Here is a 230,686-nt window from a genome sequence, read left to right as displayed (position 1 = left end):
CCCGAGGGTCTAGTAGCCGAAGTTCTGGGTCCACCACGGGCCGCCCGACCCGAGCTCGACGCCGACGCCCAGCGTCTTGAAGTCGCAGTTCAGGATGTTGGCGCGGTGGCCGGGGCTGTTCATCCAGGCGTCCATCACGGCCGCGGCGTCAGCCTGGCCGCGGGCTATGTTCTCCCCGCCGAGGTTGGATATCCCGGCGGCCTCGGCCCGGTCCCACGGCGTCTTGCCGTCGGGGTCGGTGTGGTCGAAGAAGCCCCGGGCGCGCATGTCCTCGCTGTAGTTCTGCGCCAGCTCGGCCAGCGCGCTGTTCGCGGCGAGGGCGCTGCAGCCCACCTTGGCCCGCTCCTCGTTCACGAGCTTGAGCACCTGGGCCGCGGCGGCCGACTCCTCGGAGAGGGCGGCGGGGGCACTGGGCTTCTCGGGCGCCTCCTGCGCGGCCGTACGGGAGGGCGAGCTCTCCGGCTCCTCGCGGGGAGTCGCCGCCGGCTTCTTCTTCTCCGGGGTCTTCTCCTGTGTATTCTCCGCCTTCTCGGGCGTCTTGGTCGGCGCGGCCGACGACGTCGAGGCGGACGGTGACGGCGACAGGGAGCGCTCGGCGTCCCGGCTCGTGGGCGTGGAGCCCCGGCCGTCGGTGCTGCCGGAGGTGCCGCCCTGCCCGCTCGGGGTGTTGGTCGGCGTGTCGGCGGCCTGCACCTTGTCGGCGCCGCCGTCTCCGCCGAGCTTGTAGTTCTCGAGGCCGGGAACGGCGCCCGTGGCCACCGCGACGGTGCCGATGGCGACCGCGGCGGACACACCGAGCAGACCGGTGCGCATCGGCCGTGCGGCCTTCTTCCGGCGGCGGTGCGAGCCGGCCCGACGGGAGCCGCCCTCGGGCGTGAAGCCCTCGCTCGCGAAGACGGCCGTCTCGGCGGTCCGCTGGCGGGGAATCCCGGCGTACCCGTCACCCGCCGAGGCGGCCTCCGTCTCGAACAGGTAGGCCTCGCTCCGGGCGTAGGTGTCGGCGTAGGCCTCCGGGTTCAGATAGGGCGCGATGCCCATGGTCGGGCCGTCCTCCGCGCCGTGCAGCGGATCGTGGCCCTCCGCGGTGCCGTCGGCCTGCATGATCCCCGTGGCGCTGCCCGTGGCGGCGCTGCCGGCGTCGGAGCGACGGTGGCGTCCCATGTTCTGGCCTTCCTCGTCCTGGCGGTCGACTCGTCCTCGAGATCAACACCAAACTCACTCGATGGTGTGAGTTTCATATGAGATTCGTTGGGTGGGGACGGTACCGCATGGCGCAAGTGAAGGAAGTGCGCCCGAGGGAGTTTGGGCGGTTAGGTTGCAGTCATGAGCGAGGATGTGCGACTGGTCGCCTGGGTGCGGGGACGCGTCCAAGGTGTGGGTTTCCGCTGGTTCACGCGGGCCAAGGCCCTGGAGATCGGCGGCCTGAGTGGTTTTGCTCTCAATTTGGGCGACGGTCGGGTCCAAGTGGTCGCGGAGGGCGCGCGAGAAGGCTGTGAAGGCTTGCTGGAGTGGCTCGAGGGCGACGACACGCCCGGCCGTGTGGACGGCGTCACCGAGATCTGGGACACACCCCGTGGCGGCTACGACGGCTTTGCCATCCGCTGATCCCGTACCGGAGGGCGGGCCTCAGGGGCGCCCCAGGACAGGCCTCCGACGGCCGTCCCGGACGGAAACTGGCTGGTGATTGCCAAGAATCGCTTGCCTTGGCAGACTCCGCACGCAAGGATGATCGCCACGCCCCGAGGGCCCCGCAGAAGCCGCTGTGCCGCCGCATCAGGCCGCACGCGCCCGGTCGGCCCCCAATACGGGGCGTGATCGTGTTGACCGTCAAACTTTTTGGTGAGACGCTGAAAGCCCCGCGCACCTTAGCTGTTTGGCATGGCTGAACGGCGGAACAACTCCAGGCCGTACCAAGCATCGCGGGTGCGAATCCCTCACGACCCACACCGCATCGGTCGGTCACGCATTGTGGAGGACCATCCATCATGGCAAAGGCGCTTCTCGGTTACGTCGGCGGCTCCGACCCTCGACTCCTCGCCGAGATGCGACGGCTCCAGCAGCGCGTCCAGGACCTGGAATCCGAGCTCGGACGGATCCAGGCCGAGAACGAGGCGCTGACGGCTGCCGCTTCTCACGACAGGATCATGGAGAGCGTTGACGCACACCAGGCGGAGCCTGCGCTCACCTGATCACTGCATCGCTCCACAACAGCAGAGCAGTGGTTGGGCCGCCCGTCATAACCGCTGAGTTGTCAGAAGTGCAAGGGACGCCGTCGGCGTCCCTTCTTTCTTTCCCCCGCATCCTTTCACCGTCTTTAACGTGTGGTGTGCCCTGCGCGTTCAGCGGCGAAACCGTGGGTTCATGGAGTGAGACGAACCCGGGCGGTAGAGTCCGGCGGCGTGCACCTCAAGGCCCTGACCCTCCGCGGGTTCAAGTCGTTCGCCTCGGCGACCACCCTCCGGTTCGAACCGGGGATCACGTGCGTCGTAGGGCCGAACGGCTCGGGCAAGTCCAATGTCGTGGACGCGCTGAGCTGGGTCATGGGCGAGCAGGGCGCCAAATCGCTGCGCGGCGGCAAGATGGAGGACGTCATCTTCGCCGGCACCACCGGCCGCCCTCCGCTGGGCCGCGCCGAGGTGTCGCTGACCATCGACAACTCCGACGGGGCCCTGCCCATCGAGTACGCCGAGGTCACCATCACGCGGATCATGTTCCGCAACGGCGGCAGCGAGTACCAGCTCAACGGCGACACCTGCCGCCTCCTCGACATCCAGGAGCTCCTCTCCGACTCCGGCATCGGCCGCGAGATGCACGTCATCGTCGGGCAGGGGCAGCTCGACGGCGTGCTGCACGCCGACCCCATGGGCCGCCGCGCCTTCATCGAGGAGGCCGCCGGAGTCCTCAAGCACCGCAAGCGCAAGGAGAAGGCGCTGCGCAAGCTGGACGCGATGCAGGCCAACCTCGCGCGCGTGCAGGACCTCACCGACGAACTCCGGCGCCAGCTCAAGCCCCTCGGCCGCCAGGCCGCCGTCGCCCGCCGGGCCGCAGTCATCCAGGCCGACCTGCGCGACGCCCGCCTGCGACTGCTGGCCGACGACCTCGTACGGCTGAAGGAAGCCCTCAACGCCGAGGTCGCCGACGAGGCCGCGCTGAAGGAGCGCAAGGAGGCCGCCGAGCGGGAGCTGCGCAAGGCGCTCCAGCGCGAGGCCCTTCTGGAGGACGAGGTACGGCAGCTCACGCCACGCCTCCAGCGCGCCCAGCAGACCTGGTACGAGCTCTCCCAGCTCGCCGAGCGGGTGCGCGGCACGATCTCGCTGGCCGACGCCCGGGTGAAGAGCGCCACCTCCGCACCCCCCGAGGAGCGGCGCGGCCGCGACCCCGAGGACATGGAGCGCGAGGCCGCCCGCATCCGCGAGCAGGAGGCCGAGCTGGAAGCGGCCCTGGAGGCGGCCGAACGCGCCCTGGAGGACACGGTCTCCCACCGCGCCGAGCTGGAACGCGCGCTCACCCAGGAGGAACGGCGCCTGAAGGACGCCGCCCGCGCCATCGCCGACCGGCGCGAAGGCCTGGCCCGACTGAGCGGCCAGGTCAACGCGGCCCGCTCCCGCGCCGCCTCCGCCCAGGCCGAGATCGAACGCCTGGCCGCCGCCCGCGACGAGGCCCAGGAGCGAGCCGTCGCCGCGCAGGAGGAGTACGAGGCCCTCAAGGCCGAGGTCGACGGCCTCGACGCCGGCGACGCGGAACTCGCCGAACAGCACGAGGCCGCCAAGCAGCGGCTCGCCGACGCCGAGTCCGCCCTCACCGCAGCCCGCGAGTCCGCCACGGCGGCGGAACGCAAGCGCGCCGCGACCCAGGCCCGCCACGAGGCCCTGGCCATGGGCCTGCGCCGCAAGGACGGCACCGGAATACTGCTCGCGGCGAAGGATCGCCTCTCCGGCCTGCTCGGCCCGGCGGCGGAACTGCTGACGGTGACCCCGGGACACGAGGTCGCCCTGGCAGCGGCCTTCGGAGCGGCAGCGGACGCGATCGCCGTGACGACCCCGGCATCAGCGGCCGACGCCATCAGACTCCTCCGCAAGCAGGACGGAGGCAGGGCCACTCTGCTCCTGGCAGGAGCACCGGGCGCGGGGAACGGCGCGAACCATCACGACGCACCCGCAGACGCGGGACGAACGTTCGCCGTCGACCTGGTCCGCGGCCCCACCGACCTCATGCCGGCCGTCCGACGGCTCCTCCACGGCATCGTCGTGGTCGACACCCTCGAAGCCGCCGAAGACCTCGTCTACACCCACCCCGACCTCACCGCCGTCACCGCCGAAGGCGACCTCCTCGGCGCGCACTTCGCCCACGGCGGCTCCGCCGGTGCCCCCAGCCTCCTCGAAGTACAGGCCTCCGTCGACGAGGCCGCCGCCGAACTGGAAGAGCTGGCGGTGCGCTGCGAGGAGCTGACCGAGGCCCAGCACCAGGCCGTCGAGCGGCGCAAGGAGTGCGCCGCGCTCGTCGAGGACGTGGGGGAGCGGCGCCGGGCCGCCGACCGGGAGAAGTCCTCCGTCGCTCAGCAACTCGGAGCGCTCGCCGGGCAGGCCCGGGGCGCGGCCGGGGAGGCCGAGCGGTCCACGGCCGCCGCCGCCCGGGCCCAGGAGGCCCTCGACAAGGCCCTCGCCGAGGTCGAGGAACTCGCCGAGCGGCTCGCCGTCGCCGAGGAGATGCCGATCGAGGAGGAGCCCGACACCTCCGTACGGGACCGGCTCGCCGCCGACGGTGCCAACGCCCGCCAGACCGAGATGGAGGCCCGGCTCCAGGCCCGTACGCACGAGGAACGGGTCAAGGGCCTGGCCGGACGGGCCGACTCGCTCGACCGTGCCGCCCGGGCGGAGCGTGAGGCACGCGCGCGTGCGGAGCAGCGGCGGTCCCGGCTGCGGCACGAGGCGGCCGTCGCCGAGGCCGTCGGCGCGGGCGCCCGGCAGCTCCTCGCGCACGTCGAGGTCTCCCTGGCCCGCGCCGACGAGGAGCGCGTCGCCGCCGATGCCGCCAAGGCCCGCCGCGAACAGGAACTCGCCCGCGCCCGAACCGAGGGACGAGATCTCAAGGCCGAACTCGACAAGTTGACGGATTCGGTCCATCGAGGCGAGGTACTCGGCGCCGAGAAGCGGCTGCGGATCGAGCAGCTGGAGACGAAGGCGCTGGAGGAGCTGGGTGTCGAACCGGCCGGACTGGTGGCGGAGTACGGACCGCACCAGCTCGTGCCGCCCTCGCCCCCCGCCGAGGGCGAGGAGCTGCCGGAGGACCCGGAGCACCCGCGCAACCGGCCGAAGCCGTATCTGAGGTCCGAGCAGGAGAAGCGTCTGAAGTCGGCCGAGCGTGCCTACCAGCAGCTCGGCAAGGTGAACCCGCTCGCCCTGGAGGAGTTCGCGGCACTGGAGGAACGCCACCAGTTCCTCAGCGAGCAGCTCGAGGACCTGAAGAAGACACGGGCGGACCTCCTCCAGGTGGTGAAGGAGGTCGACGAGCGCGTCGAGCAGGTCTTCACCGAGGCCTACCGGGACACGGCCCGGGAGTTCGAGGGCGTCTTCAGCCGGCTCTTCCCCGGGGGTGACGGGCGGCTGATCCTGACCGACCCCGACAACATGCTCACCACGGGCGTGGACGTCGAGGCCAGGCCGCCGGGCAAGAAGGTCAAGCGGCTGTCGCTGCTCTCGGGCGGGGAGCGGTCGCTGACCGCCGTGGCGCTGCTCGTGTCGATCTTCAAGGCGCGGCCCAGCCCGTTCTACGTCATGGACGAGGTCGAGGCCGCCCTCGACGACACCAACCTCCAGCGGCTCATCCGGATCATGCAGGAGCTGCAGGAGGCCTCGCAGCTCATCGTGATCACCCATCAGAAGCGCACGATGGAGGTCGCCGACGCGCTGTACGGCGTCTCCATGCAGGGCGACGGTGTGTCGAAGGTCATCAGCCAGCGTCTGCGCTAGATGAATGCCGTGTACATCCTTCTCACCTGCGACGCTTGATGGATTCAATTCTTGAACACATCGCCCCCACACTCCTGACGCAGATTCACGTCTGCCGACCTATTGACTTCGAAACTTGAAGGCATAGTCTCGGCAACGTTCCTTTTACCTTCAGGTACCTTCAGGTGGACCTCGAAGGGCTGATCCCCTCCGGCAGCGTTGCCGGTGGCCCGAGGAGTACACGTGACCAGCACAGCGCAGGCACCCAAGTCCGGAGCCAGGACGGCTCACCCCGAACATCTCGGGCACGTCATCTTCATCGCGGCGGCGGCCGCGATGGGCGGTTTCCTCTTCGGCTACGACAGTTCCGTGATCAACGGTGCCGTCGAAGCCATCCGAGGCCGCTACGACATCGGCTCCGCAGCCCTCGCCCAGGTCATCGCCGTCGCCCTCATCGGCTGCGCCATCGGCGCCGCGACCGCCGGCCGGATAGCCGACCGCATCGGCCGCATCCGGTGCATGCAGATCGCCGCGGCCCTCTTCACCGTCAGCGCCGTCGGCTCGGCGCTCCCCTTCGCCCTGTGGGACCTCGCCTTCTGGCGCGTCGTCGGCGGCTTCGCCATCGGTATGGCCTCCGTGATCGGCCCGGCCTACATCGCCGAGGTCGCCCCGCCCGCCTACCGCGGCAGGCTCGGCTCCTTCCAGCAGGCCGCGATCGTCATCGGCATCGCCGTGTCGCAGCTGGTCAACTGGGGCCTGCTGAACGCCGCCGACGGCGACCAGCGCGGCGAGCTGATGGGCCTGGAGGCCTGGCAGGTCATGCTGGGCGTCATGGTCATCCCGGCCATCCTGTACGGCCTGCTCTCCTTCCGGATCCCCGAGTCCCCGCGCTTCCTGATCTCCGTCGGCAAGCACGAGCGCGCCCGGGAGATCCTCGCCGAGGTCGAGGGCAAGGACATCGACCTGGACGCCCGCGTCGCCGAGATCGAGCACGCGATGACCAGCGAGCACAAGTCCAGCTTCAAGGACCTGCTCGGCGGGAGCTTCTTCTTCAAGCCGATCGTCTGGATCGGTATCGGCCTGTCGGTCTTCCAGCAGTTCGTCGGCATCAACGTCGCGTTCTACTACTCCTCGACGCTGTGGCAGTCGGTCGGCGTCGACCCGGCGGACTCGTTCTTCTACTCCTTCACCACGTCGATCATCAACATCGTCGGCACCGTGATCGCGATGATCTTCGTCGACCGCATCGGCCGCAAGCCGCTCGCGATCATCGGCTCGGTCGGCATGGTCGTCGGCCTGGCGCTGGAGGCCTGGGCGTTCTCCCACCCGCTGGTCGACGGCACGCTGCCGGCCGCGCAGGGCTGGATCGCGCTGATCGCCGCGCACGTCTTCGTCCTCTTCTTCGCCCTGTCCTGGGGTGTGGTCGTCTGGGTCATGCTCGGCGAGATGTTCCCCAACCGGATCCGCGCCGCCGCCCTGGGTGTGGCCGCCGCCGCGCAGTGGATCGCCAACTGGGCCATCACCGCGAGCTTCCCGTCGCTGGCCGAGTGGAACCTCTCCATGACGTACGTGATCTACACGGCCTTCGCGGCGCTCTCCATCCCCTTCATCCTGAAGTTCGTCAGCGAGACGAAGGGCAAGGCCCTGGAGGAGATGGGCTGAGCCAGCCCCCGCACTCGGGGAGAAGGGCCAAAGTCCCCGCTGCCCCTCTCCCCGTAACCCGCCGTCGCCCCGGTTCGGCCACTGCCCGAGCCGGGGCGGCGGTCTGTCTCGTCACCAGACGAGGACGCCGCCGCCGATCACCCGGGCGTGCAGGGCGGCCACCTCCAGATTCCGCAGCCGCCTCACCAGCCCCTCCCGGTGCTCCGCGAGCCCTCGCGGCCGCTGAGTGCTCTCGGCGATGGCGTCGAGATGGTCACACAGCAGCGCCACCTCGCCCAGGAACTCCGCGACGCTCTCGGCCTCGATCTCCAGGTCGCCGTCAGCCAGCACGGGAAGGAAGCGGGCGCCCAGCGCGCGTACCGGCTCGGACCCCCACACCGTCGTCCGCCAGGACTCGAACCCGGCCGAGTCGTCGCGCCCCTCGGGGACGTCGAGTATCTGCCGCTGTCCGTCCGGCTCCAGCAGGAACACATCAACCGACAGAGTCATGGAGTCAGTGGATCACCGAGAGGCCGGGGCGGGCCAGCGGATATCCGCGAGCGTCAGCTCCCCAGCCCCGGCAGCACCCGCTCGCAGAAGAGCTGCAGACTCCGCCACCCCTCCTCCGCCGGCATCCCGCCCGCCAGCGGATGCAGCACATAGGAGTCCAGGCCCAGCTCCGCGCACGCCTCGGGCGTGAGGATGCGGTACACGCCCTCGGCGCGCAGCTCCTCGACGGTCGTCGCGGCCGACTTCACCGCCGAGCGCACCCCGCCCGACTGCCAGGAGGCGTACGTCCGCGCCTCGTGCAGGAAGTGCTGGCCGTACTCCGCCCAGGCCCGGTCCGGGTCCTCGGCCAGGTGCAGCAGCGGTGTCTCGGCCGCGGGCATCATCACCCAGCCCTCGGTGCCGTACTCGGCGAGCCGGTCCTTGTAGTACGCCTCCAGCTCCGGGAGGTGCGCGCTGGGGAAGAAGGGCAGGCCGAGCCGGGCGGCCCGGCGGGCGGCGGCCTTGGAGGAGCCGCCGACCAGGAGCAGCGGATGCGGGTCGGTGAACGGGCGCGGGGTGATGCGGACCGTGCGCCCCCGGAAGGCGAAGGGCTCGCCGGTCCACGCCCGCAGCAGTGTCTCCAGCAGCTCGTCCTGGAGCCGGCCGCGCCGGGCGAACTCGACGCCGAACAGGTCGTACTCCTCGGGCCGGTACCCGATGCCGGCGACCGTCACCAGCCGGCCGCCGCTCAGCAGGTCCAGCACGGCGATCTCCTCGGCCAGCCGCAGCGGGTCGTGCAGCGGGCCGATCACCGCCGAGACGGTGACCGCGACACGCCGGGTCGCGCCGAAGACCGCCCCCGCGAAGGCGAACGGCGACGGCAGCCAGTTGTTGTCGGCCCCGTGGTGCTCCTCCGTCTGCACCGTGGTGACGCCCCGGTCGTCGGCGTACGAGGCCATCTCCAGGGCCGCCCGATAGCGGGCGCCGAGCTCGGCGGGGGAGGCCCCGGGAGCGACGAGGTTGAAGCGTACGACCGTGACGGGCATGGGGACGTCTCCCTTCACCGGGCGGGTGACCGGCTTCACCGGGCGGGTGTCCGGGGGACGTTAGCTGACGGGGCATCAGACATCCAGGGGTGTGGAGATCCGGCGGCCCTCGGCCCCGCGCGACGGTACAAGCGGGGTGACCCGGGGGCCCATGGCTGATACTGGACGCGTTATGGACATCGTCATCCTTGCTGTAGTCATCGCCGTGGTCGTGCTCGGCGCGCTCGGCGGGCTCATCGTCGGCAGCCGGCGCAAGAAGCAGCTGCCCCCGCCCCCGCCCGCAGCGCCCGACATCACCGTCCCACCGGCCGAGCCGCACGTCGGCGACGAGGCCGAGACGCCGCGGGAGGAACCGCGGCGAACCATAGAGGAGGTGGATCTCCCGGACGGCTCGGCTCCCGTCACCGTCGAGGAGCCGCCCGCCGAAGCTCCCGAGATCGAGATCCCGGAGCCCACCGCGGGCCGCCTGGTCCGGCTGCGGGCCCGTCTCTCCCGCTCGCAGAACGCCCTCGGTCAGGGGCTGCTCACGCTGCTGTCGCGCGAGCACCTCGACGAGGACACCTGGGAGGAGATCGAGGACACGCTGCTCACCGCCGACGTCGGCGTGCAGCCCACCCAGGAACTGGTCGAGCGCCTGCGCGAGCGGGTGAAGGTGCTCGGCACCCGCACCCCGGTCGAACTGCGCACCCTGCTGCGCGAGGAACTGCTCACCCTGGTCGGCCGCGACATGGACCGCGTGGTCAAGACCGAGCCGGAGGACCGCAAGCCGGGCATCGTGATGGTCGTCGGGGTCAACGGCACCGGCAAGACCACCACCACCGGCAAGCTCGCCCGCGTCCTGGTCGCCGACGGTCAGAGCGTGGTCCTGGGCGCCGCCGACACCTTCCGGGCCGCCGCCGCCGACCAGCTCCAGACCTGGGGCGAGCGCGTCGGCGCCCACACCGTGCGCGGACCGGAGGAGGGCGACCCCGCCTCCGTCGCCTTCGACGCGGTCAAGGAGGGCAAGGAGAGGGGCGCGAACGTCGTGCTCATCGACACCGCCGGCCGCCTGCACACCAAGACCGGCCTCATGGACGAGCTCGGCAAGGTCAAGCGGGTCGTGGAGAAGCACGCCCCGGTGGACGAGGTGCTGCTCGTGCTCGACGCCACCACCGGCCAGAACGGCCTGGTCCAGGCCCGGGTCTTCGCCGAGGTCGTCGACATCACCGGCATCGTCCTCACCAAGCTGGACGGCACGGCCAAGGGCGGCATCGTGGTCGCGGTCCAGCGCGAGCTGGGCGTTCCGGTCAAGCTCGTCGGGCTCGGCGAGGGCGCGGACGACCTGGCGCCGTTCGAGCCGGAGGCGTTCGTTGACGCCCTTATCGGGGAGTGACCTCCGGATACAGCCGAGTGACCTCCGGACATCCGCGTCCACTGACGAAGCGCCCGCCCCGATACACCGTCGGGACGGGCGCTTCGCTGTGTGGGGACGTCTCCCGGCTAGGCCCGGGACCGATGCGCCACATACGCCAGCGTGCCCAGCACCAGGCGGGCCTCCGGCGCCCGGGACTCCGAGTCCAGGGCGGGGGAGCGCAGCCAGCGCACCGGGCCGAGACCGCCGCGGTCGGAGGGCGGCGCCGTGATGTGCGTGCCGGGGCCGAGGCCGCGCAGGTCGAGGGAGGCCGGGTCGTCCCAGCCCATGCGGTAGAGCAGGCCGGACAGATCGGCGGCGGCGCCGGGGGCGACGAAGAAGTGGGCGCGGCCGTCCGGGGTCGCCGCGACCGGGCCGACGGGCAGACCCATGCGCTCCAGCCGGGCCAGCGCCCGGCAGCCGGCGGGTTCGGCCACCTCGATGACGTCGAACGCCCTGCCGACCGGCAGCATCACCGAGGCGCCGGGGAACTCGCCCCAGGACTCGGTCACGTCGTCCAGCGTCGCCCCGGCGGGGATCACCGGCGCGAAGTCCAGCGGATGCGCACCCGGCGCCGGGCAGTCGCGGCGTCCGCAGGAGCAGGCGCCCCCCGAGGCCCGGGCGCCCGGCACCACGTCCCAGCCCCACAGCCCGGTGTACTCGGCCACGGCGGTGCCGTCCGAAGTGCGGCCTCGGCGGCGCGAGCCAGACCGGATGTCGCGCATGCCCCGGCTGATGCCGATCGTGAAGACCATGCCCCCTCCAACGGGTCCGACGCACCGGTGGTTACGCAGCGGTCGCTCTGCGTGACTCTCTGTTTCCGCCTTCCCGAGCGGCGTTCCCTTCACTCAGCGCCCGGAGGTGTCCAGGGTGGTGCGCTCGGCGACACGCGCCCCTCAGTGCATCGCTGCACCCGCTCCTGGTTGTGCTGTGTCAAGTGAATCGCGGTCAGCCGTACGTGAGTTCATTCGAAGGGGTGGCGAATGGTGGCGTTTCCGTGTGAGCCGTGGCTGGACGGGTGATCGTAGGATTACTTTGTGTGCACGAGTCCTGGGGGCACATGCACTCGTGGGTATGCCGGAGGCAAGTCGGTATTCCGTTCGATGGGTGACAAGGGCCGGACGGATGACCGTGCGAACCGGCATGCTGATAGGCCTTGGCGCACACGGCGACAAGTGGTCTCAGGGATGGGGGCGTTCCAGTGAGCGGCAACGGCGGAGGCGGAACGAACGCTGCGAGCGCGACGCACGCGGACAAGCGCCCGAACGAGCTGCTCACCTCCTGGTTCGTGCGCAGCGGCTGGTCCAAGGGCGAGCTGGCCCGCCAGGTCAACCGCCGGGCACGCCAGCTGGGCGCCAACCACATCTCCACGGACACCTCGCGCGTGCGCCGCTGGCTCGACGGCGAGAACCCCCGCGAGCCGATCCCCAGGATCCTCTCCGAGCTGTTCTCGGAGCGTTTCGGTGTGGTCGTCTCCGTCGAGGACCTGGGGCTGCGCACCGCGCGCCAGTCACCCTCCGCGACCGGCGTCGACCTGCCCTGGACGGGCCCGCAGACCGTGGCCCTGCTCAGCGAGTTCTCGCGCAGCGACCTGATGCTGGCGCGGCGCGGCTTCCTCGGGAGCTCGCTGGCCCTGTCTGCGGGCCCGGCCCTCATCGAGCCCATGCAGCGCTGGCTCGTCCCCTCGCCCCCGGCCCAGCGTTCGGAGCCCGAGCCCTCCTCCGGGCGCGCCCGGGGCCGGCTCTCCAAACCCGAGCTGGACCTCCTGGAGTCCACGACCGTGATGTTCCGGCAGTGGGACGCCCAGTGCGGCGGCGGCCTGCGCCGCAAGGCGGTCGTCGGCCAGCTGCACGAGGTGACGGACCTGCTCCAGGAGCCCCAGCCCGAGGCCACCACCCGGCGGCTGTTCAAGGTCGCCGCCGAACTGGCCGAGCTGGCCGGCTGGATGTCGTACGACATCGGGCTCCAGCCGACCGCGCAGAAGTACTTCGTCCTCGCGCTGCACGCCGCGAAGGAGGCTGGTGACCGGCCCCTCGGCTCCTATGTGCTGTCCAGCATGAGCCGGCAGATGATCCACCTCGGGCGGCCCGACGACGCGCTGGAGCTGATCCACCTCGCGCAGTACGGCAGCCGCGACTGCGCGAGCCCGCGCACCCAGTCGATGCTGTATGCGATGGAGGCCCGCGCCTACGCCAACATGGGACAGCCCGGCAAGTGCAAGCGGGCGGTCCGGATGGCCGAGGACACCTTCGCCGACGCCGGCGAGTGGGACGAGCCGGACCCCGACTGGATCCGCTTCTTCTCCGAGGCCGAGCTGTACGGCGAGAACTCCCACTCCTACCGCGACCTGGCCTATGTCGCCGGCCGCAGCCCGACCTACGCCTCGCTGGCCGAGCCCCTGATGGAGCGGGCCGTGCAGCTGTTCGCCGAGGACGGCGAGCACCAGCGGTCGTACGCGCTCAACCTGATCGGCATGGCCACCGTGCACCTCCTGCGGCGCGAGGCCGAGCAGAGCACGGTCTTCGCCACGCAGGCCATGCACGTGGCCAAGAAGGTCCGTTCCGAGCGGGTCAACACTCGTATCCGAAAGACGGTCGACACCGCCGCGCGGGACTTCGGCGACCTCGGCGAGGTCGTCGACCTCACCGAGCGGCTCGCCGCCGAGCTGCCCGAGACCGCGGAGGCGGTCTGACCGCCGCCCTCCGGCACCCCTGAACCCCGGCCGCGGCCGGCCCTCCCGAACTGCCCGACTCGGCTCCCCCATGCCAGGTCATCGGAAGGCCGACCGCGGCCGGCCTTGTCGTTCCCACGGCCGCGAGAGCCGAAGGTTGCGCCACGATAACGATCGGCGCGCCCGCGATCCGGCAGTTCATCGACGCGTAACACAGCACGCGCCTTCGTCACGGCGGCGAAACAACGAGGGGCTTCGACCGAAACGGCGCTGCGTCAATCTCGTGGCGCATAACCGGCCCACCCCTCAATCCGCTCGAGGCTTCGCCCGCACGGGGCCGTACCAACGACGAGGAGACGCCGATGGCACCAGCCATCACCCTTGCCGCAGAGGCGCCCAAGCTGTCTGCCGCCAACACAGGGTTCATGCTCATCTGTTCCGCCCTGGTGATGCTCATGACCCCGGGTCTGGCCTTCTTCTACGGAGGCATGGTCCGCGTCAAAAGCACCCTGAACATGCTGATGATGAGCTTCATCAGCCTCGGGATCGTCACCATCCTGTGGGTGCTGTACGGCTTCTCCATGGCGTTCGGCACCGACTCCGGGAGCCTCATCGGCTGGAACTCGGACTGGGTCGGCCTCACCGGGGTCGACAAGGGCGAGCTGTGGGGCACGTACAACATCCCGCTGCTGGCCTTCATGGTCTTCCAGCTGATGTTCGCCATCATCACGCCCGCCCTGATCAGCGGTGCTCTCGCGGACCGTGTGAAGTTCTCCGCCTGGGCGCTGTTCATCGCGCTGTGGGCCACGATCGTCTACTTCCCCGTCGCCCACTGGGTCTGGGGTGAGGGCGGCTGGGCCTTCGACATGGGCGTGATCGACTTCGCCGGTGGTACCGCGGTCCACATCAACGCCGGTGCCGCGGCGCTCGGCGTGATCCTCGTCATCGGCAAGCGCGTCGGCTTCAAGCGTGACCCGATGCGCCCGCACAGCCTCCCGCTGGTCATGCTCGGCGCCGGTCTGCTGTGGTTCGGCTGGTTCGGCTTCAACGCGGGTTCGTGGCTCGGCAACGACGACGGCGTCGGCACCCTGATGTTCGTCAACACGCAGGTCGCCACCGCCGCCGCCATGCTGGCCTGGCTCGCCTACGAGAAGATCCGCCACGGCGCGTTCACCACGCTGGGCGCCGCCTCCGGCGCGGTCGCGGGTCTGGTCGCCATCACCCCGGCCGGTGGTTCGGTCACTCCGATGGGCGCGATCGCCGTCGGCGCCATCGCCGGTGTCCTGTGCGCCATGGCCGTGGGCCTGAAGTACAAGTTCGGCTACGACGACTCGCTCGACGTCGTGGGTGTCCACCTCGTCGGCGGTATCGCCGGCTCCATCCTGATCGGCTTCTTCGCCAGCGGTAAGGGCCAGTCCGACGCCACGGGCGTGTTCTACGGCGACCACACGTTCGACCAGCTCTGGAAGCAGCTCGCCGGTGTCGGCGGTGTGCTCGCCTACTCGCTGATCGTCTCCGCGATCCTCGCCTTCGTCCTCCACAAGACCATCGGTATGCGGGTCTCCGAGGACGAGGAGGTGGCCGGCATCGACCAGGCCGAGCACGCCGAGACCGCATACGACTTCAGTGGCGCCGGTGGCGGTGCCGCCAAGACGGCCGTCACGGCCCCGGTCGCCGCAGCCGCGAGCAAGAAGGTGGACGCATGAAGCTCATCACCGCCGTCGTCAAGCCGCACCGGCTCGACGAGATCAAGGAGGCCCTGCAGGCCTTCGGAGTACACGGCCTGACCGTCACCGAGGCCAGCGGCTACGGTCGTCAGCGGGGCCACACCGAGGTCTACCGCGGTGCCGAGTACACCGTCGACCTGGTCCCCAAGATCCGTATCGAGGTCCTGGTCGAGGACGACGACGCCGAGCAGCTCGTCGACGTCGTGGTCAAGGCCGCCCGCACCGGCAAGATCGGTGACGGCAAGGTCTGGTCCGTCCCGGTCGAGACGGCCGTACGGGTCCGGACCGGCGAGCGCGGCCCCGACGCGCTCTGAGGGCCCCAAGGCAGGCAAACAGAACAGGAGTCGCCGGGTGACGGGTACGGACGTGCAGAAGGAAGCAGAGGACTCGGGACCCAGCGGCTACGCGGCGGCCCGGCTGCGTCTCCTCACCGAGGAGACGCGGTCCGGGCCGCCGCGCCGTTCGGCCCTGGCCGAACTGACGGACGAGTGGCTCACCGGCCTGTTCGCCGCCGGGGCGGAGGGACTGCGCGGGGCCTCCCTGGTCGCCGTCGGCGGCTACGGACGCGGCGAGCTGTCGCCCCGCAGCGACCTCGACCTGCTCCTGCTGCACGACGGCGGCGACCCCAAGGCGGTCGCCGCCCTCGCCGACCGGCTCTGGTATCCCGTCTGGGACCTGGGCCTGGACCTCGACCACTCCGTGCGCACGCCCGCGGAGGCCCGCAAGACGGCCGGCGAGGACCTCAAGGTGCAGCTCGGCCTGCTGGACGCCCGGCACATCGCCGGCGACCTGGGCCTCACCGCCGGGCTGCGCACGGCCGTGCTGGCCGACTGGCGCAACCAGGCGCCCAAGCGCCTCCCCGAACTCCAGGAACTGTGCGCGGAGCGCGCCGAGCGCCAGGGCGAGCTGCAGTACCTGCTGGAGCCCGACCTGAAGGAGGCCCGGGGCGGGCTGCGCGACGCCACCACCCTGCGCGCCGTCGCCGCCTCCTGGCTCGCCGACGCCCCGCGCGAGGGCCTCGCCGACGCCCGGCGCCGGCTGCTCGACGTACGGGACGCCCTGCACCTGGCCACCGGGCGCGCCACCGACCGGCTCGCGCTCCAGGAGCAGGACCAGGTGGCCGCCGAGCTCGGCCTGCTCGACGCAGACACCCTGCTGCGGCAGGTGTACGAGGCGGCACGGCTCGTCTCGTACGCCAGCGATGTCACCTGGCGCGAGGTGGGGCGCGTGCTGCGGTCGCGCGCGGTGCGGCCCAGGCTGCGCGCCATGCTGGGCGGCGGGAAGCCCGTGGCGGAGCGGTCTCCGCTGGCCGAGGGGGTGGTGGAGCAGGACGGCGAGGTGGTGCTCGCCCGTGCCGCGCGCCCCGAGCGCGACCCCGTGCTGCCGCTGCGCGCCGCGGCGGCCGCCGCGCAGGCCGGACTCCCGCTCTCCCTGCACGCCGTACGGCGCATGGCCGCCGCCACGCGCCCAGTGCCCACGCCTTGGCCCGCCGAGGCGCGCGAACAGCTCGTGACCCTGCTCGGCTCCGGCCGCCCGACCGTGGAGGTCTGGGAGGCGCTGGAGGCCGAGGGGCTGATCACCCGGCTGCTGCCCGACTGGGAGCGGGTCCGCTGCCGCCCGCAGCGCAACGCCGTGCACCTGTGGACCGTCGACCGGCACCTCATCGAGACCGCCGTCCAGGCCTCCGAGTTCACCCGCCGGGTCAGCCGCCCCGACCTGCTGCTGGTCGCGGCGCTGCTGCACGACATCGGCAAGGGCTGGCCCGGCGACCACTCCGTGGCCGGCGAGATCATCGCCAAGGACGTGGCCGCCCGCATCGGCTTCGACCGCCACGACGTGACGGTCGTCGCCACCCTCGTACGGCACCATCTGCTCCTCGTCGAGACGGCCACCCGGCGTGACCTGGAGGATCCGGCCACCGTGCGCTCCGTCGCCGACGCCGTCGGCTCCCAGGGCACCCTGGAGCTGCTGCACGCGCTCACCGAGGCCGACGCCCTGGCCACCGGACCGGCCGCCTGGTCGTCCTGGCGCGGCTCGCTCGTCGCCGACCTCGTCAAGCGGGTCGCGGCGGTGCTCGCCGGGGACGCCCCCGACGACCCGGAGGAGGGCGCGCCGACCGCCGAGCAGGAGCGGCTCGCCCTAGAGGCGGCCGCGACGGGCAGTCCGGTCCTCGCCCTGCGGGCGCAGACCGAGCCGCCCGCCGGACAGGAGCCGTCCGGTGATCCCGAGCCGCTGGGTGTGGAACTTCTCATCGCCGTCCCCGACCAGCCGGGCGTGCTGCCCGCGGTCGCCGGTGTCCTCGCCATGCACCGGCTGACCGTGCGCACGGCGGAACTGCGCTCCCTGACCCTCCCGGACGGCGTCGACGGCTCCGTCCTGCTGCTGGACTGGCGGGTCGCCGCCGAGTACGGCTCCCTGCCGCAGGCTGCCCGGCTGCGCGCGGACCTGGTGAGGGCCCTGGACGGCTCCCTGGACATCGCAGGCCGCCTCGCCGAACGGGACGCGGCCTATCCGCGCCGCCGGGGCGTGGTCGCCCCGCCGCCCCGGGTGTCGGTCCACCCCGCCGCCTCTCGGCTGGCCACGGTCATCGAGGTACGCTCCCAGGACGCCCCCGGCCTGCTGTTCCGCATCGGCCGCGCCCTGGAGGACGCGAGCGTGCGGGTGCGCAGCGCGCATGTCTCGACGCTCGGCGCCAACGCCGTGGACGCCTTCTACGTGACCGGCCCGGAGGGCGCGCCCCTGCCCGGGGACGAGGCGGTGTCGGTGGCGCGGAAGCTGGAGGAGACACTGCGTGGGTGAGGCCGACCCGGCGACTTGTCACGCCGGGATACCCTGGAGGGCGATTCCCTGTAGCCACCAACCCTGAGGACCGCGAGCGCCGTGTTCGATACTCTTTCCGATCGCCTCTCAGCGACCTTCAAGAACCTGCGCGGCAAGGGGCGTCTCAGCGAAGCGGACATCGACGCCACGGCCCGGGACATCCGGATCGCCCTCCTCGAGGCGGACGTGGCGCTGCCGGTCGTCCGGACGTTCATCAAGAACGTCAAGGAGCGCGCCCTCGGTGCCGAGGTCAGCAAGGCGCTGAACCCCGCCCAGCAGGTCCTCAAGATCGTCAACGAGGAACTCGTCACCATCCTCGGCGGCGAGACCCGGCGCCTGCGCTTCGCCAAGCAGCCGCCCACCGTGATCATGCTGGCGGGTCTGCAGGGTGCCGGTAAGACCACCCTCGCGGGCAAGCTGGGCCGCTGGCTGAAGGAGCAGGGCCACTCGCCGCTGCTGGTCGCCTGTGACCTCCAGCGCCCGAACGCCGTGAACCAGCTCAGCGTCGTCGCCCAGCGCGCGGGCGTAGGCATCTACGCCCCGGAGCCGGGCAACGGCGTCGGCGACCCGGTCAAGGTCGCCAAGGACTCCATCGAGCACGCCAAGTCCAAGGTCCACGACATCGTGATCGTGGACACCGCCGGCCGCCTGGGCATCGACCAGGAGATGATGCAGCAGGCCGCCGACATCCGGGACGCGGTCAGCCCCGAGGAGATCCTGTTCGTCGTCGACGCGATGATCGGCCAGGACGCGGTCAACACCGCCGAGGCCTTCCGCGACGGCGTCGGCTTCGACGGCGTGGTGCTCTCCAAGCTCGACGGTGACGCCCGCGGTGGTGCGGCCCTGTCGATCCGGCAGATCACCGGCAAGCCGATCATGTTCGCGTCGAACGGCGAGAAGCTCGACGACTTCGACGCCTTCCACCCTGACCGGATGGCCTCCCGCATCCTCGACATGGGTGACCTGCTCACCCTGATCGAGCAGGCGGAGAAGACGTTCAGCCAGGAAGAGGCCGAGAAGATGGCCTCCAAGCTGGCGTCCAAGAAGGGCCAGGACTTCACCCTGGACGACTTCCTGGCCCAGATGGAGCAGGTCCGGAAGATGGGCTCCATCTCCAAGCTGCTCGGCATGCTCCCGGGCATGGGCCAGATGAAGGACCAGATCCAGAACCTCGACGAGCGCGACGTCGACCGTACGGCCGCCATCATCAAGTCGATGACCCCGGCCGAGCGCCAGGAGCCGACGATCATCAACGGCTCGCGCCGCGCCCGTATCGCGCGGGGTTCCGGTGTCGACGTCAGCGCGGTGAAGAACCTGGTCGAGCGCTTCTTCGAGGCCCGCAAGATGATGTCCCGCATGGCCCAGGGCGGCGGCATGCCCGGGATGCCCGGCATGCCGGGCATGGGCGGCGGTCCCGGCCGGACGAAGAAGAAGCAGAAGCAGGCCAAGGGCAAGCAGCGCTCCGGCAACCCGATGAAGCGCAAGCAGCAGGAGCAGGAGGAGGCCGCCCGCCGGGCCGCTGCGGCCGAGGGCGGCGGCGCCTTCGGGCTGCCGCAGCAGGGCGGCAAGGACTTCGAGCTCCCCGACGAGTTCAAGAAGTTCATGGGCTGACGGCCCCTCCCGCACGAACGACACAGAGGGCGCCCCCTTCCGAGAAGGGGGCGCCCTCTGGCGTTGCGGTCAGGTCAGGCGTTGGGGAACTTCCAGACGAAGGGCTCGCCGTCCTCCTCGGACCAGTTGACCTCGACGCTCTTGGCGTTCGCCGGGATCACGTAGGTCTCGCAGAAGACGTGGCTCTCGCCCTGCTTCCAGCTGTCGACGTCGTAGGGGTCCTCGCAGCCCGCGGCGTCCTCGGCCGCGCCGATGAGGACGCTGCCGCGCTGCCCGTCCGCGGAGAGGGTGGTGCTGTCGTGCACGTCGGATCCGTCGGTGAGGGCGGGGCCGCTCTTGTGGGTGTACTTCAGGTACGCGGTGGCCAGCACCTTGCCCTTGACCTTGCTCGGTTCCGAGACGGCCTTGGCGGCCTCGGCCTCGGTGCCCACCTCGACCTTCTGCGCCAGGATCTCGTAGGTGACCTTGCCCGGGTCCTCGTCGACCTTGCCCGTGGCGCTCTCGCCGCTGCCCATCTCGCCGCCGGACGTCGGCTCCGGCGAGGGGGAGACCTTGGCCTTCCCGGTGGCCGGGCTCTTCGCGTCGGCGTTGTCGTCGCCGCCTCCGCAGGCGGTGAGAGACAGGGCGAGAACGGCGACGGGCGCGACGAGACGCAGCGCGGTCGTGTGGTGCGGCAAAGCAGCTCCTGTATGCAGATGTGTAGATCCCCCGAGCGGTGGATCAGATTAAGCGCTCAAGATCCACTTGAGGCCGCCAGAAGCACCGCACCGCGCTTTCTTCACACCATTCACACCTGCACCGGAGAAACTGCGATCTTTATGGAACCCGGGCGATCAGATACCGGAACACATTGGGCATCCACACGGTCCCGTCCTGCCGCTGATGCGGATGCAGTGCCTCGGTCAGCTCCTTGTCGACCTGCACCTGATCGGTCGCGGTCATGGCCGCGTCGAACAGCCCCGTCGACTTGAGCCCGCGCACCGCGCTGTCCACGTCCGCGTAGCCGAAGGGGCACGCCACCCGCCCGGATCCGTCCGGCTTGAGCCCGGCCCGCTGGGCGACGTCCTCCAGGTCGTCACGGAGGGCGGGACGCCAACTGCCCGTGTTGCGCAGCGGCTCCGCCAGCTTCGTGGCGACCCGCAGCACGGACGTCGTGGCGCACCGCTCCGGAGGCCCCCAGCCGGCCAGCACCACGGCCGCACCGCGCTCGGCGAGCGGCGTCGCCTCCGCGAGCAGCTCGCTCATCCCCTCCGAGTCGCCCGCCAGGCACCCGATCGGCTCGAAGGCGGTCACCAGGGTGTACGCCGGAGCAGCCGGCACCTCCGCGTCCCGGGGCGAGCCCTCGACCAGCCGGGCCTCGGCACGCGCGCGCGTGCCCCACGCCTCGGGCCGCAGCCGCTCCCGCGCGAAGGTCATTCTTTCGGGGGAGGAGTCGACACCGGTGACCGCGGCTCCCCGGGCGGCGGCCATCAGCAGGGCGAGCCCGGAGCCGCAGCCGAGGCCGAGCAGCCGCGTGGCGGGACCCACGTCCAGTCGCTCGTGGACGGCCTCGTAGAGCGGTACGAGCATCCGCTCCTGGATCTCGGACCAGTCACGCGCGCGTGCACGCAGGTCCACGCGGGGTGCGGCCCCCGCGTGAGGCAGGTGCTGCCGCACGAGCGTAGGTGTCATAAGTAAGCGCCCCAATCCGCCGAGAGTTGCCTCTTGCCCGATTCCATGGCCCCCGTGACAGTGCGCTCGCACTACCCCCGTATGCCAGGAAACTCCCCCCTCGACCTGTCGTCCAGTGGAATGCGCCCGGGCATGTGAGTTGTCATGTGCCTATGGCGAGATTTCACATTCCGGCAACTTGGGCCCGTACCATCTCGCCATGGCCAAGGCACCCGTACTCACTCCCAGGGCGGACGATTTCCCGCGCTGGTACCAGGACTTGATCACCAAGGCGGAACTCGCCGACAACGGTCCGGTGCGCGGCACCATGGTCATCCGACCGTACGGGTACGGGCTGTGGGAGCGGATGCAGTCCGAGATGGACGCCCGCATCAAGGAGACGGGCACCCAGAACGCGTACTTCCCGCTGCTGATCCCCCAGTCGTACCTGGCCAGGGAAGCGGACCACGTCGAGGGCTTCGCGCCCGAGCTGGCCGTGGTCACCCACGGCGGCGGCAAGGAACTCGAAGAGCCCGCCGTGGTCCGGCCCACCTCCGAGATGATCATCAACGACTACTTCTCGAAGTGGGTGCAGAGCTACCGCGACCTGCCGCTGCTCATCAACCAGTGGGCGAACGTCGTGCGCTGGGAACTGCGGCCCCGCCTGTTCCTGCGCACCTCCGAGTTCCTCTGGCAGGAGGGCCACACCGCACACGCCACCTACGAGGAGGCGCGCGACTTCGCCGCGCACATCCACCGGCAGGTCTACGAGGACTTCATGCTCAACGTCCTCGCGATGGACGTCGTCCCGGGCCGCAAGACGGTCAAGGAACGGTTCGCCGGAGCGGTCAACACCCTCACGCTCGAAGGCATGATGGGCGACGGCAAGGCCCTCCAGATGGCCACCAGCCATGAGCTGGGCCAGAACTTCGCGAAGGCCTTCAACACCCGGTACCTGTCCAAGGACGGCAAGCAGGAACTGGTCTGGCAGACCTCCTGGGGCTCCACCACCCGCATGATCGGCGCCCTGGTGATGATGCACGGCGACGACAACGGCCTGCGGGTCCCGCCGCGGCTCGCGCAGATCCAGGCCGTGGTGCTCGCGATCAAGGGCGACGAGGCGGTTCTGGCCAAGGTCCGCGAGCTCGGCGACCGGCTGAAGGCGGCCGGTGTCCGCGTCCAGGTCGACGACCGCACCGACACCCCCTTCGGCCGCCGCGCCGTCGACTGGGAGCTCAAGGGCGTCCCGGTGCGCATCGAGGTCGGACCGCGCGATCTGGAGAACGGCACGGCGATGCTGGCCCGCCGCATCCCGGGCGGCAAGGAGCCGGTGTCCCTGGACTCCCTGGTGTCGCTGCTGCCCGAGATCCTGGAGGAGGACCAGGCACTGCTGCTGAAGCAGTCCCGCGAGCGCCGCGAGTCCCGTACGACCGAGGTCTCCACCTTCGAGGAGGCCGTCGAGGCGGCCACCGCCGGCGGCTGGGCGCGTATCCCCTGGGCCGTGCTCGGCGAGGAGGGCGAGTCCAAGCTCGCCGATCACGCGGCGACCGTACGGTGTCTGGTCGCGGAGGACGGGTCGGTGCCGGACGCCGACGACGCACCCGGTAACGTCGCCGTCGTGGCACGCGCTTACTGATCGGGACGAAGGCGGCCGAAACGCCTCTTGCGTGCGCGCGGACCTCTGGCTCCCCGGCGCGTGGACCTGATCTACGCGCCGGGGCGTACGCGGAACTACGCACCACCTTGTGGTGAGCTGCGAGGCTTCTCCACAGATCAGCGCAGGCGCCCTCGTCGGGACGCATCAGAGGCAACTGACGGGTACGTGCAAATTATTTGGGATGGCCCGGAATCGGAACACTGTGGCCCCCCGGCTCGTTGTCATTACGTGAGCACGACACAGACACCACCTGTTCTCGCCGCAGAGCTGGCACAGGCGTGGGCCGACATTCAGCGGTACCACCCCGAGTTGCCCGACCTTGCCGCGCCAGAGTCCCTGATCGGGGAGTCGTCGTCCGCGTGCGGTCACGAGCTCTCCTTCGAGCGACTGCTCCATGAGGCAGTCCATGGCATCGCCGCCTCGCGCGGCGTCCGCGACACCTCCCGTGCCGGCCGCTACCACAACCGCAGATTCCTCGCGATCGCCGAGGAGCTGGGCCTGGACCACCCCGAGGAACCGCATCCCAGCAGCGGTTTCTCCCTGGTCACGCTCACCCCCGAGGCGAAGCGCCGCTACCGCCCGACGATGGAACGCCTCCAGCGCGCCCTGAAGGCCCACACGGCCGCGACCTCCTCCGACACCTCCCGCACCTTCCGGGGCCCGGCCGCGCGCCATGGCTCCTCCGGTGGCGGCGTACGCGTCAAGGCGGTCTGCGACTGCGGTCGCAACGTCCGCGTGGTGCCGTCCGTACTCGCCCAGGCGCCGATCGTCTGCGGCGGCTGCGGCAAGCCGTTCCGCATCCCGGACGTCGTGGGGGCGGGAGCGGTGGCTGGCTGACGTCTGCACCGGCATCTCGTGGCTGCCGGTCGAGACGCGCCGCCGGGGTGTGCACCCGACGCATCTCACCTCCGCGCCGGGTGCCGGCCCGGCATGCCCGGGGAGCGGCGCACCCCCGGCAAAGCCGCCCGGCGGGGTGTGGCACAATGGCTAGCTGTACTCGACAGTCGCACAGGACCCCTCTCTCCTCCGGCTGACGCGTCCATCGGGCACTCGGGTACCGCAACCCCACGCGGCTTCTCTCGCCGTGCCCAACCACGTCAAAACCAGGAGAATCCACTCCCGTGGCAGTCAAGATCAAGCTGAAGCGTCTGGGCAAGATCCGTTCGCCTCACTACCGCATCGTCGTCGCCGACTCCCGCACCCGCCGTGACGGCCGTGCGATCGAGGAGATCGGCAAGTACCACCCGACGTACAACCCGTCGGTGATCGAGGTCGACGCCGAGCGTGTGGCGTACTGGCTGGGTGTCGGCGCGCAGCCGACCGAGCCCGTGCTCGCCATCCTCAAGAAGACCGGCGACTGGCAGAAGTACAAGGGCGAGCCCGCCCCGGCTCCGCTGCTGCAGGCCGCCGAGAAGTCGGCCCGCCCGTCGTTCGAGGCCCTTGGTGGCGAGGACGAGGGCAAGGGTGAGGCCATCACCCAGAAGAAGAAGGCTGAGAAGAAGGACGAGGCGGCCGCTGAGTCCGCGTCGACCGAGGCCTGAGCATGCTCGAGGAGGCTCTCGAGCACCTCGTGAAGGGCATCGTCGACAACCCTGACGATGTGCAGGTCGCCTCGCGCAACCTGCGCCGCGGGCGGGTACTCGAGGTCCGGGTGCACCCGGACGACCTCGGCAAGGTGATCGGCCGCAACGGCCGCACCGCACGCGCCCTGCGCACCGTCGTGGGCGCCATCGGCGGTCGCGGTGTCCGCGTCGACCTCGTCGACGTGGACCACGTCCGCTGACGCTTATCGCAACCGGCTCGGGCCGGGGAGGGCCCACAGGGCCGTCCCCGGCCCGCAGTCGTATGACAGGAGAGTTGGACACGTGCAGCTGGTAGTCGCACGGATCGGCCGTGCCCATGGCATCAAGGGCGAGGTCACCGTCGAGGTCCGTACCGACGAGCCGGAGCTCAGGCTCGCGCCCGGCGCCGTACTCGCCACCGATCCCGCCGCCACGGGACCGCTCACCATCGAGACGGGCCGCGTCCACAGCGGCCGTCTCCTGCTGCGCTTCGAGGGCGTCAGCGACCGCACCGGCGCCGAAGCCCTGCGCAACACCCTCCTGATCGCCGAGATCGACCCGGAGGAACTGCCCGAGGGCGAGGACGAGTACTACGACCACCAGCTCATGGACCTCGATGTGGTCACCGCCGACGGCACCGAGGTCGGCCGGATCACGGAGATCTCGCACCTGCCCTCGCAGGACCTGTTCATCGTGGAGCGCCCCGACGGCAGCGAGGTGCTGATCCCCTTCGTCGAGGAGATCGTCGCCGAGATCGACCTCGAGGAGCAGAAGGCCGTCATCACCCCGCCGCCGGGCCTGATCGACGACCGCGCCGAGATCGCCTCCAGCCGGGACGAGTCGTGATGCGCCTCGACGTCGTCACGATCTTCCCCGAGTACCTGGAACCGCTGAACGTCTCCCTCGTCGGCAAGGCACGCGCGCGTGGACAGCTCGACGTCCAGGTGCACGACCTGCGGTCCTGGACCTACGACCGCCACAACACCGTCGACGACACGCCCTACGGCGGCGGCCCCGGCATGGTCATGAAGACCGAGCCCTGGGGAGACGCGCTCGACTCGGTCCTGGCCGACGGCTACGAGACCGGCTCCCGCGAGCCCGCCCTCATCGTGCCCACGCCGAGCGGACGCCCCTTCACCCAGGAACTCGCCGTCCAGCTCTCCGAGCGCCCCTGGCTGATCTTCACGCCGGCCCGCTACGAGGGCATCGACCGGCGGGTCGTCGACGAGTACGCGACACGGATGCCGGTGTACGAGGTGTCCATCGGCGACTACGTCCTGGCCGGCGGCGAGGCGGCCGTCCTCGTCGTCACCGAGGCCGTGGCGCGACTGCTGCCGGGCGTCCTCGGCAACGCCGAGTCCCACCGGGACGACTCCTTCGCGCCCGGTGCCATGGCGAGCCTGCTGGAGGGGCCCGTCTACACCAAGCCGCCCGAGTGGCGCGGCCGGGACATCCCCGACGTGCTGCTCAGCGGCCACCACGGGAAGATCGCCCGCTGGCGCCGGGACGAGGCCCTGAAGCGTACGACCGCGCACCGGCCCGACCTCATCGAGCGGTGCGACCCGAAGGCCTTCGACAAGAAGGACCGCGAGATGCTCTCCATCCTGGGCTGGTCACCGGACCCGGCGGGGGAGCCGTACGGCCGATTTTGGCGCAGGACCGACGGCGTGGAAGAATAGCTCGCTGTTGTGCGTCCGTCCGGCGTGCGCCCCTGCCACAGGGGGAGATGACGCCCGTTCCGACGCGTACAGCCCAGATCCGAAACACCTAGTTTCCGTTGATGACCTGTGGCATCAGCGAAGAAAGCAGACGAAATGTCTCACCTGCTCGACACCGTCGACTCCGCGTCGCTGCGCAGCGACGTCCCGGCCTTCCGCCCGGGTGACACCGTCAACGTCCACGTGCGCGTCATCGAGGGCAACCGCTCCCGTGTGCAGCAGTTCAAGGGCGTTGTGATCCGCCGCCAGGGCTCCGGCGTGCGCGAGACCTTCACGGTCCGCAAGGTCTCCTTCTCCGTCGGCGTCGAGCGCACCTTCCCGGTGCACACCCCGATCGTCGAGAAGATCGAGCTCGTCACCAAGGGTGACGTCCGCCGCGCCAAGCTGTACTACCTGCGCGAGCTGCGCGGCAAGGCCGCGAAGATCAAGGAGAAGCGCGAGAACTGAGCGCTCTCCGGGGTTCGCGTCGGGGCCGGATAACATCTGGCTCCGATGGACACCGAAGCACAGCCGACGGAGCGCGACCGCTCCTCCCGCCCTTCCGACTCCGAGGAGACCTCGGACCCAGGAGCGCCGGAGGAACGGTCGCGTTTCGCGTTGGTGTCGCGTGTCAGCGCCTGGGTACCCGGCGGCCGGATCACTCTGACCCTGCTCACATGCCTGATTTTCCTGCTGCTGCTCAGTACGTTCGTGCTGCGCCCGTTCCAGATCCCCAGCGGATCCATGGAGCGGGGATTGAGGATCGGGGACCGGGTTCTCGTAAATAAGTTGGCGTACCGTTTCGGTGCCCGGCCGCAGCGGGGAGACATCGTCGTGTTCGACGGGACGGGGTACTTCGGGCACGCGGACTACATCAAGCGCGTTGTCGGTGTGGGAGCGGACCGCGTGGTCTGCTGCGACAAGAAGGGGAGGATCCAGGTGAACGGCCGGCCGGTCGACGAGTCGGGCTTCCTGTACCCCGGGGACAGCCCCTCCGAGGTTCCCTTCGACGTCGTGGTGCCCGACGGCACCCTGTTCGTGCTCGGCGACCACCGAGCCGACTCCAGCGACTCCCGCGACCACCTCGGCTCCCCGGGCGGCGGCATGATCCCCGTCGGCGGCGTGATCGGCCGCGCCGACTGGATCGTCTGGCCCTTCGGCCACGCCACCCGGCTGCAGCGCCCGGACGCCTACGCGCGCGTGCCCGCGCCCGCCGACAGGGCGGGCGCCCATGGGTAACCGCGGCAAGCCGCGCGGCGTCGCCACGAGCGCCGCGGAAAACCTGCTGCCCACCGGCGCCCGGCGCGCCGCCAGCCCGTCCGGCGGACGTACCCGCGCCGAGCGGCGCAAGCTTCAGCGCAAGGTCAAGCGGCGCCGCAGGCGCGGCGCCGTCAAGGAGATACCGCTCCTCGTCGGCGTCGCCGTCCTCATAGCCCTCGTGCTGAAGACCTTCCTCGTCCAGGCCTTCGTCATCCCGTCGGGCTCCATGGAGCAGACGATCCAGATCGGCGACCGCGTCCTGGTCGACAAGCTCACCCCGTGGTTCGGCTCCGAGCCGCAGCGCGGGGACGTCGTCGTCTTCAAGGACCCCGGCGGCTGGCTCCAGGACGACCAGACCGCCACCCCGAAGGAAGACCCCGTCGTCATCAAGCAGGTCAAGGAAGGGCTCACCTTCATCGGCCTGCTGCCGTCCGAGGACGAGAAGGACCTCATCAAGCGGGTCGTCGGCGTCGGCGGCGACAAGGTCAAGTGCTGTGACACCCAAGGGCGCGTGACCGTCAACGGCATCCCGCTGAACGAGGACTATCTGTACCCCGGCAACGCCCCGTCCGACACGCCGTTCGAGATCACGGTCCCCCAGGGGCGGTACTGGGTGATGGGCGACCACCGGAACAACTCAGCGGACTCCCGCGCCCACCAGGACACCGACTACGGCGGCACGGTCTCCGAGGACGAGGTCGTGGGCCGCGCCATGGTCATCGCCTGGCCCTTCGGCCACTGGAACATGCTGGAGGAACCGACCACGTACGCCTCCGTGTCCGACTCGGCCACCGGGTCGACCGCTGCCGACCCGCTGTCGCATAGGGTTGCCTCCGACGATTCGAACGGAACGATCCAGCTCCCGACCCCTGCGGAACTCCCGCTCGTTATGGGAGTGGTGGGCCTGCGTCGTGTATGGGGCAGGCGGCGGCACAGAGTGAGGAGTTGGCGTGGGGGATGTGGCGGTCGGCGCACGGTCCGGACACGATGGCGAGGAGCATCGCGGGCACCCCGCGGAATCCGCCGTCCCGGCCGCGGACAGCGCCGTGACCTCCGGGAATGACTCCGGAGCAGCCGAGGGCGACAGGGTGACAGGCACGCACAGCACAGCCGATGGCCAGGGGCCGGGCGGTACGAACCGGACGCCGAAGAAGGCGCGTTCCTTCTGGAAGGAGCTGCCCATCCTGATCGGCATCGCGCTGGTGCTGGCGCTGCTGATCAAGACCTTCCTGGTGCAGGCGTTCTCCATCCCGTCCGACTCGATGCAGAACACGCTCCAGCAGGGCGACCGCGTCCTGGTCGACAAGCTCACCCCCTGGTTCGGCTCCGAGCCCGAGCGCGGAGAGGTCGTCGTCTTCCACGACCCCGACAACTGGCTGGCGGGCGAGCCGACCACGGATCCGAACGCCCTGCAGACGTTCCTCAGCTGGATCGGCCTCATGCCGTCCGCCGAGGAGAAGGACCTCATCAAGCGCGTCGTCGGCGTCGGCGGCGACACGATCGAGTGCAAGGGCACAGGCCCGCTGACGGTCAACGGCAAGGCACTGGACGAGCGGGCGTACGTCTACCCGGGCAACACGCCGTGCAGCGTCGACGACCAGGGCGGCCAGTTCAAGGTCAAGGTCCCCGAGGGCTACATCTGGGTCATGGGCGACCACCGGCAGAACTCCCGGGACTCCCGCTACAACCAGGCGGACCGGCACAAGGGCATGGTCCCGGTGAAGGAGGTCGTCGGGCGGGCCGTCGTCATCGCCTGGCCGATCAACCGCTGGGACAACCTGCCGGTGCCGGACACCTTCGACCAGTCCGGTCTGAACGCCCGGTCGGCCGCGGCCGCCCTTACGGTGGCGCCGCAGGGACTGGCGCTCGCCGGTGCGGTGCCCGTGGTGCTGTGGTGGCGCCGGAAGCGGTGATTCCGACCGCGGGCTGACCACGGCTGGTACCCCCGGGTAGGGTGCGGACCCATGGGTGGCGAGAGCATGACGCACACGGCCCCGCGCAGCGGTGGCACAGGTACGGGCCCGGTGGGCAGCCGGACCGGACAGCGGTTGTCCGGGCTGGCCGTCGCGCTGGGCCTCGTGCTTTTCCTCGGCGGGTTCGCCTGGGGAGCGGTGGTCTACCGGCCTTACACCGTGCCCACCAGTTCCATGACGCCGACGATCGACGCGGGCGACCGGATCCTCGCGCAGCGCGTCGACGGCGATGATGTGCGCCGCGGCGATGTCGTCGTCTTCAAGGACACGACCTGGGCCAACGCGCCGATGGTCAAGCGCGTGGTCGCCATCGGCGGCGACACGGTCTCCTGCTGCCAGGACGGCAAGCTCAAGGTCAACGGCAAGGAGATCGACGAGCCCTACCTGCCCAAGGGCACGGCGGCCGAGATCAGCAACTTCCCGACCGTGACCGTCCCCAAGGGGCGGCTGTTCCTGCTCGGCGACGAGCGCGGCAGCTCCGTGGACTCCACCGCCCATCTGACCGACGCCGCCAGCGGCACGGTGTCGCGCTCCGCCGTCGACGCCCGCGTCGACTCCGTCGTGTACCCGATGAAGGGCATGCTGGAGCGCCCGACCGGCTTCGAGGCGCTCGGCGGCCTCTCCTCGCCCGGACCGCTGCGGACGATCATCGCCGCCGTGATCGCCGGCGCCGTGCTCGTCCTGGGCGGGGGCGCCTACGGCCCGATCGCCAAGCGTGCGGGCGCGGCCCGTGCCCGGCGGGGCGGTGCGGAGCCCGCGGGTGTCCGCTGAGGCCGTGGGGGCGGGCCAGGACTCCTTTGAGGGCGGGCTGCGCAAGGTCGCCCGGGTGGTGCTGCTCGACCCGCAGGACCGCATCCTGCTGCTGCACGGGCACGAGCCGGACGATCCGGCCGACGACTGGTGGTTCACCCCCGGCGGCGGAGTGGAGGGCGACGAGACCCGTGAACAGGCCGCCCTGCGGGAACTCGCCGAGGAGACGGGCATCACCGAGGTGGAGCTCGGCCCGGTGCTGTGGCGGCGGAAGTGCTCGTTCCCGTTCGCGGGCCGCCGCTGGAACCAGGACGAGTGGTACTACCTGGCTCGTACGGACCGTACGGAGATCGCGGCCGCCGGGCTGACCGAGCTGGAGCGGCGCAGTGTCGCCGGAGCGCGCTGGTGGACGTGTCCGGAACTGACCCGGGCACATGAGACGGTGTATCCGACCAGACTCGCCGGGCTGCTGCGTACGCTGCTCGACGAAGGTCCCCCGGCCAGGCCCGTGATCCTTGACCCGGAAATCGTCTAGGGGCTCACAGGACTGGCGCACAATGGTGGGATCGCACGGCTGAAGGGGAACATGCCATGAGCGCCGAGGACCTCGAGAAGTACGAGACCGAGATGGAGCTGAAGCTCTACCGGGAGTACCGCGATGTCGTCGGTCTGTTCAAATACGTGATCGAGACCGAGCGGCGCTTCTACCTGACCAACGACTACGAGATGCAGGTGCACTCGGTCCAGGGTGAGGTGTTCTTCGAGGTGTCCATGGCGGATGCCTGGGTGTGGGACATGTATCGGCCGGCGCGGTTCGTGAAGCAGGTTCGGGTGCTCACGTTCAAGGACGTGAACATCGAGGAGCTGAACAAGAGCGATCTCGAGCTGCCGAGCGGGTGACGCTCACCCGGGTGGGTGAGGGAGTTTTCCACACCCGCTGAGCTGTCCACCAAGATCCACTTCTTGGGGGCGGGTGCGTGATCGTTGGCGCCGGAGGTGGTGCCGACATGAACGCACATCGAGCGCGCAGCGCCATGGGCAAGTACGGCGAGAGCCTGGCCGCGCGGCGGCTGGCCGAGGCAGGTCTGACGGTCGTGGAGCGCAACTGGCGCTCCGGCCGGACGGGTGAGATCGACATCGTGGCCAGGGACGGCGACGTCCTGGTCGTCTGCGAGGTGAAGACCCGCAGGGAGGGTCGCTTCGAGCATCCGATGGCGGCCGTGACCCCGCAGAAGGCGGAGCGGCTGCGGGATCTCGCCGAGCGGTGGATCCAGAGCCACGGGGGCGCACCGCCCGGCGGGGTCCGCATCGACGTGGTCGGCGTGCTGCTGCCGAACCGCGGCGCGGCCGTGGTCGAGCATGTGCGGGGGGTGGCCTGATGGGATTCGCCCGTACGTGTTCGGTGGCGCTGGTGGGCGTCGAGGGTGTGGTCGTCGAGGTCCAGGCCGATCTCGAACCGGGTGTCGCGGCGTTCACGCTGGTGGGGCTGCCCGACAAGAGCCTCACGGAGAGCCGCGACCGGGTGCGCGCCGCGGTCGTCAACTCGGGCGCGGCCTGGCCGCAGAAGAAACTCACGGTGGGCTTGAGCCCGGCCTCCGTCCCCAAGTCCGGCAGCGGCTTCGACCTGGCCGTCGCGGCGGCTGTCCTCGGCGCGGCGGAGCGCATCGACCCCCGGGTCCTCGCCGACATCGTGATGATCGGGGAACTGGGGCTGGACGGGCGGGTACGGCCGGTCCGAGGGGTGCTGCCGGCGGTGCTGGCGGCGGCGGACGCGGGGTATGAGCAGGTGGTGGTGCCGGAATGCGCCGCCGCCGAGGCATCCCTGGTGCCCGGCGTCTCGGTGCTCGGCGTCAGGAGCCTGCGGCAGCTGATCGCCATCCTCGCCGACGAACCCGTGCCCGACGAGGAGTCGGACGAGCAGGGTCGCCCGGACCCGCTCCTCGCCGGGCTGCGCGTGCCGGGAACGGGCGCGGCCACGGGCATGCACAGCGTCGGCGCGGCCCAGCACGACCACGGTCACGACCTCGCGGACGTCGTAGGCCAGACCTCGGCGCGCACCGCGGTGGAGGTGGCCGCGGCGGGCGGACACCACCTCTTCCTCGAAGGGCCTCCCGGCGCGGGCAAGACGATGCTCGCGGAGCGGCTGCCGACCATCCTGCCCCTGCTCGGCCGGCAGGAGTCGCTGGAGGTCACCGCGGTCCACTCGGTGGCGGGCCTGCTGCCCCCGGGGAAGCCGTTGATCGACGTCGCCCCCTACTGCGCCCCGCACCACTCGGCCACGATGCAGGCACTGGTCGGCGGCGGCCCGGGTATCGCGCGGGCCGGAGCGGTGTCGCTGTCCCACCGGGGTGTGCTCTTCCTGGACGAGACGCCCGAGTTCAACAGCCAGGCCCTGGACGCCCTGCGCCAGCCGCTGGAGGCCGGGCACGTGGTGATCGCACGCAGTGCGGGAGTCGTGCGCTTCCCGGCGAAGTTCCTCATGGTGCTCGCGGCCAACCCCTGCCCGTGCGGCCGGTTCTCGCAGCGGGACGACCTGTGCGAATGCCCGCCCTCGGCGATCCGCCGCTACCAGGCCAGGCTCTCCGGCCCCCTGCTCGACCGGGTCGACCTGCGCGTCGAAGTGGACCGCGTCACCCGCACCGAGCTGACCGCCATCGGAGCGCGGGGCGAGTCCACGGCGACGGTCGCCGACCGGGTCAGGGCGGCCCGGGAGAGGGCCACGGAGCGCCTCGCCGGCACTCCCTGGCGCACCAACAGCGAGGTACCCGGCCGCGAGCTGCGAAGCCGCTGGTACGCGGTGCCCGGCGCGATGGACGAGGCCGAGCGGAACCTGGAGCGGGGTGTCCTGACCGCCCGAGGCCTGGACCGCGTCCTGCGGGTGGCCTGGACCGTCGCCGACCTCGTCGGCCACGACCGGCCCGACGCCACGGACGTCGCCCTCGCGCTCCAACTGCGGACCGGTGTGCCCCGGGGCGTCCCGATGGCCATCGGAGCGCTGACGTGAGCGTCGTCGACGAACCGGACGACGAACTGCTCGCCCGGGTGTTCCTCACCCGGGTCCTCGAGCCCGGGGACGAGGTCGGTGGGCGGTGGGTGCGGGAGTTCGGGGTCGGGGAAGTGGTCCGGCGGCTGGTGGAGGGCGGGCGGCCCCTGCCCGGGGTCAGCGGCAAGCGGTGGGCGGGGTTGCTGGCCAGGGCCGGGGTGGCTCGGCCTCGTGAGGACCTGGCCGTCGCCCGGGAGGCCGGGGTGCGCTTCGTGTGGCCAGGGGACCCGGAGTGGCCCGGGCAGCTCGACGATCTCGGGGATGCCCGGCCCCTCGGGCTGTGGGTGAGGGGGCGGGCCGGTCTGCGGATGTGGGCGCTGAGGTCTGTGGCCGTCGTCGGGGCAAGGGCCTGCACCGAGTACGGGGCACACATGGCGGCCACCCTCGCCGCCGGCCTGGCCGAGCAGGGCTGGGTCGTGGTGTCCGGCGGCGCCTACGGAGTCGACGGCGCCGCCCACCGCGGCGCCCTCGGCGCGGGCGGCGCCACCGTCGCCGTCCTCGCCTGCGGCGTCGACCGCCCCTACCCGCGCGGACACACCCAGCTGATCAGCAGAATCGCCGAACAGGGCCTGGTCGTGGGCGAGTTGCCACCCGGCGATCACCCGACGCCGAGCCGGTTCATCCTCCGCAACCGCGTCATCGCGGCGCTCACCCGCGGCACCGTGGTCGTCGAGGCCGCCCACCGCAGCGGCTCCCTGGTCACGGCGCGGGCGGCACAGCGCCTCGGCCGTCACACGATGGGGGTACCGGGCCCGGCCACCAGCGGACTCTCCGCCGGCGTGCACGAACTGCTGCGCGGCGAGGCGGCCCTGGTCACCGACGCCGCCGATGTCGTCGAGCTGGTCGGCGACATCGGACAGCTGGCTCCCGACCGACGTGGCCCCGTCCTGCCCCGGGATCTGCTGGAACCCGCCGCCCGGCAGGTGCTCGCCGCCCTGCCGGGTGGCCGGGCCGCCCCGCCGGACGAGATCGCGCGCCGGGCACAGACCGCACAGGAGGACGCAGTCGCGAGACTGTACGAACTCAGGGCACTCGGTTACGTCGAACGACACGGCGATGGCTGGAAGTTGACACGCCAGGCGGTGATGTCGGTCCGCGATGCTCCCGGGCCATGCTGACCGCCCGTGTTCGGCCGTCCGGGGGAACCTCGACACCCCTTGGAAATGCGCCCAGTTGGGGTCCCGTGGTGATCACACTGAGCGACCGCGGCGATCCGTCGGGACACCTCCGGAACGTATCCGCGTCCGCCTTGGCCTCCGTTCTTCGCACACCGCGACACCGCAGTCACGCTACGCTCACGAGGATCCCGACACGGACAGGCAACTCGACATCAGACAGACAGCTCAGCCCAGCAACACCACTCCGCAGCAGAACGGCACAAGGCGACGAATGCCCCAGCACACCTCCGGGTCCGACCGGGCGGCGATCCCCCCAGCCGCCCGTGACGGTGGCAGCGTACGGCCGCCCGCTCCCTCGACGCTCGACGAGCTGTGGCGGTCGTACAAGGCGACGGGGGACGAGCGGCTGCGGGAGCAGCTGATCCTGCACTACTCGCCGCTCGTGAAGTACGTCGCGGGACGGGTCAGCGTGGGCCTGCCGTCCAACGTGGAGCAGGCGGACTTCGTCTCGTCCGGGGTGTTCGGGCTGATCGACGCGATCGAGAAGTTCGACATCGACCGGGAGATCAAGTTCGAGACATACGCGATCACCCGGATCCGGGGCGCGATGATCGACGAGCTGCGGGCGCTCGACTGGATCCCCCGCTCGGTACGGCAGAAGGCGCGCAACGTGGAGCGGGCGTACGCCACGCTGGAGGCGCGGCTGCGGCGGACGCCGACGGAGGGCGAGGTGGCCGGCGAGCTGGGTATCGCGGTGGAGGAACTCCACGCGGTGTTCAGCCAGTTGTCGCTGGCCAACGTGGTGGCCTTGGAGGAGCTGCTGCACGGCGGGGGTGAGGGCGGCGACGGGCTGAGCGTGATGGACACGCTGGAGGACACCGCCGCCGACAACCCCGTGGAGGTCGCCGAGGACCGGGAGCTGCGGAGGTTCCTGGCGCGGGCGATCAACACGCTGCCCGAGCGCGAGAAGACCGTGGTCACGCTGTACTACTACGAGGGCCTCACCCTGGCCGAGATCGGGAACGTGCTGGGCGTGACCGAGAGCCGGGTCAGCCAGATCCACACCAAGTCGGTGCTGCAGCTCAGAGCGAAACTGGCGAGCTTCGGCCGCTGACCTGGGCGAATGTCGATGGATCGGCGTGAGCCACTCCCGCCGGGCGTGACGCGTCCGTAGAGTGTTGACGTGCCAAGGATTCGAGCGGCCTCCGTGGCCGAGCACCGGTCGATGCAGCGAGCCGCCCTGCTGGACGCGGCTCGTTCCTTGTTGTCCGAGGGCGGTACGGAGGCGCTGACCTTCCCGGCCCTCGCCGAGCGGACGGGCCTCGCGCGATCGTCCGTCTACGAATACTTCCGGTCACGGGCGGCCGTGGTCGAGGAACTGTGCGAGGTCGACTTCCCCGTCTGGGCGGCGGAGGTGTCGGCGGCGATGGAGCGGGCCGAGACCGCCGAGGCCAAGGTCGAGGCGTATGTGCGCCAGCAACTGGAGCTGGTCGGGGACCGGCGGCACCGTGCCGTGGTCGCGATCTCCGCGAGTGAACTCGACGCGGGGGCCCGGGAGAAGATCCGGGCGGCGCACGGCGGGCTGGTCGCGATGATCGTCGAGGCGCTGGCCGAGATGGGTCATGCGCAGCCCCGGCTCGCGGCGATGCTGTTGCAGGGGGTTGTCGACGCGGCCGTGCGGCGGATCGAGCTGGGAGCCGCGGAGGAGCCGGGTGCTATCGCGGAGGCGGCGGTGGGTATGGCGCTGCGGGGTGTGCTGGGCTGAGCGGCGTCGGTGCCGGTGCCAGGGCCGGGTGGGTGCGCTGCCCGGCGTGGCGGGGTGCCGTCCTGCGCCCACCCGTGCCGCCCCCAGCGGCACGCATGCCCGCAGCTGAGTCAGTAGACCGGCAGCAGCCTCGACGGGCCCCTGTGCAGCAGCCATGGGGGCAGTAGCGACAACGGATTCAAGTACGTGTCGCCTCTGCGCAGGCCCCAGTGCACGCACGTGGCCGTGCAGTGGGAGCCCGACGCGTCCACCGTGCCGATCACCTCGCCGGGTGTCACCTCCTCGTCCTCCTTCACCGTCGCCGTCACCGGTTCGTATGTGGTGCGCAGGGGTGGATCGCCGGTTCCCGTGAGTTCCACGGACACGACTCCCTTGCCGGCCACCCGGCCCGCGAAGGAGACCCGGCCCCCGGCCACCGCCCGTACCGGTGTGCCCGGCGGCGCCGCCAGGTCCACGCCCCGGTGGCCCGGGCCGTACGCCGTCGCCGGGGGTTCCCAGCCGCGCAGGACCTGCGGGCGTAAACCGACGGGCCAGGCGCGTCCCACCGCCGGAACGGTGGTGTCCGGGCCGGGCGGGGCCGCGAACAGCCGGGGCGGCGGGGACAGCAGGACGGCCGCCGTCAGGACCAGCAGCAGGATCAGCCGCGTACACACACGCACACATCGCTTCGCTCGCATGCGCAGAGCGTCCCGCACCACCGCGATCACCGTGCGTGGCTGTGGACCGCTGCCCGGCTGTGGACAACGGCGTCACCCGGCACCCCGCGGGTCCCGTACACTTCTGGTGGCGACCCGGGTCACCGGGTCGACTTCGCACGCCCCGATACGCACCCCGGCAACGGGCTGTATCAGCGCCCCTCGGTCCCTCGTGGAACGGCGCGCAGTGGGCGTCAGGCGCGGAAGCCGTCCGGCATCCGCGGCACAACCGAGAAATTCAAGGAGATACGGCCATGGCCGTCGTCACGATGCGGGAGCTGCTGGAAAGCGGCGTCCACTTCGGTCACCAGACCCGTCGTTGGAACCCGAAGATGAAGCGCTTCATCTTCACGGAGCGCAACGGCATCTACATCATCGACCTGCTCCAGTCGCTGTCGTACATCGACCGCGCCTTCGAGTTCGTCAAGGAGACCGTCGCCCACGGCGGCACGGTCATGTTCGTCGGCACGAAGAAGCAGGCGCAGGAGGCCATCGCCGAGCAGGCCACCCGCGTCGGCATGCCCTTCGTCAACCAGCGCTGGCTGGGCGGCATGCTCACCAACTTCTCGACCGTCTACAAGCGTCTGCAGCGCCTCAAGGAGCTCGAGCAGATCGACTTCGAGGACGTCGCCGCGTCCGGTCTCACCAAGAAGGAGCTTCTCGTGCTCTCGCGCGAGAAGGCCAAGCTGGAGAAGACCCTCGGTGGTATCCGCGAGATGCAGAAGGTGCCCAGCGCCGTCTGGATCGTGGACACCAAGAAGGAGCACATCGCCGTTGGTGAGGCCCGGAAGCTGAACATCCCGGTCGTCGCGATCCTCGACACCAACTGCGACCCCGACGAGGTCGACTACAAGATCCCGGGCAACGACGACGCGATCCGCTCCGTCACCCTGCTCACCCGCGTCATCGCCGACGCCGTCGCCGAGGGTCTCATCGCCCGCTCCGGCGTCGCCACCGGCGACAAGGGCGAGAAGGCCGCGGGCGAGCCGCTGGCCGAGTGGGAGCGCGACCTGCTCGAGGGCGAGAAGAAGGCCGACGAGGCTGCCCCCGCCGCCGAGGCCGCTCCGGCCGCCGAGGCTGAGGCTGCTCCGGCCGCTGACGCCGCTCCGGCTGCCGAGGCCGCCCCCGCCGCCGAGGCCGAGAAGCCGGCCGAGGGCGAGAAGGCCGCCGAGGCCGAGCAGGCCTGACCCGTCAGTCCGAGGTGACGGCGGGAGCGGGACCGCAACCAGTAGCGTCTTCGGCGCGGTTGAAGTCCGCTCCCGCCGTTCACCCGTAGGTCAGCGGAAAGACAGCGCCCTCCTGCTCCATGGGGGGCGCATCCGCAGATCTTCGATCTTCCAGACTTCGAGAAAGATTCACAGACTCATGGCGAACTACACCGCCGCCGACGTCAAGAAGCTCCGTGAGCTCACGGGCGCCGGCATGATGGACTGCAAGAAGGCGCTGGACGAGGCCGAGGGCAACGTCGAGAAGGCCGTCGAGGCGCTCCGCATCAAGGGCCAGAAGGGCGTCGCCAAGCGCGAGGGCCGTTCCGCCGAGAACGGTGCCGTGGTCTCGATCATCGCCGACGACAACTCCTCCGGTGTCATCGTCGAGCTGAAGTGCGAGACGGACTTCGTCGCCAAGGGTGACAAGTTCCAGGCCGTGGCCACCACCATCGCCGAGCACGTCGCCAAGACCTCCCCGGCCGACCTCGAGGCCCTGCTCGCCTCCGAGATCGAGGCCGGCAAGACCGTCCAGGCATTCGTCGACGAGGCCAACGCCAACCTGGGCGAGAAGATCGTCCTGGACCGCTTCGCGCAGTTCGGTGACGGCTACGTGACGGCGTACATGCACCGCACGATGCCCGACCTGCCGCCGCAGATCGGTGTCCTCGTCGAGCTGGACAAGCCGAACGCGGAGATCGCCAAGGGCGTCGCCCAGCACATCGCCGCCTTCGCGCCGAAGTACCTCTCCAAGGAGGACGTGCCGGCCGACGTCGTCGAGTCCGAGCGCCGCGTCGCCGAGGAGACCACCCGCGCCGAGGGCAAGCCCGAGGCCGCCCTGCCGAAGATCGTCGAGGGTCGCCTCAACGGCTTCTTCAAGGACGCCACGCTGCTCGGCCAGCCCTACGCGCTGGACAACAAGAAGTCCGTCCAGAAGGTCCTGGACGAGGCCGGTGTCACCCTGAAGCGCTTCTCGCGCATCAAGGTCGGCATCTGAGTCCGTACCGCGATCGACGCCCGACCCCGATAAGGTCGGCAGCAGTCGTCCGTGTACGCCGTCACATGGGTGGCGGACGACAGCAGATCTGACAAGGAGGCCATTGCCGCATGGGATGCGAAACACGCCCCACCGGCAATGGCCTTCTTGGTATGTGCAACACGTGAAAGAGGCGGAATCCCCCATGACCACCAAGCCCCAGAAGAGCGACGACGGCAAAGTGCGCGGCCGGTTTCTGCTGAAGCTGTCCGGAGAGGCCTTCTCCGGTGGCGGGGGCCTGGGCGTCGACCCCGACGTGGTGCACAAGATCGCCCGCGAGATCGCGGCGGTCGTACGAGACGGCGCGCAGGTCGCGGTCGTCATCGGCGGCGGCAACTTCTTCCGCGGTGCCGAACTCCAGCAGCGCGGCATGGACCGGGCCCGCTCCGACTACATGGGCATGCTCGGCACCGTGATGAACTGCCTCGCCCTCCAGGACTTCCTGGAGAAGGTCGGCGTGGAGACCCGCGTGCAGACCGCCATCACCATGGGCCAGGTCGCCGAGCCCTACATCCCGCTGCGCGCCGTACGGCACCTGGAGAAGGGCCGTGTGGTGATCTTCGGCGCCGGGATGGGCATGCCCTACTTCTCCACCGACACCACCGCCGCGCAGCGCGCCCTGGAGATCGACGCCGAGGCGCTGCTGATGGGCAAGAACGGCGTGGACGGGGTCTACGACTCCGACCCGAAGACCAACCCGGACGCGGTGAAGTTCGATCACCTCGGCTACGGCGAGGTCATCACGCGCGACCTCAAGGTCGCCGACGCCACGGCCGTCACGCTGTGCCGCGACAACAAGCTCCCGATCGTGGTCTTCGAGCTGCTGGCGGAGGGCAACATCGGTCGCGCCGTCAAGGGTGAGAAGATCGGCACTCTCGTGGGGGACGCGGCCAGCCGGGACTGAGGACCGCACCACCCCGTCCGGGGGACGGACGGGTCGGAGCCGGGCCGGGGGATGGACAATGTCCTGCCGGTCGGGAACCGTGCAGGAAGAAGACGCGACGCAGCCGGCCGCCGCCCCACATGGAACCGCAGCCGGGCCTACTCAAGACACGCAGGAGCAAGTGGTGATCGAAGAGACCCTCCTCGAGGCCGAGGAGAAGATGGAGAAGGCCGTCGTGGTCGCCAAGGAGGACTTCGCCGCGATCCGCACCGGCCGTGCGCACCCGGCGATGTTCAACAAGATCGTGGCCGACTACTACGGCGCGCCGACGCCGATCAACCAGCTGGCTTCGTTCTCCGTGCCGGAGCCGCGCATGGCGGTAGTGACCCCGTTCGACAAGACGGCCCTGCGCAACATCGAGCAGGCGATCCGTGACTCCGACCTGGGCGTCAACCCGAGCAACGACGGCAACATCATCCGAGTGGTGTTCCCCGAGCTGACCGAGGAGCGCCGCCGCGAGTACATCAAGGTCGCCAAGGGCAAGGGCGAGGACGCGAAGATCTCGATTCGCTCCGTGCGCCGCAAGGCCAAGGAGGCCATCGACAAGCTGATCAAGGACGGCGAGGTCGGCGAGGACGAGGGCCGCCGTGCGGAGAAGGAGCTCGACGACACCACCGCGAAGTACGTCGCGCAGGTGGACGAGCTCCTGAAGCACAAGGAAGCGGAGCTGCTCGAGGTCTGATGAACGACTCTTCCTGGGGGGCGCCGCCACAGGCCGGGTACTGGGGGCCCACCGACCAAGGGCATGGCCACGGGCACGTCCAGAGCCCGGGCCACGTCCAGAGTCCTGGCCATGGGCACGTCCAAGGGGCCGCTCCGGCGGGCCCCGCATACGATGCGTATGAAGCGCCTCAGACTCGCCCCATGCCCATCGTGCCCGACGTAGCCGACCACGGTGAAAACCAGGATGACGACCGGAGGGCTGCTCGGCCGAGCGGCCCCCCGGTCCGAAACGAGACGAATCCGGAACCCATGCCCGACGCCTCGCAGCCGGCACCCAAGCCGCAGAAGAAGAGCGCGGGCCGCGACCTGAGTGCCGCGATAGGAGTCGGGGTCGGGCTCGGCGCGGTGATCGTCGCCTCGCTGTTCGTCGTCAAGGCCGTGTTCGTCGGCGTCGTCGCGGTCGCCGTCGTGGTCGGTCTGTGGGAGCTGACGAAGCGGCTGGACGAGCGCAAGGGCATCCGGGCGCCGCTCGTTCCGCTCGCGCTCGGCGGTGCCGCGATGGTCGTCTCCGGGTACGTCCGGGGCGCCGAGGGCGCCTGGGTCGCCATGGCGCTCACCGCGCTGGCCGTGCTCGTCTGGCGTATGACGGAACCGCCCGAGGGCTACCTCAGGGATGTCACCGCGGGCGTCTTCGCGGCGTTCTACGTGCCGTTCCTGGCGACCTTCGTCGCGATGATGCTGACCGCCGACGACGGGCCGCAGCGGGTGCTCACCTTCCTGCTGCTCACGGTCGTCAGCGACACCGGTGCCTACGCCGTCGGCTGGCGCTTCGGCCGGACCAAGCTCGCCCCGCGCATCAGCCCCGGCAAGACCCGCGAGGGCTTGCTCGGCGCGGTCGCCTTCGCCATGGTCGTGGGCGCGCTGTGCATGGAGTTCCTCATCGACGACGGCGCCTGGTGGCAGGGCCTGGTGCTCGGCCTGGCGGTCGCGGTCAGCGCCACGCTCGGCGACCTCGGCGAGTCCATGATCAAGCGGGACCTCGGCATCAAGGACATGGGCACGCTGCTGCCCGGTCACGGTGGCATCATGGACCGGCTGGACTCTCTGCTGCCCACGGCTCCGGTGGTGTGGCTGCTGCTCGTGCTCTTCGTGGGGTCCGGCTGAACGGACCTCGTCCGGTGAGCTCCCGTCCTTGTGGGCGGGAGCTCACTGTCGTTTCCGGGGCCGTTCGGGGGCCGTTCCGGGGAGGCACGGGTGGTCGCCGAGTGGGACGATTCAGGTGTACGTCGCAAAGGGGGTCATCATGGCCATCATTCGACAGAGCATCGATGTCGACCGGCGTCCGGAGGACGTCTACGACTACGTCATGGACACCCCGCGGATCCCGGAGTGGCAGCTGAGCGCCGTGTCCGCGGAACGCCTCGACGAGGGGCCCTTCGGCATCGGCTCCCGGTTCCGGGTCACCCGGCACGTCGGCCGCCGCGTGATGCCGATGACCATGGAGGTCGTCGAGTACGACCCGCCCCACACCTGGGGCATGCGCGGTGTCGACGGCCCCGTCCGGGCCCGGGTGCACGGCGAGGTCGAGCCGTTCGACGAGGGACAGCGCTCCCATGTGACGATCGAGATCGACTTCGAGAGTCACGGCGTCGGCAAGGTCCTGGTCCCGCTCGTCATGCGCCCCCAGGTCCGCAAGGAACTCCCACGCAACGAGCAACTCCTCAAGGACCGGCTGGAGCACGCGGGCGCGTAGGGCGTATTCCCACCGGTGTCGCGGGTGGAGCGGGCGGGGCACGGGCCACCGTCGGCGATCTGCGACACTGGTTGAGCCATGCCTAAGCCCGGAGAACTCACATTCGTCGCCCCCCGCGGAGCCAAGAAGCCGCCGCGGCATCTCGCTGATCTCACTCCTGCCGAGCGCAAGGAGGCCGTTGCGGCTGTCGGGGAGAAGCCGTTTCGTGCCAAGCAGCTCTCGCAGCACTACTTCGCGCGGTACGCGCACGATCCGGAGCAGTGGACCGATATTCCGGCCGGTGCCCGGGGGAAGCTGCAGGAGGCGCTGCTGCCCGAGCTGATGAGCGTCGTGCGGCATCTGTCGACCGACCAGGGCACCACGCGCAAGACGCTGTGGCGGCTGTTCGACGGGACGCTCGTCGAGTCCGTGCTGATGCGGTACCCGGACCGGGTGACCATGTGCATCAGCTCGCAGGCGGGGTGCGGGATGAACTGCCCGTTCTGTGCGACCGGGCAGGCGGGTCTGGACCGGAATCTGTCCACCGCCGAGATCGTGCACCAGATCGTCGACGGCATGCGGGCGCTGCGGGACGGGGAGGTCCCCGGCGGTCCGGCGCGGCTCAGCAACATCGTGTTCATGGGCATGGGCGAGCCGCTCGCCAACTACAACCGGGTCATCGGGTCCATCCGCCGGCTCACCGACCCCGAGCCCGACGGGCTGGGGCTCTCGCAGCGCGGGATCACCGTCTCGACGGTCGGTCTCGTCCCGGCGATTCACCGGTTCGCCGACGAGGGCTTCAAGTGCCGGCTGGCCATCTCGCTGCACGCGCCCGACGACGAGCTGCGCGACACCCTCGTCCCCGTGAACACGCGGTGGAAGGTCCGGGAGGTGCTGGACGCCGGATTCGAGTACAGCGCCAAGTCCGGGCGGCGGCTGTCCATCGAGTACGCGCTGATCCGGGACATCAACGACCAGGCCTGGCGCGGTGACCGGCTCGGGCGGCTGCTCAAGGGCAAGCCCGTGCACGTCAATCTCATCCCGCTGAACCCGACGCCCGGGTCGAAGTGGACGGCCTCGCGGCCCGAGGACGAGAAGGCGTTCGTGGAGGCCATCGCCGCCCATGGTGTGCCGGTGACGATCCGGGACACCCGTGGACAGGAGATCGACGGGGCGTGTGGTCAGCTCGCGGCCACCGAACGGTAGTCTGACCGGCGTAAGAACATCTGCATATCCGACACCTGCATATTCCGACAGGGGAGCGCCACAGCGCTGAGAGTGCGGCACACGGCCGCAGACCCTCCGAACCTGGCCCAGGTCATTCTGGGTAGGGAGATCGGTCATCACTCGAGCTGTTGCGCCCTGCCCGGGATCCCCTGAGTTCCCGGGCGGGGCCGCGTCTTCTCCTGGTCATCCAGGAGGAATCCAGTGAGCAACAAGAGCAAGCGGCTGACGGCTGTGGTCGTCGGGCTCGGCATGGTCGGCACGCTCGCCGCCTGCGGGTCGTCCGATGGCGGCCAGGGGTCCGGCGACTCCAAGACCGTGACCCTCGTCAGCCATGACTCGTGGGCCGCGTCCAAGGGCGTCATCGCCGCCTTCGAGAAGCAGTCCGGCTACAAGGTGAATGTCCTGAAGGACGGCGACGCCGGGCAGGCCGTGAACAAGGCGATCCTCACCAAGGACAACCCGCAGGGCGACGTCTTCTTCGGCGTCGACAACACCCTGCTGTCCCGCGCCCTCGACAACGGCCTGTTCCAGCCGTACGAGGCGAAGGGCTCCGAGCAGATCAAGGCCGAGTACCGGGCCGACCGGGACCAGCACCGGGTCACGCCCGTCGACACCGGCGACATCTGCGTCAACTACGACAAGAAGTACTTCGCCGACCACAAGCTGGAGCCGCCGAAGAGCTTCGACGACCTGGTCGAGCCGCAGTACAAGAACCTGCTCGTCACCGAGAACGCCTCCGCCTCCTCGCCCGGCCTCGGGTTCCTGCTCGGCACCGCCGCGAAGTACGGCGACGACGGGTGGGAGAGCTACTGGAAGAAGCTCAAGGCCAATGGCGTGAAGGTCGTCGACGGCTGGGAGCAGGCCTACAACGAGGAGTTCTCCGGCTCGGCCGGCGGCAAGAAGGCCAAGGGCGAGAGGCCGCTCGTCGTGTCGTACGCCTCCTCGCCGCCCGCCGAGGTCATCTTCGCCGACCCCAAGCCGGATGCGGCACCGACCGGGGTCGCCGAGGGCACCTGCTTCCGGCAGGTCGAGTACGCCGGGCTGCTGAGCAACGCCAAGAACACCAAGGGCGGCAAGGCGTTCCTCGACTTCCTGCTCAGCAAGAAGTTCCAGGAGGACATGCCGCTCAACATGTTCGTGTACCCGGTGCGCGAGGGCGCCCAGGTGCCGCCGGAGTTCGTGAAGTTCGGGCCGCAGGCCAAGGACCCCGAGACCCTGGACCCGGCGAAGATCGCCGACCACCGTGACCAGTGGGTCAAGTCGTGGACCTCACTCGTACTGAAGTGACCGGCCGGACGAGGGGCGCGGCGGCGCGGTTCGGGCTCATCGCCCTGCCCGTCGCGTTCTTCGCGGCGTTCTTCGCCTACCCCGTCGCCGCGATCGTCGCGCGCGGGCTGAAGATCGACGGCGCCTGGCAGTTCGGGCGGATCGGGGAGGTGCTGGCGCAGTCCGACGTCCGGCACGTCCTGTGGTTCACCACCTGGCAGGCGCTCGTCTCCACCGCGCTCACGCTGCTGATCGCGCTCCCGGGCGCGTATGTCTTCGCGCGCTTCGACTTCCGGGGCAAGCAGGTGCTGCGGGCGGCCGTGACCGTCCCGTTCGTGCTGCCCACGGTCGTCGTCGGTACGGCGTTCCTGGCGCTGGTCGGGCGGGGCGGGCTGCTCGACGAGCTGTGGGGCGTACGCCTGGACACCACCGTGTGGGCGATCCTGCTTGCGCACGTCTTCTTCAACTACGCGGTCGTCGTTCGGACCGTCGGCGGGCTCTGGGCGCAGCTGGACCCGCGGCAGGAGGAGGCAGCGCGGATGCTCGGGGCGTCCCCGCTGAAGGCATGGCGGCAGGTGACCCTCCCGGCCCTCGCCCCGGCCGTGGCCGCCGCCGCGCTCATGGTCTTCCTGTTCACCTTCACCTCCTTCGGTGTCGTCCAGATCCTCGGCGGGCCCACCTTCTCGACCCTGGAGGTGGAGATCTACCGGCAGACGTCGGAGATCTTCGACCTGTCCACGGCGGCCGTGCTGACACTGATCCAGTTCGTCGCCGTGGGCGCGATCCTCGTCCTGCACGCCTGGACCGTACGGCGGCGGGAGACGGCGCTGCGGCTGGTGGACGCGTCGGTGACCGCGCGCCGGCCACGCGGCGCCGGGCAGTGGGCGCTGCTGGGCGGGGTGCTGCTCACGGTCGTCGTGCTGCTTCTGCTGCCGCTCGCCGTACTGGTCCAGCGGTCCCTGGACGCGCCGGGCTTCGGCTACTACCGCGCGCTGACCAGGGAGGACGGCGGGATCTTCCTGGTGGCGCCGATCGAGGCGATCCGCAACTCGCTGGAGTACGCCCTGGCCGCCACGGTCATCGCGGTGGTGATCGGCGGCCTCGCCGCCGTCGCGCTCACCCGCCGGGACGCCGGGCGGTTCGTGCGCGGGTTTGACGCGCTGCTGATGCTGCCGCTCGGGGTGTCCGCGGTGACCGTCGGCTTCGGGTTCCTGATCACCCTCGACGAGCCGCCGCTGGACCTGAGGGCCTCGTGGATCCTGGTGCCGCTCGCGCAGGCGCTGGTCGGGGTGCCGTTCGTCGTGCGGACCATGCTGCCAGTGCTGCGGGCGGTGGACGTGCGGTTGCGGGAGGCGGCCTCGGTGCTGGGGGCCTCGCCCTGGCGGGTGTGGCGGGAGGTGGACCTGCCGATGGTGCGGCGGGCGCTGCTGATCGCCGCCGGGTTCGCCTTCGCGGTGTCGCTCGGGGAGTTCGGCGCGACGGTGTTCATCGCGCGGCCCGACAACCCGACGCTGCCGGTGGCCGTGGCGCGGCTGCTGGGGCGGCCCGGGGAGCTGAACTACGGCCAGGCGATGGCCCTTTCGACGATTCTGATGGTGGTGTGCGCCGTGGCCCTGCTGGTGCTGGAGAGGCTCAGGATCGCCGACCGGACAGGGGAGTTCTGATGCTGCTGGCACTGGAGGGCGCGACGGTCCGTTTCGGCGGGCGGGCCGTACTGGACGCCGTCGATCTGGAGGTCGCCGAGCACGAGATCGTGTGCGTGCTCGGGCCCAGCGGCAGCGGCAAGTCGACCCTGCTGCGGGCCGTGGCCGGGCTGCAGCCGCTGGACTCCGGGCGGGTGTCGCTCGACGGGCGCGACCAGGCCGGCGTGCCCGCGCACCGGCGCGGGGTCGGGCTGATGTTCCAGGACCACCAGCTGTTCCCGCAGCGGGACGTGGGCGGCAATGTCGCCTTCGGGCTGCGGATGCACGGGGCGTCCAAGCGGCAGCAGGCCGAGCGGGTAAGGGAGTTGCTGGACCTGGTGGGGCTGCCCGGCGCGGACCGTCGGGCCGTCGCCGCGCTGTCCGGCGGGGAGCAGCAGCGGGTGGCGCTGGCCCGGGCCCTGGCGCCGAGCCCCACACTGCTGATGCTGGACGAGCCGCTGGGGCAGCTCGACCGGTCGCTGAGGGAGCGGCTGGTCGTGGAACTGCGCGAGCTGTTCGGCCGGTTGGGCACCACCGTGCTCGCCGTGACGCACGACCAGGGGGAGGCCTTCGCGCTGGCCGACCGGGTCGTGGTGATGCGGGACGGGCGGATCGCCCAGTCCGGTACGCCGCTTGAGGTGTGGCAGCGGCCGGCCGACGCGTTCGTGGCGCGCTTCCTCGGCTTCGAGAACGTCGTCGAGGCGACCGTGGGTGCGGAGGCCGCGGACACGCCCTGGGGCAAGGTGCCGGTGCCGGAGGGCGCGCCGCAGGGCACGCGGACCCTTCTGGTGCGGCCCGCCGGTGTACGTCTGGTGCCCGCCGGTGAGGGCCTGCGCTGCACGGTGACCGGCCGCACCTTCAAGGGCACGCATGTCGCCGTCCACCTCCAGCCGGAGGACGCCCCGCGCCTGGAGGCGGCGTGCGCGCTGCGGGCGGCGCCCGAGGTAGGGGCCGAGGCCGGGGTGGAGTTCGACGCGGCGGAAATCGCCGTGCTCGACTGATCGCCGCCCGCCTATGGTGCGGGCATGACACTCCTCGCGCACGAGCGCTACTGCGACGAAATCGCCCATCAGGTCGGTCTGTTGAGGTCGGTGGTGACCTCCGGGGCCGACCTGTCCGCCACCGTGCCGAATTGCCCCGACTGGTCGCTGGAGGAACTCGTCCGGCACACGGGCGGCGCCCTGCGCTGGGTGGAGCTCATGGTGCGGACCCGGGCCCAGGAGGAGGTGCCCGAGGAGGAGGTGCCGGGGGCCGAGGGGCCCGAGGCCCGGGGTGACGCAGCGGCGCTGGACGCGTGGCTGGGGGAGGCGGGCGAGCAGGTCGTCGCCGCGCTGCGGGAGGCCGGGCCGGACGCGAAGGTGTGGGGCTGGGCGGGGATCCTCAACGCCGGGTTCTGGGCCCGCCGGATGGCGCACGAGGTCACCGTGCACCGGGCGGACGCCACGCTCACCGCCGGGCTGCCCTACGAGGTCGCGCCCGACATCGCCGCCGACGCGATCGACGAGTGGCTGCAGATCGTGGAGTACGCGCAGACGGACCCGCACGACGAGGCGGCGAGGGAACTGCGCGGCCCGGGCCGCAGCATCCATCTGCACGCCACCGACGCCGGGCCGGAGGTGAACGCCGAGTGGCTGATCGCGCTCACCGAGGACGGTGTCACCTGGCGCCGGGGCCACGAGAAGGCCACGGTCGCCCTGCGCGGGCCGCTGACCTCTGTCCTGCTCGCGTTCTACCGGCGGCTGCCGCTGGACGCTCCGGAGCTGGAGGTGCTGGGGGAGCGGGAGTTGCTGGAGTTCTGGCTGGAGCGGGCGACGTTCGGATGAGACGGACGTGGCCCGCCCCCCTGTCAGGGTCGGGCCACATCAGGGTGTGCGCGGGCGTCAGCCTTCGCTGTTCGCCCCACGACGGCGCATGCCGAAGAACACCGCGCCACCACCGACGACGACCAGGGCCGCCGCGATGCCGGCGATGATTCCGGTGTTGGAGTCGGCGCCCGTCTCGGCGAGGTTGGAGTCACCGGCCGGGCCGGGCGCGTTGCCCGCCGGCGTGGTGCTCTCGCTCTCCGACGGCGTCGGAGCCGGGGTGTCGGTCTCCTCGGCCGGCTTCGAGGGGGAGGCCGACGGGGTGGAGGGGGTCGGGGTGGCCGGGGGAGTCGAAGCCGGGGGCTCCTCCTCCTTCTTGCAGGCCGTGGCCGGGGTGACGAGGTTCGGCTTGATGTCCTCGTCGACGTACGGAGCGGCCTTCACGTGGATGCGGTACTCCGCGTTCGGCTTCCAGTCCTCGGCGAAGGTGATGGTGGTGCCTTCGCGCGAGCCCTTGACCTCCTGCTCGCCGATCTTCTGCGCGTCGGCGCCGTTGTTCTGCAGGTATACGGTGACCTTCGCCTTGATGCCGGCGGGGTCCACGTCGGTGACGGTGATGACGCCCTTGTCGCCGTCACACTTCGCCTCGGCGGAGAACTCGTTGATGTTGCAGGCGAGCGCGTTGCCGGCGGTACCGAGCGCGAGCGCGGCCGAGGCGGAGACGACACCGAGGATGCGCACGGCGCGTGCGCGGCGGGATACGGACAGAACTGCCACGTTTGTCCTTTACAGGATGTGTTAAAGCGGGGGGAAGAGGCAGCGGTGACGGAACATCAGCACTACCTGGAGACTCACAGGTTTATAAGTGCCGCATAAGTAGTGTCAACGCATATGCAGTCTGCAAGCACTTGCTTTGCCTGCTTATTAACCGCCGAGGCGTTTCAACGCCTCCGGCGCCTCCTCGATCCGCTCGACCAGCGCGATCCGCGTCTCCATCGAACGCCCCTTGGCCAGCGACTGGAGCAGCGGCCACGTCGGCAGCTTCTCCGTCCAGTGCGCGCGGTTCACGAGCACCATGGGCGTCGGCTCGCCGCGCGACTCGTAGTAGTTCGGCGTCGCGTTGTCGAAGATCTCCTGTACGGTGCCGGCGGCTCCCGGCAGGAACACCACACCCGCTGTCGACCGGGCCAGCAGGCCGTCCTCGCGGGTGGCGTTGGCGAAGTACTTGGCGATGTGCGAGGCGAAGGCGTTCGGCGGCTCGTGGCCGTAGAACCAGGTCGGGATGCCGACGGAGCGGCCGCCCTGCGGCCAGCGGGTGCGTATCTCGAAGGCGGCCGAGGCCCACTGGGTGATCGACGGGGTGAAGTGCGGTGCCTTGCCGAGCAGTTCCAGCGAGTCGGTGAGCATCTCGTCGTCGAACGGGGCCGCGTACGCGCCGAAGTTGGCCGCCTCCATCGCGCCCGGGCCGCCGCCGGTGGCGACCGTGAAACCGGCGCGGGCCAGTTCGCGGCCGAGCCGCGCCGCCCCCGCGTACTCCTCGGTGCCCCGGGCCATCGCGTGGCCGCCCATCACGCCCACGACCCGGGCGCCGGACAGGAGTTCGTCGAGCGCGTCCGAGACGGAGTCGTCGTGGACCGCGCGCAGCATGGACGCGTAGATGTCGCCGTCGGCCTTCGTGCGCTGGAACCAGGCGTAGGCGCGGGCGTCGGGAGTCGCCTCGTAGCCGTCCGGCAGGGACGCGAACAGCTCGTCCGGTGAGTAGACCAGGCCGCGGTACGGGTCGAAGGGCAGGTCCGGGACCGGCGGGAAGACCAGGGCGCCGTCCGCGCGTATCTTCGCGGCCGCGTCCTCGCGCATCGCGCAGCCGAGGAAGATCGCGCCCGCGGTGTCCGTGGTGAGCAGCTCGCGCGTACGGTCCGTCAGGTCGACGGCCTGGACGCGGTGACCGGCGAGTGTGCCGCGCGCCGCGACGGTCGCGTCGAACTCCTCGAGCGTCTCGATCTCACGGTCGTCATGGTGGGCCGCATGGGCGGGCATCGTCTGCACCCGCCCATGCTGGCACAGCGCGTGTCAGCCCTGGACGGCCGCCGGGTCCATCCACACGACCTCGAAGGTGTGGCCGTCCGGGTCGTCGAAGGCGCGGCCGTACATGAAACCGTGGTCCTGCGTCTCGCCGGAGACGGACCCACCGGCCGCCACCGCCTTCTCCACCAGCTCGTCGACCTTCTCGCGACTCTCCGAACTCAGCGCGATCAGCACCTCGCTGTTCTTCTTGGAGTCCGCGATCTCCTTCTTGGTGAACTGGGAGTACTTCTCCTTGGTGTGCACCATCACGACGATGGTCTCGCTGATCACGACCGACGCGGTGGTGTCGTCGCTGAACTGCTCGTTGATCGTGTAGCCGAGCTCCGTGAAGAACTTCTTCGAGGCGGCGATGTCGCTGACACACAGGTTCACGAAGATCATCTGCTGGTACATGTGCGGTCTCCCATCGGGGCGGTGCTACCGGGTCCGTGTCGTTACGCGGGGTTAGACCGGGGCCCCGCGCGGAACTCATCGCCGCCCGGAAATTTTTCTCGTACGACTTTCTCAGCGCGCCAGCGGCAGCGCCGCCAACTCCGCGACCGTCAGGGTGAGCGGGGCGAACAGGGCGAACAACGCGCCCGCGCGCAGGGCCGCGGCGCTGCGCAGCATGGTCGCGGGTGCGCCGAGACGCAGCAGCGCGGAGGTGGTGTCGGCCCGGGCCTGCCGGGCCTCGACGGCGGCCGTCAGGAGCGTCGCCACGGTGCAGCCGGTCACGAGGAGCACACCGAGGAGGGTGAGCGGACCGAGCGACAGTCCGTCCGGGGCGTGCAGCAGCACCATGGCGTACGTGGCCGACAGCACCGCGCAGACCACGCCCAGGGGGCGGCCGATGCGGGTGGCCTCCGTCATCAGGATGCGGCCGGCCAGCAACCGCAGGGCGCCGGGGCGGGCCGACTGGAGCAGCCGGCCGCACAGGTGGGTCAGACCGGGACCGGCCAGGGCCAGGCCGACGGCGGCCAGCGTCCAGCCCGCCATGACACCGGGGGAGGCGCCGGAGAAGGTGAGGTCGGGCGCCTTGGGGGCGGTGCGGCTCGCGTAGGTCTCCACGGCGAGCCCCGCGGCCAGGACGGTGATGCCCCAGGGGAGGCCGGAGGGGGCGGCGGTGGGGGCGGCGTCGGCCGTGACGAGGTCCGGCAGCAGCACCGCATCGGGGACCGCGAGGACGTCGGTGGGGTCCGGTGCGGTGGCGTGCGGGGCGGAGAGCCGGGGGAGTTCCTCGATCGTGCTCACCGCGCTCCCGGCGTCCGTGACCGTCGCCGCCGAGGCCGGTTCGCCCGCCCGCGCCGACGGGGGCGCGCTCTGCTGCCCGGCGGGAGCGCCCCCGGGCCGGTTGATCTGGCGGCCGAAACGGCCGTACGCCCCGAAGGTGTCGAGCGGGCTGGCGCGCCGGTACGCGCCGAAGCGGCCGTACACCACCCTGGCCGCCGCGGCCGCCCTCTGCTCCCTGGGCCGCAGCGTCAGCACCACCGCGATCGAGGCGCCCGCGGGCACGAGCGCCAGCAGCGTCAGGGCTCCCGGCAGCGGCAGCGGCCGGCCCGCGCCGAGGGCCTCGGCGGCCGCGCCGTCGAAGGGCAGGCCCGTCAGATCGCCCCGCAGATGCAGGAAGAGCAGCAGGGCCAGCATCGAGCCCAGGGTGCAGGACAGGGCCGTCGTCGTCACCGCGATGGCCATCAGGCGCAGCGGGCCCAGGCCGATCGCCGAGAGGCCGGTGCGGGGCTTGGTGCCGGGGTCGGTGCGGGCCACCGCGAGGGCGAAGTACACCGTGGCGGCGAGGGGCGCCGCGCACCAGGCCAGGCGCAGCGCGGCGGCACCGGGGGAGCCGGGGTGGCCCAGCGCGTAACCGAGGGCGCACAGCAGCAGGAAACCCGTGCCCGCCGAGGCCGCCGCGACCAGGAGGCGGCGCAGTTGGACGGCGGGGTGGGCGGCGCGGGTCAGACGGAGAGCGAGCACGCCGCCCGGCCCTCCGGCTCGGTGGTCTCGGCGACCGGAGGCAGGTGCACCGTCCGCACGCGCCGCCCGTCGAGCAGGAAGACCGTGCGGTCGGCGAGTGCCGCGGTGTCCGGGTCGTGGGTGGCCAGGACGACCGTGATGCCGTGCGAGCGGGCCGCCGTGGTGAGGGTGCGCAGCGCGTGGGCGCGGTCGGCGCGGTGCAGGGGAGCCGTCGGCTCGTCGGCGAACAGCACCGAGGGCGCCGGTGCGAGGGCGCGGGCGATGCACACCCGCTGGCGCTCGGCCTGCTTCAACTGGTGCGGGCGCTTGCGGGCGCCGTCGCCGATGTCCAGGCGCTCCAGCCACTCCAGTGCCGCCCGCTTGGCGCGGCGCCTGCTGGTGCCGCGCAGCATCAGCGGCAGGGCGGCGTTCTCCCAGGCGTTCAGCTCCGGGACCAGGGAGGGGACCGGGTCGATCCAGCCGAAGCGGTCGCGGCGCAGCCGCTCGCGGGTGAGGGCGCCCATGGTGTGCACGGGCACGCTGTTGAACCAGACCTCGCCGCGCCGCACGGGCTCCAGGCCGGACAGGCACCGCAGCAGGGTCGTCTTGCCGCTGCCGCGCGGGCCGCTGACGGCGAGGATCTCGCTCTCCCGGACGCCGAGGGAGACGCCGCAGAGCGCGGGCGAGCCGTCGTGGTGCTGGAAGTGCAGGGCGCGTGCCCAGAGCACGTCGTTGTCCGGCGGGGCCTCCATGCGTACACCTCGGTTCAGATCCGTAGTTCCCGTGCCATCCCCCGTGCGGGGGAACGAAGGCGGGGCCGATCAGTCACTGGGCACGCTAGGCAGCGGGAGGCGGGACGCCGGACAGCACGCGGCCCCGGGCCGCCGTTTCTCACTCGAACGGCGGGCACCGGGGCTGGTGTTGATCGTCCGATCAGACGATCGGAGCGGCGACGCTCAGAGCTTCGTCCACGCCTCCGAGAGGGTGGCCCGCAGGATCTGCTCGATCTCGTCGAACGTCGACTGGTCGGAGATCAGCGGCGGGGCGAGCTGGACGACCGGGTCGCCGCGGTCGTCGGCGCGGCAGTACAGGCCGTTGTCGTACAGCGCCTTGGAGAGGAAGCCGTACAGGACGCGCTCCGTCTCCTCGTCGTTGAAGGACTCCTTGGTGTTCTTGTCCTTGACCAGCTCGATGCCGTAGAAGAAGCCGTTGCCGCGGACGTCGCCGACGATCGGCAGGTCGTGGAGCTTCTCCAGGGTGGAGCGGAAGGCGCCCTCGTTGTCGAGGACGTGCTGGGGGAGGTTCTCGCGCTCGAAGAGGTCGAGGTTGGCGAGGCCCACCGCCGCGGAGACCGGGTGGCCGCCGAAGGTGTAGCCGTGCAGGAAGGTGTTGTCGCCCTTGTAGAACGGCTCGGCCAGGCGGTCGGAGATGATGCAGGCGCCGATCGGGGAGTAGCCCGAAGTCATGCCCTTGGCGCAGGTGATCATGTCCGGGACGTAGTCGAACTTGTCGCAGGCGAAGATCGTGCCGAGGCGGCCGAAGGCGCAGATGACCTCGTCGGAGACGAGCAGCACGTCGTATTGGTCGCAGATCTCGCGGACGCGCTGGAAGTAGCCGGGCGGGGGCGGGAAGCAGCCGCCCGCGTTCTGCACCGGCTCCAGGAAGACCGCGGCGACCGTGTCCGGGCCCTCGAAGAGGATCTGCTGCTCGATCTGGTCGGCGGCCCAGCGGCCGAAGGCCTCCGGGTCGTCGCCGAAGTAGGGGGCCCGGTAGATGTTGGTGTTCGGGACCTTGTGCGCGCCCGGGACCAGCGGCTCGAACGGGGCCTTCAGGCCCGGCAGGCCGGTGATGGACAGGGCGCCTTGCGGGGTGCCGTGGTAGGCGACCGCGCGGGAGATGACCTTGTGCTTGGTGGGCTTGCCGGTCAGCTTGAAGTACTGCTTGGCCAGCTTCCAGGCGGTCTCGACGGCCTCGCCGCCGCCGGTGGTGAAGAAGACCTTGTTCAGGTCGCCCGGGGCGTGGTGCGCGAGGCGCTCGGCCAGCTCGACGGCCTTGGGGTGGGCGTAGGACCACACCGGGAAGAACGCCAGCTCCTGCGCCTGCTTGAAGGCGGTCTCGGCGAGCTCGACACGGCCGTGCCCGGCCTGCACCACGAACAGTCCGGCGAGACCGTCCAGGTAGCGCTTGCCCTGGTCGTCGTAGATGTAGGTGCCCTCGCCACGGACGATGGTGGGTACGGGGGCCTTCTCGTACGACGACATGCGCGTGAAGTGCATCCACAGGTGGTCGTACGCGGACTGGGAGAGGTCCTTGCTCACGGCTATCGGGTCCTCACGGTTATCGGGTTCCCCACATGTAGGTCTGCTTCTTGAGCTTCAGGTAAACGAAACTCTCGGTGGAGCGCACTCCGGGCACCGCCCGGATGCGTTTGTTGATGACCTCCAGAAGGTGGTCGTCGTCCTCGCAGACGATCTCCACCATCAGGTCGAAGGAGCCCGCGGTCATCACCACGTACTCGCACTCGGGCATGGCCGTCAGCGCCTCCGCGACCGACTCCACGTCGCCCTCGACGTTGACGCCGACCATCGCCTGTCTGCGGAAGCCCACGGTGAGCGGGTCCGTGACGGCGACGATCTGCATCACGCCCTGGTCGAGCAGCTTCTGGACGCGCTGACGCACGGCCGCCTCGGAGAGGCCCACGGCCTTGCCGATGGCGGCGTACGGCCGGCGGCCGTCCTCCTGGAGCTGTTCGATGATGGCGAGGGAGACGGCGTCCAGCTGGGGCGAGCTGCCGTTCCTGGACTCGCGGGAGGACTCGCGGAGTTCCCGCGAGCCCTTCTGGTCTGCGCTTCGACTGGCCACGAGGTCACTGTGCACGAGGTCTCGTCACTTCCGCAAGGCGTGATCGATGAAATCCGTTGTTTTGATTGCCGAAGCCTGCGGATTCCGCACGAATGAAGGGAGTGGGGGTGTTGAAAACGTGGACCGGGCGACTAGGGTGGGTGTCTCAAGTACTGGACATCCGAACTGGAGGGCCGGCAGTGAGCACCGAGCTTCGTCGTCTGCGCAATTACATCGGCGGTGAGTTCCGGGACGCCGCCGACGGACGGACCACCGAGGTGGTCAATCCCGCGACGGGTGAGGCGTACGCGACCGCTCCGCTGTCCGGGCAGGCGGACGTGGACGCCGCGATGGCGGCGGCCGCCGAGGCCTTTCCCGGCTGGCGCGACACCACGCCCGCCGAGCGTCAGAAGGCCCTGCTGAAGATCGCGGACGCCTTCGAGGAGCGCGCCGAGGAGCTGATCGCGGCCGAGGTGGAGAACACGGGCAAGCCCATCGGGCTGACCCGCTCCGAGGAGATCCCGCCGATGGTCGACCAGATCCGCTTCTTCGCGGGCGCGGCGCGGATGCTGGAGGGCCGCTCGGCCGGCGAGTACATGGAGGGCCTGACCTCCATCGTCCGCCGTGAGCCGGTCGGTGTCTGCGCGCAGGTCGCGCCGTGGAACTACCCGATGATGATGGCCGTGTGGAAGTTCGCCCCGGCGCTCGCGGCGGGCAACACCGTCGTCCTGAAGCCGTCGGACACCACCCCGGCCTCGACGGCACTGATGGCCGAGATCATCGGCTCGATCGTCCCCAAGGGCGTCTTCAACGTCATCTGCGGCGACCGCGACACCGGCCGCATGATGGTCGAGCACGACACCCCGGCGATGGCCTCCATCACCGGCTCGGTGCGCGCCGGCATCCAGGTCGCCGAGTCCGCCTCCAAGGACGTCAAGCGCGTCCACCTGGAGCTGGGCGGCAAGGCGCCCGTCGTGGTCTTCGAGGACACCGACATCGCCAAGGCCGTCGAGGACATCTCGGTCGCGGGCTACTTCAACGCGGGCCAGGACTGTACGGCCGCCACCCGCGTGCTCGTCCACGAGTCCATCCACGACGAGTTCGTCTCCGCGCTGGCGAAGGCCGCGTCCGAGACGAAGACGGGCCAGCCGGACGACGAGGACGTGCTGTTCGGCCCGCTCAACAACCCCAACCAGCTCAAGCAGGTCGAGGGCTTCATCGGCCGGCTGCCCGCGCACGCGCGCGTGGAGGCCGGCGGCAAGCGCGTCGGCGACAAGGGCTACTTCTACGCGCCGACCGTCGTCTCGGGCCTGAAGCAGGACGACGAGATCGTCCAGAACGAGGTCTTCGGCCCGGTCATCACCGTCCAGTCCTTCTCCGACGAGGAGCAGGCCGTGACGTGGGCCAACGACGTCGAGTACGCGCTCGCCTCCTCCGTGTGGACCAAGGACCACGGCCGCGCGATGCGCATGTCCAAGAAGCTCGACTTCGGCTGCGTGTGGATCAACACCCACATCCCGCTGGTCGCCGAGATGCCGCACGGCGGCTTCAAGAAGTCCGGCTACGGCAAGGACCTCTCGTCGTACGGCTTCGACGACTACACGCGGATCAAGCACGTGATGACGTCGCTGGACGCGTAGTCACCCCGGTCGTCGTACGCCGCGGCCCCGGACGGTTCGTCTCCGTCCGGGGCCGCGGCGCGTTCAGCCGCTGTTCGCGCTCGACGGGCCGAAGAACTCGATCTCCGCGATGGCGACCTGCTTCTCCCCCGAGATGCCGTGGGCGGACTCGATGGTGAAGCGGACGGAGGTGACCTCGCCCACGCGGAACGAACGCCGCTGCGGGCCCGCGCCCTGGTCGAGAGTGACCTGACGGGTCGTCTTCTTGCCGTCGGCCCCCGTGATCGTGGCCTCCAGACGGTGCGGGAGCGCCGACTCGCGGAGCTTGTCGGGGCGGACGGAGACGCCCGGCGTGATGATCAGGTCCAGGAGCCGGGTCGGCTGGTCGAAACGGGCCTCCACCCACTGGCCCTTGCCCGACTCGGAGACGCCCGGGCCCCACCAGGTGTCGTTGAGCTTGTCGAAGGCCAGGTCCGGCTTGTGGCCCGGGAAGTAGCGGGACGCGGCGTAGCGGTCCGGGGACACCTCGGCGCGCTTGGCGAAGTGGTCGCGGGTGGCCTGGATGCCCTGCGGGATGTTGATCACCAGAACGACCAGCAGGGACAGCACGATCACGATGCCCAGCCAGGTCAGGACCCGGTCGAAGGCTCGGCGCAGCCGGGGGCGGTCGCCCGCCCACGGGGCCTCCTGACTGCCGAAGAGGCGTCGCCACCAGGGGAGCCGCAGCGGGCCGGCCGGTCCGTCGCCGGTCATGGGCATCGCGCACCGGGCGCAGAAGTGCCGCTCGGGCCGGTTGCGGGTGGCGCACCAGGGGCAGGGGGCGCCGCCGTCCGCGCCGTGCTCCTGACCCGGGGCGCGTACGGACTGCGGGCGCTGCGGCTCGGGGCGGCCGGGCAGGACCGGGGTGACGGAGGGGTGCGGGTCGGGCCGGGGCTCGGGGTCGCCGACCGGGATGAGGAGGCTGCGGGCGCGGTCGGTCATGCCGTGGGTGTCGGCGTCGGGGTCGGCGGGGTGCTGGCTCTGGGCGACCGGGGGGACGGGCTCGGTGGGGGCGGTGTCGTCCGGGAAGCGGTCGGTGGGGGAGGGGGTGCCGGGGCCGGTGGTGTCGTGGTGAGGGGAGGCTCCGGAGCCGGAGGCTGTGTCCGGGTGAGCGGTGGCGCCCGGCGTGCCGGGGTGCTCGCCGTGCCGGGCGGAGGCCGCGTCGGTGGCGGCGTTTTCGGCGGTGGCCGGGTCGGAGGTGCGGGGGCCGGTGGACGCCGTACGGGTGGCGCCCTGGTGCGTCGTCGCCGTGCCGGTGCCGAGCCGGTCGCGGGCGGTGGGGGCCAGGCCCGTGCCGCCGTCCGGCCGGGCGAAGGCGTCCCAGCCCGGCTCGGGTGACGAGGCGCCGCCCGGCTCACCGTCGGGCCTCGCGTGGCCGGTGGGCTCCGAAGCCCTGGAAACTCCGGCGGGTCCGGTGGTCCCGGTGGTCCCGGAGACGCGGGCCGGCTCGGACGTCCGGGCCGGGCGGCCGGCCTCGGGCTCCCCGGCCGGTTCGGAGGCCCGAGCCGGGCGGGACGCCTCGGGAGTCCCGGCTGCCCCTGCGCGAGGGCCGGAGCCGCCGGACGGGCGGTCCGTCCAGCTCAGTACCGCCCCGCAGGCGTCGCAGAAGGACTGGCCCGGTTCCGCGCGGGTGCCGCAGTCGGCGCAGTTCTGGGGGGTTGTCATGTCTCCCGGGTCCTTTCGGCGGGGGCACCGGCGGTCACCTGGACCGTGTACGGCATATGAGCGGGGCGGGCGGCGGACACGAGGGTCTCCAGGCGGTAGTGGTCCGCGGGGGTCGGGGCGGGAAGTCGTAGATGGACGTGCAGACGCGGGCGGGGCGCGCCGGGGAACGGGCCGAGCGGCCGGGCGCTCCACGCGGCGCCGCCGCTCTCGGTGATCTCGGGCTCCACACCGAACGCGAGCCGGACCGTCTCGGACAGCCCGCGCCGGGTGCCGCGGATGCGGTGCAGATACGCGGCGGCGGCCACGGCCGCCCGCAGGCGGGCCTCGGGCTCGTCGCCCGCCGTCTCCGCACCCACCCAGCTCCCCAGCCACTGGGTGAAGTCGAGCGGGGTGAGGGACGGGCGGAAGTAGGTGTCGAGACAGTCCAGCACGCTCAGGATCGGGGCGATCACGTCGTCGAGTCCGGCGACGAACCGCTGGGCCAGGTCGTCGTCGGCGAAGACGGCCGGCAGCATCGTGCCGATCGGCGTGGAGGATCCGAGGCCGTCGATCGAGCCCCTCATACGCCCCTCCCCGCCCTCGGGTCCCCGTTCACGAACCGTCTCCGATCACCCGGACGCGGTGGTCGAACGAGAACACCAGCGACGGCGCGGACAGATCGATCCGGTTCGTCGCCTCGCCGCGCTTGCCGGTGAGCGGGTCGGCGGGGTGCAGGACCACCTCGTCGACCAGTTCCACCCCCGGCACGCGTTGCAGCACCGCGAACACCTCACCGGACTGCACGGGCCGGCCGAACGGCCAGCCGGTGCCGTCCGCGCCGCCGGTCAGCGGATCGAGGTGCCGGTAGAGGGCGTCATGCGCCTGACGGCGCACCCGGTCGGTGTCGACACCCCGGAAGGCATGCACCGTGGCCACCACGGTGACGCCCTGGTAGTACGGCGGGCCCACCGCCAACCGGGTCCCGATCAGGCGCCGTTCGTCCAGATGCCGGGTGATGCGGTCCAGCAGCGCGTCACCGGGCACGAGTTGCTCGAAGCGCAGCCGGCCGCCGGGGTCCGGCACGGCCTGCGGCACGACCAGCACCCGTACCGCGTAGGCCCCGTGCTCGCCCTCCTCGCCCTCCAGGCAGGTGATGCGCGCGGTCTCCGGGGCGGCGCGGCGGGCCAGCTCCTCGTAGTCGCGCAGCGTCACGGCACGCTCCTGGGCGCGCAGGGTGATCGGGGCCCGGACCTTCGCCTCCTGAACCGTCTCCCCGTCCACACCGCCGCGCGCGGCCTCGCGGTTGACGACCTCGGAGACGTACGGGATGGAGGTGCGCAGCACCTGGACGGCACCGCGCGCCACATTGCCGGCGCGCCCGCCGCCCGTGCGATAGCGGCGGGCCCGGACGGGGGCGCCCTTGGGGGCGACCGTCCCGTACTGCCGCAGGGACCCGTCGGGTTCGCGCACGGCCGGGCCGAAGGCGATCTCGCCGGTCGTGGCGTCGAGGGTGATGTGCCGGTCGTTGGGCCCGGAGCCCGCGAAGTTCGGGACGACCCGCCAGTCCGTCCAGCCGTCGTGCTCGGCGGTCTGCAGCAGCAGCGGCGGGTCGTCGCCGACCACGGGCGCGTGCAGCAGGCGCAGCCGCTGGCCCGGCAGCCCGGTGGACTCGCCGAGCGCCTCGTCGTACACCGTCTCGGCGTGCACGGTCTGGGTGGTGCCGCCGATGGTGAAGGCCTCGGCGGCGCGCACGGTGGGCGAGGTCGTGTAGAAGGGCTGGTTCGGCCGGGGGTCGGTGACGCGGCAGCGCAGCCAGCCGGCCTCCTGCCCGGCGTTGCGGGACAGCACATGCCCGCCGGGGATGTGCAGCACGACCTCGCCGGGCCGGTTCAGACCGCCGGTGCCGTCCCGGTCGACCTCGCAGATCTGCCAGCCGTCCGCGGTCCACGCCTCCCACACCAGCGGCGGCTGGCGCGGGTCCACGCCGACGCCGTCCACCCGGCTGTCCAGGTCCAGGGCGATCGCGCAGTGCGGGACCGCGGCGGTCAGGCCGAACAGCACGGAGTCACCGGGCTCGGGCGACTCGGAGAAGCACAGCAGGTCCTTGTCCTCCTCCGCGAGGTCGGACGTCCGGTCGGCCATCGGCTCACCCCGGTGCTGCACCAGCAGATGGCGCAACGCGCAGGGCACCAACGTCAGTTCGCGCTCGGTGGCGAAGACCACCGCCTCCTCGCTCTCGGTGCGCAGCGTGGCGACCTCCGTGCCCACCGGCACCCACACCGCCTCCTCCTGCGGAGCCGACAGCCAGAACGTCACCTCGGTGCGGGCCGCGGACGGCGGGAACAGGGTGATCCCGACGAGGTCCAGGAACGCCAAGTGGTTCTTCTCCGGCACCCGGTTGAGCCGGTAGACGATCTGGTCGGCCATGTGCGCGACCGTCTCCACGAGGGTGACGCCGGGGTCGGAGACGTTGTGGTCCGTCCACTCCGGGGCGCGCTGCTGGATATAGCGCTTGGCGTCGTCGACGAACTGCTGGAAGCGGCGGTCGTCGAGGTTGGGGGAGGGCAGTGCCATCAGCGGTCGCTTTCGGGGGCGTCGGGCTCGTCGTGGGACGGAATGACGTAGAAGGGGAAGACCAGGCTGCGCGGGTTGTTGGTGCCGCGGATCGAGTACCGGACGTCGATGTAGAGGACGCTCTGGTCGGTGCCGGCGGTGACCTCGACGTCGTCGACCTCGATCCGCGGCTCCCAGCGGTCCAGGCTGGCGTACACCTCGTGCTGGATACGGCCCGCGGTCTGCTCGTTGACCGGCGCGAACACCAGGTCGTGGATCGCGCAGCCGAAGTCCGGCCGCATCGGCCGCTCGCCCGGAGCGGTCGACAGGACCAGCCGGATCGCCTCCTCGATCTCCCGCTCCCCGCTGACCAGCGCGATCCCGCCGGTCGGCCCGATGCGCAGCGGGAACGACCAGCCGGAGCCGACGAACTGCTCGGCCATCAGCACCACACCCTGTCTTTCGGAGAACGTCTCTTCCGGCAGCCTTCTGCGGAATCGGTCATGGGATCGGCATCGGCACGGGAATGGTGGTGACGCCGAACACCTTCGAACCGATGAGGGTGGTCGGGGACTTGATCGTCGTGTTGGCGAGCGAGTTGATCTGCACGGTGCCGACGCCGGTGAGGTTCGCGACGCCCTTGGCGTCCAGGTTCAGGGCGCCCAGCGCGTTCACGCTGATCGCTCCGGCGGCCCGCATGTTGACCACCCCGCCGCCCTGGATGGTGAGCGGACCGCCGCTCTTGAGGGTCAGGCTGCGCCGGGCGCTGAGCAGGAGATCGGTGCCGGCCTCCACCGACACCGACCGGCTGCCCTTGATGGTGACCGACCCCTTGCTGTCCACGACGATCTCGGTCTTCGTCCGGTCCAGATTGATGACCAGCTGCTTGTCGCCGGAGGTCAGCCGGACCCCCTGTTTGCGCAGGCCGGTCTTCTGGCTGAGCAGGTCCATCCGGTTGCCGTCCCGGTCCGAGACGGTGTGCCGGCTCGCCTTCTTGCGCACGGTGTCGTGCAGCGGCACGTCGTTCACGGGCGTCGGCTTGTCCTTGCCGTTGTAGAGCCCGCCGATGACGAAGGGATGGTCGAGGGCGCCCCGGTCGAACGCCACGAGCACCTCGTCGTTGACGTCCATGGGGAAGATGCCCCCGCCGCCGAGGCCGCCCCACTGCACGGTCCGCGTCCAGTCGCTGACATAACTGTCGTCCAGCCAGGGGAACTGCAACCGCACCCGGCCCTGCTTGAGCGGGTCGTTCACATCGGTGACCAGCGCGTTGGCCACGCTCGGCAGCCGCGGCGCGCTCTCGGCGCCCCCGGAGGCCAGCCCGTACAGCGACCGCCACTGCCGCCCGCTGACCGTCACCCACGCCTCGTAGTGCCTGCCGTCGCCGAACACATGCCGTACGGACGTCGCCGTGTACTTGCCCTCGAAGGGCTCCCCGACGTCCGACAGCGTCACCGGAACCCCCGGGCGCAGCTTGGGATTTCCGCGGGCGACGACCTCCATCTCGGCGAACGAGGAGGTGAGGTCGTCGGCGAGGGCGTCGGCGGCGAACTTCACCTCGTTCTGCCGGTCGTACGGTGTGCTCGTCTCGACGAGCGTGGCCGGCTTGAACTTGCCGGCCGCCGCGCCGGGTGTCGTGCCGATGCCGATGCCCGGGTTGTCGATGGCGGGCGCGGTCGCCGTCAGCCTCTTCTTCGTCGTGACGTCCCAGCCCCGCGACTCGACCTTGCCGACCTGGTCGGCGGCGGTGACGGCGGACCGCAGCCGCAGGATGTCGTGCCCGGCCTGGAGCACGAACGGGCTCCGGTCGCCGTCGGTCTGCGGCGAGGGCGCCCCGGACGACGGCTTCGGCTTCACGAACTGGAACTTGCCGTCCGCGTCGACGGACATCACCATCTCGTTCTCGTCGGCGAGCCGGGCGAGGAAGTCCCAGTCGGTGACGTTGGACTGGCTGATGAAGTCGTACACCGTCTTCGTCGACTGCACCCGCCCCACCGGCACCCCGCCCTGCGCGGCGAGCTTGCGCGCGATGTCCGACGCGCTCTGGTTGCGGTAGGCGGCCACCCGGCGGCGGCGCAGCAGACGGTGCCCGAGGTCGTAGCCGCGGATCACGGTGAAGGTGCCCGTGCCGTCGTAGTCGGCCTCCAGGCCGGTGACCTCGCCGGTCAGCAGCGGGTCGGCGGCGCCCTGCCCGTCGGACACCGGCGCGATGACCACCGGCGTGCCGAAGGTGACCTTCAGATCGCGCAGCAGGACCCGGTAGGGGTCCCGGAACGTCAGCCGGAACGCGGCCGGCACCCCGGCGCCCTGGTCGACATGGCTGTCGACCAGCGCCCGGGCGAACTCCTGCGGCAGCTTGGCGCCCCCGAGCTTCACCTCGACGACATTGGAGAACGCGGACTGCACCATTACGGACGTACCTCCTCGGCGGCGGGCAGCACCAGTTCCGCACCGGCCCGCAGCCGGGACGGGTCGTCGATGCCGTTGGCCTCGGCGATCGAGCGCCAGGCGGCGGCGTTGCCGTACTCCCGCCAGGCCAGCGACTGCAGGGAGTCGCCCGCCACGACCCGGTGCACGCGCTGCGCGGTGAGCGCGCCCGACGTCGGGTTCTGCCTCTTGGTCTTGCTGGGGATCTCGTGCAGCTGGAGCCGGCAGGTGGCGCGGATGGGCACGCCCGTCGTGCCGAAGAGGGAGTACGTCGCCTCCACCGAGCTCACGTACGCCGTGAACCGGGCCGTGGAGAACGACCCCCACTGGAACACCACCCAGGGCGGCGACGGCTGCTTCGCCGCGATGCTGGCGTTGGTCACCTCGCAGCAGGCGAGCAGCGACTCCACCTTCTTCAGCACGGTGTTGCCGGTCGGCTTGGCGGAGGAGTCCAGGAAGATCTCCACGCCCATCTCCCGCGCCTCTGCGCCCATGAACTCCGGCAGGGCGCCGTCCCGTTCGATCTGCGCGGGCGTCGACTTCCACTGGGCGCGGCGGGTCAGGGACAGCTGCGCGGGATTGAAGTCGAAGCCGAAGGTCTTGATGATCCCGCCGGGCGTGGTGCTCTTGCCGACGGGCGGTTCGTGGATCGCGAGCGTCGCCCTGACGAGGCTCTTTCCCGCGCCCTTGCTGCTGGCTCGTGCCATGTCTCTGTCCCGCCCCTTCAGTCAGTGAACCCGTGGTGCGTGATCTCCAGGACCTCGGTCGCCACGGCCGGGTTGGCCGGGTCCAGGCTGGGACCGCTCCAGCTCACCGGCAGTACGTCGATCAGCCCCCAGCGGGCCACCTCGGAGCCGTCCGCGCGCAGCGCGGCGATCTGGGCGGTGGGCCGCTTGATGCCCGTCTGCACGGACGAGATCCACTTGGCCACTTTCGTGGTGTCCGGGGTGAGCGGGCGGGTCAGCCGGATGGTGGAGAAGGTGACACGGGTGGGCAGCTGCCAGACGAACCCGTTGTTGCCGCCCTCCTGGCGCTGCTCGACCTCCACCTGGGACGACAGCCCTTCGCATCCGTTGAAGTAGCCGAGGCTCTCACCGTCGATGCTGAGGGTGAACCAGATCGTGGAGCCCGGGTCCTGGCGGGACATCGAGGGCCTTTCTGTGTCAGTGGCGGGGGTCGCGGAGTCTGCCGATCCGCTCGCGGTCCATGCGGAGTTCTGTGCGGATCAGCCGGGTGATGCGGCCGATGAGGCGGTGGACCAGTTCGTCGAGCTGGAAGTCGGTGAGGTCCCGGGGGTCGAAGCCGCCGTTCGGGACCTCTGCGTAGGGGGGTGGGGCGGAGGGGGCGGGCTCGGCGGAGTACGGGGGTGGGGGGTTTCGGGGTGGAGCGGGGGCGGGTGCGGGTGCGGGCGGTGTGTACGGGGGTGGTGCGGCGGTCCGGGGGTCTGGGCGGTGCGGGGGGTGAGGCTGTTGGCGATGGTGGCGGCCGCGGCGGATGCGAGGGCGCCGGTGGTGTTCATGGGGGCGGTTTCGGTGGTCTTCTTCGGCTTCTTCCAGAAGCGTTGGACCACGGGGAGGGGGGTGGTGGCGGATGGGGTGGTGGGGGTGCTGGTGGCCGGGGGTGTGGGGGCCTTGCTTGCCGGGGCGCCGAGTGGGGAGCGGCGGGGGGTGGTCGGGGTGGTGGGCGTGGTGGTTGTGGCGGGGAAGGGTGGGGCCGGCTGTGGGGTGATCGGGGCGCCGAGGCCCAGGTGGGGGGTGTGGCGTGTGGTGACTGGGGGCTGTGTGGGGCCGGGGGCCTTGGTGTGAGGGAGTGCCGCTCGCTGAACGGTGGGGGGTGACGGTGGGGTGGCGGTTGTTCTGGCGGCGGGTGATGCGGGTGATGCGGGTGTGGGTGGCGCAGGTGGTGTGGTTCGGGTGGCGTGGGGTGGCTGTGGTGCGGGGGGCGTGGGGGACGGCGTGATGTTGGTGGGTGCGGGGGCGGACCTGTCGGCGGGCGGCCGTGGTGGTGCGGTGGGGGAGGTGGTCCGGCTGGTGTGGGCCGGGGTTGGGGCCGGGGCTGGAGCGGTCTGTTGGCGTTGGACCGTTGGGGCCGGGCTGGGGCTGGTGCTTGTGCTGGTGCGGGCAGGTGTGGGGCGCGCCGGAGCGGGGGTGGCTGGCGTCGGTGTGGGTGCGGTGGTGTTGATGCCTGGCTGTGTGCGTGGGGGCAGGGCGGGGGTGCTCGACGGCGGTGTGGGGGCGGTGGGTGTTGCGGCGCCGTTGCCGGGCTGGGGGCGTGGCGGTCGGGCGGGGGCGGTCTGTTGGCGTTGGACCGTCGGGGCCGGGCTGGTGCGGGCAAGCGGGTGGGGCGGCGGGGCGGCGGGATTGGCTGTCGGCGGTGTGGGGCCGCTGGTGGGTGTGGCGGGGGCGGGGGCGATCTCGCCGGTGGGTGGGGTGGTGCTGGTGCTGGTGCCGGGCTGCGGGCGTGGGGCGGGGGTGCCCGTCGGGTGGCTGTCGCGGGCGGGTGTCGGTGTGGTGTTGCCGGTGCGTGGCGTCGTAGCGGCGTTGCCCGGCTGCGTGGGTCGCGTGGCCGAGGTGTGAGCCGGGCCCGTGCCCTTGGGGGTGGCCGGCCGTCGTTGGACTGGCGGCGTCGGTGTTGCCGCCGCGTCGGTCGTGCTGTGCGCGGACTTGCCTTCCGCTCTGCCGGACAGGGTGGGTCCTTGCGCCCCGGCCGGTCCTGACGGCGGCGTCACCGCACCCGGCCGGGGCTGCGTGGGGGCTGTCTGCGCAGCCGGGCTGTTCGTCGTAGGGCTTGTGACGGTCGTCGGGCCTGACGGGAGAGCGTGGGCGCGTTCGGCAGTGTCCGGGGTGTGAACTGCCGTCTGGCTGGTGCCGGTTGGCATCTTGGAGGTGGCGTCCGCTGTGGGCGGCAGGGGCGACGGGGTGTCGCTGTGGCCCGTATCGGTAGGGCTGGTGACTGTCTGTGGAGCATGGGCGGCCCGGTTGATGCCGGTCGGCGTCTTGAAGGTGGCGTCCGCTCCGGGCGGCCGTGTCGACGGGGTGTCGCTGTGGCCCGTATCGGAAGAGCTGGTGACAGCCCGCTGCACAGAGGCAGAGGGCGTGGATTCAGGTGTGTGGACTCGCGCCTGACTGCCGCCGGTTGACGCGTTGGACGTGGCGGCTGCCGCAGGTCGCCGCGTCGACGGGAGCGTCCGTCGCTGAACCGGGGCCGCTCCTGCCTGTGTCTTCGTCAGGGAGTTGGGCCGGGACGGTCGGCTGCTTGCCGGTACGGGCTTCACGCGGAGGCCGGGAACGGGGAGCGGTGCAGGGGCCTCCCCCTGGGCGGGTGGGGGTATCGGGGACACCACGGGTACCCCCGTGGCCGGCAGTGACCTGCCGCCCGAAGGAGTGGAGCGGTCCGTACCCAGCCGCTGGCGGACGGGCGTGTGTGGCCCGGCAGCCTGTGCGCTCCCGCCGGTCCCCGCGCTTGCGGCAGGCCCCGGGAGCATGCCGGCTTCCACCCCGCCGTCGGCACGTTCCGAGCCGCCGGGGATGTCTGAGGACCCGAGACTCCTGGAGGCCTCAGGAGTCTCCGAGGCCGGGGCACTTTTCGACCCCCTTGCACTCTTCGAAGTCTTGGGAGCCGTCGAGCCCCCGTGGCTCCTCGAAGCCTTGGGGGCCTCCGGGGCCGTGGCGCTCTTCGGAGGCTCGGGAGTCGTCGCGGCTTCGGGGTTCTTCGAGGCCGTGGGAGTCCCTGAAGAGTGGGGAATCTTCGGGCTCTCAGCACTCTTGGAGGCCCTGGCACGCTTCGAAGCCCTGGGAGTGCTTGAGGCTCTCGGCGCCTTCGACCGCCGGGCACCCTTCGGAGTCACAGGAGTTCCCGAGCCCTCGGACACCATGGAACCCCGGGCAACCTCCGAGTCCCCCGACGTTCCGGCCATACCTCCAGCCCCGGGGGCACCCGCACCGGTACTGCCACCGGAACCTGGGACGGCGCCACCGGCCCCCGCACCCGCACCCGCACGGGCCCCGCCACCCCCGACCCCTCTCCCAGGAATCTCCCGCAACGGCACCGCCGGTGCCCGCTGCACCACCGGCTCCGGGCCGGTCAACGGCAAAGTCCCCGTGGGGCGTTCGAGGCCGAACACCGGTCGGCCCGTCGTCGGGTGGTGTGAGAGGTCGCCGAGCAGCGTCTGCGACTGCCCGTTCAGGATCGCGGGCGACGCCGTGCCCGAGAACGACGGGTTCTGCCACGTCGGCAGGCGCCCGCCGAACCCGGCGTCCGCGACCCCGGCCTCCTGCCCGGAAGCCAGGGTCCGCTGGATCGACGGCAGCCTCGACCAGGCGGCGCGCACCACAGGCCCGGCACCCACAGGCCCGGCACCCGCAGGCGCCGCACCCGCACCCGTACTCGCGGAACCACCGTCCACCGGAACCGGCACCGATACCGGCACCGCCTCAGCGGCAGCGCCCCCGTCGTCCCGTCGTCCCCGCAACCGGTCCAGGAACCCCATGTCTCAGTCCTCCGCCCCGGCGCGCGTGACCAGGGACGCGATCTCGGCCGTGTAGCGGCGGCGGTCGCGGTGTTCCAGGTTCAGGATCTCGTCCATGCTCCAGTGGAAGTGGTAGGCGACGTACGCGATCTCCTCGTGCAGCCGGTCGGTCGCGTACGTCACGATTCCCCCAGGCGGCTCCCGCCGAGTTCGACCTCGAAGGGCTCCGCGCAGTGCGGGCACTCCACGGCCGCGCGGGTGTGGCCCTCCGCGTTGATCTGGCGGTAGAAGTCCTGGAGGAAGGCGAGGTCCGAGGCGAACATGTTCTCCACGGTCCCGTCGTGCACGTTCGGCAGCGTGCCGAGCCGGGTGATGACCCGGCCCAGCAGCACCACCGACAGGAACGCCGGGTTCTCCTGCACCCGCACGTCCCGCAGCGGCACGAGTTCGTCCCGGGCCGTCGACAGGCGCATCACACCGTCGCGGTGGACGGTGCCCGACTCGTCGACGTACCCGCGGGGGAGCTGGAAGGGGAACTCCGTGCGCAGTTCGTGCTGTTGCAGCGGCGGGGCCTGCTCCGGGACCGGGGCGGCGGGAGGAGCCTGCATCGGCCCTGGCCCCGGTCCAGGTCCAGGTCCCGGGCCGGGTCCCACCGACCCCGCCGCGTCGGCGCCCGCGTGCGTGACCGCGCCGCCGGCCCTGGCAGCCGTACGCCGCATTACTCGATGTCCAGTTCTTCGAACACGATGGTGACGGTCTCGGTGAGCGCCGACGCCTCGCCCGCCTTCACGGTGCTCGTGTCGATCTTGCTGCACCACGCGTTGCGCATGTTGTAGCGCTTCACCGGGTTGCTCTGGTAATCCATCATGATGATGGACGCGTTCTTGCGGGCCGTGCTCATCTGGCCGGTGATCGACTGGTTGATCCACTCGGTGAACGCGGCCGACTGGGTCATACCGCGGACGACCGTGCAGGTCCCGTTCTTCTTCACGCCCGGCAGGTTCACGACCTTGTTCTGGCCGTTCATCGTGTTCTGCTGGTACGTGATGACGTCCTGCTCCATGGACAGGCCGCTGACCTCGGCGAGGTACTCGACCATGACGCCGTCGATCTGCAGCCCGAAATTGTGTGAGGTGAGGGAGTCACCCGGCGAAAGGCTCATGTGCTGTTCGCAGTCCTTCTAGGGGGTCTTGGTGGATGGCGGACGCGCGGCCGGGGCTACTCCTCCAGTTCCCCGCCGCCGCTGGAGAACTGGGCCAGCCTGAAGATCACGAACTCGGCGGGCTTCACCGGGGCGATGCCGATCTCGCAGATCACGCGGCCGACGTCGACCGACTCCGGCGGGTTCGTCTCCTCGTCGCACTTGACGTAGTACGCCTCCTCGGGACGCCGGCCGAACAGGGCGCCGTCGCGCCACTCGTTGACCAGGAACGCCGAGATGTTGCGCCGGATCCGGGCCCACAGATTGTGGTCGTTCGGCTCGAACACCACCCACTGGGTGCCGATCAGGATCGACTCCTCCAGGTAGTTGAAGTACCGGCGGATGTTGAGGTAGCGCCAGGCCGGGTCGGAGGAGAGGGTGCGGGCGCCCCAGACGCGGATGCCGCGGCCGGGGAAGGCGCGGATGCAGTTGACGCCGATCGGGTTGAGCAGGTCCTGCTCGCCGCGGGTGATCTGCAGTTCGAGGTCGACGGCGCCGCGCACGACCTCGTTGGCGGGGGCCTTGTGGACGCCGCGCTCGGAGTCGTTGCGGGCCCAGATGCCGGCGACATGGCCGCTCGGCGGGACCAGCCGGGAGTGGCCGGTGGCCGGGTCGAAGGTCTTGATCCAGGGGTAGTACAGGGCCGCGTACTTGGAGTCGTAGCCGGCGGTCTCCTGGCGCCAGACCCGGATCTGGCGGGCGTTCATGCCCGGCGGCGGGTCGATCACGGCGACCCGGTCGCCCATCAGCTCGCAGTGCGCGATCAGCCCGAGCTGGACCGCCTTGACGGCCTCCAGGTCGATCGCGCCGCGCTGGTAGGCGGCCATCAGGTCGGGGACGGCGACCATGGAGACCTCGTCGACGGCCTCCAGGCCACCGAAGCCGGTGCGGTCGGCGGAGTCGCCGAGGTACTGGGCCGGACCCGGGTGCGCGGCGTCCGGGTGGCTGTCGGAGGCGGCGGGGGGCGCGGGCGCCGGGGCCGCGAGGGCCACCGTCTGGTTGTCCGGGCGGGCCAGCTGCGCGGCCGGCGCGGCCTCGGTGACGGCGATGAGCTTGGAGCGCTCCTTGACCTGTGTGACGACGTAGTTGCGGCCGCCCTTCTTGGCGGTCACGTCGAACGTCTCGACCGGCTTGTCGCCGTCCTTGACGATCAGCTTGAACCGCTCGGCGGGGCCCTCGCCCTCGGGGTCCGCGACCTCGACGCTCAGTTCGCCCTGCGCCACCGCGGTGACGGCGAAGGTGCCGAGCTGCTTCGGCTCGCCCGCGGGCAGCGCGGCGGGGGCGCCGCCGGAACGGCCGGTGACGGCGGCGGGACCCTGGCCGGCCTCGGCGGGAACGCCCTCGGCGGAGCCTCCCACGCGCACGACGTACGCGGCGGAACCGCCGTTGTTGAAGAAGCCGTAGACGGAGTGCGCGAGGTAGTACCCGTCGGTGAACTCACCGAAGGCCGCCACGTACTGCGTCCAGTTGGTGACCAGTGTCGGCTCGTTCAGCGGTCCGGTCGGCGCGAGTCCGACGAAGGCCGCCACCGACGTCCCCACCCCCTCGATCGGGCGCGAGCCGCTGGCCACCTCCTCGACGTAGACGCCGGGCGACAGGTAGGACGGCATGCTCTGCTCTCCTCGGGGTACGAGACACGAACAGCCCTCACCCTCGCGCGCGCCGGACCGGCGCGGGAACGGCCTCCGGTGCCGAAGCGGGGGCAATCCGGTTGCCCGCAAGGGCAGTCACCGAGGTGCCCCGGCCCTCGTCACGCGCGCCCTGCCCTCATCTCTGCCCTCCCGGCCCTCCCGTTCCACCTCAACGGCGGGTGAGACTTGCGGGTCAGCCGTCCAGTGGCGAGTCGAGTGTCGAGGAGAACGCCGTGCACGCACACGGAACAGGGGGCAAACGGGCCGCCGGCCGGGACGATCGCGGCGCCGACGCGCCCGGCGTGCCGGTGCACCCGATGCTCGCGCTCCAGCGCATGGCCGGCAACGCCGCCGTGGCCCGGACCGTGGCGGAGGAGCGCCACGAGCACGACGCGCACTGCGGGCACACCCCCTCCGTGCAGCGCCGCGCCCTGGTGCACGACGTGCTGAACACCCCGGGACAGCGCATGGACTCCGGGCTGCGGACCGAGATGGAGGCCCGTTTCGGCGGCGCCGACTTCAGCGGCGTACGCGTCCACAAGGGGCCGCTGGCCCAGGAGTCGGCGGCGGAGCTGGGCGCGAAGGCGTACACCTCCGGGACCCACATCGTCGAGGGCGCGCCGCTGACCAAGGAGGACTGGGCTCACGAACTCACCCACTTCCAGGACCAGATGGCCGGCCCCGTCCCCGGCACGGACACCGGCGCCGGAGTCAAGATGTCCGACGTCGGCGACGCGGGCGAGCGGCACGCGGTGGACAACGCCCGGCGGGTGATGAACGGGCCGGTGCCCGCCGTCCAGCCGGTCCCGGCGGAGGGCGCGGCGCAGCCGGCCGCGAACACACCGGCCGCGGGGGCGGCGGTCCAGCGGACCGTGTGGACATTCGACCAGGGCGCCAGCGTCCAGGACGAACGCGAACGACCGCACTACCGGTGGCGGAGCGAAGGCGGCTCCGGCGCCCTCAAGACCTCCGCCGAGCTGGGCCTCGACCCCGGGCGGAAGCCCCACCCGGGTGACACCTACGACGACGACAGCCGGCAGCTCCACAGCAGCGAGAACGTCGCGTTCTCCACCAAGGGCCGGATCCCCGAGAAGGACCTCGCCCGGCGCAGGACACAGACCAGCCGCGCGGTGGCCGAGGCCAAACACCGCATCGCCACGGCGCTGAAGATGCTCAAGGACGCCAATGGCGCGCCCGCGGGCCCGCTGCTGGCCGGCCTGCAGTCGGGCTTCCCCGTGTTCCGGACCGCCCCTCCCGGGCAGCTCGCCCCCTTCCTGCCGCGGATCGCCGAGATCGTCCAGCGCATCCACGACGGACTGAACGCGCAGGGCGCGAAGATCGCCCTGGTCGGCAGCGGGGTGCCGGGCGTGCCCGGCAACGCCACCGCCTGGGTCGACGGGAACCTGTCGGAGAACATGGCGGGTCTGATGGGCCTCGGCCACGACAAGACGAGCGAGGAACTGCCGCCCCTGACGGAGCGCTCGGGCCCGATCCACCTGCTGGAGCCGGGCCAGATCGCGTGGTACATCGTCCACGAGGCCACGCACCGGTTCGCCGGAACGCTCGACTACCAGTACAGCCCGTACTTCGAGGAGGTGCAGGAGGACGAGTTCACGGCCTCGGCGGATCCCGAGGTGGCGGCCGCGATGGAGCCCGCCATGCTCGACCGGCGCAAGGTGCGCGATCCGAAGGAGTTCAACGGCAAGGACGAGCAGACGTACCTGGGCAAGCAGTCCAACTGGTACGCCCTGGGCCGGCGCGCCCTCATGAACGCCGACTCCTACGCCCAGTTCATCCTGACGGCGACCGGAGCGCCCATGCCCCGGACCTGACGGCCCGCACCCTGGCCCGTTCGGCCCTCCCATCGTGCCCTTTCGCTTCCTGACGGGCCGTGGACACCCCGGCTAGCGTCGCGACGTGAGCCTGTGGACATCTCTGGAACCCGCCTCCGCGACCGTCGACCCGGGCAGCAGCACGCGCGTGCGCCTGCGCCTGCGCAACACCGGTGATGTCGTCGACGAGTACCGCTTCGAACCGGTCGGCCCCGTCGCCCCCTGGACGACCGTGGAGCCGGCGTCCCTGCGCCTCTACCCCGGCACGACCGGCACGGTGGAGCTGACGTTCGCGCCACCGCGTACGCCGGACGCCACGGCGGGCCCGAACCCCTACGCGGTGCGGATCACCCCGACCGAGCACCCCGAGGCGACGACCGTCCCCGAGGGGAACCTGACCATCACGCCGTTCACCGAGGTGCGGGCGGAGCTGGTGCCGCCCACGGTCAAGGGGCGGTTCCGGGGACGGCCCCGGCTCGCCGTCGACAACGTGGGCAACACCAAGCTGACCGCGTCCCTCAGCGGCAGCGACAACGGCGACGAACTGTCGTACGACATCCACCCGGCCAATGTGCAGATCGAGCCGGGCCGGGCGGCGTTCGTCAAGACCACCCTGAAGCCCAAGAACATCATCTGGTTCGGGTCGAAGGAGCAGCGGCCCTACACCCTCGCCGTGCAGCGGTCCGGTGCCACGGCGATGCCCGTGGAGGGCACGTTCGTCCAGCGCGGGTTCCTGCCCGGCTGGCTCGCGACCGTCTTCGGGATCCTGTTCGCCCTCGCGTTCACGTTCCTCATGCTGTGGCTCGCCTACAAGCCCTCGGTCACCACCAAGGCCGACGCGTCGCCCGTCGGCGCCGGCAGCACCCTTGCGCCGTCCCCGACACCCACCCCGTCCCTGACCTCGGCGCCGCCCCCGTCGCCGACGCCGCAGGAACAGGAGTCGCAGGCCGGTGCGGGGCAGGGCGGCGGCGGGGGTGCCGCGGCGCCGCCGCCCGCCAAGAAGAAGCCCAAGCCCGTGGTGCCCGCGATGAACGTCCTGCTGTACAACCCCACCACCAAGAAGTGCGCGGCCGCCCCCGAGAACAAGGCCGACGCACCGGTCAAGCAGTTCACCTGCGACGAGACCGGGCAGGACAACCAGCGGTGGAACCTCGAGGTGAAGTACGAGAACAAGGGACCGGGCGGGCACGCGCTCTTCCAGATCCGCAACGTCAAGGACCAGCTCTGCGTGGACCTGCCGTACTACGGGGCGGCCCCCGTGCCGTCCGGGATCACCGAGTACACCTGCGACGGCACGATGAAGGACAACCAGCTCTGGTGGATCGACAAGCAGGAGAGCGGCGCCTACTGGATCCGCAACTACGCCAGCAACAACAAGTGCCTGGACGTGTCCGGCTACAGCACCGGCGGTGACGACAGCACCCTCACCCTGTTCCACTGCTCCAACACGGACGACCAGGAGTGGAAGATCGTGCAGCCCTCGGACGGCTGACGGACCGGCCGGCCGCTACCAGGTGCCTTCCCCCGGCACCAGGCGGCCGGCCTTGCGGTACTCACGGCGGGCGCCCTCCAGGAGGTCGTCCGCCGTGACCGTGTCCCCGCGCCCGGCGGCCAGGTACGCGGCGGTCACCACCGCACTGCGGATGGAGCCGCCCGCCAGCTCGAAGCCGTCCGCCACCGCCTCGAACGCGATGCCGTCCGCGCACGGCACGTGCGCGAGGCTGTGCCGCCACAGCGCGAGACGCTGCCCGGCGTCCGGGAAGGGGAAGTCGACGATCAGGTCCAGGCGCCGGGTGAACGCCTCGTCGATGTTGGCGCGCAGATTGGTGGTGAGCAGCGCGATGCCGTCGAAGGACTCCAGCCGCTGGAGCAGATAGGCGCTCTCCAGGTTGGCGTACCGGTCGTGCGCGTCCTTCACCTCGGACCGCTTGCCGAAGACGGCGTCGGCCTCGTCGAAGAGGAGTACCGCGTCGGTGCGGTCGGCCTCGGTGAAGATGCGTTCCAGGTTCTTCTCGGTCTCGCCGACGTACTTGTCGACGACGGACGACAGCTGGACGACGTAGAGATCGAGTCCGAGGTCGGCGGCGACGACCTCCGCCGAGAGTGTCTTGCCGGTGCCGGACTCGCCCGCGAACAGGCCGAGGACGCCCCGGCCCCGGCCGCCGCCCGCGCTGAGCCGCCAGTCGCCGAGGACCCGGTCGCGGTGGCGGGCGCGCAGGGCGAGTTCCCGGAGCTGGGTCAGGGGCCCGTCGGGCAGGACGAGGTCCCGCCAGTCCACGTCGGGCCGGATCCGGCGGGCATGCTGCTCCAGCCCGGAGGCCGACTGCTGCCGGGCGGCGAGGCGCAGATGGGCGGGGGAGAGCGGGGTGCCGTCGAAGTCGGCGAGGCTCCGGGCCGCGCGGGCGGCACGCGTGATGTGGTCACCGGCCAGGTGGTACGGGGCGACGGTGGCGGCCAGGTCGAAGCCGGGTTCCCCGCCGAGGGCGGCCGACCAGGCGTCCACCGCACCGGCGCGCTGTGCGGGCGCCTCCAGGACGAGAGGATCCTCGTCGCACCACCGGGGGTCGTACGGGCGGGCCCCGGTCACCAGCACGGGGACATCGACCGCAGCGGCCAACTCCCGCAGCAGCGAAGCCGGTTGCTCCGGCAGCACCGTGACGACGACCGCCCGGTCACTCAGCCGGGCCTCCCGCAGCAGGTCCGGGACGCGCTCCTCGGGCCCGGTGAACCGCACGGCCGGGACGCCCGCGGCGCGCAGGGCGGCGGTGACGCAGGGCAGCCCGTCGCCCTCGCGGCGCTCACGCAGATACACGGTGAGCGGCGTCCCGGAGACCAGCCGCTCGGCGAGCCGGTGGGTGAGCCGCGCGGCTTCGTCGTCCTGGGCGAGCAGGCCCGTACCCGGCTCCGGTGCGGGCAGTTCCCCCAGGTGCCCGGCGAGTGACGCGTCGGGGGTGTCGTCCCCGAGCAGGTGGGACACGAGCCGGTCCGGTACGCGCAACGCCCGGCTGAGGAAGGGGCGTTCGGGCTCCTCCACGGTGAGGAGACCGAGCGCGCAGAGCGGGGCCGTGGGATGCAGCCGGGCCCGTCCCTCGGCCAGATGGACGGGGACGCCGCACAGGTCGAGGGCGAGCGCGACGGTGGCCCGCCGGCGGCTGACGTCGTCGTTGAGGTAGCCGTACAGCGGCTCGAAGCCGCGGTCCAGGTCGGGGGCGAGGGCGATGAGGAGCAGCGCGGTGTCGAGCTCGGTCAGACGGAGCCGGGCGGAGAGGCGGGCCAGCCGGTCATCGGGCGGCGCCCCGAGCCCGGGGCCGGTGAGCGGCGACGGCTCGGCCGGGCGCAGCAGATGCCGTACGGCCTCCTCCGACAGGTACAGGCCGCGCAGTGGATCGCCGGCCGTGGGGTCGCCCGCGGAGCGGTGCTCCACCAGCAGGGCGACCCTCTCCCGCAGTTCGGCGAGGCGGGAGAGGAGCGCGAGGGCGGAGGGCTCGGTATCGGGGGTCTGCGTGGTCATGTCGCGCGGTTCAGTCCCAGGTTCCCTCGTGCGGCCTTCCTGGCTTTCCTGGCCTCCCGGGTCTCCTGGGCCGCCGCCACCTGCCGTGCGCTGTGCGCGCGTTCCTCCGTGCGCGGCTGGGTGTCGTCCATGGTGCGGACCCGGACCGCGACGCCCTCGGTGACGGGTGGACCGGCGTCGTACTCGGGGTAGGCCGGGAAGGGAGCGGTGATCACCAGGTCGAGGGACGGCTTGAGTTCGCCGCCGAGCGCGGACCAGATCTCCGCGAGGGAGCGCGACTCGGTCTGGGTGCCGGCCACGGACATCGGGATCGTCATGCCCAACGCGCCGAGGGAACCGGGCAGTTCGGAGGGAGCGATCAGCTCGCGCGGGATCAGGGTGGCCAGCACCGCGGACAGCAGCCGGTGTTCGTCCTGGGGCTGTTTCGTCCACGCCGTCACCAGGTACGACAGCCGGAACCAGCGGGGCGGCTGCCGGTGCTTGACGACGAAGTCCCGGTCGTCGTGGATCGGGACATGCCCCCGCTGGCGGCGGGCGACGTCCTCCCGGATGTCGTACAGATAGGCGTTGATCGTGGGCGCGTTGCGGCGGGCGGCCCAGTCACGGGTCGGCGCGTCGAGGGCGACGTCGATGCCGGAACCGGCCAGTGCGCCGCCGCTGAGCAGGCCCTTGAGGACCTCGTCCACCTCGTGGATCACCGATGTGCTCCCGTTCCCGCCCTGCCGTGCTGTGCGCCGCCGTGTCCGATCCTGCCCTCCGCCCCGCCCCTGCCCGCAGGGACGCCGGGGACGGCCGCAGGGCAGAAAGCGCTGCCCGTGGGGGCGAGTTCGGATGCCCGTTCGGTCAGATGTAGCCTTCCCGCAGGGCATGGGCCACGGCGTGTGCCCGGTTACGCAGGTGCAGTCGGGTGGTCAGCCCGTGCATCACGTTCTTGACGGTGCGTTCGGAGTAGGACAGCTTGCTGGCGATCTCACCGGTGTCGAGTCCCTCGGACACCAGCCGCAGTACGTCCACCTCCCGGGGTGTCATCCCCGAGGCCGGAGCGCCGGTACGGCCGGCGGCGCCGCGATGCAGCGTCCCCACCTGGTTGATCAGCCGGCCGAGCAGATCCGCGGGCAGGTCGCCGTCGCCGCGGGCGGCCGCGAGTACGGCCTGCACGAGCCGGGTCGCGGTGGCCTCGCGGCGCCACACGATGGCACCGACCCCGCACTCGATCACATCGAGCAGCTCCGTCTCCCGCAGCGCGGACACCACGAGCACCGCCCGCGCGCCCTCGCTGCGCACCAGCCGGCGCAGCCGGGTCAGGGCCGTGTCGTCGAGCACGTCGTCGATGAGCAGGGCGACCGTGCCCGGTCCGGACTCGGTCTCCTCCCGCAGGTCGATCTCCGGGAACCGGCGCAGCTGGCTGAGCGCTCCCTCGCGCGATATCGGGTCCGTGGCGTGCACCGCCACGGGTATCCGGGTCGCGGGGTCGGCCGTGCCGGGGCGGGTGGTCCGCGATGAGGTGAGCAACCGTTTCCCCTATGTCCACGTACGCGCCACCCCGGTGGGGCCGGTGGCGGATGTGCACTCCTCACCCTTCTGGGGCGGACGGTCCGGTCGCAATCGTGGATCACCACGAGACACACCACGAGATCGACCCACGCGGACCACGGGATCGGGCCGTACCGGCTACGGAATTGCCCGTGCCGGTCACGGAATTGCCCGTGCCGGCCGGGGATCGGCCCGTGCCGACTGCGAAACGGCGCGTGCCGGTCGTGGATCGGCCCGTACTGGCCACGGAATGGCCCGTGCCGACTGCGGATCGGCCCGTACCGGCCATGGAATTGCCCGTGCCGGTCGCGGAATTGCCCGTGCCGGCCGGGGATCGGCCCGTGCCGACTGCGAAACGGCGCGTGCCGGTCGTGGATCGGCCCGTACTGGCCACGGAATGGCCCGTGCCGACTGCGGATCGGCCCGTACCGGCCATGGAATTGCCCGTGCCGGTCACGGAATTGCCCGTGCCGGCCGGGGATCGGCCCGTGCCGACTGCGAAACGGCGCGTGCCGGTCGTGGATCGGCCCGTACCGGCCACGGATCGTCCCGCGCCGACTACGGATCTGCCCGTACCGGCCACGGATCGTCCCGCGCCGACTACGGATCGGCCCGTACCGGCCACGGAATGGCGCGCGCCCACTACGAAACGGCCCGTACCACCCACGGAACTGCCCGCGCCGACCACGAGACCGCAACCGGCCCCGCAACGGCCGTGCCGTGACGGTCCGTTCGGTTCCGTCGGGGCCGGAACTCGCCGCCGTGGCTCTTGTCACGGCACCCGCCCCGGGCGCAGGCCGTCCTCGACGGGGGAAGACGCCACGTCCGACCAGGGAGGCAGGAATGCCCGATCCTCAGCCCGAGCAGTCGGGGCCCGCGCAGCCGGCCGAACACCGGGAGGCCGCCGCCCTGCTGGCGGCCGGTCTCGCACGCGCCCGGTCCGGGACGGGCGGCCTCGTGCTGGTGCGCGGAGCCACCGGCACCGGCCGGACCAGCGTCCTGGAGGCGGCCGCCGAGGCCGCCGCCGCACAAGGCGTGCGGGTGATGCGTGCCCGCTGCTCGCCGGGATACGCGCCCGGGCCCTTCGCCGCCGTGCTCCAGCTCCTCGGACCCCTGCCGGGCTCGGGGCGGTTCGACCCGGCCGGCGACGAACGCGAACAGGGCGCCCTGTTCCGGCATGTGCTGCACTCGTACGCCGCCGAGTCCCCGCTGCTGCTCGCGGTGGACGACGTCCACCTCGCCGACGGCCCCTCCTACCGCTGGCTCGTGGAGGCCGCCCGGCACGTGGACCGATTACCTCTGCCGGTCCTGCTGGCCGTCACCGAACGCGGCCAGTACGACATCGATCCGCCCGACCCGGGCTTCACCCACACCCTCTCTCCCGCCCTCGTCGACACCCACACCCTGTCCCCGCTCACCCCGGACTCGGCGACCGGCCTGGTGCGCGCGGAGCATCCGGACGCCCCGACGGCATGGGTCGAGAGCTGCGTCCGGGCCGGCGCGGGCAGCCCGCTGCTGCTGAGGGCCCTCCTGGACGACCTCGGTGCCTCCGGCGGTTACACGACCGACGCCCCGCTCCCGTACCCCGCCCTTCCCGAGACCTCCGCCGCCCTCTACCAGGGCTCCTACGTGGCCGCCGTGCGGTGGTGGCTGGACAGCGCCGGGAACGGCACGGCGGAGGTGGCCCGGTCCCTCGCCGTGCTGGAGGAGGGATGGGGGCGGGCGGAAGGGGGAGCGGGCGGGGGCGAGGCGCCGGCCGGCCTGCTCGCGGAACTCGCCGGCGCCGACCCGGCCCGGGTGGCGGGCTGGCTCACCGCGATGACCGGGCTCGGCCCGCTGCGCCCCGGCCCGGACGGCCTGCCCCGCTACGCCCATCCGCTGCTCAGGGACGCCGTACTCACCGGCGTCCCCGCCGCCCGGCGGCACGCGGTGCACGAAGCCGCCGCCGAGGCGTTGCTGCAGCGCGGCGCCCCCACCCGGGCGGTGGCACGACACCTGCTGCGCTCCGGCCCCGTGGGCGCCGGCTGGGCCCCGGCCGTGCTGCGGGACGCCGCCTCCCTCGCGCTGCGCGACGGCCGCTCCGAGGACGCCGTCGCGTTCCTGCGCAGGGCCCTGCGGGAGCCGCTGCCCGACGACCACCGGCAGCGGGTGCTGACCGAGCTGGGCTCCCTGGAGTGCGCGGGCCGGGACTCCTCGGCCGGCATCCCCCGGCTCACCGAGGCACTGGGGCTGCACGGCTCACCGCAGGACCGGGTGCGGGCCGCCGTGGCTCTCGGCACCGCGCTGGCGGGACGCGGCCGGGCCGGCGCCGCCGTGGAGGTCCTGCGCACCGTCGACGGCCAGCTCACCGGACACCCCGACCTGGGAAACGCCCTCCAGACCGCGTCCGCCCTGCTCTCCGACCAGGACCAGACGGTCCGCAGCGATGTGTACGGCCGGCTGTCCGAGACCGCCGAGCGTTCACCGGAACTCGTCGGACCGGCGACCCGGGCACTGCTCGTGCGGTACGCGGCCAGCGCCGCACTCGCATCGGCGGACGACGCGATGCGCCAGGTGCGCGCGCTGCTCGCCGAGCCGGCCCATCCGCTGACCGAGCCCTTCCTGCTGGGCACGTCCGCCGCCGTCGCCCAGTGGGCCGACGAACTCGACGAGGCCGACCGCCTCGTGGACCGCGGACTGGCCGGACAGCGCCCCGACCTGCTGCACCCCATGCACGCGGCGCTGCTCAACACACGGGCCGACATCGCCGCCGCGCGCGGCCAGTACACGCTGCTGCCCGCCGAACCGCCCACCCCCGCCCAGGGGCCCTCCAACGTGCACGCCACCACCCTGATCGCACTCGTGGAGACCGGCCGCACCACCGAGGCCAGGCGGCTCGCGGACGGCTTCGATCTGCGTGAGGCGCCCGACAACTGGGAGCTGAACCGCTTCCTGTACGCGCGGGGCGTGCAGCGCGCCGACGCGGGCGACACGGCCGGGGCCCTGCACGACTTCCTGGAGTGCGGCCGCCGCCAGACCGCCCGCGATGTGATCAGCCCGGTCGTCACCCCGTGGCGTTCCGCCGCCGCCGAATGCCGGCTGGCTCTCGGCAGCCCCCAGGAGGCGCTCGCCCTGGCCGAGGAGGAGGTCCGCCTGGCCCGGGTGTGGGGCACGCCCCGCACGGTCGGCCGCGCCCTCAGGGTGCTCGGCACGGTCACCGGCGGCCGCCGGGGCCTCGACCTGGCCGAGGAGGCCGTGGCCCTCCTCGCGGACGGGCCGGCCGCCACGGAGGGGGAGTTGGCGGCCGCGCTCCTCGCACAGGGCCGGCAGCTCACCGCCGCGGGCGAACGCGCCCGCGCCCGGGACTGTCTGCGCGGCGCCGCCGAACGCGCCGAACGCCTGGGCGCGGTGCGGCTGCGGCTCCTCGCGGAGGAGGCCCTGCGCGAGGGCGGGGCCCGCCGCGCCGCCACTGCCCGCACCGGCTCCGGCGCCCTCACCGGAAGCGAGCTGCGCATCGCCCGGCTGGCGGCCGACGGCAGCACGAACGCCGAGATAGCGGGCCTGCTCCACCTCGCCCGGCGCACCGTGGAGACCCATCTGACCAGCACGTACAAGAAGCTGGGCATACGGCGGCGGGGAGAGCTGGGGCGGGCGCTGAGCGGGAACTGAGAAAAGTGTTATCGCCGGCCCTTCACGCCGTCTCCACCCTGTGATCCCCGACATGGCGGGGACCCCGGGACCGCCTGAGAGGGTGCGTGCGGAACATCAGTGACACCAGGCGTCGAGAGGCCACCGTGGACAGTCAGCACTGGCGCGCCACCGTCACGGCGGCGCAGGACGGCGACCGGCGGGCGCTGGACGAGCTGGTCGCGGGCTGGCTGCCGCTGGTCTACAACATCGTGGGCCGGGCCCTGAACGGCCACGCCGACGTCGACGACGTCGTCCAGGAGACCATGCTGCGCGCGGTCGGCAACCTCGGCTCCCTGCGCGACCCGGACAGCTTCCGGTCCTGGCTGGTGGCGATCGCCATGCGGCAGATACGGGACCGCGCGCGCCGCAGGACCCCGGACCGGCTGGAGGAGACGGAGTCCTCCGACTTCGCCGAACTGACCGTGCTGCGACTCCAGTTGGAGGGTCAGCGGCGCGAGGTCGCCGAGGCGGCGCGCTGGCTCGACGACGAGGACCGGCAGTTGCTGTCGCTGTGGTGGCTGGAGGTCGCGGGCGAACTGACCCGGCGCGAACTGGCCGCCGCCGTCGGCATCACCCGGCAGCACGCCGCCGTGCGCGTCCAGCGGATGAAGGAGCGCCTGGAGACCTCGCGCGGCATCGTCCGCGCCCTGGACGGCGCCTGCGCCGACCTGCGCGAGCTGACCGGCCGCTGGAGTGGCCGGCCGGACTCGGTGTGGCGCAAGCGGCTGGCCCGGCACATCCGCGGCTGCGGCTACTGCGGCGGCACCCGCGAGTCCGTCGTACCGGCGGAACGCCTCCTGGTCGGTATGGCGCTCGTCCCGCTGCCCGTCGGGTTCACCCTGTCGCTCGCCTTCGGCGGCAAGACGGCCGTGGCCGCGGGCGCCGCGGGCTCCGTCGGCTGGTCGGCCAAGCTGCTCGGCGCCCTCACCAAGCCGGCCGTCGCGATGACCGCCGGCGCGACCATCGTCGCGGGCGGCGCCTACGTCGTCACCCAGCCGCCGGACGCCCCGCCGCCCCGGGCCGCGGTCACCCCCACGGCGACGGCCACCACCTCCGGCCCCGAGCCCCCGCCGACCTCCGCCCCGCCCGCCCCGCAGCCCTCGCCGACGAAGAAGGCCGACCTCTACGGCACGGTCGTCGACGCCGTGGACCGCGCCCCCGACCCGAACACCCGGCCCGCCGCCCTGCCGCGCCGCCCCGAGCCCGGCATCACCAGCACCGGCGGCCCGAAGGCGGTCATGCAGCACCGGGGCGACAGTGTGACGCTGAGCGGCCGGGGCTATGTCCTGGTCCGCTGGCAGATCTCGCCCAAGTCCCGCCCCGGCGCACTGGTCATGCCCTCCTGGACCGGACTGAAGGGCAAGCTCTTCCACGTGGCGTCCGGCGGCTGGCGCCGGATGGACGACCCGCTGCCCGGCGCCCCGGACGGCTACGCCACCGGCATGGGCGGGCCCGCCATCGGCTACGCCGAACTGCCGTCCGGCACCCAGCAGATGTGGCAGAACGAGTACTTCTACGTCGACGGCACCGTCACCCTCACCCAGAACGAACGGGGCTGCGACTACGGCCTGACCGTCTTCCCCTCGAACCGCCGGGCCGTCGAGGAGGACATCAACGCGGGCCCCGACCGGGGCGCCCTGCGCTACGGGCTCGTCCGCGACACCGGCACGGACAGCGCGCCGGTGCCGCAGTACGTCACCCGCCGGGCCCCGGCCGATCCGGCGACGGTGCCGCAGCGCTCGCGCGTGTAGCGCACAGCACGTCGACGCGGTTGGTCGTGATCGAGTCCACCCCGGCGTCCAGGAGCCGTCGCATGGAGCGTCGGGTGTCGGGCGTCCACACGGACAGCAGATACCCGTCGCGGCGCACCCGCTCGGCGAGGGGCCGGTCCACCAGGGAGAAACGGTAGTTGAGCCAGCGCGGGCGGATCGCCTCCAGCAGGACCGGCCGGGGCGGGGCCAGGGTCGTCCAGGTGAGGGCGATCTCCGCCTCCGGGTCCGCCGCGCGCACGGCGAGCATGGCGTCGGCGCCCGCGCAGTAGTACACGCGCTCCGCCGCCCCGGACTCCCGTACGGCGTCCATGATCCGGCGCACCGCCCGCACACCGGGCGAGCCGGGCAGGTCGATCATCACGCGGTGCCCCTCGGTCGCGGCCAGCGCCTCCGCCAGGGACGGCACCCCGCCCCCGGTCAGTCCGCGTACCTCCTCCCAGGACAGCGCGCGCACCGGCCGCTCCTGCTCCCAGAGCCGCTTCAGCGTCTCGTCGTGCAGCAGCACCGGCACGCCGTCCCGGGTGAGGCGTACGTCGATCTCCACGGCGTCCGCGCCCCGCCGCAGCGCGGAGCGCAGCGAGGCGACGGTGTTCTCGCGGTGCCGGTAGGGGTCGCCCCGGTGTCCGACGGCGAGGGGGACAGGGCTGCTCACCGGTCGAGCCACCCCGCGGTGTACGTGTCGATCTCGCCCTTGATCCGGGCCTTGCCCGCCGCGTCCAGGAAGGACACGTCGACGGCGTTCTTCGCCAGCTCGGCGAGCCCCCGCTCGTCGAGGCCGAGCAGCCTGGCGGCCACCGCGTACTCGTTGTCGAGGTCGGTGCCGAACATCGGCGGGTCGTCGGAGTTGATCGTCACGACGACCCCGGCCTCGACGAAGTCCTTGATGGGGTGCTCGTCGAGGGTGCGGACCGCGCGTGTGGCGATGTTGGAGGTCGGGCACACCTCCAGCGCGATCCGGTGCTCGGCGAGGTGCGCGAGGAGCTTGGGGTCCTGCGCGGAGCTGGTGCCGTGGCCGATGCGCTCGGCCCGCAGATGCGTGAGGGCGTCCCACACCGTCTCCGGTCCGGTCGTCTCGCCCGCGTGCGGTACGGAGTGCAGCCCGGCCGCGATCGCCCGGTCGAAGTACGGCTTGAACTGCGGACGCGGCACACCGACTTCGGGCCCGCCCAGACCGAAGGAGACCAGGCCCTCCGGGCGCAGCCGGTCGTCGGTCGCGAGCCGGGCCGTCTCCTCGGCGGCCTCGAGACCCGCCTCGCCGGGGATGTCGAAGCACCAGCGCAGCACCGTCCCGAACTCGGACTCGGCGGCCTTGCGGGCGTCCTCGATCGCGTCCATGAAGGCACGCTCGTCGATGCCGCGCCGGGTGGAGGAGAACGGCGTGACGGTCAGCTCGGCGTACCGCACCTGCTGCCGGGCCAGGTCACGGGCCACCTCGAAGGTCAGCAGCCGGACGTCCTCCGGGGTGCGGATCAGATCGACGACCGACAGATACACCTCGATGAAATGGGCGAAGTCGGTGAAGGTGAAGTAGTCGACCAGGGCGGCGGGATCGGTCGGCACCTTGGAGTCGGGATGCCGGGCGGCCAGCTCGGCCACGATCCGGGGAGAGGCGGAGCCCACGTGGTGCACATGCAGTTCGGCCTTGGGCAGTTCCGCGATGAACGCCGCGAGGTCGCGCGGGGCATGGGGGTCGACGAGATGCTGGGTCAAGGTTCCTCCCCGGAACGGCGCCCCGGCCGACGCGAGGCCGGCGGGCGCGGGTGATCGGCTGATCGATGACTCGGATTCATCGTATGCGTGGCTGCATCGCCTTTCTTTTCAGGGGCGCGGGGAACTGCGCGATCAACCCCCACGCACCCGCACGACCGCACGCACCGACCCGCCCCGTAGCATGACGGCACGAACGATCCCGGGGGGATACAAGATGACGGACGCGACGCAACCCGACGGCAGCAGCCACGACCCGTGGGCGCCTCCGGAGCACAAGACCTCACTCGACAAGAACCAGACGCCACCGCCGCCGTCCGTGCACGACCAGGCCACGGTCACCTCGATGCCCAGCGCCGGCTTCACCCCGCCCACCGGCACGCCGCAGTACGACAGCACCGGCTCCGGCCCCACGGTCCCGCCCCCGCCGGCGGCGCCCGGCGGCTACGGCTACCCCGGTTACCCCCAGGCGGGCTCCGGTTACCCGCAAAGCGGCGGCTACGGCTGGCCCGGCATGCCCCCGACCCCCCAGAACGGCATGGGCATCGCGGCGATGGTGCTCGGCATCGTCTCCTGCACCCTCTTCTGCCTGTACGGCGTGGTCTCCCTCGTCACCGGCATCCTCGCCGTGGTCTTCGGCCTCAAGGGCCGCAAGCGCGCCGAGGCCGGAGTGGCCACCAACCACGGCCAGGCCCAGGCCGGCCTGATCATGGGCATCATCGGGATCATCCTCGGCATCGTCGTGATCGTCCTGATCGCCGTCGGCATCACGGCCGCGATCAACAGTGACACCTCGTCCGACGACGACCCGTACTACGGCGCCCGCGGCCCCGTCGCCACCGCCCCGTCCCACCGCTGAAACACCCGCCCTCCTCGGCGGACTTGGCCATTACGATGCCTTGGTCTGACAACGGAGGGGAGATCGTCCATGTCCAACACCAATCCCACCCCAGGTGGGTTCGGTCCGCCGTCCCAGCCGCCGGGGCCCCCGCAGCAGCCGGCCCCCGGGTACGGCTACCCGCAGCAGTCCGGCCCGGGCTACGGCTACCCCCAGAGCAGCCCCGGCTACCCGGCCGCGCCGCCCGTCGGCTACCCGCAGGCGTCCGGCTACGGGATGCCCCCGCAGCCGAGCAACGGCATGGGAACCACCGGTCTGGTGCTGGGCATCATCGGCGTGGTGTGCAGCCTGACCTTCTTCCTCTGGTTCTTCGGCGTGATCCTGGGCATCCTGGGCATCATCTTCGGCGCCATCGGCCGCGGTAAGGCCACCCGCGGCGAGGCCACCAACAAGGGCGCGGCGACCGCCGGCCTCGTCTGCGGCATCATCGCGACCGTGATCCTGCCGCTGCTGGGGTTCCTGCTCTTCGCCAGCATCATGGGCGGACTCGGCGCGGCGAGCTGAGACCGCCGCTCACAGGGGGCCGGTCCCACGGACCGGCCCCTCACTCATGCCCGCCCAGCTCATGCCCGCCCATGACCTGTGCTCAAGCCCTCCGCAGCCGCTCCCGCGCCGCCATCAGCGCGAACCCCAGCAGATTGGGCCCGCGCCACCGCTCCGGATCCGCCGCCGCCTCGTCGTCCGCGGCCAGCCCGATGCCCCACACCCGGTCCACGGGGCTGGCCTCGACCAGCACCCTGTCGCCGGTGCTCAGCAGGAAGTCCCGCAGCCTCGGGTGCGCGGCGAACTTGTGAACGCTGCCGTCCACGACGATCCCGAACCGCTCCCGCGCCCATATCGCCTCGTCGAACCCGCGCACCAGCCGCCCGGCCTTCTTCGCCTGGGAGGGATGCGCGGCGGCCAGCACGGCACGCTCCGCCGCGGGGTCCTCGAACAGCCGGGCCTTGCCCGCCATCATCCAGTGCTCGGCCGTCGCGTACTCCACGCCGGCCACCGTGAACGGCGCGGGCCACCACTGGCTCAAACAGCTCGGTCCGATCCGGCCGTCCGGCCGCGGCCGGTGCCCCCAGAAAGGCAGATACTTGATCTTCGCCCCGCCCCGGGACGCCCTGATCAGGGCCTCCCGGGAATCGACCGCCCCCGTGATCTTCTCCATGCACGCGAGTCTGGCACGCACCACTGACACACCGTCCTGCCTTTTCGCGGCGGACTCGACACCTGGTCGACAGATTCCGTCGCGTAACCAAAAATCAACAACGGAATCCCTTGTTGGTGTGTCATTGCTCTGCCAGGATCGGCACTCAAATCGAGCCTGAGCCACGCCGGCCCCCACCAGGGGACACGGAGGAGAGCCACATGCACAACCCGGGCAACGCCACCCCGGACCGATTTCCGGCCGCGGAGCGCTTCGCGGAGGGCGCGCAGTTCATCGCGGGCCGTCTGACCAGGGGCACCTCCGGCCGTACCCACGCGGTCGTCGACCCGGCGTCGGGCGAGGAGGTCCTCCGCTACGAACTGGCCGGCACGGCCGACGTCGACCGGGCCGTCGCCGCCGCCCGCGAGGCCTTCCCCGGCTGGGCGGGGACCACACCGGGCGAGCGTTCCGACGCCCTGCACCGGTTCGCCGCCGTCCTGGCCGACCGGGCCGAGGACTTCGCCCGCGCCGAGTCGCTGCAGTGCGGCAAGCCGCTGAAGCTGTCCCGCGAGTTCGACGTCCCGGGCTCCATCGACAACACTTCCTTCTTCGCCGGTGCCGCACGGCATCTCCAGGGGCAGTCCGCCGGTGAGTACTCCGGCGACCACACGTCGTACGTCCGGCGTGAGCCCATCGGTGTCGTCGGGTCGATCGCGCCCTGGAACTACCCCCTCCAGATGGCCGCCTGGAAGATCCTCCCGGCGATCGCGGCGGGCAACACCATCGTCCTGAAGCCCGCCGAGCTCACCCCGCTGACCTCGCTGCTCTTCGCCCAGGCGGCGACGGACGCCGGGATCCCGGACGGTGTGATCAACATCGTCACCGGCACCGGCAAGGAGGTCGGCGAGCACCTCGTCGGCCACCCCGACGTGGCCATGACGTCTTTCACCGGCTCCACCGCCGTCGGCAAGCGCGTCGCCGAGATCGCCACCGCCACCGTCAAGCGCCTCCATCTGGAGCTGGGCGGCAAGGCGCCCTTCGTGGTCTTCGACGACGCCGACCCGGAGGCCGCCGCCCACGGCGCGGTCGCGGGCGCGCTCATCAACACCGGGCAGGACTGCACGGCCGCCACGCGCGCGTATGTGCAGCGGCCGCTGTACGAGGCCTTCGTGGAGCGGACCGCCGCGCTCATGGAGAGCGTCCGGCTCGGCGACCCCTTCGCCGCCGGTACCGACCTCGGGCCGCTGATCTCGCACGTCCAGCGGGACCGCGTCGCCGGTTTCGTCGACCGGGCGCGGGCCTACGCGCGCGTGGTGACCGGCGGCGAGGCACCGGAGGGCGAGCTGGCCAAGGGCGCCTACTACCGGCCCACCCTCATCGCCGATGCCGCCCAGGACAGCGAGGTCGTCCAGTCGGAGATCTTCGGGCCGGTCCTGGTGGTGCTGCCCTTCGACACCGACGACGAGGGCATCGCGCTGGCCAACGACACGCCCTACGGCCTCGCGGCCTCCGCCTGGAGCCGGGACGTGTACCGGGCCAACCGGGCCACGCGCGAGATCAAGGCGGGCTGCGTCTGGGTCAACGACCACATCCCGATCATCAGCGAGATGCCGCACGGCGGTCACAAGGCCTCCGGCTACGGCAAGGACATGTCCGCGTACTCGTTCGAGGAGTACACCCAGATCAAGCACGTCATGTTCGACAACACCGCGGTGGCCGCGAAGGACTGGCACCGCACCGTCTTCGGGGACCGATAGCAGGAAGTCAGGCCGCCCGACCCGCGGCCGCCCACCCTCCGAAAGGGCACCACGCGCATGGAGCAGTACGAGCCCGACCGCCTGTCCCCGGCCCAAGTGGCCGCCATGCGGCGCAGCTTCAGGAACGGCAGGGCCGCCCTCACCCGGCGGTCCCTGCTGCGCGCCTCCGCGGGCGGGGCGCTCGCGGCCGGCGGACTCGGGACGCTGAGCGCCTGCGGCATCCCGGCGGCGGGCACGTCGCAGGGCGGCGTCTCGGCGGAGGACCACTCGGCGAAGGAGAAGACGGTCGCCTTCTCCAACTGGACCGAGTACATGGACGTCGACGACAGCGGCAAGCACCACCCGACGCTGGAGCAGTTCACGAAACGCACCGGCGTCAAGGTCAAGTACACCGAGGACATCAACGACAACAACGAGTTCTTCGGCAAGATCAAGCCGCAGCTCGCCGCGGGCCAGGACACCGGCCGCGACCTGATCGTCCTCACCGACTGGCTGGCCGGACGGCTCATCCGCCTGGGCTGGGTGCAGAAACTCGACCCGGCCAACCTGCCGCACGCCTACGCCAACCTCTCCGCCCAGTTCCGCAGCCCCGACTGGGACCCGGGCCGCGCCTACTCGTACGTCTGGCAGGGCATCTCCACCGTCATCGCGTACAACAAGAAGGCCCTCGACGGCGTCGAGGTGAAGTCGCTCTCCGACCTCCTGGACAACCCCAAGCTCAAGGGGCGTGTGGGCTTCCTGTCGGAGATGCGCGACAGCGTCGGCATGACGCTGCTCGACATGGGCAAGGACCCGGCGAAGTTCACCGCCGACGACTACGACGCGGCCATAGCCCGGCTCCAGAAGGCCGTCGACAAGGGCCAGATCCGCCGCTTCACCGGCAACGACTACACCTCGGACCTGACCAGCGGCGACTTCGCGGCCTGCGTCGCCTGGGCCGGTGACGTCGTCCAGCTCAAGGCGGACAGCCCCGACATCGACTTCCTCGTCCCGGACAGCGGCTACATGACGTCGACCGACAACCTGCTGATCCCCAACAAGGCCCGGCACAAGACGAACGCCGAGCGGCTCATCGACTTCTACTACGAGCCGAAGCCGGCCGCCGAACTCGCCGCGTACATCAACTACGTGTGCCCCGTCGACGGGGTGAAGGCCGAGCTGGAGAAGATCGACAAGGACGCGGCGAACAACCCGCTGATCATCCCCGACAAGGCCATGGCCGCGAAGTCCCACGCCTTCCGCTCGCTGAGCTCGAAGGAAGAGACCGAGTTCGAAGCGAAGTTCGCGAAGCTGACGGGGGCGTGACCACCATGACGAACAAGACAGAGGCCACGGGCGAGGTCCGCCTCAAGGGCATAGCCAAGACCTACGGCGCCTTCACCGCCGTCCACCCGCTCGACCTGACCGTGCCGCAGGGCTCCTTCTTCGCCCTGCTCGGCGCGTCCGGCTGCGGCAAGACCACCACCCTGCGCATGATCGCCGGCCTGGAGGAACCTTCCTCCGGGACCGTGTCGCTGGGCGACCAGGACGTGACCGCGCTCCCGCCGTACAAGCGGCCGGTCAACACCGTCTTCCAGTCCTACGCCCTCTTCCCGCACCTCGACATCTTCGAGAACGTCGCCTTCGGTCTGCGCCGGCGCGGCATCAAGTCGGTGAAGAAGCAGGTCGGGGAGATGCTCGACCTCGTGCAGCTCGGCGAGCAGGCCCGCAAGAAGCCGCACCAGCTCTCCGGCGGCCAGCAGCAGCGCGTCGCCGTGGCCCGCGCGCTGATCAACCACCCCAAGGTGCTCCTGCTCGACGAGCCGCTCGGCGCCCTCGACCTCAAGCTGCGCCGCCAGATGCAGCTGGAGCTCAAGCGCATCCAGACCGAGGTCGGCATCACCTTCGTGCACGTCACGCACGACCAGGAGGAGGCCATGACCATGGCCGACACGGTCGCCGTGATGAACGCGGGCCGCGTGGAGCAGCTCGGCGCGCCCACCGACCTCTACGAGAACCCGCGCACCACGTTCGTCGCCAACTTCCTCGGCACCTCGAACTTCATCGAGGCCGAGGTCGACTCCAGGAGCGGCGACGAGATCGTGCTGAAGGCGGGCGGCGGCAAGCTCGTCCTGCCCGAGTCCCGCTGCGGCGCGCCCACGACGACCGGCGGCAGGGTGCTGGTCGGGGTTCGCCCGGAGAAGATATCCCTCACCCACGCGGAAGACGCCGGCGAGATACCGGAGGGCCGCAACCGCATCACGGGCCGGATCGCCGACTCCAGCTTCATCGGCGTCTCCACGCAGTACGTCGTCGACAGCCCGGTCTGTTCCGACTTCGAGGTCTACGCCCAGAACATCGACCGCGACCCCCGCCTGGTCCCCGGCGCCGAGGTCGTCCTGCACTGGAACCCGGCCCACACCTTCGGCCTGGACGCGGCCCAGGACGCCGATGCCGGAGTGGAAGAGGCGGCCTGATGTCCACACTCACCGAGGCGCCACCGCCCCTCGCACCGGAAGCTCCCGAGCCGAAGCCCCCGAAGCGCAGGGGCCGCTGGACGCCGTACTGGCTGCTGCTGCCCGGCATCCTCTGGCTGGTGGTCTTCTTCGCGCTGCCGATGATCTACCAGGCCTCCACGTCCGTACAGACGGGCTCCCTGGAGGAGGGCTACAAGGTCACCTGGCACTTCGCCACGTACTGGGACGCGCTGTCCGCGTACTGGCCGCAGTTCATCAGGTCGGTGCTCTACGCGGGCACGGCCACGGTCCTGTGCCTGCTGCTCGGCTATCCGCTCGCGTATCTGATCGCCTTCCGCGCGGGCCGCTGGCGAAACCTGATCATGATCCTGGTGATCGCGCCGTTCTTCACCAGCTTCCTGATCCGCACCCTCGCCTGGAAGACGATCCTCGCGGACGGCGGACCACTGGTCGGCGCGCTCGACACGCTGCACGTCCTGGACGTCACCAACTGGCTCGGCTGGACCGCCGGCGACCGCGTCCTGGCCACGCCGCTCGCGGTGGTCTGCGGTCTGACGTACAACTTCCTGCCGTTCATGATCCTGCCGCTCTACACCTCGCTCGAGCGGATCGACGGCCGGCTGCACGAGGCCGCGGGGGATCTGTACGCGAAGCCCTCGACGACCTTCCGCAAGGTCACCTTCCCGCTGTCGATGCCCGGTGTCGTCTCCGGCACGCTGCTCACCTTCATCCCGGCGACCGGCGACTATGTCAACGCCGATCTCCTCGGTTCCACGGACACCCGCATGGTCGGAAACGTCATCCAAACGCAGTTCCTGAGGGTGCTGGACTATCCGACGGCGGCCGCGCTCTCCTTCATTCTCATGGCGGCCATTCTGCTCATGGTCACCCTCTACATCCGCAGGTCGGGGACGGAGGATCTGGTTTAAATGCCCTTCGTCAACTGGCTCAAGAAAAATCTCGTCGTCATCGCGGGACTGCTGACACTCGGCTATCTCCTGCTGCCGAACGTCATCGTGACGGTGTTCTCCTTCAACAAACCGAAGGGGCGCTTCAACTACGAATGGCAGCAGTTCTCGCTGGACGCCTGGAAAGACCCGTGCGGCGTCGCCGACCTCTGCGGCTCGCTGTCGCTCAGCCTCCAGATCGCCGTCTGGGCGACGCTCGGCGCCACCCTCCTCGGCACCCTGATCGCCTTCGCGCTGGTCCGCTACCGGTTCCGCGCCCGGGGCGCCGTGAACTCGCTGATCTTCCTGCCGATGGCGATGCCCGAGGTCGTCATGGCCGCCTCGCTGCTCACCCTCTTCCTCAACATGGGCGCCCAGCTCGGCTTCTGGACCATCCTCATCGCGCACATCATGTTCTGCCTGAGTTTCGTGGTCACGGCCGTGAAAGCACGGGTCATGTCGATGGATCCCAAACTGGAGGAGGCGGCGCGGGACCTGTACGCGGGCCCGGTCCAGACCTTCGTACGGGTCACCCTGCCGATCGCCGCCCCCGGAATCGCGGCGGGCGCCCTGCTCGCGTTCGCCCTCTCCTTCGACGACTTCATCATCACCAATTTCAACGCCGGCTCGACCGTCACCTTCCCCATGTTCGTCTGGGGCTCGGCGCAGCGCGGAACGCCCGTTCAGATCAATGTCATCGGCACGGCCATGTTCATCGTCGCCGTACTGTTCGTCCTGGCCTCCATGGTCGCAGGAAATCGCCGTAACAGGCAAAAGGCATAAAGACATAAAGGTTTCACCGTAGGGAGTTGAAATCATGGCCCCGAGCGCCATGAATCAGTGGACTCATTCGCTTTCCGACGTCCAGCCGGTCCCGTACTGGCTCGACGACCCCGGCCGGCCCCGTCCGGAACCCGCCCTCACCACCTCCGAGACCTGCGATCTGCTGGTCGTCGGCGGCGGCTACAGCGGACTGTGGACGGCGCTGATCGCCAAGGAACGTGACCCGGGACGGGACGTGGTGCTGGTGGAGGGCCGCGAGGTGGGCTGGGCCGCCTCCGGCCGCAACGGCGGATTCTGCGCCGCCTCCCTCACCCACGGCCTGCCCAACGGCCTCGCCCGCTGGCCCGACGAGATCCACACGCTCCAGGAGCTCGGCACCCGCAACCTCGACGCCATCGAGGAGGCCGTCTCCCGGCACTCCATCGACTGCGACTTCGAGCGCACCGGCGAGATCGACGTCGCCACCGAGCCGTACCAGGCGGCGGAACTGCGCGACTGGCACGAGGAGACGGCCCGACGCGGGCTCGCCGAGGGCGTCGAGTTCCTGGACGCGGACGCCCTGCGGGAGCAGGTGGACTCACCCACCTTCCAGGCGGGCCTGTGGGACCGCAGGGGTGTGGCGATGCTGCACCCGGCGAAGCTCGCCTGGGGCCTGAAGCGGGCGTGCGTGGAGCTCGGCGTCCGGGTCTACGAGCACACCCCCGCCCTCACCCTGAAGCCGTACGGCCCCGGCATGGCCGTACGCACCCCCTACGGCCGGATCCGCGCCCGCCAGGTCGCCCTCGGCACCAACATCTTCCCGAACCTGGTCAGACGCGTCCGCTCGTACACCGTCCCGGTCTACGACTACGCCCTGATGACCGAGCCGCTCACCGCCGCCCAACTGGCGTCGATCGGCTGGAAGAACCGCCAGGGACTCGGCGACAGCGCCAACCAGTTCCACTACTTCCGCCTCTCCGCCGACAACCGGATCCTGTGGGGCGGCTACGACGCGATCTACCCCTACGGCGGCCGCGTCCGCGCCGAGTACGACGACCGCCCGGAGACCTACGCCAAGCTCGCCGGGCACTTCTTCACCTGCTTCCCGCAACTGGAGGGCGTCCGCTTCAGCCACGCCTGGGGCGGCGCGATCGACACCTGCTCCCGCTTCTCGGCGTTCTTCGGCACCGCCCACCAGAAGAAGGTCGCCTACGCGGCCGGCTACACGGGCCTGGGCGTCGGCTCCACCCGCTTCGGCGCCGAGGTGATGCTGGACCTGCTGTCCGGCGAGCGCACGGAACGCACCGAACTGGAAATGGTCCGCAAGAAGCCCCTGCCCTTCCCGCCGGAGCCCTTCGCCTGGACGGGCATCGCCCTCACCAAGTGGTCCCTGGCCCGCGCGGACGCCCAGGGCGGCCGCCGCAACCTGTGGCTGCGCACGATGGACCGGCTGGGGCTGGGCTTCGACAGCTGATCGAGCGGGCTGATCGAATGAGGTGTGAGCCGGTTCACTCCAACGAGGAGCCGAAACCCGCGTAATGACCCCTGGGAGACCCCTTCTCCTTCGTGACGCCCTCGGGACGCGCCGCGCGTTCGCGAGATTCACGGGCTTCACGAGAGAACAGGGGGTCTTTCTCATGACCGGTGCGAAGACGGCGGTCGAGTGGCTCGCATCCGCCGCACCCGACCCCGAGGCCTGCCGCTGGGAGTGGGAGCGCAACCCGCTCGGGGTCGCGCTGCTGCCGGCCGGCGGCGCCTGGGACGTGCTCATCCTGCCCGGCGACCTCGGCTACGCCACGCTCGACGTGCTCAGCCGTGTGCTCGACCGGCCGGGGCCCGTGCTCGTCGACTTCGGCGACGAGCGCATCGGATTCTTCGTGCCGCCGGGCACCGCGGCCCGCTGGCTCGGCACGGGCATCAGGACGGCGGGCGCCGGCACCTGGATCGTCGTGCCGTACCCGGGCCGCTCCTCACCCGGCGGCGTCCGCTGGCTGATCCCGCCGGACGGCTCGGGCATGCTGACGGACCCGACCCTGCTGGAACTGGCGATGCACGAGGCGGCGGCGCGGCTGGCCGTGGATCGGGGCGACTAGGCCTGTCGTTTGGATCAGGTCGCAGGGAATCGGCGGCATCTTGTCAGCGCCGGTGAGCGGGGTCTGGTGCGTGCAGCTGCAAGGCGGAGGAGGGCGGCGATGCGATGGGGGCACCTCCCGCGCGAGCGAAGCCGAGCGTGGGGGAATCGGCAACCGACGACAACGCGGCAGATGTGCGTGCCAGGCCCCGCGTCTGCGGCGTGATCCAAACGACAGGCCCTCGGGGATGTTCACCGCGGCTGCCCGGCCGTCTCCCGCCTGAGGAACAGCCACAGCGAGGAGAGCAGCACCGCGCACAGACACCAGCTGGCCGCGACGTCCAGTGGCCAGTGGTAGCCGCGGCGGACCAGGCCGTAGCTCGCGCCGAGCACGAGGGCGGCGCAGCCGGCGACCAGGGCGCCGCGGGCGAGGGGGGTGCGGAGCCGGGGGAGGAGGAGCAGGGTGGCGCAGCCGTAGGCGATGGCTGCCGTGGCGGTGTGGCCGGAGGGGTAGTAGCCGGTGCCCGGCGGGACCGCCGGGGTGCCGGGCCGGTCCGTGAGGTCCTTGAGGGGGATGATCAGCGCCGGGACCAGGGCCATGAGGAGGGCCGCCGCGGTGACCGGCAGCCACCAGCGCCGCGTACGGCGGGTCCGCAGCGCGACGAATCCGAGGGCGGCGGCGAGGACCGGGACCGCGACCTGGACGTTGCCGAGGTCGGCGAGGAGCTCGGAGTAGCGGTCCGGGTGGACGAGCTCGGCACTGGCACGCTCGTCGAGGCGGATGAGCGGGCCGTCGGCGACGACCTGCCAGGTGATCAGGACGAAGAGCAGGGCCGGGAGGCTGAGCAGGAGGGCCAGGAAGGGCGAGTACGGCGTGGTGCGCTCGTCGCGGACCTGGTTCCCGGAGATCGGCATGGGACACAGCTTGGCACGGGCACGGATCCGCTTCGTCGCGCGGACGGCCGCCGTGTTGTCAGTGGCGGGTGCCAGACTCCCGGCATGACCCCGACCAGCCCGAAAGCCGACCTGCTCCGCTATCTCCAGGACGCCCGCGACGCCCTGCTCTGGAAGCTCGAAGGGCTCTCCGAGTACGACGTCCGCCGCCCGCTCACACCGACCGGGACCAACCTGCTGGGCCTGGTCAAGCATGTCGCCGGGGTGGAGCTGGGGTATTTCGGCGACACGTTCGGGCGGCCCTACTTCGTCGAGGAGCCGCCCCCGTCCTGGTGGTACACCGAGGACGCCGAGCCCAACGCGGACATGTGGGCCGGTGCGGAGGAGTCGCGCGAGGAGATCACCGGGCTCTATCGCGCGGCCTGGCAGCACTCGGACCGCACGGTCGAGGCGCTGGCCCTGGACGCGACCGGTCGGGTCCCGTGGTGGCCCGAGGCTCGCCGGGAGGTCACGCTGCACCACATCCTGGTCCGGGTGATCGCCGACACGCAGCGGCACGCGGGCCATGCCGACATCGTGCGGGAGCTCATCGACGGCAGGGTCGGGCTGACGAAGAGCAGCGACACCATGCCGGCAGGCGATCAGGAGTGGTGGGAGAAGCACCGGCGCCGGCTGGAACGCGTGGCGCGGGAGGCCGATGGCCGGTGAGGGAGAAGAGGGAGGTCGGCCGCCCCGGAACAGGGGGGGTGGTTCCGAGGCGGCCGTCCGGACCGGAACGTCGCGCGCCCCGGGGGGTTTGGGGCGGGCGACTGTCCGATCGGTGAGGAGATCCAGAGCCTTGAGGCTCCGGTTGTGTGCGCGAGGGCACGACCAGGTCGAAGCTGGGGAGGCCCCGGCCTGATGTCACCCACAGTCCCCTGCGGGCGGGGGTGTATCTCTCATCTGGGTAGAACCTACGACAGGGGCAGGGCGGAGGACAGGCCATAGGGCCGCCTGTCATCCACCTCGCACACCTTCTTCACACGCTCTGCCGCTCGCCGCCGCCGGAGCGGAACCGGAGCGGCTCCTTCGCCCCGACGGCGGCTCGGACGCGTAACTGCCGTGTCAGATACGGGCGAACGCCTGCTCGATGATGTCGAGGCCCTCGTTGAGCAGGTCCTCGCCGATCACCAGCGGGGGCAGGAAGCGGAGCACGTTGCCGTAGGTGCCACAGGTCAGGACCAGCAGGCCCTCCGCGTGGCAGGCCTTGGCGAGCGCGGCGGTCGCCTCCGGGTTCGGCTCCTTCGTGGCACGGTCCTTGACCAGCTCGATGGCGATCATGGCGCCGCGTCCACGGATGTCGCCGACGATGTCGAACTTCTCCGCCATGGCGGTGAGGCGGGCCTTCATGACCGCCTCGATGTGCTTCGCCTTGGTGTTGAGGTCCAGCTCCTTCATCGTCTCGATGGAGCCGAGCGCTCCGGCACACGCGACCGGGTTGCCGCCGTAGGTGCCGCCCAGGCCGCCCGCGTGCGCGGCGTCCATGATCTCGGCGCGACCGGTCACGGCGGCCAGCGGGAGACCGCCCGCGATGCCCTTGGCGGTGGTGATCAGGTCCGGGACGATGCCCTCGTCCTCACACGCGAACCACTGCCCGGTACGGCAGAAGCCGGACTGGATCTCGTCGGCGACGAAGACGATGCCGTTGTCCGAGGCGAACTTCCGGATCGCCGGCAGGAAGCCCTCGGCCGGCTCGATGAAGCCGCCCTCGCCGAGCACCGGCTCGATGATGACCGCGGCCACGTTCTCGGCGCCGACCTGCTTGCTGATCTGGTCGATGGCCTGCGCGGCGGCCTCGGGGCCCGCGTTCTCCGGGCCGGTCGGCCAGCGGTAGCCGTACGCCACCGGTACCCGGTAGACCTCGGGGGCGAACGGCCCGAAGCCGTGCTTGTACGGCATGTTCTTCGAGGTCAGCGCCATGGTCAGGTTGGTACGACCGTGGTAGCCGTGGTCGAAGACGACGACGGCCTGGCGCTTGGTGTGGGCGCGGGCGATCTTGACGGCGTTCTCGACGGCCTCGGCGCCGGAGTTGAACAGGGCGCTCTTCTTGGCGTGGTCACCGGGGGTCAGCTCGGCGAGCGCCTCGGCGACCTCGACGTACCCCTCGTACGGCGTGACCATGAAACAGGTGTGGGTGAAGTCGGCGAGCTGGGCGGAGGCCCGGCGCACGACGGCCTCGGCGGAGGCGCCGACGGACGTCACGGCGATGCCCGAGCCGAAGTCGATGAGCCGGTTGCCGTCGACGTCCTCGATGATCCCGCCGCCCGCGCGCGCCGTGAACACGGGCAGCACGGAGCCCACGCCCTGCGCGACCGCGGCGGTGCGGCGGGCCTGCAGCTCCTGCGACTTCGGTCCGGGGATGGCGGTGACGACGCGGCGCTCCTGCGGAAGTGAGGTCATGCGGGGCTCCTGGGGTGGTGCGAAGGGATTTCTACGGACGCTTGGCTTCTTTTCTCGCAGGCTAGGGCGGGGAAAGGGGGGTGGGCATGCTCCATGTGGGCGTTGTCGGCGGGCCGGCTTGTCCGGGGTGGACATGGCGCTCTGACGGGCTGCTGCCCACGACCCGGCCGTGTAAGCGGTGAACTCCCCAGGGGAGGGCGTTAGATTGGCTCGCTGATGGTGGACGGAGCGGCTGGTCAGGGGGAAAGGGCGATGGACAGCGACGGGACGCAGGAGGCGCGGGGTACGCATGCGAGTCCCGTACCGCGTCCGGCGGGGGCGCCGGAGGTGCCCTCGGTGCCACCGAACGGCCCCGGCGAGCCACCGGGCGGCCGGAGCGGGCCCGTGGCCGGACCGGCCGTGCCGCCCCGGCCCACGCGGGCGCCCGGGACGCCGCCGCCCGACGGCTCGTCCTTCATGACCTGGCTGCGCACCCCCCGGCCCGACGCGGCGCCCGGCGTCTGGCGCTTCGGGCACCGGCCGCGGCCCGCCGAGGAGCCCGAGGAGATCCCCACCCGGCAGCTGCTGAGCGGGGCGCTGATCGCCTTCCTCGTGGGATGGCTGATCTGGTCGCTGCTGCAGAACGGATACCTCGGCAACTGGTGGTGGGTGCCGTTCGACCTGATCATTCCCGACGCCTGGCGCGGCGGCGACAGCGATCTCGGCGAGACCGGCACGTTCATCGTGTACCAGGGCTACGAGCTGCTCGTCGCCCTCGGGATCATGGTCGGGGTGGCCCGGCTCGGCCGCTGGGGCGAGGTATGGCGTCGCTTCGTCGTCCCCCGCTTCCGTCGCCCGGAACCTCAAGAACCCCATCGGGACCCTCAGGACGACCCGGCCCAGTGGAACGAACTCCGCGCCGCCGGAGCCGTCGACGCGGCCGAGCGGCTCGCCGCCGAGGCCCGCTCCGGGCTGATGCGGGACGTCGACCACGCCCGGATCCTCCGGGCCTGGCAGGGCGTGCGCATCGGACGGCACAGCCTCGCCACGTTCAGCTCCACCGTCCTGCGCGACGGTGCCGCCGCCTGCCTGCACCCCTCCGGAGAGCGCGACCTGCCGGCGCGCCTCGCCCGGCACGACCTGTTCACCGGCCAGGTGCGGCTCGGGACCACCGTCGACGACACCCGCAACCCCTACGCCTACCGAGGAGCCGGGCTCGCCCTCGGGCCCGATCTGCTCGGTACCTCGCTCGTGGCCGTGGGCCCCGCCGGGTCCGGCAAGACCGGTAGCGTCGTCCGCCCCCTCGCCGAGTCGCTGTGTCTGCACGCGCTGGCCGGACGGGCCGCCGTGGTCGTGGTCGGCGGGGCGGGCGCGGGGCTCGGGCCGGCCGACGCGTACGACGTCGTCGTGCGGATCGGGAACCAGGACTCCGAGTACGACCTCGATCTGTACGGCGGGACCGCCGACCCGGACGAGGCCGCCGCCGTGCTGGCCGAGGCACTCGTCGGGGACCTCGCCGATCCGCACCCGGGCAGTGACACCCGGCGCTCCACGACCGTCCTCGCCCAGTTGCTCGGACCGTTCCGGGCCGTGCACGGGCGTTTCCCTTCCGTACCGGAGCTGCGGCAGCTCCTGGACGGGGCGCCCGGGCCGTTCGCCGCGCTGCGGCAGGGGCTGCAGGAAGCCGGGCAGGATTCGCTGCTGCGGGAGCTGGACGCCCGGGAGCGGCAGATGGGGCAGCCCGGAGACGTCGGCGGGGTGCTCGGGGACCGGGTCGCGCTGCTGGACCGGCCCGCCTTCGCCTCGTTCTTCGACACGTCCGGGTCCACCCGGCCCTTCACCCTCAAGGCCCTCGACCACCCCGTGCGGGTGCGGATCGACCTGCCCGAGCGCGGGCACGCCGACGCCTCCCGGATGCTGGCGCGGCTGGTGCTCGCCCAGTTCTCGGCGAGTGTCGCCGTACGGGAGGACCGGTCGCTGTTCGCCTGTCTGGTGCTGGACGACGCGACCGGCGTGGTGACGCCGGAGGGCGTGCGCGGCATCCAGCGGCTGCGGTCGGGCAACGCCGGTGTCGTGCTCACCCTGCGGACGCTGGACGACGTGGCCCGGCCGCTGCGCGGGCCGCTGCTCGGGGCCACCGGCTGCCGGATGGCGCTGTCGGGGGTCACGCCCTGGGACGGGCAGGACTTCGCCGAGGTGTGGGGCAAGGAGTGGACCGAGGCCCGGGACGTCACCGACCGGCAGATCATCGCCGAGACCCCGGCGGGCAAGGCCGTGCACATGCTGCGCCGGGTGATCACCGGCAAGGCCCCGACCGCGCGGGCGGTGACCGTGCGGCAGGTCGAGCGGGAGCGCTGGTCCGCGTCCGAGCTGGCGCACGGCGTACCGGCGGGGCACGCGGTGCTGTCGCTGACCGATGTGAAGGGCGAGCACGCGCCGCCGCTGCTGGTCGATCTGCGGGGCTGACGCCCGCCGGCACGGGTGCGGGTACGCGGGGACCCTACGGTGAGGCAGAATCGTCACAGGTCGTTCATACGTGGCGGCCAAAAGTGCACAGAGATCACACAGCCCTGACGCAGACCTGAAGGCCTCATGCCCCCGACGCTCGCCTCGCTCGTCCACCACTCCGCGCTGAAACTGACCGTGCGGGCGGGCGAAGACCGCCTCGATGTGCCGGTGCGCTGGGCCCATGTCAGCGAGCTGGCCGACCCCGTGCCCTACATGGAGGGCGGGGAGCTGCTGCTGATGACCGCGCTCAAGCTGGACGCCGAGGACCCGGAGGCCATGCGCCGGTACGTGCGGCGGCTGGCCGAGGCCGGGGTGGTCGGGCTCGGCTTCGCCATAGGCGTCAACTACGAGGAGACGCCCAAGGCGCTCGTCGACGCGGCCGGGGAAGAGGGCCTGCCGCTGCTGGAGGTGCCGCGCCGCACCCCCTTCCTCGCCATCAGCAAGGCCGTCTCCGCCGCGATCGCCGCCGACCAGTACCGGGCCGTCACGGCCGGTTTCGCCGCCCAGCGCGAGCTGACCCGGCAGGCGCAGACCGGCGGGCCGGAGGGGCTGCTGGCCGCGCTGGCCGCGCAGGTCGACGGCTGGGCCGCGCTGTACGACGCCTCGGGCGCCGTCGTCGCCACGGCACCGGAGTGGGCCGGACGGCGGGCCGCGCGGCTCACCGGCGACGTCGAGCGGCTGCGGGAGCGGCCCGCGCCCGCCTCCTCGGTGGTCGGCGGTCCGGAGAACGAGGACCGGGTCGAACTGCACACCATCGGCACGGGCCGGCGCCCTCGCGCTGCCCTCGCGGTCGGCACGGCCGCCGCCCTCGGCACCGCCGAGCGCTACGCCGTCCACTCCGCCATAGCCCTGCTGACCCTGACCACGGAACGCTCCCGGTCCCTCCAGGCCGCCGAGCAGCGGGTCGGCGAGGCGGTGCTGCGCATGCTGCTGGCCGGGGAGCCGGACCACGCGCGCACGGTCGCCGGGAGCCTGTACGGCGGCCTGCTGGACGCGCCGTTCCGGATGCTGGTCGCCGAGCGGGTGCCGGTGTCGGCGTCGGCCGCGCTGACCCGTGCCGAGTCCCGGGCGGGCGTACCGGCCGTCGACCGCCCCTCCGCCGCCGCGCTCGCCGCCGCCGACACCGGCGGAGACCCCCTCGCGGCGCTCGCCGACGTCATGGAGTCCGCGGCGGCCCGGGCCGGCGAGGCCGTCCTGGTGGTGCCCGAGGGGGAGCGGCTGGTGGTGCTGGCCGCGGACCGGGGCGCCGCCGCCGCGGCCTGCGGGGAGTACGCGGCCGCCCTGGAGACGGCCCGGGCGGGCGCACGCGAGAAGGCGCCGGGCGGCGAGGAGGCCGAGCTGGTCGTGGGCCTGTCGGCACCGGCCGGGCCCATCGCCGCCTCCTCCGCGTACAAGCAGGCCGAGCAGGCCCTGTCGGTGGCCCGGCGGCGCGGACGCGTCCTGGTGGAGCACGAGCAGATGGCGGCCGGATCCGTGCTCCCGCTACTGGCGGACGACGCGGTACGGGCCTTCGCCGACGGGATGCTGCGGCCGCTGTACGAGCACGACGCCACGGGCCGCGGCGACCTCGTCGCCTCCCTGCGCGCCTGGCTGTCCCGGCACGGCCAGTGGGACGCGGCGGCGGCCGACCTCGGCGTCCACCGGCACACCCTGCGGTACCGCATGCGCCGCGTCGAGGAGATCCTCGGCCGCTCCCTGGACGACCCGGACGCCCGGATGGAGCTGTGGCTGGCCCTCAAGGCGACGACCACGGAACCGGCCCCGCCTGCCAAACCGTAGTGTTCGCGGCCGGGACTGCTACACCCCGGACAAACGCCCTTCGGCCACCTCGCCCCTACCGTGGGAACCCGTAGTACAGGACCACCCCCGACGTCGAAGGGCCGGAACCCGGACATGACTTCCACCCACGCCTTCTGGCTCGCCGGCCGTCAGGCCACCGGCGAGGACACCTTCGACGTCAGCTCCCCGTGGGACGGGCGGCTCGTCGGCAAGGTGAGCGTGCCGACGGACGCGCAGGTCGAGGAGGCCGTGGCCGCCGCGTACGCCGTGCGCGACGAGTTCGCCGCCACCCCCGCCCATGTACGGGCCGCCGCCCTCGACCACGTCAGCAAGCGCCTCGTCGAGCGCACCGAGGAGATCGCGCAGCTGATCTCCGCCGAGAACGGCAAGCCGCTCAAGTGGGCGCGCGGCGAGGTCGGCCGGGCCGTGTCCGTCTTCCGGTTCGCCGCCGAGGAGGCCCGGCGCTTCAACGGCGGCGAGGCCCAGCGCCTCGACACCGACCTGGGCGGCCAGGGCCGGCTCGCCCTCACCCGCCGCTTCCCGAAGGGTGTCGTGCTCGGCATCGCGCCCTTCAACTTCCCGCTCAACCTCTGCGCCCACAAGATCGCCCCGGCCATCGCCGCCGGCGCGCCGATCATCCTCAAGCCGGCCCCGGCCACCCCGCTGTCCGGCCTGATCCTCGGCGATCTGCTGGCCGAGACCGAGCTGCCGGCCGGCTCCTGGAGCGTCCTGCCCGTCGCCAACGACAAGATGCCGGCCCTCGTGCAGGACGAGCGCCTGCCCGTCATCTCCTTCACCGGCTCCGAGAAGGTCGGCTACGCGATCATGGACTCGGTGCCCCGCAAGCACTGCACCCTGGAGCTGGGCGGCAACGGCGCGGCCGTCGTCCTCGCCGACTGGGCGAGCGACGAGGACCTGGACAAGGCGGCGCAGCGCATCGCCACCTTCTCCAACTACCAGGGCGGCCAGTCCTGCATCTCCGTCCAGCGCGTCATCGCCGACGCCTCGGTCTACGACCGGCTGCTGCCGCGCGTCGTCGCCGCCGTCGAGGCCCAGGTCACCGGCGACCCGAGCGACGACGCGACCGACGTCGGCCCGCTGGTCAGCGAGGACGCCGCCCAGCGCGTCGAGACCTGGGTCCAGGAGGCCGTGGACGCCGGCGCCGCACTGCTCACCGGCGGCAAGCGCGACGGCGCCTCCTACGCGCCGACCGTCCTGGCCGACGTACCGGCCGACGTCACGATCTCCTGCGAGGAGGTCTTCGGCCCGGTCCTCACGGTGCACAAGGTGAACGGCGAGGCCGAGGCCTTCGCCGCCGTCAACGACTCCAAGTACGGCCTCCAGGCAGGCGTCTTCACCCACGACCTCCAGACCGCCTTCCGCGCCCACCGGGCCCTGGAGGTCGGCGGAGTCGTCATCGGCGACGTGCCGTCCTACCGCGCCGACCAGATGCCGTACGGCGGCGTCAAGCAGTCCGGCGTGGGCCGCGAGGGCGTGCGGTTCGCGATGGAGGACTACACCTACGAGCGCGTGCTGGTCCTGACCGGTATCGACCTCTGAGTTCTAGCTCATGGGAACCATTTTCATATAGGCTCCCCGAAGGGGCCCGGCACCGATGCCTTCCGGTGCCGGGCCCCTTCTTCGCGCCGGCTGGCTCCGGACCCTCAACCGGAGAAGCCGACGTGCGCGAGCCGCAGCGGGCCGCGCAGCCTGAGACGGACGTCGTGCGCGCCCGCGGCGGTGAGGGAGGCGCCGAGGGAGACGTAGTCGTACGGCCCTGATGTCGGTGCGGCGGGGGACAGCACGGCGAGGGCCGGGCCGCCGTCGAGGGAGACCTCGACCGTGCCCTCTCCGGCCACCTCCACCGTCACCTCGGTGACGCCGCGCCCGAAGTCGCAGGCGCGGTAGACCAGTTCACCCGTGGCCCCGCCCATCGGCGTCACCGCGTCGCCCGACACCTTCGTCCGGTCGACGATCTCGATGCCGCTCTGCTCGTCGAAACCGGCCGCCGCCAGCCCGCCCGCGATAACCGCGCGCGGCAGGGTGGGCTCGCCCTCCAGCGTGACGGTCGCCCGCAGCCGGACGTCCTCGCTGGAGGCCCCGGCCAGCAGTTCGTACGCGCCCGGCTCCACGCGCCACCGGTCCTGCGCGACGTCCCAGAACGCGAAGGCGGACAGCGGGACCTCGAAGCTCGGCTCCGCCGTCTCACCGGGCGCGAGGGTGATGCGGCCGTGGTCGAGCAGCTCGCGGCGCGGACGCGGCACGGACGGGTCGACGGCCCGCGTGTAGAGCTGGGCGACCTCGTCGGCGGTGATGTCGCCGGTGTTGGTGACCGTGAACGAGACGTGCAGCGTGCCGTCCTCGACCCGGGTCGTCAGGCCGTCGTACGCGAACGACGTGTACGACAGGCCGTGTCCGAAGGGGAACAGGGGCGTGCCCTCGAAGTACAGATACGTCTGGCGGGCGCCGATCACGTCGTAGTCGAGGAGGCCGGGCAGATCGGCGTCGTCGGCGTACCAGGTCTGCGGCAGCCGGCCGGCGGGGGAGACGTCGCCCGCCAGTACACGGGCCAGGGCGGTGCCGGCCGCCTGGCCGCCGTGCGCCGTCCACAGCGCGGCCGGGAGGATGTCCGGGTCGACGGCGTACGGGTAGGCGGAGACCAGCGCCAGCACGGTCGCCGGGTTCGCCGCGCGGGCCGCCCGCAGCAGCCGCTCCTGGTGCTCCGGCAGCCGCAGGGTCGTACGGTCCTCCGTCTCGCGGCCGTTGATGTGCGGGTCGTTGCCCGCGACCACCACGACCACGTCCGCCTCGGCGGCGGCCCGCGCCACCGCCTCCTCGCCGCGCTCGGCGACGACCAGCTCGAACACCTCGGGATCTTCCTCGGCAACCTTCACGCCGTCGGCGGAGACACACACGTGGCGACCCGTTCCCACGTGCCTCAGGAGGTGCCCGCTCTCGTGCGGTTCCAGGCGGAACGTCTCCTGGACGATCCAGCCGCCCGGCTGGTCGGCGGAGGCGCGGACCCGGCCGTCCTCGGCGACCGAGAGATAACGGCCGTCGGGCGCGCGCAGCGTCAGCACGCCCTCGCCCCAGTCGACCAGCGCCAGTTCGGTGCCGGTCGCGTCGGTGGTCAGCGGGGGCAGGTCGGTGCGGCCCGCGAGCAGCGCCGGGTCGAGCGCGCCCTCGGCGCCGCGCACCTCGTCGGCGGCGTCCGCCGCCGGCGGCACGTGCAGGAACGCGCCCGAAGAGGTCTTCAGCCGGACCCGGTCCACGCCCTCCGCGAACTCCACCCGCTCGGCGCCGAACCGCTCGTACAACCCCTCCAGCGGGGTCGAGCGGTGGATCAGCGTGCCGCTGTACCAGTCGAGCTTGCACTCGTCGGCGAGCAGCCCGACCACGGCGATCCGGGTGTCCGGGGCGAGCGGCAGCACCCCGTCGTTCTTCAGCAGCACGACCGCCTGCTCGGCCGCCTCCCGGGCGAGGGCGCGGTGCCCCGGGGAGTCGAACTCGCTGGTGGCGTCGTGCGGGTCGTACTCCGGGTCGAACTCGCCGAGCCGGAAGCGGACCGAGAGCTGGCGGCGGACGGCCCGGTCGAGGTCGGCCTCCGTCAGCAGACCGCGCTCCAGGGCGCCGCGCAGCCGCCCGGTCATCTGCGAGGAGTCCGTGCCGTGGTCGGTGAAGCTGTCGACGCCCGCCACCAGGGAGGCGGCGGTGGCCTCCTCATGGGTGTCGAAGTAGTGCTCGGAGTCGACCAGATTGCTCGGAGCGCCCGCGTCCGAGCAGACCAGCAGCTCCTCGTCGGTCCAGGCCCGCAGATGCTCGCCCAGGTAGGGCGAGACGTGGTTCGGACGGCCGTTGACCAGGTTGTACGCGGGCATCACCCCGGCCACCGCACCCGCCTCCACGGTCTCGCGGAAGGCCCGCAGGTCGTACTCGTGCAGCACGCGCGGGCGCACCGAACTCGACGTCGTCGACCGGTCCGTCTCGTTGTTGTGGGCGAGCCAGTGCTTCAGCACGGGCGCCGTGCGCCAGTAGGTCGGGTGGTCGCCGCGCAGACCGTGCGTATAGGCGGTGGCGATCGCCGAGGTGAGCTTCGGGTCCTCCGAGTAGCCCTCCTCGTTGCGGCCCCACAGCGGGTGGCGCAGCAGATTGACCGTCGGGGCCCAGACGTTGAGCCCGACCCGGTCGTCCTTGGCGCGCATCGCGCGGACCTCCTTGGACACCGCGTCGCCGACCCGCCGCACCAGCTCCGGATTCCAGGTGGCGCCGAGTCCGACCGCCTGCGGGAACACCGTCGCCGGGCCCATCCACGCCACCCCGTGCAGGGCCTCCTGGCCGGTGCGGAAGGCGGCGACGCCGAGCCGCTCGACGGCGGGCGCGAACTGGTGCAGGAAGGCGGTCTTCTCCTCGCGCGTGAGCCGCGACAGGAGGTCGTCGATCCGCTTCGCGAACGGCAGGCGCGGATCGCGGAACGGCGGCGTGGGCGGCGTGTGTGCGGTCACGTGGGATTCCCTTTGCGATGGAGCGGCGAGACGCTTTCGAAGCGCTTCGATGCTGGTTCGACCCGGGGGTGGGTGTCAAGACACCTCGGCGCAACAACTCCGACCCTGCGGCGCCATTCCAAGCGCCATTCGCGTCACTCCGCGATCGTGCACACCTCGGGAGAATCTTGGAATCGCCCCTTGTGCACCCCTGGGTGTTCACTTAATCTCGCAGCAACATCGAAGCGCTTCGACTGTGAAGTCCGCCACCCGGTGGTGCGCATTCCTCGTCACTCGTCGGAGTATCGCTTCGGCTCAGCCAGTTCCACTCGAGACACCGCAGCCGACGGCCCTCCGCCGGGTGTCCTGGTGTGCCATGAAGGGTTGACGCAATGACGCCGAACGCCGCCTCCGCCTCCTCCGGACCGAGCCGGAGATCCTTCCTCGCCTCCACGGCGGTCGCCACCGCGGCCGTGGCGGGCGGGATGCCGTTGCTCGCCGCGTGCGGCGGTGGGAACGAGGGACAGAAGGAGGGGGCCACGTCGGGCAAGGAAGCCGCGAAGATCCTCCCGGCCTACGTCGCGTCGCAGGTCGTGACTCCGGACATCCCCTCCAAGAACGGCTCCCCGGTCGGCTTCACCAAGGCGATCCCGGCGGCCGAGCTGAAGACCTCGGTGTCGCAGAAGCTGGGCAGCGGCGGAAAGCTGACCATCATGGCCCCCTACTGGGGCGCCCCGCCCAAGGGCGACAACCCGTACTACTCGGCCATGAACAAGGCCGTCGGCGTGGACATCACCTGGCAGAACCAGGACGGCGTCACCTACGACCAGAAGCTCGGCGCGATCCTGGCCTCCAGCGACATCCCCGACGCCGTCGTGGTGCCCGACTGGAACCTCACGGGCCGGATACCCACCGCCATCAACGCAAAGTTCGCCGACCTCGGCCCGTACCTGTCCGGCGACAAGGTCAAGGACTACCCGAACCTCGCGGCCGTGCCCACCGACGCGTGGCAGCGAGGCATCTTCGGCGGCCAGCTCCGCGCGATCCCGATGCCGAACTCCTACGTCACCGGCATGGCGGCCATGTACCGCAAGGACATCTTCGAGAAGAGGGGCTACGCCCTCCCCAAGAGCCCCGACGAGTTCCTGTCCTGGGCGAAGGAGGCGACCCAGGCCAAGTCGAAGGTCTGGGCCTGCGACGACATGAAGTGGTCGGCTCTCCAGATCTTCGGTGTCCAGCCGGGCGGCGACAAGGCGCTGTGGTGGAACCTGGAGGACGGCAAGCTGGTCAACCGCATCGAGACCGAGCAGTACCTGGAAGCCCTGGAGTGGACGCGCAAGCTCTACGCGGCGAAGGTGGTCCACCCGGACGCGGTCTCGGGCAAGGCGGGCGGCAGCGCCGCCAACCGTTTCACCGCCGGACAGGTTCTCGTCTACAACAACAACATCTCCGACTGGTGGGGCAAGACCGCCGAACAGCGGACCCAGAACCCCGACTTCGAGATGGGCGTGTTCGACATCTTCGGGCCTGACGGGGGCGACCCCACGCTCTGGGCCGGCCAGCCGGGCGGCATGTTTTCCTTCATCAGCAAGAAGGCGAGCAAGCAGCAGATCAAGGACTTCCTCGCGCTCTGCAACTACTGCGCCGCCCCCTACGGCACCAAGGAGTTCATGCTCACCGCCTACGGTGTCGAGGGCACCGACTACACGGTGAAGAAGGGCCTGCCGACCAAGACGCAGCAGGGCATCAACGAGGTCAGCAGCACCTACGACCTCACGGGCAACCCCGCCCCGTACGTCGCCTACCCCGACTTCCCGGACATCACCCGGGGCATCGTCGAGTGGCAGCAGCGCATGGGCGCCTTCACCAAGAAGTCCTCCTTCTACGGTCTGACCGTCACCGAGCCCAACCGCTGGGCCAACCTCGCCGACGACTTCGAGCAGCTCGAGGACGACGTGATACGTGGTCGGAAGAAGATCAGCGACGTGCAGCAGGCCGTGTCCGACTGGAAGAAGAAGGGCGGCGACGACCTGCGCGACTGGTACAAGAAGCTGCTCGACGACAACGGCTCGTCGAACTGATCCGGGGCTCGAGCAAGGAGAAGGCCGTGTCCAACAGCACGGTGCCTCGGACCACGACCGAGGCAAAGACCCCCGCGAGGTCCCCGGCGGCGTCCGGCAGCGCCGCCGGACGCCGGGCCCGCGACGGGAAGAACTCGGGCAAGCTGAGCCTGAAGCTCAGATTCAGGCGTGACCGCACGCTGATCCTCATGACCCTGCCGGCGGTCCTGCTGATCCTGGTCTTCAACTACATACCGATCCTCGGCAATGTGGTGGCCTTCCAGGACTACGACCCGTACGCCGGTGACAACGGCTTCGTCGCCATCTTCAACAGCCCCTGGATCGGCTTCGAGCAGTTCGAGCGGATCTTCGCCGACTCGGCCTTCTGGCACGCGGTGCAGAACACCCTGGTGCTGTTCTTCCTGCAACTGGTGCTCTACTTCCCGATCCCCATCCTGCTCGCGCTGCTCATCAACAGTGTGGTCAGGCCCCGGATACGGGCGGTCGCCCAGGCGGTCATGTACCTGCCGCACTTCTTCTCCTGGGTCCTCGTCGTCACCGTCTTCATGCAGATCTTCGGCGGCGCCGGGATCATCGCCCAGACCCTGCGCCAGCACGGCTACGAGGGCTTCGATGTGATGACCGACCCGGAGGTCTTCAAGTACCTGGTCACGGCCCAGACCGTCTGGAAGGACGCGGGCTGGGGCATCATCGTCTTCCTCGCCGCGCTCTCCTCCGTCTCGGGCGACCTCTACGAGGCCGCCGCCATGGACGGAGCCGGACGCTGGCGGCGGATGTGGCACATCACGCTCCCCGCCCTGCGACCGGTGATCGCCCTCCTGCTCGTGCTGCGCGTCGGCGACGCCCTCACCGTCGGCTTCGAGCAGCTGCTCCTCCAACGACAAGCCGTCGGTGTCAACGCCTCGGAGGTCCTCGACACCTACGTGTGGTGGAACGGCATCCGCAACCAGGACTTCAGCTATGCCGCCGCCGCAGGGCTCATCAAGGGCGTGGTGGGGCTGGCGCTCGTACTGATCGCCAACAAAGTGGCCCATCTCATGGGCGAGCAGGGGGTGTACAAGAAGTGACCGCCGTCCTCGACACTCCGCCCGACGACGCGCCGCGCGTCTCGAAACCGAGCCGGTGGGCGGCCCCGCCCCGCCCCGTCTGGGAGGAGCCGCCGAACAAGGCCGGACTGGCGGGCAAGGGCATCGCACTGACCCTGGCCTGTCTGGCGATCCTCTTCCCGCTGTGGATCGTCGTCGTCACCAGCCTCCAGTCGAAGAAGACCATCGACGAGGCCGGCGGCCTGGTGGTGATCCCCAAGGGCATCACCTTCATCGCCTACCAGGAACTCCTCAGCGGCGGCCAGGTCCAGAAGGCCGCCCTGGTCAGCATCGGCGTGACCGTGGTCGGCACGCTGTTCAGCATGACGGTGTCGGTCCTGTGCGCGTACGGACTGTCGCGCAGCGGCTCGCTCGGCCACCGCGGCATCCTGATGACCCTGCTGGCGACGATGTTCTTCGGGGCCGGCCTCATCCCCACCTACCTGCTGGTGCAGGCTCTCGGCCTGACGGACACCTATCTGGCGCTGATCCTGCCCAGCGCCGTGAGCGTCTTCAACATCCTGGTGCTGCGCGCGTTCTTCATGAACATCTCCCAGGAGCTGATCGACAGCGCCCGCATCGACGGTGCCGGCGACTGGCGGATCCTCTGGAAGATCGTTCTGCCGCTCTCCCGCGCGGTTCTCGCGGTGATCGGCCTCTTTTACGCCGTCGGCTACTGGAGCGCCTGGTTCAACGCGTCGATCTACCTGACCGACCAGGACATGATGCCGCTGCAGAACGTGATGATTCAGCTGGTGCAGATGCAGCAGCGGCCGGTGGGGCTTCAGGCACAGATCAACACCGGACAGCTCTCGCCGCTGGCGATCCAGATGGCGGTGATGGTGATGGCGCTGCTGCCGGTGGCTGTCCTCTCGCCGTTCGTCCAGAAGCATTTCAAGAAGGGCATGCTCACGGGGGCGGTCAAGGGCTGACGCCTTGACCGAGTTCTCGCCGTAGGGCTGTCGGTTGTTTGTTTTCCGCGGCTGCGTCGTGGTTGTTCGCGCAGTTCCCCGCGCCCCTAAAAGAAGGCCTCCGCCCCTCCCCTTTCTTGCAAGAACCGAGGTACGTCATGCCCGCTTTCCAGCTCAGCAGACGGTCCGTGCTGGCCGGGACCGCCGCCACCGCCGCGGTAGCCGCCCTTCCGATGGTCCAGGGACGTGCGCAGGCCGCCGCCCCGGCCGACGCGAAGAACGGGTACCGGTGGCGCAACGCCGTCATGGGCGGCACCGGATTCGTCACCGGCGTGCTGTTCCACCCCGCCGTCCGAGGCCTGGCCTACGCCCGTACCGACATCGGCGGCGCCTACCGCTGGGACGACCGCACCGACCGGTGGGTCCCGCTGACCGACCACATCGGCTGGGACGACTGGAACCTGCTCGGCGTGGAGGCCATGGCGGTCGACCCGGCGCATCCGAACCGGCTGTTCCTCGCTCTCGGGACGTACGCGCAGTCCTGGGCCGGCAACGGAGCCGTGCTGCGGTCCGAGGACCGTGGGGCCACCTGGACGCGCACCGACCTCACCGTGAAGCTCGGGGCCAACGAGGACGGGCGCGGTTGCGGGGAGCGGCTGCTCGTGGACCCGAGGGACAGCGACACCCTGTGGCTCGGCACCCGGCACGACGGACTGCTCAAGTCGACCGACCGGGGCGCCACCTGGAAGGCCGTGAGCTTCCCGGCCACCCCCAGCGCCACCGGCCAGGGCGTCACCCTCCTGGTCGCCGCCGGCCGCACCCTCTACGCCGGCTGGGGCGACTCCGACGGCACGACAGGCAAGCCCCACCTCTACCGCACCTCCGACGGCACGACCTGGGAGGCCGTCCCGAAGCAGCCCACCGGCACCGCCGCCAAGGTGCCGATCCGGGCCGCGTACGACCGGCACACGCGCGAGCTGTACGTGACGTACGCCAACGCGCCCGGCCCCAACGGCCAGTCCGACGGCAGTGTGCACAAGCTGCGGACGACGGACGGGAAGTGGACCGAGGTCACGCCGGTGAAGCCCGGCGGGGCGACGGAGGACGGCGGGACCGACTCCTTCGGGTACGGCGGTGTCGCCGTCGACGCGCGCAGGCCCGGCACCGTCGTCGTCTCCACCAACAACCGCTGGGCGCTGATCGACACCCTGTACCGGACCACCGACGGCGGCCGCACCTGGAAGTCCCTGAAGGACAAGGCCGTTCTCGACGTCTCCGAGACGCCGTACCTCAAGTGGGGCGCCGACAAGCCCAAGTTCGGCTGGTGGATCCAGGCCGTCGGCGTCGACCCCTTCGACTCCGGGCACATCGTCTACGGCACGGGCGCGACCCTCTACGGCACCCGCGACCTCAAGCACTGGGCGCCGCAGATCCGCGGCCTGGAGGAGGCGTCCGTGGTGCAGCTGGTGTCGCCGCCGAGCGGGGCGGCGCATCTGATCACCGGCTCCCGGGACATCGGCGTGCTGTACCACGACCGGCTCACCGCCTCCCCGTCGCGCGGCATGGCCACCAACCCCGTGTTCGGCTCGGCCACCGGACTCGCTCAGGCGGCGGCCAAGCCGTCGTACGTGGTGCGCACCGGCTGGGGCGACCACGGCAACGGCGCCTACTCGAACGACGGCGGCAAGACCTGGGCCCCCTTCAAGGCGCAGCCCGCCGTCGCCAAGGACGCCCCCGGGCCGATCGTCACCAACGCCGACGGCAGTGTGCTGCTCTGGTCCTTCGTGCACTGGGACGGCACCACCTACCCGGCCCAGCGGTCCGACGACAACGGCGCCGGCTGGTCCGAGGTCGCCTCCCTGCCGAAGGGGTCCGTCCTGGTCGCCGACCCGGTCGACCGGAAGGTCTTCTACGCCTTCGACTACAGCACGGGCACGCTCCTCGCCAGCACCGACGGCGGTCTCACCTTCACCGCCCGGGCCACCGGCCTCAAGTCGGGCGACAAGGAGTTCCAGCTGACCGCCGCCCCGGGCCGGTCCGGGGACCTGTGGCTGAGCCTGAAGTGGAACGGGCTGTACCGATCCACCGACGGCGGCGCCACCTTCGCCAAGGTGAGCAGTTGCTGGGCCTCGTACACCGTCGGCTTCGGCAAGGCCGCAGAAGGCGCCTCCTACCCGGCGGTCTACATGGTCGGCTCCACCGAGAGCATCACCGCCGTCTACCGCTCCGACGACGAGGCGAAGACCTGGACCCGGATCAACGACGACCGCCACCAGTGGGGCTGGATCGGCGCCGCCATCACCGGCGACCCGCGCATCCACGGCCGGGTCTACATCGCCACCAACGGGCGCGGCGTGCAGTACGGGGAGCCCTCCTGATGTCCGAGACACAACGTCCCGACCTGTCCGACGCCACCCGGGGCCGGCTCCTCTTCGGCGGTGACTACAACCCGGAGCAATGGCCCGAGGAGACCTGGCACGAGGACGTCCGGCTGATGAAGGCCGCCGGCGTCAACTCCGTCACCCTCGGCGTGTTCTCCTGGTCAAAGCTGGAACCGGAGCCCGGGGCACGGGAGTTCGGCTGGCTGGACACGCTGATGGACCTCATGCACGCGAATGGCATCGGGGTCGTCCTCGCCACCCCCACCTCCTCGCCCCCGCCCTGGATGGGCCGGCTGCACCCCGACACCCTGCCCGTCACCGAGGACGGCCGCACCGAGTGGTGGGGCGGCCGTCAGCACTTCTCGCACTCCAGCGCCACCTACCGGCGCTACGCCGCCGCCATCACCGAGGACCTGGCAGCCCGCTACGGCGGCCACCCGGCCCTGACGATGTGGCACATCAACAACGAGTACTGCACCTTCGACCACGGCGACCAGGCCGCCGCCTCCTTCCGGCGGTGGCTGCGCGAGAAGTACCGCACGCTCGACGCCCTCAACGAGGCCTGGGGTACCGCCTTCTGGAGCCAGGGCTACGACACCTGGGACGGCATCCTGCCGCCCCGCCTGCCCCACTACATGCGCAACCCCGGCCAGGTCCTGGACTTCCGGCGCTTCACCTCCGACATGCTCCTGGAGTGTTACGTCGCCGAACGGGACATCGTCCGGCGCCACACCCCGCACCTGCCGGTCACCAGCAACTTCATGCCGCTGTGGTTCGGCCAGGACGCCTGGCGCTGGGCGGGGGAGGAGGACGTCGTCTCCGTCGACCTCTACCCCGACCCGCGCGATCCGCTCGGCGCACAGAACGGGGCCCTGGTGCAGGACATGACCCGCTCCCAGGCACGCGGGCCGTGGATGCTCATGGAACAGGCGGCCGGGCCGGTCAACTGGCGCGGCGTGAACCACCCGAAGCCCCGGGGCCTCAACCGGCTGTGGTCGCTCCAGGCCGTGGCCCGGGGCGCCGACGCCGTCTGCTACTTCCAGTGGCGGCAGTCCCGGCAGGGCGCCGAGAAGTTCCACTCCGGCATGGTCAGCCACGCGGGGGAGGAAGGCCGTACGTATCAGGAGGTCAAGCAGCTCGGGGCGGACCTGGCGAGGATCGCCCCCGAGGTCACCGGGCGGCACATCACCGCCAATATCGCGGTCCTGCACGACTGGGACGCCTGGTGGGCCGGCGCCCAGGACGGCCGCCTCTCCACCCAGGTCGACTACCCGGACGTGCTGCGCGCCTGGCACCGGGCCCTGTGGCAGGCCCACCTCACCACCGACTTCGCCCACCCTGAGCACGATCTGACGCCGTACTCGATGGTCGTCGTGCCCCAGCTGTACGCGCTCACCGACGCGGCGATCGACAACCTCCTCGCCTACGCACGCGGCGGCGGCACCCTCGTCTGCGGATTCCTCACCGGCGTCGCCGACGAGGACGACCGGGTGCGCCCCGGCGGCATGGACGACCGGCTGCGGGAGCTGTTCGGGATCCGCGTGCTGCACGAGTGGTGGCCGCTGGACGCGGGGGAGACCGTCGCCTGCGAGGGCTTCCGGGGCACGCTGTGGTCCGAGGAGATCGAACCCGCCGACCCCGACGACACGACCCGCTACAAGGGCGGCGAACTGGACGGCATGCCCGCCGTCCTGCGCAAGGACAGCGCCTGGTACCTCTCCACGCTCCCGGAGCCCGAGGCGCTGCGCGACCTGCTGGCCCGGATCGCCGACGGCGCGGGCGTCCGGCCCGTGCTCGACGGCCTTCCCGAGCAGGTCGAGGCCGTACGCCGGGGAGAGCTGCTGTTCCTCCTCAACCACGGCCGCGAGCCGGTGACCGTCGAGGCCCCCGGCACCCACCACGACCTGCTGACCGGCACGGCCGTCAGCGACCGGATCACCCTCGGCCGCTACGAGGCGGCGGTACTCCGGCCATGACCCCCTCCGCCCCCGTCCACGGCACCTGGGAGCCGCACCCGGCCGCCCGCTGGGAGGACGGCTTCCTGAGCGGCAACGGCCACCACGGCGCTCTTGTGTTCGGTGACCCGGACGTCGAGCGGGTGGTCGTCACGCACCACACTCTGGTGCGTCCCAATGGCAGGAACTCCCGGCCCCCGCAGCTCGCCGGAGACCTCCCCGCGCTCCAGGACCGTCTCCTGGCCGGCGACACGACCGCCGCCGAAAGCTTCACGGACGGGCGCCCGCACCAGTGGGTGCAGCCTTTCCACCCCGCCTTCCAGATCAGGCTGCGCCGTCCGCCCGGTGCCCGGCGCGACTACCGCCGCGACGTCGACTTCACGACGGGCGTGGTGCGGGCCTCCTGCTCCGGCTGGACCAGCCGGGTCTTCGTCTCCCGCGCCGACGACGTGATCGTCCAGCAGGTCACCGGACCCGGCCTCAGCCTCGACGTCGACCTGGACCACCGGCTCCCCGGCGCCCCCGCCGGACTGGGCATCGGCCACGGCGCCGTCCTCACCCCCGAGGGCGCCCTGCTGAGCCTGCGCGCCCGCTACCCGGACAGCGACCTGGCCTGCACGGGCGTCACCCTGGTCGCCGCCAGGGGCGGCACGACGCGCCTCGCACCGCCCGGTGTGCGCGTCGAGGGCGCCCGTTCCGTGCTGCTCCTCACCCGGGTGCACCGGCACACCGGCGAACTGGACGTCGTCGCCGAGGGCCGCGCCCTGCGGGATCTGCCCCTGGAGTACGACGAACTCCTCGAACGCCACCTCGCCCTGCACCGGACCGCCTATGAGCGCGTCACCCTCGGCCTGGACGCCGACCCCGCCGAACGGGCCCTGCCCGGCTCCGAGTTGCTGAAGCGCCCTCGCAGCGCCGCCCTCCTGGAACGCCTCTTCGCCGCGGGCCGCTACCACCTCCTGTCCGCAAGCGGCCTCTTCCCGCCCCGCCTGACCGGGCTGTGGACCGGCGACTGGAACACTGCCTGGTCGGGCGCCTTCACCAACGACGCCAACCTCAACCTCCAGACCGCCTCCGCCGCTGCCGCCGCCCTCCCCGAGGTCACCGAGGCGCACGCGACCCTGATCCGACGGCAGTTGCCCGACTGGCGCGACAACGCCCGCGCGATCTTCGGCGCCCGGGGCGTCGTCGCCCCCGGCCACACCGACGGCGAGTCCGGGCACTCGTACCACTTCGAGCGCGAATACCCGCTGCACCTGTGGACCGCCGGTGCCGACTGGCTGCTCAAGCCGCTCGTCGACCACGACGAGACCCGGGGCGCCCGTGACCCGCGCACCGCCGCCGCACTCGCCGAAGTCGCCCTGTTCTACGAGGACTTCCTTACCCGTACCGACGAGCACGGCCATCTCGTCGTCGTCCCGTCCTACTCGCCCGAGAACCGCCCCGCCAACGCGAGCTGGGGCACCCTCAACGCCGCCATGGACCTCTCGGCGGCCCGCCACGCCCTGCGCACGGCCGCCGCCTACCACCCCGGCCCCGACGCCGACCGCTGGCACGCCCTCGCCGACCGCCTCCCACCGCACCGGATCAACCCGGACGGGGCGCTGGCCGAATGGGCCTGGCCGGGCCTGGAGGACTCCTACGACCACCGCCACCTCAGCCACCTCTACGGCGTCTGGCCGCTCGACGAGATCACCCCCTACGACAGCCCCGAACTCGCCGCGGCCGCCCACCGCGCCCTCGCACTGCGCGGCGCCGAGAACGACTCCGCGCACGGCCATCTGCACCACGCGCTCATCGCGGCCCGGCTCAGGGACTCCGGCCGCGTCGCCCACGCCCTCGGTCAGGTCCTGGACGGCGACTTCTTCCACGCCTCCCTGATGAGCGCCCACTACCCGAAGCGGGACGTCTACAACGCGGACGCAGCGCACACCCTGCCCGCCGTGCTGATCGAGATGCTCGTGCAGTCGACCCCGGACCGGCTGGTCCTGCTGCCAGCGCTTCCGGCGGCGTATCCGAGCGGCGCACTGCGCGGGGTGCGCACCCGCTTCGGGGCCGAGATCGACCTCACCTGGACCCGGGACGGCGCCGCCGCCGTCATCTGGCCGGGCCGCACCCACCGCGTCGAACTGCGGACTTCCTCCGGCACGGAATCCCTCCACCTGGTCGCCGGAGAAGACCACGTCCTCACCCTGAGGGCGCGGTAGCTCCTCCCCATCCCCCCACCCCTGGAAGGGACCCCATGGCATCACGCACGCTCGGCAGGGTCACCAAGGCCCTGCTCGCCCCGGCCCTGGCACTCGGCACGACCATCGCCCTCGCCTCCGCGCCCGCCTCCGCCGCCGTCTGGAACTCCTGCGACCAGTGGGGCAACACGAGCCTGAACGGCTACACGCTCTACAACAACATCTGGGGCGGCGGCGCCGGCGCCCAGTGCATCTGGGCCAACTCCGGCACCAACTGGGGCGTCAACGCCAACCACCCCAACACCGGCGGCATCAAGTCCTACCCGAACGCCAAGAAGGTGGTGAACAAGTCCATCACCTCGCTGGGTTCGCTCAACAGCAGCTACAACGTCACCGTGCCGTCCTCGGGCTCGTACAACACCTCGTACGACGTCTGGGACACCGACCACGACTACGAGATCATGCTCTGGGTCAACTACAACGGGGCCGTCGGCGCGCTCGGCAGCTACCAGGAGCGCGTCACGGTCGGCGGTCACACCTGGGACGTCTACAAAGGCCGCGCCCAGCGGTCCGACGGTACGTACTGGGACGTCTTCTCGTTCCTGCGCACCTCCGACTCGACCTCGGGTTCCGTGCAGATCCTGCCCGTCCTGAAGTGGATCAAGGACACCAAGGGCTGGATGGGCAACGAGACCATCGGTGACGTCCAGTTCGGCTTCGAGATCACCTCGTCGTCCGGCGGCCTGGACTTCCGCGCCAACAGCATGAGCATCACCAGCAGCTGAGCCGAGAACGGGCCGGGGCCGGCCGCACCTCACGGTGCGGCCGGCCCCGGCCTCTCGCTGTGGCGGGCGGCTACTCGGCCACCGGCAGCCGCGCCCCGTCCCGCAGGAACAGCGGGATCCGGTCCAGCGGGGCGTCGACCGTCACGGACCGGCCGCCCTCGTACGTCTCACCCGTCCACGCGTCCGTCCAGCGGGCCCCCGCCGGGAGATACGCCGTACGGGCGGTGGCACCGGCGGTCAGGACCGGCGCGACCAGCAGATCCGGGCCGAAGAGGTAGGAGTCGTCGACCGACCAGGCCGCCTGGTCGTCCGGGAACTCCAGGAACAGCGGCCGCATCACCGGCAGCCCCTCCTCGTGGGCCGCGCGCATCACGTCCAGCACATACGGCTTCAGCCGCTCGCGCAGCCGCAGATACTTCGCCAGGACGGCCCCGGCCTCCTCGCCGTACGACCACACCTCGTTCGGGCCGCCCGTCATCTCCGGGCCCAGCGGCATGCCCGGGTCGCGGAAGCCGTGCAGGCGCATCAGCGGGGACAGCGCGCCGAACTGGAACCAGCGCACCATCACCTCCCGGTACGCCGGGTCGTCCGGGTCGCCGCCGTGGAAGCCGCCGATGTCGGTGTTCCACCACGGGATGCCCGACAGGGCCGTGTTGAGGCCGGCCGCGATCTGGCGGCGCAGGGTCGGGAAGTCGGTGCCGATGTCACCCGACCACAGGGCGGCGCCGTAGCGCTGACTGCCCGCCCACGCCGAGCGGTTGAGGGTGACGATCTCCTCCTCGCCGGTCGCGCGCAGGCCCTCGTGGAAGGTCCGGGCGTTCTCGGCCGGGTAGGCGTTGCCGACCTCCAGGCCCGGGCCCGCCCAGTAGCGCAGATTCTCCTGGAAGCCCGGCTTCAGCTCCGGCTCGCAGGCGTCCAGCCAGAACGCCGTGATGCCGTACGGGTCGAGGTAGTTCTCCTTGACCTTCGACCACACGAACTCCCGGGCGTCCGGGTTGGTGGCGTCGTAGAAGGCCACCTGGACCGTGGAGGCCACCTCCTTGTCGGGCCAGTCGGCGTGGGCCATCGGGCCGTACTGGGTGCCGATGAAGTACCCGCGCTGCTCCATGACCGGGTGGTTCTCGCTCAGCGGCGACACCGAGGGCCAGACGCTCACCACCAGCTTGATGCCGAGTTCTTCCAGCTCGCGCACCATGGCGGCCGGGTCCGGCCATTCCTTCGGGTCGAACTTCCAGTCGCCCAGGTGCGTCCAGTGGAAGAAGTCGCAGACGATCGCCGAGATGGGCAGGCCGCGCCGCTTGTACTCCCTCGCCACCGCCATGAGTTCGTCCTGGGTGCGGTAGCGCAGCTTGCACTGCCAGAAGCCCGCCGCCCACTCCGGCAGCATCGGGCTGCGGCCGGTCACCGCGCTGTAGCGGCTCTGCGCGCCGGACGGATCGCCCGCCGTGATCCAGTAGTCGATCTGCCGGGCCGAGTCGGCGACCCACCGGGTGCCGTTGTGCGCCAACTCCACGCGGCCGATCGCCGGGTTGTTCCACAGCAGCGTGTAGCCCCGGCTGGAGGTCAGCACCGGGATGCCGACCTCGGCGTTGCGCTGGACCAGGTCCAGCACCAGGCCCTTCTGGTCGAGGCGCCCGTGCTGGTGCTGGCCGAGGCCGAACAGCTTCTCGTCGTCGTAGGCGGCGAAGCGCTGCTCCAGGCGGTGGTGGCCGTTGCCGACGGCCGTGTAGAGGCGCGAGCCGGGCCACCAGAAGTGGGCCCGGTCCTCGGCGAGGATCTCGGCGGAGTCCTCCGTCCGCAGGAAGCGGATCAGACCCTCGGCGTTCACCTCGACGGTGAGCGTGCCGACGGTCACCCGGCCGAGGCCGTCCTCGATCTTCACCGTGGACGGCGTCGCGGGAGCCTCGTCGAGCAGCGCGCCCGGCAGTCCTTCGAGGACCGGGCCGCCGAGCCGGGCACGCACCCGGACCGCGTCCGGACCCCACGGCTCGATCCGTACGGTCTCCTGGCGGCCGCTCCACTCCAGCGCGCCGTCCCGCTCGCGGAACGTGCCGACGGTGGGGGAGGACTGCGCGAGGCTCACCTGGGGCTGGGTTTCAGCAGGCTGATTCACGGGGCGGGCTCCTGTGCGGAAGCAGACATGGGGGTGCCCTGGAAGGGGCGCTCTTCGATGAAGTGGGGCGTTGTTCAGTGAACGGGGATCACGCCCGGCTCGGCGCCGGTCCCGTGCTCGCCCGTACCGTCAGCTCGGGCGCGATGAGCACGACCTCGTCGCTGCCGCGCTCCTCCAGCTTGGCGACCAGGTGGTCCACCGCGTGCCGGCCCATCTCCTGCGCGGGGATGGCGACCGACGTGAGCCGCACGGAGGCCTGCGTCGCGACCTGGTCGGGGCAGATCGCCACCACCGACACGTCCTCCGGCACGGCCCGGCCCTGCTGCCGCAGCAGCGCGAGCAGCGGCTCCACCGCCGACTCGTTCTGCACGATGATCCCGGAGGTGTCCGGGCGCTCGTCGAGGATCCGGGCGAGGGTCACGGCCATCGCGTCGTACCCGCCCTCGCAGGGCCGGTGCAGCAGCCGCACGCCCAGCTCCCGGGCACGGGACCGCAGCCCGTCGAGGGTGCGCTCGGCGAAGCCGGTGTGCCGCTCGTAGACGGCCGGGGCCTCGCCGATGACGGCGATGTCCTGGTGCCCCTGCTTCGCCAGATGCTCCACACACAGCGCGCCCGTCGCCCGGAAGTCCAGATCGACGCAGGTCAGGCCGGAGGTGTCGGCGGGCAGTCCGATGAGCACGGACGGCTGGTCGGTCGCACGCAGCAGCGGCAGCCGCTCGTCGTCCAGCTCGACGTCCATGAGGATCATCCCGTCGGCGAGCCCGCTCCCGGCGACACGGCGCACCGCGTCGGGGCCCTCCTCACCGGTGAGCAGCAGCACGTCGTACCCGTGCGTACGGGCGGAGGTCGCCACCGCGATGGCGATCTCCATCATCACGGGCACATACATGTCCGTGCGCAGCGGGATCATCAGCGCGATGATGTTCGACCTGCTGCTCGCCAGGGCGCGGGCCCCGGCGTTCGGGTGGTACCCGAGCTCGCGGATGCTCCGCTCGACCCGCTGCCGGGTGTTCACGGAGATGGACCGCTTGCCGCTGAGGACATAGCTCACCGTGCTCGCCGAGACTCCGGCGTGCTGGGCGACCTCGGCGAGGGTGACCATCCAGCTCTCCAAGCTTTGTGAAGCGCTTCGACAATGCGCGTTGCTTATATGGGCGGGTGAGGGTGGTTCGACAGTAGCTCCAGCGGGAGTACGTGTCCATAGGTCGTCGAAGCGCTTCGATACCGATTTCTCTCACGTCTTCAAGCGTGTGCTCACCCTAGGCCGAACGGACGCGCGAGGACTGGTGGGAGCGTCCGGATTCGGGTACCAACGATCCAGTAGCACTGGTCGGTAACGTACAGTCATCAATAACCCTAGTTGCGGCGAGGTGCCCCTCATGTCCGCTTCCACCACTCCCTCTTCCCGTCCCGCCGTCACCGAGCGGGAGGCCCGTGAGGTGGCGGAGGCCGCCCGGGAACAGCACTGGCGCAAGCCCAGCTTCGCCAAGGAGCTGTTCCTCGGCCGCTTCCGGCTCGACCTCATCCACCCCCACCCCGTCCCCGGCGACGAGGCGGCGCAGCGCGGCGAGGAGTTCCTCGCCAAGCTCCGCGACTTCGTCGAGACGAAGGTCGACCCGGCCGTCATCGAGCGTGACGCCCGGATCCCCGACGAGGTGATCGACGGCCTGAAGGAGCTCGGCGCCTTCGGCATGAAGATCGACACCAAGTACGGCGGGCTGGGCCTCACACAGGTGTACTACAACAAGGCCCTCTCGCTGGCCGGCTCCGCCAGTCCCGCGATCGGCGTGCTGCTCTCCGCGCACCAGTCGATCGGTGTGCCCCAGCCTCTGAAGCTGTTCGGCACGCAGGAGCAGAAGGAACGCTTCCTGCCGCGCTGCGCCCGCACCGACATCAGCGCCTTCCTGCTCACCGAACCCGATGTCGGCTCCGACCCGGCCCGGCTCGCCACCACCGCGGTGCCCGACGGCGACGACTACGTCCTCGACGGCGTGAAGCTGTGGACCACCAACGGCGTCGTCGCCGACCTGCTGGTCGTCATGGCCCGGGTGCCGAGGAGTGAGGGCCATCGCGGAGGCATCACCGCCTTCGTCGTGGAGACGAACTCGACGGGCGTCACGGTCGAGAACCGCAACGCCTTCATGGGCCTGCGGGGCATCGAGAACGGCGTCACCCGCTTCCACCAGGTCCGCGTCCCCGCCGCCAACCGCGTCGGCGAGGAGGGCCAGGGCCTGAAGATCGCCCTGACCACGCTCAACACCGGGCGGCTCTCGCTGCCCGCCTCCTGCGTCGCGGCCGGCAAGTGGTGCCTGAAGATCGCCCGCGAGTGGTCCGCGGTCCGCGAGCAGTGGGGCAAGCCCGTCGCGCACCACGAGGCGGTCGGCTCCAAGATCTCCTTCATCGCGGCCACCACCTTCGCCCTGGAGGCCGTGACGGACCTGGCCTCGCAGATGGCCGACGAGGACCGCAACGACATCCGCATCGAAGGCGCCCTGGCCAAGCTGTACGCCTCCGAGATGGCCTGGACGATGGCCGACGAACTCGTCCAGATCCGGGGCGGACGCGGCTTCGAGACGGCCGAGTCCCTCCGGGCCCGCGGCGAGCGCGCCGTCCCCGCCGAGCAGCTCCTGCGCGACCTGCGCATCAACCGCATTTTCGAGGGCTCCACCGAGATCATGCACCTGCTGATCGCCCGCGAGGCCGTCGACGCCCACCTCTCCGTCGCCGGCGACCTCATCGACCCGGAGAAATCCCTCGGCGACAAGGCGAAGGCCGGCGCCAACGCGGGCGCCTTCTACGCCAAGTGGCTCCCCAAACTCGTCGCGGGCCCGGGCCAGCTGCCCACGTCCTACGGCGACTTCAAACACGGCGTGGACCTCTCCGGGCACCTGCGCTACGTCGAGCGCACCTCCCGCAAGCTCGCCCGCTCCACCTTCTACGCCATGTCCCGCTGGCAGGGCCGGATGGAGTCCAAGCAGGGCTTCCTCGGCCGGATCGTCGACATCGGCGCCGAGCTGTTCGCCATGAGCGCGGCCTGCGTACGCGCCGAACTCCTGCGCACCCAGGGCCAGAACGGCCGCGAGGCCTACCAGCTCGCCGACGTCTTCTGCCGCCAGGCCCGCATCCGGATCGAAGAGCTCTTCAACCGCCTGTGGACCAACACCGACGACCTCGACCGCAAGGTCGTCAAGGGCGTCCTCTCCGGCACCTACGAGTGGCTGGAACAGGGCATCGTCGACCCCTCGGGCGACGGCCCCTGGATCGCGGACGCCACTCCGGGCCCGAGCGAGAGGGAGAACCTGCACCGCCCGATCCGCTAGACCCGGCCCTCCCAGGGGCGCGAGCTGCCATGGCGCGCGCCCCTGGGAGGGGGATGCGCTGTCCTCACACGCCGGCCTTACGGCAACAATGGAGGAATGAGCGACAGTCCAGCCCCCCTCGCCGACCCGCACCTCGTCTACGACCCCGTAGCGGGCGACGGCCCGAAGGACGTGGTGATCCTCGGCTCCACCGGGTCCATCGGCACACAGGCCATCGACCTCGTGCTGCGCAACCCCGACCGCTTCCGGGTCACCGGCCTGTCCGCCAACGGCGGCCGGGTCGCGCTGCTCGCCGAGCAGGCGTACCGGCTGCGGGTGCCCACGGTCGCGGTCGCCCGCGAGGACGTCGTACCGGCCCTGCGCGAGGCGCTCTCCGCGCAGTACGGCACGGGCGAGCCGCTCCCCGAGATCCTCGCCGGCCCGGACGGTGCCACGCACCTGGCGGCATCCGACTGCCACACCGTCCTGAACGGCATCACCGGCTCCATCGGCCTCGCCCCGACCCTCGCCGCCCTGGAGGCGGGCCGCACCCTCGCGCTCGCCAACAAGGAGTCGCTCATCGTGGGCGGCCCGCTGGTCAAGGCCCTCGCCAAGCCCGGCCAGATCATCCCGGTCGACTCCGAGCACGCCGCCCTCTTCCAGGCCCTGGCCGCCGGCACCCGCGCCGACGTCCGCAAGCTGGTCGTCACCGCCTCCGGCGGCCCCTTCCGCGGCCGTACGAAGCGGGAGCTGGCGAACGTCACCGTCGAGGACGCCCTCGCCCACCCCACCTGGGCGATGGGCCCGGTCATCACGATCAACTCCGCGACCCTCGTCAACAAGGGCCTGGAGGTCATCGAGGCACACCTCCTCTACGACATTCCCTTCGACCTCATTGAGGTCGTCGTGCATCCGCAGTCGTATGTCCACTCGATGGTTGAGTTCACGGATGGATCGACACTGGCCCAGGCGACCCCGCCCGACATGGGCGGGCCCATCGCCATCGGCATCGGCTGGCCCGAGCGCGTCCCCGACGCGGCCCCCACCTTCGACTGGAGCAAGGCCTCGACCTGGGAGTTCTTCCCGCTCGACAACGAGGCCTTCCCCTCGGTGAACCTCGCCCGGCACGTCGGCGAACTCGCGGGCACCGCCCCCGCGGTGTTCAATGCGGCCAACGAGGAGTGCGTGGAGGCGTTCCGCCAGGGCGCGCTGCCCTTCAACGGCATCATGGAGACCGTGACCCGGGTCGTCGAGGAGCACGGCACCCCGTGTACGGGAACCTCACTCACCGTGTCGGACGTCCTCGAAGCGGAGACCTGGGCGCGGACCCGGGCCCGGGAACTGGCGGCACAGACGGCGGAGGCCCGTGCATGACGACCCTGATGTTCATCCTCGGCATAGTGATCTTCGTGGTCGGACTGCTGTTCTCGATCGCGTGGCACGAGCTGGGCCATCTGTCGACCGCCAAGCTGTTCGGCATCCGCGTGCCGCAGTACATGGTCGGTTTCGGACCGACGCTCTGGTCGCGCAAGAAGGGCGAGACCGAGTACGGGATCAAGGCCATCCCGTTCGGCGGCTACATCCGCATGATCGGCATGTTCCCGCCCGGCCCCGACGGCCGCCTCACGGCGCGCTCCACCTCCCCGTGGCGCGGCATGATCGAGGACGCCCGCACCGCCGCCTACGAGGAGCTCCGGCCGGGCGACGAGAACCGCCTGTTCTACACGCGCAAGCCCTGGAAGCGCGTGATCGTGATGTTCGCGGGCCCCTTCATGAACCTGATCCTCGCGGTGGCGCTGTTCCTCGGCATCCTCATGGGCTTCGGCATCACCCAGCAGACGACCACCGTCAGCTCCGTCTCCCAGTGCGTCATCGCCCAGAGCGAGAACCGCGACAAGTGCGAGAAGGGCGACGCGGCCAGCCCGGCCGCCGCCGCCGGCCTGAAGGCGGGCGACAAGATCGTCTCCTTCGACGGCGTGGCCACCGACGACTGGAACAAGCTCTCCGACCTCATCCGCGCCACCCCCGGCCAGGAGGTGCCGATCGTCGTCGATCGCAAGGGCCAGGACGTCACCCTGCAGGCGAAGATCGCCACCAACCAGGTCGCCAAGAAGGACTCGAGCGGACAGGTCGTCGAGGGCCAGTACGTCCAGGCCGGCTTCCTCGGCTTCAGCGCGGCCACCGGCGTGGTCAAGCAGGACTTCGGCGACTCCGTGAGCTGGATGGGGGACCGGATGGGCGACGCCGTCGACTCCCTCGCCGCCCTCCCCGGCAAGATCCCGGCGCTGTGGAACGCGGCCTTCGACGGCGCGCCCCGTGAGGCCGACTCCCCGATGGGCGTGGTCGGCGCGGCCCGCGTCGGCGGCGAGATCTTCACCCTGGACATCCCGCCCACCCAGCAGCTGGCCATGGCCCTCATGCTGGTCGCCGGCTTCAACCTCTCCCTGTTCCTGTTCAACATGCTCCCGCTGCTGCCGCTCGACGGCGGCCATGTCGCGGGCGCGCTGTGGGAGTCGCTGCGCCGCAACACCGCCAAGGTGCTGCGCCGGCCGGACCCGGGCCCCTTCGACGTGGCGAAGCTCATGCCGGTCGCCTACGTGGTCGCGGGGATCTTCATCTGCTTCACGATCCTCGTGCTGATCGCGGACGTCGTTAACCCGGTGAGAATCTCCTAGTCATACGCGGTTCCGCGGCGGCCCGGCACACTTCGTGCCGGGCCGCCCCCATTGGGTGGGGATGCGGGTGGGATGTGCCCGGCCCCGGCCATGTGCCGTAATCTCGAAGCTCGGAGCCCGCTGCTCACGGGACCGGACCTTGATCCACGACTTGGGGTTGCACAGCAGATGACTGCGATTTCTCTCGGCATGCCGTCCGTACCGACCAGGCTCGCCGAGCGCCGGAAGAGCCGCCAGATCCAGGTCGGGGCCGTGGCGGTCGGCGGAGACGCCCCCGTCTCGGTGCAGTCGATGACGACGACGCGTACGTCCGACATCGGCTCCACCCTCCAGCAGATCGCCGAGCTGACCGCCTCCGGCTGTCAGATCGTCCGCGTCGCCTGCCCGACGCAGGACGACGCCGACGCCCTGTCGACCATCGCCCGCAAGTCGCAGATCCCGGTCATCGCCGACATCCACTTCCAGCCGAAGTACGTCTTCGCCGCGATCGAGGCCGGCTGCGCGGCCGTCCGCGTCAACCCGGGCAACATCAAGCAGTTCGACGACAAGGTCAAGGAGATCGCCAAGGCGGCCCGCGACCACGGCACCCCGATCCGCATCGGCGTCAACGCCGGCTCCCTCGACCGGCGCCTGCTCCAGAAGTACGGCAAGGCGACGCCCGAGGCGCTGGCCGAGTCCGCCCTGTGGGAGGCCTCCCTCTTCGAGGAGCACGACTTCCGGGACATCAAGATCTCGGTCAAGCACAACGACCCGGTCGTGATGGTCGAGGCGTACCGCCAGCTCGCGGCCCAGTGCGACTACCCGCTGCACCTCGGCGTGACGGAGGCGGGCCCGGCCTTCCAGGGCACGATCAAGTCGGCCGTGGCCTTCGGCGCGCTGCTCTCCCAGGGCATCGGCGACACGATCCGCGTCTCCCTCTCGGCCCCGCCGGTCGAGGAGGTCAAGGTCGGCCTCCAGATCCTGGAGTCCCTGAACCTCAAGCAGCGCGGCCTGGAGATCGTCTCCTGCCCGTCCTGCGGCCGCGCCCAGGTCGACGTCTACAAGCTCGCCGAAGAGGTCACGGCCGGCCTGACCGGCATGGAGGTCCCCCTCCGCGTCGCCGTCATGGGCTGCGTCGTCAACGGCCCCGGCGAGGCCCGCGAGGCCGACCTCGGCGTCGCCTCCGGCAACGGCAAGGGCCAGATCTTCGTCAAGGGCGAGGTCATCAAGACGGTCCCGGAGTCCAAGATCGTCGAAACCCTCATCGAGGAGGCCATGAAGCTGGCCGAACAGATGGAGGCGGACGGCGTGGCCTCGGGCGAGCCGTCGGTGGCGGTCGCGGGCTGACCGCGCGCAGACCGCCGGCGGACACAGTCCCGCTCACCGGCGGCGCGTCCCGCGCGCACGGCGTGCCGTCAGGGCCGTGGAGTACGCGGCGAAGAGCGACACCCGCGAGGAGTCCTGCCGCGCGCCGCGCAGCGCCCACCGGAAGCCGAGGAAGAGCAGCAGCTGCCGGAGCAGCACCGGTCCGGTGAGCACGGCGAGAGCCAGGACGGCGACGACCGGTGAACCGTCGATCAGACCGGCGGCGTAGCGAAACACGGCACCTCCCAGAACCGCCCGGCAGCCGTGCCGGGCACCTGGGACGAGTTCACCGCGAGCCGCCCCCGGACGGGGAAAGCCCGGATGTCCGGGACACCGGATCCGGACTGATGCGATCCGCTGGACGCCCTCCCGGACGGCCGGACACCATGGACACCTGTCCCGGACCGGTCGTCGAGAGGGCACCGTGGAGACGTGGCGGCACTTCCGGGCGGAGCTTGCCCGGCTCATGAACGAGGGCGAGGTCACCGTCGCGCAGGTGGTCCGGACCATCCCCGTCGGGCGCGAGACCCTCTACGGCTACCTGAGGGACCGTGAGGCCGGCGTCGGCAACGGCGACTGGGAGACCATCGGGGCGCTCCTGCGCTGCATCGAGTCCCTCGCCGGGGCCAACGGCCATCCCCTCGAGATCGATCACACCCGGTGGCAGAGGTCCTGGCAGACTCTCCGCGACCGCCAGGGGACCACCCGCAGACCGAGCAGGGAGTTCGTCCCGCGTCTGCCGGCGGACACCTGGATCGGCGGCTGGGACGGAGCCGCCGACGCCGTGCTGGCCCACTCCTCGGCCCAGGAGCTGGCGGGCTGGCCGAAGGGCCAGGAGCGACTCGACGCGCTGGCGGAGGCGGTCGCCAGGCTCAGCGCCGCTTGCGAACCCGAACTGGCCCGCGATGCCGCCTCGCGACTCGCCTCCGGTGCCGAAGCCGAGTTCGGCGCGGCCGACGCCAGAACCCTGGCCGCCCGGCACGCGCTCGCGTTCTGGACCGGCCACACCCACGACGTCCGCCGCGCGCTGGAGCTGACGGCCGGTCTGCACACGGACTGCGCACGCCACCTGGGACCGGATCACATCCTCACCCGGCTCGCCGCCCTGCGGGAGGCCCTCTGGCTCGGGCACACGGGCTGCTGGCACGAGGCCAACCGGCTCTACGCCCGGACCGCCCACCGCGAGGCCGCGCACTCCGACCGGAACGAGATGCTCTGGCTGCTCGCCCGCTGGGGCATGGCCCGCACGGGAGGGCGGTCGGGCAACTGGATCCACGCGCACATCGAGCTGGACCAGCTGCTGCCGGACGTGATCCAGGCGTTCGGACCGACGGCCCCGGCCACGCTCGACGCCCGGCACTCCCACGCCTGGGCCACAGCACGCGCCGGCGAGCACGACGCGGCGTGCTCGCTGCTCGCCCGGCTCGCCGACGACTCCGACACCGCCCTGGGCCAGGGCCATCCCACAAGCCTGCGTGTCCGCACATCGCTGGCCTACTGGAACCAGCGGCGCGGCTCGGCCGAAGAGGCGCTCCCCATGGCCACGGCCGTGCGGCAGCGCTCCGAGCGGCTGCTCGGACCGGACCACCCCCTGAGCACCGAGGCCGCCGAGGTCCAGGCGCTGTGCGGGCTGGACCTCGATCCGGACACGGCGATCGCCGGCCTGCGGGACGTCGTGACCCGCCGGGAGCGGCACCTCGGCCGCGTGCACCCCCATACGCTGCAGGCACGCTCCAACCACGCGGCGGTTCGGGCCACGCTCGACGGTCCTCTCGCGGCCCTCGGGCTGTTCCGGGAGCTCGCCCGCGACTTCGGCGAGACCCTGGGAGAGGAACACCCCGAGACCCTCCGCGTGCGGATGAACCTCGCCATCGCCACCCTCGAAGCCGAGGGCGCCGAGGAGGCCCGGTGGCTGTGCGCGCGGGTCGTCCAGTCACTCCGCAGGGTTCTGGGGGACGACCACCCGGAAACGGTGCTGGGCAGGGCAGTCCTGCGGAGCGTCGAACAGCGGAAGCGGGAGAGCGTGACGGCGGATCGCCCCGTCGTGGTGCGTCGGCCTCCGTACGGCACGTCGTTCGAGGCGGGAGGCGGGCAGAGCGACCGGGCCCTCAAATCGGCCGTCGAACCCGTCACCTGGTGCGCCGAACCGGACCCCGGCACGCACGCTCCCGACGACGGCTACGCCGTACTGCGTGCCGTCGCCACCCTGCCCGTGAGCACCTGGAGCTACCGCGGCGAAGAGGGCGTACGGCACCTCGGCCCCATGGCGCAGGACTGGTACGCCGCGTTCGGCCTGGGGGCCGACGACCGGACCATCCACCCCATCGACGTCAACGGTGTCTCCGTCGTCGCCGTGCAGGCGCTGTACCGGATGGTGAGCGGCCTCCAGGACGAGGTGAGCCGGCTCAGGAAGCGGCTCGACGACGGGTGAGAGCGGCCCGTACCGGCCTCGCCTGTCTCAGGGCGTCGAGCGCGGCGGCACCGCCCAGCTCCGCCAGGTACAGTGCGAGGATCAGCCGACCCCAGTGTGTGAGGGCCCCGCACGTGTTGACGCAGACCACCTCACGGGTCCTCGAACCGAGCGACCTGGATGCCGCGCTCGCCGTACTCGACCGTGAGCCGGTCGCGAACGCCTTCGTGACGTCCAGGGTGCAGATCGCCGGCCTCGACCCGTGGCGGCTCGGCGGCGAGATGTGGGGCTGGTACGAGGACGGCATGCTGACGTCCCTGTGCTACGCGGGCGCCAACCTCGTCCCGATCTGCGCCGGCCCGCGCGCCGTCCGCGCCTTCGCCGACCGGGCCCGCCGGGCCGGCCGCCGCTGCTCCTCCATCGTCGGGCCCGCCGGGTCCACCGCCGACCTGTGGCGGCTGCTGGAACCCCAGTGGGGCCCGGCCCGCGACGTCCGCCGCCGGCAGCCGCTCATGGTCACCGACGGCCTGCCGGCCGGTATCGCCCCGGACCCCTACGTCCGCCGCGTCCGCAAGGACGAGATGGAAACGCTCATGCCGGCGTGCGTGGCGATGTTCACCGAGGAGGTCGGGATCTCCCCGCTCGCCGGCGACGGCGGCCTCCTCTACCAGGCCCGCGTCGCCGAACTCGTCGGCTCCGGCCGCGCCTTCGCCCGCTTCGACGCGGACGGCAAGGTCGTCTTCAAGGCGGAGATCGGCGCCGCGACGGACCGCGCCTGCCAGATCCAGGGCGTCTGGGTCGCCCCCGAATACCGCGGCACAGGCCTGGCGGCCCCCGGCATGGCAGCCGTCCTCCGCTATGCCCTGGCCGACGTCGCCCCGGTGGTCAGCCTCTACGTGAACGACTTCAACACGGCGGCCAGAAGGACGTACCAGCGAGTGGGCTTCCAGGAAGTGGGAGCCTTCATGAGCGTGCTGTTCTGAAGCGCCCCGAAAGGGGCGCGGGGAACTGCGCGACCAGCCACATCCAAGCCGCCACCCGGCCGACAACCGAAACCCCCCTGTAGGCTCCCCGCCATGGACCTGGTGATCGGCCCACTCGACCTCTCCGCCCACGTAGACGAGGCGCTGGCCATCCAAGCCGTGGCCTTCGGCCTAGGCCCGGACGAGGTAGCCGTCCGCCGCCAGATCGTCCTCCGCCACATGACCTACCCGGGCGCCCGCGCCCTCGGCGCGACAGCCGACGGCGACCTCGTCGGCTTCGTCTACGGCATGCCCAACGACCGCACCCACTGGTGGTCCACCGTCGTGGAGCCGTACCTCAGAGCCAACCACTACGACCACTGGCTCGACGACTCCTTCGTGATCACCGAACTGCACGTCCACCCCGCCCACCAGAGCCGCGGCATCGGACGCACCCTGATCACCACCATCACCGACGGCGCCGCCGAACCCCGCTCGATCCTCTCCGCGATCGACACCGAGAGCCCCGCCCGCGCCCTCTACCGCTCCCTCGGCTACCGGGACCTGGCCCGCCAGGTCCTCTTCCCCAGCGCCCCGAAGCCGTACGCCGTGATGGGCGCTCCGCTCCCGCTCCTGCGCCGCTAACCGATTTCCACCGCCCCGTACCCCCCGGATAACCTCCTGCCATCACCTACACGCAGCAGGAGCTAAACGATGGCGAACGTACCGGTCCAGCGCATGTCCCAGTTGATGGCGAAGACGTTGCGCGACGACCCGGCGGACGCCGAGGTCCTCAGCCACAAGCTCCTCGTCCGCGCCGGGTACGTACGCCGCACCGCCGCCGGCATCTGGAGCTGGCTGCCGCTCGGCAAGCGGGTCCTGGCCAACGTGGAGCGCATCGTCCGCGAGGAGATGGACGCCATCGGCGCCCAGGAGGTGCTGCTCCCCGCCATCCTGCCGCGTGAGCCCTACGACGCCACCGGCCGCTGGGACGAGTACGGCCCCGAGCTGTTCCGTCTCCAGGACCGCAGGGGCGGCGACTACCTGCTCGGCCCCACCCACGAGGAGATCTTCACCCTGCTGGTGAAGGACCAGGCGTCCTCCTACAAGGACCTGCCGGTGATCCTCTACCAGATCCAGCACAAGTACCGCGACGAGGCCCGGCCCCGCGCGGGCATCCTGCGCGGCCGCGAGTTCCTGATGAAGGACTCCTACTCCTTCGACACCGAGGACGAGGGCCTGGCCCGGTCCTACGCGCTGCACCGCGAGGCCTACCAGAAGATCTTCGCGCGCCTCGGCCTCGACTACCGCATCTGCGCCGCCACCGCCGGCGCGATGGGCGGCTCCAAGTCCGAGGAGTTCCTCGCCCCGGCCGAGGCCGGCGAGGACACCTTCGCCGACTGCCCGAACTGCGACTTCGCCGCCAACACCGAGGCGATCACCTACGAGTTGAAGTCCGTCGACGCCTCGGACCTCCCGGCCGCGGAGGACATCCCGACCCCCGACACCCCCACCATCGAGACCCTCGCCGCCTCCCTCGGCGTCCCGGCCTCCGCCACGCTGAAGAACCTCCTGGTCAAGGTCGACGGCGAGATCGTCGCCGTCGGCGTCCCCGGCGACCGCGAGGTCGACATGGACAAGGTCGAGGCGCACTTCGCCCCGGCCACCGTCGAGCTGGTCACCGAGACGGACTTCGCGGCCCGCCCCGACCTGGTGCGCGGCTACGTCGGACCGCAGGGCCTGGAGAAGGTCACCTACATCGCCGACCCGCGCGTGGCCCCCGGCACGGCCTGGATCACCGGCGCCAACAAGGCCGGCACGCACACGAAGAACGTCGTCGCGGGCCGTGACTTCGAGGTCGGCGCGTACGTCGACGTCGTGGTCGTGCAGGAGGGCGACCCCTGCCCGAAGTGCGGCACCGGCCTGGTCCTCGACCGCGCCATCGAGATCGGCCACATCTTCCAGCTCGGCCGCAAGTACACCGACGCCCTCAAGCTCGACGTCCTCGGCCAGAACGGCAAGCCGGTCCGCGTCACCATGGGCTCCTACGGCGTCGGCGTCTCCCGCGCGGTCGCCGCCCTCGCCGAGCAGAGCGCCGACGACAAGGGCCTGTGCTGGCCCCAGGAGGTCGCCCCGGCCGACGTCCACGTGGTCGCCGCGGGCAAGGCCCTGCAGACCGAACTGGCCCTCGACATCTCCCAGAAGCTGGCCGCGGCCGGTGTCCGGGTCCTGGTCGACGACCGCGCCGGCGTCTCCCCGGGCGTCAAGTTCACGGACTCCGAGCTGATCGGCGTACCGCGGATCCTGGTGGCCGGGCGGCGCGCGGCCGACGGTGTGGTGGAGCTGAAGGACCGCCGCACCGGCGAGCGCGAGGAGCTGACGGTCGAGGAGGCCGTCGCCCGGCTCACCGCCTGAGCATGCGCCCCTGTGGGCGCTCCGGTCCTTCCGGGGCGCTCACAGCCAGGCCGCGAACTCCAGCAGCAACTCCGCGTCGCGCGGCCGGCCCACCCGCCCCGCCCGCACACCGGACTCCACGGCCCGGAACAGCGTCCAGCCGCGCAGCCGCTCCTGGTCCACGTCCAGGGACTCCGCCAGCCGCTTCACCCGGCGCCGGGTCGTGGCCGCGCCCGACGGCTGCGCGATCAGGTCCTCCACCCGGTCGCGCACCAGCCGGGCCAGATCGAAGGCGCACTCGCCGACCACCGGGTCGGGGCCCACGGCCAGCCACGGCATCCGCTCCCCGGCGAGCACCTTGCTCTGCCGGAACGTGCCGTGCAGCAGCCGGTGTTCGGGCGGCGCGGCCAGCAACCGCTCACGCGCCGCGAGCGCCACGTCGACGAGCGGGGCCACCTCGGGATCGGCCTGGGCCCGCGCCCGCATCGCCTCGGCCTGCCGCCCGGTCCGCTCGGCCACGGTCTCGAAGGGGAAGTCGGCGGGCGGCTCCACCCACAGCCGCCGCATCGTCCCCGCCGCCTCCAGCAGCGCCTTCGCCTCCGGCAGCGACCGCACCGACACATCCGGATGCAGCCGCTCCAGCAGCAGCACGCCCTCGGCGGTGAAGGGTTCCAGCAGTTGTACGGCGCCCAGGCCGCCCCAGTGGGCGAGCGCGGCCCGCTCCGCCTCCGGGCGGGCCCGGCCCGGCGCCAGCTTGAGCACGGCGGGCGTCCCGTCGGCCGTGCGCACCAGGACGACCAGGCTGCTGCGCCCGCCGGGCACCTGCACCCGTTCCACGGTCAACTCGCGTAGAGCGACGGCCCGCCGCGCCGCCCCGGGCAGCTCCTCCAGCCAGTCGTCACCGTCCGGTGCCGTCTCACCGAGCGCCCTGACCAGGCGGTTCGGCGGTTCGAAAACCATGCGCGAGCGTTCCCTTCGTACTGTCCGCGGTGCGTGCCCTACGGGGTCACGGCGTGGGCGCGGCCGCGGGCGGAGCCGTGTCCGCCCGCTCGGCGAGCCCAGGGAAGGCTACGCTCTCGCCGCGCCAGCGCACCGCCCGCACCGCGGCCTCCCGCAGCGCCTCGGCGGCCAGCATCCGCCGCCCGCCGCCCGCCGCGCGCACCAGGTCGGAGTAGACCCCGGCCACCCGGTCCTCCAGCTCGGCGGCGAGCCGCACCGCGGCCGCGGAGTCCGCCACCGGGAACGGCAGCGCGTACCCGGCGGCCGCCGCCGCGGGCCTGCCGCCCAGGTCCTTCACCTCGCGCGCCAGCGCGTCCCTGCGCGCCCGGTGCGCGTCATACGCCGTCCGTGCCTCGACGCGCTGCCCATCGCCGATCCGCCCGCCGACGACGCCGTACCCGTACACCGCCGCGTGCTCGGCGGCCAGCGCCGCCTGGAGAGCCCGCAGTTCCTGGTCCTTCGCGTCGCTCACGCGTCCCCCTCCGTCAGCAGATAGACGTGCGCCGCCCCGGCGGCCGCCACCGAGGCCAGCAGCCGCGCCAGCTCGCCGTCCACCCCGACCAGCGCCTTCGCCCGCCGGTCGGCGAGGTCCCGCTCCGCCGCGGCGAGCACGGCGAGCGCGTCCCGGTCGTTCCCCGGCACAGCAGCGGCCGAGGGGGACGATGAGGCGGAGGAGGCGGAGGAGGCGGAAGGGGAGACAGCAGGTGAGGGAGACGCTTTTCGGCCGCCGTCGAACGCCCGTGCGTGCCGTACGACCTCCCCCCGCAGCGGCCGCAGCCGCTCCGCGAGCTCCGGGCGGGCGGCGATCACCGCGTCGTACCGCTCGGCCAGTTCCTCGCTGTCCCGCGCCGCACGCGCGCGTGCCCGGCGGTCGGCGGCCGACGGGCCGTCGCCCGGGTCACCGGAGTCCTCGCCGCCGGCGGTGCAGCCGGCCAGGGCGAGGGCCGCCGGGCCGACGGCGAGCAGACTCCTTCTGCGCGGTCCCGAGCGGGCGCGTGGCGATGGGGAAAACGGCACTTCAGACGTCCTCGGGGGGCTCGTACGAGAAAGAAGCGACTGACAGGGCTGCACGCCCGTGATCACGGTACCCGGGCTGTCGCCCGGGACCACTCAGCGGCACCGTTCGTCACCGGGTGGACGGCAACACACCTTGCGACCGGATACCCTTTGACCAGACACGCGCCCCATCCCACAACAGCACACGCGGCCGAGGAGTCACCCGGATGAGCACCACCCAGAGCGAGAGGCTGCGAGAACTACTGGAACCGCTCGTCAGCTCTCAGGGCCTGGACCTCGAAGAGATCGAAGTGGACTCCGTCGGACGCAAGCGTGTGCTGCGTGTGGTCGTCGACTCGGACACGGGCGCCGACCTGGACCAGATCGCCGATGTGAGCCGCGTGCTCTCGGCGAAGCTCGACGAGTCGGACGCGATGGGCGAGGGGGAGTACACCCTCGAGGTCGGCACCCCCGGCGCGGAGCGTCTCCTGACGGAACACCGGCACTACGTGCGCGCCACGGACCGCCTGGTGAAGTTCCAGCTGGCCGAGGGCGGCGAGCTTCTCGCCCGGATCCTGAAGGTCGACGACGACGGTGTCGACACCGAGATCCCCGGAGTCAAGGGCCGCAAGCCCACCGCGCGCAGACTCGCCTTCGACGACATCGTCCGGGCGCGTGTCCAGGTCGAGTTCAGCCGCAAGGACAACAAGAAGGAAGAGGAGGCGTAGCCGTGGACATCGACATGAGCGCCCTGCGGGGCTTGGTTCGGGAGAAGGAGATCTCCTTCGACCTGCTGGTCGAGGCGATCGAGTCGGCCCTCCTCATCGCCTACCACCGCACCGAGGGAAGCCGCCGTCACGCGCGCGTGGAGCTCAACCGGCAGAGCGGCCATGTGACCGTGTGGGCGAAGGAGGACCCCGACGACCTCGAGGAGGGCCAGGAGGCCCGCGAGTTCGACGACACCCCCACGGGCTTCGGCCGTATCGCCGCCACCACGGCCAAGCAGGTCATCCTGCAGCGCCTGCGCGACGCCGAGGACGACGCGACGCTCGGTGAGTACGCCGGCCGCGAGGGCGACATCGTCACCGGTGTGGTCCAGCAGGGCCGCGACCCGAAGAACGTGCTCGTCGACATCGGCAAGCTCGAGGCCATCCTGCCGGTGCAGGAGCAGGTGCCGGGCGAGACGTACCAGCACGGCATGCGCCTGCGGTCGTACGTCGTCCGGGTGGCCAAGGGCGTCCGCGGCCCGTCCGTGACCCTGTCCCGTACGCACCCCAATCTGGTGAAGAAGCTGTTCGCCCTGGAGGTGCCGGAGATCGCCGACGGGTCCGTGGAGATCTCCGCGATCGCCCGCGAGGCCGGTCACCGCACGAAGATCGCCGTACGCTCCACTCGCTCCGGCCTGAACGCCAAGGGCGCCTGCATCGGCCCCATGGGCGGCCGGGTGCGCAATGTGATGGGCGAGCTGAACGGCGAGAAGATCGACATCGTCGACTGGTCGGAGGACCCGGCCGAGATGGTGGCGAACGCGCTGTCCCCGGCCCGTGTCTCCAAGGTGGAGATCGTGGACCTGGCGACCAGGTCGGCCCGGGTGACCGTGCCCGACTACCAGCTCTCCCTGGCCATCGGCAAGGAAGGGCAGAACGCCCGGCTCGCCGCCCGGCTGACCGGCTGGCGGATCGACATCCGCCCGGACACGGAACCGGCCGGGAACGGCGCCGGTGACGGCTCCGCGGACGGTTCCGGGGAATAGATCCAAGCCGCGGGTCGTTCAGATCACGACAGGTTCATGCGCGGCAACTGTTCGAATCCTGCCCCAAAGGGGTGAGGAGCGTACGGGGAGGTAGACTTAACGGTGTCTGGCCGGACGCGCGTCCGCGCATGCCCTGAACGCACTTGTGTGGGGTGTCGGGAGCGAGCGGCCAAGGCCGATCTGTTGCGGATCGTGTTGATCAAGGACGCATGCGCCCCTGATCCTCGCGGTACGCTGCCCGGCCGGGGTGCGTACGTACACCCCGCCCAGATCTGTCTCGACCAGGCGGTACGCCGACGGGCGTTCCCGAGGGCACTGCGCGCCCCGGGACCGCTCGACACAAAGGCGTTGCGCCGATACGTCGAGCAGACAACAGTTGCCGACCAGGCAACACGGTAAAGACGTGTCGCACGGAACACCGTGCGGCTTGGTACCTCGCGAGTCGAAAGCAGGTCGAGATTGCGATGAGCACTCGATGAGTACGCGATGAGTACGCCCATGAACTAGCGACGGTCCGGACGTAACCCGGACCTCAAAGGAGCGAAGTGGCTAAGGTCCGGGTCTACGAACTCGCCAAGGAGTTCGGTGTCGAGAGCAAGGTCGTCATGGCCAAGCTCCAGGAACTCGGTGAATTCGTCCGTTCGGCGTCTTCGACGATCGAAGCGCCCGTCGTACGCAAACTGACTGACGCCTTCCAGGGCGGTGGCAACGGCAAGTCCGCGAAGCCCGCAGCCCCCAAGAAGGCCGCCCCCCGTCCCGCCGCGCCCTCTCCGGCGCAGGCGGCGCGTCCGGCTGCCCCGAAGCCGCCGGCCGCACCCAAGCCCGCCGCGGCCCAGGAGCCGTCGGCCCCCGCGGCCCCGTCGGCCCCCGCGCCGACCCCGGGTCCGCGTCCGACGCCGGGCCCCAAGCCCGCGCCGCGTCCGGCCCCGGCCGCGCCCGAGTTCACGGCGCCGCCCGCTGCGGCTCCGTCCCCGGCCGCGCCGAAGCCCGCAGGCGGGCGCCCCGGTGCCCCCAAGCCCGGTGGTGGCCGCCCCTCCGGCGGTCCCGGCCAGGGCCAGGGCGGCCAGGGCCGTCCCGGTGGCGAGCGTGGCCCGCGTCCCGGTGCTCCGGCGCCGCGTCAGGGCGGTTCCCGTCCGGCCGGTCCGCGTCCGGGCAACAACCCCTTCACCTCCGGTGGCTCCACCGGCATGGCGCGCCCGCAGGCGCCCCGTCCGCAGGGCGGCCGTCCCGGCCCCGGCGGCCAGGGTGGCGGTCCCCGTCCCCAGGCGCCCGGCGCCCAGGGCGGCGGCGGTCCGCGTCCGCAGGCTCCGGGCGGTAACCGTCCGAGCCCGGGCTCGATGCCGCGTCCGCAGGGTGGCGGCCCGCGTCCCGGCGGCGGCTCCGCCGGTCCTCGTCCGAACCCCGGCATGATGCCGCAGCGTCCCGCTGCCGGCCCGCGTCCCGGCGGCGGTGGCCCCGGCGGCCGCGGTCCCGGTGGCGGCGGTCGTCCCGGTGGCGGCGGCGGTCGCCCGGGTGGCGGCGGCTTCGCCGGTCGTCCGGGTGGCGGCGGCGGTTTCGCAGGCCGTCCCGGTGGTCCCGGTGGCGGTGGCGGCGGTTTCGCCGGTCGTCCGGGTGGTCCCGGTGGCGGCGGTCGTCCCGGCTTCGGTGGTCGTCCCGGCGGTCCCGGTGGCCGTGGTGGCACGCAGGGTGCCTTCGGTCGTCCGGGCGGTCCCGCCCGTCGCGGCCGCAAGTCGAAGCGGCAGAGGCGCCAGGAGTACGAGGCCATGCAGGCCCCGTCGGTCGGCGGTGTGATGCTGCCTCGCGGCAACGGCGAGACCGTTCGCCTGTCGCGCGGTGCCTCCCTCACCGACTTCGCGGAGAAGATCAACGCCAACCCGGCGTCGCTCGTCGCGGTCATGATGAACCTCGGCGAGATGGTCACTGCCACGCAGTCCGTCTCCGACGAGACGCTCCAGCTCCTCGCCGGCGAGATGAACTACACGGTTCAGATCGTCAGCCCGGAGGAGGAGGACCGCGAGCTCCTCGAGTCCTTCGACATCGAGTTCGGCGAGGACGAGGGCGACGAGGAGGACCTGATGGTCCGCCCGCCCGTCGTCACCGTCATGGGTCACGTCGACCACGGTAAGACCCGGCTCCTCGACGCCATCCGCAAGACGAACGTCATCGCGGGCGAGGCCGGCGGCATCACCCAGCACATCGGTGCCTACCAGGTCGCGACCGAGGTCAACGAGGAAGAGCGCAAGATCACCTTCATCGACACCCCGGGTCACGAGGCGTTCACCGCCATGCGTGCCCGTGGTGCGAGGTCGACCGACATCGCGATCCTGGTGGTCGCGGCCAACGACGGCGTCATGCCGCAGACGGTCGAGGCGCTCAACCACGCCAAGGCGGCCGAGGTCCCGATCGTCGTCGCGGTCAACAAGATCGACGTCGAGGGCGCGGACCCGACCAAGGTGCGCGGTCAGCTGACCGAGTACGGCCTCGTGGCCGAGGAGTACGGCGGCGAGACCATGTTCGTCGACATCTCCGCCAAGCAGGGTCTGCACATCGACTCCCTGCTGGAGGCCGTGGTCCTCACGGCCGACGCCTCGCTCGACCTGCGGGCCAACCCGAACCAGGACGCGCAGGGCATCTCGATCGAGTCCCGTCTCGACCGCGGCCGCGGTGCCGTGTCGACGGTCCTCGTCCAGCGAGGCACGCTGCGGGTCGGCGACACCATGGTGGTCGGCGACGCGTACGGCCGAGTCCGGGCGATGCACGACGACAACGGCAACAGCGTTTCCGAGGCCGGTCCCTCGACGCCGGTTCAGGTCCTGGGCCTGACCAACGTCCCGGGTGCGGGCGACAACTTCCTGGTGGTCGACGAGGACCGTACGGCCCGTCAGATCGCCGAGAAGCGCGCCGCCCGTGAGCGCAACGCCGCGTTCGCCAAGCGCACGCGCCGCGTCTCCCTCGAGGACCTGGACAAGGTGCTCAAGGCCGGCGAGGTCCAGCAGCTCAACCTCATCATCAAGGGTGACGCTTCTGGTTCCGTCGAGGCGCTGGAGTCCTCGCTGCTCCAGCTGGACGTCGGCGAAGAGGTCGACATCCGGGTCCTGCACCGCGGCGTCGGTGCGGTCACGGAGTCCGACATCGACCTGGCGATGGGCTCCGACGCCATCGTGATCGGCTTCAACGTGCGCGCCGCCGGGCGTGCGCAGCAGATGGCCGAGCGCGAGGGTGTGGACGTCCGCTACTACTCGGTCATCTACCAGGCGATCGAGGAGATCGAGGCGGCCCTCAAGGGCATGCTCAAGCCGGAGTACGAAGAGGTCGAGCTCGGTACGGCGGAGATCCGCGAGGTCTTCAAGTCGTCCAAGCTGGGCAACATCGCGGGTGTTCTCATCCGCTCCGGCGAGGTCAAGCGGAACACCAAGGCCCGCCTGCTGCGCGACGGCAAGGTCGTCGCGGAGAGCCTCAACATCGAGGGCCTGCGTCGCTTCAAGGACGACGTCACCGAGATCCGCGAAGGGTTCGAGGGCGGTATCAACCTCGGCAACTTCAACGACATCAAGGTCGACGACGTCATCGCGACGTACGAGATGCGAGAGAAGCCGCGGGTCTGACCCCCGGCTCCCACCAACCGGCCGACGCGGCATACGCCGCGTCGGCCGGCTGGCCGTTGGCAGGCCGGTACGGGTGCTGAGGTGTTCGGGCCGGGTTGCCGGGCCGGGTTGGGTGCTGAGGTGTTCGGGCCGGTGTGCTGAGGCAGGCCGGTCGGGGCGCTGCGGCACTCTGACCGGGCTGCTGAGGCGGGCCGGGTAGGGCGGCGAGGTGTTCGGGCCGGGTTGCTGAGGCGGGCCGGTCGGGGCGCTGAGGCACTCTGACGGGGCTGCTGAGGCGTGCCGGGTAGGGCGGCGAGGGGTTCAGGCCGGGCGCTGAGGCGTGCCGGGTTTGGTTGCTGAGGCGACTCGGACCAGGTTGCTGAGGCGTGCCGGGTTGGGTGCTGAAGCCTCTCGGACCAGGTCGCTGAGGTGACGGTTTGGGTGCTGCGGCATTCGGACTGGGCTGCTGAGGCGTGCCGGGTGGTGCGTCGAAGTACTTGGACCGGGGTGCTCAGGCCTGCGACGAGCGGGTGCTGGGCGAACTGGTCGGGTGCTGAGACAGGCCGGTCTGGTGCTGAGGCGCGCTGAGCAGGGTGTCGAGGTACTTGGATCGGTATGCCGCGGGGCGTGCCGAGCGGGTGCTGGGCGAACTGGTCGGGTGCTGAGGTGAGCTGGTCGGTGTGCTGGGGCGAAGCCCCGTGAGGGGTGCAGGGGACGTAGTCCCCGCCGGGTCCAGGGCGGAGCCCTGGGCAGCACTTCCCACCCACCGGGTCGGGGTCTGGGGCGGAGCCCCAGGGGGCCCGGCCTCTTGGCCGACCGTGTCGGGCGGGTGGGTGGGCAAAGGAAACCCCGTCGAGCCACCGCCAGGTTCGCGGTACCGTTCTTGATGTCCCTGCCACCCAACCGCAGGGCCATCGATCCCGTACCGGCGGGTCATCCGGATACACATGTACGTGGGGACTCTGTCCTTCGACCTGCTCCTCGGCGACGTCCGGTCGCTGAAGGAGAAGCGCTCCGTCGTCCGCCCCATCGTCGCCGAGCTCCAGCGCAAGTACGCGGTGAGCGCGGCCGAGGTGGACCATATGGACCTCCACCGCAGGGCCGTCGTAGGCCTCGCGTTGGTATCCGGCGACGCGGGGCACCTGAGCGAGGTACTCGACCGGTGCGAACGGCTGGTCGCCGCCCGCCCCGAGGTGGAACTGCTGTCCGTCAGGCGGCGTTTCCACGGCGAAGACGACTGACGACCCAGAGAACGACCCAGACAGGAAAGAACGGGAGACGGACCAGTGGCCGACAACGCGCGGGCTAAAAGGCTGGCGGACCTCATCCGAGAGGTGGTGGCCCAGAAGCTGCAGCGCGGGATCAAGGACCCGCGGCTCGGCTCGCACGTCACCATCACGGACACCCGGGTCACGGGTGACCTGCGGGAAGCGACCGTCTTCTACACCGTGTACGGAGACGACGAAGAGCGCAACGAGGCCGCAGCCGGCCTGGAGAGCGCCAAGGGCATCCTGCGCTCCGAGGTGGGCCGGGCCGCCGGCGTGAAGTTCACGCCGACCCTGACCTTCGTCATGGACGCCCTCCCCGACACGGCCCGGAACATCGAGGACCTCCTCGACAAGGCGCGCCAGTCCGACGAGAAGGTCCGCGAGGCCTCCGCCGGCAAGAAGTACGCCGGCGAAGCCGACCCGTACCGCAAGCCGGGCGAGGAAGACGAGACGGACGACACCGCCGAATGACCCAGAAGCACACCACGCCCGACGGCCTCGTCATCGTCGACAAGCCGTCGGGCTTCACTTCGCACGACGTCGTCGCCAAGATGCGCGGCATCGCCAGAACACGACGCGTCGGGCACGCCGGCACCCTCGACCCTATGGCGACGGGCGTCCTCGTCCTCGGCGTGGAGAAGGCGACCAAGCTCCTCGGCCACCTCGCGCTGACCGAGAAGGAATACCTGGGCACCATCCGGCTCGGGCAGAACACCCTCACGGACGACGCCGAGGGGGAGCTCACCTCCTCCGCCGACGCCTCCGAGGTCACCCGCGAGGCCATCGACGCCGGTGTGGCCAAGCTGAGCGGCGACATCATGCAGGTGCCGTCCAAGGTCAGCGCCATCAAGATCAACGGGGTGCGGTCCTACAAGCGGGCCAGGGAGGGCGAGGAGTTCGACATCCCGGCCCGGCCCGTCACGATCTCCTCCTTCAGCGTGTACGACGTCAGGGACGCCGTCGCCGAGGACGGCACACCCGTACTCGACCTGGTCGTGTCGGTCGTCTGCTCCTCCGGTACGTACATCCGGGCCCTGGCCCGCGACCTGGGCGCCGACCTAGGCGTCGGCGGTCATCTCACCGCCCTGCGCCGGACCCGCGTCGGCCCCTACAAGCTGGACGCGGCCCGCACGCTCGACCAGCACCAGCAGGAGCTGACCGTGATGCCGATCGCGGAGGCCGCGACGGCCGCGTTCCCGCGCTGGGACGTCGACGCCCGGCGGGCCAAGCTGCTCACCAACGGCGTACGCCTGGAGATGCCCGACGAGTACGCGGGCTCCGGCCCCGTCGCCGTCTTCGACCCGGAGGGCCGCTTCCTCGCCCTCGTCGAGCAGGAGCGGGGCAAGGCCAAGAGCCTGGCCGTCTTCAGCTGACGGGCGGGACCGGGGGAGCGGTGTCCGCCCGTGGAGCGGCGACCACGGGGTACCTCCACTGTCGCCGCTCCACGGTCCCCCCTCGGTTCCCCCACCCCTAGGGTGTATCCAGCCGTCCCCGTTGATTCACCCGTGCGTGCGGGCGCTCGGAGTGAACGGGGGGAGCGGAAGGGGGCGCTTTCACCGAGCGGTCTGTCCCGCTGATCATCTCGCCCCTACCGTCGAACGCGAGGGCACGGGTGTACGGCGGGGAGGCTCGACGATGGCGTCGGATCAGGCAACAGCCGAGGCGGAGCAGGCGGGCCCGGCCCCCGGCGAAGCCCTCGTCCGCATCCACGACCTCGCCGGCCGCCCCCGCGGCACCGGCTTCCTGGCCGACCACCACGGCACGGTCGTCACCAGCCACGAGACCGTCGACGGACTGCCCCGGCTCGTCCTGCACGGGGCCGGGGACCAACGCCGTGCCGTGACCGCCGACGCGGTCACCCCGCTGCCCGCCCTAGGCCTCGCCCTCGTACGGACCGAGGGCCTCGACGCGCCGCCGCTGCCGGTCACCGTGCGGGACGGCACCCGGACGGGCACCTATGTGCGGATCGCCGCCGGCGGCTGGCGCGAGGCACGTGTCCTGGGCTCGGCCGCCGCGACGTACACGGCCACCAACCGGGTCCACCGCCTCGACGCGCTGGAGCTGGCGGTCGGCACGGCCGGGCGGGATGCCCTGCGGCCGGCCGGTGGGGCGGCCGGCGGCCCCGTGCTCGACGCCGCCACCGGTGCCGTCGTCGGTGTGCTCGGTACGGCGCTGAGCTCCGACCACCGCGACGTCGGGTTCGCCGTGCCCCTGCGTCCCGGGCTCCCCGGGGCGGCGGGCCCGCTCGCCGAACTGCTCGCCGAGAACGCGGCGACGGTCCCCGCGTACGGCGCCGACCTCAACCTGGCCGGGGTGCTGGAGCTGACCGGCACCTCGGCGGCCCAGGACGGCCCTGCCCACCTCCGGCCGGAACCGGTCGAACGAGCGGCCGTGGCAGCCGAGTTCAGCGCCTTCACGACGGGCCCGGCCGCCGTCCTCGGCCTCGTCGGACCGCCGGGCAGCGGCCGTACGACGGAACTCGCCGCACTCGCGGCCCGCCGGGGTCGTGGCGGGCACCCCACCCTGTGGCTGCGCGGGTCCGAACTGTGGGACGACGACGCGTCGGTGGCGGACGCGGTGGGCCGGGCACTGGCCCGGGCCGCCCTGGCCGTGGCAGCCGACCGCGCCCCCTTCCCGGCCGACCTGGGCGACACCACCCCCGAACGCCTCACCGGCCATGCCCGTGCCCTCGGCCGTCCTCTGCTGCTGCTCCTCGACGCCCCCGAGGAGATGCCGCCCGCCCTGGCCCGCCGTCCGGGCTCGTGGACGGAGGGGACGGTGCGGTGGCTGCGGAAGACGGGAGTGCGGCTGGTGGTGGCGTGCAGGGCGGAGTACTGGGAGGAGGCGCCGTTCCCGGCCGAGGCACTGCACGGGGCGGACGGTGCGGGGGCGCGGCCCGCGTGTGTACGCCTCGGCGATCTCACCGAGGACGAGGCCCGGGAGGCCCGACAGCGGCACGGCATCCCGGACGGCGCCCTCGCCGACACGGACGCCCGGCATCCCCTCGCCCTCGGCCTGCTCTCCGGGATCCGGGCAGCCTTCGCCGATGCCCCGGGCGTGCCGGTCGGCACGGTCGCCCGGCAGGACGGGGTGGCGGATGTGCCCGTCGCCACCGTCGACCGGCACGACGTCTTCGCGGCACACCTGGATCTGATGTCCCTGCGCATCGCCGCACGCCTGGCCGCCGAGAACGGCCTGCGCGGTAGTGCCGTACGGCGGCTGGCCGCCAAGGTCGCGGGGCAGGTGCACGAGGCCGCCCGGCGTGGTCTCGGTCCCGGGTCGGGGGATGTGGACCGGGAGGCGTTCGAGGCGGTGTTCCCGTGGGGGCCTGCCCCCGCGCGGCTCGGTGGCGGCACCGGATGGGCGCGGGCCGTCCTCGCCGAGGGCCTGCTCGTGCCCGCCGGAACCGGCTACCGCTTCGCCCACGAGGAACTCGCCGACTGGCTCCAGGGCGCGCACCTCGACCTCGACGAGGCTCTGCGGGCCCTCGTCCACCACGGCGGGGAACCGCAGTCCGACCCCGTGCCGCACCATCGCGTCGGGCCCGTGGTCCAGGCCCTGCTGCTCCTCGCCCGCCAGCACGGCACCGGTCCGCTGGCCGGCCGGCTGGCCGACCTGGTGCACGCCCTGGACGCCGACCCTCGGTCCTGGTGGGCCGCCCGGCTGCTCGCCGGGACCCTGTCGGCCCTGCCCGACGCGACGCCGTACACCGAGGTGCTGCGGCTGCTCGCCGACCGGATCGTGGCCTGGCGGCGGCAGGAGCGGCCCGTACCGGAGGAGGTCGGGCCCGGATTCTGGAGCGACGTACGCCTGCCGACGGACGTGCGCCTCGGGCTGCTGCGGCGGCTGGTCCACGCCGACGGCCCGCCGTGCGAGGCCGGTCCCCGTTTCCTCGACGCCGTCGCGCGGCTGCTCACCGCCGACCCCACGGGCGTGCAACCACTGCTCGCCGACTGGTTCGACGACGAGCAGCCACTGCCCGCCACCCCGCACGCGACCGTGGCCACGGCCGCGCAGGCGCTGCTGCACACCCACCGCCGACGGGCCCTGGACCAGCTGACGGACGTGCTCGTCGCCCGCCCGCACGTCCGGGCCGACGAACTGCTCGCCGCGCTGGCCGAGGAGGAACCGTCGGCGATGTGCCGGGCCGTGGACCGCTGGGCGCTCGACGAGCGGCCCGCGCGCCGGGACGCCGCGGTGACGCACGGACTGCGCGTCGCACCCCACGCGAGCACAGGAGAGGACCGCGCCCTCCTGCGCTACGCGGCCCTCGCCCTGCTCGCCCGCCCCGCCGGCCACGCCCTGCACGGCGGCGCCCTCGCCCTCCTCGTCCAGGACCCGCACACCCGGGCCAAGTACCTCCCCCGGGCCCTGGAGCGCTTCGCGGCGGGCGACCCGCGCTTCCCTCAGGACGTGCCCGCCGCTGCCCTTCTGGCCCACCCCGAGCCGGTCCTCGGCGCCTACGCGGCCCGGTTGCGGCGGCCGGACGCCGAGGAGGCACTGCGGGCGCTCGCCGACGCCACCCCGCCCGGCCTCGCCCGGCGGGTCGCCGCACTGATCCGGGAGGCGACGGAGCAGCGGCCGGAACTCGCCGGGCAGACGGCCGCCTACGTCGACCAGCGGCTCGACCGCGGCCCGGAAGCCCGGGCCGTGCTGCTGCCCCTGGTCACCGGCCTGCTGGACGGCGGGACGGTCCGGCTGCGCTGCGCCCTCGCCACCGTCCTCACCCCACCCGGGATCCCCGCCTCCCGCCCGCTGCGCCGCGAACTGCGCGACGCGCTCCTGGCACGCGAGCACGACACCGACGTACTGGACGCGCTGCTCCAGGCCGCCGCCCGCACCAGCGGCGACGACCTGCGCGAACTCGTCCACCGCGTCGGCCTGCTCCTCGTCCGCACCCCGGAGGGCGCCGGCCGCTTCGACCGCGCCCTGGTCGATCTGGGCCGGCACGTGCCCGGCTTCGCCGCCCGCGCGGCCCGCTGGCTGGCCGACGCGCCCGAGGAGTGGGCGGCGCTGGTCGGGCCGAGCTCCCACCGGATGATCGAGAACCTGGCGGGCGTACGCGTCCCCGCCTGACCATGCCGATGCGGGCCGAAAGCATGCGGCATGGCACCCTTAGACCTGCGCACGAGGCAACCACGGACACGTTTCGACGAGCTTTCGACAAGGAGCAGGCACAGTGCAGCGCTGGCGTGGCTTGGAGGACATCCCCCAGGACTGGGGGCGCAGCGTCGTCACCATCGGCTCCTACGACGGAGTCCACCGCGGACACCAGCTGATCATCCGGCATGCCGTGAACCGCGCCCGGGAGCTGGGGGTGCCCGCCGTCATCGTCACCTTCGACCCGCACCCCAGCGAGGTCGTCCGGCCCGGCAGCCACCCTCCGCTGCTCGCCCCGCACCACCGCCGCGCCGAACTCATGGCCGACCTGGGCGTGGACGCGGTGCTCATCCTCCCCTTCACGACCGAGTTCTCGAAGCTCTCCCCGGCCGACTTCGTCGTCAAGGTGCTCGTCGACAAGCTGCACGCCAAGGCCGTCGTCGAGGGCCCCAACTTCCGCTTCGGCCACAAGGCCGCGGGCAACGTGGAGTTCCTGGCCACGCAGGGCAAGACCTACGACTTCGAGGTCGAGGTCGTCGACCTGTACGTGACGGGTGAGGCGGGCGGTGGGGAGCCGTTCTCCTCCACGCTGACGCGGCGGTTGGTCGCCGAGGGCGATGTCGAGGGTGCGGGGGAGATCCTGGGGCGTCCGCACCGGGTCGAGGGTGTCGTCGTCCGCGGTGCCCAGCGCGGGCGCGAGCTGGGCTTTCCGACGGCCAATGTCGAGACGCTGCCGCACACGGCCATTCCGGCCGACGGTGTGTATGCCGGGTGGCTGCATGCCCAGGGTGAAGTGATGCCGGCGGCGATCTCCGTCGGGACGAATCCGCAGTTCGAGGGGACCGAGCGGACGGTGGAGGCTTATGCCATCGACCGGGTCGGGCTGGATCTGTACGGGTTGCATGTCGCCGTTGATTTCTTGGCGTTTGTGCGGGGGCAGGCCAAGTTCGACACGTTGGACGCTCTGCTGGAGCAGATGGGGCAGGACGTCAAGAAGTGTCGGGAGTTGGTGGCGGCGGACGGGGCTGTTTAGTCCTCTTGTGGGCCGTGTGCGGGTGCGCTGTGGCTTGTCGCGCAGTTCCCCGCGCCCCTTCAGGGCGATGTCGCTGCTGCCCAATGGCAGGCCACCTGCGAATCTCCGCCCCCGCTCAGCACCTCCAAGTCCTGGCCCCTACATGCGTCCGCCACCCCCGCCCGGGCCGCCTCACCTCCGGCGAGGATCTGGCAACGCACATGGAAGCGGCAGCCGTTCGGTACCCGTGACGGGTCCGGGGGCTCGCCCGTGAGGATCACCGGGGCGCCCGGGGCCTCCGGGAGTACGGACAGCAGGGCCTGGGTGTACGGATGCCGGGGTGCGGTCAGTACCTGTTCCACCGCTCCCGTCTCCACGATCCGGCCCAGGTACATCACGGCGACCCGGTCGGCGATGTTCCATGCCAGGCCCAGGTCGTGGGTGACGACCAGCGCGGACAGGCCGAGCTCGGTGCGCAGCCGCAGCAGCAGGGCGAGGATCTCGCCGCGTACGGAGGCGTCGAGGGATGCCACCGGCTCGTCGGCGACGAGGAGTTCGGGTTGGAGGACGAGCGCGCCCGCGATGACGACCCGCTGGCGCTGCCCGCCGGACAGCTCGTGCGGATAGCGCAGGAAGAAGCGCTCCGGGGGCCGTAGCCCGGCCCGGGACATGGCCTCGGCGACCGCGGTCCGCTCGTCGCCGCCGTAGCCGTGGATGCGCAGGCCCTCGGCGACCGCGTCGTACACCGTGTGCCGTGGGTTGAGCGAGCCGCTCGGGTCCTGCAGCACCAGCTGGACGCGTTTGCGGTACGCCTTCAGGGAGCGGCCGGAGTAGTCCAGGGGGCGGCCGTCGAAGGTGACACGGCCCGCGGTCGGCTGGACCAGGCCCAGCAGGGAGCGGGCCAGGGTCGTCTTGCCGCAGCCGGACTCGCCGACCAGCGCGACGATCTCGCCGGACCGGATGTCGAGGTCCACGCCGTCCACCGCGCGGGCCCGGGGCCCGCCGTGCCGGCCGGGGAAGGTGACGTACAGGCCCTGGGCGCTGAGCAGGGGTGCCGTGGTGACGTCGGATGCCGTGGGGGAGATGGTCATGGCGTGCCGGGCCTCGCTTCCTCCAAGGCGTCGGGATTCTCGCGCGCCTCGTTCACCGGATCGCCGACCAGGACGCATGCCGCCCGGCGTTCGGGCCCGGCCTCGCGCAGCACCGGGTCCTCCTCGGCGCACGTCTCCAGTGCCACCGGACACCGGGGGTGGAACGTGCAGCCGGACGGCAGTGCGGCCGGGTCGGGCGGGTCGCCCGCCAGGCCTTGCGGAGCGAAGCGGGACGCGGGGTCGCCGATGCGCGGGAAGGCGGCGGAGAGGGCCTTGGCGTAGGGGTGCCGGGCGTTCTCGTACACCTCGGCGGCCAGGCCCTCCTCGACCACCCGGCCCGCGTACATCACCGCCAGCCGGTCGCAGGTGTCGGCGAGGACCGCCAGATCGTGGCTGATCATGATCAGACCGAGGTCCTGGTCGGCCACGAGCTGTTCGATGAGCCGGAGGATCTGCGCCTGGATCATCACGTCGAGCGCGGTGGTCGGCTCGTCGGCGATGACCAGCCGGGGGTCGCAGGCCAGCGCCATGGCGATCATGACGCGCTGGCGCTGGCCGCCGGACAGCTCGTGCGGATAGGCGTCCGCGCGGGCCGCGGGCAGGCCGACCTGCTCCAGCAGCTCGCCGGTCTTCTTCTTCGCCCCGGCCGGAGTGGCCTTCCTGTGCAGCAGGATCGGCTCGGCGATCTGGTCGCCGATGCGGTGCACGGCGTTCAGCGAGTGCATCGCGCCCTGGAAGACGACGGAGGCCCCGGCCCAGCGGACCGCCCGTACCCGGCCCCACTTCATCGTCAGCACGTCCTCGCCGTCGAGGAGCACCTCCCCGGTGATCCGGGTGCCCGTCGGCAGCAGCCGCAGCAGGGCCAGGGCCAGGGTGGACTTGCCGCAGCCGGACTCGCCGGCCAGGCCGAGCTTCTGGCCCGCGTCCAGGCGCAGGTCGACGCCGCGCACGGCGGCCGCCCCGCCCGCGTACGTCACCGTCAGATCCCTGACGTCGAGCAGACTCAACGCGACACCCCCAGCCTGGGGTTGAGGACGGACTCCACGGCCCGCCCGCACAGCGTGAACGCCAGCGCCACCACGGCGATGGCGATGCCCGGCGGCACCAGGTACCACCAGTCCCCGGCACTGACCGCGCCCGCCTCCCGCGCGTCCTGAAGCAGCCCGCCCCACGACACGACCGTGGGGTCGCCCAGGCCGAGGAAGGCGAGTGTCGCCTCGGCGAGGATCGCCGAGGAGATGATCAGGGTCGTCTGGGCCAGCACCAGCGGCATGACGTTGGGCAGGACGTGCCGGGACATGATGTGCCCGTGCCCGCCGCCGAGCGCCTTGGCCCGCTCGATGTACGGCCGGGTCTCCACCGCGAGTGTCTGCGCCCGGACCAGCCGGGCCGTGGTCGGCCAGGTGGTGACGCCGATCGCCACCACGGTCGTGGTGAGCGAGCGGGACATCACGGTGGCCAGGGCGATCGCCAGCACCAGCGTCGGCATGACCAGGAACCAGTCGGTGATCCGCATCATCACCGTCGCGTACCAGCCCTTGAAATGCCCGGCCGTCACCCCGATCAGGGTGCCGATCGCCACCGACAGCACGGCGGCCAGCAGCCCGACCAGCAGCGACACCCGCGAGCCCCAGATCACCAGGCCCAGCAGGTCACGGCCGAACTGGTCGGTGCCGAGCGGGAACTCGGCGCTCGGGCTCTGCATCGGACGCCCCGGCGCCTCGGTCACACTGCTCACGTCCGAGCCGACGAACAGCGGCGCGAACAACGCCAGCAGCGCGCACAGCGCCAGCGCGGTCAGGCCGTACAGCCCCGCCCGCTCCGCGCGGTACTGCCGCCAGAAGCGCGCCACGGAGGCCCGGCGGCGCCGGCGGGCGAGGGCGCGCGGGCTCAGGGCGGCCGGGTCGGTTGTCGTCGTCATCGGGCCACCCGGGGGTCCAGCAGCGGATAGACCAGGTCGGCGAGGGTGTTCATCACGATCACCGCGGCGGCGAACACGAAGAACAGACCCTGCACCAGCGGCAGATCGGGCACGCTCAGCGCCTGGTAGAACAGCCCGCCGAGCCCGGGCCAGGAGAACACGGTCTCCACGAGGATCACGCCCGCCACCGTCCGGCCGAGGTTGATGAAGATCAGTGTCACGGTCGGCAGCAGCGCGTTCGGCACGGCATGGCGGCGGCGTACGAGATCGTCCCGCAGCCCCTTGGCCCGCGCGGTCGTCAGATAGTCGCTGCCCATCTCGTCCAGCAGCGCCGACCGGGTGACCAGCAGCGTCTGCCCGTACTCCACCGCCACCAGCGTCACCACCGGCAGCACCAGATGGTGCGCCACATCGAGGACGTACGCGAAGCCCTCCTTGCCGCCCGACTCCATGCCGCCGGTGGGGAACATCCCGGGGAGCGGGCCGATGCCCACCGACAGCACGATGATCAGCAGCAGCCCGAGCCAGAAGGACGGGATGGAGTACAGCGTCAGCGCGAGACCGGTGTTGACCCGGTCCCCGACCGTGCCGCGCCGCCACGCCGAGCGCGTGCCGAGGAAGATGCCCAGCGCGGTGTACAGGACGAAGGCCGTCCCGGTGAGCAGGAGGGTGTTCGGCAGCGCCTCGGTGATCTTGTCGACGACGGGCGAGCGGAACTGGTACGACGTCCCGAAGTCGCCCGTGAGCGCCTTGCCGCAGTAGTCGGTGAACTGCCGCCACAGGGGCAGGTCGAGCCCGAACTCCCTGCGGTAGGCGGCCAGCTGCTCGGCCGACACCTGACGGCCGCCCGTCATGGTCTTCACCGGGTCGCCGGGGATCAGCCGGAAGAGGAAGAAGCTGGTGACGAGCACGGCCAGCAGCGATACGGCGGCCCCGGCCACTTTGCCCGCCAGGTACCGCGGGTACGCGGAGCCCTTGCGTACCCGGGGACCGGCCGCCGGTTCCCTCTCCTCGACCAGCGTGGGTGTCGCGTCAGCGGTCATGGATGCCCGCTCGCCCGCGCTACTCGCGGTCCTCGGCGGTGGCCCGCCGCCGCAGGGCAGCGAAACCGCCGAGCCCGGCGAGGACCACGACAGCGGCGACGATCCCGACCACGACCCCGGTCGAGGACGCGTTGTCCGACGACCCGCCGGAGTCGGCCGGGACCGCCGACCACCAGCTCCAGTAGCCGTCCTGGCCGTAGATGTTCCCCGCCTTCGCCGGCATGGTGGTGATCGACTTGATCTGGTCCGTCCGGTAGGCCTCGACCGCGTTCGGATACGCCATGACGTTCATGTACCCGAGGTCGTACAGCCGCGACTCCATCTGCTTGACGATGTCCGCCCGTTTGGCGGGGTCGTACTCGGCGAGCTGCCGGGCGTAGAGCTCGTCGTACGTCTTGTCGCAGATGAAGTTGTCCGTCGCACCCGTGTCCTCGGGGGTCGCCGGGAGGGCGCCGCAGGTGTGGATGGACATCACGAAGTCCGGGTCGGGGTTGACCGACCAGCCGTCGAACGCCAGGTCGTACTTCCCGGCGAGCCAGGGGTCGGTGACGTTGTCCAGGCAGTTGAGCTGGACGCCGATGCCGAGCTCGCCCCACCACTCCTGGAGGTACTTGCCGACCGCCTTGTCGTTCGGGTCGGTGGCGTGGCACAGCACGCGGTAGCTGATCGGCTTGCCGTCCTTGCCGACGCGCTTGCCGTCGCCGTTCTTCTTGTAGCCCGCCTGGTCGAGCAGCCGGGCCGCCTCGGCCGGGTCGTACGCCAGCTTCTGGTCGGCGGACGGCTTCCAGAAGTAGTTCTGGAAGCGCGGCGGGATATACCCCTCGCCCTCGACCGCGTGTCCCTGGAACACCTTTTCGATGATGGCCTCGCGGTCGACGGCCATGAACAGCGCGTTGCGCACCCGCTGGTCCAGCAGGGAGGGATGGCCGTCGCCGAACTTCTTGCCGTTCTTCGCCTTCGCGCCCGGGTTGGTGGCGAGCGCGTAGAAGCGGCGGCCGGGAGCGTCGTTGACCTGGATGTTGTCCGCGCCCTCCAGGGACGCCGCCTGAGCGGGGGTCAGGGACGGCGACCCGGCGACGAAGGACACCTCGCCCTTGCGCAGCGCCGACACCGCCGCGTCCTGGTCCTTGTAGTAGCGGAAGACGACCTCGTCGAACTTCGGCGTCCCGCGCCAGAAGCCCTTGTTCGCCTTGAGCCGGACGTAGCTGTCGGCCTTGTAGCCGGTCAGCGTGAACGGCCCGTTCCCGACTACGGGGAAGCTCTTGTCGTTGTTGAACTCGGAGAAGTCCGAGACCTTCTCCCACACGTGCCTCGGCACGATCGGCACATCGAGCGAGGTCATCGTGGCCTGCGGCTTCTTCAGCTCGATGACCAGCTCGGTGGGGCTCGGGGCCGTCACCTTCTTGAAATTGCCGACGTAGCTGCCGTTCGCCGTGGCCGCGCCGTCGTCGGTCATCATCTTGTTGAACGTCCACGCCGCGTCCTCGGCGGTGGCCTGCTTGCCGTCCGACCACTTGGAGTTGGAGCGGATCGTGTACGTCCAGGTCAGCTTGTCCGCCGACGACTCCCACTTGGTGGCCAGGCCCGGGATGGCGTGGTTGTCCTTGGGGTCGTAGTTGGTCAGGTACTCGTACATGAGCCGGTGAATGCTCGTACTGAGCAGCCGCACCGCCAGGAACGGGCTGAGCGAGTCCACGCTCTGCGCCACCGCGACGGTCAGCACCTTGCCGTCGTCGGCCGCCCCGGCCTGCCGGGGCGCCGGATCGAGCGGGGTCGCGAGCCCGGCGGTGAGGGTGAGCGCGGCCGCCCCGGCCACGGCGACGAGCCGGAGGCCGCGCGGGAGGCTGCGTGTCTGATCGTTCGTGCCCATGGTCGGACCTCGCGTCATCGCTCGGACGGGAAGGACGGGTTGATCAGCTGTCAGACGTTTGATGTGTGTGTACCAGCGGCCGTCTCCACCCGTCAACGGCACGCTCACCCCTTGTGGCCTGCGGAAATAACGAATTGGCGAGCTTTCCGCACCCATTGGTCGAGACCACTGACGCCCTCCTGGCCAGGGGCTGGCAACGGATTTCGCCCCTGAACGCGCCGAAGCCCGCGCCGAGTGGGAACGGCGCGGGCCGCAAAGGCGAACGGCCCCTCGAAAGGGGCCGATCGGGTGAGGCGATTACTGCGTCGGAGGCGGAGGCGGCGGGGTCTGCCCGTCGGGCTGAGCCGGGTAACCGGGCTGACCCGGCTGGGCCGGGGGCTGGCCCTGCTGGGGGTAGCCGTACCCCGGCTGCGGGGGCGCGGCCGGGGGCTGTCCGGGCTGCGCGTACGGCTGTCCGGGCTGGGCGTAGGGCTGGCCGGGCTGTGGCTGCTGCGGATACGGGCCCGGCTGGCCCGGCTGCGGGTACGGTGGCTGACCGGCGGCCTGCGGATACGGCTGACCCGGCTGGGCCGGGGGCTGGCCCGGCTGGGGGTACGGCTGACCGGGCTGCGCGTACGGCTGACCGGGCTGCGGCTGCGGGTGCTGTGGCTGCTGCGGGTACGGGCCTGGCTGACCCGGAACCGGCTGCCCGGGAACCTGCTGCTCGGGGCCCGGCTGGCCGGGGTACGGGGCCTGGCCCGGGACCTGCTGGCCGGGCAGCGGCGGGGCGGCCACCGGCGGCGGGTTGCCGTCGGAGGTCCACAGGCCGTGCGCCTGCTGGTGGCGGGTGAAGTCCTCGGCGATCAGCGCCGCGAGGTTGAAGTACGCCTCCCGCACCTTCGGCCGCATCATGTCGAGGTTGACCTCGGCACCGGCGGAGAGATGCTCGTCGAACGGCACGACGACGACACCGCGGCAGCGCGTCTCGAAGTGCGACACGATGTCCTCGACCTTGATCATCTTTCCGGTCTCGCGCACCCCGGAGATGACGGTGAGGGACCGCGAGACGAGGTCGGAGTACCCGTGCGCGGACAGCCAGTCCAGCGTCGTGCTCGCGCTGCTCGCACCGTCCACGGACGGCGTCGAGATGATGATGAGCTGGTCGGCGAGGTCCAGCACACCGCGCATGGCGCTGTAGAGCAGACCGGTACCGGAGTCGGTGAGGATCACCGGGTACTGCTTGCCCAGCACGTCGATCGCGCGCCGGTAGTCCTCGTCGTTGAAGGTCGTGGACACGGCCGGGTCGACGTCGTTGGCGATGATCTCCAGCCCGGACGGGGCCTGGGACGTGAAGCGCCGGATGTCCATGTACGAGTTGAGGTGCGGGATCGCCTGGACCAGGTCACGGATGGTGGCCCCGGTCTCCCGACGCACACGGCGCCCGAGGGTGCCGGCGTCCGGGTTGGCGTCGATCGCGAGGATCTTGTCCTGCCGCTCGGTGGCGAGCGTGGAGCCGAGCGCGGTGGTCGTGGTCGTCTTGCCCACGCCGCCCTTGAGGCTGATCACGGCGATCCGGTAGCAGGACAGCACGGGCGTGCGGATCAGGTCCAGCTTCCGCTGCCGCTCGGCCTCCTCCTTCTTGCCACCGATCTTGAACCGACCGCCACCGGCCGCCGGACGGCTGCTCTTCGCTTTCTGCTTCTTGCTGTTGAGCAGCCGGTCGGACGACAGCTCCACGGCGGCGGTGTAACCGAGCGGGGCGGCCCCGGGGTTGGTCGGCTGCCGCTGGTCATGCTGCATGGGCTGCGGCCAGGCGGCCCCGGTCCGCGGGTCCACGGGCTGCTGCCCGGGGTGCCCGGGCTGCTCGGCCTGCCCGGGGTACGGCGGCTGCGCGTGCGGCGGCTGCGCCTGCGGGGGCACGCCGGGCTGGGGCTGAGGCTGGGCCGGGGGCTGCTGGGGGAAGCCGTATCCGCCCTCCGGGCCGGGCCCGGCAGGAGCGGGCCCACCCTGCTGCGGGAAGCCGTAGCCGCCCTGCGGGTGGGGCGCGGGGGTGGGCGGGGTGTCGGGCTGCTGGGCAGCGGGGGCGGGCCCACCCTGCTGCGGGAAGCCGTAGCCGCCCTGCGGGTTGGGTGCGGGGGTCGGCGGGACATCGGGCTGCTGGGCAGCGGGGGCGGGTGCGCCCTGCTGCGGGAAGCCGTAGCCGCCCTGCGGGTTGGGTGCAGGGGCAGGCGGGACCTCGGGCTGTGGGGCCGGGGGCTGCTGAGCGGCCGGGGCCGGGGCTGCCGGGGCGCCGGGGTGGGGGAAGCCGTATCCGCCCTGGGCGGTGGGAGCGCCTTGCTGCGGGAAGCCGTACCCGCCGTGCGCGTGGGGCGCGGGGGCCGGCGGGGTGCCCGGCTGCTGGGCAGCGGGGGCGGGTGCGCCCGGGTGCGGGAAGCCGTAGCCGCCCTGTGCGTCGGGCGCGGCCGGGGCCGGACCGCCCTGCTGCGGGAAGCCGTAACCTCCGGGCTGCGGTGCGGGCTGGCCGGGCGGCTGGTGCGGCGGCGTCGGCGCGCCCTGGTTCCAGGCGGCAGGCGCGGGCTGCGGCGCCTGGGGCTGCTGGAACGGCGGCTGCTGGGCCGGTACCGACGGCTGGGGCGGCACGGGCGGCTGCCCCTGCGCGGCCGTCGGCTGCGGCTGAGCCGGGGCGTCCGGGGCTGCGGGCTGGGCCTGCGGCTGCGCGGGCCACTGGTTCGCGGGCACCGGTGCGGCGGGCTGGTACGACGGCGGCAGCGGCGGCACGCCCTGCGGGGCCGGGGGAGTCCAGGCGGGCGGGGCATCGGCCGCAACCGGCCCGACGGCGTCCTCCGGAACGCTGTCCTCGGGAACGGCGTCCGTGGGCACGGAATCCGTGGGCTCCGCGTCCGTGGGCTCCTCGTCGGCGGGCTCGGGAGCAGCGGAGTCCTCCTCCACGGCCACGGCCACGGCGTCGGCCTCGGGAGCCGGGGGAGTCGGGGGAGCTGGAGGCGCGGGCACCCAGTCCTGAGGTTCGGCGTCCTGCGACACGGCCTCGTCGGGCTCGGCCTCCGCTACCGCGTCCTCCGAAGCCGAGACCTCGTCCTCGGCATCAGCCACGTCCACCGCGTCCACCGCATCGGCGGGCTCGGAGGAACCGCCGTCCTCGTCCTCGTCGGCACCGTCGGAGGGCGCACCCTCGACGTCACCGCCCGATTCCTGGTCCTCGTCCTCGTCCTCGCTCTTGTCCTGCTCCTCGCCCACCGGCTCCAGCCGCGCCTCCGCCTCGGCGGCCCGCTCCGCGATCTCCCGCTTCAGGGCGACGGCGGAGAAGCGCATGGTGGCACCGCTCTCCAGATCACCGTTCTCCGACTCGGCCTCCTCGGCGGCCGGGGCGGCCGGCGAGGCCGAAGCCACCGGAGGCTGCTCCGGCGTGGCAGGCGCGGCAGGCGCCTCGGCTGGTGCCTCCGGCGGAGCCGACGGCGTCCACTGCGCCTGGAACCCACCGACGGGGATGTTCGGCACGGCCGTAGGAGAGGCCGGATCAGCCGCGGGCGTCTCGGGCCGCCCCTGAGGCTGCGGCACCTGCGGCTCGAAACCGCCCTGCATCGGAAGCCTGGGAACGGCGGAAGGACCCTCACCAGAAGGCGCGGGCGGCGTGAACGGCGCACCCGGCGCGGGGGACGCGGGCGGCGTGAACGGAGCGCCCGGAGCGGGCGACGGCGCGGGCGGCGTGAAAGGCGCCCCGGGCGCCGGAGCAGGCCCCTGCGCCGGAGCCGGACCAGAGGACTGCCCCGGAAGGGACGAGGTCCCGGCGGAAGCGTTCGCGTGCGGCGGCGGAGTGAGCCCGGGCAGCGGCGGCACCGGCCCCTTCGGCGGCCCGGAGACCCCCGTCGGCCCGGAAGCCCCCGTCGGCGCCCCGGACCCCCCGGAGTTCGCGGGCGCCCCGGAAGCGCTGGAGTCCTCGGACGCACCCGCCCCCTGCCCCGAGCTCGAACTCGCCGAGGCGTTCTGCGTGTACCAGGCGGGCGGCGCGTAGTCGATGGTGAACTCGCCCGTCACCTCTGCTGCGGACTCCGCGTCGGGCTGGTCATCGCCGGGTGTCGCCCAGCCCCCGCGGATCCCGTCCCGATCGCTGCTCACAGTGTTCCTCCTGGTGTGGTCGAGCACCCTCATGCCGTGCTGGGGCGACCCTTGCTTGTCGTCCGACGTCGTACGAAGTCGATTTGAGGCGTACCGAGGTCGTCCGAGGTCGTCCGATGCACAGGCGCCCCCGCTCTCCCCCTGGGGCACCGACGCCCACTCCACGGGTTCTGACGTGGCGCCCCGTCCCAGCCTAATCACCACAAGCCCCGCCCCGGCAGGCCCGTCCACCCCCGAGCGCCTGTCCGCCGCGTCACAACCTGCTCAGAAGCTGCCCGGAAGTGACGTACACAGCACACACTTTGGTGAACAAACAGGGCGATAAACGTGAAGAACCTCGAACCACCTTGCCGGGAAGGTGCCTTGAGGTCACGAAAAAGGGCGACTCACGAAAAGGCGACGAGGGGCGGCCGGTCACCGGCTCACCCCTCGCCCCGTCGTGCTCCGCGACGACTACTCCTGCCCGGCCTCCGCCGGGGAGCCCCCGTTGTGCGCCCCAGGCTCAAGATCGAACTCGCCGTCCCGCGCCCCCAGCACGAACGCCCGCCACTCCGCCTCCGTGTAGCGCAGCACCGTGTCCGGGTCGAGCGAGGACCGCATCGCCACGGCCCCCTCGGGCAGATACGCGATCTCGACCCGCTCCTCGTGCTCCTCGGTGCCCGGCGCGCTGTGCCACTCCACACCGGAGATGTCCAGGGCGTAGAGCTCGTCCCGCTCCCGCTCCTTGCGTGCCTTGATCTCCTCAGCCGTCTCCGCCATGCCGCAGCGACCCCTTCCCGACGTACCCGTTCCCGAAGTGCGGATCATCGACGTACGGACGATCCGAACCCGCTCACCCTAGTGGCCCCCTCCGTCCCGGCCGGGAGGTTCGGGAACCGGGGCGAAGGCGCCCCTGACCACCTGGTACCCTGGCCGACGGCCGTTTGTGTACGCACCCCCGGAGCTCACCGCCCTGGAGGCCGCGCCCAGCGGATCCCCGCCTCCCGAGTAACGGAAGCTCCCCCGAGACACAGACCGGGGGCACTCGGTGGCCATCACAGACTACGAGGAGTACGCGTGCCGCTCGACGCCGCTACGAAGAAGCAGATCATCACCGAGTTCGGCCAGAAGGAGGGCGACACCGGCTCCCCCGAGGTCCAGGTCGCCATGCTCTCGCGCCGCATCTCGGACCTGACCGAGCACCTCAAGACCCACAAGCACGACCACCACTCCCGCCGTGGTCTGCTGATCCTCGTGGGTCAGCGTCGCCGCCTTCTCCAGTACCTGGCGAAGAAGGACATCCAGCGCTTCCGTGCGCTGGTCGACCGCCTCGGCATCCGCCGTGGTGCGGCGGGCGCCAAGTAAGACGTCGTGAGGGGAGCGGTTCCCGGGGAAAGGGGACCGCTCCCTTTGCTGTACGTGCGGAGTGTCACCACCGCTTTGTAGTGTGGTAGCACAACGCATGTCGTACGACACAGGACGTACGACACAGAACGAGGAGAAGCGCACCTAGCCGCCGCCGGTCCTCGGTAGTGGCCCCCGGGGGAATGCGAGCCCCGGGTGCTTCGATCGAAGACCGGCCCGCACAGCCCGGCGCGCTCTCCGCAACCGTCTCCCTGCCACACGGGCAGCAGGAGACGAAGACGAGGAGATAACGCTAGTGGAGAACGAGACCCACTACGCCGAGGCCGTCATCGACAATGGCGCCTTCGGCACCCGCACCATCCGCTTCGAGACGGGCCGCCTGGCCAAGCAGGCCGCCGGCTCCGCCGTGGCGTACCTGGACGACGACACCATGGTGCTGTCGGCCACCACCGCCTCCAAGAACCCCAAGGACCAGCTCGACTTCTTCCCCCTGACGGTGGACGTCGAGGAGCGGATGTACGCCGCCGGCAAGATCCCCGGCAGCTTCTTCCGCCGTGAGGGCCGTCCCTCCGAGGACGCCATCCTCACCTGCCGCCTGATCGACCGCCCGCTGCGCCCGTCCTTCAAGAAGGGCCTGCGCAACGAGATCCAGGTCGTCGCCACGATCATGGCGCTCAACCCCGACCACCTGTACGACGTCGTGGCGATCAACGCCGCCTCCGCGTCCACGCAGCTGGCCGGCCTGCCCTTCTCCGGCCCGATCGGCGGCGTCCGCGTCGCGCTGATCCGCGGCCAGTGGGTGGCCTTCCCGACGCACACCGAGCTCGAGGACGCCGCCTTCGACATGGTCGTCGCCGGCCGTGTCCTGGAGGACGGCGACGTCGCGATCATGATGGTCGAGGCCGAGGCCACCGACAAGACCATCAAGCTGGTCGAGGGCGGCGTCGAGGCGCCGACCGAGGAGGTCGTCGCCGCCGGTCTGGACGCCGCGAAGCCCTTCATCAAGGTCCTCTGCAAGGCCCAGTCGGACCTCGCCGCCAAGGCCGCCAAGCCGACCGGCGAGTTCCCGATCTTCCTGGACTACCAGGACGACGTCCTCGAGGCGCTCACCGCCGCCGTCCGCCCGGAGCTCGCCTCCGCGCTGACCATCGCCGGCAAGCAGGAGCGCGAGTCCGAGCTGGACCGCGTCAAGGCGCTCGCCGCCGAGAAGCTCCTGCCGGAGTTCGAGGGCCGCGAGAAGGAGATCTCCGCCGCGTACCGCTCGCTGACCAAGACCCTGGTCCGTGAGCGCGTCATCAAGGAGAAGAAGCGCATCGACGGCCGCGGTGTCACCGACATCCGCACCCTGGCCGCCGAGGTCGAGGCCATCCCGCGCGTCCACGGCTCCGCCGTGTTCGAGCGTGGCGAGACCCAGATCCTGGGTGTCACGACGCTGAACATGCTCCGCATGGAGCAGCAGCTCGACACGCTGTCGCCGGTGACGCGCAAGCGCTACATGCACAACTACAACTTCCCGCCGTACTCCACCGGCGAGACCGGCCGCGTCGGCTCCCCGAAGCGCCGCGAGATCGGCCACGGCGCCCTCGCCGAGCGCGCCCTGGTGCCGGTCCTGCCGACGCGCGAGGAGTTCCCCTACGCGATCCGCCAGGTCTCCGAGGCGCTGAGCTCCAACGGCTCGACGTCCATGGGCTCGGTCTGCGCCTCCACCATGTCGCTGCTGAACGCCGGTGTGCCCCTGAAGGCCCCGGTCGCCGGTATCGCCATGGGCCTGATCTCCCAGGAGATCGAGGGCGAGACGCACTACGTCACCCTCACCGACATCCTCGGTGCGGAGGACGCCTTCGGCGACATGGACTTCAAGGTCGCCGGCACGAAGGACTTCGTGACCGCCCTCCAGCTCGACACCAAGCTGGACGGCATCCCGGCCTCCGTCCTGGCCGCCGCTCTCAAGCAGGCCCGTGACGCCCGCCTCCACATCCTCGACGTGATGATGGAAGCGATCGACACGCCGGACGAGATGTCCCCGAACGCCCCGCGGATCATCACCGTCAAGATCCCCGTGGACAAGATCGGTGAGGTCATCGGCCCCAAGGGCAAGATGATCAACCAGATCCAGGAGGACACCGGCGCCGAGATCACCATCGAGGACGACGGCACCATCTACATCGGTGCCGCCGACGGCCCCTCCGCGGAGGCCGCTCGTACGACGATCAACGGCATCGCCAACCCGACCATGCCGGAGGTCGGCGAGCGCTACCTGGGCACGGTCGTGAAGACGACCACCTTCGGCGCGTTCGTGTCGCTGCTCCCGGGCAAGGACGGTCTGCTGCACATCTCGCAGATCCGCAAGCTCGCCGGCGGCAAGCGCGTGGAGAACGTCGAGGACGTCCTCGGTGTGGGCCAGAAGGTCCAGGTCGAGATCGCCGAGATCGACTCCCGCGGCAAGCTCTCCCTGATCCCGGTCATCGAGGGCGAAGAGAACGATGAGACGAAGGACGACACCGACAAGTGACGTCGAGTAGCTCCAAGGCGACGGCCCGCACCTCCTCGGAGGCGCGGGCCGTCGCCCGTACCCAAACCCTGATCAAGGGCACCAGCGGCATCGGCACGGTCCGCAAGACCACCCTCCCGGGCGGCCTGCGCATCGTCACCGAGACCCTGCCCTCGGTCCGCTCCGCCACCTTCGGCATCTGGGCACACGTCGGCTCCCGCGACGAGACCCCCGCTCTGAACGGCGCCACGCACTACCTGGAGCACCTGCTCTTCAAGGGCACCGACCGCAGGTCCGCCCTGGACATCTCCGCCGCGATCGACGCGGTCGGCGGCGAGATGAACGCGTTCACGGCGAAGGAGTACACGTGCTACTACGCGCGTGTCCTCGACACCGACCTGCCGCTCGCCATCGACGTCGTCTGCGACATGCTCACGGGCTCCCGGATCCTCGAGGAGGACGTCGACGTCGAGCGGGGCGCGATCCTCGAAGAGATCGCCATGACCGAGGACGACCCGGGCGACTGCGTGCACGACCTTTTCGCGCACACGATGTTCGGCGACAACCCCCTCGGCCGCCCGGTCCTCGGCACGGTCGACACGGTCAACGCCCTCACCGCCGACCGCATCCGCCGCTTCTACAAGAAGCACTACGACCCGACCCACCTCGTGGTCGCCTGCGCGGGCAACGTCGACCACGCCAAGGTCGTACGACAGGTCCGCGCCGCCTTCGAGAAGGCCGGAGCCTTCCGGGAACCGAGCGCCGAGCCCGTCGCCCCGCGCAGCGGCCGGCGCGCCCTGCGCACCGCGGGCCGCCTGGAGCTGATCGACCGCAAGACCGAGCAGGCCCACGTCGTGCTCGGCATGCCGGGCCTGGCCCGCACGGACGAGCGCCGCTGGGCCCTGGGCGTGCTCAACACCGCGCTCGGCGGCGGCATGTCGTCCCGCCTCTTCCAGGAGGTGCGCGAGAAGCGCGGCCTGGCCTACAGCGTGTACTCGTACACCTCCGGCTTCGCCGACTGCGGCCTCTTCGGCGTGTACGCCGGCTGCCGCCCCTCCCAGGTGCACGACGTGCTGAAGATCTGCCGCGACGAACTCGACCAGGTCGCCGAGCACGGCCTGTCCGACGACGAGATCGGGCGCGCCATCGGCCAGCTCCGGGGCTCCACGGTCCTCGGCCTGGAGGACACCGGCGCGCTGATGAACCGTATCGGCAAGAGCGAGCTGTGCTGGGGCGAGCAGATGTCCGTCGACGACCTGCTGGCCCGGATCACGTCGGTCACCCCGGACGACGTCCGCTCGGTCGCCCGCGAGATCCTGGGACGGCGGCCTTCCCTGTCGGTCATCGGCCCGCTGAAGGACAAACAGGCGGCCCGCCTGCACGACGCCGTCGCCTGACAACCCCCTGGTGAAGGAAGCACAAGAGATGAGCAAGCTGCGCGTGGCGGTCCTCGGCGCCAAGGGCCGGATCGGCTCGGAAGCCGTCCGGGCCGTCGAGGCCGCCGAGGACATGGAACTGGTCGCCGCCCTGAGCCGGGGCGACAAGCTGGAGACGCTGGCCGAGACCGGCGCCCAGGTCGTGGTCGAACTGACCACGCCCGACTCGGTCATGGCCAACCTCGACTACTGCGTGAGCCACGGCATCCACGCGGTCGTCGGCACCACCGGCTGGACCGACGAGCGCCTCGCGCAGCTCAACAGCTGGCTGGCGAAGTCCCCGTCGACCGGCGTGCTCATCGCGCCGAACTTCTCCATCGGCGCCGTCCTGACCATGAAGTTCGCGCAGCTCGCCGCCCCGTACTTCGAGTCCGTCGAGGTCGTCGAGCTGCACCACCCGAACAAGGTGGACGCCCCCTCCGGCACCGCCACGCGCACCGCCCAGCTCATCGCCGAGGCCCGCCGCACCGCCGGCACCGCCCCGGCCCCCGACGCCACGACCACCGCCCTGGACGGCGCCCGCGGCGCCGACGTCGACGGCGTCCCGGTGCACGCCGTCCGGCTGCGCGGTCTGCTGGCCCACCAGGAGGTCCTGCTCGGCGCCGAGGGCGAGACCCTGACGGTCCGGCACGACTCGCTCCACCACAGCAGCTTCATGCCGGGCATCCTGCTCGGCGCCCGCCGCGTGGGGAGTGTTCCCGGCCTGACCTTCGGCCTGGAACACTTCCTGGACCTGAGCTGAGCCCCTGACCGTCATGCGCGCGAAGCTCACCTACGCCCTCACGGCCGCCGTCCTGGTCGTCTACTTCGTCCTGGTCGGCAGCCGCGGCGTCCTGCTCATCGAGACCGGCACGCCCCTCACCGTGACCTTCGGCGTCGCGGTGCTGATCCTGCCGGTCATCGGTCTGTGGTTCCTGTGGAAGAACACCCAGTTCGTCCGCAGGGCCAACCAGCTCGCCGCCGAACTCGACGCCGAGGGCGGTCTGCCGGTCGACGAACTGAAGCGCACCCCCAGCGGGCGCATCGACCGGGACTCGGCCGACGAGGTCTTCGCCCGGCGCAAGGCCGAGACGGAGGCCGCGCCCGGCGACTGGCGCACCTGGTTCCGCCTTGCCGTCGCCTACCACGACGCCCGCGACACCCCGCGCGCCCGCAAGGCGATGCAACGCGCGATCGCCCTGCACGACGGCAGGCGGCCCGAAGCCGCCTGAGCCGCACGCACACATGCCGGCGGGGCCGGACCGAGAACGGTCCGGCCCCGCCGGCATGTCATCAGGACGTCAGCGCGGGCCGTACTCGTCGGCCCACGCCTGCACCGCGTCGGCCGCCCGCCCGAAGGCCTCCGTGCGGCCCAGGAAGTCCGCGTTGTGCGTCGTCAGCAGCGGCGGCACACCGTCCGCGGCCTGTCCCCGCCGGACGAGCAGCAGCGCCTGGCCCTGCAGGGTCCGGGGGAGCCCCAGCCAGCGCACCGGCTGCTGCACCGTGCGCACCGAGACGACCTGCGCCCAGGGCGCCGTACGCGTCGTGAGGAAACCCACGTGCCGCAGCCCGCGCGCGCTCACCCACACGCCCATGCGCAGCAGCCGCAGCGCACCGGCGATGACGAGCAGCGCGAGAGCGAACACCAGCCCGGCCGAGGCCGGTTCGGCCGTCGCCGCGATGATGACCGCCGCGAACAGCACGAACGAGGCGAGCAGCAGCGCCAGCGCCGCCGCCCCCACCCGCCACGGCCCGGGGCGGTACGGCCGCCGCCAGGTGTCACGGTCCTCGTGCGGCAGCGGAACGTCGTCCGCCGCCTCGAAAACGCGGTCGGCCGTCAGGAAGGGCAGGGGCACGGCTGGTCCTCACTCGATCCATGCGTGGGCTGTGCCCGGTGAGGCTACCGATCTGTTTCCGCGGTCACCACCGCCAGGGGGCCGGATGGAGTCACCACCGGCCCGCGGTCGCTCAGTGGTCCTGGGACGCCTGCGACTGCTGCGGATGCGAATCCGGGCGATCGGAGGACAGCGCGGGTGTCCCGACGACCAGGGAACCCACGAGCCCCGCCACGATGGTCAGGCCCATCAGCCAGCGCCCGGCCTGCTGGCTGACCGACAGCCGCTCACGCGGTGGGGGATTGATATTGCTGCGGAACCTGTCGGCCTCGGCGACGAAGGCAAACGGTACGGGTTCACGCCGACCGAACATCAGGGGTGCTTCTCCTTCGGAGGTGGGACGGATCACTTTCATCAGTAGAGACGAAAGAACTCCCTCAGAGGTGCCCTGTTTCACCGACTTCATTGCGGCACGCCACCGATCGCTCTGATTTCGTCGGGCCGTAGAGTGACGTCGCCACACGACGAGATGGGAAGGCCCTGCCAACCGTGACCGACACCCCCGCCGACGACCCCAAGCCCAGCTACCGCAGTGACGTCACCGTCGAGCTGGTCAAGCACACCGCGTCCGACGCGGACGTCCTCTTCGCCGCCCGCGTCTCGACCCTCGGCGAGCAGTCCCTGGAGGAGCTGGGCAAGGACCCCGAGCGTTCCAAGGGCCTGATCAACTACCTGATGCGGGACCGGCACGGCAGCCCCTTCGAGCACAACTCGATGACCTTCCTCATCAGTGCCCCGATCTTCGTCTTCCGCGAGTTCATGCGGCACCGCGTGGGCTGGTCGTACAACGAGGAGTCGGGCCGGTACCGGGAGCTCCAGTCGGTCTTCTACGTCCCCGACGAGTCCCGCAAGCTCGTCCAGGAGGGCCGCCCCGGCAAGTACGTCTTCGTCGAGGGCACCCAGGCCCAGCAGGAGCTGGTCGGCCGTGTGATGGAGGACTCCTACCGGCAGGCGTACGAGGCCTACCAGGAGATGCTCGCCGCCGGCGTCGCCCGCGAGGTCGCCCGCGCGGTCCTCCCGGTCGGCCTGTACTCCTCGATGTACGCCACCTGCAACGCCCGCTCGCTGATGCACTTCCTCGGCCTGCGCACCCAGCACGAGCTGGCCAAGGTCCCCTCCTTCCCGCAGCGCGAGATCGAGATGGTCGGCGAGAAGATGGAGGCCGAGTGGGCCCGGCTCATGCCGCTCACCTACGCCGCCTTCAACGCGAACGGACGCGTCGCGCCGTAACGCGGCCCGGTTCCCCGATCAGGCACAGATGTACGGTTCAGCCGTGCGAAGTGTCCGTATTGCGGCATTTCGAGAAGTTCACTTAGCCTGATCGAACGGGTCCGGCACTGCTTGAACCCCCGAGCAGGCAGTGCCGGGCTCCACCTTTGTCGCGACTTGTCGCCTGCCCCTAGGGCAGACCCGGTCCTGAGCAACGAGTAGCGTGTAACCCATGGCTCCGACCTCCACTCCGCAGACCCCCTTCGGGCGGGTCCTCACCGCCATGGTCACGCCCTTCACGGCGGACGGCGCACTCGACCTCGACGGCGCGCAGCGGCTCGCCACCCACCTGGTGGACGCAGGCAACGACGGCCTGGTCATCAACGGGACCACCGGCGAGTCCCCGACCACCAGCGACGCGGAGAAAGCGGATCTCGTACGGGCGGTCCTGGAAGCGGTCGGCGACCGCGCTTACGTCGTGGCCGGCGTCGGCACCAACGACACCCACCACAGCATCCAACTGGCCCGCGCGGCGGAGCGCACCGGCGCACACGGCCTGCTCGTCGTGACGCCGTACTACAACAAGCCCCCGCAAGAGGGCCTCTACCGGCACTTCACGGCCATCGCCGACGCCGCCGGCCTGCCGGTCATGCTCTACGACATCCCCGGCCGCAGCGGCGTCCCGATCAACACCGAGACGCTCGTCCGCCTCGCCGAGCACCCGCGCATCGTCGCCAACAAGGACGCCAAGGGCGACCTCGGCCGCGCGAGCTGGGCCATCGCCACCTCCGGCCTCGCCTGGTACTCCGGCGACGACATGCTGAACCTCCCGCTGCTCTCCGTCGGCGCCGTCGGCTTCGTCTCGGTCGTCGGCCACGTGGTCACCCCCGAGCTGCGCGCCCTGGTCGAGGCGTACACCTCCGGTGACGTCCAGAAGGCCACCGAGATCCACCAGAAGCTGCTCCCCGTCTACACGGGCATGTTCCGCACCCAGGGCGTGATGACGACCAAGGCGGCGCTCGCCCTGAAGGGCCTGCCCGCCGGGCCCCTGCGCGCCCCCATGGTCGAGTGCGCGCCCGAAGAGATCGAGCAACTCAAGATCGATCTTGCCGCCGGCGGGGTACAGCTCTGACATCAGACTTCGCGCGGGACCCCCGCGCGCGTGCTTCACAACTGAATAAGCGGGCCACCGGTGCCCGCGCACCCCACACAGACAACTGCATCTGCACGAACGTCATGCGCGCCACGTGCCCTACCGGTACGTGGCGCGTGTGGTGAGGAGAGTCTTTTGAGTCATCCGCATCCCGAACTCGGCCCGCCCCCGCCGCTCCCCGACGGCGGCCTGCGCGTCACCCCGCTCGGCGGTCTCGGTGAGATCGGCCGCAACATGACGGTCTTCGAATACGGCGGCCGCCTGCTGATCGTCGACTGCGGAGTGCTCTTCCCCGAGGAGGAGCAGCCCGGAATCGACCTGATCCTGCCGGACTTCTCGTCCATCAGGGACCGCCTCGACGACATCGAGGGCATCGTCCTCACGCACGGCCACGAGGACCACATCGGCGCCGTTCCCTTCCTCCTGCGCGAGAAGCCGGACATCCCGCTGATCGGCTCCAAGCTGACCCTCGCCCTCATCGAGGCCAAGCTCCAGGAGCACCGCATCCGTCCGTACACCCTCGAGGTGGCGGAAGGGCACCGCGAGCGCATCGGCCCCTTCGACTGCGAGTTCGTCGCGGTCAACCACTCCATCCCGGACGCGCTGGCCGTGGCCATCCGCACCCCGGCGGGCATGGTCGTCCACACGGGCGACTTCAAGATGGACCAGCTCCCGCTGGACAACCGTCTGACGGACCTGCACGCGTTCGCACGTCTGAGCGAGGAAGGGATCGACCTCCTCCTCTCCGACTCGACGAACGCCGAGGTCCCGGGGTTCGTCCCGCCCGAGCGGGACATCTCCAACGTCCTGCACCAGGTCTTCGGGAACGCCCGCAAGCGGATCATCGTGGCGAGCTTTGCCAGCCACATCCACCGCATCCAGCAGATCCTGGACGCGGCCAACGAATACGGCCGCAGGGTCGCCTTCGTCGGCCGCTCGATGGTCCGCAACATGGGCATCGCGCGGGACCTGGGCTATCTGAAGGTCCCGCCGGGCCTGGTGGTCGACGTCAAGACGCTCGACGACCTTCCCGACCGCGAGGTGGTCCTGGTCTGCACGGGCTCCCAGGGCGAACCGATGGCGGCCCTGTCCCGCATGGCCAACAGGGACCACCAGATCCGGATCGTCCAGGGCGACACGGTGATCCTGGCGTCGTCCCTGATCCCCGGCAACGAGAACGCGGTCTACCGCGTGATCAACGGCCTCACCCGCTGGGGCGCCAACGTGGTCCACAAGGGCAACGCCAAGGTCCACGTCTCCGGCCACGCGTCCGCGGGCGAGCTGCTGTACTTCTACAACATCTGCCGCCCGAAGAACCTGATGCCGGTGCACGGCGAATGGCGCCACCTGCGCGCCAACGCCGAACTGGGCGCCCTGACCGGCGTCCCGCACGACCGCATCGTCATCGCCGAGGACGGCGTGGTCGTCGACCTCATCGAGGGCAAGGCGAAGATCTCCGGCAAGGTCCAGGCGGGCTATGTCTACGTCGACGGCCTCTCCGTCGGGGACGTGGGCGAGCCGGCCCTCAAGGACCGCAAGATCCTCGGCGACGAGGGCATCATCTCGGTCTTCGTGGTCATCGACTCCTCCACCGGGAAGATCACCGGCGGCCCGCACATCCAGGCCCGCGGTTCCGGCATCGAGGACTCGGCCTTCGGCGACGTGGCCCCCCGGATCACGGAGGTGCTCGAACGCTCCGCCCAGGACGGCGTGGTCGAACCCCACCAGCTCCAGCAGCTCGTTCGCCGCACGCTGGGCAAGTGGGTCTCGGACAACTACCGGCGCCGGCCGATGATCCTGCCTGTGGTCGTGGACGTCTGACGGGCCGTCGGGCCCGAGCGGGCGCCAACTGGGAGCGGGGCTCCTCGATTTGCATCGAGGAGCCCCGCTCCAGTAGGTTTACAACTCCTCCCGACGGGGCACCCGGCCAACTCAGCGCCGGGGATCATGCTTCGGCCGAGGGAGGGGAAATCCGACTCAGGAACTTCTGATAAAGTCGGAACCGCCGGAAAGGGAAACGCGAAAGCGAGAACCTGGAAAGCACCGAGGAAATCGGATCGGAAAGATCTGATAGAGTCGGAAACGCAAGACCGAAGGGAAGCGCCCGGAGGAAAGCCTGAGAGGGTGAGTACAAAGGAAGCGACCGTTCCTTGAGAACTCAACAGCGTGCCAAAAGTCAACGCCAGATATGTTGATACCCCGTCTCCAGCATTCGCTGGGACGAGGTTCCTTTGAAAAAACACAGCGAGGACGCTGTGAACGGTCGGGCCTATTCCGCCTGACTGTTCCGCTCTCGTGGTGTCGACCGGATTACCGGTACACATTCACGGAGAGTTTGATCCTGGCTCAGGACGAACGCTGGCGGCGTGCTTAACACATGCAAGTCGAACGATGAAGCCCTTCGGGGTGGATTAGTGGCGAACGGGTGAGTAACACGTGGGCAATCTGCCCTTCACTCTGGGACAAGCCCTGGAAACGGGGTCTAATACCGGATAACATCTCCACTCTCCTGAGTGGAGGTTAAAAGCTCCGGCGGTGAAGGATGAGCCCGCGGCCTATCAGCTTGTTGGTGAGGTAATGGCTCACCAAGGCGACGACGGGTAGCCGGCCTGAGAGGGCGACCGGCCACACTGGGACTGAGACACGGCCCAGACTCCTACGGGAGGCAGCAGTGGGGAATATTGCACAATGGGCGAAAGCCTGATGCAGCGACGCCGCGTGAGGGATGACGGCCTTCGGGTTGTAAACCTCTTTCAGCAGGGAAGAAGCGAAAGTGACGGTACCTGCAGAAGAAGCGCCGGCTAACTACGTGCCAGCAGCCGCGGTAATACGTAGGGCGCGAGCGTTGTCCGGAATTATTGGGCGTAAAGAGCTCGTAGGCGGCTTGTCACGTCGGTTGTGAAAGCCCGGGGCTTAACCCCGGGTCTGCAGTCGATACGGGCAGGCTAGAGTTCGGTAGGGGAGATCGGAATTCCTGGTGTAGCGGTGAAATGCGCAGATATCAGGAGGAACACCGGTGGCGAAGGCGGATCTCTGGGCCGATACTGACGCTGAGGAGCGAAAGCGTGGGGAGCGAACAGGATTAGATACCCTGGTAGTCCACGCCGTAAACGGTGGGCACTAGGTGTGGGCAACATTCCACGTTGTCCGTGCCGCAGCTAACGCATTAAGTGCCCCGCCTGGGGAGTACGGCCGCAAGGCTAAAACTCAAAGGAATTGACGGGGGCCCGCACAAGCGGCGGAGCATGTGGCTTAATTCGACGCAACGCGAAGAACCTTACCAAGGCTTGACATACACCGGAAACGTCTGGAGACAGGCGCCCCCTTGTGGTCGGTGTACAGGTGGTGCATGGCTGTCGTCAGCTCGTGTCGTGAGATGTTGGGTTAAGTCCCGCAACGAGCGCAACCCTTGTCCCGTGTTGCCAGCAGGCCCTTGTGGTGCTGGGGACTCACGGGAGACCGCCGGGGTCAACTCGGAGGAAGGTGGGGACGACGTCAAGTCATCATGCCCCTTATGTCTTGGGCTGCACACGTGCTACAATGGCCGGTACAATGAGCTGCGATACCGCGAGGTGGAGCGAATCTCAAAAAGCCGGTCTCAGTTCGGATTGGGGTCTGCAACTCGACCCCATGAAGTCGGAGTCGCTAGTAATCGCAGATCAGCATTGCTGCGGTGAATACGTTCCCGGGCCTTGTACACACCGCCCGTCACGTCACGAAAGTCGGTAACACCCGAAGCCGGTGGCCCAACCCCTTGTGGGAGGGAGCTGTCGAAGGTGGGACTGGCGATTGGGACGAAGTCGTAACAAGGTAGCCGTACCGGAAGGTGCGGCTGGATCACCTCCTTTCTAAGGAGCACTTCTTACCGATCCCCTCGGGGTGAGGTCAGAGGCCAGTACATCAGCGAACGTCTGATGCTGGTTGCTCATGGGTGGAACGTTGACTATTCGGCCGGATTCTTGGGTCGGAGGCTGCTAGTACTGCTCCCTTTGGGGGCGTGGAACGCTGATCTTCGGACGGGAGCCGGCCGGGCACGCTGTTGGGTGTCTGAGGGAACGAACTTTTCCTCAGTCGCCGGCCCCAGTGAACTCACCTGGTAAGGGTGGGGTGATGGGTGGCTGGTCGTTGTTTGAGAACTGCACAGTGGACGCGAGCATCTGTGGCCAAGTTTTTAAGGGCGCACGGTGGATGCCTTGGCACCAGGAACCGATGAAGGACGTGGGAGGCCACGATAGTCCCCGGGGAGTCGTCAACCAGGCTTTGATCCGGGGGTTTCCGAATGGGGAAACCCGGCAGTCGTCATGGGCTGTCACCCGCTGCTGAACACATAGGCAGTGTGGAGGGAACGCGGGGAAGTGAAACATCTCAGTACCCGCAGGAAGAGAAAACAACCGTGATTCCGGGAGTAGTGGCGAGCGAAACCGGATGAGGCCAAACCGTATGCGTGTGAGACCCGGCAGGGGTTGCGTATACGGGGTTGTGGGATCTCTCTTCTGTCGTCTGCCGGCGACAGGACGAGTCAGAAACCGTTGATGTAGGCGAAGGACATGCGAAAGGTCCGGCGTAGAGGGTAAGACCCCCGTAGTCGAAACGTCAGCGGCTCGTTTGAGAGACACCCAAGTAGCACGGGGCCCGAGAAATCCCGTGTGAATCTGGCGGGACCACCCGCTAAGCCTAAATATTCCCTGGTGACCGATAGCGGATAGTACCGTGAGGGAATGGTGAAAAGTACCGCGGGAGCGGAGTGAAATAGTACCTGAAACCGTGTGCCTACAAGCCGTGGGAGCGTCGGATGGAAGCTTGCTTCCATCTCGTGACTGCGTGCCTTTTGAAGAATGAGCCTGCGAGTTTGCGGTGTGTTGCGAGGTTAACCCGGGTGGGGAAGCCGTAGCGAAAGCGAGTCCGAACAGGGCGATTCAGTAGCACGCTCAAGACCCGAAGCGGAGTGATCTAGCCATGGGCAGGTTGAAGCGGAGGTAAGACTTCGTGGAGGACCGAACCCACCAGGGTTGAAAACCTGGGGGATGACCTGTGGTTAGGGGTGAAAGGCCAATCAAACTCCGTGATAGCTGGTTCTCCCCGAAATGCATTTAGGTGCAGCGTCGTGTGTTTCTTGCCGGAGGTAGAGCACTGGATAGGCGATGGGCCCTACCGGGTTACTGACCTTAGCCAAACTCCGAATGCCGGTAAGTGAGAGCGCGGCAGTGAGACTGTGGGGGATAAGCTCCATGGTCGAGAGGGAAACAGCCCAGAGCATCGACTAAGGCCCCTAAGCGTACGCTAAGTGGGAAAGGATGTGGAGTCGCAGAGACAACCAGGAGGTTGGCTTAGAAGCAGCCACCCTTGAAAGAGTGCGTAATAGCTCACTGGTCTAGTGATTCCGCGCCGACAATGTAGCGGGGCTCAAGCGTACCGCCGAAGTCGTGTCATTGCAGCAATAAGCCCCAACGGGTGCTGTGATGGGTAGGGGAGCGTCGTCTGCCGGGTGAAGCAGCCGCGTAAGCGAGTTGTGGACGGTTGACGAGTGAGAATGCAGGCATGAGTAGCGATTCACACGTGAGAAACGTGTGCGCCGATTGACTAAGGGTTCCTGGGTCAAGCTGATCTGCCCAGGGTAAGTCGGGACCTAAGGCGAGGCCGACAGGCGTAGTCGATGGATAACCGGTTGATATTCCGGTACCCGCTGTGAAGCGTCAAACATCGAATCCAGTGATGCTAAGCCCGTGAAGCCGTTCCGGACCCTTCGGGGAAAGGAAAGTGGTGGAGCCGGTGACCCAAGTTGGTAGTAGGTGAGTGATGGGGTGACGCAGGAAGGTAGTCCATCCCGGGCGGTGGTTGTCCCGGGGTAAGGGTGTAGGCCGTGCGATAGGTAAATCCGTCGCACACAAGGCTGAGACCTGATGCCGAGCCGATTGTGGTGAAGTGGATGATCCTATGCTGTCGAGAAAAGCCTCTAGCGAGTTTCATGGCGGCCCGTACCCTAAACCGACTCAGGTGGTCAGGTAGAGAATACCGAGGCGTTCGGGTGAACTATGGTTAAGGAACTCGGCAAAATGCCCCCGTAACTTCGGGAGAAGGGGGGCCACATCCGGTGATGAGCTTCGCGCTCTGAGCTGGGGGTGGCCGCAGAGACCAGCGAGAAGCGACTGTTTACTAAAAACACAGGTCCGTGCGAAGCCGTAAGGCGATGTATACGGACTGACGCCTGCCCGGTGCTGGAACGTTAAGGGGACCGGTTAGTCACTCTTCGGGGTGGCGAAGCTGAGAACTTAAGCGCCAGTAAACGGCGGTGGTAACTATAACCATCCTAAGGTAGCGAAATTCCTTGTCGGGTAAGTTCCGACCTGCACGAATGGCGTAACGACTTCTCGACTGTCTCAACCATAGGCCCGGTGAAATTGCACTACGAGTAAAGATGCTCGTTTCGCGCAGCAGGACGGAAAGACCCCGGGACCTTTACTACAGTTTGATATTGGTGTTCGGTTCGGCTTGTGTAGGATAGCTGGGAGACTTTGAAACTCGCACGCCAGTGTGGGTGGAGTCGTCGTTGAAATACCAGTCTGGTCGTGCTGGATGTCTAACCTGGGTCCGTGATCCGGATCAGGGACAGTGTCTGATGGGTAGTTTAACTGGGGCGGTTGCCTCCTAAAGAGTAACGGAGGCGCCCAAAGGTTCCCTCAGCCTGGTTGGCAATCAGGTGTTGAGTGTAAGTGCACAAGGGAGCTTGACTGTGAGACCGACGGGTCGAGCAGGGACGAAAGTCGGGACTAGTGATCCGGCGGTGGCTTGTGGAAGCGCCGTCGCTCAACGGATAAAAGGTACCCCGGGGATAACAGGCTGATCTTCCCCAAGAGTCCATATCGACGGGATGGTTTGGCACCTCGATGTCGGCTCGTCGCATCCTGGGGCTGGAGTCGGTCCCAAGGGTTGGGCTGTTCGCCCATTAAAGCGGTACGCGAGCTGGGTTTAGAACGTCGTGAGACAGTTCGGTCCCTATCCGCTGTGCGCGTAGGAATATTGAGAAGGGCTGTCCCTAGTACGAGAGGACCGGGACGGACGAACCTCTGGTGTGCCAGTTGTTCTGCCAAGGGCATGGCTGGTTGGCTACGTTCGGGAGGGATAACCGCTGAAAGCATCTAAGCGGGAAGCCTGCTTCGAGATGAGTATTCCCACCTCCTTGAGAGGGTAAGGCTCCCAGTAGACGACTGGGTTGATAGGCCGGATATGGAAGCACGGTAACGTGTGGAGTTGACCGGTACTAATAGGCCGAGGGCTTGTCCTCAGTTGCTCGCGTCCACTGTGTTGGTTCTGAAACCACGAACAGCCCCATACCCAGGTCACGGTATGGTGCGGCAGTTTACAGTTTCATAGTGTTTCGGTGGTTTTAGCGTTAGGGAAACGCCCGGTTACATTCCGAACCCGGAAGCTAAGCCTTTCAGCGCCGATGGTACTGCAGGGGGGACCCTGTGGGAGAGTAGGACGCCGCCGAACAATCATTCAAAGGGCCGGTCCCGTAACTTTGGTTACGGGACCGGCCCTTTTTTGTTCCGCGTCACTTGAAGTTCACGTTGCGCGCTCAGCATCCAAAGCATGGGTACTGCTGCAATGCTCAGGGCCGCCGGAGTCGGACTCGGTGACGAGGTCGTCGTGCCGGCCTTCGGGAACGTCGAGGTCGCCGAGGCCGTTGCCATGGCCGGGGCGATGCCGGTGTTCGCCGACATAGATCCTGCCACCTACTGCCTCGACGCCGTCGCTGTGGAAGCGGCGGTAACTCCGCGCACCGCGGCCGTGGTTGTCGTGCACCGCTTCGGACGGCTCGCCGACCTCGCGCGGCTGCACACGCTGGGAGCGCGGCACGGACTGCTCGTGCTGGAACAAGGAGAGTCCGAGGCGCCGTACGACGAGATAGCGCAGCGCAGGGAGCGTGCCGGCTATCTCCACGCGAAGCTGAGGGGAGTGCGGACACCGGACGACGGTGACGGGCACACCTACCAGCAGTACGTCGTTCGGGTTCCGGGTAACGGGCGACCGGACCGGGATGCCTTCGCACGGGCCGTGCGGGCCAAGGGAGTTGAATGCCGGGTGCCGGTGAAGACCCCCGTGCATCGGCTGCCCGAATTCCGGCGGTGTGTTTCTCTCCCGGAGACGGAGCGAGCCGCCGACGAGACGCTCGCGCTGCCCGTCGACGCGACGTTGACCAAGCGGGACATGCAGCGCATAGTCTCCGCGTGCAACGCCCTCGGAGGGCTGCTGCAGCCCGCCTTCTGACGTGGTTGGGAGCACGGGTCTGTTCGGGGTATGATCTATTCCGTTGCCGCGCGGGAAACCGCAAGGCGACAGGCCCCTATAGCTCAGTCGGTAGAGCGTCTCCATGGTAAGGAGAAGGTCAGCGGTTCGATTCCGCTTGGGGGCTCCAGCAGAAAAGGCCCCACCCTAACGGGTGGGGCCTTTTCCCTGTCCTAGTCCTTGTGGAGGCCCGGGACGCGCATGGCCAGGATCGCCATGTCGTCGGACGGGGCGTCCGACGCGAAGCGTTCCACCGCGCGCATGATGCGGGCCGCGACCGCTCCGGCCGTCAGGCCCGTGCAGGTCGTGAGGACGTCGGCGAGGCCGTCGTCGCCCAGCATGCGGGCGCCTTCGCGGCGTTCGGTGACGCCGTCCGTGACGCACAGGAGGACATCGCCCGGGTCGAGGGTGACCGTCTGCTCGTAGAGCTCCAGGTCCTCGATGACGCCGAGGAGCGGCTGGGGTTCGGCCGCAGGTTCGACAGAGCCGTCCTGGCGCAGGCGCAGCGGGAGGGGGTGGCCGGCGCAGACGACCTTCAGCTCGGCGCTGCCGTCCTCCTGGGGCCGCATCTCGCCGTAGAGGAGGGTGAGGAAGCGGCTGCGGGCGCCCTCGTCGAGGATGGCGGAGTTGAGGCGCTCCAGGACCGCCGGGCCGCTGAGGCCCTCGCGGGCCAGGAGGCGCAGGGCGTGGCGGGCCAGGCCGGTGACCGCGGCGGCGTTCGGGCCCGTACCGCATACGTCGCCGATGGCGAAGCCGTAGGCGCCGTCGCTGATGGGGAAGACGTCGTAGAAGTCGCCGCCGACCTCGTTGCCCTCGCCCGCCGCGCGGTAGATGACCTCGACCTCGACGCCCGCGATCACCGGGAGCTCGGGGGGCAGGAGGCTGCGCTGGAGGGACTGGCTGATCGCCGTGCGCTCCGAGTAGAGGCGGGCGTTGTCCAGGGCCAGGGCGGCCCGGCGGGAGAGGTCCTCGGCGAGTTCCAGGATCTCCTGGCGGAAGTGCTCGTCGGTCGGCTTGCCGAGGGTCAGCATGCCGATGACGCGGTTGCGGGCGACCAGCGGCAGGACGACCGTCTCGCCGCCGACGGCGGAGGCCGTGGCGAGGGTCGGGCCGATGCCGGGGGTGACCTGGTGGGTGGGGCCGCCGCTGAGGCCGAGGCTGCGCATGGAGCTGCGCAGGGCCGCCTGGTGGGCCACCTCGCCGGGGGCCGTCCAGACGCGGGCGCCGGGGGTGGGGACCGGGTCGGGCGGGGGGACCTTCGACAGCAGGGACTTGATGCCGTCGATGAGTTCCTCGTCCTCGTGCAGGACGTACGAGAGGTACGGCTCGGAGGCCTGGTCGGCGATCGTGTAGACGGCGCACCAGGTGGCGAGGGTCGGGACCGTCATCTGGGCCATCAGGGCCAGGGTCTGGTCGCGGTCCAGGGTGCCGGCCAGCAGGTCGGACGCCTCGACCAGGAAGCTCAGGGAGCCGCGGCGCAGGCGTTCCAGTTCGCCGAGGCGGGCCGATTCGACGGCGAGGGCGATGCGGTCGGCGGCGAACTGGAGGCGCAGCGCCTCCTCGTTGGAGTATCTGCCGGGGGACTCGGCGGCGACACCGAGGGAGCCTGTGAGGCGGCCCTCCACCTTCAGGGGGACGGTGACGACCGAGCGCATGCCCGTGCTGTTCAGCAGGGGCACGGCTCCGGGGACCGCTGTCAGGTCGTCGTGGACGGCCGGCATACGGGCCGAGCCGTAGCGGCCGGGGCCCGCCTCGACGGGGACGCGGGCGAAGCGCTGGCGGGCGGAGGGCAGGCCCGTGGAGGCGCGGACCTCCAGTTCCGTCTCGTCGTCCGTGGCCAGCAGGAGGAAGGCAGAGTCGCCGTCGAGCATGTCGCGGGCGCGTTCCACCGTGCGCTGGAGGAGGCCGTCGAGGTCGTCCGGGGCGGGGGAGCCGATGAACACCTCGAAGGGGTCGGTGCTCTGGCCCTCGGAGGTGGTCGAGGTGTCCGAGGCGGGACCGCGCAGAGGCGTCTGCAGAACGGCCCTTTCGTGGTCCCTCACGAGGAGGCACACGGTTGACGGCTCGCCGCCGGTGTCGCGGACGCGCAGGTGGGAGGCGTAGACCGGGGTGACGCGGCCGGTGGCGGCACGGATGCCGTAACTGCCCTCCCAGCGGGAGAGTTGGAGCGCCTCGGCGATGCCCGTGCTGGTGCCCGGGGTGTGCGGCCAGGCCGCGAGGTCGGTCAGGGGCTTGCCGGTGACCTGCTCGGCGGGGTAGCCGAAGAGTTCCTCGGCGTCCTCGCTCCAGGCGCTGATGTGGCCGGTGCGGTCGATCTGGACGACGGCCACGCGGACCCGGCCGTCGGCCAGGGGGAGGAGGTCGGCGGGGAGGGCAGGACCGGCCGCTCGGGTGCCGACCGCGCGTGCGGGCAGGTCGAGTTGGAACCAGACGGTTTTGTGCGTGGGGGTGTACTCGACGCCCCAGCGGCCGGCGAGGGCGGCGCAGAGCTGGAGGCCGCGGCCGCCCTCGCGGTCGGGGCTGCCCATGTTGATGGCCGTGCCCTGGAGCGGGATCTCCCGCTCGGGGTACCGGTCGGCCACCTCGATGCGCACGCCCTCGTCGCTGCGCAGGCACAGCAGGTCGGCCGATGTGCCGGCGTGGACCACGGCGTTGGTCACCAGTTCGCTCGTGAGAACCACGGCGTCGTCGACGATGTCGGCGAAGCCCCAGCCCTGGAGGGTGTCGCGAACGAAGGAGCGGGCGCTCGCGACCGAGCGCCCGACGGGCTCGAAACTGGCGGCCGCGCGCGCGGTGATCACAGAACTCCTTGACCGGTTCTCGACGTGCTGGGCTGCGGGGCCGACCGGCTCGCGCCGCTGTTGCGGCAGGCTGCCCGTCGGCCGGGGGTCCGGGGGCTGTCCCCCCGGGATCAGTCCGGTGGTCATGTGTGCGGCCGCCCCTCCGATGCCCGCTCGTCTTCGTGCCACCGCCCAGGCCGGACGGACCGGCGCGGCTGGACAGCCGGATGCAAGGTTACTTACCTTCGCGGTCCATTCGGATGCCGGTCTGCAGTGTTTCCGTCCGGAGGGTGTGCGGACGATGTGCGAAGCTGCCGAACTGTTATGGCCTGGTTCGGCCAGGGTGAAACACTGGGCAAGCTTCTTGTGAAGGTCCGGGCAGGCTGAGTGCCCAGGGCGTACGGCGGGCAGCAGCCCTCTGGCAAGCGCCTGATATGCAGGGCAGAGAATACGCAGTAGTAACTGGTACGCCGAGCGCGGTACCCGAGCACAGCAGTGACGGTCGACCCCTGCGGGAGGGACACAGTGGAGTCTGGCGCAGCGACGCGTGGCACGAAGACGCGCGCGAAAGGCGGACAGTCCCCGAGCAACCAGGGCAAACAGTCCCCGGGTAACCAGGGCAAAACGCGCAATGGCACCACCGAGGTGGATACGGCGGCCCTGAACCGTCTGATGGCGGCCCTGGTGTCGATGCGGGACGGGAACTTCCGCAAGCGGCTCACGGTGTCCGGGGACGGCGTGATGGCCGAGATCGCGGCGGTCTTCAACGAGGTGGCCGACCGGAATCTGCATCTGACGGGCGAGGTGGCCCGGGTGCGGCGGATGGTGGGCCGTGAGGGCAAGCTGACCGAGCGGCTGGAGACCGGGGCCTGCGAGGGCTCCTGGTCGACGGCGATCGACAACTCGAACGCCCTGGTGGACGACCTGGTGCGGCCGGTTTCCGAGGTCAGCCGGGTGCTGTCCGCGGTGGCCGAGGGTGATCTGTCGCCGCGTATGGAGTTGCGGACGCAGGCCCCGGACGGGAACGGGCATCCGCTGCGCGGCGAGTTCCTGAAGGTCGGGCGGACGGTCAACAACCTGGTCGACCAGCTCTCGACGTTCACCGACGAGGTCACGCGTGTGGCCAGTGAGGTGGGCACCGAGGGCAAGCTGGGCGGGCAGGCACGTGTGCGTGGCATGTCGGGTTCGTGGCGGGATCTCACGGATTCCGTCAACACCATGGCGTACCGGCTGACGGCCCAGGTGAGGGACATCGCGCTGGTGACGACGGCGGTCGCCAAGGGTGATCTGTCCCGGAAGGTCACGGTCCAGGTGGCCGGCGAGATGCTGGAGCTGAAGAACACCGTCAACACGATGGTGGACCAGCTGTCGGCGTTCTCCTCCGAGGTGACCCGGGTGGCCCGTGAGGTGGGCACCGAGGGCGCGCTGGGCGGGCAGGCACAGGTGCCCGGGGTCGACGGTGTGTGGAAGGAACTCACCGATTCGGTGAACACCATGGCCGGGAACCTCACGGCCCAGGTGCGTGGGATCGCGGAGGTCACGACGGCGGTCGCCAACGGTGATCTGTCGCGGAAGGTGACCGTGCCGGCGCGCGGCGAGGTCGCGCAGCTGGCCGAGACGATCAACCAGATGACCGAGACGCTGCGGATCTTCGCGGACGAGGTCACGCGTGTGGCCAACGAGGTCGGAGCGGAGGGGCGGCTCGGCGGCCAGGCGAATGTGCCGGGTGCGGCGGGAACGTGGAAGGACCTCACCGATTCGGTGAACACGGTCTTCCGGAATCTGACCACGCAGGTGCGAGACATCGCCGCCGTGACGACGGCCGTCGCCAATGGTGATCTGTCGCAGAAGGTCACGGTCGACGTGGCCGGCGAGATGCTGGAGCTGAAGAACACCGTCAACACGATGGTCGATCAGCTGTCGGCCTTCGGTGCCGAAGTGACGCGTGTGGCACGTGAGATCGGTGTCGAGGGTGAGCTGGGCGGCCAGGCGCAGGTGCCGGGCGCGGCCGGTACGTGGAAGGACCTGACGGACTCCGTCAACACGGCGTTCAGGAATCTCACCGGACAGGTGAGGAACATCGCCCAGGTGACGACGGCGGTGGCCAACGGCGACCTCTCGCAGAAGGTCACGGTCGACGTCTCCGGCGAGATGCTCAAGCTGAAGAACACCGTGAACACGATGGTGGACCAGCTGTCGAGCTTCGCCGACCAGGTGACCCGGATGGCCAGGGACGTGGGCACGGAGGGCCGGCTCGGCGGTCAGGCCCGGGTGGACGGCGTGTCGGGCACGTGGAAGGAGCTCACGGACTCCGTCAACTCGATGGCCGGGAACCTGACCTCTCAGGTGCGCAACATCGCGCAGGTCACGACGGCCGTGGCGCGGGGCGACCTGTCGCAGAAGATCGACGTCGACGCGCGCGGGGAGATCCTCGAGCTGAAGAACACCATCAACACGATGGTCGACCAGCTCTCGGCCTTCGCCGACCAGGTGACCCGGGTCGCGCGTGAGGTGGGTACGGACGGCCGGCTGGGCGGTCAGGCGCAGGTGCCCGGCGTCGCCGGTGTGTGGCGCGACCTGACCGACTCCGTGAACGGCATGGCGTCCAACCTGACCGGCCAGGTGCGCAACATCGCGCAGGTGGCCACGGCGGTGGCCCGGGGTGACCTGTCGCAGAAGATCACCGTGGACGCGCGCGGGGAGATCCTCGAGCTGAAGAACACCCTGAACACGATGGTGGACCAGCTCTCCTCCTTCGCCGAAGAGGTCACGCGTGTGGCCCGCGAGGTGGGTACCGAGGGCATCCTGGGCGGTCAGGCCGAGGTGCAGGGTGTCTCCGGCACCTGGAAGGACCTCACCCAGTCCGTGAACGGCATGGCGAACAACCTGACCATCCAGGTGCGCAACATCGCCGAGGTCACGACCGCGGTCGCCCGGGGCGATCTGTCGAAGAAGATCACCGTCGACGCCAAGGGCGAGATCCTCGAGCTGGTCACCACCGTCAACACGATGGTGGACCAGCTCTCCTCCTTCGCCGAGCAGGTGACCCGGGTGGCCCGTGAGGTGGGCACCGAGGGCATCCTGGGCGGCCAGGCGCACGTGCCGGGTGTCACGGGCATCTGGAAGGACCTGAGTGACAACGTCAACCTGATGGCCAAGAACCTCACCACGCAGGTGCGGAACATCTCCCAGGTCTCGGCGGCGGTCGCCAACGGCGACCTGACACGGCAGGTCACCATCGAGGCGCGCGGTGAGGTCGCGCAGCTCGCCGACACCATCAACACGATGGTGAAGACCCTGAGTTCGTTCGCCGAGCAGGTCACCAAGGTGGCCCGCGAGGTGGGCACGGACGGCATCCTCGGCGGTCAGGCGCATGTGCCGGGTGTGGCCGGTACGTGGAAGGACCTGACCGAGTCCGTGAACGGCATGGCGTCCAACCTCACCGGCCAGGTGCGCAACATCGCCATGGTGACCACGGCCATCGCCAAGGGTGACCTGACGAAGAAGATCGACATCGACGCCCGCGGCGAGATCCTGGAGCTGAAGACGACCATCAACACGATGGTCGACCAGCTGTCGTCCTTCGCCGAGGAGGTCACGCGTGTGGCCCGCGAGGTGGGCACGGAAGGGCAGCTCGGCGGGCAGGCACGCGTGCGTGACGTCGACGGGACGTGGCGCGACCTGACCGAGTCCGTGAACGAGATGGCCGGGAACCTCACCCGGCAGGTGCGTGCCATCGCGCGCGTGGCGACCGCGGTGACCCGTGGCGACCTGAACCTGAAGATCGACGTGGACGCGTCCGGGGAGATCCAGGAGCTCCAGGACTACATCAACAAGATGATCGCCAACCTGCGCGACACCACGATCGCCAACAAGGAGCAGGACTGGCTCAAGGGCAACCTGGCCCGGATCTCGGCGCTGATGCAGGGCCGGCGCGACCTGGAGGACGTGGCCTCGCTGATCATGAGCGAGCTGACGCCGGTGGTGTCCGCGCAGCACGGCGCGTTCTTCCTGGCGATGCCGCTCGTCGACGGCGAGGACAAGAACCCCGCGGGCGACGACCAGTACGAGCTGCGCATGCTCGGCTCGTACGGCTACTCGATGGGCTCCATGCCGACGTCGTTCCAGCCCGGTGAGGCGCTCATCGGGACGGCCGCCACGGAAAAGCGCACGATCCTCGTGGAGAACGCGCCCAGCGGCTATCTGAGGATCTCCTCGGGGCTCGGCGAGGCACCGCCCGCGCAGGTGATCGTGCTGCCGGTGCTGTTCGAGGGCAAGGTGCTCGGGGTCATCGAGTTGGCCTCCTTCACTCCCTTTACGCAGATCCAGAAGGATTTCCTCAACCAGATCGCCGAGATGATCGCGACGAGCGTCAACACCATCTCGGTCAACACCAAGACCGAGCTGCTGCTGGCGCAGTCGCAGGAACTGACCGAGCAACTGCGCGAGCGGTCGGCGGAGTTGGAGCAGCGGCAGAAGGCCCTCCAGGCGTCCAACGCCGAGCTGGAGGAGAAGGCCGAGCTGCTGGCCCAGCAGAACCGCGACATCGAGGTGAAGAACACCGAGATCGAGGAGGCGCGGCAGGTCCTGGAGGAGCGCGCCGAGCAGCTCGCGGTGTCGATGCGCTACAAGAGCGAGTTCCTGGCGAACATGTCGCACGAGCTGCGTACGCCGCTCAACTCGCTGCTGATCCTGGCCAAGCTGCTCGCCGACAACGCCGAGGGGAACCTCTCCCCGAAGCAGGTCGAGTTCGCCGAGACCATCCACGGGGCCGGTTCCGACCTGCTCCAGCTCATCAACGACATCCTCGACCTGTCGAAGGTCGAGGCGGGCAAGATGGACGTCTCCCCGACGCGTATCGCGCTCGTACAGCTCGTGGACTACGTGGAGGCCACGTTCCGCCCGCTGACCGCGGAGAAGGGCCTGGACCTGTCGGTGCGGGTCTCGCCGGAGCTGCCCGCCACGCTGCACACCGACGAGCAGCGGCTGCTGCAGGTGCTGCGCAACCTGCTGTCGAATGCGGTGAAGTTCACCGATTCGGGGTCGGTGGAGCTGGTCATCAGGCCGGCGCGGGACGACGTGCCGCAGCGGATCCGGGAGCAGCTGCTGGAGACCGGGTCGCTGACCGACCCGGACGCCGAGCTGATCGCGTTCTCCGTGACGGACACCGGGATCGGTATCGCCTCCAGCAAGATGCGGGTGATCTTCGAGGCGTTCAAGCAGGCCGACGGCACGACCAGCCGCAAGTACGGCGGTACGGGCCTCGGGCTGTCCATCTCGCGGGAGATCGCCCAGCTGCTCGGCGGTGAGATTTACGCGCAGAGCGAGACGGGCCGTGGCTCGACCTTCACGCTGTATCTGCCGCTGCACCCCAGCGAACTGCCGCCGCAGGGCTACCAGCAGCAGCTTCCCGCCCTGGAGGCCGGTGACCTGATGTCGTCGCCCGACCTGTCGGAGCTGTCCGAGGTGGAGGTCGACACTCCGGCGGAGGTGAAGTCGTACCGGGACACGCAGAACGGACCGGCGGCCCTGTTCCGGCGGCGCCGCAGGATGCCCGAACTGGAGGCGCGTCCCGCGCCGCCGGAGCAGTGGGCGCCCTCCGAGCAGGAACTGGCGCCGAAGACGCAGCGCGGCATCCGATTCGGGGGCCAGAAGGTCCTCATCGTCGACGACGACATCCGCAACGTCTTCGCCCTGACCAGTGTCCTGGAGCAGCACGGCCTGTCCGTGCTGTACGCCGAGAACGGCCGTGAGGGCATCGAGGTGCTGGAGCAGCACGACGATGTGGCGGTCGTCCTGATGGACATCATGATGCCCGAGATGGACGGGTACGCGACGACCACGGCGATCCGCAGGATGCCGCAGTTCGCCGGGCTGCCGATCATCGCGCTGACGGCGAAGGCCATGAAGGGCGACCGGGAGAAGGCGATCGAGTCGGGTGCCTCCGACTACGTCACGAAGCCGGTCGACCCCGATCACCTGCTGACGGTGATGGATCAGTGGATGCGAGGGGAATGAGGGGAACGTCGGGGCGTCGCGCAACCGTGCGGGGAAGGTTCGGTGTTCACGCGGAGTTGCCGACTCGATGTGCGCATAGTCGTGTAGAAGTACAAGATCTGGGGAACCTTCTGGTCTCCTGCTGCGTTTCCGCTACGTGCACAGTGACATCACGGTGACAGGGTGTGGCGACAGGCAGGGTGCGGCTACGATGACCGGCACAAGGACGGGCGACGTAAGGGAGTCGTCCCCTGGGGCGGCACCGACCGGTGCGTCCCCAGGTCCTGCGGACAGGGGAGGCCCCACGCCGGGGCGAGGAGGGCGGGCCATGGTGCAGAAGGCCAAGATCCTCCTGGTCGATGACCGGCCGGAGAATCTGCTGGCGCTGGAGGCGATCCTCTCTGCGCTCGATCAGACGCTGGTGCGGGCATCGTCCGGGGAGGAAGCACTCAAAGCGCTGCTCACGGACGACTTCGCGGTCATTCTGCTGGACGTCCAGATGCCGGGCATGGACGGCTTCGAGACAGCGGCGCACATCAAACGGCGTGAGCGGACGCGGGACATCCCGATCATCTTCCTCACGGCGATCAACCACGGCCCGCACCACACCTTCCGGGGTTACGCGGCGGGCGCGGTCGACTACATCTCCAAGCCGTTCGACCCGTGGGTGCTGCGCGCGAAGGTCTCCGTCTTCGTCGAGCTGTACATGAAGAACTGCCAGCTGCGTGAGCAGGCGTCGCTGCTGCGGCTCCAGTTGGAGGGCGGCGACAAGAGCGCGGGCGGCGAGGCCAAGGAGTCGGCCGGGCTGCTCGCGGAGCTCTCGGCGCGGCTCGCGGCCGTCGAGGAACAGGCCGAGGCGCTGACCAAGCAGCTGAACGACGAGTCGACGGACGCGGCCGCGGTGGCCACGGCGGCTCATCTGGAGCGCAAGCTCACCGGGTTGCGGCGGGCGCTGGACGCCCTGGAGCCGGGCACCGGGAGCACGCCTTCGGTGTCCTCGCAGAACTGACGCGCGGGCGGGCGTGGTTGCCCGTCCATGAACGCGCGTCAGTTTCGCGCCTCTCCCGGAGCGACACGAACGGGTGAAGCCGTAGGCACACGTGTCCCCTGCCGTCTCCACCGGTAACCTCACACCCATGGCCTCACGTTCCTCCGCAGCCAAGAAGCCGCCCGCGAAGAAGGCGGCCGCTTCAGCGAAGGCTCCGGCGAAGAAGGCCGTTGCCAAAAAGGCTCCCGCGAAGAAGCCGCCCGCCAAGAAGGCCGCGGCGAAGAAGCCCGCGCCCAAACCGGCACCCAGCCCGACCGGGGGCATCTACCGGCTCGTGCGGGCCGTGTGGCTCGGCGTCGCGCATGCCGTCGGTGCCGTCTTCCGCGGCATAGGGCAGGGCGCCAGGAACCTCGACCCGGCGCACCGCAAGGACGGGGTCGCACTGCTGCTGCTCGGCATCGCGCTGATCGTCGCCGCTGGCACCTGGGCCGATCTGAAGGGCCCCGTGGGCGATCTGGTCGAGATCCTGGTGACGGGCGCCTTCGGCCGGCTCGACCTGCTCGTGCCGATACTGCTCGCGGTCGTCGCCGTGCGGTTCATCCGCCACCCGGAGAAGCCCGAGGCCAACGGACGCATCGTCATCGGCCTGTCCGCGCTCGTCATCGGCGTGCTCGGCCAGGTCCACATCGCCTGCGGCTCGCCCGCGCGCGGCGCAGGCATGCAGGCCATAAGGGACGCCGGTGGGCTCATCGGCTGGGCCATGGCGACGCCGCTGTCGTACGCCATGGGCCATGTGCTCGCCGTGCCGCTGCTCGTGCTGCTGACGATCTTCGGGCTGCTGGTCGTCACGGCCACTCCCGTCAACGCCATTCCGCAGCGGCTGCGGCTGCTCGGGGTGCGGCTCGGGATCGTCCGCGACCCGGCCGAGGACGAGTTCGACGAGGACGACGAGCGCTACGAGGAGCAGTGGCGGGAGGCGCTGCCCGCCCGGCCGCGCGGCCGGCGCACGCCGGCGCCCGCGGAGTACGACCCCGACACCGCCGAGCAGGAGGCCCTTTCCCGGCGCCGCGGCCGTCCCCGGCGGTCCGCCGTGCCGCAGCCCGACATGAACCGGCCCATGGACGCGGTGGACGTCGCCGCCGCGGCCGCCGCCGCGCTCGACGGTGCCGTCATGCACGGGATGCCGCCCTCGCCGATCGTCGCCGACCTCACCCAGGGCGTGACGGTGGGGGACCGCGAGGCGACCACGCCGACGCCCGTCCCGGCCGCGCGCCCCCAGCAGGACAAGGGCAAGCCCAAGCAGGACAAGCTTCTCAAGCAGGACGAGCCCGAGCGGGAGAAGCCGAAGGCGGGCGTCCGGGACCTCACCAAGGCCCCGCCCTCCGAGCCCCGCGACCTGCCCGCGCGCGCGGAGCAACTGCAGCTCTCCGGTGACATCACCTACTCCCTGCCGTCGCTCGACCTGCTGACGCGCGGCGGCCCGGGCAAGGCCCGCAGCGCCGCCAACGACGCCGTCGTCCAGTCGCTCACCACCGTCTTCACCGAGTTCAAGGTGGACGCCAGTGTCACCGGCTTCACCCGCGGACCGACGGTCACGCGCTACGAGGTCGAGCTCGGCCCCGCCGTGAAGGTCGAGCGGATCACCGCGCTGACCAAGAACATCGCCTACGCCGTCGCCTCCCCGGACGTGCGGATCATCAGCCCGATCCCTGGCAAGTCCGCGGTCGGCATCGAGATCCCGAACACCGACCGGGAGATGGTCAACCTCGGTGACGTACTCCGTCTGGCGGAATCCGCGGAGGACGACGACCCGATGCTGGTCGCCTTCGGCAAGGACGTCGAGGGCGGCTACGTCATGCACTCGCTGGCGAAGATGCCGCACATGCTGGTCGCCGGTGCCACCGGCTCCGGCAAGTCCTCGTGCATCAACTGCCTGATCACCTCGGTCATGATGCGGGCGACCCCCGAGGACGTCCGGATGATCCTCGTCGACCCCAAGCGGGTCGAGCTGACCGCCTACGAGGGCATCCCGCACCTGATCACGCCGATCATCACCAACCCCAAGCGGGCCGCCGAGGCGCTCCAGTGGGTCGTACGCGAGATGGACCTGCGCTACGACGACCTGGCGGCCTACGGGTACCGGCACATCGACGACTTCAACCGGGCCGTGCGCGAGGGCAAGGCCAAGCCGCCCGAGGGCAGCGAGCGGGAGCTTCAGCCGTATCCGTATCTGCTGGTCATCGTGGACGAGCTCGCCGACCTGATGATGGTGGCGCCGAGGGACGTCGAGGACGCGATCGTGCGCATCACCCAGCTCGCGCGCGCGGCCGGCATCCACCTGGTGCTCGCCACGCAGCGGCCGTCGGTCGATGTCGTCACCGGTCTGATCAAGGCGAACGTGCCCTCGCGGCTCGCCTTCGCCACCTCGTCGCTGGCGGACTCGCGCGTCATCCTCGACCAGGCGGGCGCCGAGAAGCTCATCGGCAAGGGCGACGGGCTGTTCCTGCCGATGGGAGCCAGCAAGCCGACCCGTATGCAGGGCGCCTTCGTGACCGAGGAGGAGATCGCGGGCGTCGTCCAGCACTGCAAGGACCAGATGGCGCCCGTCTTCCGGGACGACGTCACCGTCGGCACCAAGCAGAAGAAGGAGATCGACGAGGACATCGGCGACGACCTCGACCTGCTGTGCCAGGCCGCCGAACTGGTCGTCTCCACGCAGTTCGGGTCGACGTCCATGCTCCAGCGCAAACTGCGCGTCGGCTTCGCCAAGGCAGGGCGGCTGATGGACCTGATGGAGTCCCGGAACATCGTCGGACCGAGCGAGGGTTCCAAGGCACGTGACGTTCTTGTGAAGCCTGATGAGCTGGATGGCGTGCTCGCGCTGATCCGGGGGGAGTCTGAAGGGTAGGGAAACGGGACACGGTCGCCTCCCGGGGCCTGTACGGCAACCGGTGGCCGGATCGTGACTCACCCGTTAGGGATCATTGAGCAACCGTTTCCCTCCGGCGTACGTCAAGTTGAGGGAGGCGAAAAGGACCGACCCCACCATCGGAATGTCGGGCCATTCCGATGGCGTACAAAGTGACTCCGCCCGGTTGCCCCACCCTTTCCTACCCCCCCTAGACTGAACCTCCAGCACAGGCGGCTACACGCTCGAAAGGCGCCCCCGTGTCCATCGGCAACTCCCCTGAAGACGAGCGTCCGTTCGAAGACGAGCGCGTCGAAGACGACCGCGAGGAAGCCCGCCCCTCCATCGGCCGTGTCCTGCAGCAGGCGCGTATCGCCGCCGGACTGACCGTCGACGACATCAGTAGCGCCACCCGGGTCCGCATGAACATCGTGCACGCCATCGAGGCCGACGACTTCACCGCCTGCGGCGGCGACGTCTACGCCCGAGGGCACATCAGGACCCTGGCCAAGGCCGTCCACCTCGACCCCGCGCCGCTGCTCGCCCAGTACGGCGACACCCACGGCGGCCGTCCGGCGCCGACCCCGGCAGCTCCCCTGTTCGAGGCGGAACGCATCCGCCCGGAGCGGCGGGGGCCCAACTGGACCGCGGCCATGGTCGCCGCGATCGTCGTCGTGATCGGTTTCGTCGGATTCACCATGTTCCAGGGCGGCGACGACGGCGCCGACGGGGCCAATGTGGCCGACGGCTCCACGCCCGGTGCGTCCGTCTCCCCGACCACCAAGTCCAAGAAGCCCGCCGACCCCAAGCCCAAGCCCTCCGACAGTGCCATCGCGGCCGCGCCCCAGGACAAGGTGACGGTCCGGGTGGCCGCCGCCGACGGCCGCAGCTGGATCGCCGCCAAGGACCACAACGGCCGGATGCTCTTCGACGGTGTCCTCAAGCAGGGCGATTCCAAGACCTTCCAGGACAGCTCGAAGGTGCACCTCGTCCTCGGGGACGCCGGCGCGATCGACCTCTTCGTCAACGGCAAGAAGATCGAGGACGACTTCCAGCCCGGCTCCGTGGAACGTCTCACCTACACGAAGGGCGACCCCGAGGCCGGGTGACCGCGCCCGAGGGGTGCTCGACGTACGGGGTTGGCCGGGAACGGCCAACCCCGTCGACGTGGGGTGTCAGTGGGACGAAGTACTCTTGAGCCCATGCCTGAACGCCGTACCGTCGCACTGGTCACCCTTGGCTGCGCCCGTAACGAGGTGGACTCCGAGGAGCTCGCAGGCCGTTTGGAGGCGGACGGCTGGCAGCTCGTGGAAGCCGCCGAGGACGCCGACGTCGCCGTCGTGAACACCTGCGGCTTCGTCGAGGCCGCCAAGAAGGACTCCGTCGACGCCCTCCTGGAGGCCAACGACCTCAAGGGGCACGGCAGAACCCAGGCCGTCGTGGCGGTGGGCTGCATGGCCGAGCGGTACGGCAAGGAACTCGCCTCGGCGCTCCCCGAGGCCGACGGTGTGCTCGGGTTCGACGACTACACGGACATCTCGGACCGGCTCCAGACCATCCTCAACGGCGGCATCCACGCCTCGCACACCCCGCGCGACCGGCGCAAGCTGCTGCCGATCAGCCCGGCGGAGCGGCAGGAGTCCGCCGCCGAGGTCGCGCTGCCCGGGCACGCCCCGGCCGACCTTCCGGAAGGCCTCGCTCCGGCCTCCGGTCCCCGCGCGCCCCTGCGCCGCCGTCTGGACGGCGCCCCGGTGGCCTCCGTGAAGCTCGCCTCCGGCTGCGACCGGCGCTGCTCCTTCTGCGCCATCCCGTCCTTCCGCGGCTCCTTCATCTCCCGCCGCCCGAGCGACGTGCTGAACGAGACGCGCTGGCTGGCCGAGCAGGGCGTGAAGGAGATCATGCTGGTCTCCGAGAACAACACCTCCTACGGCAAGGACCTGGGCGACATCCGCCTGCTGGAGTCGCTGCTGCCCGAGCTGGCCGAGGTCGACGGCATCGAGCGGGTCCGGGTGAGCTACCTCCAGCCCGCGGAGATGCGGCCCGGGCTGATCGACGTCCTGACGTCCACGCCGAAGGTCGCGCCCTACTTCGACCTCTCCTTCCAGCACTCCGCACCCGGCGTGCTGCGCGCGATGCGCCGCTTCGGCGACACCGACCGCTTCCTGGAGCTGCTCGACACCATCCGGAGCAAGGCGCCCGAGGCGGGTGTGCGCTCCAACTTCATCGTCGGCTTCCCCGGCGAGAGCGAGGCCGACCTCGCCGAACTGGAGCGGTTCCTGAGCGGCGCGCGGCTGGACGCCATCGGCGTCTTCGGCTACTCCGACGAGGAGGGCACCGAGGCGGCGACCTACGAGAACAAGCTCGACGAGGACGTGGTCGCCGAGCGGCTGGCCCGGGTCTCGCGGCTGGCCGAGGAACTCGTCTCGCAGCGCGCCGAGGAGCGCGTCGGCCAGACGCTGCACGTGCTCGTCGAGTCCGTCGACGAGGAGGGCGTCTACGGCCGCGCCGCCCACCAGGCGCCCGAGACGGACGGCCAGGTGCAGCTCACGAGCGGCGCGGGGCTCCGCACCGGTCGTATGGTCGAGGCGAAGGTGGTCGGTACGGAGGGTGTCGACCTGGTGGCCGAGCCCCTGCAGGGTTCGTTCGCCTCGCCTGCGTGGAGTGAGGAGGCGGGCAGATGACCGGTGTCCCGGCAGCCGCGGCGGGAGGCGCCTCCGGCGCGAGGAGGCCCGCGTCCGGCGCGGCCTCGGGGAAGGTGCCCGGCTCGGCGGTCGGCCGTACGGCCGCGAGGTCGGCCGACGGCGGGACGTCCGGTACGGCGCACGGTACGAGTGGCGGTGGGGCTGTCGTCGGTGAGGGCTCGGACGGGGCCGGCGCCGACGCCCAGGGTGAGGACAAGAGCGGGCGGGGCGGGAAACTGACGGCGGCGGCCGTCAACCAGGCCAGCGTCTGGAACATCGCCAACCTCCTGACCATGCTCCGGCTGGTCCTCGTGCCGGCCTTCGTGGCGCTGATGCTCGCGGACGGCGGCTACGACCCGGCCTGGCGTGCCCTCGCCTGGGCGGCCTTCGCCATCGCCATGATCACCGACATCTTCGACGGTCACCTGGCGCGCACGTACAACCTGGTCACGGACTTCGGGAAGATCGCCGACCCCATCGCCGACAAGGCGATCATGGGGGCGGCGCTGATCTGTCTCTCCGCGCTCGGGGATCTGCCGTGGTGGGTGACCGGCGTCATCCTCGGGCGGGAACTCGGGGTCACCCTCCTGCGTTTTGTTGTCATCCGGTACGGCGTCATCCCCGCCAGCCGCGGCGGCAAGCTCAAGACCCTCACCCAGGGCGTGGCCGTGGGCATGTATGTGCTGGCGCTGACGGGGTGGCTGGCCACCCTGAGGTGGTGGGTGATGGCCGCGGCGGTCGTGCTGACCGTGGCGACCGGACTCGACTATGTGAAACAGGCCATTGTGCTGCGCAGGCAGGGAATTGCCGAGCGCAAGGCCGCGTTGGAGGAGAAGGAAGCGTGAGTTCCACGGCCACTGACGTGGTGCGATCACTCACGGTGAAGGGCGGAAAGCTCGCCGTCGTGGAGTCGTCGACCGGTGGCCTCGTCGCGGCGGAGGCCGCATCGGCTTCCAGGGCGACCCACGTCTTCCGGGGCTCCATGAGCGCCTGTCCCGCCGGCGTGACCAGCGGTGTAGCGGGTTCCCGGCCGCAGGACGGACGGGCCGCAGGGACGGACTTCGTCGCCGGGAAGGGGCCCTTCGGGTTTGATTCCGGTTCTGCCCGCGGCGGAAAAGTGGAGGCTTGGCGGTTGAACGGCGACCGCGAGGAAATTCGTAGAGAGAGTGTACGGAGCGTACTCGCACTGCTTCCGAAGGGGCGTGCGGGCGAACAGACCGGGAATGAGCGGGCACAGGATACGGAACGGAACGGGGGGTTTTGATGTTTGCAGCCCTGAGTGAACACGACATCGCTCCCCGCACGGCCGCGGCGCAAGGCGGTACGGTGGGGCGTAATGGATGCGGCTACGCGGTCCGAGGAGGGAGCCACCGATGATTCTGCTCCGTCGCCTGCTGGGTGACGTGCTGCGTCGGCAGCGCCAGCGCCAGGGCCGTACTCTGCGCGAAGTCTCCTCGTCCGCCCGAGTTTCACTCGGCTATCTCTCCGAGGTGGAGCGGGGGCAGAAGGAGGCTTCCTCCGAGCTGCTCTCCGCCATCTGCGACGCGCTGGACGTACGGATGTCCGAGCTCATGCGGGAAGTGAGCGACGAGCTCGCCCTCGCCGAGCTGGCCCAGTCCGCTGCGGCCACCCCCAGCGAGCCTGTACCCACGCCGGTTCGCCCGATGCTGGGTTCCGTTTCGGTGACCGGTGTGCCGCCGGAGCGGGTGACCATCAAGGCGCCCGCCGAGGCGGTGGACGTCGTCGCCGCGTGAGCGTTTTCGCGTACGCGGCATGAGACGAACGGCGCCGATCAGGCGCTGAGAAGTGCTGAGGCCCCGGCCGGGCCTCTCCGGAAGATCCGGAGGGGTGCCCGCCCGGGGTTTTCGCTTGTGCGGGGGCAGTACGGTGTCGGCTGCCCGTTTCATGTGCGTTTGCCGGTGTGGCGTACGGCGGTCATCGTTGAGGGGATGGCGGGGGGCAGTCCACGGAGGTGCGGATGTACGTCGTGAAGAGCCCGTTGTCCGACGCGAGTCTGAAGACCGTGTCGGAGGCGCTGCAAGGTGCGCTGGTCGACCTGGTGGATCTCGCCCTCGTGGCGAAGCAGATCCACTGGAACGTGGTGGGACCGCGCTTCCGTTCCGTTCATCTCCAGCTCGACGAGGTCGTCGACACCGCACGGAAGTACTCCGACACCGTGGCGGAACGCGCCGCGGCGCTCGGTGTCTCGCCCGACGGGCGTGCCGCGACGGTCGCCGTCGGCAGCGGAATCGGTGTGACTCCCGAAGGGTGGGTCGACGACACGACCGCCGTGGGTACGCTCGTCGAGGCGCTGGGCGCGGTGATCGCGCGGATGCGGGAGCGGGTCGAGACGACCGGCGAGCCGGACCCGGTGAGCCAGGACATCTTCATCGGGATCACAGCGGACCTGGAGAAGCATCACTGGATGTTCCAGGCCGAGAACGGCTGACGGAACCGGGTGGCGCAACCGGAGGACGGGCCGGCCGGGCGTGATGCCGCCCGGCTTCGAGGGGTGCGCGGTGCGCCTGTGTGCCGTTGGTGCGCCCTGCCCGCGGGTCCGGGCGGCCGAATAGCGTCGGGCTGGAGGTGGCGGCCATGACGGGGATGGGGCGCCTGGCGGTCCGGGGCTGGGGGGTCCGCGGGGCCGCGCTCGGCATGGGGGTGCTGTGGTGGTGGGCCGTGCTCCGGCTGGCGGTCGTACCCGGGGCCGGGGCGGTGGAGGCGGCGGTCGCGGCCGGGGGGTGGGGGTTGAGCGTGCTGCCGGTGCACTGTGTGCCGAAGGGGCGGGCGCGTGGGGTGCTCGGTGCGGGGCGGTGGCGGAGGGCTTGGGGGGTGTGGGGTGATCGTGGGAGGCGGGCGGGGTGAAGGTGGGGCGCGTGCGGGCGGCGATCGCCGGGGCTCTTGCGGGATGCCGGACACGCACGGGTAGATGCGGACTCGTGCCGGGGGCTGCGGGACGCGCAGAGGTCAACGCGGGGCGGTTGCTACCACGGCATTGCCACGCCCCCGTTCGGGCGGAGGATCTGGCCTGTGGTGAAGGCCGAGGCGTCGGACGCCAGGTGGAGGACCGCGTGCGCGATGTCCTCGGGCTCGCCCACTCGGCCCAGGGGTGACATGCGGGCCATGACGGACTCCGTGTGCGTCTGGGCCTCGCTGTCGTGGCGGTCGGTCATCGGCGTGCGGATCCAGCCGGGGGCGACCGCGTTGACGCGGATGCCGTGCCGGCCGACCTCCGTCGCGAGGGTCTTCGTGAGCTGGACCACCGCTGCCTTCGACGCGCCGTAGCAGAGCAGCCCGGGGCCGCCGGTGTCGACGGCGCCCGAGGCCATGGTGACGATGCTGCCCCTGGTGCCGGTGGCGATCATCAGTCGGGCCGCCTCCTGACAGGCGTACAGCACACCCTTGAAGTTGACGGCGAGCACCCGGTCGAGGTCCTCGTCCCGGGTGTCCAGTACGGGGCTGCTGTGCATGATGCCGGCGATCGCGGCCAGGGTGTCGAGGCGGTCGCAGGAGGTGATGGCCTGCCTCAGCTGGGAGCGGTCGGTGACGTCGAGGGAGTGGGGGTGGGCGGTGCCGCCGGTGTCCTTGATGAAGGTCGCCGTTTCGTGCAGGCCCTCGGTGTCGCGGTCCGCGCAGTGCACGGTCGCGCCCGCCTCGGCGAGCAGCAGGGCCGAGGCGCGGCCGATACCGCTCGCGGCCCCGGTGACGAACGCGGTGCGGCCGGTGAGGTCGTACGCCGTGACGGGCATGCAAGGACCGTACGAGCGGATCTGACGGGTCGTCAATTGCCTGGCGCGGGCCGGATGCGCCCGGCCGGGGCCGGGGTGGGGCCGGGCTGGCAGGTGGGACACCAGTAGGTCGGACGTTCGCGGGAGCCGTCGCCCTGGTCGGCGACGCGGACGGAGGTACCGCAGCGCAGACAGGGGCGGGGTGCGCGGCCGTAGACGAAGAGGTCCTGGCCGCGGTGGCCCGTTGTGCTGCGGACCGGGCGGTCGCGGTTGGTCTCCAGCAGCTTCTTGGCGAGCGCGGGCAGCTTCGCGGCGCGTTCGGCGGGCAGGTCGCCCACGGGGAGCCAGGGGGTGACGCCGAGCAGGAAGCAGAGCTCGCTCTTGTAGACATTGCCGATGCCGGCGAGGTTGCGCTGGTCGAGCAGGGCCTCGCCGAGGGGGCGGGCGGGGTCCTGGAAGACCTGGGCGAGGGCGCGGTCGGGGTCCCAGTCAGGGCCGAGCAGGTCCGGGCCGAGGTGGCCGACCACGCGGTGTTCGTCGGTGGTGCGCAGGAGCTCCAGGACAGGGAGGCGGTAGCCGACGGCTGTGCTGTCGGCGTTCGCGAGGATCGCGCGGATCTGGTGGCCCGGGCCGCCGGTCCAGCGGCGGCCGTTCGCGTAGACCTTCCAGGCGCCGTCCATCCGCAGATGGGAGTGCAGGGTCAGGCCGCCCTCCACACGGGTCAGGAGGTGCTTGCCGCGCGGGGTGACGTCGAGGACCGTGCGGCCCGTGAGGTCGGCTGTGGCGAACCGGGGCACCCGCAGGTCGCTGCGGGTCAGCACCTTGCCCGCGAGGGCGCCGTGCAGCCGCTTCGCGGTCTGCCAGACCGTGTCGCCTTCGGGCATGGGTCAAGGGTGGCATGGGGCGTTCGGGGGTGCCCCGGGAGTGTGGGGGTGGTGGGGTCAGGCGCGCAGGCGGAGCCCGCGGGGGGTCGCGATGAAGCCCGCTCCTTCCAGGAGGGTGCCGATGGGGGAGGTCAGGGCTTGGGTGCCGTTGACCCGCTCCACCGTGACCGTGCCGAGGGAGCCCGCGCGGGCCGCTGCGGCGAGTGCCTCCGCCGCGGTGCGCAGGCGGGGGTCGTCGGTGGGGGCGCCGTCGGGGTCGGCGGCCCAGGCCAGCAGGGTCTTGCCGCCGCGCTCCATGTAGAGCGTCAGCTCGCCCTCGACGAGCACCACCAGGGAGCCCGCCTTGCGGCCCGGCTTGTGCCCGGCGCCGGTCGGGGGCTCGGGCCAGGGCAGGGCGGCGCCGTACGCGTTCGCCGGATCGGCGGCGGCCAGGACGACGGCTCTGGAGGCGGAGTCCGGTCGGGTACGGCGGCCCGGGAACCCCGTGTCGTACGCTCCGCGTCCGCCGTTCTGCCAGGCCGGGGCGGCCTGCGGGGGGTAGTCGCGAGGCGAGACGTAGTCGCCGGGGGACGGCTGGGGCGGCGGGGTGTCCCAGGCGGCGCCGAAGTCGGGGAAGCCGTCGGGGCCGGGGGCGTCGGTGTGGTCGTGGGAGCGGGGCGCGTCGTCCGGCTCGGCGAAGTCATGGGCCGGGTACGGGTCGAGGCCGGGGCCCGGAGGGGGGCCGGGCAGGTCCGCGCCGCGGTCGCGGGCGTTGGACACCGCGCGCAGGCGGTCCACAGCGCCGTCCATCGCGAACTGGGCCGCGCCGAGCCCCTCCACCACATAGCCGCGGCGGGCCTGGCCGCTCTCCTCGAAGACGGACAGGACGCGGTACGTCGCCGAGAACCCGCCCTCGACGCCCTCCGCCGAGACCGCGCCCCTGGTCACCACGCCGTGCCGGTCGAGGAGGGTGCGGGCGAGGGCGTGGGCGCGCACCGTGGGGTCCGGCTCGTGGGAGGGGAGCAGGGACCAGCGGCCGGCGACGGTCGGCGGGCCGGAGCGGGACGCGGCGGGGCGGGCCGCGGCCGTCAGGGAGCCGTACCGGCCGCGCGGGACCGCGCGCTTGGCGCGATGGGCCGTGGAGCCTGCGGTGCGGCCCGAGCCGAGCAGCGAGCGCATGGGGGTGAGTGTGTCGTTGGTCAGGCGGCCGGACCAGGCCAGGTCCCAGAGGACGTCGGCGAGCTGGGGATCGGTGGCGTCGGGGTGGGTGGTGGCGCGGACCTGGTCGGCGATCTGGCGGAAGAACAGGCCGTAGCCGCCGGTCAGGGTGTCCAGGACGGACTGGTGGAGGGCGGTCAGCTCCAAGGGGTGCGGGGGCGGCAGGAGCAGCGGGGCCGTGTCCGCCAGGTAGAGGGAGACCCAGCCGTCCTTGCCGGGGAGCGAGCCGGCCCCGGCCCACACCACCTCGCCCGCGGCGGTGAGTTCGTCCAGCATCCCCGGGGTGTAGTTCGCCACCCGGGAGGGCAGGACGAGCTTCTCCAGGGCGGAGGCCGGCACGGACGCGCCCTGCACCTGCTCGATGGCACGAACCAGGCCGTCGATGCCGCGCAGGGAGTGCCTCTTGCCGATGTGCTGCCACTGGGGGAGGAACTGGGCGAGCGCGGCCGGTGCCACCGGCTCCAGCTCGTGCCGCAGGGCAGCCAGGGAGCGGCGGCGCAGCCGGCGCAGCACGGTCGCGTCGCACCACTCCTGGCCGATCCCGGCCGGGTGGAACTCGCCCTGGACGATCCGGCCCGCCGCGCTGAGCCGCTGGAGGGCGCCCTCGGTGACGGCCACGCCCAGGCCGAAGCGGGCCGCCGCCGTGGTCGAGGTGAACGGGCCGTGGGTGCGGGCGTAGCGTGCGAGGAGGTCACCGAGCGGGTCCTTGACGGGCTCGGTGAACGCCTCCGGGACACCGACCGGCAGGGCGGTTCCGAGGGCGTCGCGCAGCCGGCCCGCGTCCTCGATCGCCGCCCAGTGGTCTCCGCCCGCGATCCGGACCCGGATGGCCCGGCGGGCGCCGGCCAGTTCCTGAGCCCACTGGGGTTCGGCGCCCCGCTCGGCCAGTTCGGCGTCCGTGAGCGGGCCGAGGAGGCGGAGGAGGTCCGCGACGCTTTCGGCGTCCTTGGCGCGGCGGTCCTCGGTGAGCCACTGCAGCTCGCGCTCCAGCTCGGTCAGCACCTCCGCGTCGAGCAGCTCGCGCAGCTCCGCCTGGCCCAGCAGCTCGGCCAGCAGCCGGGAGTCCAGCGACAGGGCGGCGGCCCGGCGCTCGGCGAGCGGGGAGTCGCCCTCGTACAGGAACTGGGCGACATAGCCGAAGAGGAGGGAACGCGCGAAGGGCGACGGTTCGGCCGTGGTGACCTCGACGAGGCGCACCTTGCGGGACTCCAGGTCGCCCATCAGCTCGACGAGCCCGGGGACGTCGAAGACGTCCTGGAGGCACTCGCGGACCGCCTCCAGGACGATCGGGAACGAGCCGAACTCGCTCGCCACCTGCAAGAGCTGGGAGGCGCGCTGCCGCTGCTGCCACAGGGGCGTGCGCTTGCCGGGGTTGCGGCGGGGCAGGAGCAGCGCGCGGGCGGCGCACTCGCGGAAGCGGGACGCGAACAGGGCCGAGCTGCCCACCTGGTCGGTGACGACCTGGTCGACCTCGCCCTTGTCGAAGACCACGTCGGCCGCGCCCACGGGGGCTTGATCGGCGTCGGACTCCCGGCCCATCTTGAGCGGTTCCTGATCCAGCAGGTCCAGACTCATCAGATCGGCGTCCGGCAGGCGCAGCACGATGCCGTCGTCGGCGTGCATGACCTGCGCGTCCATGCCGTAGCGCTCGGAGAGCTTGGCGCCGAGCGCGAGCGCCCAGGGGGCGTGCACCTGGGCGCCGAAGGGGGAGTGCACCACCACCCGCCAGTCGCCGAGCTCGTCGCGGAAGCGCTCCACGACGATCGTCCGGTCGTCCGGGACATGGCCGCAGGCCTCGCGCTGCTCCGCCAGGTACGACAGCACGTTGTCCGCGGCCCACGCGTCCAGGCCCGCGGCGACGAGACGGAGGCGGGCGTCGTCCTGGGGCAGCGAGCCGACCTCGCGCAGGAACGCGCCCAGCGCCCGGCCCAGTTCCAGCGGGCGGCCCAGCTGGTCGCCCTTCCAGAAGGGCAGCCGGCCCGGTACGCCCGGGGCGGGGGAGACCAGGACGCGGTCGCGGGTGATGTCCTCGATGCGCCAGGAACTCGTGCCGAGCGTGAAGACGTCGCCGACGCGGGACTCGTAGACCATCTCCTCGTCTAGCTCGCCGACCCGGCCGCCGCCCTTCTTGGGGTCGGCGCCCGCGAGGAAGACACCGAAGAGGCCGCGGTCGGGGATCGTGCCGCCGGAGGTGACGGCGAGGCGCTGGGCGCCGGGGCGGCCGGTGATCTCGCCGGTGACGCGGTCCCACACCACGCGCGGGCGCAGCTCGGCGAAGGCGTCGGAGGGGTAGCGGCCGGCGAGCATGTCGAGCACCGCCGTGAAGGCGGACTCGGGCAGTGAGGCGAAGGGGGCGGCCCGGCGGACGGCCGCCAGCAGGTCGTCGAACTGCCAGGTGTCCAGGGCCGTCATGGCGACGATCTGCTGCGCCAGGACGTCCAGGGGGTTGGCGGGGACCCTGAGGGACTCGATGGCGCCGGTGCGCATGCGCTCGGTGACCACCGCCGCCTGGACCAGGTCGCCTCGGTACTTGGGGAAGACGACGCCGGTGGAGACCGCGCCCACCTGGTGGCCCGCGCGGCCCACGCGCTGGAGGCCGGAGGCGACCGAGGGCGGGGACTCGACCTGGACGACCAGGTCCACCGCGCCCATGTCGATGCCCAGCTCCAGGCTGGAGGTGGCGACCACCGCGGGCAGGCGGCCCGCCTTGAGGTCCTCCTCGACCAGGGCGCGCTGTTCCTTGGAGACCGAGCCGTGGTGGGCGCGGGCGATGACCTGGGGTGCGCCCTGGGCGGCTCCCGAACCGCCCATCAGCTCGGCGGGGGAGTGCTGCTCGTCGAGAGGCTCGCCGGTGGCCCGCTCGTAGGCGATCTCGTTCAGGCGGTTGCACAGGCGCTCCGCGAGGCGGCGGGAGTTCGCGAAGACGATCGTGGAGCGGTGGGACTGGACGAGGTCGGCGATCCGCTCCTCGACATGCGGCCAGATCGACGGGCGCTCGGCGCCCTCCGAGCCGTCGGACACGGGGGAGCCGCCCAGCTCGCCCAGGTCCTCGACCGGGACGACCACGGACAGATCGAACTCCTTGCCCGACTCCGGCTGGACGATCTCCACCTTGCGCCGGGGCGAGAGGAAGCGGGCCACCTCGTCGACCGGGCGGACCGTCGCGGAGAGGCCGATGCGGCGGGCCGGCTTCGGCAGGAGGCCGTCCAGCCGCTCCAGGGAGAGCGCCAGGTGGGCGCCGCGCTTGGTGCCGGCGACCGCGTGCACCTCGTCGAGGATCACCGTCTCGATACCGGTCAGCGCGTCGCGCGTGGCCGAGGTCAGCATCAGGAACAGCGACTCGGGCGTCGTGATCAGGATGTCCGGCGGGCGGGTCGCCAGGGAGCGGCGCTCGGCGGCCGGGGTGTCGCCCGAGCGGATGCCCACCTTGACCTCGGGCTCGGGCAGGCCCATCCGCACGGATTCCTGGCGGATGCCCGTCAGGGGGCTGCGGAGGTTGCGCTCCACGTCCACGGCCAGCGCCTTGAGGGGCGAGACGTACAGGACCCGGCAGCGCTTCTTGGGATCGGCGGGGGGCGGCGTCGAGGCGAGCTGGTCCAGGGCGGCCAGGAAGGCGGCCAGGGTCTTGCCGGAGCCGGTGGGGGCGACGACCAGCACGTCCGAGCCCTCCCGGATGGCCTGCCACGCTCCGGCCTGGGCGGTGGTGGGCGCGGGGAAGGCACCCGTGAACCAGGCACGGGTCGCGGGGGAGAAGCCCTCCAGGGCTCGGTGCGCATCGCTGGGCATGCGTCCATCGTGCACCCCGGCACTGACAACGGGGCCCGGCGGCGGTTCGGCCGGTGCGTTTCCGCAAGCGTCGCGGGCGCCGGAGACAAGCGACCGGGAAGCCACGAGCGGGGCGGCGGACAATGGCCGTATGACAGAGCGCGCGCGGCACTGGCAGTACGACGAGCTGCCCGGGGTGGATCTGCTGCGGGCCCGGTACGTCCGGAAGACGTTCGTCCGGCACACGCACGAGAACTTCGTGATCGCCGCCATCGCCGACGGGGTGGAGGTGTTCCACCACGGTGGAGGCGATCAGTACGCCGGGGCGGGGGCTCTCGCGCTGGTGAATCCCGATACCCCGCACACCGGGCGGGCCGGTGTGCCCGAGGGATGGCGGTACGGGGCCGTCTATCCGTCGGCCGACGTGGTGGCGGAGATCGCGGCCGAGACGACGGCGCTGCGGGGGACGCCGGGGTTCGTCAGCCCGGTGGTGGACGATCCGTACGCCGTCGCCCTGGTGCACCGGGTGCTGCGCGCGGCCGACGAGGGCAACGCCCTGGCCGCGGACACGCTGCTGCGGGTCGCCGTGACGAGGCTGCTCAGGCTGAACGGCGGGCCCATGCCGCGACGGGAGGTGCGGACGGCCGGGACCCGGATCGCGGCACGCGCGCGTGGTGTGCTGGAGGAGCGGATGGCGCGGCCGCCGACTCTGGAGCGGCTGGCGGCTGACCTCGGGACCAGCCCGTTCGCCCTGCTGCGGGCCTTTCGGGACGTCTACGGGATGCCCCCGCACGCGTGGCTCACGGACGCGCGAGTCCGGCGGGCACGGCGGCTGCTGGACCTCGGTACGGCGCCCTCCGAGGTGGCCGTGGCCGTGGGGTTCACCGACCAGCCGCATCTCAACCGGCACTTCAGCCGGATGGTCGGCGTGCCCCCGGGGGCGTATCAGCGGGAGCGCAAGAACGTACAAGACCCGCGGTAGCGGCTGCTCGTAGCGTGCGGGGCGTGGTGGATCGGACAGCTCTCAGAGATACAGGGACCGGTGGGAAAGCCGACCGGGCCGTCGTACGGGACGCACTGGGCGTCGGGGTGGCCGTCGGGCTGTCCGGGTTCGCCTTCGGAGTGACGTCGGCCGGCAGCGGACTCACGCTGCTGCAGACGTGTGCGCTCAGCCTTCTGGTGTTCACCGGGGCGTCCCAGTTCGCCCTGGTGGGCGCGCTCGCGGCAGGAGGCAGCCCGTTCACGGCGGCTGCCGGGGCCTTCTTCCTGGGCGTGCGGAACGCCTTCTACGGCCTGCGGCTGTCGCAGTTGCTGGCCCTCCCGCGCGCGGTGCGGCCGTTCGCCGCCCAGTGGGTGATCGACGAGACGGCCGCCGTCGCACTGGCGCAGCCCACGCGGCGTACCGCGCGGATCGGGTTCTTCGCGACCGGGCTGACCCTGTACGTCCTGTGGAACCTCACCACGCTGCTCGGTGCCCTGGGCGCCGAGGCCATCGGGGACACCGACGCTTGGGGGCTCGACGCAGCGGGACCGGCGGTCTTCCTGGCCCTGCTCGCGCCGATGCTTCGGACCGGCACCGAGCGGGCCGTCGCCGGGCTGGCCGTGCTGCTCGGGCTCGGACTGCTGCCCGTGCTGCCCGCCGGGGTCCCGGTGCTGCTGGCCGCGCTGGCGGCGCCGGTCGTCCTCTGGGCGGACGGCCGGCGCAACCGGCAGGAGGGCGGGGCGTGAACGTCTGGATCGCCATCGGTGTGACCGTCCTCGGGTGCTACGCCGTCAAGCTGGCCGGGCTGCTGGTGCCGGCCGGAGCCCTGGAGCGGCCCGTCGTCAAGCGGCTGGCGGCCTTGCTGCCCGTCGCGCTGCTCGCGGCCCTCACGGCCCAGCAGACCTTCGCCGACGGGCAGACGCTGGTGCTGGACGCGCGGGCCGCCGGGCTCGGAGCCGCCGCCGTGGCGCTGATGCTGCGCGCCCCGTTCCTGCTCGTCGTCGCGGCGGCCGTGGTGGTGACCGCGGGGGTGCGGGCCATGGGGGCGGGATGATCAGCCGATGGCGCGACCGTAGGCACTGAGGGTGCGCAGGGCCTCGATCGTCACGACCGACCGGGCCTCCAGAGCGGGGGCCGGGGCCCAGTGGCGCCATCGGACGGGCCAGCCGCCGTCCTCCTGCTGCCGGGCCGTGAGGTGGTCCAGGGAGCGGGACATCTCGTCGTCCGTGAACCACGCGCGCGCGAGGGAGCGCGGCGTCCTCGCGAAGTCGTACGGGAAGTGGTGCTCGCCGGCGGCACAGCCGGAGGAGACCGGATACGCCTCCAGGCGGTCGGGGTCCAGGGCCACGAGGCCCTGTGCGCGCACCAGGCGGCCCAGGCGGTCGGCGGCCGCCTCCGCCCGCGGGCGGTCGGGGACGGAGTCCAGGAAGGTCACGGCCGCCTCGATCTCGTGCGGATGCGACTTCTCCAGGGACTCGACCGCCTGCCAGCAGAAGTCCGTGGCCCGGAACAGCCAGGCGTGCCACACCTCGTTGCGGTGCAGCAGCCCCACCACCGGCCCGGTGGCCAGGAGGTCGCCGGGCGGATCGGCCACGACCGGCACGAAGGGGGCCGTCGGATAGCCGCGCCCGCTGGGATGGACCAACGGGAGCGCGCCGTCCGCCGTGGAGACGGACGTCAGGTAGCGGCACATGCGTTCCACGCGCTGGCCGGCGCAGCGCCCCACGGCGTCCAGGACGCGCAGCGCGTGGGCGGTGTGCAGCGGCTGGCTGACCGGGCCGCGCAGATCGGGGTCCAGCGCGTGGCCGTACCCGCCGTCGTCGTTGCGGTAGGCGTCCAGCGCCGTCTCCACCGGGTCGGCGGCGGCGCCGCGGAAGCGGTGGGCGAAGAGGCGCTGCTCCAGCACGCGCGCGGTGAGCCAGACGAAGCGCTCCGCGCGCGTGACAGGGCTGTGCGGCGGGCGCGTCGGGGGGAGTGTGGAAGCTCCTGTTTCGGCCATGGACCAGACCGTAGGACGGAAAGCGGCGCCGGCAGGCGGTCCTGGCTCAGGCCCACCCCCAGGGGCGGGATACTTGAGTCATGCGGTTGACGGTTTTCTGGCAGCGGATGGCGGAGCACTTCGGTTCCGGCTACGCCGACACCTTCGCGCGCGATCACGTGATGACGGAGCTCGGCGGGCGCACCGTGCACGAGGCGCTGGCCTCCGGCTGGGACGCCAAGGACGTCTGGCAGGTGGTCTGCTCGGTGATGGACGTGCCCCGGGAGCGGCGCTGACCGACCCGGAACGGAGGGCGCCGACCGGTCGCGGTGGACGGCCGACGGGTCGCGGGGACCGTTGACGGGTCACGAAGATCGCAGGCGGGCAGACGGCTGTCGGTGGCGTGGGTGAGACTTGGTCCGTGGCACCCATTGACGAGAACGGGCAGGCAGCCCGGCAGTCCTCCCCGTTCGGTACGACACCGCCGGCCGAGCCCCCCGCCGCCGGCGGAACCACCGGGCCGAACGGCCGCATGCCGCGCTGGCTGCCGCGGGCCATGGTGCTGGCGCTCGCCCTCGTCGCCGCGTTCCAGCTGGGCAGCTGGGCCTTCCATCAGGTCACCGGCCTGCTGATCAACATCCTCATCGCGTTCTTCCTGGCACTCGCCATCGAACCGGCGGTGGGCTGGATGGCCTCGCGCGGCATCCGCAGAGGCCTGGCCGCGTTCATCGTCTTCATCGGCGTGGTGATCGTGTCGGCGGGCTTCGTCACGCTGCTCGGCTCCATCCTCGCGGACCAGATCATCAAGATGATCGAGGGCTTCCCGGAGTATCTCGACTCCGTCATCAACTGGATCAACACACACTTCAGGACCGACCTGAAGCGCGTGGACATCCAGGAGGGCGTGCTCCGCTCCGACTGGCTGCGCAACTACGTGCAGAACAGCGCCACGGGCGTCCTGGACGTGTCCGCCCAGGTCCTCGGCGGTCTCTTCCAGCTACTGACGATCGGGCTGTTCTCGTTCTACTTCGCCGCGGACGGCCCGCGTCTGCGCCGCGCGCTCTGCTCCGTGCTGCCGCCCGCGCGGCAGGCCGAGGTGCTGCGCGCCTGGGAGATCGCCGTGATCAAGACCGGCGGCTACATCTACTCGCGCGGCCTGATGGCGCTGATCTCCGGCGCCGCGCACTTCGTCCTGCTGCAGATACTGGGCGTGCCCTACGCGCCCGTGCTCGCGGTGTGGGTGGGCCTGGTGTCGCAGTTCATCCCCACGATCGGCACGTATCTCGCGGGCGCCCTGCCCATGCTGATCGCGTTCACGGTGGATCCCTGGTACGCGCTGTGGGTGCTGATCTTCGTCGTGGTCTACCAGCAGTTCGAGAACTACGTGCTGCAGCCCAAGCTGACCTCGAAGACCGTCGACATCCACCCCGCGGTCGCCTTCGGCTCGGTCATCGCGGGCACCGCGCTCCTCGGCGCCGTCGGCGCGCTGATCGCCATCCCCGCCATCGCCACGCTCCAGGCCTTCCTGGGGGCGTACGTGAAGCGCTACGACGTCACGGACGACCCGCGCGTGCACGGCCATCGGTGGCGGGGTGAGGGGCCGGGCCTGATAGCGCGCACGAGGCGGCTGTGGGCACGGCGGCCGGGCGCGGAGGACCCGGGGCGACCGGAGAAACCCTGAGGACCCGGAGAACCCGGAGCGACCGCAGGACGGAGGGCCCTGGCAGGGCTCCTCCTGATCCCGTCGTCCGGGGAACGGGCCACGGACGCGGCACCGGCTGCCGTCGCGTGCCGCGCTTGACACAAAAATCGAACATCCATTCATATGGAGTCTCCGGCACGGCTCAACGACGAGCGTTTCGACGTACTTTGGGTAGAGATGTGCCCGAGTTATCCACAGGCCGGACGGGCGTCGGGGCCCATTGTCAGTGGCAGGCGTTAGCGTCTTTGACGTGAAGCGATCGACTCAAGCAAATCGGGTGGAACCCATGGCAGGAACCGACCGCGAGAAGGCCCTGGATGCCGCTCTCGCACAGATTGAACGGCAGTTCGGCAAGGGCGCGGTCATGCGCATGGGCGACCGGACGAAGGAGCCCATCGAGGTCATCTCGACCGGGTCGACCGCCCTCGACGTGGCCCTCGGCGTGGGCGGCCTGCCGCGCGGCCGTGTCGTGGAGATCTACGGCCCGGAGTCCTCGGGCAAGACGACCCTGACCCTGCACGCGGTGGCGAACGCGCAGAAGTCCGGCGGCCAGGTCGCCTTCGTCGACGCGGAGCACGCCCTCGACCCCGAGTACGCGCAGAAGCTCGGCGTCGACATCGACAACCTGATCCTGTCCCAGCCGGACAACGGCGAGCAGGCCCTGGAGATCGTGGACATGCTGGTCCGCTCCGGCGCCCTCGACCTCATCGTCATCGACTCCGTCGCCGCGCTCGTCCCGCGCGCGGAGATCGAGGGCGAGATGGGCGACAGCCACGTGGGTCTGCAGGCCCGCCTGATGAGCCAGGCCCTGCGGAAGATCACCAGCGCGCTCAACCAGTCCAAGACCACCGCGATCTTCATCAACCAGCTCCGCGAGAAGATCGGCGTGATGTTCGGCTCCCCGGAGACCACGACCGGTGGCCGGGCGCTGAAGTTCTACGCCTCGGTGCGCATCGACATCCGCCGCATCGAGACCCTGAAGGACGGCACGGACGCGGTCGGCAACCGCACCCGCTGCAAGGTCGTCAAGAACAAGGTCGCGCCGCCCTTCAAGCAGGCCGAGTTCGACATCCTCTACGGCCAGGGCATCAGCCGCGAGGGCGGCCTGATCGACATGGGCGTGGAGCACGGCTTCGTCCGCAAGGCCGGCGCCTGGTACACGTACGAGGGCGACCAGCTCGGCCAGGGCAAGGAGAACGCGCGCAACTTCCTGAAGGACAACCCCGACCTGGCCAACGAGATCGAGAAGAAGATCAAGGAGAAGCTGGGCGTCGGAGTGCGTCCCGAGGAGCCCGCCGCCGAGCCGGGCACGGACGCCGCGGTCTCCCCCGCTCCGGCCGACGCCGCGCCCGCGGTGCCCGCCCCGGCAGCGGCCAAGACCGCCAAGTCCAAGGCCGCCGCAGCCAAGAGCTGACCCGTGACACGACGAACCGACTGGGCGGAGTACGAGTACGCCGCCTCCGGTGCCCCGTGGGGGAGGGGCACCGGGGACGACGCGGGCTCGGCCGTGGACGGTGACGGCGAGTACGGGAGCGACGGGTCGTACTCCGACGGGCCGCACGGGGAGGACGAGGGGCCGTACGGGGGCGGCTCCCAGGGCAGCGACTCACCCGGTACGGGCTCACGCGGAGGCGGCTCCCGCAGGGTCGGCTCACGCGGGGACAGATCACGCGGGGACGGCTCGCGGGACGACGGGGCGCGTCGTGGGCGTGGGCGTCGCCGGCAGGGCTTCGGTGAGGTGATTACCGAAGACGGAGGTTCCCCCTCCTCGTCGAGGGCCGAGCAGGGGGAGCCTCCTGGGGACCCGGTCGAGCAGGCTCGGGCGATCTGCCTGCGTCTGCTCACCGGGACCCCGCGGACCCGCAAGCAACTCGCCGACGCCCTGCGCAAGCGGCAGATCCCGGACGATGCCGCCGAGGAGGTGCTGTCGAGGCTGGAAGAGGTCGGCCTCATCAATGACAGCGCCTTCGCGGACGCCTGGGTGGAGTCCCGCCACCACGGACGGGGGCTGGCGCGGCGTGCGCTCGCCCGTGAGCTGCGGACCAAGGGCGTCGACTCCACGCTGATCGACGAGGCCGTCTCCCAGCTCGAGCCCGAGCAGGAAGAGGAGACCGCGCGTGAACTCGTCGCGCGCAAGCTCCGCTCCACCCGGGGGCTGGACCGCGACAAGCGACTCCGCCGCCTCGCGGGCATGCTCGCCCGCAAGGGCTACTCCGAGGGCATGGCCCTGCGCGTGGTCCGGCAGGCGCTGGAGGAGGAGGGCGAGGACGCGGACTTTCTCGGGGAGGAGCAGTTCTGAGACCTGCGCTTCCGCGACGGGCCGTTCTGAGACCCGCGCTTCCGCAACGGGCCGTTCGGATGCTCCGGCCTGATCACACGACCGGAAGCCCCGACGCCCTCCACGCCTGGAAGCCACCGACCAGGTCGGTGGCCCGGTGCAGGCCCAGCTGGTGCAGGGACTGGGCCGCCAGGCTGGAGGCGTAGCCCTCGTTGCAGATCACGACGACGCGCAGGGAGTGGCTCGTGGCCTCGGCGGCTCGGTGGCTGCCCTGCGGGTCCAGACGCCACTCCAGCTCGTTGCGCTCGACGACGAGCGCGCCGGGGATGAGGCCGTCGCGCTCGCGCAGCGCCGCGTAGCGGATGTCCACCAGCAGCGCGTCACCCGCCTCGGCGGCCTCGTACGCCTGCTGTGGCTCGATCCGCTCGTAGCCCGCGCGTACGCGCTCCAGCAACTCGTCGATGCCGACGGGAGGTTGGACGTCGCCGCTGCCGCTGCCGCTGCCGCTGCCGCTCGCCGGCTCGTGTATGGCGCTCACTGCCAGTCCTCCGGACGCTCCACCTGCTCGAGCCGGAGGATCGGCCCGCTGCGGCTGTAGCGGCGGATCTGCGGCAGGGGCGGGTAGTAGGCGTGGACGGAGATCGCGTGCTGCTCGGGGGACTCGTTGAGCACCTCGTGGACGTGGTGCCGGCCGAAGGCGCGGCCCTGGCCGGACGACAGCCGGCGTTCCCGGTCCACACCGTCGGAGAGCTCCAGGGTCTTCCAGCCGTCGGCGGGCAGTCGCGCGGTGAGCGAGTTCTCCTTGAGCTCGCCCGACGCGGTCAGAAAGGCGCCGACGGACTCGGCGTGGTCGTGCCAGCCGGTGCCCGAGCCGGGCGGCCAGCCGATCAGCCAGGCCTCGCTGCCGCCGGGCCCCTCCAGCCGTACCCAGGTACGGCCTTCCGGGTCGAGCGGCAGGGAGTCGATCAGCTCGGTGTCGGCGGCCGTACGCCGGACGAAGTCGAAGAGGTCGGCCTGGGTGGGCCCGGAAGAAGCGGAGGTGACGGGCGTGGAGACAGGGGAAGGGGATGCGGAGGGGGATACAGACACGGGTGCCGTCCTGGAGGTCCTGATGCGGGTTCGCACGGGAGGCGCGTCGGCCAGCGTGGAGAGCGCGGCGCGCGCGGTGGAAAGAGGGATGCGAAGTCAGCAGGACGGGCGACACACGCAGCCCGCATAGCGGAGGAGGTCCATATGGACCCTCCGCCACAGGCGCACACAGGTGTCGGTCACGCACCGGAGTACACCACGGCCGTCCGGGCCGGTCAACTCACTGTCACCATGCGGACGCACTGTGACAGAGAGCACGTCCCCGCCGGTGCTCGCGGTCAGCGCGAGCCGGCTGAAGCACCGGCCTCCGCCTGCACCTTGACCGGCCCGCCCATCGCGGCCTCGGCCGCCGTGTACAGATCAGCCGGGCGCACCCCGCCCAGCGCGCTCACCAGATGCCCGTCGGGCCGCACCAGGAGCACCGTGTGCGCGGCGGCGCCCGGATAGCTCTCGGCGACCAGCAGCTCGGCGTGGTGGGGCAGTGCCGAGACCGCGGCGGCGAGCTGGGGCATGATGCCGGCGCTCACCCAGTGCCTGCGCTCCCACACGCCCGTGCCCGGGGCGATCAGCACGACGAGCAGCGCGCCGCGGCCGAGCCGGTCCCGCAGCCGTACGAAGGTGCCGTCCTCCGCGGTGACCCGTACGTCGATGACCGACGAGCCGGGCGATGTCCGGACCGGGACCTCTCCTTCCAGGGGCGGGGGAGCGAGCGGCGAGTCGGCGTACGCCCCCGGCGCGCCCAGCTGGCCGTGCCCCAAGTGGCCGTCCGTGAGGAGCGAGTCGTGGCCCCGGGCCGAGCCGGGGACGTAGGAGCGCAGGCCTCCGCCGCCGCGCAGCAGGGGTAGGGCCTGGTCGGCCGCGCGGAGCCGGGCCGCCACGATCGCCCGGCGTTCGGTCTGGTAGCTGTCGAGCAGCGCCTCGTGCGGCCCGTGGTGCCAGGCCAGGGCCAGTTTCCAGGCGAGGTTGTCGGCGTCCCGCAGGCCCTCGTCCAGCCCGTGCGTGCCCAGTGAGCCGAGGAGGTGCGCCGCGTCCCCGGCGAGGAAGACGCGGTCGGCGCGCCAGCGGCGGGCGAGGCGGTGGTGGACGGTGTGCACACCGGTGTCCAGGAGCTCGTACGGCGGGGTCGTGCCGCCCGACCAGCCCGCCAGGGTCTCCCGGATGCGGGTCAGCAGCAGCTCGGGTGTGACCAGGTCCTTTCCGGGCGGCAGCAGCCAGTCCAGACGCCAGACGCCGTCCGGCAGGGGGCGCGCGGTGACCTCGCCGGCCGAGGGACCCGACATGCGCCACGGCGGCAGGCGGTGCAGCAACGCCTCGTTGTACCAGGGCAGTTCCGTCCGCAGGGCAGCGACGGCGTGACGTTCCACCGCCGTACGTCCGGGGAAGCGGATGTCCTGGAGCTTGCGCACGGTCGAGCGGGGGCCGTCGCAGCCGACCAGGTAACTGCCGCGCCACCATGTGCCCTTGGGACCGCGGGTGTGGGCCGTGACGCCCGAGGACTCCTGCTCCATGCCGTCGAGCCGGCTCTCCACCGCGATCTTGACGAGCGGTTCGCCCGCGAGGGCCGCGCGCAGGGCGCCGGTCAGCTCGTGCTGGGCGATGTGCAGGGGGACGGGCTCGCTGCCGTCGAAAAAGACCTCGCGCATCACCTGCTTGCGCCGCACCGACCGCCATCCGGCCCAGTGGGCGCCGATGCGGTCCAAGGGGGCACCGGTCAGCCGTTCGATGAGTGCGGTGGTCTCCTCGTGGAGGACCACGGTGCGCGACGCACGGGGTTCGTCCTTGCCCGGCCCTTCGTCGAGGACCACGCAGGGCACCTCCTGACGCGCCAGGGCCAGGGCGAGCGTGAGCCCGACGGGCCCCGCTCCGACGACGATCACCGGGTCCACGGCGCGGCGCCCCCTGCCCGTGGTGACGTCCTGAGGGACGTAGGTGAACACGAAGTTGGAGCAGGGTGCACGATCACAGAACGTATGCAACCCATTGCCGGTGCTTGCGTCAAGTGACCAGGGGCAGTGGCGATCATGCCACTGCCCCTGAGTATGTCATCCGGGTTGAGCGAGTGTCAGATGCCTCCGGCGCCGGTCCCGGTGGTGCCGGCGATCTGTGCGTCGTTGGCGCCCACGACCGCTCCCGTCGACTTCTTGGCCTGCCGCAGCCGGCGCTCGAGCCAGCTCGCGAAGGACGTGAGGGCGAAGTTGAGCGCGATGAAGATGACGGCCACGACCGTGAAGCTGGCGATGATGTTCGCGCCGTAGTAGCCGCTCATCGTGTTCGCGGCGGAGAGCAGCTCGGAGTAGGTGAGGACGGCGCCGCCGAGCGCGGTGTCCTTCACGATGACGACGAGCTGGCTCACGATGGCCGGGAGCATCGCGGTGACCGCCTGCGGCAGCAGGATCAGCCGCATGAGCTGGCCCTTGCGCAGGCCGATCGCCTGCGCCGCCTCGGCCTGGCCCTTGGGCAGGGCCAGGATGCCCGCGCGGACGATCTCGGCGAGGACGGACGCGTTGTACAGCACCAGGCCGGTGACGACCGCGTAGAGCGGACGGTCGTCGGAGCTGACGTTGGTGTACTCGGCGAACAGGGCGAGGCCGAAGATCATCAGGACCAGCACGGGGATGGACCGGAAGAACTCGACCACGACCGCGGCCGGGATCCGGACCCACACGTGGTCCGAGAGGCGGGCGATGCCGAGCACCGCGCCGAGCGGCATCGCGATGATCACCGCGAGGGCGGCGGCCTTCAGCGTGTTCAGCAGCCCCGGCCAGATGTACGTGGACCAGGCCTCGCTGCCGGAGAAGAACGGCTCCCACAGGGCCCATTCCAGCTGGCCCTTGTCCTTGAGGGTGCCGAACACCCACCACAGCAGGGCCGCGGCGGCGGCCACGAAGACCACCGTGAGGACGGCGTTGCGCCGCTTGGCGCGGGGGCCCTGGGCGTCGTACAGAACGGAGCTCATCGCTTCACCGCCACCTTCTTGCCCACCCAACCGAGGATCAGACCGGTCGGCAGCGTCAGAACCACGAAGCCGAACGCGATGATCGCCGCGATCAGCAGCAGCTGGGCCTCGTTCTCGATCATCTCCTTCATCAGTACCGCCGCCTCGGCGACACCGATGGCGGCCGCGACCGTGGTGTTCTTGATGAGGGCGATCAGCACGTTCGCCAGCGGGACGACCGACGACCGGAACGCCTGCGGCAGCACGACCAGACCCAGCACCTGGCGGAAGCTGAGACCGATCGCCCGAGCCGCCTCCGCCTGCCCGACCGGCACCGTGTTGATGCCGGAGCGCAGCGCCTCGCACACGAAGGACGAGGTGTAGAAGATCAGGCCCAGGACCGCCAGCCGGAAGTTGATCGTCTCGACGTCATCGGCGCCGAGGGAGACACTCAGCGTCTGGTTCAGGCCCAGCGACGTGAACAGGATGATGACGGTCAGCGGGATGTTCCGCACGATGTTCACGTACGCGGTCCCGAAACCGCGCATCAGCGGCACCGGACCGACGCGCATGGCGGCCAGCATGGTGCCCCAGATGAGAGAGCCGACGGCGGACAGCGCAGCGAGTTGCACTGTCGTCCAGAAGGCTCCCAGCAGGTCGTAATCCTCAAGAAAGTCGAACACGATCTCCCGCGCTTCCGCGTATAGGGATGCCCCGGTGCGCCGCCCCGCGGGGCGGCGCACCCGTCAGGCGTTGCCTCAGCTCTTGATTTCGCCGATCTTCGGCGCGGGCTCGTTCTTGTAGTTGGCCGGGCCGAGGTTCTTGTCCACGGCCTCCTGCCAGGCCTTGTCGGCGACCATGGCCTCGAGGGCCTTGTTGATGTCGGCCTTGAGGTCGCTGCCCTTCTTGACGCCGATGCCGTAGTTCTCGTTGGTCAGCTTGAAGCCGCCGAGCTTGAACTTGCCCTTGAACTGGGACTGGGCGGCGTAACCGGCGAGGATGGAGTCGTCGGTGGTCAGCGCGTCGACGGCACCGTTCTGCAGACCGGGCAGACAGGCGGAGTACGTCGGGTACGGCTGCAGCTGGGCCTTCGGCGCCAGCTTGTCCTTCACGTTCTGCGCGGAGGTGGAGCCGGTCACCGAGCAGAGCTTGGCGTTGTTCAGGTCCTTCGGCGACTTGATCTTGTTGTCGTCGGCGCGGACCAGCACATCCTGGTGAGCCAGCAGGTAAGGACCGGCGAAGTCGACCTTCTCCTGGCGCTCCGGGGTGATCGAGTAGGTCGCGGCGATGAAGTCGACGTCACCACGCTGCAGCATGGTCTCGCGGTCGGCGCTCTTCGCTTCCTTCCACTCGATCTGGTCCGCGTCGTAACCGAGCTTCTTCGCGACGTACGTGGCGACGTCGACGTCGAAGCCGGCGTAACCCTGCGGCGTCTTCTGGCCGAGGCCGGGCTGGTCGAACTTGATGCCGACGGTGATCGTCTTGCCACCACCGGAGCCGGAGTCGCCGCCCGTGCTGTTGTCGCCGCCGCACGCGGTGGCGGTGAGGGCGAGGGCGAACACGGTGGCCGAGGCGGCGGTGACCTTGCGGAGCTTCATGATGAACATCCTTTGGCTGGTGAAAGAGATGCGGGCCGTCAGGCGGCAACGCCGGTGGCGTCGCGCGGAGTGCGCCGTCAGTGGTGGAGGATCTTCGACAGGAAGTCCTTGGCACGGTCACTGCGCGGATTGCTGAAGAACTGGTCGGGCGCAGCCTCCTCGACGATGCGGCCGTCCGCCATGAACACCACGCGGTTGGCGGCCGATCGTGCGAAGCCCATCTCATGGGTAACGACGATCATGGTCATGCCGTCGCGGGCGAGCTGCTGCATGACCTCCAGCACCTCGTTGATCATCTCGGGGTCGAGCGCGGAGGTCGGCTCGTCGAAGAGCATGACCTTCGGCTCCATGGCCAGCGCCCGCGCGATCGCGACGCGCTGCTGCTGGCCGCCGGAGAGCTGTGCGGGGTACTTCTCGGCCTGTGCGCCGACGCCGACCCGGTCGAGTAGGGCCCGAGCCCGCTCCTCGGCCGCCTTCTTGTCCTTCTTGCGGACCTTGATCTGGCCGAGCATCACGTTCTCGAGCACGGTCTTGTGCGCGAAGAGGTTGAAGGACTGGAAGACCATTCCGACGTCGGCCCGGAGCTTGGCCAGCTCCTTGCCCTCGTGGGGCAGCGGCTTGCCGTCGATCGTGATCGAGCCGGAGTCGGTCGTCTCCAGGCGGTTGATGGTGCGGCACAGGGTGGACTTACCGGACCCGGAGGGTCCGATGACCACGACGACTTCGCCGCGGGCGATCGTCAGGTCGATGTCCTGGAGTACGTGCAACGCGCCGAAGTGCTTGTTGACGCTCTTCAGGACGACCAGTTCGCCGGTCGCGGCCACATCTTCCTTGGCCACCGATACTTCGGTCATCGCTCTCAGGCTCCGTCCTCCTCGGTTTCGGAGGACAGTAGTTACCCTCTACGACCTGCGTCATTACATCTGAGGGGAATCTGAGCATCACGATCCGATAGCAATCGGACACGTGTCGTAGCACTTGTGAGCAGCGCTCATATCGGCCGGGTAACGGAAGCTCTCCGCAACCGGAACCCTCTTGACGCCGTCCTCATCCATCAGCGTGACTGCAATGCGTGCACGCGCGCGTGCACGCACTTTTTGTACACAGACAGATCGTACGGCCAGTGAACCGAAGGGGGACCGGATGAGACTGCTGCTCGTCGAGGACGACAACCACGTCGCCGCCGCCCTGTCGGCTGTCCTGGCGCGGCACGGATTCGACGTCACGCACGCGCGCAGCGGTGAGGAGGCCCTCCAGGCCCTCGTCCCCGAGAGCGACTGCTTCGGCGTCGTCCTCCTCGACCTCGGCCTGCCCGACCAGGACGGGTACGAGGTCTGCGGCAAGATCCGCAAACGCACCGCCACCCCAGTGATCATGGTCACCGCCCGCTCCGACGTCCGCTCCCGCATCCACGGCCTCAACCTGGGCGCCGACGACTACGTGGTGAAGCCGTACGACACCGGGGAGCTGCTCGCCCGCATCCACGCCGTGAGCCGGCGCACCTCCCACGAGGACACCTCCAGCGGCATCGAGACCGAGCTGCGCCTCGGGCCCGTGCACATAGAGCTGCCCACCCGCCGGGTCAGCGTCGACGGGGCGGTGGTCCAGCTGACCCGCAAGGAGTTCGATCTGCTGGCCCTGCTCGCGCAGCGGCCCGGGGTGGTCTTCCGCCGGGAGCAGATCATCAGCGAGGTGTGGCGGACGAGCTGGGAGGGGACCGGGCGCACCCTGGAGGTGCATGTGGCGTCCCTGCGCGCCAAGCTGCGCATGCCGGCGCTCATCGAGACCGTACGCGGGGTCGGCTACCGGCTCGTCGCGCCTGCCGGTTAGCGGGGCCGGGTGCGCACTCGTCTGCTCCCGCTGCTGATCATCCTGATGGCGGCCGTGCTGCTCGCGCTCGGGGTCCCGCTCGCCGTCAGTCTGGCCGGGGCCCAGCAGCAGAAGGTCGTCGTCGACCGGATCGACGACACCGCGCGCTTCGCCGCCCTCGCCCAGTTCGTCACCGACTCGCCCACCGGCACGGCCGGGGCGTTCGAGAACGAGCGTCTGGCCACGCTCAGCAGCGAGCTCGACAGCTACTACGACGTCTACGGCATCCGGGCCGGTGTCTTCTACCGCAGCGGCAGTGCCATGGCTCATGCACCGGCCAGGTGGTCCCTGCCGGAAGAGGGCGAGGTGCGCGACGCCTTCGAGGAGGCGCTGCTCAGCCGCCGCAGCCACGACCCGAAGCAGGTCTGGCCCTGGCAGCGCCACAACCTGGTGGTCGCCTCGCCGGTCATCCGGGACGGGGACGTCGTCGCGGTCGTCGTCACCGACTCGCCCACCGGGCAGATGCGCTCGCGCACCCTGCACGGCTGGCTGGTCATCGGCGCGGGCGAGGGCGCCGCGATGCTGCTGGCCGTCGGCGCCGCCCTGCGGCTGACCGGCTGGGTCCTGCGGCCGGTGCGCGTCCTCGACGCCACCACCCACGACATCGCCACCGGCCGGCTCAAGTCCCGGGTCGCGGCCGCCGGCGGTCCGCCGGAACTCAGGCGTCTGGCCCGGTCGTTCAATGAGATGGCGGACAACGTCGAGGACGTGCTGGAGCAGCAGCGCGCCTTCGTCGCGGACGCCTCGCACCAGCTCCGCAACCCGCTCGCGGCGCTGCTGCTCCGTATCGAGCTGCTCTCCTTCGAGCTGCCCGAGGGCAACAAGGAGATCGCCTCCGTCCAGGGCGAGGGCAAGCGCCTCGCGCAGGTCCTGGACGATCTGCTGGATCTGGCGCTGGCGGAGCACACCGAGGCGGACCTGCGGATCACCGACATCGGCGAGCTCGCCGCCGAACGCCTCGCGGCCTGGGCCCCGACCGCCGAGGCCAAGGGCGTGCGCCTGGTCGGCGACTGCCCGCCCACGACCGCCTGGGCCGACCCGGTCGCGCTGTCCAGCGCGCTGGACGCGGTCATCGACAACGCGGTGAAGTTCACGCCCGAGGACCAGAGCGTCGAGGTGACCGTCGCCCCCGAAGGCGACACCTCCACCATCGTCGTCACCGACCACGGCCCCGGCCTCACCGACGAGGAGCTGGCCCGGGTCGGCGACCGCTTCTGGCGCAGCGGCCGCCACCAGAACATCAAGGGCTCGGGCCTCGGACTGTCCATCTCGCGGGCACTGCTCGCGGCGGGCGGCGGTTCGATCACGTACGACCGTCATGAGCCGCACGGGCTGCGGGTGACGGTGAGAGTGCCGAGGTCGGGCCCTACGGCTTGACCGACTGGTAGTAGCGCTGGGCGCCGCGATGCAGCTGGAGCGGGTCGGTGTAGATCGCGGTGCGGACATCGACGAGCTGGGCGGAGTGGACGGTCGCGCCGATGCCGTCCCGGCTGTCGATCACCGTACGGGTCAGCCATTCGGTGAGCCGGGGGTCCATGTCGCTGCGCGTGAGCAGCACGTTGGACACCGCCAGGGTCGGCACCGGGTCACCGCGCTGGATCGTGGGGTAGGCCGACTCCGGCATCTTGGTGGCGCGGTAGTACCGCGTGGCACCGCCCTGGTCGTGCAGCTTGGCCACGAGCCCGACGTCGATCGGCACGAAGCGGAAGGCGGAGGCCGATTTCTTGGCGAGGCGGCTGAGCCCGTCCGTGGGCAGTCCGCCCGACCAGAAGAAAGCGTCGAGGCCGTGCCCCAGTCGCCGGGGTCCGGTGTCGATGCCGTCCGAGGAGGGCTTGATGTCCTTCTCCGGGTCGATCCCGGCCGCCTTGAGCACGCCGTTCGCGATCAGCCGCACGCCGGAGTTCGGCAGCCCTATGGCCACACGCTTGCCCCGCAGGTCCGCGACGGAGCGGATGTCCGAGTCGGGCGGCACGACGAGCTGCAGGTAGTCGTCGTACAGGCGGGCCATGCCGCGCAGCCGGCCGGCGCCCGCGCCGTTGTCGAGCTTGTACGTGGCGACCGCGTCGGCCGCCGCGATGGCGAAGTCGGCCTTGCCCGTCGCCACGTCCGAGACGTTCTCCTGCGACCCGGCGCTGGTCAGCAGGCGCACCCCGAGGTCCGGCATGTCCTGGTCGATCTCGGCGCGCAGGAGTTCGCCGTACTCGTGGTAGACCCCGGCGCGCGTGCCCGTGCTGAACGTGATCGACCCGCCCGGCGGCTCCTCGGCCCAGGGGCGCAGCCACCACAGCAGCAGCCCGAGGACCAGGAGGGAGGCCGTGCCGCCCTGCAGGGCCCGGCGCCTGCCGATACGGGGGAACATCTGGGACATGCGCGAGATCCTGCCAGCCTTGGTGCCCCTCTGACCAGGGGCGGCGGTCGGCACCGGGGCGGGGAGGGGTGTCAGTGGGGGCCGCTACTGTCGTCCCCATGAGCTCCTCGCCCGCTGACCTGGTCCGTGAATTCCACCTCGCCTTCGGCCTGGACGCCCGCAGTACCCCGACGGAGGTCTCCCGGGAACTCGCCGCCCATCGCGGCGAACTCCTCGCGGAGGAGGCCGCGGAGGTCGCCGAGGTGTCGGTCCTGGGCCCGCTCGACCGGCTCGCCCACGAACTGGCGGACGTCGTCTATGTCGCGTACGGCACCGCCCTCGTCCACGGCATCGACCTCGACGCGGTACTGACCGAGATCCACCGATCCAACATGACCAAGATCGGCCCCGACGGCTCGGTCTCCCGGCGCGAGGACGGCAAGGTCCTCAAGGGCGAGCACTACGAGGCACCGGATGTGCCCGGGGTGCTGCGGAGGCAGGGGTGGGCTCCCGGCGGTGACCAGAGGCCCCCGAGGTGACCCACCCCCTCCTCAGTCGCCCACCGGCGCCTCCGCCTCGGTCTTCCGGGGCGCGGGCTCCGGGGTTCCCCGGCGGGCCTCGCGGCGTCCGCTCCACCACATCGCCACCGGCTCCGTGTAGCGCGCGGTGAGGGGGCCGAGGACGACCAGGATGAGGACATAGGCCGTGGCCAGGGGGCCGAGGGACGGTTCGATACCGGCCGCGACCGCCAGACCGGCGATGACGATCGAGAACTCGCCCCGGGCCACCAGCGCACCGCCCGCACGCCAGCGGCCCTTGACGGAGATCCCGGCGCGCCGGGCCGCCCAGTACCCGGTGGCGATCTTCGTCAGGGCCGTGACGACGGCCAGCGCGAGGGCGGGCAGCAGGACGGGCGGGATGCTGGACGGGTCGGTGTGCAGTCCGAAGAAGACGAAGAAGACCGCCGCGAACAGGTCCCGCAAGGGGCTGAGCAGGGTGTGCGCACCCTCCGCCACCTCGCCCGACAGCGCGATGCCCACCAGGAAGGCGCCGACCGCCGCCGACACCTGGAGCTGCTGCGCGACGCCCGCGACCAGGATGGTCAGGCCCAGCACCACCAGCAGCAGCTTCTCCGGGTCGTCGCTGGAGACGAACCTCGAGATGAGCCGGCCGTAGCGCACGGCCAGGAACAGCACGAGCCCGGCCGCGCCCAGCGCGATCGCCAGGGTCATGCTGCCGGCCATCAGCCCGACGCCCGCCACCAGTGCCGTGACGATGGGCAGGTACACGGCCATCGCCAGGTCCTCCAGCACCAGGACGCTGAGGATGACGGGGGTCTCGCGGTTGCCGACCCGGCCCAGATCGCCGAGCACCTTCGCGATCACGCCGGACGACGAGATCCAGGTGACACCGGCCAGGACGACGGCGGCCACCGGCCCCCAGCCGAGCAGCAGCGCCATCGCCGCTCCGGGCAGTGCGTTGAGCGCGCAGTCGACCAGTCCGGACGGGTAGTGCGTCTTGAGGTTGGAGACGAGATCGCTCGCCGTGTACTCCAGGCCCAGCATCAGCAGGAGCAGGATGACGCCGATCTCGGCGCCCGTGGCGACGAACTCCTCGCTCGCGCCCAGCGGCAGCAGCCCGCCCTCGCCGAAGGCCAGACCGGCCAGGAGGTACAGCGGTATCGGCGAGAGCCGGAAACGGGCGGCGAACCGTCCGAGCAGGCCGAGGCCGAGGATGATGGAACCGAACTCGATGAGCAGGACCGCGGAGTGCACAGGCTCACTCCCGCCCGAGTATGGTCGCGGCGGCGTCGACGCCCTCACGGGTCCCGACGACGATCAGCGTGTCACCGCCCGCCAGCCGGAAGTCCGGCGCGGGCGACGGAATGGCCTCGGCCCGGCGCAGCACCGCCACGACCGACGCGCCGGTCTCCGTCCGCATCTTCATGTCGCCCAGCACCCGCCCGTTCCAGCGCGAGGTCGCGGCCACCTCGATCCGCTCGGCCACCAGCCCCAGGTCCGTGGTGTACAGCAGGCTCGGACTGTGGTGGGACGGCTTCAGCGCGTCGATCAGCGAACCCGCCTCCGAGCTGGTCAGCCGCAGCGAATGCGCGCAGGAGTCGGGATCGTCGGCCCGGTACATGTTCACCGTGCGCGTGCCGTCGCGGTGCGCCACCACCGACAGATGGCGGTGTTCCCGGGTCTCCAGGTCGTACTGGACCCCGATACCCGGCAGCGGCGTCGCCCTCAGGCGCGGAGCTGACACGTTTCTTCCCCTTTTTCATGTTGTTTGGTTGGTTTGTCTTGTAGGTGTTGCTGTGTCGGTGTCGTGAACGGTGTCGATCAACGGACGGGTCAAGTCCGCATGCTGCCATCCGGCCGTACGGTGACGACATGGGTGTTGTGACGGATATACACAGCGGCCGGTCGCCGGAAAGGGTGGAGCGGGAGGTGCCGTACGCGAAGGCCGGAAGGGGCGGATCCAGGAACGTGTCGTTGTTCTGGCGGATCTTCTCGCTCAACGCCGTGGGCCTGGTCGTGGCCACCGCGTTGCTGCTCGGCCCGGTCACCGTGTCCACCCCCGTCCTCGCGGGCGAGGCGCTCGTCCTGCTCGGCGGCCTGGTGATGCTGCTGGCGGGCAACGCGCTGGTGCTGCGCTTCGGCCTCGCGCCCCTGCAACGGCTCGGCAGGTCCATGGCCACCGCCGACCTGCTGCGCCCGGGATCGCGCCCGGTGGTCGCCGGACCGGCGGAGACGGCCGCGCTGATCACGACGTACAACACGATGCTCGACCGGCTGGAGGCCGAGCGGGCCGCGGGCGCCGCCCGGGCCCTGTCCGCACAGGAGCGCGAACGCCACCGGATCGCCCGTGAGCTGCACGACGAGGTCGGGCAGACCCTGACCGCCGTCCTGCTCCAGCTCAAGCGGGTCGCCGACCGGGCGCCCGAGGATCTGCGCGAGGAGGTGGGCCAGGCGCAGGAGGCGACCCGGGCCGGTCTGGACGAGATCCGCCGGATCGCCCGCCGGCTGCGCCCCGGTGTCCTGGAGGAGCTGGGGCTGGCCAGTGCCCTGCGCTCGCTCGCCTCCGAGTTCACGACCCATGGGCTGACCGTGCGCCACCAGGTCACCGGCGACCTCCCCGCCCTCAGTCCGGAAGCGGAACTCGTCGTCTACCGGGTGGCCCAGGAAGGCCTGACCAATACCGCCCGGCATGCCGGCGCCGACCGCGCCGAACTCCGCCTCCAGCAGGTACCCGGCGGCGTCGAACTCCTCGTACGCGACAACGGCACGGGCGTCGGCGACGCCCCGGAGGGCGCCGGCATCACGGGCATGCGCGAACGCGCCCTCCTGATCGGCGCCGCCCTCACCGTCGAACCGGCCCCCGGCCGGGGCACGGACGTACGCCTGGGCGTGCCGGTGACGGAAGGAGCCCGCTGATGTGTCCCCACCCGTCAGCCCGAGGAGCCCGCTGATGACCGCCCCCACCGCCGCCCCCACCCCGATCCGCGTCCTGCTCGCCGACGACCACACCCTCGTACGCCGGGGAGTGCGCCTCATCCTGGACGGGGAGCCGGACCTGACGGTCGTCGCCGAGGCCGGGGACGGTGCCGAGGCTGTCGCCAAGGCCCGGGAGACCGCCGTGGACCTGGCCGTCCTCGATGTCGCCATGCCGCGTATGACCGGCCTCCAGGCAGCCCGCGAACTCTCCCGCCGACTGCCCGACCTGCACATCCTGATTCTGACGATGTACGACAACGAGGAGTACTTCTTCGAGGCGCTCAGGGCCGGTGCCAGCGGCTACGTCCTCAAGTCCGTCGCCGACCGCGACCTGGTCGAGGCCTGCCGGGCGGCCGTGCGCGACGAGCCGTTCATCTACCCCGGCGCCGAGCGGGCCCTCGTCCGCTCCTACCTGGAGCGGCTGCACCGGGGCGACGGCCTGCCGGAACGGGCCATCACCGAGCGCGAGGAGGAGATCCTCAAGCTGGTCGCCGAGGGCCACACCTCCAAGGAGATCGGCGAACTCCTCTTCATCAGCGCCAAGACGGTCGAACGCCACCGCGCCAACCTCCTCCAGAAGCTCGGCATGCGCGACCGCCTGGAGCTGACCCGGTACGCGATCCGGGCCGGGCTCATCGAGCCGTGAACCCCCGCGCGGTGTCCTCGGCGAGCCCGCCGAGCCCGCCCAGCGCGCGTGCGACCGCGTCCGGAGCGACACCGTCGGCCCGGTTGTCGAACACCAGGCTGTGACGGCTCGACCACCGGCACGCGTTGTCCTGGGACTTCCGCCAGAAGGCGTCCCAGTCGGCGAGCTTGGACAGGTCCCGAGCGCAGCCACGGGCACGGACACGGGCCCGGGCGGTCTCGGAGTCGGTCTCGACCCGCACCACCACCGCTTCGGCCTGCCGGGGCCAGGCGTGACGCTCGGCCACCTCGGCGAGGTACTCCGGGCGGGAGAAGTACCGGCCGAACGGGGCGTCCAGGACGACCGGCCGGCCCACCGCGAGGTTGTCGCGCGCCAGATCCAGGATGGTCAGATACTCCAGGTCCATCACCGCCGACTGGTAATACGGGTTGAGGTCCCGCTCGGAGGGATCCGTGCCGGCGAGTTCCAGGAGCGCCTCCGTGAGGCGGGTGCAGGCGGTGTCCTTGTCGATGTAGGCCGCCCCGGTCAGCCGGGCGAGCAACCGGGCCACGGTGCTCTTTCCCGACCCGGCCGGCCCGATCACGAAGTAGGCCCGTGGAATCGTCATGCGCGGCTCTCCTTCGGGGACCTGCGGTCCTTGACGAAGAACAGGTACGAGGAACCGCCGACCAGCAGCAGCACCCCGCCGACCAGGAAGACGAGGTTGTAGCTGCCTCCCGTGGCATCCAGGATGCTCCCGGTGACGATCGGAGCCAGCGTCGCGCCGAGGAACCCGCCGAAGTTCTGGATGGCACCCAGCGAGGCCACCTGGTGCGGCTCGGCGACGTCGGACGCCAGGGTCCACAGACAGCCGATCGGCACCTGCGCTGCGAAGTACCCCACCGACAGCAGCACCATCGCGAGCGGGGTGCTCTCGACGTAGGCCACGGGAAGTACGGCGGCCGCTGCCAGGGCCGCGCCACCGGCGATCGGGATCTTGCGTGAGGTGACGGCGGAGACCCCGCGGCTGATCAGGCGCCCGGAGAGGTAGCCGCCGAAGAGCACGCCCGCGATACCGCACAGGAACGGCAGGGACGCCAGCCAGCCGGTCGCGGTGAGGCTGAAGCCGCGGGAGGTCTCCAGGTAGCTGGGCAGCCAGGTGAGGTACACCCACACCGTGTAGAAGATGCCGAAGGCGCCGAGGATCATGAAGTACGTGTTCCGCTGCCGGAACAGCTGCCCCCACCCGGCCTTGGCCTTCGCCTCGGCCTCGGGCGCCGGGGGCGCGGACGCCTCGCCCAGGATGGCCACCTGCTCCCGCACCGTCGGGTCGCGGTAGACACGCAGCCACACCAGCACGAGCACGACGCCCAGCGCGCCGATGGTGACGAACATGCCGCGCCACCCGAGCAGCAGCATCAGCGTGGTGAGCAGCGGCGGGGCGATCGCGTTGGCTATCTGCGAGCCCGTGTTGACGATCGAGATCGGCAGCGCGCGCTCGTGCTGGGCGAACCACCGCTGGTTGACCTTCAGGCTGGCGGTGAAGAAGGGCGCCTCGGCGACACCGAGAGCCACCCGGGCCGCGTACATGAAGCCGTACGAACTCGCGGTCGCCGAGAGCATCGACACCAGTGACCACAGCGCGGCCGCCCAGGCGTACATGCGCTTGGGCCCGAAGCGGTCGACGAGGTAGCCGGCCGGGAGGTTGGCCAGCGCGTAGGGCCAGGCGAACGCCGCGAGCAGGAGCCCCATCTGGGTGGAACTCAGGTCGAACTCTTTGGCGACGGTCGTGTTGGCGACGCTCAGGTTGGAGCGGTCGAGGTAGTTGACGACGCCGCCGATCACCAGGAGGGCGACCAGCACCCAGCGGATCCTGATCGACTGCGGGGCGTCGGCGTCAGTTCTCTCGGGAACCTGGGCATCGGAGAGCGGATGGGACATGGGGGGCTCCTGGGGGATCACCACAAGGGTTGGGGAGGGGGACGAGACACCGCAAGGGTCAGGAGTGGGGGGTGGGCGGAGTCGGGGTGCCCGGGCGTCAGGCCCGGGCTTCTTCGATGGACCGCAGGACGGTCCGGGCCGCTTCGGTCACGCGCCGGTAGTCACCGTCGGGACGGGCGGCCTTGGTCACGGAGCTGCCGACGCCGACCGCGACGACACCGGCGTCGAACCACGCCTTGACGTTGTCGGGCGAGACGCCGCCCGCAGGCATGAGCGGTGCCTGGGGGAGGGGAGCCTTGACGGTCCGGACGTAGTCGGGGCCCATGAACTCGGCGGGGAAGAGCTTCACGATGTCGGCGCCCGCCTGCATCGTGTCGACGATCTCCGTCGGGGTGAAGGCACCGCTGACCGTGACGGCCTGATAGCGGTTGGCGGCCGCGATCATCGCCGGGTTCAGATTCGGACTCACCAGCAGATTCGCCCCGGCCGAGACACAGGCGTGGGCCGCCTGCTCGTCCAGGACCGTCCCGGCGCCGATGACCACGCCGTCCTTGCCGTAGCGCTCGGACAGCTTCGAGATGACGTCCAGCGCGCCCGGCACCGAGAGCGTGATCTCCAGTGCGCGCACACCGCCCTCGATCGCCGCCTCGGACACGGCCAAGGCCTCTTCCGCGCTGTCCAGCCGGACGATCAGCAGGGCTCCGGTGCGGACGATCGCGTCAAGGGATTGAAACTTCGTTACCATGGCGGAACACGCTAGAACACAGATTCACATATTGTCACTAGGTCGGGAACGGGAAGTTAATCTGATCTCCCTCGGTACCGGTCTGGAGGAGACGTGATGGTCAGGGCCCCGCTGATTCCGGAACAGCGGCACCAGGAGCTGCTGCGCCTGCTGCGGAGCACCGGCGTGCTGAGCATCCGGGAGCTCATGACGCGGCTGGACGTCTCCCACATGACGGTGCGCCGTGACATCGCTGCCTTGGAGAAGAGCGGCCAGGTGGTCTCCGTCCAGGGCGGCGTCAGGCTCGCGGACTGGACGGGGCACGCCCCGCCCCGCGAGCGGGCGTCCCGGGCCGAGCTGGAACTTCCCCGCAAGCAGGCCATCGCCGAGACCGCGGCGGGCCTCGTCGAGGACGGCATGGCGGTCTTCCTCGACGCGGGAACGACCTGTCAGTCCACCGTCCCGTTCCTGGCCGGCCGCAAGGACCTCACCGTCGTCACCAACGACTTCCACGCCGCGATCGCCCTCTGCGGCCATCCGGAGATCCGCGCCATTCACACCGGGGGCGAGATCGACGTGTCCAGCGGATCGAGCAGCGGTCCGCTCGCCGCCCAGGCTATCGGGGCGCTGAACATCGACATCTGCTTCCTGAGCGCGGGCTCCTGGGACCTGGCCCACGGCGTGACCAGTCCCTCGACCGACAAGGTGCTGCTCAAGCAGACCGTGATGCGGGCGGCGACCTCGGTCGCCCTGCTCGCCGACAGCACGAAGTGGGGCATCGTCGAGCGGTTCAACGTGACCCCCCTGAACGGGCTCGACACCATCGTGACGGACGACGGTCTGCCGCCCGAGGTCGTCGACCGCGTCCTCGAAGAGGGACCGTCGGTGCTCCAGGCGTCCTGAACCGGTCCGGACACGGCCCTCGCCCGGGAGCGCCTACCCTTGAGCCATGACCATCAGCAGCGACCGGAGCCCGGCAGTGGATAAGCAGACATCCAGGACCTATGAAGTTCGCACCTACGGATGTCAGATGAACGTCCACGACTCGGAGCGATTGTCCGGTCTGCTGGAGGACGCGGGGTACGTGCGCGCCCCCGAGGGGTCCGACGGCGAGGCGGACGTCGTCGTCTTCAACACCTGCGCGGTGCGGGAGAACGCCGACAACAAGCTGTACGGCAACCTGGGCCACCTCGCGCCGAAGAAGGCGAGCCGCCCCGGCATGCAGATCGCGGTCGGCGGCTGTCTGGCGCAGAAGGACCGCGACACCATCGTGAAGCGGGCGCCCTGGGTGGACGTCGTCTTCGGCACGCACAACATCGGCAAGCTGCCCGTCCTGCTGGAGCGCGCCCGCGTGCAGGAAGAGGCGCAGGTCGAGATCGCCGAGTCGCTGGAGGAGTTCCCCTCGACGCTGCCGACGCGCCGCGAGAGCGCCTACGCGGCCTGGGTGTCGATCTCCGTCGGCTGCAACAACACCTGTACGTTCTGCATCGTCCCGGCCCTGCGCGGCAAGGAGAAGGACCGCCGCCCCGGCGACATCCTCGCCGAGATCGAGGCCCTGGTCGGCGAGGGCGTCTCCGAGATCACGCTGCTCGGCCAGAACGTCAACGCGTACGGCTCCGACATCGGCGACCGCGAGGCCTTCAGCAAGCTGCTGCGCGCCTGCGGGAGGATCGACGGCCTGGAGCGCGTCCGCTTCACCTCACCGCACCCGCGCGACTTCACCGACGACGTCATCGCCGCGATGGCCGAGACGCCGAATGTGATGCCGCAGCTGCACATGCCGCTGCAGTCCGGCTCGGACCCGGTCCTGAAGGCCATGCGCCGCTCCTACCGCCAGGAGCGCTTCCTCGGGATCATCGACAAGGTCCGCGCCGCCATCCCGCACGCGGCGATCAGCACCGACATCATCGTGGGCTTCCCCGGCGAGACCGAGGAGGACTTCGAGCAGACGCTGCACGTGGTGCGCGAGGCCCGCTTCGCCCAGGCCTTCACCTTCCAGTACTCCAAGCGCCCCGGCACCCCGGCCGCCGAGATGGACGGCCAGATCCCCAAGAAGGTCGTCCAGGAGCGCTACGAGCGTCTCGTCGCCCTCCAGGAGGAGATCTCCTGGGAGGAGAACAAGAAGCAGGTCGGCCGCACCCTGGAGCTGATGGTCGCCGAGGGCGAGGGCCGCAAGGACGACACCACCCACCGCCTGTCCGGCCGCGCCCCCGACAGCCGCCTCGTCCACTTCACCAAGCCGGACCAGGAGGTCCGCCCCGGTGACGTGGTGACGGTCGAGATCACCTACGCCGCCCCGCACCACCTCCTCGCCGAGGGCCCCGTGCTCGCCGTGCGCCGCACCCGCGCGGGCGACGCCTGGGAGAAGCGCAACGCCGAGAAGGCAGGCAAGCCGACCCAGCCTGCCGGCGTCCTGCTCGGCCTCCCGAAGATCGGCGTACCTGAGCCGCTCCCGGCGGCGACGAGCGGCTGCGCCCTGGACTGAGCGAGGCCTCACCGGGGGGTTTCTTGGGCGGTGTCGGGGTCGGGCTCTTGCCCTGCGGTTCCTTGGCCGGTGATCTGCCGGTCGGTCCGCCGGGCGTAGTGCCCCGGCTCGGTTCGCCGGGCGCGGGATGCGTGCGAGCGGGTTCCCGGGGTTACCCTGCCGATCATGCTTGTCGCCGCCGCTGTCTGCCCCTGCCCGCCCCTTCTGGTCCCCGAGGTCGCCGCGGGCGCCGCACCGGAGCTGGACGCCGCGCGGGCGGCCTGCACGGACGCCCTGGGTGTGCTCGCCGCGGCACGGCCCGACCGGCTCGTGGTGGTCGGTCCGCTGGGGGGCGCGGGGCCCGAGACCTACCCGGAGGGGACACGGGGCTCGTTCGGGAGCTTCGGTGTCGATCTCGACGTACGGCTGGGGTCGGCTGAGGGCGCACAGGGGGAAGCGCGGCTGCCGTACTCGCTGGCGGTGGCCGCCTGGCTGCTGGGGCGGACCGGGTGGTCCGACGCCCCGGTCGAGGGGCTCGGCGTCGGGGAATCCCTCACGACCGAGAGGTGCGCCGAGACCGGACGGGACATCGCCGCACGGGCCGAGCGGGTCGCGCTGCTGGTGATGGGGGACGCCAGTGCGTGCCGGACGCTCAAGGCCCCGGGCTATCTGGACGAACGGGCGGCGCCCTTCGACGCGGACGTCGCGCGAGCGCTCGGCGCGGCGGACCTTGCCGCCCTCACGGCGCTGGACGCAGGGCTCGCGCACGAGCTGAAGGCGTCCGGCCGGGCCCCCTGGCAGGTCCTGGCGGGTGCGGCCGAGGGCGCGGACCTCGGCGGATCACTGCTGTACGAGGACGCGCCGTACGGCGTGGGATACCTCGTGGCCACCTGGTCGTAGACCGGACGGCAGGGCACGGGAAACGGCGGACGGCCGGGAGCTCTCGTGCTCCGCGGCCGTCCGCCGTTCCCCGTGCCCGTCAGGAAGTGGGCGGTGGTCCCTCCGGCGGCGCGGTGCCGCCCGCGGTCGGCGGTGGCGTGGTGCCACCCGCCTCCCGCGGCGGTGTCGTGTCCGCCGCGTCCGGTCCGTGGTCGCCCTTGTGCGCGAGTCGGCCCATGGCGCCCTTGGCCTTGCCCGTACCCGACTGGATCTTGTCGCTGTACTTGCCCTTGGTCCTCTTGTCGACGGCATGCGCGGCCTTCTCGAGACCGTGGTGCACCTTGCCCTCGTGCCGCTGCGCGAGGTCCGAGACCTTGCCCTTGGCCGGGCCCAGCTTGGCCTTCATGTTGTCCAGGAGACCCATCGCTTCACCTTCCCTCGCGCGTGGCGGTCACGTACGGGCGCCCTCGCCGGCCTCGTTGTCGGCCGCCTTGTCGGTGGACTGCTGCTTGGGGATGTCGACGCCTTCGCCCTCGGTGGCCTCGGCGGCGGTCTCGGCACTCGCCTCGGCCGCTTCCCCGGCTCCCTCGGCCCCCTTCGCCTCCGGGGCCTCGGCCGCCTCCTCCGCCTCGGACCCGGCCTTCGCCGTGTCCGCCTGAGCCTCGGCGGCAGACGCCTCAGGCGTGGCCTTCGACCGTCGGAGAAGTCGTGCAAAAACGCCCATATCCACTCCATACGTTACTCGTGCGGGCGAAATCCCGCGTTGCCCGGTGCGTCTGTTTGCGCGACCCGGGCCACCGCCTCCGTGATCCGGCGGCAGGAACCTCGCAACGGGCAACGACCCCGGAGCTGCGCCGTCACGTAACTCGTTCGAGAGCGGGGTTCGAGGTTTGCGAGACTGTGTCGGTGAGCAGTGCACCCCCCGCCCCCCGCGTCATCGCCGTCGTCGGACCAACCGCGGCCGGAAAGTCCGATCTGGGCGTTTTCCTGGCCCAGCGTCTCGGCGGCGAGGTCGTCAACGCCGACTCCATGCAGCTCTACCGAGGGATGGACATCGGCACCGCCAAGCTGACGCCCGAGGAGCGCGGCGGCGTCCCGCACCACCTCATGGACATCTGGGACGTGACCGTCACGGCGTCCGTCGCCGAGTACCAGCGCCTCGCCCGGGAGCGGATCGAGGCGCTGCTCGCCGAGGGCCGCTGGCCGGTCCTGGTCGGCGGCTCCGGACTGTATGTGCGCGGAGCCGTCGACAAGATGGAGTTCCCCGGCACCGACCCCGAGCTCCGCGCCCGCCTGGAGGACGAACTCACGCTGCGCGGCCCGGGTGCGCTGCACGCCCGCCTGGCCGCCGCCGACCCGGAGGCCGCGCGCGCGATCCTGCCGAGCAACGGCCGCCGGGTGGTCCGGGCCCTCGAGGTGATCGAGATCACCGGCAGGCCCTTCACCGCCAACCTCCCCGGCCACGACTCCGTCTACGACACCCTCCAGATCGGCGTCGACGTGGCCCGCCCGGAGCTGCACGAGCGCATCACACAGCGGGTCGACCGCATGTGGGACGCCGGCCTCGTGGACGAGGTGCGCGCACTGGAGGCGCAGGGGTTGCGAGAAGGGCGTACGGCCTCGCGCGCACTCGGCTACCAGCAGGTCCTCGCGGCGCTTGCCGGGGAGTGCACGATCGAGGAAGCGCGGGCCGAGACCGTACGCGCCACCAAGCGCTTCGCGCGCCGTCAGGATTCATGGTTCAGGCGCGATCCCCGGGTGCACTGGTTGAGTGGGGCGGCGGCCGATCTCACAGAACTTCCGCAGCTCGCGCTGTCCTTGGTCGAACGACCGGTTACAGCCTGATCACGTCATGGCATCGGGACGCCCAGGCCGTCATCCGGGCCTCCGGCGGCGTGCCATCATCGAGCTTCGATCGACCGAGTGAGTCCTAGTTGGGAGGGCGCGTGGCGATGGAGGCCGGCCCTCGCGACACCGCACATAGCACCGATCACATCACCGCCGACCGGGATGAACCGGAGCGTTTGGACGGACCGGAGCACCGGGACGGACCCGAGCAGGAGACGGACCGTCTCAGCTCCGACGGGCCCGACGACGAGACGCAGGGTGTGACGGACGACGGCCCCGAGCCCGACGAGATGTTCGCGGAGGAGGTCGAGGTCGAGCTGCGCCCGCAGCGCCGGATGCGCATCTGGCAGCTCGCGCCCATCGTGGGCCTCGCCGCACTCGGCTCCCTGATGTTCGCCTTCCCGCTCGCCTTCGACTTCGGCGACAGCGGGGCCGTCATCGCCATGCTCGGCCTGCTGATCTGCTTCTGCGCCGCCGGCTGGGGCATGATGGCCGCCCGCCGCGTCGGCCACACCTGGCCGGGCCTCCCACCCCGAGGCTCCGGCCGCAGACCGGACTGGCGCGTCGTCCTCACCTACGCCCTGATCGTGGCCGTCGTGGTGACCCTCGCCGTCTGGCGCGTAGCAAGGCTCCGCTAGCCCGCGCCCCTTAAGGGGCGCGGGGAACTGCGCGACCAGCCACGACGCACCCGCACGGCCCCACAGCCCCGGCCCCTCCCGCGGCCCTCCCCGCGGAGCGCCCCGTACGATCGAGGAATGAGCACGCGCACGCGGATCCCCTTCCTCAAGGGCCACGGCACCGAGAACGACTTCGTGATCGTCCCGGACCCCGAGAACACCATCGACCTGCCCCCCGCCACCGTCGCCGCCCTGTGCGACCGCCGCGCGGGCATCGGCGGCGACGGACTGCTGCACGTGGTGCGCTCCGCAGCGCACCCCGAGGCAAGGCACCTGGCGGCCGAGGCGGAGTGGTTCATGGACTACCGCAACGGCGACGGCTCGATCGCGGAGATGTGCGGCAACGGCGTGCGCGTGTTCGCGCGCTACCTCCAGCGCGCCGGGCACGTGACCGAAGGGGACATCGCCGTCGCCACGCGCGGGGGCGTGAAGGCCGTGCACATCGCCAAGGAGGGTGACGTCACCGTGGGTATGGGCAGGGCGCTGCTCCCCGAGGGCGACGTCACGGTGAGCGTCGGCGAGCGGAGCTGGCCCGCGCGGAACGTCAACATGGGCAACCCGCACG

The 230,686-nt window shown here is 71.0% G+C and carries 188 protein-coding genes, 1 tRNA gene, 3 rRNA genes and 1 riboswitch (1 of these 193 only partly in view); of the genes, 122 read left to right on the top strand and 70 right to left on the bottom strand.

All coding sequences use genetic code 11. The features are described from left to right. Positions 1-9 precede the first annotated feature (9 nt). Positions 10-1,161, bottom strand: a complete 1,152-nt coding sequence (locus NNW99_RS09730) for a CAP domain-containing protein (protein WP_215118308.1) — start codon at positions 1,159-1,161, stop codon at positions 10-12. A gap of 162 nt (positions 1,162-1,323) precedes the next feature. On the opposite strand from NNW99_RS09730, the gene NNW99_RS09725 reads away from it, so the two are divergent. The 4 genes from NNW99_RS09725 to NNW99_RS09710 all read left to right on the top strand — a co-directional run bounded on the left by NNW99_RS09725 (position 1,324) and on the right by NNW99_RS09710 (position 7,610). Next, positions 1,324-1,605: an acylphosphatase gene (locus NNW99_RS09725; protein ID WP_189727968.1), complete on the top strand. Its 282-nt coding sequence runs from the start codon at positions 1,324-1,326 to the stop codon at positions 1,603-1,605. A 380-nt stretch (positions 1,606-1,985) separates the two neighbouring features. Then, on the top strand, positions 1,986-2,189 hold the full coding sequence (locus tag NNW99_RS09720) for a hypothetical protein (RefSeq protein WP_030852030.1): 204 nt from the start codon (positions 1,986-1,988) through the stop codon (positions 2,187-2,189). A 210-nt stretch (positions 2,190-2,399) separates the two neighbouring features. Further along, on the top strand, positions 2,400-5,969 hold the full coding sequence (smc, locus tag NNW99_RS09715; RefSeq protein WP_215118307.1) for a chromosome segregation protein SMC: 3,570 nt from the start codon (positions 2,400-2,402) through the stop codon (positions 5,967-5,969). Between the two features lie 222 nt (positions 5,970-6,191). Continuing rightward, the gene (locus tag NNW99_RS09710) at positions 6,192-7,610 is read left to right on the top strand and encodes a sugar porter family MFS transporter (protein WP_215118306.1); all 1,419 of its coding nucleotides are present in this window, start codon (positions 6,192-6,194) and stop codon (positions 7,608-7,610) included. Positions 7,611-7,721: 111 nt separating this feature from the next. Here the strand turns inward: NNW99_RS09710 and NNW99_RS09705 are convergent, their stop codons facing one another. Together NNW99_RS09705 and NNW99_RS09700 are read right to left on the bottom strand one after the other, a co-directional pair. Beyond that, positions 7,722-8,099 carry a hypothetical protein gene (locus NNW99_RS09705; protein WP_215118305.1) on the bottom strand — a complete coding sequence of 126 codons (378 nt, stop codon included), beginning with the start codon at positions 8,097-8,099 and terminating at the stop codon, positions 7,722-7,724. A gap of 53 nt (positions 8,100-8,152) precedes the next feature. After that, positions 8,153-9,124, bottom strand: coding sequence for an LLM class flavin-dependent oxidoreductase (locus NNW99_RS09700; protein WP_215118304.1), 972 nt, complete (start codon positions 9,122-9,124; stop codon positions 8,153-8,155). Between the two features lie 172 nt (positions 9,125-9,296). On the opposite strand from NNW99_RS09700, the gene ftsY reads away from it, so the two are divergent. Next, a complete protein-coding gene (gene ftsY / locus NNW99_RS09695; RefSeq protein WP_215118303.1) occupies positions 9,297-10,496 on the top strand; it encodes a signal recognition particle-docking protein FtsY in 1,200 nt (399 codons plus the stop codon). 107 nt (positions 10,497-10,603) lie between these two features. Here ftsY and NNW99_RS09690 read toward each other — a convergent pair whose 3' ends face one another. Then, positions 10,604-11,269 carry a bifunctional DNA primase/polymerase gene (locus NNW99_RS09690; protein WP_215118302.1) on the bottom strand — a complete coding sequence of 222 codons (666 nt, stop codon included), beginning with the start codon at positions 11,267-11,269 and terminating at the stop codon, positions 10,604-10,606. 446 nt (positions 11,270-11,715) lie between these two features. On the opposite strand from NNW99_RS09690, the gene NNW99_RS09685 reads away from it, so the two are divergent. The 5 genes from NNW99_RS09685 to ffh all read left to right on the top strand — a co-directional run bounded on the left by NNW99_RS09685 (position 11,716) and on the right by ffh (position 19,343). Continuing rightward, positions 11,716-13,206, top strand: a complete 1,491-nt coding sequence (locus NNW99_RS09685; protein WP_215118301.1) for a hypothetical protein — start codon at positions 11,716-11,718, stop codon at positions 13,204-13,206. 341 nt (positions 13,207-13,547) lie between these two features. Then, a complete protein-coding gene (locus tag NNW99_RS09680; RefSeq protein WP_215118300.1) occupies positions 13,548-14,891 on the top strand; it encodes an ammonium transporter in 1,344 nt (447 codons plus the stop codon). Next, a complete protein-coding gene (locus tag NNW99_RS09675) occupies positions 14,888-15,226 on the top strand; it encodes a P-II family nitrogen regulator (protein ID WP_215118299.1) in 339 nt (112 codons plus the stop codon). The genes NNW99_RS09680 and NNW99_RS09675 overlap by 4 nt, the downstream gene beginning before the upstream one ends. 37 nt (positions 15,227-15,263) lie before the next feature. Further along, on the top strand, positions 15,264-17,711 hold the full coding sequence (locus NNW99_RS09670; RefSeq protein WP_215118298.1) for a [protein-PII] uridylyltransferase: 2,448 nt from the start codon (positions 15,264-15,266) through the stop codon (positions 17,709-17,711). Positions 17,712-17,792: 81 nt separating this feature from the next. Continuing rightward, a complete protein-coding gene (gene ffh, locus NNW99_RS09665; RefSeq protein ID WP_215118297.1) occupies positions 17,793-19,343 on the top strand; it encodes a signal recognition particle protein in 1,551 nt (516 codons plus the stop codon). A gap of 74 nt (positions 19,344-19,417) precedes the next feature. On the opposite strand, the gene NNW99_RS09660 is transcribed toward ffh, so the two are convergent. Together NNW99_RS09660 and NNW99_RS09655 are read right to left on the bottom strand one after the other, a co-directional pair. Continuing rightward, positions 19,418-20,020: a hypothetical protein gene (locus NNW99_RS09660; RefSeq protein ID WP_215118296.1), complete on the bottom strand. Its 603-nt coding sequence runs from the start codon at positions 20,018-20,020 to the stop codon at positions 19,418-19,420. A gap of 139 nt (positions 20,021-20,159) precedes the next feature. Then, on the bottom strand, positions 20,160-21,014 hold the full coding sequence (locus NNW99_RS09655; RefSeq protein ID WP_215118295.1) for a class I SAM-dependent methyltransferase: 855 nt from the start codon (positions 21,012-21,014) through the stop codon (positions 20,160-20,162). A gap of 199 nt (positions 21,015-21,213) precedes the next feature. Between NNW99_RS09655 and proS the strand changes: the two genes are divergently transcribed. The 18 genes from proS (at position 21,214) to NNW99_RS09565 (ending at position 35,818) form a co-directional block, all read left to right on the top strand. Continuing rightward, complete coding sequence (gene proS / locus NNW99_RS09650; protein ID WP_215118294.1) at positions 21,214-22,629, top strand: proline--tRNA ligase; 1,416 nt, start codon at positions 21,214-21,216, stop codon at positions 22,627-22,629. A 249-nt stretch (positions 22,630-22,878) separates the two neighbouring features. After that, positions 22,879-23,487: a hypothetical protein gene (locus NNW99_RS09645; protein WP_184598513.1), complete on the top strand. Its 609-nt coding sequence runs from the start codon at positions 22,879-22,881 to the stop codon at positions 23,485-23,487. A gap of 284 nt (positions 23,488-23,771) precedes the next feature. Continuing rightward, positions 23,772-24,191, top strand: coding sequence for a 30S ribosomal protein S16 (gene rpsP, locus NNW99_RS09640; RefSeq protein ID WP_215118293.1), 420 nt, complete (start codon positions 23,772-23,774; stop codon positions 24,189-24,191). A 2-nt stretch (positions 24,192-24,193) separates the two neighbouring features. Beyond that, a complete protein-coding gene (locus NNW99_RS09635; protein ID WP_003973401.1) occupies positions 24,194-24,433 on the top strand; it encodes an RNA-binding protein in 240 nt (79 codons plus the stop codon). 82 nt (positions 24,434-24,515) lie between these two features. Continuing rightward, positions 24,516-25,058, top strand: coding sequence for a ribosome maturation factor RimM (gene rimM, locus NNW99_RS09630; RefSeq protein WP_215118292.1), 543 nt, complete (start codon positions 24,516-24,518; stop codon positions 25,056-25,058). Continuing rightward, positions 25,058-25,891 (top strand): tRNA (guanosine(37)-N1)-methyltransferase TrmD, encoded by an 834-nt coding sequence (gene trmD, locus NNW99_RS09625; RefSeq protein ID WP_215118291.1) that lies wholly within the window; start codon positions 25,058-25,060, stop codon positions 25,889-25,891. Before rimM ends, trmD begins: the two co-directional genes overlap by 1 nt. 135 nt (positions 25,892-26,026) lie before the next feature. Beyond that, positions 26,027-26,377 carry a 50S ribosomal protein L19 gene (rplS, locus tag NNW99_RS09620; RefSeq protein ID WP_030852073.1) on the top strand — a complete coding sequence of 117 codons (351 nt, stop codon included), beginning with the start codon at positions 26,027-26,029 and terminating at the stop codon, positions 26,375-26,377. Positions 26,378-26,422: 45 nt separating this feature from the next. Beyond that, positions 26,423-27,148: a signal peptidase I gene (lepB, locus tag NNW99_RS09615; RefSeq protein WP_215118290.1), complete on the top strand. Its 726-nt coding sequence runs from the start codon at positions 26,423-26,425 to the stop codon at positions 27,146-27,148. Further along, the gene (gene lepB / locus NNW99_RS09610; protein WP_215118289.1) at positions 27,141-28,232 is read left to right on the top strand and encodes a signal peptidase I; all 1,092 of its coding nucleotides are present in this window, start codon (positions 27,141-27,143) and stop codon (positions 28,230-28,232) included. The genes lepB (NNW99_RS09615) and lepB (NNW99_RS09610) overlap by 8 nt, the downstream gene beginning before the upstream one ends. After that, positions 28,120-29,082 (top strand): signal peptidase I, encoded by a 963-nt coding sequence (gene lepB / locus NNW99_RS09605; protein WP_215118288.1) that lies wholly within the window; start codon positions 28,120-28,122, stop codon positions 29,080-29,082. Before lepB (NNW99_RS09610) ends, lepB (NNW99_RS09605) begins: the two co-directional genes overlap by 113 nt. Before the next feature lie 51 nt (positions 29,083-29,133). After that, a complete protein-coding gene (gene lepB, locus NNW99_RS09600) occupies positions 29,134-29,913 on the top strand; it encodes a signal peptidase I (protein ID WP_215118287.1) in 780 nt (259 codons plus the stop codon). After that, entirely contained in the window at positions 29,903-30,427 is a 525-nt protein-coding gene (locus NNW99_RS09595) for an NUDIX hydrolase (protein WP_215118286.1), read from the top strand. Before lepB (NNW99_RS09600) ends, NNW99_RS09595 begins: the two co-directional genes overlap by 11 nt. A gap of 56 nt (positions 30,428-30,483) precedes the next feature. Beyond that, a complete protein-coding gene (locus NNW99_RS09590; protein ID WP_003993268.1) occupies positions 30,484-30,792 on the top strand; it encodes a DUF2469 domain-containing protein in 309 nt (102 codons plus the stop codon). Positions 30,793-30,869: 77 nt separating this feature from the next. Then, positions 30,870-31,271, top strand: coding sequence for a YraN family protein (locus tag NNW99_RS09585; protein WP_215118285.1), 402 nt, complete (start codon positions 30,870-30,872; stop codon positions 31,269-31,271). Further along, on the top strand, positions 31,271-32,896 hold the full coding sequence (locus NNW99_RS09580) for a YifB family Mg chelatase-like AAA ATPase (RefSeq protein WP_215118284.1): 1,626 nt from the start codon (positions 31,271-31,273) through the stop codon (positions 32,894-32,896). The genes NNW99_RS09585 and NNW99_RS09580 overlap by 1 nt, the downstream gene beginning before the upstream one ends. Continuing rightward, positions 32,893-34,053, top strand: a complete 1,161-nt coding sequence (gene dprA, locus NNW99_RS09575; protein ID WP_215118283.1) for a DNA-processing protein DprA — start codon at positions 32,893-32,895, stop codon at positions 34,051-34,053. Before NNW99_RS09580 ends, dprA begins: the two co-directional genes overlap by 4 nt. Before the next feature lie 271 nt (positions 34,054-34,324). After that, positions 34,325-35,167 carry an RNA polymerase sigma factor WhiG gene (gene whiG / locus NNW99_RS09570; RefSeq protein WP_184598498.1) on the top strand — a complete coding sequence of 281 codons (843 nt, stop codon included), beginning with the start codon at positions 34,325-34,327 and terminating at the stop codon, positions 35,165-35,167. A gap of 93 nt (positions 35,168-35,260) precedes the next feature. Beyond that, positions 35,261-35,818, top strand: coding sequence for a TetR/AcrR family transcriptional regulator (locus NNW99_RS09565; RefSeq protein WP_215124219.1), 558 nt, complete (start codon positions 35,261-35,263; stop codon positions 35,816-35,818). Between the two features lie 110 nt (positions 35,819-35,928). On the opposite strand, the gene NNW99_RS09560 is transcribed toward NNW99_RS09565, so the two are convergent. Continuing rightward, positions 35,929-36,495 (bottom strand): murein hydrolase activator EnvC, encoded by a 567-nt coding sequence (locus NNW99_RS09560; protein ID WP_215118282.1) that lies wholly within the window; start codon positions 36,493-36,495, stop codon positions 35,929-35,931. Between the two features lie 272 nt (positions 36,496-36,767). On the opposite strand from NNW99_RS09560, the gene rpsB reads away from it, so the two are divergent. From rpsB to NNW99_RS09505, 11 genes are all read left to right on the top strand, one after another. After that, complete coding sequence (gene rpsB / locus NNW99_RS09555; protein WP_215118281.1) at positions 36,768-37,700, top strand: 30S ribosomal protein S2; 933 nt, start codon at positions 36,768-36,770, stop codon at positions 37,698-37,700. A 178-nt stretch (positions 37,701-37,878) separates the two neighbouring features. Then, positions 37,879-38,715 carry a translation elongation factor Ts gene (tsf, locus tag NNW99_RS09550; protein ID WP_215118280.1) on the top strand — a complete coding sequence of 279 codons (837 nt, stop codon included), beginning with the start codon at positions 37,879-37,881 and terminating at the stop codon, positions 38,713-38,715. A gap of 184 nt (positions 38,716-38,899) precedes the next feature. Continuing rightward, positions 38,900-39,658: a UMP kinase gene (gene pyrH, locus NNW99_RS09545; protein ID WP_189728022.1), complete on the top strand. Its 759-nt coding sequence runs from the start codon at positions 38,900-38,902 to the stop codon at positions 39,656-39,658. A 163-nt stretch (positions 39,659-39,821) separates the two neighbouring features. Next, entirely contained in the window at positions 39,822-40,379 is a 558-nt protein-coding gene (frr, locus tag NNW99_RS09540) for a ribosome recycling factor (protein WP_215118279.1), read from the top strand. Then, the gene (locus tag NNW99_RS09535; protein ID WP_215118278.1) at positions 40,379-41,524 is read left to right on the top strand and encodes a phosphatidate cytidylyltransferase; all 1,146 of its coding nucleotides are present in this window, start codon (positions 40,379-40,381) and stop codon (positions 41,522-41,524) included. Before frr ends, NNW99_RS09535 begins: the two co-directional genes overlap by 1 nt. 139 nt (positions 41,525-41,663) lie before the next feature. Continuing rightward, positions 41,664-42,113, top strand: coding sequence for an SRPBCC family protein (locus tag NNW99_RS09530; RefSeq protein WP_215118277.1), 450 nt, complete (start codon positions 41,664-41,666; stop codon positions 42,111-42,113). A 78-nt stretch (positions 42,114-42,191) separates the two neighbouring features. Next, a complete protein-coding gene (gene rlmN / locus NNW99_RS09525) occupies positions 42,192-43,298 on the top strand; it encodes a 23S rRNA (adenine(2503)-C(2))-methyltransferase RlmN (RefSeq protein WP_215118276.1) in 1,107 nt (368 codons plus the stop codon). A gap of 39 nt (positions 43,299-43,337) precedes the next feature. Next, positions 43,338-43,444, top strand: a riboswitch (TPP riboswitch). A gap of 124 nt (positions 43,445-43,568) precedes the next feature. Continuing rightward, complete coding sequence (locus tag NNW99_RS09520; protein ID WP_251058087.1) at positions 43,569-44,606, top strand: thiamine ABC transporter substrate binding subunit; 1,038 nt, start codon at positions 43,569-43,571, stop codon at positions 44,604-44,606. Continuing rightward, a complete protein-coding gene (locus NNW99_RS09515; RefSeq protein ID WP_215118274.1) occupies positions 44,582-46,249 on the top strand; it encodes an iron ABC transporter permease in 1,668 nt (555 codons plus the stop codon). The genes NNW99_RS09520 and NNW99_RS09515 overlap by 25 nt, the downstream gene beginning before the upstream one ends. Further along, positions 46,249-47,268 carry an ABC transporter ATP-binding protein gene (locus NNW99_RS09510; RefSeq protein ID WP_215118273.1) on the top strand — a complete coding sequence of 340 codons (1,020 nt, stop codon included), beginning with the start codon at positions 46,249-46,251 and terminating at the stop codon, positions 47,266-47,268. The genes NNW99_RS09515 and NNW99_RS09510 overlap by 1 nt, the downstream gene beginning before the upstream one ends. 24 nt (positions 47,269-47,292) lie before the next feature. After that, positions 47,293-48,090 carry a maleylpyruvate isomerase family mycothiol-dependent enzyme gene (locus tag NNW99_RS09505; protein ID WP_215118272.1) on the top strand — a complete coding sequence of 266 codons (798 nt, stop codon included), beginning with the start codon at positions 47,293-47,295 and terminating at the stop codon, positions 48,088-48,090. A gap of 57 nt (positions 48,091-48,147) precedes the next feature. On the opposite strand, the gene NNW99_RS09500 is transcribed toward NNW99_RS09505, so the two are convergent. From NNW99_RS09500 to NNW99_RS09470, 7 genes are all read right to left on the bottom strand, one after another. Then, positions 48,148-48,837 carry an LAETG motif-containing sortase-dependent surface protein gene (locus tag NNW99_RS09500; RefSeq protein WP_215124218.1) on the bottom strand — a complete coding sequence of 230 codons (690 nt, stop codon included), beginning with the start codon at positions 48,835-48,837 and terminating at the stop codon, positions 48,148-48,150. Between the two features lie 156 nt (positions 48,838-48,993). Then, positions 48,994-50,115, bottom strand: coding sequence for an LOG family protein (locus NNW99_RS09495; protein ID WP_215118271.1), 1,122 nt, complete (start codon positions 50,113-50,115; stop codon positions 48,994-48,996). Positions 50,116-50,139: 24 nt separating this feature from the next. Further along, complete coding sequence (locus NNW99_RS09490) at positions 50,140-50,547, bottom strand: VOC family protein (RefSeq protein WP_215118270.1); 408 nt, start codon at positions 50,545-50,547, stop codon at positions 50,140-50,142. A 111-nt stretch (positions 50,548-50,658) separates the two neighbouring features. Continuing rightward, on the bottom strand, positions 50,659-52,104 hold the full coding sequence (locus NNW99_RS09485) for a hypothetical protein (RefSeq protein WP_215118269.1): 1,446 nt from the start codon (positions 52,102-52,104) through the stop codon (positions 50,659-50,661). Next, a complete protein-coding gene (locus NNW99_RS09480; RefSeq protein ID WP_215118268.1) occupies positions 52,086-52,835 on the bottom strand; it encodes an ABC transporter ATP-binding protein in 750 nt (249 codons plus the stop codon). The genes NNW99_RS09485 and NNW99_RS09480 overlap by 19 nt, the downstream gene beginning before the upstream one ends. A 204-nt stretch (positions 52,836-53,039) precedes the next feature. Further along, the gene (locus NNW99_RS09475; RefSeq protein ID WP_215124217.1) at positions 53,040-54,407 is read right to left on the bottom strand and encodes an aspartate aminotransferase family protein; all 1,368 of its coding nucleotides are present in this window, start codon (positions 54,405-54,407) and stop codon (positions 53,040-53,042) included. Between the two features lie 13 nt (positions 54,408-54,420). Then, the gene (locus tag NNW99_RS09470) at positions 54,421-54,960 is read right to left on the bottom strand and encodes an Lrp/AsnC family transcriptional regulator (protein WP_215118267.1); all 540 of its coding nucleotides are present in this window, start codon (positions 54,958-54,960) and stop codon (positions 54,421-54,423) included. A 164-nt stretch (positions 54,961-55,124) separates the two neighbouring features. Between NNW99_RS09470 and NNW99_RS09465 the strand changes: the two genes are divergently transcribed. Next, on the top strand, positions 55,125-56,564 hold the full coding sequence (locus tag NNW99_RS09465) for a gamma-aminobutyraldehyde dehydrogenase (protein ID WP_215118266.1): 1,440 nt from the start codon (positions 55,125-55,127) through the stop codon (positions 56,562-56,564). 63 nt (positions 56,565-56,627) lie between these two features. Here the strand turns inward: NNW99_RS09465 and NNW99_RS09460 are convergent, their stop codons facing one another. The 11 genes from NNW99_RS09460 to NNW99_RS09410 form a co-directional block, all read right to left on the bottom strand. After that, the gene (locus NNW99_RS09460; RefSeq protein ID WP_215118265.1) at positions 56,628-58,247 is read right to left on the bottom strand and encodes a zinc ribbon domain-containing protein; all 1,620 of its coding nucleotides are present in this window, start codon (positions 58,245-58,247) and stop codon (positions 56,628-56,630) included. Next, positions 58,244-58,810, bottom strand: coding sequence for a phage tail protein (locus NNW99_RS09455; RefSeq protein WP_215118264.1), 567 nt, complete (start codon positions 58,808-58,810; stop codon positions 58,244-58,246). The genes NNW99_RS09460 and NNW99_RS09455 overlap by 4 nt, the downstream gene beginning before the upstream one ends. A 28-nt stretch (positions 58,811-58,838) precedes the next feature. Then, on the bottom strand, positions 58,839-60,800 hold the full coding sequence (locus NNW99_RS09450; protein WP_215118263.1) for a putative baseplate assembly protein: 1,962 nt from the start codon (positions 60,798-60,800) through the stop codon (positions 58,839-58,841). Then, positions 60,800-61,222, bottom strand: coding sequence for a GPW/gp25 family protein (locus NNW99_RS09445; RefSeq protein WP_184598462.1), 423 nt, complete (start codon positions 61,220-61,222; stop codon positions 60,800-60,802). The genes NNW99_RS09450 and NNW99_RS09445 overlap by 1 nt, the downstream gene beginning before the upstream one ends. A gap of 58 nt (positions 61,223-61,280) precedes the next feature. Beyond that, positions 61,281-63,188: a VgrG-related protein gene (locus NNW99_RS09440; RefSeq protein WP_215118262.1), complete on the bottom strand. Its 1,908-nt coding sequence runs from the start codon at positions 63,186-63,188 to the stop codon at positions 61,281-61,283. After that, positions 63,188-63,913 carry a LysM peptidoglycan-binding domain-containing protein gene (locus tag NNW99_RS09435; protein WP_215118261.1) on the bottom strand — a complete coding sequence of 242 codons (726 nt, stop codon included), beginning with the start codon at positions 63,911-63,913 and terminating at the stop codon, positions 63,188-63,190. Before NNW99_RS09435 ends, NNW99_RS09440 begins: the two co-directional genes overlap by 1 nt. Positions 63,914-63,930: 17 nt before the next feature. After that, complete coding sequence (locus tag NNW99_RS09430; RefSeq protein WP_215118260.1) at positions 63,931-64,353, bottom strand: phage tail protein; 423 nt, start codon at positions 64,351-64,353, stop codon at positions 63,931-63,933. A 3,345-nt stretch (positions 64,354-67,698) separates the two neighbouring features. Then, on the bottom strand, positions 67,699-67,857 hold the full coding sequence (locus NNW99_RS09425; protein WP_215118258.1) for a DUF6760 family protein: 159 nt from the start codon (positions 67,855-67,857) through the stop codon (positions 67,699-67,701). Then, the gene (locus NNW99_RS09420; protein ID WP_215118257.1) at positions 67,854-68,393 is read right to left on the bottom strand and encodes a hypothetical protein; all 540 of its coding nucleotides are present in this window, start codon (positions 68,391-68,393) and stop codon (positions 67,854-67,856) included. The genes NNW99_RS09425 and NNW99_RS09420 overlap by 4 nt, the downstream gene beginning before the upstream one ends. Further along, complete coding sequence (locus NNW99_RS09415) at positions 68,393-68,836, bottom strand: phage tail protein (RefSeq protein WP_215118256.1); 444 nt, start codon at positions 68,834-68,836, stop codon at positions 68,393-68,395. The genes NNW99_RS09420 and NNW99_RS09415 overlap by 1 nt, the downstream gene beginning before the upstream one ends. Positions 68,837-68,892: 56 nt before the next feature. Next, entirely contained in the window at positions 68,893-70,485 is a 1,593-nt protein-coding gene (locus tag NNW99_RS09410; RefSeq protein WP_215118255.1) for a phage tail sheath subtilisin-like domain-containing protein, read from the bottom strand. A 254-nt stretch (positions 70,486-70,739) separates the two neighbouring features. On the opposite strand from NNW99_RS09410, the gene NNW99_RS09405 reads away from it, so the two are divergent. Both NNW99_RS09405 and NNW99_RS09400 read left to right on the top strand, forming a co-directional pair. Further along, a complete protein-coding gene (locus NNW99_RS09405; RefSeq protein WP_251057751.1) occupies positions 70,740-72,338 on the top strand; it encodes a DUF4157 domain-containing protein in 1,599 nt (532 codons plus the stop codon). Positions 72,339-72,423: 85 nt separating this feature from the next. Beyond that, complete coding sequence (locus tag NNW99_RS09400; protein WP_215118254.1) at positions 72,424-73,830, top strand: RICIN domain-containing protein; 1,407 nt, start codon at positions 72,424-72,426, stop codon at positions 73,828-73,830. Positions 73,831-73,845: 15 nt separating this feature from the next. Here NNW99_RS09400 and NNW99_RS09395 read toward each other — a convergent pair whose 3' ends face one another. From NNW99_RS09395 to NNW99_RS09385, 3 genes are all read right to left on the bottom strand, one after another. Beyond that, entirely contained in the window at positions 73,846-75,849 is a 2,004-nt protein-coding gene (locus NNW99_RS09395) for an ATP-binding protein (RefSeq protein ID WP_215118253.1), read from the bottom strand. Continuing rightward, positions 75,846-76,547, bottom strand: coding sequence for a DUF4255 domain-containing protein (locus NNW99_RS09390; RefSeq protein ID WP_215118252.1), 702 nt, complete (start codon positions 76,545-76,547; stop codon positions 75,846-75,848). Before NNW99_RS09390 ends, NNW99_RS09395 begins: the two co-directional genes overlap by 4 nt. A gap of 145 nt (positions 76,548-76,692) precedes the next feature. Next, positions 76,693-77,361 (bottom strand): LuxR C-terminal-related transcriptional regulator, encoded by a 669-nt coding sequence (locus tag NNW99_RS09385; protein WP_215118251.1) that lies wholly within the window; start codon positions 77,359-77,361, stop codon positions 76,693-76,695. Between the two features lie 864 nt (positions 77,362-78,225). Between NNW99_RS09385 and NNW99_RS09380 the strand changes: the two genes are divergently transcribed. Further along, the gene (locus NNW99_RS09380; protein ID WP_215118250.1) at positions 78,226-81,030 is read left to right on the top strand and encodes an AAA family ATPase; all 2,805 of its coding nucleotides are present in this window, start codon (positions 78,226-78,228) and stop codon (positions 81,028-81,030) included. Positions 81,031-81,155: 125 nt separating this feature from the next. Further along, positions 81,156-82,802, top strand: a complete 1,647-nt coding sequence (locus tag NNW99_RS09375; RefSeq protein ID WP_215118249.1) for an RNA polymerase sigma factor — start codon at positions 81,156-81,158, stop codon at positions 82,800-82,802. On the opposite strand, the gene NNW99_RS09370 is transcribed toward NNW99_RS09375, so the two are convergent. Then, positions 82,747-83,475, bottom strand: a complete 729-nt coding sequence (locus tag NNW99_RS09370) for a glycerophosphodiester phosphodiesterase (protein ID WP_215118248.1) — start codon at positions 83,473-83,475, stop codon at positions 82,747-82,749. The genes NNW99_RS09375 and NNW99_RS09370 overlap by 56 nt on opposite strands. Next, positions 83,472-84,533 carry an adenosine deaminase gene (locus NNW99_RS09365; RefSeq protein WP_215118247.1) on the bottom strand — a complete coding sequence of 354 codons (1,062 nt, stop codon included), beginning with the start codon at positions 84,531-84,533 and terminating at the stop codon, positions 83,472-83,474. Before NNW99_RS09365 ends, NNW99_RS09370 begins: the two co-directional genes overlap by 4 nt. 214 nt (positions 84,534-84,747) lie before the next feature. Between NNW99_RS09365 and NNW99_RS09360 the strand changes: the two genes are divergently transcribed. Then, positions 84,748-85,389 (top strand): DUF4190 domain-containing protein, encoded by a 642-nt coding sequence (locus tag NNW99_RS09360; RefSeq protein ID WP_215118246.1) that lies wholly within the window; start codon positions 84,748-84,750, stop codon positions 85,387-85,389. Positions 85,390-85,458: 69 nt separating this feature from the next. Then, positions 85,459-85,932: a DUF4190 domain-containing protein gene (locus NNW99_RS09355; protein WP_215118245.1), complete on the top strand. Its 474-nt coding sequence runs from the start codon at positions 85,459-85,461 to the stop codon at positions 85,930-85,932. 82 nt (positions 85,933-86,014) lie between these two features. Here the strand turns inward: NNW99_RS09355 and NNW99_RS09350 are convergent, their stop codons facing one another. Then, positions 86,015-86,584 (bottom strand): NADAR family protein, encoded by a 570-nt coding sequence (locus NNW99_RS09350; RefSeq protein WP_215118244.1) that lies wholly within the window; start codon positions 86,582-86,584, stop codon positions 86,015-86,017. A 200-nt stretch (positions 86,585-86,784) separates the two neighbouring features. On the opposite strand from NNW99_RS09350, the gene NNW99_RS09345 reads away from it, so the two are divergent. From NNW99_RS09345 to NNW99_RS09315, 7 genes are all read left to right on the top strand, one after another. Then, positions 86,785-88,320: a gamma-aminobutyraldehyde dehydrogenase gene (locus tag NNW99_RS09345; protein WP_215118243.1), complete on the top strand. Its 1,536-nt coding sequence runs from the start codon at positions 86,785-86,787 to the stop codon at positions 88,318-88,320. A gap of 57 nt (positions 88,321-88,377) precedes the next feature. Then, positions 88,378-89,625, top strand: a complete 1,248-nt coding sequence (locus NNW99_RS09340) for a spermidine/putrescine ABC transporter substrate-binding protein (protein WP_215118242.1) — start codon at positions 88,378-88,380, stop codon at positions 89,623-89,625. 5 nt (positions 89,626-89,630) lie between these two features. Beyond that, positions 89,631-90,776 (top strand): ABC transporter ATP-binding protein, encoded by a 1,146-nt coding sequence (locus NNW99_RS09335; protein ID WP_215118241.1) that lies wholly within the window; start codon positions 89,631-89,633, stop codon positions 90,774-90,776. Then, positions 90,776-91,705, top strand: a complete 930-nt coding sequence (locus NNW99_RS09330; RefSeq protein ID WP_215118240.1) for an ABC transporter permease — start codon at positions 90,776-90,778, stop codon at positions 91,703-91,705. The genes NNW99_RS09335 and NNW99_RS09330 overlap by 1 nt, the downstream gene beginning before the upstream one ends. Next, entirely contained in the window at positions 91,706-92,506 is an 801-nt protein-coding gene (locus NNW99_RS09325; RefSeq protein WP_215118239.1) for an ABC transporter permease, read from the top strand. 34 nt (positions 92,507-92,540) lie between these two features. After that, positions 92,541-93,959: an FAD-binding oxidoreductase gene (locus NNW99_RS09320; RefSeq protein ID WP_215118238.1), complete on the top strand. Its 1,419-nt coding sequence runs from the start codon at positions 92,541-92,543 to the stop codon at positions 93,957-93,959. Between the two features lie 163 nt (positions 93,960-94,122). Beyond that, the gene (locus tag NNW99_RS09315) at positions 94,123-94,578 is read left to right on the top strand and encodes a bifunctional DNA primase/polymerase (protein ID WP_215118237.1); all 456 of its coding nucleotides are present in this window, start codon (positions 94,123-94,125) and stop codon (positions 94,576-94,578) included. A gap of 230 nt (positions 94,579-94,808) precedes the next feature. Here the strand turns inward: NNW99_RS09315 and NNW99_RS09310 are convergent, their stop codons facing one another. Next, the gene (locus NNW99_RS09310) at positions 94,809-95,471 is read right to left on the bottom strand and encodes a phosphatase PAP2 family protein (RefSeq protein WP_215118236.1); all 663 of its coding nucleotides are present in this window, start codon (positions 95,469-95,471) and stop codon (positions 94,809-94,811) included. Between the two features lie 84 nt (positions 95,472-95,555). Between NNW99_RS09310 and NNW99_RS09305 the strand changes: the two genes are divergently transcribed. Further along, positions 95,556-96,158, top strand: coding sequence for a DinB family protein (locus NNW99_RS09305; RefSeq protein WP_215118235.1), 603 nt, complete (start codon positions 95,556-95,558; stop codon positions 96,156-96,158). A gap of 396 nt (positions 96,159-96,554) precedes the next feature. On the opposite strand, the gene gabT is transcribed toward NNW99_RS09305, so the two are convergent. Further along, positions 96,555-97,889, bottom strand: a complete 1,335-nt coding sequence (gene gabT, locus NNW99_RS09295; RefSeq protein ID WP_215118234.1) for a 4-aminobutyrate--2-oxoglutarate transaminase — start codon at positions 97,887-97,889, stop codon at positions 96,555-96,557. Positions 97,890-98,141: 252 nt separating this feature from the next. Here gabT and NNW99_RS09290 point away from each other — a divergent pair, with 252 nt between their 5' ends. The 3 genes from NNW99_RS09290 to NNW99_RS09280 all read left to right on the top strand — a co-directional run bounded on the left by NNW99_RS09290 (position 98,142) and on the right by NNW99_RS09280 (position 103,715). After that, a complete protein-coding gene (locus NNW99_RS09290; RefSeq protein ID WP_215118233.1) occupies positions 98,142-100,334 on the top strand; it encodes an ATP-binding protein in 2,193 nt (730 codons plus the stop codon). Positions 100,335-100,460: 126 nt separating this feature from the next. Continuing rightward, on the top strand, positions 100,461-102,155 hold the full coding sequence (locus NNW99_RS09285; RefSeq protein WP_215118232.1) for a PucR family transcriptional regulator: 1,695 nt from the start codon (positions 100,461-100,463) through the stop codon (positions 102,153-102,155). Positions 102,156-102,269: 114 nt separating this feature from the next. Continuing rightward, complete coding sequence (locus tag NNW99_RS09280; RefSeq protein ID WP_215118231.1) at positions 102,270-103,715, top strand: aldehyde dehydrogenase family protein; 1,446 nt, start codon at positions 102,270-102,272, stop codon at positions 103,713-103,715. 104 nt (positions 103,716-103,819) lie between these two features. Here the strand turns inward: NNW99_RS09280 and NNW99_RS09275 are convergent, their stop codons facing one another. Continuing rightward, positions 103,820-106,657, bottom strand: a complete 2,838-nt coding sequence (locus NNW99_RS09275) for a glycoside hydrolase family 3 protein (protein WP_215118230.1) — start codon at positions 106,655-106,657, stop codon at positions 103,820-103,822. Positions 106,658-107,028: 371 nt separating this feature from the next. Between NNW99_RS09275 and NNW99_RS09270 the strand changes: the two genes are divergently transcribed. The 7 genes from NNW99_RS09270 (at position 107,029) to NNW99_RS09240 (ending at position 118,020) form a co-directional block, all read left to right on the top strand. Further along, entirely contained in the window at positions 107,029-108,717 is a 1,689-nt protein-coding gene (locus NNW99_RS09270; protein ID WP_215118229.1) for an extracellular solute-binding protein, read from the top strand. Between the two features lie 26 nt (positions 108,718-108,743). After that, entirely contained in the window at positions 108,744-109,784 is a 1,041-nt protein-coding gene (locus NNW99_RS09265) for a sugar ABC transporter permease (RefSeq protein ID WP_215118228.1), read from the top strand. Next, entirely contained in the window at positions 109,781-110,734 is a 954-nt protein-coding gene (locus NNW99_RS09260) for a carbohydrate ABC transporter permease (RefSeq protein WP_215118227.1), read from the top strand. Before NNW99_RS09265 ends, NNW99_RS09260 begins: the two co-directional genes overlap by 4 nt. Positions 110,735-110,871: 137 nt before the next feature. Next, complete coding sequence (locus tag NNW99_RS09255) at positions 110,872-113,091, top strand: sialidase family protein (RefSeq protein WP_215118226.1); 2,220 nt, start codon at positions 110,872-110,874, stop codon at positions 113,089-113,091. After that, positions 113,091-115,070: a beta-galactosidase gene (locus NNW99_RS09250; protein WP_215118225.1), complete on the top strand. Its 1,980-nt coding sequence runs from the start codon at positions 113,091-113,093 to the stop codon at positions 115,068-115,070. The genes NNW99_RS09255 and NNW99_RS09250 overlap by 1 nt, the downstream gene beginning before the upstream one ends. Beyond that, a complete protein-coding gene (locus tag NNW99_RS09245; protein ID WP_215118224.1) occupies positions 115,067-117,256 on the top strand; it encodes a glycoside hydrolase N-terminal domain-containing protein in 2,190 nt (729 codons plus the stop codon). Before NNW99_RS09250 ends, NNW99_RS09245 begins: the two co-directional genes overlap by 4 nt. A 35-nt stretch (positions 117,257-117,291) precedes the next feature. After that, complete coding sequence (locus NNW99_RS09240) at positions 117,292-118,020, top strand: hypothetical protein (RefSeq protein ID WP_215118223.1); 729 nt, start codon at positions 117,292-117,294, stop codon at positions 118,018-118,020. Between the two features lie 70 nt (positions 118,021-118,090). Here NNW99_RS09240 and NNW99_RS09235 read toward each other — a convergent pair whose 3' ends face one another. After that, entirely contained in the window at positions 118,091-120,133 is a 2,043-nt protein-coding gene (locus NNW99_RS09235) for a TIM-barrel domain-containing protein (RefSeq protein WP_215118222.1), read from the bottom strand. Positions 120,134-120,221: 88 nt separating this feature from the next. Next, positions 120,222-121,235: a LacI family DNA-binding transcriptional regulator gene (locus tag NNW99_RS09230; RefSeq protein ID WP_215118221.1), complete on the bottom strand. Its 1,014-nt coding sequence runs from the start codon at positions 121,233-121,235 to the stop codon at positions 120,222-120,224. Between the two features lie 277 nt (positions 121,236-121,512). Here NNW99_RS09230 and NNW99_RS09225 point away from each other — a divergent pair, with 277 nt between their 5' ends. The 4 genes from NNW99_RS09225 to ispG all read left to right on the top strand — a co-directional run bounded on the left by NNW99_RS09225 (position 121,513) and on the right by ispG (position 127,433). Continuing rightward, on the top strand, positions 121,513-123,453 hold the full coding sequence (locus NNW99_RS09225) for an acyl-CoA dehydrogenase family protein (protein WP_215118220.1): 1,941 nt from the start codon (positions 121,513-121,515) through the stop codon (positions 123,451-123,453). Positions 123,454-123,549: 96 nt separating this feature from the next. After that, entirely contained in the window at positions 123,550-124,806 is a 1,257-nt protein-coding gene (dxr, locus tag NNW99_RS09220; protein ID WP_215118219.1) for a 1-deoxy-D-xylulose-5-phosphate reductoisomerase, read from the top strand. Positions 124,807-124,814: 8 nt separating this feature from the next. Further along, entirely contained in the window at positions 124,815-126,107 is a 1,293-nt protein-coding gene (locus tag NNW99_RS09215) for an RIP metalloprotease (protein WP_215124215.1), read from the top strand. Positions 126,108-126,275: 168 nt separating this feature from the next. Continuing rightward, positions 126,276-127,433: a flavodoxin-dependent (E)-4-hydroxy-3-methylbut-2-enyl-diphosphate synthase gene (gene ispG, locus NNW99_RS09210; RefSeq protein ID WP_215118218.1), complete on the top strand. Its 1,158-nt coding sequence runs from the start codon at positions 126,276-126,278 to the stop codon at positions 127,431-127,433. 33 nt (positions 127,434-127,466) lie between these two features. Here the strand turns inward: ispG and NNW99_RS09205 are convergent, their stop codons facing one another. Continuing rightward, a complete protein-coding gene (locus tag NNW99_RS09205) occupies positions 127,467-127,688 on the bottom strand; it encodes a hypothetical protein (RefSeq protein ID WP_215118217.1) in 222 nt (73 codons plus the stop codon). A gap of 187 nt (positions 127,689-127,875) precedes the next feature. On the opposite strand from NNW99_RS09205, the gene NNW99_RS09200 reads away from it, so the two are divergent. The 4 genes from NNW99_RS09200 (at position 127,876) to NNW99_RS09185 (ending at position 133,238) form a co-directional block, all read left to right on the top strand. Continuing rightward, positions 127,876-129,882 carry a tetratricopeptide repeat protein gene (locus tag NNW99_RS09200; RefSeq protein ID WP_215118216.1) on the top strand — a complete coding sequence of 669 codons (2,007 nt, stop codon included), beginning with the start codon at positions 127,876-127,878 and terminating at the stop codon, positions 129,880-129,882. Between the two features lie 113 nt (positions 129,883-129,995). Beyond that, the gene (locus NNW99_RS09195; RefSeq protein WP_215118215.1) at positions 129,996-130,844 is read left to right on the top strand and encodes a GNAT family N-acetyltransferase; all 849 of its coding nucleotides are present in this window, start codon (positions 129,996-129,998) and stop codon (positions 130,842-130,844) included. Positions 130,845-130,937: 93 nt separating this feature from the next. Beyond that, positions 130,938-131,468: a GNAT family N-acetyltransferase gene (locus NNW99_RS09190; protein ID WP_215118214.1), complete on the top strand. Its 531-nt coding sequence runs from the start codon at positions 130,938-130,940 to the stop codon at positions 131,466-131,468. Positions 131,469-131,537: 69 nt separating this feature from the next. Then, on the top strand, positions 131,538-133,238 hold the full coding sequence (locus tag NNW99_RS09185) for a proline--tRNA ligase (RefSeq protein WP_215118213.1): 1,701 nt from the start codon (positions 131,538-131,540) through the stop codon (positions 133,236-133,238). 39 nt (positions 133,239-133,277) lie between these two features. On the opposite strand, the gene NNW99_RS09180 is transcribed toward NNW99_RS09185, so the two are convergent. Genes NNW99_RS09180 through NNW99_RS09170 form a run of 3 tightly spaced genes read right to left on the bottom strand, consistent with a single transcriptional unit; the run spans position 133,278 to position 135,233 of the window. Beyond that, complete coding sequence (locus tag NNW99_RS09180) at positions 133,278-134,177, bottom strand: aminoglycoside phosphotransferase family protein (RefSeq protein ID WP_215118212.1); 900 nt, start codon at positions 134,175-134,177, stop codon at positions 133,278-133,280. 46 nt (positions 134,178-134,223) lie between these two features. Next, positions 134,224-134,688, bottom strand: a complete 465-nt coding sequence (locus NNW99_RS09175; protein ID WP_215118211.1) for a ferritin-like domain-containing protein — start codon at positions 134,686-134,688, stop codon at positions 134,224-134,226. Next, complete coding sequence (locus NNW99_RS09170) at positions 134,685-135,233, bottom strand: hypothetical protein (protein WP_215118210.1); 549 nt, start codon at positions 135,231-135,233, stop codon at positions 134,685-134,687. The genes NNW99_RS09175 and NNW99_RS09170 overlap by 4 nt, the downstream gene beginning before the upstream one ends. Positions 135,234-135,439: 206 nt before the next feature. On the opposite strand from NNW99_RS09170, the gene rimP reads away from it, so the two are divergent. From rimP to NNW99_RS09125, 9 genes are all read left to right on the top strand, one after another. After that, entirely contained in the window at positions 135,440-135,940 is a 501-nt protein-coding gene (gene rimP / locus NNW99_RS09165; protein WP_215118209.1) for a ribosome maturation factor RimP, read from the top strand. Positions 135,941-135,942: 2 nt separating this feature from the next. Beyond that, positions 135,943-136,965: a transcription termination factor NusA gene (nusA, locus tag NNW99_RS09160; protein WP_215118208.1), complete on the top strand. Its 1,023-nt coding sequence runs from the start codon at positions 135,943-135,945 to the stop codon at positions 136,963-136,965. Between the two features lie 102 nt (positions 136,966-137,067). Continuing rightward, a complete protein-coding gene (locus NNW99_RS09155) occupies positions 137,068-137,364 on the top strand; it encodes a YlxR family protein (protein ID WP_215118207.1) in 297 nt (98 codons plus the stop codon). A gap of 146 nt (positions 137,365-137,510) precedes the next feature. Further along, on the top strand, positions 137,511-140,570 hold the full coding sequence (gene infB / locus NNW99_RS09150) for a translation initiation factor IF-2 (RefSeq protein WP_215118206.1): 3,060 nt from the start codon (positions 137,511-137,513) through the stop codon (positions 140,568-140,570). Positions 140,571-141,496: 926 nt separating this feature from the next. After that, positions 141,497-141,790 (top strand): DUF503 domain-containing protein, encoded by a 294-nt coding sequence (locus NNW99_RS09145; protein ID WP_184598380.1) that lies wholly within the window; start codon positions 141,497-141,499, stop codon positions 141,788-141,790. Positions 141,791-141,835: 45 nt separating this feature from the next. Next, on the top strand, positions 141,836-142,288 hold the full coding sequence (gene rbfA / locus NNW99_RS09140; RefSeq protein ID WP_215118205.1) for a 30S ribosome-binding factor RbfA: 453 nt from the start codon (positions 141,836-141,838) through the stop codon (positions 142,286-142,288). Further along, entirely contained in the window at positions 142,285-143,190 is a 906-nt protein-coding gene (gene truB, locus NNW99_RS09135; RefSeq protein ID WP_215118204.1) for a tRNA pseudouridine(55) synthase TruB, read from the top strand. Before rbfA ends, truB begins: the two co-directional genes overlap by 4 nt. A gap of 262 nt (positions 143,191-143,452) precedes the next feature. Beyond that, positions 143,453-146,893 (top strand): serine protease, encoded by a 3,441-nt coding sequence (locus tag NNW99_RS09130; protein WP_251057750.1) that lies wholly within the window; start codon positions 143,453-143,455, stop codon positions 146,891-146,893. 103 nt (positions 146,894-146,996) lie between these two features. Further along, positions 146,997-147,950, top strand: coding sequence for a bifunctional riboflavin kinase/FAD synthetase (locus tag NNW99_RS09125; RefSeq protein ID WP_215118203.1), 954 nt, complete (start codon positions 146,997-146,999; stop codon positions 147,948-147,950). A gap of 59 nt (positions 147,951-148,009) precedes the next feature. Here the strand turns inward: NNW99_RS09125 and NNW99_RS09120 are convergent, their stop codons facing one another. From NNW99_RS09120 to NNW99_RS09090, 7 genes are all read right to left on the bottom strand, one after another. Further along, a complete protein-coding gene (locus NNW99_RS09120; protein ID WP_215118202.1) occupies positions 148,010-149,020 on the bottom strand; it encodes an ABC transporter ATP-binding protein in 1,011 nt (336 codons plus the stop codon). Continuing rightward, on the bottom strand, positions 149,017-150,027 hold the full coding sequence (locus NNW99_RS09115; RefSeq protein WP_215118201.1) for an ABC transporter ATP-binding protein: 1,011 nt from the start codon (positions 150,025-150,027) through the stop codon (positions 149,017-149,019). Before NNW99_RS09115 ends, NNW99_RS09120 begins: the two co-directional genes overlap by 4 nt. Next, on the bottom strand, positions 150,024-150,941 hold the full coding sequence (locus NNW99_RS09110) for an ABC transporter permease (RefSeq protein WP_215118200.1): 918 nt from the start codon (positions 150,939-150,941) through the stop codon (positions 150,024-150,026). Before NNW99_RS09110 ends, NNW99_RS09115 begins: the two co-directional genes overlap by 4 nt. Next, positions 150,938-151,984, bottom strand: a complete 1,047-nt coding sequence (locus NNW99_RS09105) for an ABC transporter permease (RefSeq protein ID WP_215118199.1) — start codon at positions 151,982-151,984, stop codon at positions 150,938-150,940. The genes NNW99_RS09110 and NNW99_RS09105 overlap by 4 nt, the downstream gene beginning before the upstream one ends. Positions 151,985-152,003: 19 nt before the next feature. Beyond that, positions 152,004-153,854, bottom strand: a complete 1,851-nt coding sequence (locus NNW99_RS09100) for an ABC transporter substrate-binding protein (RefSeq protein ID WP_215118198.1) — start codon at positions 153,852-153,854, stop codon at positions 152,004-152,006. 297 nt (positions 153,855-154,151) lie between these two features. Further along, on the bottom strand, positions 154,152-158,000 hold the full coding sequence (locus tag NNW99_RS09095) for an SCO5717 family growth-regulating ATPase (protein ID WP_370869124.1): 3,849 nt from the start codon (positions 157,998-158,000) through the stop codon (positions 154,152-154,154). A 420-nt stretch (positions 158,001-158,420) separates the two neighbouring features. After that, positions 158,421-158,726 carry a DUF397 domain-containing protein gene (locus NNW99_RS09090; RefSeq protein ID WP_215118196.1) on the bottom strand — a complete coding sequence of 102 codons (306 nt, stop codon included), beginning with the start codon at positions 158,724-158,726 and terminating at the stop codon, positions 158,421-158,423. A gap of 297 nt (positions 158,727-159,023) precedes the next feature. Here NNW99_RS09090 and rpsO point away from each other — a divergent pair, with 297 nt between their 5' ends. The 5 genes from rpsO (at position 159,024) to NNW99_RS09065 (ending at position 164,449) form a co-directional block, all read left to right on the top strand. Continuing rightward, positions 159,024-159,311 (top strand): 30S ribosomal protein S15, encoded by a 288-nt coding sequence (gene rpsO, locus NNW99_RS09085; RefSeq protein ID WP_003993372.1) that lies wholly within the window; start codon positions 159,024-159,026, stop codon positions 159,309-159,311. Positions 159,312-159,606: 295 nt separating this feature from the next. Beyond that, on the top strand, positions 159,607-161,823 hold the full coding sequence (locus NNW99_RS09080; RefSeq protein ID WP_215118195.1) for a polyribonucleotide nucleotidyltransferase: 2,217 nt from the start codon (positions 159,607-159,609) through the stop codon (positions 161,821-161,823). After that, a complete protein-coding gene (locus tag NNW99_RS09075; RefSeq protein WP_215118194.1) occupies positions 161,820-163,199 on the top strand; it encodes a pitrilysin family protein in 1,380 nt (459 codons plus the stop codon). Before NNW99_RS09080 ends, NNW99_RS09075 begins: the two co-directional genes overlap by 4 nt. Before the next feature lie 28 nt (positions 163,200-163,227). After that, a complete protein-coding gene (gene dapB, locus NNW99_RS09070) occupies positions 163,228-163,980 on the top strand; it encodes a 4-hydroxy-tetrahydrodipicolinate reductase (RefSeq protein WP_215118193.1) in 753 nt (250 codons plus the stop codon). 13 nt (positions 163,981-163,993) lie between these two features. Further along, entirely contained in the window at positions 163,994-164,449 is a 456-nt protein-coding gene (locus NNW99_RS09065; protein ID WP_215118192.1) for a hypothetical protein, read from the top strand. A gap of 69 nt (positions 164,450-164,518) precedes the next feature. Here NNW99_RS09065 and NNW99_RS09060 read toward each other — a convergent pair whose 3' ends face one another. Together NNW99_RS09060 and NNW99_RS09055 are read right to left on the bottom strand one after the other, a co-directional pair. Further along, the gene (locus NNW99_RS09060; RefSeq protein ID WP_215118191.1) at positions 164,519-165,073 is read right to left on the bottom strand and encodes a hypothetical protein; all 555 of its coding nucleotides are present in this window, start codon (positions 165,071-165,073) and stop codon (positions 164,519-164,521) included. A gap of 112 nt (positions 165,074-165,185) precedes the next feature. Next, entirely contained in the window at positions 165,186-165,425 is a 240-nt protein-coding gene (locus NNW99_RS09055) for a hypothetical protein (protein WP_215124213.1), read from the bottom strand. Positions 165,426-165,601: 176 nt separating this feature from the next. On the opposite strand from NNW99_RS09055, the gene thyX reads away from it, so the two are divergent. The 8 genes from thyX to NNW99_RS09015 all read left to right on the top strand — a co-directional run bounded on the left by thyX (position 165,602) and on the right by NNW99_RS09015 (position 175,890). After that, positions 165,602-166,342, top strand: a complete 741-nt coding sequence (thyX, locus tag NNW99_RS09050) for an FAD-dependent thymidylate synthase (protein WP_215118190.1) — start codon at positions 165,602-165,604, stop codon at positions 166,340-166,342. A 211-nt stretch (positions 166,343-166,553) separates the two neighbouring features. Continuing rightward, positions 166,554-167,453, top strand: coding sequence for a 4-hydroxy-tetrahydrodipicolinate synthase (gene dapA / locus NNW99_RS09045; protein ID WP_215118189.1), 900 nt, complete (start codon positions 166,554-166,556; stop codon positions 167,451-167,453). 156 nt (positions 167,454-167,609) lie between these two features. After that, entirely contained in the window at positions 167,610-169,295 is a 1,686-nt protein-coding gene (locus NNW99_RS09040; protein WP_215118188.1) for a ribonuclease J, read from the top strand. Positions 169,296-169,797: 502 nt separating this feature from the next. Continuing rightward, positions 169,798-171,322 (top strand): 16S ribosomal RNA (locus NNW99_RS09035). Between the two features lie 313 nt (positions 171,323-171,635). Further along, positions 171,636-174,756, top strand: a 23S ribosomal RNA gene (locus NNW99_RS09030). A 92-nt stretch (positions 174,757-174,848) separates the two neighbouring features. Next, positions 174,849-174,965, top strand: a 5S ribosomal RNA gene (rrf, locus tag NNW99_RS09025). The 16S, 23S and 5S rRNA genes sit together here, the layout of an rRNA operon. A gap of 114 nt (positions 174,966-175,079) precedes the next feature. Continuing rightward, positions 175,080-175,742 carry a DegT/DnrJ/EryC1/StrS family aminotransferase gene (locus NNW99_RS09020; RefSeq protein WP_215124212.1) on the top strand — a complete coding sequence of 221 codons (663 nt, stop codon included), beginning with the start codon at positions 175,080-175,082 and terminating at the stop codon, positions 175,740-175,742. Between the two features lie 72 nt (positions 175,743-175,814). Then, positions 175,815-175,890: transfer RNA gene (locus tag NNW99_RS09015), tRNA-Thr, on the top strand. 43 nt (positions 175,891-175,933) lie between these two features. Here the strand turns inward: NNW99_RS09015 and NNW99_RS09010 are convergent. Then, the gene (locus NNW99_RS09010) at positions 175,934-178,687 is read right to left on the bottom strand and encodes a SpoIIE family protein phosphatase (RefSeq protein ID WP_215118187.1); all 2,754 of its coding nucleotides are present in this window, start codon (positions 178,685-178,687) and stop codon (positions 175,934-175,936) included. Between the two features lie 378 nt (positions 178,688-179,065). Here NNW99_RS09010 and NNW99_RS09005 point away from each other — a divergent pair, with 378 nt between their 5' ends. The 10 genes from NNW99_RS09005 to NNW99_RS08960 all read left to right on the top strand — a co-directional run bounded on the left by NNW99_RS09005 (position 179,066) and on the right by NNW99_RS08960 (position 193,979). Continuing rightward, positions 179,066-184,558 (top strand): HAMP domain-containing protein, encoded by a 5,493-nt coding sequence (locus NNW99_RS09005; protein ID WP_215118186.1) that lies wholly within the window; start codon positions 179,066-179,068, stop codon positions 184,556-184,558. Positions 184,559-184,865: 307 nt separating this feature from the next. Then, entirely contained in the window at positions 184,866-185,546 is a 681-nt protein-coding gene (locus NNW99_RS09000) for a two-component system response regulator (protein ID WP_215118185.1), read from the top strand. A gap of 127 nt (positions 185,547-185,673) precedes the next feature. Continuing rightward, positions 185,674-188,433 (top strand): DNA translocase FtsK, encoded by a 2,760-nt coding sequence (locus tag NNW99_RS08995; RefSeq protein WP_215118184.1) that lies wholly within the window; start codon positions 185,674-185,676, stop codon positions 188,431-188,433. Between the two features lie 260 nt (positions 188,434-188,693). Continuing rightward, positions 188,694-189,542 (top strand): helix-turn-helix domain-containing protein, encoded by an 849-nt coding sequence (locus NNW99_RS08990; RefSeq protein ID WP_215118183.1) that lies wholly within the window; start codon positions 188,694-188,696, stop codon positions 189,540-189,542. Between the two features lie 93 nt (positions 189,543-189,635). Further along, positions 189,636-191,114, top strand: a complete 1,479-nt coding sequence (gene rimO, locus NNW99_RS08985) for a 30S ribosomal protein S12 methylthiotransferase RimO (protein WP_215118182.1) — start codon at positions 189,636-189,638, stop codon at positions 191,112-191,114. Next, complete coding sequence (gene pgsA / locus NNW99_RS08980; protein ID WP_215118181.1) at positions 191,111-191,959, top strand: CDP-diacylglycerol--glycerol-3-phosphate 3-phosphatidyltransferase; 849 nt, start codon at positions 191,111-191,113, stop codon at positions 191,957-191,959. The genes rimO and pgsA overlap by 4 nt, the downstream gene beginning before the upstream one ends. After that, positions 191,956-192,378 carry a CinA family protein gene (locus NNW99_RS08975; RefSeq protein WP_215118180.1) on the top strand — a complete coding sequence of 141 codons (423 nt, stop codon included), beginning with the start codon at positions 191,956-191,958 and terminating at the stop codon, positions 192,376-192,378. The genes pgsA and NNW99_RS08975 overlap by 4 nt, the downstream gene beginning before the upstream one ends. A gap of 109 nt (positions 192,379-192,487) precedes the next feature. Continuing rightward, positions 192,488-192,868: a helix-turn-helix domain-containing protein gene (locus tag NNW99_RS08970; RefSeq protein ID WP_003993396.1), complete on the top strand. Its 381-nt coding sequence runs from the start codon at positions 192,488-192,490 to the stop codon at positions 192,866-192,868. A 224-nt stretch (positions 192,869-193,092) separates the two neighbouring features. Further along, positions 193,093-193,563, top strand: a complete 471-nt coding sequence (locus NNW99_RS08965) for a Dps family protein (RefSeq protein ID WP_215118179.1) — start codon at positions 193,093-193,095, stop codon at positions 193,561-193,563. A 155-nt stretch (positions 193,564-193,718) separates the two neighbouring features. Next, positions 193,719-193,979, top strand: a complete 261-nt coding sequence (locus NNW99_RS08960) for a hypothetical protein (protein WP_255961336.1) — start codon at positions 193,719-193,721, stop codon at positions 193,977-193,979. 119 nt (positions 193,980-194,098) lie between these two features. Here NNW99_RS08960 and NNW99_RS08955 read toward each other — a convergent pair whose 3' ends face one another. From NNW99_RS08955 to NNW99_RS08945, 3 genes are read right to left on the bottom strand one after another with little or no spacing between them, the layout of a single operon-like run. Continuing rightward, entirely contained in the window at positions 194,099-194,863 is a 765-nt protein-coding gene (locus tag NNW99_RS08955) for an SDR family NAD(P)-dependent oxidoreductase (protein WP_215118178.1), read from the bottom strand. Between the two features lie 32 nt (positions 194,864-194,895). Continuing rightward, positions 194,896-195,726 (bottom strand): Fpg/Nei family DNA glycosylase, encoded by an 831-nt coding sequence (locus tag NNW99_RS08950; RefSeq protein WP_215118177.1) that lies wholly within the window; start codon positions 195,724-195,726, stop codon positions 194,896-194,898. 57 nt (positions 195,727-195,783) lie between these two features. Further along, positions 195,784-200,709: an ATP-dependent helicase gene (locus tag NNW99_RS08945; RefSeq protein ID WP_215118176.1), complete on the bottom strand. Its 4,926-nt coding sequence runs from the start codon at positions 200,707-200,709 to the stop codon at positions 195,784-195,786. Between the two features lie 130 nt (positions 200,710-200,839). On the opposite strand from NNW99_RS08945, the gene NNW99_RS08940 reads away from it, so the two are divergent. The 3 genes from NNW99_RS08940 to NNW99_RS08930 are packed head-to-tail and all read left to right on the top strand — an operon-like array spanning position 200,840 to position 202,724. Then, the gene (locus NNW99_RS08940) at positions 200,840-201,670 is read left to right on the top strand and encodes an AraC family transcriptional regulator (RefSeq protein WP_215118175.1); all 831 of its coding nucleotides are present in this window, start codon (positions 200,840-200,842) and stop codon (positions 201,668-201,670) included. A 23-nt stretch (positions 201,671-201,693) separates the two neighbouring features. Then, on the top strand, positions 201,694-202,416 hold the full coding sequence (locus NNW99_RS08935; RefSeq protein ID WP_215118174.1) for an AzlC family ABC transporter permease: 723 nt from the start codon (positions 201,694-201,696) through the stop codon (positions 202,414-202,416). After that, entirely contained in the window at positions 202,413-202,724 is a 312-nt protein-coding gene (locus NNW99_RS08930) for an AzlD domain-containing protein (protein ID WP_215118173.1), read from the top strand. The genes NNW99_RS08935 and NNW99_RS08930 overlap by 4 nt, the downstream gene beginning before the upstream one ends. Here the strand turns inward: NNW99_RS08930 and NNW99_RS08925 are convergent, their stop codons facing one another. After that, positions 202,725-203,669, bottom strand: a complete 945-nt coding sequence (locus tag NNW99_RS08925; protein WP_215118172.1) for a hypothetical protein — start codon at positions 203,667-203,669, stop codon at positions 202,725-202,727. A gap of 80 nt (positions 203,670-203,749) precedes the next feature. On the opposite strand from NNW99_RS08925, the gene NNW99_RS08920 reads away from it, so the two are divergent. The 4 genes from NNW99_RS08920 to recX all read left to right on the top strand — a co-directional run bounded on the left by NNW99_RS08920 (position 203,750) and on the right by recX (position 207,649). Beyond that, positions 203,750-203,944, top strand: coding sequence for a DUF3046 domain-containing protein (locus tag NNW99_RS08920; RefSeq protein ID WP_215118171.1), 195 nt, complete (start codon positions 203,750-203,752; stop codon positions 203,942-203,944). Between the two features lie 125 nt (positions 203,945-204,069). Continuing rightward, the gene (locus tag NNW99_RS08915; RefSeq protein ID WP_215118170.1) at positions 204,070-205,329 is read left to right on the top strand and encodes an AI-2E family transporter; all 1,260 of its coding nucleotides are present in this window, start codon (positions 204,070-204,072) and stop codon (positions 205,327-205,329) included. Between the two features lie 307 nt (positions 205,330-205,636). Continuing rightward, on the top strand, positions 205,637-206,764 hold the full coding sequence (gene recA, locus NNW99_RS08910) for a recombinase RecA (RefSeq protein ID WP_215118169.1): 1,128 nt from the start codon (positions 205,637-205,639) through the stop codon (positions 206,762-206,764). Between the two features lie 3 nt (positions 206,765-206,767). Continuing rightward, positions 206,768-207,649: a recombination regulator RecX gene (gene recX / locus NNW99_RS08905; protein WP_215118168.1), complete on the top strand. Its 882-nt coding sequence runs from the start codon at positions 206,768-206,770 to the stop codon at positions 207,647-207,649. Between the two features lie 73 nt (positions 207,650-207,722). Here recX and NNW99_RS08900 read toward each other — a convergent pair whose 3' ends face one another. The 8 genes from NNW99_RS08900 to NNW99_RS08870 form a co-directional block, all read right to left on the bottom strand. After that, positions 207,723-208,157 carry a rhodanese-like domain-containing protein gene (locus NNW99_RS08900; RefSeq protein WP_215124211.1) on the bottom strand — a complete coding sequence of 145 codons (435 nt, stop codon included), beginning with the start codon at positions 208,155-208,157 and terminating at the stop codon, positions 207,723-207,725. A gap of 5 nt (positions 208,158-208,162) precedes the next feature. Continuing rightward, the gene (locus NNW99_RS08895) at positions 208,163-208,717 is read right to left on the bottom strand and encodes a cysteine dioxygenase family protein (RefSeq protein WP_215118167.1); all 555 of its coding nucleotides are present in this window, start codon (positions 208,715-208,717) and stop codon (positions 208,163-208,165) included. Between the two features lie 96 nt (positions 208,718-208,813). Beyond that, complete coding sequence (locus NNW99_RS39095; RefSeq protein WP_311314449.1) at positions 208,814-208,861, bottom strand: hypothetical protein; 48 nt, start codon at positions 208,859-208,861, stop codon at positions 208,814-208,816. Positions 208,862-208,995: 134 nt separating this feature from the next. Next, the gene (locus tag NNW99_RS08890) at positions 208,996-210,603 is read right to left on the bottom strand and encodes an FAD-dependent monooxygenase (RefSeq protein ID WP_215124210.1); all 1,608 of its coding nucleotides are present in this window, start codon (positions 210,601-210,603) and stop codon (positions 208,996-208,998) included. Between the two features lie 176 nt (positions 210,604-210,779). Beyond that, a complete protein-coding gene (locus NNW99_RS08885; RefSeq protein WP_215118166.1) occupies positions 210,780-211,673 on the bottom strand; it encodes an amino acid ABC transporter permease in 894 nt (297 codons plus the stop codon). Beyond that, positions 211,670-212,335 (bottom strand): amino acid ABC transporter permease, encoded by a 666-nt coding sequence (locus NNW99_RS08880; protein WP_215118165.1) that lies wholly within the window; start codon positions 212,333-212,335, stop codon positions 211,670-211,672. Before NNW99_RS08880 ends, NNW99_RS08885 begins: the two co-directional genes overlap by 4 nt. Positions 212,336-212,410: 75 nt before the next feature. Beyond that, positions 212,411-213,250: a glutamate ABC transporter substrate-binding protein gene (locus tag NNW99_RS08875; RefSeq protein ID WP_215118164.1), complete on the bottom strand. Its 840-nt coding sequence runs from the start codon at positions 213,248-213,250 to the stop codon at positions 212,411-212,413. Positions 213,251-213,327: 77 nt separating this feature from the next. Beyond that, positions 213,328-214,104: an amino acid ABC transporter ATP-binding protein gene (locus NNW99_RS08870; RefSeq protein WP_215118163.1), complete on the bottom strand. Its 777-nt coding sequence runs from the start codon at positions 214,102-214,104 to the stop codon at positions 213,328-213,330. A gap of 289 nt (positions 214,105-214,393) precedes the next feature. On the opposite strand from NNW99_RS08870, the gene NNW99_RS08865 reads away from it, so the two are divergent. Beyond that, positions 214,394-215,080, top strand: coding sequence for a response regulator transcription factor (locus NNW99_RS08865; RefSeq protein WP_215118162.1), 687 nt, complete (start codon positions 214,394-214,396; stop codon positions 215,078-215,080). A gap of 9 nt (positions 215,081-215,089) precedes the next feature. Continuing rightward, positions 215,090-216,496, top strand: coding sequence for a HAMP domain-containing sensor histidine kinase (locus NNW99_RS08860; protein WP_215118161.1), 1,407 nt, complete (start codon positions 215,090-215,092; stop codon positions 216,494-216,496). Here the strand turns inward: NNW99_RS08860 and NNW99_RS08855 are convergent. Beyond that, on the bottom strand, positions 216,486-217,487 hold the full coding sequence (locus NNW99_RS08855; RefSeq protein ID WP_215118160.1) for a TAXI family TRAP transporter solute-binding subunit: 1,002 nt from the start codon (positions 217,485-217,487) through the stop codon (positions 216,486-216,488). The two genes, NNW99_RS08860 and NNW99_RS08855, sit on opposite strands and share 11 nt — an antisense overlap. 98 nt (positions 217,488-217,585) lie before the next feature. On the opposite strand from NNW99_RS08855, the gene NNW99_RS08850 reads away from it, so the two are divergent. Next, the gene (locus NNW99_RS08850; RefSeq protein WP_215118159.1) at positions 217,586-218,005 is read left to right on the top strand and encodes a MazG nucleotide pyrophosphohydrolase domain-containing protein; all 420 of its coding nucleotides are present in this window, start codon (positions 217,586-217,588) and stop codon (positions 218,003-218,005) included. Positions 218,006-218,017: 12 nt separating this feature from the next. Here the strand turns inward: NNW99_RS08850 and NNW99_RS08845 are convergent, their stop codons facing one another. After that, positions 218,018-219,241: a cation:proton antiporter gene (locus tag NNW99_RS08845; RefSeq protein ID WP_215118158.1), complete on the bottom strand. Its 1,224-nt coding sequence runs from the start codon at positions 219,239-219,241 to the stop codon at positions 218,018-218,020. Between the two features lie 4 nt (positions 219,242-219,245). Beyond that, positions 219,246-219,731 (bottom strand): cation:proton antiporter regulatory subunit, encoded by a 486-nt coding sequence (locus tag NNW99_RS08840; protein WP_215118157.1) that lies wholly within the window; start codon positions 219,729-219,731, stop codon positions 219,246-219,248. A gap of 224 nt (positions 219,732-219,955) precedes the next feature. On the opposite strand from NNW99_RS08840, the gene NNW99_RS08835 reads away from it, so the two are divergent. Both NNW99_RS08835 and NNW99_RS08830 read left to right on the top strand, forming a co-directional pair. Continuing rightward, positions 219,956-220,903: a sensor histidine kinase gene (locus NNW99_RS08835; protein WP_215118156.1), complete on the top strand. Its 948-nt coding sequence runs from the start codon at positions 219,956-219,958 to the stop codon at positions 220,901-220,903. A 34-nt stretch (positions 220,904-220,937) separates the two neighbouring features. Beyond that, positions 220,938-221,609 carry a response regulator transcription factor gene (locus NNW99_RS08830; protein WP_215118155.1) on the top strand — a complete coding sequence of 224 codons (672 nt, stop codon included), beginning with the start codon at positions 220,938-220,940 and terminating at the stop codon, positions 221,607-221,609. Here NNW99_RS08830 and NNW99_RS08825 read toward each other — a convergent pair. The 3 genes from NNW99_RS08825 to NNW99_RS08815 form a co-directional block, all read right to left on the bottom strand. After that, positions 221,596-222,216 (bottom strand): ATP-binding protein, encoded by a 621-nt coding sequence (locus tag NNW99_RS08825; protein ID WP_215118154.1) that lies wholly within the window; start codon positions 222,214-222,216, stop codon positions 221,596-221,598. The two genes, NNW99_RS08830 and NNW99_RS08825, sit on opposite strands and share 14 nt — an antisense overlap. Further along, positions 222,213-223,529 (bottom strand): MFS transporter, encoded by a 1,317-nt coding sequence (locus tag NNW99_RS08820; RefSeq protein WP_215118153.1) that lies wholly within the window; start codon positions 223,527-223,529, stop codon positions 222,213-222,215. Before NNW99_RS08820 ends, NNW99_RS08825 begins: the two co-directional genes overlap by 4 nt. 97 nt (positions 223,530-223,626) lie before the next feature. After that, entirely contained in the window at positions 223,627-224,274 is a 648-nt protein-coding gene (locus NNW99_RS08815) for a bifunctional 4-hydroxy-2-oxoglutarate aldolase/2-dehydro-3-deoxy-phosphogluconate aldolase (RefSeq protein ID WP_215118152.1), read from the bottom strand. A gap of 96 nt (positions 224,275-224,370) precedes the next feature. Between NNW99_RS08815 and NNW99_RS08810 the strand changes: the two genes are divergently transcribed. The 3 genes from NNW99_RS08810 to NNW99_RS08800 all read left to right on the top strand — a co-directional run bounded on the left by NNW99_RS08810 (position 224,371) and on the right by NNW99_RS08800 (position 227,617). Next, positions 224,371-225,156: a DeoR/GlpR family DNA-binding transcription regulator gene (locus tag NNW99_RS08810; protein WP_215118151.1), complete on the top strand. Its 786-nt coding sequence runs from the start codon at positions 224,371-224,373 to the stop codon at positions 225,154-225,156. A gap of 46 nt (positions 225,157-225,202) precedes the next feature. Next, a complete protein-coding gene (gene miaB / locus NNW99_RS08805; protein ID WP_215118150.1) occupies positions 225,203-226,738 on the top strand; it encodes a tRNA (N6-isopentenyl adenosine(37)-C2)-methylthiotransferase MiaB in 1,536 nt (511 codons plus the stop codon). A 165-nt stretch (positions 226,739-226,903) separates the two neighbouring features. Next, the gene (locus tag NNW99_RS08800; protein ID WP_215118149.1) at positions 226,904-227,617 is read left to right on the top strand and encodes a class III extradiol dioxygenase subunit B-like domain-containing protein; all 714 of its coding nucleotides are present in this window, start codon (positions 226,904-226,906) and stop codon (positions 227,615-227,617) included. Between the two features lie 79 nt (positions 227,618-227,696). Here the strand turns inward: NNW99_RS08800 and NNW99_RS08795 are convergent, their stop codons facing one another. After that, positions 227,697-228,020, bottom strand: coding sequence for an antitoxin (locus tag NNW99_RS08795; protein ID WP_215118148.1), 324 nt, complete (start codon positions 228,018-228,020; stop codon positions 227,697-227,699). 27 nt (positions 228,021-228,047) lie between these two features. Further along, on the bottom strand, positions 228,048-228,320 hold the full coding sequence (locus NNW99_RS08790; protein ID WP_215118147.1) for a hypothetical protein: 273 nt from the start codon (positions 228,318-228,320) through the stop codon (positions 228,048-228,050). Between the two features lie 182 nt (positions 228,321-228,502). Between NNW99_RS08790 and miaA the strand changes: the two genes are divergently transcribed. The 3 genes from miaA to dapF all read left to right on the top strand — a co-directional run. Continuing rightward, positions 228,503-229,441, top strand: a complete 939-nt coding sequence (gene miaA / locus NNW99_RS08785) for a tRNA (adenosine(37)-N6)-dimethylallyltransferase MiaA (protein WP_215118146.1) — start codon at positions 228,503-228,505, stop codon at positions 229,439-229,441. A 107-nt stretch (positions 229,442-229,548) separates the two neighbouring features. Further along, positions 229,549-230,082 (top strand): hypothetical protein, encoded by a 534-nt coding sequence (locus NNW99_RS08780; RefSeq protein WP_215124209.1) that lies wholly within the window; start codon positions 229,549-229,551, stop codon positions 230,080-230,082. Positions 230,083-230,199: 117 nt separating this feature from the next. Further along, a protein-coding gene (dapF, locus tag NNW99_RS08775) for a diaminopimelate epimerase (protein ID WP_215118145.1) crosses the window boundary here: on the top strand, positions 230,200-230,686 show its 5' portion. The gene runs 392 nt beyond the window's last position; 487 of the gene's 879 nt are visible here — the first part of the coding sequence; its start codon is at positions 230,200-230,202; its stop codon lies off the right edge, out of view.

Source organism: Streptomyces sp. CRCS-T-1 (genome assembly GCF_024442335.1).
GTDB classification, from domain to species: domain Bacteria; phylum Actinomycetota; class Actinomycetes; order Streptomycetales; family Streptomycetaceae; genus Streptomyces; species Streptomyces koelreuteriae.
Note: the sequence above shows the minus strand (reverse complement) of the source record. Positions and strands in the feature narration are given on the sequence as shown.

What these genes read in the sequence shown, in the direction of transcription:
- ispG (WP_215118218.1), top strand. Translation starts at nt 126,276, where the DNA reads ATGACTGCGATTTCTCTCGGCATGCCGTCCGTACCGACCAGGCTCGCC.
- NNW99_RS09635 (WP_003973401.1), top strand. Translation starts at nt 24,194, where the DNA reads ATGCTCGAGGAGGCTCTCGAGCACCTCGTGAAGGGCATCGTCGACAAC.
- NNW99_RS09530 (WP_215118277.1), top strand. Translation starts at nt 41,664, where the DNA reads ATGGCCATCATTCGACAGAGCATCGATGTCGACCGGCGTCCGGAGGAC.
- NNW99_RS09730 (WP_215118308.1), bottom strand. Translation starts at nt 1,161, where the DNA reads ATGGGACGCCACCGTCGCTCCGACGCCGGCAGCGCCGCCACGGGCAGC.
- NNW99_RS09360 (WP_215118246.1), top strand. Translation starts at nt 84,748, where the DNA reads ATGACGGACGCGACGCAACCCGACGGCAGCAGCCACGACCCGTGGGCG.
- NNW99_RS08820 (WP_215118153.1), bottom strand. Translation starts at nt 223,529, where the DNA reads ATGTCCCATCCGCTCTCCGATGCCCAGGTTCCCGAGAGAACTGACGCC.
- NNW99_RS09590 (WP_003993268.1), top strand. Translation starts at nt 30,484, where the DNA reads ATGAGCGCCGAGGACCTCGAGAAGTACGAGACCGAGATGGAGCTGAAG.
- NNW99_RS09120 (WP_215118202.1), bottom strand. Translation starts at nt 149,020, where the DNA reads ATGACCATCTCCCCCACGGCATCCGACGTCACCACGGCACCCCTGCTC.
- NNW99_RS09000 (WP_215118185.1), top strand. Translation starts at nt 184,866, where the DNA reads ATGGTGCAGAAGGCCAAGATCCTCCTGGTCGATGACCGGCCGGAGAAT.
- dxr (WP_215118219.1), top strand. Translation starts at nt 123,550, where the DNA reads ATGAGCGACAGTCCAGCCCCCCTCGCCGACCCGCACCTCGTCTACGAC.
- proS (WP_215118294.1), top strand. Translation starts at nt 21,214, where the DNA reads ATGGCCAAGGCACCCGTACTCACTCCCAGGGCGGACGATTTCCCGCGC.
- NNW99_RS08795 (WP_215118148.1), bottom strand. Translation starts at nt 228,020, where the DNA reads ATGGGTCTCCTGGACAACATGAAGGCCAAGCTGGGCCCGGCCAAGGGC.
- gabT (WP_215118234.1), bottom strand. Translation starts at nt 97,889, where the DNA reads ATGACCTCACTTCCGCAGGAGCGCCGCGTCGTCACCGCCATCCCCGGA.
- NNW99_RS09225 (WP_215118220.1), top strand. Translation starts at nt 121,513, where the DNA reads ATGTCCGCTTCCACCACTCCCTCTTCCCGTCCCGCCGTCACCGAGCGG.
- NNW99_RS09450 (WP_215118263.1), bottom strand. Translation starts at nt 60,800, where the DNA reads ATGGCACTGCCCTCCCCCAACCTCGACGACCGCCGCTTCCAGCAGTTC.
- ftsY (WP_215118303.1), top strand. Translation starts at nt 9,297, where the DNA reads ATGGACATCGTCATCCTTGCTGTAGTCATCGCCGTGGTCGTGCTCGGC.
- NNW99_RS09655 (WP_215118295.1), bottom strand. Translation starts at nt 21,014, where the DNA reads ATGACACCTACGCTCGTGCGGCAGCACCTGCCTCACGCGGGGGCCGCA.
- NNW99_RS09180 (WP_215118212.1), bottom strand. Translation starts at nt 134,177, where the DNA reads ATGGTTTTCGAACCGCCGAACCGCCTGGTCAGGGCGCTCGGTGAGACG.
- NNW99_RS09190 (WP_215118214.1), top strand. Translation starts at nt 130,938, where the DNA reads ATGGACCTGGTGATCGGCCCACTCGACCTCTCCGCCCACGTAGACGAG.
- NNW99_RS09315 (WP_215118237.1), top strand. Translation starts at nt 94,123, where the DNA reads ATGACCGGTGCGAAGACGGCGGTCGAGTGGCTCGCATCCGCCGCACCC.
- NNW99_RS09480 (WP_215118268.1), bottom strand. Translation starts at nt 52,835, where the DNA reads ATGGAGGCCCCGCCGGACAACGACGTGCTCTGGGCACGCGCCCTGCAC.
- NNW99_RS08965 (WP_215118179.1), top strand. Translation starts at nt 193,093, where the DNA reads ATGTACGTCGTGAAGAGCCCGTTGTCCGACGCGAGTCTGAAGACCGTG.
- whiG (WP_184598498.1), top strand. Translation starts at nt 34,325, where the DNA reads ATGCCCCAGCACACCTCCGGGTCCGACCGGGCGGCGATCCCCCCAGCC.
- NNW99_RS09325 (WP_215118239.1), top strand. Translation starts at nt 91,706, where the DNA reads ATGCCCTTCGTCAACTGGCTCAAGAAAAATCTCGTCGTCATCGCGGGA.
- rimP (WP_215118209.1), top strand. Translation starts at nt 135,440, where the DNA reads ATGAGCACCACCCAGAGCGAGAGGCTGCGAGAACTACTGGAACCGCTC.
- NNW99_RS09690 (WP_215118302.1), bottom strand. Translation starts at nt 11,269, where the DNA reads ATGGTCTTCACGATCGGCATCAGCCGGGGCATGCGCGACATCCGGTCT.
- rpsB (WP_215118281.1), top strand. Translation starts at nt 36,768, where the DNA reads ATGGCCGTCGTCACGATGCGGGAGCTGCTGGAAAGCGGCGTCCACTTC.
- NNW99_RS09230 (WP_215118221.1), bottom strand. Translation starts at nt 121,235, where the DNA reads ATGGTCACCCTCGCCGAGGTCGCCCAGCACGCCGGAGTCTCGGCGAGC.
- NNW99_RS09095 (WP_370869124.1), bottom strand. Translation starts at nt 158,000, where the DNA reads ATGAGGGTGCTCGACCACACCAGGAGGAACACTGTGAGCAGCGATCGG.
- NNW99_RS09410 (WP_215118255.1), bottom strand. Translation starts at nt 70,485, where the DNA reads ATGCCGTCCTACCTGTCGCCCGGCGTCTACGTCGAGGAGGTGGCCAGC.
- rplS (WP_030852073.1), top strand. Translation starts at nt 26,027, where the DNA reads ATGTCTCACCTGCTCGACACCGTCGACTCCGCGTCGCTGCGCAGCGAC.
- NNW99_RS09215 (WP_215124215.1), top strand. Translation starts at nt 124,815, where the DNA reads ATGTTCATCCTCGGCATAGTGATCTTCGTGGTCGGACTGCTGTTCTCG.
- rimO (WP_215118182.1), top strand. Translation starts at nt 189,636, where the DNA reads ATGCCTGAACGCCGTACCGTCGCACTGGTCACCCTTGGCTGCGCCCGT.
- NNW99_RS09395 (WP_215118253.1), bottom strand. Translation starts at nt 75,849, where the DNA reads ATGACCACGCAGACCCCCGATACCGAGCCCTCCGCCCTCGCGCTCCTC.
- NNW99_RS09100 (WP_215118198.1), bottom strand. Translation starts at nt 153,854, where the DNA reads ATGGGCACGAACGATCAGACACGCAGCCTCCCGCGCGGCCTCCGGCTC.
- NNW99_RS09680 (WP_215118300.1), top strand. Translation starts at nt 13,548, where the DNA reads ATGGCACCAGCCATCACCCTTGCCGCAGAGGCGCCCAAGCTGTCTGCC.
- NNW99_RS08825 (WP_215118154.1), bottom strand. Translation starts at nt 222,216, where the DNA reads ATGACGATTCCACGGGCCTACTTCGTGATCGGGCCGGCCGGGTCGGGA.
- NNW99_RS09445 (WP_184598462.1), bottom strand. Translation starts at nt 61,222, where the DNA reads ATGGCCGAGCAGTTCGTCGGCTCCGGCTGGTCGTTCCCGCTGCGCATC.
- NNW99_RS08940 (WP_215118175.1), top strand. Translation starts at nt 200,840, where the DNA reads ATGACAGAGCGCGCGCGGCACTGGCAGTACGACGAGCTGCCCGGGGTG.
- NNW99_RS08790 (WP_215118147.1), bottom strand. Translation starts at nt 228,320, where the DNA reads ATGGGCGTTTTTGCACGACTTCTCCGACGGTCGAAGGCCACGCCTGAG.
- NNW99_RS09310 (WP_215118236.1), bottom strand. Translation starts at nt 95,471, where the DNA reads ATGCCGATCTCCGGGAACCAGGTCCGCGACGAGCGCACCACGCCGTAC.
- NNW99_RS09270 (WP_215118229.1), top strand. Translation starts at nt 107,029, where the DNA reads ATGACGCCGAACGCCGCCTCCGCCTCCTCCGGACCGAGCCGGAGATCC.
- NNW99_RS09580 (WP_215118284.1), top strand. Translation starts at nt 31,271, where the DNA reads ATGGGATTCGCCCGTACGTGTTCGGTGGCGCTGGTGGGCGTCGAGGGT.
- NNW99_RS08950 (WP_215118177.1), bottom strand. Translation starts at nt 195,726, where the DNA reads ATGCCCGAAGGCGACACGGTCTGGCAGACCGCGAAGCGGCTGCACGGC.
- dapB (WP_215118193.1), top strand. Translation starts at nt 163,228, where the DNA reads ATGAGCAAGCTGCGCGTGGCGGTCCTCGGCGCCAAGGGCCGGATCGGC.
- NNW99_RS09520 (WP_251058087.1), top strand. Translation starts at nt 43,569, where the DNA reads ATGGTCGGCACGCTCGCCGCCTGCGGGTCGTCCGATGGCGGCCAGGGG.
- tsf (WP_215118280.1), top strand. Translation starts at nt 37,879, where the DNA reads ATGGCGAACTACACCGCCGCCGACGTCAAGAAGCTCCGTGAGCTCACG.
- rlmN (WP_215118276.1), top strand. Translation starts at nt 42,192, where the DNA reads ATGCCTAAGCCCGGAGAACTCACATTCGTCGCCCCCCGCGGAGCCAAG.
- NNW99_RS09345 (WP_215118243.1), top strand. Translation starts at nt 86,785, where the DNA reads ATGCACAACCCGGGCAACGCCACCCCGGACCGATTTCCGGCCGCGGAG.
- NNW99_RS09250 (WP_215118225.1), top strand. Translation starts at nt 113,091, where the DNA reads ATGTCCGAGACACAACGTCCCGACCTGTCCGACGCCACCCGGGGCCGG.
- NNW99_RS09280 (WP_215118231.1), top strand. Translation starts at nt 102,270, where the DNA reads ATGACTTCCACCCACGCCTTCTGGCTCGCCGGCCGTCAGGCCACCGGC.
- NNW99_RS09245 (WP_215118224.1), top strand. Translation starts at nt 115,067, where the DNA reads ATGACCCCCTCCGCCCCCGTCCACGGCACCTGGGAGCCGCACCCGGCC.
- NNW99_RS09705 (WP_215118305.1), bottom strand. Translation starts at nt 8,099, where the DNA reads ATGACTCTGTCGGTTGATGTGTTCCTGCTGGAGCCGGACGGACAGCGG.
- NNW99_RS08855 (WP_215118160.1), bottom strand. Translation starts at nt 217,487, where the DNA reads ATGTCCCAGATGTTCCCCCGTATCGGCAGGCGCCGGGCCCTGCAGGGC.
- NNW99_RS09505 (WP_215118272.1), top strand. Translation starts at nt 47,293, where the DNA reads ATGACACTCCTCGCGCACGAGCGCTACTGCGACGAAATCGCCCATCAG.
- NNW99_RS09420 (WP_215118257.1), bottom strand. Translation starts at nt 68,393, where the DNA reads ATGCGGCGTACGGCTGCCAGGGCCGGCGGCGCGGTCACGCACGCGGGC.
- NNW99_RS09440 (WP_215118262.1), bottom strand. Translation starts at nt 63,188, where the DNA reads ATGGTGCAGTCCGCGTTCTCCAATGTCGTCGAGGTGAAGCTCGGGGGC.
- NNW99_RS08960 (WP_255961336.1), top strand. Translation starts at nt 193,719, where the DNA reads ATGGGGCGCCTGGCGGTCCGGGGCTGGGGGGTCCGCGGGGCCGCGCTC.
- NNW99_RS09090 (WP_215118196.1), bottom strand. Translation starts at nt 158,726, where the DNA reads ATGGCGGAGACGGCTGAGGAGATCAAGGCACGCAAGGAGCGGGAGCGG.
- NNW99_RS09725 (WP_189727968.1), top strand. Translation starts at nt 1,324, where the DNA reads ATGAGCGAGGATGTGCGACTGGTCGCCTGGGTGCGGGGACGCGTCCAA.
- dapA (WP_215118189.1), top strand. Translation starts at nt 166,554, where the DNA reads ATGGCTCCGACCTCCACTCCGCAGACCCCCTTCGGGCGGGTCCTCACC.
- NNW99_RS08920 (WP_215118171.1), top strand. Translation starts at nt 203,750, where the DNA reads ATGCGGTTGACGGTTTTCTGGCAGCGGATGGCGGAGCACTTCGGTTCC.
- NNW99_RS08875 (WP_215118164.1), bottom strand. Translation starts at nt 213,250, where the DNA reads ATGAAGCTCCGCAAGGTCACCGCCGCCTCGGCCACCGTGTTCGCCCTC.
- NNW99_RS09675 (WP_215118299.1), top strand. Translation starts at nt 14,888, where the DNA reads ATGAAGCTCATCACCGCCGTCGTCAAGCCGCACCGGCTCGACGAGATC.
- NNW99_RS09185 (WP_215118213.1), top strand. Translation starts at nt 131,538, where the DNA reads ATGGCGAACGTACCGGTCCAGCGCATGTCCCAGTTGATGGCGAAGACG.
- NNW99_RS09510 (WP_215118273.1), top strand. Translation starts at nt 46,249, where the DNA reads ATGCTGCTGGCACTGGAGGGCGCGACGGTCCGTTTCGGCGGGCGGGCC.
- NNW99_RS09435 (WP_215118261.1), bottom strand. Translation starts at nt 63,913, where the DNA reads ATGGCACGAGCCAGCAGCAAGGGCGCGGGAAAGAGCCTCGTCAGGGCG.
- NNW99_RS09700 (WP_215118304.1), bottom strand. Translation starts at nt 9,124, where the DNA reads ATGCCCGTCACGGTCGTACGCTTCAACCTCGTCGCTCCCGGGGCCTCC.
- miaB (WP_215118150.1), top strand. Translation starts at nt 225,203, where the DNA reads ATGACCATCAGCAGCGACCGGAGCCCGGCAGTGGATAAGCAGACATCC.
- lepB (WP_215118290.1), top strand. Translation starts at nt 26,423, where the DNA reads ATGGACACCGAAGCACAGCCGACGGAGCGCGACCGCTCCTCCCGCCCT.
- lepB (WP_215118287.1), top strand. Translation starts at nt 29,134, where the DNA reads ATGGGTGGCGAGAGCATGACGCACACGGCCCCGCGCAGCGGTGGCACA.
- NNW99_RS08830 (WP_215118155.1), top strand. Translation starts at nt 220,938, where the DNA reads ATGACCGCCCCCACCGCCGCCCCCACCCCGATCCGCGTCCTGCTCGCC.
- pyrH (WP_189728022.1), top strand. Translation starts at nt 38,900, where the DNA reads ATGACCACCAAGCCCCAGAAGAGCGACGACGGCAAAGTGCGCGGCCGG.
- NNW99_RS08945 (WP_215118176.1), bottom strand. Translation starts at nt 200,709, where the DNA reads ATGCCCAGCGATGCGCACCGAGCCCTGGAGGGCTTCTCCCCCGCGACC.
- NNW99_RS08850 (WP_215118159.1), top strand. Translation starts at nt 217,586, where the DNA reads ATGAGCTCCTCGCCCGCTGACCTGGTCCGTGAATTCCACCTCGCCTTC.
- NNW99_RS09340 (WP_215118242.1), top strand. Translation starts at nt 88,378, where the DNA reads ATGGAGCAGTACGAGCCCGACCGCCTGTCCCCGGCCCAAGTGGCCGCC.
- NNW99_RS08925 (WP_215118172.1), bottom strand. Translation starts at nt 203,669, where the DNA reads ATGGCCGAAACAGGAGCTTCCACACTCCCCCCGACGCGCCCGCCGCAC.
- NNW99_RS09355 (WP_215118245.1), top strand. Translation starts at nt 85,459, where the DNA reads ATGTCCAACACCAATCCCACCCCAGGTGGGTTCGGTCCGCCGTCCCAG.
- NNW99_RS09055 (WP_215124213.1), bottom strand. Translation starts at nt 165,425, where the DNA reads ATGTTCGGTCGGCGTGAACCCGTACCGTTTGCCTTCGTCGCCGAGGCC.
- NNW99_RS09240 (WP_215118223.1), top strand. Translation starts at nt 117,292, where the DNA reads ATGGCATCACGCACGCTCGGCAGGGTCACCAAGGCCCTGCTCGCCCCG.
- NNW99_RS09320 (WP_215118238.1), top strand. Translation starts at nt 92,541, where the DNA reads ATGGCCCCGAGCGCCATGAATCAGTGGACTCATTCGCTTTCCGACGTC.
- NNW99_RS09720 (WP_030852030.1), top strand. Translation starts at nt 1,986, where the DNA reads ATGGCAAAGGCGCTTCTCGGTTACGTCGGCGGCTCCGACCCTCGACTC.
- NNW99_RS08800 (WP_215118149.1), top strand. Translation starts at nt 226,904, where the DNA reads ATGCTTGTCGCCGCCGCTGTCTGCCCCTGCCCGCCCCTTCTGGTCCCC.
- NNW99_RS09335 (WP_215118241.1), top strand. Translation starts at nt 89,631, where the DNA reads ATGACGAACAAGACAGAGGCCACGGGCGAGGTCCGCCTCAAGGGCATA.
- NNW99_RS09350 (WP_215118244.1), bottom strand. Translation starts at nt 86,584, where the DNA reads ATGGAGAAGATCACGGGGGCGGTCGATTCCCGGGAGGCCCTGATCAGG.
- trmD (WP_215118291.1), top strand. Translation starts at nt 25,058, where the DNA reads ATGCGCCTCGACGTCGTCACGATCTTCCCCGAGTACCTGGAACCGCTG.
- NNW99_RS09130 (WP_251057750.1), top strand. Translation starts at nt 143,453, where the DNA reads ATGGCGTCGGATCAGGCAACAGCCGAGGCGGAGCAGGCGGGCCCGGCC.
- NNW99_RS09415 (WP_215118256.1), bottom strand. Translation starts at nt 68,836, where the DNA reads ATGAGCCTTTCGCCGGGTGACTCCCTCACCTCACACAATTTCGGGCTG.
- NNW99_RS09290 (WP_215118233.1), top strand. Translation starts at nt 98,142, where the DNA reads ATGGACAGCGACGGGACGCAGGAGGCGCGGGGTACGCATGCGAGTCCC.
- NNW99_RS09430 (WP_215118260.1), bottom strand. Translation starts at nt 64,353, where the DNA reads ATGTCCCGCCAGGACCCGGGCTCCACGATCTGGTTCACCCTCAGCATC.
- NNW99_RS08815 (WP_215118152.1), bottom strand. Translation starts at nt 224,274, where the DNA reads ATGGTAACGAAGTTTCAATCCCTTGACGCGATCGTCCGCACCGGAGCC.
- NNW99_RS09105 (WP_215118199.1), bottom strand. Translation starts at nt 151,984, where the DNA reads ATGACCGCTGACGCGACACCCACGCTGGTCGAGGAGAGGGAACCGGCG.
- NNW99_RS09490 (WP_215118270.1), bottom strand. Translation starts at nt 50,547, where the DNA reads ATGTACCAGCAGATGATCTTCGTGAACCTGTGTGTCAGCGACATCGCC.
- NNW99_RS09110 (WP_215118200.1), bottom strand. Translation starts at nt 150,941, where the DNA reads ATGACGACGACAACCGACCCGGCCGCCCTGAGCCCGCGCGCCCTCGCC.
- NNW99_RS08865 (WP_215118162.1), top strand. Translation starts at nt 214,394, where the DNA reads ATGAGACTGCTGCTCGTCGAGGACGACAACCACGTCGCCGCCGCCCTG.
- NNW99_RS08955 (WP_215118178.1), bottom strand. Translation starts at nt 194,863, where the DNA reads ATGCCCGTCACGGCGTACGACCTCACCGGCCGCACCGCGTTCGTCACC.
- NNW99_RS09460 (WP_215118265.1), bottom strand. Translation starts at nt 58,247, where the DNA reads ATGACAACCCCCCAGAACTGCGCCGACTGCGGCACCCGCGCGGAACCG.
- NNW99_RS08995 (WP_215118184.1), top strand. Translation starts at nt 185,674, where the DNA reads ATGGCCTCACGTTCCTCCGCAGCCAAGAAGCCGCCCGCGAAGAAGGCG.
- NNW99_RS09010 (WP_215118187.1), bottom strand. Translation starts at nt 178,687, where the DNA reads ATGACCACCGGACTGATCCCGGGGGGACAGCCCCCGGACCCCCGGCCG.
- NNW99_RS09285 (WP_215118232.1), top strand. Translation starts at nt 100,461, where the DNA reads ATGCCCCCGACGCTCGCCTCGCTCGTCCACCACTCCGCGCTGAAACTG.
- NNW99_RS09255 (WP_215118226.1), top strand. Translation starts at nt 110,872, where the DNA reads ATGCCCGCTTTCCAGCTCAGCAGACGGTCCGTGCTGGCCGGGACCGCC.
- recA (WP_215118169.1), top strand. Translation starts at nt 205,637, where the DNA reads ATGGCAGGAACCGACCGCGAGAAGGCCCTGGATGCCGCTCTCGCACAG.
- NNW99_RS09305 (WP_215118235.1), top strand. Translation starts at nt 95,556, where the DNA reads ATGACCCCGACCAGCCCGAAAGCCGACCTGCTCCGCTATCTCCAGGAC.
- NNW99_RS08885 (WP_215118166.1), bottom strand. Translation starts at nt 211,673, where the DNA reads ATGAGCTCCGTTCTGTACGACGCCCAGGGCCCCCGCGCCAAGCGGCGC.
- NNW99_RS09455 (WP_215118264.1), bottom strand. Translation starts at nt 58,810, where the DNA reads ATGAGGGGCTCGATCGACGGCCTCGGATCCTCCACGCCGATCGGCACG.
- NNW99_RS09145 (WP_184598380.1), top strand. Translation starts at nt 141,497, where the DNA reads ATGTACGTGGGGACTCTGTCCTTCGACCTGCTCCTCGGCGACGTCCGG.
- NNW99_RS08780 (WP_215124209.1), top strand. Translation starts at nt 229,549, where the DNA reads ATGGAGGCCGGCCCTCGCGACACCGCACATAGCACCGATCACATCACC.
- NNW99_RS09330 (WP_215118240.1), top strand. Translation starts at nt 90,776, where the DNA reads ATGTCCACACTCACCGAGGCGCCACCGCCCCTCGCACCGGAAGCTCCC.
- NNW99_RS09560 (WP_215118282.1), bottom strand. Translation starts at nt 36,495, where the DNA reads ATGCGAGCGAAGCGATGTGTGCGTGTGTGTACGCGGCTGATCCTGCTG.
- NNW99_RS08870 (WP_215118163.1), bottom strand. Translation starts at nt 214,104, where the DNA reads ATGACCGAAGTATCGGTGGCCAAGGAAGATGTGGCCGCGACCGGCGAA.
- lepB (WP_215118289.1), top strand. Translation starts at nt 27,141, where the DNA reads ATGGGTAACCGCGGCAAGCCGCGCGGCGTCGCCACGAGCGCCGCGGAA.
- truB (WP_215118204.1), top strand. Translation starts at nt 142,285, where the DNA reads ATGACCCAGAAGCACACCACGCCCGACGGCCTCGTCATCGTCGACAAG.
- NNW99_RS08810 (WP_215118151.1), top strand. Translation starts at nt 224,371, where the DNA reads ATGGTCAGGGCCCCGCTGATTCCGGAACAGCGGCACCAGGAGCTGCTG.
- NNW99_RS09065 (WP_215118192.1), top strand. Translation starts at nt 163,994, where the DNA reads ATGCGCGCGAAGCTCACCTACGCCCTCACGGCCGCCGTCCTGGTCGTC.
- NNW99_RS09380 (WP_215118250.1), top strand. Translation starts at nt 78,226, where the DNA reads ATGCCCGATCCTCAGCCCGAGCAGTCGGGGCCCGCGCAGCCGGCCGAA.
- pgsA (WP_215118181.1), top strand. Translation starts at nt 191,111, where the DNA reads ATGACCGGTGTCCCGGCAGCCGCGGCGGGAGGCGCCTCCGGCGCGAGG.
- NNW99_RS09535 (WP_215118278.1), top strand. Translation starts at nt 40,379, where the DNA reads ATGAACGACTCTTCCTGGGGGGCGCCGCCACAGGCCGGGTACTGGGGG.
- NNW99_RS08970 (WP_003993396.1), top strand. Translation starts at nt 192,488, where the DNA reads ATGATTCTGCTCCGTCGCCTGCTGGGTGACGTGCTGCGTCGGCAGCGC.
- NNW99_RS09020 (WP_215124212.1), top strand. Translation starts at nt 175,080, where the DNA reads ATGCTCAGGGCCGCCGGAGTCGGACTCGGTGACGAGGTCGTCGTGCCG.